155 protein-coding genes, 6 pseudogenes and 8 riboswitches (1 of these 169 cut by a window edge) are annotated in these 230686 nt (G+C 67.7%); of the genes and pseudogenes, 70 read left to right on the top strand and 91 right to left on the bottom strand.

The genetic code is table 11. The annotated features are described in order from the left end of the window. Positions 1-737 carry the 3' portion of a serine/threonine-protein kinase gene (locus BLV31_RS07620; RefSeq protein WP_248846323.1) on the top strand. The gene continues 1744 nt to the left of window position 1, outside the view, so only the last 737 of its 2481 coding nucleotides appear in the window; its start codon lies beyond the left edge, outside the window; the stop codon is at positions 735-737. Between the two features lie 7 nt (positions 738-744). Here the strand turns inward: BLV31_RS07620 and BLV31_RS07615 are convergent, their stop codons facing one another. The 5 genes and pseudogenes from BLV31_RS07615 to BLV31_RS07595 all read right to left on the bottom strand — a co-directional run. Next, on the bottom strand, positions 745-1959 hold the full coding sequence (locus BLV31_RS07615) for an acetate/propionate family kinase (RefSeq protein ID WP_006553664.1): 1215 nt from the start codon (positions 1957-1959) through the stop codon (positions 745-747). Beyond that, complete coding sequence (gene pta / locus BLV31_RS07610) at positions 1956-4040, bottom strand: phosphate acetyltransferase (protein WP_024101824.1); 2085 nt, start codon at positions 4038-4040, stop codon at positions 1956-1958. Before pta ends, BLV31_RS07615 begins: the two co-directional genes overlap by 4 nt. Before the next feature lie 184 nt (positions 4041-4224). Beyond that, positions 4225-5238: a glucose-6-phosphate dehydrogenase (coenzyme-F420) gene (fgd, locus tag BLV31_RS07605; protein WP_072740481.1), complete on the bottom strand. Its 1014-nt coding sequence runs from the start codon at positions 5236-5238 to the stop codon at positions 4225-4227. Between the two features lie 125 nt (positions 5239-5363). Continuing rightward, positions 5364-6224 carry a DUF559 domain-containing protein gene (locus BLV31_RS07600; protein WP_064061239.1) on the bottom strand — a complete coding sequence of 287 codons (861 nt, stop codon included), beginning with the start codon at positions 6222-6224 and terminating at the stop codon, positions 5364-5366. A 155-nt stretch (positions 6225-6379) separates the two neighbouring features. Further along, positions 6380-6820, bottom strand: a pseudogene (locus tag BLV31_RS07595) (LLM class oxidoreductase); the annotation flags it as partial. A 66-nt stretch (positions 6821-6886) separates the two neighbouring features. Further along, a riboswitch (SAM riboswitch) is annotated at positions 6887-6984 on the bottom strand. Between the two features lie 153 nt (positions 6985-7137). On the opposite strand from BLV31_RS07595, the gene BLV31_RS07590 reads away from it, so the two are divergent. Continuing rightward, the gene (locus BLV31_RS07590; protein ID WP_064061240.1) at positions 7138-7911 is read left to right on the top strand and encodes a sulfite exporter TauE/SafE family protein; all 774 of its coding nucleotides are present in this window, start codon (positions 7138-7140) and stop codon (positions 7909-7911) included. 63 nt (positions 7912-7974) lie between these two features. Here the strand turns inward: BLV31_RS07590 and BLV31_RS07585 are convergent, their stop codons facing one another. The 7 genes from BLV31_RS07585 to BLV31_RS07555 form a co-directional block, all read right to left on the bottom strand. After that, positions 7975-9321 (bottom strand): bifunctional adenosylcobinamide kinase/adenosylcobinamide-phosphate guanylyltransferase, encoded by a 1347-nt coding sequence (locus BLV31_RS07585; RefSeq protein ID WP_064061241.1) that lies wholly within the window; start codon positions 9319-9321, stop codon positions 7975-7977. Beyond that, positions 9321-10133, bottom strand: a complete 813-nt coding sequence (locus BLV31_RS07580) for an ABC transporter ATP-binding protein (protein WP_006552925.1) — start codon at positions 10131-10133, stop codon at positions 9321-9323. Before BLV31_RS07580 ends, BLV31_RS07585 begins: the two co-directional genes overlap by 1 nt. Next, on the bottom strand, positions 10130-11092 hold the full coding sequence (locus BLV31_RS07575; protein ID WP_228045161.1) for a FecCD family ABC transporter permease: 963 nt from the start codon (positions 11090-11092) through the stop codon (positions 10130-10132). Before BLV31_RS07575 ends, BLV31_RS07580 begins: the two co-directional genes overlap by 4 nt. Positions 11093-11199: 107 nt before the next feature. Then, on the bottom strand, positions 11200-12105 hold the full coding sequence (locus BLV31_RS07570; RefSeq protein WP_371850695.1) for an ABC transporter substrate-binding protein: 906 nt from the start codon (positions 12103-12105) through the stop codon (positions 11200-11202). A gap of 84 nt (positions 12106-12189) precedes the next feature. Then, a riboswitch (cobalamin riboswitch) is annotated at positions 12190-12317 on the bottom strand. Positions 12318-12341: 24 nt separating this feature from the next. Further along, the gene (locus BLV31_RS07565) at positions 12342-13565 is read right to left on the bottom strand and encodes an O-succinylhomoserine sulfhydrylase (RefSeq protein ID WP_006552928.1); all 1224 of its coding nucleotides are present in this window, start codon (positions 13563-13565) and stop codon (positions 12342-12344) included. Continuing rightward, the gene (locus BLV31_RS07560; RefSeq protein WP_006552929.1) at positions 13562-13972 is read right to left on the bottom strand and encodes a rhodanese-like domain-containing protein; all 411 of its coding nucleotides are present in this window, start codon (positions 13970-13972) and stop codon (positions 13562-13564) included. The genes BLV31_RS07565 and BLV31_RS07560 overlap by 4 nt, the downstream gene beginning before the upstream one ends. Positions 13973-14042: 70 nt before the next feature. Further along, on the bottom strand, positions 14043-14489 hold the full coding sequence (locus BLV31_RS07555) for an Rv0361 family membrane protein (RefSeq protein ID WP_006552930.1): 447 nt from the start codon (positions 14487-14489) through the stop codon (positions 14043-14045). Positions 14490-14781: 292 nt separating this feature from the next. Here BLV31_RS07555 and BLV31_RS07550 point away from each other — a divergent pair, with 292 nt between their 5' ends. Next, positions 14782-16179 carry an FAD-dependent oxidoreductase gene (locus tag BLV31_RS07550; RefSeq protein WP_033096189.1) on the top strand — a complete coding sequence of 466 codons (1398 nt, stop codon included), beginning with the start codon at positions 14782-14784 and terminating at the stop codon, positions 16177-16179. A gap of 90 nt (positions 16180-16269) precedes the next feature. Here the strand turns inward: BLV31_RS07550 and BLV31_RS07545 are convergent, their stop codons facing one another. Beyond that, complete coding sequence (locus BLV31_RS07545) at positions 16270-16752, bottom strand: DUF456 domain-containing protein (protein ID WP_006552932.1); 483 nt, start codon at positions 16750-16752, stop codon at positions 16270-16272. Between the two features lie 107 nt (positions 16753-16859). Between BLV31_RS07545 and BLV31_RS07540 the strand changes: the two genes are divergently transcribed. Next, positions 16860-19643, top strand: coding sequence for a vitamin B12-dependent ribonucleotide reductase (locus BLV31_RS07540; protein ID WP_006552933.1), 2784 nt, complete (start codon positions 16860-16862; stop codon positions 19641-19643). A 23-nt stretch (positions 19644-19666) separates the two neighbouring features. Further along, on the top strand, positions 19667-20095 hold the full coding sequence (locus tag BLV31_RS07535; protein WP_064061242.1) for a hypothetical protein: 429 nt from the start codon (positions 19667-19669) through the stop codon (positions 20093-20095). Positions 20096-20102: 7 nt separating this feature from the next. Here the strand turns inward: BLV31_RS07535 and BLV31_RS07530 are convergent, their stop codons facing one another. Continuing rightward, complete coding sequence (locus BLV31_RS07530; RefSeq protein WP_006552935.1) at positions 20103-20483, bottom strand: VOC family protein; 381 nt, start codon at positions 20481-20483, stop codon at positions 20103-20105. Positions 20484-20575: 92 nt separating this feature from the next. On the opposite strand from BLV31_RS07530, the gene BLV31_RS07525 reads away from it, so the two are divergent. Both BLV31_RS07525 and BLV31_RS07520 read left to right on the top strand, forming a co-directional pair. Beyond that, positions 20576-20953 (top strand): nuclear transport factor 2 family protein, encoded by a 378-nt coding sequence (locus tag BLV31_RS07525; RefSeq protein ID WP_064061243.1) that lies wholly within the window; start codon positions 20576-20578, stop codon positions 20951-20953. A gap of 106 nt (positions 20954-21059) precedes the next feature. After that, a complete protein-coding gene (locus tag BLV31_RS07520; protein WP_064061244.1) occupies positions 21060-22157 on the top strand; it encodes a CaiB/BaiF CoA transferase family protein in 1098 nt (365 codons plus the stop codon). A 51-nt stretch (positions 22158-22208) separates the two neighbouring features. Here BLV31_RS07520 and yczR read toward each other — a convergent pair whose 3' ends face one another. From yczR to BLV31_RS07505, 3 genes are all read right to left on the bottom strand, one after another. Further along, positions 22209-23690: a MocR-like transcription factor YczR gene (yczR, locus tag BLV31_RS07515; protein ID WP_024101847.1), complete on the bottom strand. Its 1482-nt coding sequence runs from the start codon at positions 23688-23690 to the stop codon at positions 22209-22211. A gap of 33 nt (positions 23691-23723) precedes the next feature. Further along, complete coding sequence (locus BLV31_RS07510) at positions 23724-25262, bottom strand: alkaline phosphatase D family protein (RefSeq protein WP_064061245.1); 1539 nt, start codon at positions 25260-25262, stop codon at positions 23724-23726. A 128-nt stretch (positions 25263-25390) separates the two neighbouring features. Then, a complete protein-coding gene (locus BLV31_RS07505) occupies positions 25391-26680 on the bottom strand; it encodes an adenylosuccinate synthase (RefSeq protein WP_006552940.1) in 1290 nt (429 codons plus the stop codon). 252 nt (positions 26681-26932) lie between these two features. On the opposite strand from BLV31_RS07505, the gene BLV31_RS07500 reads away from it, so the two are divergent. Then, positions 26933-27586 (top strand): hypothetical protein, encoded by a 654-nt coding sequence (locus BLV31_RS07500; protein ID WP_024101848.1) that lies wholly within the window; start codon positions 26933-26935, stop codon positions 27584-27586. A 59-nt stretch (positions 27587-27645) separates the two neighbouring features. Here the strand turns inward: BLV31_RS07500 and BLV31_RS07495 are convergent, their stop codons facing one another. After that, positions 27646-28224, bottom strand: coding sequence for a TerD family protein (locus BLV31_RS07495; protein ID WP_006552942.1), 579 nt, complete (start codon positions 28222-28224; stop codon positions 27646-27648). A gap of 188 nt (positions 28225-28412) precedes the next feature. Between BLV31_RS07495 and BLV31_RS07490 the strand changes: the two genes are divergently transcribed. The 9 genes and pseudogenes from BLV31_RS07490 to BLV31_RS07455 all read left to right on the top strand — a co-directional run bounded on the left by BLV31_RS07490 (position 28413) and on the right by BLV31_RS07455 (position 34419). Beyond that, the gene (locus tag BLV31_RS07490; RefSeq protein ID WP_064061285.1) at positions 28413-29483 is read left to right on the top strand and encodes a glycosyltransferase family protein; all 1071 of its coding nucleotides are present in this window, start codon (positions 28413-28415) and stop codon (positions 29481-29483) included. Then, positions 29480-29963: pseudogene (locus BLV31_RS25810) on the top strand (glycosyltransferase); the annotation flags it as partial. The gene BLV31_RS07490 and the pseudogene BLV31_RS25810, both read left to right, overlap by 4 nt. A gap of 30 nt (positions 29964-29993) precedes the next feature. After that, positions 29994-30560, top strand: a complete 567-nt coding sequence (locus BLV31_RS25805) for a glycosyltransferase (RefSeq protein WP_367889066.1) — start codon at positions 29994-29996, stop codon at positions 30558-30560. Next, the gene (locus BLV31_RS07480) at positions 30557-31549 is read left to right on the top strand and encodes a glycosyltransferase (RefSeq protein WP_064061246.1); all 993 of its coding nucleotides are present in this window, start codon (positions 30557-30559) and stop codon (positions 31547-31549) included. Before BLV31_RS25805 ends, BLV31_RS07480 begins: the two co-directional genes overlap by 4 nt. Continuing rightward, on the top strand, positions 31546-32373 hold the full coding sequence (locus tag BLV31_RS07475) for a glycosyltransferase family 2 protein (RefSeq protein ID WP_064061247.1): 828 nt from the start codon (positions 31546-31548) through the stop codon (positions 32371-32373). The genes BLV31_RS07480 and BLV31_RS07475 overlap by 4 nt, the downstream gene beginning before the upstream one ends. Before the next feature lie 18 nt (positions 32374-32391). Further along, positions 32392-32511, top strand: a riboswitch (cobalamin riboswitch). 40 nt (positions 32512-32551) lie between these two features. Continuing rightward, entirely contained in the window at positions 32552-32962 is a 411-nt protein-coding gene (locus BLV31_RS07470; protein ID WP_064061248.1) for a hypothetical protein, read from the top strand. Further along, positions 32959-33336 carry a hypothetical protein gene (locus BLV31_RS07465; RefSeq protein ID WP_174556262.1) on the top strand — a complete coding sequence of 126 codons (378 nt, stop codon included), beginning with the start codon at positions 32959-32961 and terminating at the stop codon, positions 33334-33336. Before BLV31_RS07470 ends, BLV31_RS07465 begins: the two co-directional genes overlap by 4 nt. Positions 33337-33385: 49 nt before the next feature. After that, positions 33386-33976 carry a (2Fe-2S)-binding protein gene (locus BLV31_RS07460; protein ID WP_248846263.1) on the top strand — a complete coding sequence of 197 codons (591 nt, stop codon included), beginning with the start codon at positions 33386-33388 and terminating at the stop codon, positions 33974-33976. Further along, positions 33973-34419 carry a DUF7676 family protein gene (locus tag BLV31_RS07455; RefSeq protein ID WP_248846264.1) on the top strand — a complete coding sequence of 149 codons (447 nt, stop codon included), beginning with the start codon at positions 33973-33975 and terminating at the stop codon, positions 34417-34419. Before BLV31_RS07460 ends, BLV31_RS07455 begins: the two co-directional genes overlap by 4 nt. 87 nt (positions 34420-34506) lie before the next feature. Here BLV31_RS07455 and BLV31_RS07450 read toward each other — a convergent pair whose 3' ends face one another. Genes BLV31_RS07450 through BLV31_RS07435 form a run of 4 tightly spaced genes read right to left on the bottom strand, consistent with a single transcriptional unit; the run spans position 34507 to position 38562 of the window. Next, a complete protein-coding gene (locus BLV31_RS07450; protein WP_019291075.1) occupies positions 34507-35337 on the bottom strand; it encodes an ABC transporter ATP-binding protein in 831 nt (276 codons plus the stop codon). After that, on the bottom strand, positions 35334-36404 hold the full coding sequence (locus BLV31_RS07445) for a FecCD family ABC transporter permease (protein WP_064061250.1): 1071 nt from the start codon (positions 36402-36404) through the stop codon (positions 35334-35336). The genes BLV31_RS07450 and BLV31_RS07445 overlap by 4 nt, the downstream gene beginning before the upstream one ends. Next, complete coding sequence (locus tag BLV31_RS07440) at positions 36401-37486, bottom strand: FecCD family ABC transporter permease (RefSeq protein ID WP_211269814.1); 1086 nt, start codon at positions 37484-37486, stop codon at positions 36401-36403. Before BLV31_RS07440 ends, BLV31_RS07445 begins: the two co-directional genes overlap by 4 nt. Before the next feature lie 8 nt (positions 37487-37494). After that, positions 37495-38562, bottom strand: a complete 1068-nt coding sequence (locus BLV31_RS07435) for an ABC transporter substrate-binding protein (protein ID WP_006552954.1) — start codon at positions 38560-38562, stop codon at positions 37495-37497. A 227-nt stretch (positions 38563-38789) separates the two neighbouring features. Beyond that, positions 38790-38917: riboswitch (cobalamin riboswitch) on the bottom strand. Between the two features lie 224 nt (positions 38918-39141). Here BLV31_RS07435 and BLV31_RS07430 point away from each other — a divergent pair. The 5 genes from BLV31_RS07430 to BLV31_RS07410 all read left to right on the top strand — a co-directional run bounded on the left by BLV31_RS07430 (position 39142) and on the right by BLV31_RS07410 (position 46239). Beyond that, positions 39142-39660 (top strand): hypothetical protein, encoded by a 519-nt coding sequence (locus BLV31_RS07430; RefSeq protein WP_081263464.1) that lies wholly within the window; start codon positions 39142-39144, stop codon positions 39658-39660. Positions 39661-39966: 306 nt separating this feature from the next. After that, entirely contained in the window at positions 39967-41472 is a 1506-nt protein-coding gene (locus BLV31_RS07425) for a PepSY-associated TM helix domain-containing protein (protein ID WP_064061253.1), read from the top strand. 211 nt (positions 41473-41683) lie between these two features. Next, positions 41684-41901: riboswitch (cobalamin riboswitch) on the top strand. Positions 41902-42045: 144 nt separating this feature from the next. Further along, positions 42046-44328 (top strand): 5-methyltetrahydropteroyltriglutamate--homocysteine S-methyltransferase, encoded by a 2283-nt coding sequence (metE, locus tag BLV31_RS07420; RefSeq protein ID WP_064061254.1) that lies wholly within the window; start codon positions 42046-42048, stop codon positions 44326-44328. A gap of 29 nt (positions 44329-44357) precedes the next feature. Then, positions 44358-45650: a cobalamin-independent methionine synthase II family protein gene (locus tag BLV31_RS07415; RefSeq protein ID WP_248846265.1), complete on the top strand. Its 1293-nt coding sequence runs from the start codon at positions 44358-44360 to the stop codon at positions 45648-45650. Further along, complete coding sequence (locus BLV31_RS07410) at positions 45562-46239, top strand: polysaccharide deacetylase family protein (RefSeq protein ID WP_006552959.1); 678 nt, start codon at positions 45562-45564, stop codon at positions 46237-46239. The genes BLV31_RS07415 and BLV31_RS07410 overlap by 89 nt, the downstream gene beginning before the upstream one ends. A gap of 70 nt (positions 46240-46309) precedes the next feature. Here BLV31_RS07410 and BLV31_RS25800 read toward each other — a convergent pair. Beyond that, positions 46310-46420, bottom strand: a pseudogene (locus BLV31_RS25800) (SDR family oxidoreductase); the annotation flags it as partial. 264 nt (positions 46421-46684) lie between these two features. Here BLV31_RS25800 and BLV31_RS07400 point away from each other — a divergent pair. Beyond that, the gene (locus BLV31_RS07400; RefSeq protein WP_006552961.1) at positions 46685-47218 is read left to right on the top strand and encodes an Rv2732c family membrane protein; all 534 of its coding nucleotides are present in this window, start codon (positions 46685-46687) and stop codon (positions 47216-47218) included. Position 47219: 1 nt separating this feature from the next. On the opposite strand, the gene BLV31_RS07395 is transcribed toward BLV31_RS07400, so the two are convergent. Further along, on the bottom strand, positions 47220-48020 hold the full coding sequence (locus BLV31_RS07395) for an SDR family NAD(P)-dependent oxidoreductase (RefSeq protein ID WP_064061255.1): 801 nt from the start codon (positions 48018-48020) through the stop codon (positions 47220-47222). A gap of 125 nt (positions 48021-48145) precedes the next feature. Here BLV31_RS07395 and BLV31_RS24970 point away from each other — a divergent pair, with 125 nt between their 5' ends. Next, complete coding sequence (locus tag BLV31_RS24970; protein ID WP_016691526.1) at positions 48146-48283, top strand: hypothetical protein; 138 nt, start codon at positions 48146-48148, stop codon at positions 48281-48283. 60 nt (positions 48284-48343) lie between these two features. Next, the gene (locus BLV31_RS07390; RefSeq protein ID WP_064061256.1) at positions 48344-49135 is read left to right on the top strand and encodes a class I SAM-dependent methyltransferase; all 792 of its coding nucleotides are present in this window, start codon (positions 48344-48346) and stop codon (positions 49133-49135) included. Here the strand turns inward: BLV31_RS07390 and cobF are convergent. Together cobF and cobN are read right to left on the bottom strand one after the other, a co-directional pair. Beyond that, positions 49118-49864: a precorrin-6A synthase (deacetylating) gene (cobF, locus tag BLV31_RS07385; RefSeq protein ID WP_064061257.1), complete on the bottom strand. Its 747-nt coding sequence runs from the start codon at positions 49862-49864 to the stop codon at positions 49118-49120. The genes BLV31_RS07390 and cobF overlap by 18 nt on opposite strands. After that, complete coding sequence (cobN, locus tag BLV31_RS07380) at positions 49861-53472, bottom strand: cobaltochelatase subunit CobN (RefSeq protein WP_064061286.1); 3612 nt, start codon at positions 53470-53472, stop codon at positions 49861-49863. The genes cobF and cobN overlap by 4 nt, the downstream gene beginning before the upstream one ends. Positions 53473-53525: 53 nt before the next feature. Then, a riboswitch (cobalamin riboswitch) is annotated at positions 53526-53718 on the bottom strand. 19 nt (positions 53719-53737) lie between these two features. Here cobN and BLV31_RS07375 point away from each other — a divergent pair. From BLV31_RS07375 to BLV31_RS07365, 3 genes are read left to right on the top strand one after another with little or no spacing between them, the layout of a single operon-like run. Beyond that, positions 53738-54826 (top strand): ferredoxin-like domain-containing protein, encoded by a 1089-nt coding sequence (locus tag BLV31_RS07375; RefSeq protein ID WP_081263466.1) that lies wholly within the window; start codon positions 53738-53740, stop codon positions 54824-54826. Next, complete coding sequence (locus BLV31_RS07370) at positions 54823-55473, top strand: precorrin-8X methylmutase (protein WP_064061259.1); 651 nt, start codon at positions 54823-54825, stop codon at positions 55471-55473. The genes BLV31_RS07375 and BLV31_RS07370 overlap by 4 nt, the downstream gene beginning before the upstream one ends. Beyond that, positions 55470-57026 carry a precorrin-2 C(20)-methyltransferase gene (locus BLV31_RS07365; protein ID WP_064061260.1) on the top strand — a complete coding sequence of 519 codons (1557 nt, stop codon included), beginning with the start codon at positions 55470-55472 and terminating at the stop codon, positions 57024-57026. Before BLV31_RS07370 ends, BLV31_RS07365 begins: the two co-directional genes overlap by 4 nt. A 102-nt stretch (positions 57027-57128) precedes the next feature. On the opposite strand, the gene BLV31_RS07360 is transcribed toward BLV31_RS07365, so the two are convergent. Next, positions 57129-57890, bottom strand: a complete 762-nt coding sequence (locus tag BLV31_RS07360) for a cobalt-precorrin-4/precorrin-4 C(11)-methyltransferase (RefSeq protein WP_006552970.1) — start codon at positions 57888-57890, stop codon at positions 57129-57131. Then, on the bottom strand, positions 57887-59107 hold the full coding sequence (locus BLV31_RS07355; protein WP_064061287.1) for a bifunctional cobalt-precorrin-7 (C(5))-methyltransferase/cobalt-precorrin-6B (C(15))-methyltransferase: 1221 nt from the start codon (positions 59105-59107) through the stop codon (positions 57887-57889). Before BLV31_RS07355 ends, BLV31_RS07360 begins: the two co-directional genes overlap by 4 nt. 41 nt (positions 59108-59148) lie before the next feature. After that, positions 59149-59344: riboswitch (cobalamin riboswitch) on the top strand. A gap of 35 nt (positions 59345-59379) precedes the next feature. On the opposite strand from BLV31_RS07355, the gene BLV31_RS07350 reads away from it, so the two are divergent. The 4 genes from BLV31_RS07350 to BLV31_RS07335 are packed head-to-tail and all read left to right on the top strand — an operon-like array spanning position 59380 to position 65160. After that, positions 59380-61260: a VWA domain-containing protein gene (locus BLV31_RS07350; protein WP_174556263.1), complete on the top strand. Its 1881-nt coding sequence runs from the start codon at positions 59380-59382 to the stop codon at positions 61258-61260. Further along, positions 61260-61874 carry a cob(I)yrinic acid a,c-diamide adenosyltransferase gene (gene cobO / locus BLV31_RS07345; protein ID WP_024101878.1) on the top strand — a complete coding sequence of 205 codons (615 nt, stop codon included), beginning with the start codon at positions 61260-61262 and terminating at the stop codon, positions 61872-61874. The genes BLV31_RS07350 and cobO overlap by 1 nt, the downstream gene beginning before the upstream one ends. Further along, positions 61871-64246 carry a bifunctional hydrogenobyrinic acid a,c-diamide synthase/histidinol phosphate aminotransferase CobBC gene (gene cobBC, locus BLV31_RS07340; protein WP_064061288.1) on the top strand — a complete coding sequence of 792 codons (2376 nt, stop codon included), beginning with the start codon at positions 61871-61873 and terminating at the stop codon, positions 64244-64246. The genes cobO and cobBC overlap by 4 nt, the downstream gene beginning before the upstream one ends. Continuing rightward, positions 64243-65160, top strand: coding sequence for a cobalamin biosynthesis protein (locus BLV31_RS07335; RefSeq protein WP_064061262.1), 918 nt, complete (start codon positions 64243-64245; stop codon positions 65158-65160). The genes cobBC and BLV31_RS07335 overlap by 4 nt, the downstream gene beginning before the upstream one ends. 185 nt (positions 65161-65345) lie before the next feature. On the opposite strand, the gene BLV31_RS07330 is transcribed toward BLV31_RS07335, so the two are convergent. Further along, entirely contained in the window at positions 65346-66047 is a 702-nt protein-coding gene (locus BLV31_RS07330; protein WP_064061289.1) for a haloacid dehalogenase type II, read from the bottom strand. A 102-nt stretch (positions 66048-66149) separates the two neighbouring features. On the opposite strand from BLV31_RS07330, the gene BLV31_RS07325 reads away from it, so the two are divergent. Both BLV31_RS07325 and abmR read left to right on the top strand, forming a co-directional pair. Beyond that, on the top strand, positions 66150-66671 hold the full coding sequence (locus BLV31_RS07325) for an Rv2732c family membrane protein (protein ID WP_019291057.1): 522 nt from the start codon (positions 66150-66152) through the stop codon (positions 66669-66671). Positions 66672-66792: 121 nt separating this feature from the next. Continuing rightward, complete coding sequence (abmR, locus tag BLV31_RS07320; protein ID WP_024101881.1) at positions 66793-67341, top strand: ATP-binding transcription factor AbmR; 549 nt, start codon at positions 66793-66795, stop codon at positions 67339-67341. On the opposite strand, the gene BLV31_RS07315 is transcribed toward abmR, so the two are convergent. From BLV31_RS07315 to BLV31_RS07300, 4 genes are read right to left on the bottom strand one after another with little or no spacing between them, the layout of a single operon-like run. After that, positions 67244-68074, bottom strand: coding sequence for a cobalt-precorrin-6A reductase (locus BLV31_RS07315; protein WP_019291055.1), 831 nt, complete (start codon positions 68072-68074; stop codon positions 67244-67246). The two genes, abmR and BLV31_RS07315, sit on opposite strands and share 98 nt — an antisense overlap. Next, positions 68071-69549: a cobyric acid synthase gene (locus BLV31_RS07310; protein WP_006552980.1), complete on the bottom strand. Its 1479-nt coding sequence runs from the start codon at positions 69547-69549 to the stop codon at positions 68071-68073. Before BLV31_RS07310 ends, BLV31_RS07315 begins: the two co-directional genes overlap by 4 nt. 4 nt (positions 69550-69553) lie before the next feature. Continuing rightward, the gene (locus BLV31_RS07305; protein WP_174556265.1) at positions 69554-70324 is read right to left on the bottom strand and encodes a CbtA family protein; all 771 of its coding nucleotides are present in this window, start codon (positions 70322-70324) and stop codon (positions 69554-69556) included. Between the two features lie 14 nt (positions 70325-70338). Continuing rightward, positions 70339-70533 carry a CbtB domain-containing protein gene (locus BLV31_RS07300; RefSeq protein WP_006552982.1) on the bottom strand — a complete coding sequence of 65 codons (195 nt, stop codon included), beginning with the start codon at positions 70531-70533 and terminating at the stop codon, positions 70339-70341. A 32-nt stretch (positions 70534-70565) separates the two neighbouring features. Continuing rightward, positions 70566-70708, bottom strand: a riboswitch (cobalamin riboswitch). Between the two features lie 29 nt (positions 70709-70737). Between BLV31_RS07300 and BLV31_RS07295 the strand changes: the two genes are divergently transcribed. Beyond that, positions 70738-71286, top strand: coding sequence for a histidine phosphatase family protein (locus tag BLV31_RS07295; RefSeq protein WP_081263467.1), 549 nt, complete (start codon positions 70738-70740; stop codon positions 71284-71286). A 1-nt stretch (position 71287) separates the two neighbouring features. Here BLV31_RS07295 and BLV31_RS07290 read toward each other — a convergent pair whose 3' ends face one another. The 3 genes from BLV31_RS07290 to BLV31_RS07280 form a co-directional block, all read right to left on the bottom strand. Beyond that, a complete protein-coding gene (locus BLV31_RS07290; RefSeq protein ID WP_064061265.1) occupies positions 71288-72217 on the bottom strand; it encodes a cation diffusion facilitator family transporter in 930 nt (309 codons plus the stop codon). An 85-nt stretch (positions 72218-72302) separates the two neighbouring features. Then, the gene (locus BLV31_RS07285; RefSeq protein ID WP_174556266.1) at positions 72303-73466 is read right to left on the bottom strand and encodes an FUSC family protein; all 1164 of its coding nucleotides are present in this window, start codon (positions 73464-73466) and stop codon (positions 72303-72305) included. Between the two features lie 10 nt (positions 73467-73476). After that, on the bottom strand, positions 73477-73893 hold the full coding sequence (locus BLV31_RS07280; protein ID WP_006552986.1) for a DUF3151 domain-containing protein: 417 nt from the start codon (positions 73891-73893) through the stop codon (positions 73477-73479). 274 nt (positions 73894-74167) lie between these two features. Between BLV31_RS07280 and BLV31_RS07275 the strand changes: the two genes are divergently transcribed. Further along, positions 74168-75007, top strand: a complete 840-nt coding sequence (locus BLV31_RS07275) for an Rv0361 family membrane protein (protein WP_248846267.1) — start codon at positions 74168-74170, stop codon at positions 75005-75007. A gap of 132 nt (positions 75008-75139) precedes the next feature. Here BLV31_RS07275 and fbaA read toward each other — a convergent pair whose 3' ends face one another. Further along, a complete protein-coding gene (fbaA, locus tag BLV31_RS07270; protein WP_006552988.1) occupies positions 75140-76174 on the bottom strand; it encodes a class II fructose-bisphosphate aldolase in 1035 nt (344 codons plus the stop codon). Positions 76175-76339: 165 nt separating this feature from the next. Here fbaA and BLV31_RS07265 point away from each other — a divergent pair, with 165 nt between their 5' ends. Next, positions 76340-77077, top strand: a complete 738-nt coding sequence (locus BLV31_RS07265; RefSeq protein ID WP_024101889.1) for a VTT domain-containing protein — start codon at positions 76340-76342, stop codon at positions 77075-77077. Positions 77078-77149: 72 nt separating this feature from the next. Here the strand turns inward: BLV31_RS07265 and BLV31_RS07260 are convergent, their stop codons facing one another. The 4 genes from BLV31_RS07260 to BLV31_RS07245 all read right to left on the bottom strand — a co-directional run bounded on the left by BLV31_RS07260 (position 77150) and on the right by BLV31_RS07245 (position 80509). Further along, entirely contained in the window at positions 77150-78292 is a 1143-nt protein-coding gene (locus BLV31_RS07260) for a glycoside hydrolase family 76 protein (RefSeq protein WP_033096379.1), read from the bottom strand. Positions 78293-78369: 77 nt separating this feature from the next. Further along, positions 78370-79056: a TrmH family RNA methyltransferase gene (locus BLV31_RS07255; RefSeq protein WP_019291047.1), complete on the bottom strand. Its 687-nt coding sequence runs from the start codon at positions 79054-79056 to the stop codon at positions 78370-78372. Positions 79057-79058: 2 nt separating this feature from the next. Next, entirely contained in the window at positions 79059-79667 is a 609-nt protein-coding gene (locus tag BLV31_RS07250; RefSeq protein ID WP_019291046.1) for a hypothetical protein, read from the bottom strand. Positions 79668-79726: 59 nt separating this feature from the next. Further along, complete coding sequence (locus BLV31_RS07245) at positions 79727-80509, bottom strand: SDR family oxidoreductase (RefSeq protein ID WP_064061267.1); 783 nt, start codon at positions 80507-80509, stop codon at positions 79727-79729. Positions 80510-80576: 67 nt separating this feature from the next. Between BLV31_RS07245 and BLV31_RS07240 the strand changes: the two genes are divergently transcribed. Further along, positions 80577-81017, top strand: coding sequence for a hypothetical protein (locus BLV31_RS07240; protein ID WP_019291044.1), 441 nt, complete (start codon positions 80577-80579; stop codon positions 81015-81017). On the opposite strand, the gene BLV31_RS07235 is transcribed toward BLV31_RS07240, so the two are convergent. The 9 genes from BLV31_RS07235 to clpB form a co-directional block, all read right to left on the bottom strand. Further along, positions 81008-81736 carry a lysoplasmalogenase family protein gene (locus BLV31_RS07235; protein ID WP_033096220.1) on the bottom strand — a complete coding sequence of 243 codons (729 nt, stop codon included), beginning with the start codon at positions 81734-81736 and terminating at the stop codon, positions 81008-81010. The two genes, BLV31_RS07240 and BLV31_RS07235, sit on opposite strands and share 10 nt — an antisense overlap. A 40-nt stretch (positions 81737-81776) precedes the next feature. Then, positions 81777-82898, bottom strand: coding sequence for a galactokinase (gene galK, locus BLV31_RS07230; RefSeq protein WP_019291042.1), 1122 nt, complete (start codon positions 82896-82898; stop codon positions 81777-81779). Beyond that, positions 82895-84010 (bottom strand): galactose-1-phosphate uridylyltransferase, encoded by a 1116-nt coding sequence (gene galT / locus BLV31_RS07225; protein WP_006552998.1) that lies wholly within the window; start codon positions 84008-84010, stop codon positions 82895-82897. Before galT ends, galK begins: the two co-directional genes overlap by 4 nt. Positions 84011-84014: 4 nt before the next feature. After that, complete coding sequence (gene pyrE, locus BLV31_RS07220) at positions 84015-84554, bottom strand: orotate phosphoribosyltransferase (RefSeq protein ID WP_006552999.1); 540 nt, start codon at positions 84552-84554, stop codon at positions 84015-84017. Positions 84555-84640: 86 nt separating this feature from the next. After that, positions 84641-85228, bottom strand: coding sequence for a LemA family protein (locus BLV31_RS07215; protein ID WP_064061268.1), 588 nt, complete (start codon positions 85226-85228; stop codon positions 84641-84643). 184 nt (positions 85229-85412) lie between these two features. Further along, positions 85413-86195: an SDR family NAD(P)-dependent oxidoreductase gene (locus tag BLV31_RS07210; protein WP_064061269.1), complete on the bottom strand. Its 783-nt coding sequence runs from the start codon at positions 86193-86195 to the stop codon at positions 85413-85415. A gap of 105 nt (positions 86196-86300) precedes the next feature. Beyond that, entirely contained in the window at positions 86301-86960 is a 660-nt protein-coding gene (locus BLV31_RS07205; RefSeq protein ID WP_006553002.1) for a TtfA family protein, read from the bottom strand. Positions 86961-86989: 29 nt separating this feature from the next. Continuing rightward, entirely contained in the window at positions 86990-87919 is a 930-nt protein-coding gene (locus BLV31_RS07200) for a hypothetical protein (protein ID WP_064061270.1), read from the bottom strand. A 67-nt stretch (positions 87920-87986) separates the two neighbouring features. Further along, positions 87987-90542, bottom strand: coding sequence for an ATP-dependent chaperone ClpB (clpB, locus tag BLV31_RS07195; RefSeq protein ID WP_064061271.1), 2556 nt, complete (start codon positions 90540-90542; stop codon positions 87987-87989). 270 nt (positions 90543-90812) lie between these two features. Here clpB and BLV31_RS07190 point away from each other — a divergent pair, with 270 nt between their 5' ends. Further along, the gene (locus BLV31_RS07190; protein ID WP_024101900.1) at positions 90813-91973 is read left to right on the top strand and encodes an FAD-binding oxidoreductase; all 1161 of its coding nucleotides are present in this window, start codon (positions 90813-90815) and stop codon (positions 91971-91973) included. Here the strand turns inward: BLV31_RS07190 and BLV31_RS07185 are convergent. The 3 genes from BLV31_RS07185 to BLV31_RS07175 all read right to left on the bottom strand — a co-directional run bounded on the left by BLV31_RS07185 (position 91954) and on the right by BLV31_RS07175 (position 93697). Then, on the bottom strand, positions 91954-92520 hold the full coding sequence (locus tag BLV31_RS07185; protein WP_033096225.1) for an ester cyclase: 567 nt from the start codon (positions 92518-92520) through the stop codon (positions 91954-91956). The genes BLV31_RS07190 and BLV31_RS07185 overlap by 20 nt on opposite strands. A gap of 97 nt (positions 92521-92617) precedes the next feature. Continuing rightward, positions 92618-93184 (bottom strand): hypothetical protein, encoded by a 567-nt coding sequence (locus BLV31_RS07180; RefSeq protein ID WP_019291034.1) that lies wholly within the window; start codon positions 93182-93184, stop codon positions 92618-92620. Positions 93185-93229: 45 nt separating this feature from the next. Next, positions 93230-93697 (bottom strand): hypothetical protein, encoded by a 468-nt coding sequence (locus BLV31_RS07175; protein WP_228044656.1) that lies wholly within the window; start codon positions 93695-93697, stop codon positions 93230-93232. Between the two features lie 226 nt (positions 93698-93923). On the opposite strand from BLV31_RS07175, the gene BLV31_RS07170 reads away from it, so the two are divergent. The 4 genes from BLV31_RS07170 to BLV31_RS07155 are packed head-to-tail and all read left to right on the top strand — an operon-like array spanning position 93924 to position 95836. Then, positions 93924-94247 carry a hypothetical protein gene (locus BLV31_RS07170; RefSeq protein ID WP_232512561.1) on the top strand — a complete coding sequence of 108 codons (324 nt, stop codon included), beginning with the start codon at positions 93924-93926 and terminating at the stop codon, positions 94245-94247. Continuing rightward, the gene (locus tag BLV31_RS07165; protein WP_024101904.1) at positions 94244-94945 is read left to right on the top strand and encodes a hypothetical protein; all 702 of its coding nucleotides are present in this window, start codon (positions 94244-94246) and stop codon (positions 94943-94945) included. Before BLV31_RS07170 ends, BLV31_RS07165 begins: the two co-directional genes overlap by 4 nt. 32 nt (positions 94946-94977) lie before the next feature. After that, positions 94978-95256, top strand: a complete 279-nt coding sequence (locus BLV31_RS07160; RefSeq protein ID WP_064061273.1) for a hypothetical protein — start codon at positions 94978-94980, stop codon at positions 95254-95256. A gap of 55 nt (positions 95257-95311) precedes the next feature. Continuing rightward, the gene (locus BLV31_RS07155; protein WP_232512559.1) at positions 95312-95836 is read left to right on the top strand and encodes an AMIN-like domain-containing (lipo)protein; all 525 of its coding nucleotides are present in this window, start codon (positions 95312-95314) and stop codon (positions 95834-95836) included. 99 nt (positions 95837-95935) lie between these two features. On the opposite strand, the gene BLV31_RS07150 is transcribed toward BLV31_RS07155, so the two are convergent. Further along, positions 95936-97489, bottom strand: a complete 1554-nt coding sequence (locus BLV31_RS07150) for an AMP-binding protein (protein ID WP_033096228.1) — start codon at positions 97487-97489, stop codon at positions 95936-95938. A gap of 197 nt (positions 97490-97686) precedes the next feature. Here BLV31_RS07150 and BLV31_RS07145 point away from each other — a divergent pair, with 197 nt between their 5' ends. Then, complete coding sequence (locus BLV31_RS07145; protein WP_019291028.1) at positions 97687-98478, top strand: FAD-binding oxidoreductase; 792 nt, start codon at positions 97687-97689, stop codon at positions 98476-98478. A gap of 25 nt (positions 98479-98503) precedes the next feature. Here BLV31_RS07145 and BLV31_RS07140 read toward each other — a convergent pair whose 3' ends face one another. Genes BLV31_RS07140 through BLV31_RS07130 form a run of 3 tightly spaced genes read right to left on the bottom strand, consistent with a single transcriptional unit; the run spans position 98504 to position 101693 of the window. Continuing rightward, positions 98504-99022: a hypothetical protein gene (locus BLV31_RS07140; protein ID WP_064061275.1), complete on the bottom strand. Its 519-nt coding sequence runs from the start codon at positions 99020-99022 to the stop codon at positions 98504-98506. A 29-nt stretch (positions 99023-99051) separates the two neighbouring features. After that, positions 99052-100764 carry a 3-ketosteroid-delta-1-dehydrogenase gene (locus BLV31_RS07135; protein WP_037217964.1) on the bottom strand — a complete coding sequence of 571 codons (1713 nt, stop codon included), beginning with the start codon at positions 100762-100764 and terminating at the stop codon, positions 99052-99054. 47 nt (positions 100765-100811) lie between these two features. Beyond that, positions 100812-101693, bottom strand: a complete 882-nt coding sequence (locus BLV31_RS07130; RefSeq protein WP_064061276.1) for an alpha/beta hydrolase — start codon at positions 101691-101693, stop codon at positions 100812-100814. 31 nt (positions 101694-101724) lie between these two features. Here BLV31_RS07130 and BLV31_RS07125 point away from each other — a divergent pair, with 31 nt between their 5' ends. The 5 genes from BLV31_RS07125 to BLV31_RS07105 all read left to right on the top strand — a co-directional run bounded on the left by BLV31_RS07125 (position 101725) and on the right by BLV31_RS07105 (position 105332). Beyond that, positions 101725-102627, top strand: a complete 903-nt coding sequence (locus tag BLV31_RS07125; RefSeq protein WP_064061277.1) for an LLM class F420-dependent oxidoreductase — start codon at positions 101725-101727, stop codon at positions 102625-102627. Between the two features lie 105 nt (positions 102628-102732). Next, a complete protein-coding gene (locus tag BLV31_RS07120; RefSeq protein WP_064061278.1) occupies positions 102733-103122 on the top strand; it encodes a nuclear transport factor 2 family protein in 390 nt (129 codons plus the stop codon). A gap of 78 nt (positions 103123-103200) precedes the next feature. Beyond that, complete coding sequence (locus BLV31_RS07115; protein ID WP_064061279.1) at positions 103201-103695, top strand: flavin reductase family protein; 495 nt, start codon at positions 103201-103203, stop codon at positions 103693-103695. A 98-nt stretch (positions 103696-103793) separates the two neighbouring features. Next, positions 103794-104783, top strand: a complete 990-nt coding sequence (locus BLV31_RS07110) for an LLM class flavin-dependent oxidoreductase (protein ID WP_019291024.1) — start codon at positions 103794-103796, stop codon at positions 104781-104783. A 96-nt stretch (positions 104784-104879) separates the two neighbouring features. After that, positions 104880-105332 (top strand): hypothetical protein, encoded by a 453-nt coding sequence (locus BLV31_RS07105; protein ID WP_024101916.1) that lies wholly within the window; start codon positions 104880-104882, stop codon positions 105330-105332. Positions 105333-105412: 80 nt separating this feature from the next. Here the strand turns inward: BLV31_RS07105 and BLV31_RS07100 are convergent, their stop codons facing one another. The 5 genes from BLV31_RS07100 to dnaK all read right to left on the bottom strand — a co-directional run bounded on the left by BLV31_RS07100 (position 105413) and on the right by dnaK (position 111184). After that, complete coding sequence (locus tag BLV31_RS07100; protein WP_064061280.1) at positions 105413-106948, bottom strand: FAD-binding protein; 1536 nt, start codon at positions 106946-106948, stop codon at positions 105413-105415. A 144-nt stretch (positions 106949-107092) separates the two neighbouring features. Next, positions 107093-107497 carry a heat shock protein transcriptional repressor HspR gene (locus BLV31_RS07095; protein WP_024101918.1) on the bottom strand — a complete coding sequence of 135 codons (405 nt, stop codon included), beginning with the start codon at positions 107495-107497 and terminating at the stop codon, positions 107093-107095. After that, a complete protein-coding gene (dnaJ, locus tag BLV31_RS07090; protein WP_064061281.1) occupies positions 107497-108669 on the bottom strand; it encodes a molecular chaperone DnaJ in 1173 nt (390 codons plus the stop codon). Before dnaJ ends, BLV31_RS07095 begins: the two co-directional genes overlap by 1 nt. A gap of 32 nt (positions 108670-108701) precedes the next feature. Then, positions 108702-109346, bottom strand: coding sequence for a nucleotide exchange factor GrpE (gene grpE / locus BLV31_RS07085; RefSeq protein ID WP_024101920.1), 645 nt, complete (start codon positions 109344-109346; stop codon positions 108702-108704). Then, a complete protein-coding gene (gene dnaK / locus BLV31_RS07080) occupies positions 109343-111184 on the bottom strand; it encodes a molecular chaperone DnaK (protein ID WP_024101921.1) in 1842 nt (613 codons plus the stop codon). Before dnaK ends, grpE begins: the two co-directional genes overlap by 4 nt. 388 nt (positions 111185-111572) lie before the next feature. Between dnaK and BLV31_RS07075 the strand changes: the two genes are divergently transcribed. Continuing rightward, the gene (locus tag BLV31_RS07075) at positions 111573-112484 is read left to right on the top strand and encodes a hypothetical protein (RefSeq protein WP_006553029.1); all 912 of its coding nucleotides are present in this window, start codon (positions 111573-111575) and stop codon (positions 112482-112484) included. 55 nt (positions 112485-112539) lie between these two features. On the opposite strand, the gene BLV31_RS07070 is transcribed toward BLV31_RS07075, so the two are convergent. The 4 genes from BLV31_RS07070 to BLV31_RS07055 all read right to left on the bottom strand — a co-directional run bounded on the left by BLV31_RS07070 (position 112540) and on the right by BLV31_RS07055 (position 118773). Then, on the bottom strand, positions 112540-113316 hold the full coding sequence (locus tag BLV31_RS07070; protein ID WP_006553030.1) for a MerR family transcriptional regulator: 777 nt from the start codon (positions 113314-113316) through the stop codon (positions 112540-112542). A gap of 95 nt (positions 113317-113411) precedes the next feature. Further along, entirely contained in the window at positions 113412-114875 is a 1464-nt protein-coding gene (locus BLV31_RS07065) for a dynamin family protein (protein WP_019291019.1), read from the bottom strand. Beyond that, positions 114872-116689: a dynamin family protein gene (locus BLV31_RS07060; RefSeq protein WP_064061282.1), complete on the bottom strand. Its 1818-nt coding sequence runs from the start codon at positions 116687-116689 to the stop codon at positions 114872-114874. Before BLV31_RS07060 ends, BLV31_RS07065 begins: the two co-directional genes overlap by 4 nt. A 71-nt stretch (positions 116690-116760) precedes the next feature. Further along, on the bottom strand, positions 116761-118773 hold the full coding sequence (locus tag BLV31_RS07055) for an IniB N-terminal domain-containing protein (RefSeq protein ID WP_072740484.1): 2013 nt from the start codon (positions 118771-118773) through the stop codon (positions 116761-116763). A gap of 264 nt (positions 118774-119037) precedes the next feature. On the opposite strand from BLV31_RS07055, the gene BLV31_RS07050 reads away from it, so the two are divergent. The 5 genes from BLV31_RS07050 (at position 119038) to BLV31_RS07030 (ending at position 127858) form a co-directional block, all read left to right on the top strand. After that, positions 119038-120858 carry an Hsp70 family protein gene (locus BLV31_RS07050; RefSeq protein ID WP_064060378.1) on the top strand — a complete coding sequence of 607 codons (1821 nt, stop codon included), beginning with the start codon at positions 119038-119040 and terminating at the stop codon, positions 120856-120858. A gap of 9 nt (positions 120859-120867) precedes the next feature. After that, positions 120868-123345: a LuxR C-terminal-related transcriptional regulator gene (locus BLV31_RS07045; protein ID WP_033096238.1), complete on the top strand. Its 2478-nt coding sequence runs from the start codon at positions 120868-120870 to the stop codon at positions 123343-123345. Further along, entirely contained in the window at positions 123336-124913 is a 1578-nt protein-coding gene (locus tag BLV31_RS07040; RefSeq protein WP_033096239.1) for a DUF7159 family protein, read from the top strand. Before BLV31_RS07045 ends, BLV31_RS07040 begins: the two co-directional genes overlap by 10 nt. A gap of 138 nt (positions 124914-125051) precedes the next feature. Then, a complete protein-coding gene (locus BLV31_RS07035) occupies positions 125052-126383 on the top strand; it encodes a S1 family peptidase (RefSeq protein ID WP_064060369.1) in 1332 nt (443 codons plus the stop codon). 167 nt (positions 126384-126550) lie between these two features. Further along, positions 126551-127858, top strand: coding sequence for a S1 family peptidase (locus tag BLV31_RS07030; RefSeq protein WP_064060368.1), 1308 nt, complete (start codon positions 126551-126553; stop codon positions 127856-127858). A gap of 514 nt (positions 127859-128372) precedes the next feature. Here the strand turns inward: BLV31_RS07030 and BLV31_RS07025 are convergent. Beyond that, a complete protein-coding gene (locus BLV31_RS07025) occupies positions 128373-129053 on the bottom strand; it encodes a DUF8020 domain-containing protein (RefSeq protein ID WP_064060367.1) in 681 nt (226 codons plus the stop codon). A 434-nt stretch (positions 129054-129487) separates the two neighbouring features. On the opposite strand from BLV31_RS07025, the gene BLV31_RS07020 reads away from it, so the two are divergent. Next, a complete protein-coding gene (locus BLV31_RS07020) occupies positions 129488-132658 on the top strand; it encodes a (Fe-S)-binding protein (RefSeq protein WP_064060366.1) in 3171 nt (1056 codons plus the stop codon). A 58-nt stretch (positions 132659-132716) separates the two neighbouring features. On the opposite strand, the gene BLV31_RS07015 is transcribed toward BLV31_RS07020, so the two are convergent. Both BLV31_RS07015 and BLV31_RS07010 read right to left on the bottom strand, forming a co-directional pair. Beyond that, positions 132717-133667 carry a hypothetical protein gene (locus tag BLV31_RS07015; RefSeq protein ID WP_081263376.1) on the bottom strand — a complete coding sequence of 317 codons (951 nt, stop codon included), beginning with the start codon at positions 133665-133667 and terminating at the stop codon, positions 132717-132719. A gap of 94 nt (positions 133668-133761) precedes the next feature. After that, positions 133762-134736 (bottom strand): alpha/beta hydrolase, encoded by a 975-nt coding sequence (locus tag BLV31_RS07010; RefSeq protein ID WP_081263375.1) that lies wholly within the window; start codon positions 134734-134736, stop codon positions 133762-133764. 115 nt (positions 134737-134851) lie between these two features. On the opposite strand from BLV31_RS07010, the gene BLV31_RS07005 reads away from it, so the two are divergent. Next, positions 134852-135730: an esterase/lipase family protein gene (locus tag BLV31_RS07005; RefSeq protein ID WP_072740485.1), complete on the top strand. Its 879-nt coding sequence runs from the start codon at positions 134852-134854 to the stop codon at positions 135728-135730. 7 nt (positions 135731-135737) lie between these two features. On the opposite strand, the gene BLV31_RS07000 is transcribed toward BLV31_RS07005, so the two are convergent. From BLV31_RS07000 to BLV31_RS06990, 3 genes are all read right to left on the bottom strand, one after another. Beyond that, positions 135738-172661 carry a non-ribosomal peptide synthetase gene (locus BLV31_RS07000; RefSeq protein WP_064060362.1) on the bottom strand — a complete coding sequence of 12308 codons (36924 nt, stop codon included), beginning with the start codon at positions 172659-172661 and terminating at the stop codon, positions 135738-135740. A 74-nt stretch (positions 172662-172735) separates the two neighbouring features. Further along, positions 172736-173908, bottom strand: coding sequence for an alkane 1-monooxygenase (locus tag BLV31_RS06995; protein WP_039585610.1), 1173 nt, complete (start codon positions 173906-173908; stop codon positions 172736-172738). Positions 173909-174121: 213 nt separating this feature from the next. After that, entirely contained in the window at positions 174122-174325 is a 204-nt protein-coding gene (locus BLV31_RS06990; RefSeq protein WP_006553044.1) for a cold-shock protein, read from the bottom strand. A 166-nt stretch (positions 174326-174491) separates the two neighbouring features. On the opposite strand from BLV31_RS06990, the gene BLV31_RS06985 reads away from it, so the two are divergent. Then, the gene (locus tag BLV31_RS06985; protein WP_006553045.1) at positions 174492-175748 is read left to right on the top strand and encodes a pyridoxal phosphate-dependent aminotransferase; all 1257 of its coding nucleotides are present in this window, start codon (positions 174492-174494) and stop codon (positions 175746-175748) included. 328 nt (positions 175749-176076) lie between these two features. Further along, a complete protein-coding gene (locus tag BLV31_RS06980; protein ID WP_064060361.1) occupies positions 176077-177360 on the top strand; it encodes a YibE/F family protein in 1284 nt (427 codons plus the stop codon). Between the two features lie 9 nt (positions 177361-177369). Here the strand turns inward: BLV31_RS06980 and BLV31_RS06975 are convergent, their stop codons facing one another. Next, positions 177370-178785 (bottom strand): DUF7159 family protein, encoded by a 1416-nt coding sequence (locus tag BLV31_RS06975; protein ID WP_033096243.1) that lies wholly within the window; start codon positions 178783-178785, stop codon positions 177370-177372. A gap of 181 nt (positions 178786-178966) precedes the next feature. Between BLV31_RS06975 and BLV31_RS06970 the strand changes: the two genes are divergently transcribed. Beyond that, the gene (locus BLV31_RS06970) at positions 178967-179482 is read left to right on the top strand and encodes an arsenate reductase/protein-tyrosine-phosphatase family protein (RefSeq protein WP_024101937.1); all 516 of its coding nucleotides are present in this window, start codon (positions 178967-178969) and stop codon (positions 179480-179482) included. On the opposite strand, the gene BLV31_RS06965 is transcribed toward BLV31_RS06970, so the two are convergent. Next, a complete protein-coding gene (locus tag BLV31_RS06965) occupies positions 179453-181204 on the bottom strand; it encodes a tyrosine-protein kinase domain-containing protein (RefSeq protein ID WP_039585706.1) in 1752 nt (583 codons plus the stop codon). The genes BLV31_RS06970 and BLV31_RS06965 overlap by 30 nt on opposite strands. Next, positions 181204-199971, bottom strand: coding sequence for a non-ribosomal peptide synthetase (locus BLV31_RS06960; protein WP_254778503.1), 18768 nt, complete (start codon positions 199969-199971; stop codon positions 181204-181206). Before BLV31_RS06960 ends, BLV31_RS06965 begins: the two co-directional genes overlap by 1 nt. Before the next feature lie 210 nt (positions 199972-200181). Here BLV31_RS06960 and BLV31_RS06955 point away from each other — a divergent pair, with 210 nt between their 5' ends. The 4 genes and pseudogenes from BLV31_RS06955 to BLV31_RS06940 form a co-directional block, all read left to right on the top strand. Continuing rightward, positions 200182-202017, top strand: coding sequence for a DUF4012 domain-containing protein (locus BLV31_RS06955; protein WP_248846185.1), 1836 nt, complete (start codon positions 200182-200184; stop codon positions 202015-202017). 39 nt (positions 202018-202056) lie between these two features. Beyond that, positions 202057-202599: an acyltransferase gene (locus BLV31_RS24645; RefSeq protein ID WP_139192942.1), complete on the top strand. Its 543-nt coding sequence runs from the start codon at positions 202057-202059 to the stop codon at positions 202597-202599. A gap of 220 nt (positions 202600-202819) precedes the next feature. Beyond that, positions 202820-204188, top strand: a pseudogene (locus tag BLV31_RS06945) (ISL3 family transposase). 15 nt (positions 204189-204203) lie between these two features. After that, a pseudogene (locus tag BLV31_RS06940) lies at positions 204204-204923 on the top strand (IS1380 family transposase); the annotation flags it as partial. 310 nt (positions 204924-205233) lie between these two features. Here BLV31_RS06940 and BLV31_RS06935 read toward each other — a convergent pair. The 8 genes and pseudogenes from BLV31_RS06935 to BLV31_RS06900 all read right to left on the bottom strand — a co-directional run bounded on the left by BLV31_RS06935 (position 205234) and on the right by BLV31_RS06900 (position 216186). After that, positions 205234-207132 (bottom strand): DUF2264 domain-containing protein, encoded by a 1899-nt coding sequence (locus tag BLV31_RS06935; RefSeq protein ID WP_072740486.1) that lies wholly within the window; start codon positions 207130-207132, stop codon positions 205234-205236. Between the two features lie 93 nt (positions 207133-207225). Further along, positions 207226-208509: a hypothetical protein gene (locus BLV31_RS06930; protein WP_139192941.1), complete on the bottom strand. Its 1284-nt coding sequence runs from the start codon at positions 208507-208509 to the stop codon at positions 207226-207228. A 32-nt stretch (positions 208510-208541) separates the two neighbouring features. Beyond that, entirely contained in the window at positions 208542-209588 is a 1047-nt protein-coding gene (locus BLV31_RS06925) for a glycosyltransferase (RefSeq protein WP_072740487.1), read from the bottom strand. 15 nt (positions 209589-209603) lie between these two features. Beyond that, the gene (locus BLV31_RS06920; RefSeq protein ID WP_072740488.1) at positions 209604-210932 is read right to left on the bottom strand and encodes a lipopolysaccharide biosynthesis protein; all 1329 of its coding nucleotides are present in this window, start codon (positions 210930-210932) and stop codon (positions 209604-209606) included. Continuing rightward, positions 210925-212061 (bottom strand): glycosyltransferase, encoded by a 1137-nt coding sequence (locus tag BLV31_RS24435; protein WP_081263372.1) that lies wholly within the window; start codon positions 212059-212061, stop codon positions 210925-210927. Before BLV31_RS24435 ends, BLV31_RS06920 begins: the two co-directional genes overlap by 8 nt. Continuing rightward, complete coding sequence (locus BLV31_RS06910) at positions 212058-213206, bottom strand: glycosyltransferase (RefSeq protein WP_072740490.1); 1149 nt, start codon at positions 213204-213206, stop codon at positions 212058-212060. The genes BLV31_RS24435 and BLV31_RS06910 overlap by 4 nt, the downstream gene beginning before the upstream one ends. 65 nt (positions 213207-213271) lie before the next feature. Further along, positions 213272-214600, bottom strand: a complete 1329-nt coding sequence (locus BLV31_RS06905) for a UDP-glucose dehydrogenase family protein (RefSeq protein ID WP_072740491.1) — start codon at positions 214598-214600, stop codon at positions 213272-213274. Positions 214601-214654: 54 nt separating this feature from the next. Next, positions 214655-216186, bottom strand: a pseudogene (locus BLV31_RS06900) (sugar transferase). Positions 216187-216703: 517 nt separating this feature from the next. Here BLV31_RS06900 and BLV31_RS06895 point away from each other — a divergent pair. Next, the gene (locus BLV31_RS06895; RefSeq protein WP_039584949.1) at positions 216704-217627 is read left to right on the top strand and encodes a UTP--glucose-1-phosphate uridylyltransferase; all 924 of its coding nucleotides are present in this window, start codon (positions 216704-216706) and stop codon (positions 217625-217627) included. A 193-nt stretch (positions 217628-217820) separates the two neighbouring features. On the opposite strand, the gene BLV31_RS06890 is transcribed toward BLV31_RS06895, so the two are convergent. Then, on the bottom strand, positions 217821-218156 hold the full coding sequence (locus BLV31_RS06890) for a hypothetical protein (protein ID WP_139192940.1): 336 nt from the start codon (positions 218154-218156) through the stop codon (positions 217821-217823). Between the two features lie 308 nt (positions 218157-218464). Here BLV31_RS06890 and BLV31_RS24965 point away from each other — a divergent pair, with 308 nt between their 5' ends. The 3 genes from BLV31_RS24965 to BLV31_RS06875 all read left to right on the top strand — a co-directional run bounded on the left by BLV31_RS24965 (position 218465) and on the right by BLV31_RS06875 (position 220961). Beyond that, positions 218465-219334 (top strand): helix-turn-helix domain-containing protein, encoded by an 870-nt coding sequence (locus BLV31_RS24965; RefSeq protein ID WP_174556310.1) that lies wholly within the window; start codon positions 218465-218467, stop codon positions 219332-219334. 181 nt (positions 219335-219515) lie between these two features. Then, a complete protein-coding gene (locus tag BLV31_RS06880) occupies positions 219516-220322 on the top strand; it encodes an aspartate dehydrogenase domain-containing protein (protein ID WP_235367069.1) in 807 nt (268 codons plus the stop codon). A gap of 261 nt (positions 220323-220583) precedes the next feature. After that, a complete protein-coding gene (locus BLV31_RS06875) occupies positions 220584-220961 on the top strand; it encodes a hypothetical protein (RefSeq protein WP_235367070.1) in 378 nt (125 codons plus the stop codon). A 70-nt stretch (positions 220962-221031) separates the two neighbouring features. On the opposite strand, the gene BLV31_RS06870 is transcribed toward BLV31_RS06875, so the two are convergent. From BLV31_RS06870 to BLV31_RS06855, 5 genes are all read right to left on the bottom strand, one after another. Next, positions 221032-221952, bottom strand: a complete 921-nt coding sequence (locus BLV31_RS06870; protein ID WP_039584940.1) for an SDR family oxidoreductase — start codon at positions 221950-221952, stop codon at positions 221032-221034. Between the two features lie 107 nt (positions 221953-222059). Next, positions 222060-222212 (bottom strand): hypothetical protein, encoded by a 153-nt coding sequence (locus BLV31_RS24960; RefSeq protein ID WP_162836411.1) that lies wholly within the window; start codon positions 222210-222212, stop codon positions 222060-222062. A gap of 243 nt (positions 222213-222455) precedes the next feature. Beyond that, positions 222456-223895, bottom strand: coding sequence for a sugar transferase (locus tag BLV31_RS06865; RefSeq protein WP_039584941.1), 1440 nt, complete (start codon positions 223893-223895; stop codon positions 222456-222458). A gap of 268 nt (positions 223896-224163) precedes the next feature. Next, positions 224164-226224, bottom strand: coding sequence for a heavy metal translocating P-type ATPase (locus tag BLV31_RS06860; RefSeq protein ID WP_039584943.1), 2061 nt, complete (start codon positions 226222-226224; stop codon positions 224164-224166). Between the two features lie 48 nt (positions 226225-226272). Beyond that, positions 226273-226932: a DUF305 domain-containing protein gene (locus tag BLV31_RS06855; protein ID WP_081263379.1), complete on the bottom strand. Its 660-nt coding sequence runs from the start codon at positions 226930-226932 to the stop codon at positions 226273-226275. Positions 226933-227122: 190 nt separating this feature from the next. Here BLV31_RS06855 and BLV31_RS06850 point away from each other — a divergent pair, with 190 nt between their 5' ends. After that, a complete protein-coding gene (locus tag BLV31_RS06850; protein WP_039584944.1) occupies positions 227123-227809 on the top strand; it encodes a winged helix-turn-helix domain-containing protein in 687 nt (228 codons plus the stop codon). Continuing rightward, complete coding sequence (locus BLV31_RS06845; RefSeq protein ID WP_064060357.1) at positions 227806-228924, top strand: sensor histidine kinase; 1119 nt, start codon at positions 227806-227808, stop codon at positions 228922-228924. The genes BLV31_RS06850 and BLV31_RS06845 overlap by 4 nt, the downstream gene beginning before the upstream one ends. Here BLV31_RS06845 and BLV31_RS06840 read toward each other — a convergent pair. Continuing rightward, the gene (locus BLV31_RS06840) at positions 228915-229352 is read right to left on the bottom strand and encodes an SRPBCC family protein (protein WP_033096261.1); all 438 of its coding nucleotides are present in this window, start codon (positions 229350-229352) and stop codon (positions 228915-228917) included. The genes BLV31_RS06845 and BLV31_RS06840 overlap by 10 nt on opposite strands. Before the next feature lie 106 nt (positions 229353-229458). Further along, on the bottom strand, positions 229459-230517 hold the full coding sequence (locus tag BLV31_RS06835) for an MBL fold metallo-hydrolase (RefSeq protein ID WP_248846184.1): 1059 nt from the start codon (positions 230515-230517) through the stop codon (positions 229459-229461). Positions 230518-230686 lie beyond the last annotated feature (169 nt).

Genomic DNA, 230686 nt, shown 5'->3' with positions numbered 1-230686 from the left:
GCGCGGTGGAGATCCTCACCCGCCTCGAGCGCGAGTTCGGCGACGACTGGCGCATGGACTGGTACGCCGGCATCGCCGAACTGCTGCAGGACGACTACGAGGCAGCGTTCGCCCGGTTCGACAAGGTGCTGCACGCGCTTCCGGGTGAGATCGCCCCGAAGATCGCACTCGGGGCCACCGCCGAACTGACGCTGCAGCATTGGGAGAGCGACGACCCCGACGCGTGGCGACGCTTCTGCGAGCAGTCCTACCGGGTCGTGTGGCGCACCGATCACGCCGTCGTCAGCGCGGCCTTCGGGTTGGCACGCCAGCTCACCGCCCGCGACGAAATCCGCGCCGCCGTGGCCGTGCTCGACGAGGTCCCCACGACCTCCCGGCACCACAGTGCCGCGACCATGACCGCCGCACTGATCCTGTTACGAGGCGGTCGCGTCGAGGAGATCTCCGAGGCGGATCTGCGCGAGGCCGCGCACCGGATCGCGTCGCTGCCTCCCGACGAGGGTCGCGCCCTGCAGATGCGCGCACTGGTCCTCGGGACAGCGCTCGAATGGGTGCGCAGTGGACGGGCATCGAGTCGCGAGTACGACCGCATCCTCGACGTACCGTTCACCGAGAAGGGACTCCGCCTGGGCACCGAGGCGGCGCTGCGGCAATTGGCGCGCAACGCCCCTTCCCGCACACACCGCTACACCCTCGTCGACCTCGCGAACGCGATCCGGCCGCGCAGTTTGACCTGATCAGAAGTCAGCGCCGGGCGAACTGCACGGCCGCGCGGGCGATGGCGAGTTCCTCGTTCGTGGGGATCACGAGAACCTCCACCTGCGACGAGTCGGCCGAGATCCGGCGTTCCCCGTCGTCGTCGGCAGTGTTGCGCGCATCGTCGACGACGATGCCGAGCCGGTCGAGGCCGGAGAGGCTGTCGCGCCGGACGTCGACGTTGTTCTCCCCCACCCCACCGGTGAACACGATCGCGTCGACGCCGCCGAGCTCGAAGGTGTAGGCGCCCACGTACTTCCGGATGCGATGCACGTAGACTTCGTACGCGAGTCGCGCGTCCTCGTCGCCCTCGCCGACGAGCTTCAGCAGAGCCCGGAAGTCGTTGACACCCGACAGCCCCTTCAGGCCCGAATGCCGGTTGAGCAGGTCGTCGATGGCGTCGACCTTCAACCCGGCCGCTCGGTTGAGGTGCATGACGACACCCGGATCGATGTCGCCGCTGCGCGTGCCCATGACGAGACCCTCGAGCGGGGTCAGTCCCATCGAGGTGTCGATCGGGCTCCCACCTGCGACCGCCGACGCCGACGCACCGTTACCCAGATGGAGCACAACCAGATTCAGGTCCGCGATGTCGCGTCCGAGGAACTCCGCGGCACGCCCCGACACGTATTCGTGTGAAGTACCGTGGAATCCGTACCGCCGGATGTCGTGCTTGTGGGCGATGTCGCGGTCGATCGCATAGGTCGCCGCGTGCGGCGGAAGACCGTGGAAGAAGGCGGTGTCGAAGACCCCCACATGGGGGATGTCGGGCAGTTCCTCCCGCGCGACCTCCATTCCCACGACGTTCGCCGGATTGTGGAGGGGCGCAAGGATCGACAATTCGTCGACGGCGCGGACCACGTCGTCGTCGATCAGGGTCGGTTCGTAGAAGACCTTGCCGCCGTGCACGAGTCGGTGTCCGACGGCGACGATGCCCACCTCGTGCAGCGGACGGCCAAGCCCTTCGAGCATCTCCAGTACCGCACGCAGTCCGGTCCGGTGGTCGGCGATGGCGTCGTTGCGTTCGTCCGCCCCCGCCGTGTGGTGGAAGACGATCCGGCCCTCCGGTTCCCCGATCCGCTCGATCAGTCCGTGCGCCAGCGACTTTCCGCTCTCCGGTTCGATCAGCTGGAACTTGATCGACGACGATCCGGAGTTGAGGACCAGGACGGTGCCTGCGGTGACCGGGTTCGGGCTGCTCACGCGTCTTCCTCCTGCGCCTGGATCGCGGTGATGGCGATGGTGTTGACGATGTCCTGGATCAGGGCGCCCCGCGAGAGGTCGTTGACCGGCTTGTTCAGGCCTTGCAGGACGGGTCCGACGGCGACGGCACCGGCGCTGCGCTGCACGGCCTTGTAGGTGTTGTTGCCGGTGTTCAGGTCCGGGAAGATGAACACCGTGGCGCGTCCGGCGACGTCGGAGTCGGGCAGCTTCGCGCTCGCGACCGTCGGTTCGATCGCCGCGTCGTACTGGATCGGACCTTCCACCAGCAGGTCGGGTCGCCGCTCCCGGACCAACGTCGTGGCCGAGCGGACCTTGTCGACGTCGGCACCCGAACCGGATTCGCCGGTGGAGTACGACAACATCGCGACCCTCGGGTCGATGCCGAACCGGGCGGCGGTCGCGGCGGACGAAATCGCGATGTCGGCGAGCTGGTCGGCGGTCGGGTCGGGGACGACGGCGCAGTCGCCGTACGCGAGGACACGGTCGGCGAGGCACATCAGGAAGATGCTCGACACCGTGGAGACGCCCGGTTCGGTCTTGATGATCTCGAGGGCGGGGCGGATCGTGTGGGCGGTGGTGTGGGCCGCGCCCGAAACCATGCCGTCGGCCAGTCCCAGGTGCACCATCATCGTGCCGAAATATGAGATGTCGCGCATGATCTCGCGTGCACGTTCGACGGTCATGCCTTTGTGGGCACGCAGCCGCGCGTACTCCTCCGCGAACCGGTCGGCGTGCTCGGAAGTGCGCGGGTCGAGGATCTGCGCCTGCGACAGGTCCACCCCGAGTTCCGACGCCCGCTGGCGGACGGCTGCCTCGTCGCCGAGGATCGTCAGCTTCGCGATGCCACGCTGGAGCACGCGTCCGGCGGCTCGAAGGATGCGGTCGTCCTCGCCCTCGGGTAACACGATGTGCCGCTGCTGGGCCCGCGCGCGGTCGATGAGCTGGTATTCGAACATCTGCGGGGTGGTCACGGACGGTCGCGGCAGTCGCAACCGGTCGAGCAGAGAACGGGAATCGACGTGTCGTTCCATGAGCGCGAGTGCCGTGTCGATCTTGCGCTGTGCGCCGAGGGCCATGCGGCCTCGGGTGCGGTCGGCAGCCGAGGCGGTGTCGAAGGTGCCGAGTTCGGTGGTGAGTATCGGCAGCGACGGCTTCAAGGCCGTGACGAGCTGCGCGATCATCGGGTGCGGCAGCAGGCCCCCGTTCATGATGATGCCGGCGAGCGTCGGGAATCCTTCGGCGGCATTGGCGTTGACCAGCGCGAGGATGACGTCGGAGCGGTCGGCGGGAGCGATGACGACGACGCCGTCGGTGAGCCGCTCGAGAATCCGTTCGGCGGTCATGCCACCGACCATGATCCGCAGCGCTTCCCGCTGCAGCAGGTCGGGGTCACCGCTGTAGAGCTCGCCTCCGATCGCGGTCTGCAGCTCGGCCATCGTCGGCGCGACCAGTGCGGGCACCTCCGGGAGCGTCCACACCGGTTCGGTGCGGTCGCCGAGAGCCCGGGCGATCTCGTCGAGTGCATGGGGGTCGCAGCGGTTCACCACCACCGCGCCGAGATGCGCGTGCTGTCCCGCGAGCTCGTTCGCACACACACCGGCGAGCTGGGCGATCTCCGAGGGCGTGCGGCGGGAACCGCGCAGGACGAGCAGTACCGGGGCGTCGAGGTTCGCCGCGATGCGGGCGTTGTACGACAGTTCGCTGGGGTTGGCGATCTCGGTGTAGTCGCTGCCGACGATGACGACGGCGTCGCAGCGGTCCGCCACCGCGTGGTACTTGCCGACGATGTCGCTGAGCGCGGCGTCCGGGTCGTCGTGGACGTCGTCGTAGGTGACGCCGATGCAGTCCTCGTAGGCGAGGTCGACGGTGGTGTGTTCGAGCAACAGTTCGAGGATGTAGTCGATGTCGCTGTCGGAGCGCGCGATGGGACGGAAGACACCGACGCGGGCGGTGGACGCGCACAGCGTCTGCAGCACGCCCAGGGCGACCGTCGACTTCCCGGTGTCCCCTTCCGGAGCTGCGATGTAGATGCTCGAGACGGACCCTGCAGCAGCACTCATGGATTCCACCCTAACTGCAAACTTTGCTCCGTCCCGCGTACCCGCGCACACGCCCGGCCGGAGGTGTCCGGCCGGGCATGGGAGTCGCGGGATGTCAGGACTGGGTCTGCAGCACGCGCGGGGTGTCGGGCTGCTCGGTGCCGCTCCTACTCAGCGGAGAAGCGGCACCTTGCGGGGTCGGACGTCAGGTGAGTGCGCGCAGGCGCGGGGCGAGGTCGCGCTCGAACAACTCCAGGAACCGCTTCTGATCATGACCCGGAGCGTGGAACACCAGATGATTCAACCCCGCCTCGACATACGCCCTGACCTGCTCGACCGCCTCGTCCGGATCCGACGCCACGATCCACCGCTTGGCGACCTGCTCGATCGGCAACGCATCCGCCGCCGCCTCCATCTCCATCGGATCATCGATGGAATGCTTCTGCTCCGGCGTGAGCGACAACGGCGCCCAGAAGCGGGTGTTCTCCAACGCCTTGTCCGGATCGGTGTCGTACGAGATCTTGATCTCGATCATTCTGTCGATCCCCGCGACATCCCGCTCCGCCTTCTCCGCCCCCTCGGCGACGGCCGGCAACAGCTTGTCGGTGTAGAGCTCCATGCCCTTACCCGAGGTGCAGATGAACCCGTCCCCCGCGCGTCCGGCATAGCGGGCCACGACCGGGCCACCGGCGGCGACGTAGACCGGGATGCCGCCTTCGGGCACGTCGTAGATCGACGCCCCCTTGGTGGTGTAGTACTCGCCCTCGAAATCGACCCGGTCTCCGCGCCACAGCTCACGCATCAACCGCACCGATTCGCGCAGCCGGGCGAAGCGTTCCTTGAACTCCGGCCACTGGCCGGCGTAGCCGGTGGCGATCTCGTTGAGTGCTTCGCCGGTGCCGACCCCGAGGAAGATCCGTCCCGGATACAGACACCCCATCGTCGCGAAGGCCTGCGCGATCACCGCCGGGTTGTACCGGAACGTCGGCGTGAGCACACTCGTGCCCAGCTGCAACCTTTCGGTGCGCTCCCCCACAGCGGTCATCCACGCCAACGAGAACGGCGCATGCCCACCGTTGTGCCGCCACGGCTGGAAATGATCCGACACCGTCGCCGAATCCATCCCGTGCGCCTCGGCCAACACACCCAACTCCACCAGCTCGCGCGGCCCGAACTGCTCTGCCGACGCCTTGTATCCCAACTTCAAACCCTGAGCCACAGATTCCTCCGACCGTTCGCGTTCCGATGTCCCCGAGTATGCCCACCGGACGCTCGTCGTCGGTCGAGACCGACGTTGTGTTCGAAATTCACCGAAAAATCGCACACAACACCGGTCTCGACAGGTCACCCGAGGGCACCGGCGCGGTGCAACGCGCGTCGCACCCTTTCGACGAGGACTTGAGGTCGCCGATACAGCAGGTCGGCGCCGACACGCACCACGGTCCAACCGAGCTCCGACAGCAACGTATAGCGGTCGATGTCGATGGTCCGCTGTACTCGATCGGTCCAGTGCTGCGCACCGTCGTACTCGACGAGGACCCTCCACTGCTTCCAGCCCATGTCCGCGCGTGCCACGAACCGCCCACCGTCGTAGATCTCGATCTGCGTCTCCGGCACGGGCAGACCGGATCGGACGATCAGCAGCCGCGTGTGCGTCTCCGGTGGTGACGCGGCACCTCCGTCGACGAGTTCGAGAACCTTTCGTACGGACGCGAGGTGCCGAGCGCCCTTGTTCCGAGCGGCCACCGCTTCGATCTCGTGGACCTTCGTTCCGGTCGCATTGCAGAGCGCGTCCACCATTTCGACGCACCGATCGAGGTCCGCACCGCGCGCGAGGTCGAAGGCCGTTCGGGCCGGTATCGTCACCGTCATTCCGTCGACGACGCAGGATTCGATGTCGTCGACGCTGCGAACGATGATGCCGGGCGTCGAGTGCAGTTTCCCGGGCCGCACGATCTCCGCGGGCAACGACGCGTCGAGCCAGCGCGTCCCGTGCACGGCGGCTGCGGACGGTCCGGCCAGTACCCCTCTACCTCCCGCCCACAGCCAGGCTGCCTTCGCGCGTAGCAGCGCGGTCGCTTCGACTCCCGGAGCAACGTACACATTGCGATGCAGCTTCACGAAGTGGTGCCGGAGTCGGTACCGCGTCACCGATCCGGCCGCCAGCGCATCGGTGCCGGCGAACGGTTCGTGGAAGTCGACCATGAGCGCGAGCGTGCCCGGTCTCCGGTCCCTCCGGTACCCCGAATCCGCCGTCTGTGGAGAACTTTCGACGTTATCCCCAGACGCGCCGAATCGAGACCGGTGTTGTTGTCGATTTCTCGCGAGTTATCGACAACAACACCGGTCTCGACGAACGATCACGCGGCGCGGACCCGCGCCAACCCCCATTCGCGGGCCAGCAGTTCGTAGGAACGCAGACGGTCCTCGTGGCCGTGGGTGACCGAGGTGACGACGAGTTCGTCGGCGTCCGTTACTCGGCGGAGGGTGTCGAGACGCTCCGCCACCGAGCTCGGCGCCCCCACGAACTGGGTGACGATGCGGTCGTTGACGAGGGCTCGCTCCTCGTCGGTCAGCGGCGGGGTGGTCTCTGGGTCCGGGTACGGGATCGCGCCGTGGCCCGAGCGGATGCTGTGCGTCCAATGCCCGTAGGTCGACGCCAACTCGCGTGCGGTGGCGTCGTCGTCGGCGACCACCGCGTCGGCCGAGACCACCACGTAGGGCTTCCTCAGGATCGGCGACGGACGGAACGCCGACCGGTACGCCTCGACCGCTTCGACTGTCGTGCCCGGGTGGACGTGCTCACGGCGACGTTCTGTGGGCGGGAGCCATCGGAATGGGCCTTTCGGGAATGCGGGGTGTGGGAAATCGAGGGTGCAGACGTGGGTCCCGGCGGTAGCACCCGCACCCGCGTACGGGGGGTTGCTGCGACGTCGTAGAGCCAGGTCTCTCGGTCGCTCTGGATGGTCGCGGCTAAAGCTACGGAGTGCGGCACGCCGCGGAAAGGTTTCTCTCACTGTGACGGAAATCCGTTCCTCGTCGAGACCGATGTCGATGTCGACGCGGTGCCCCGGCATCGACGACAAGGCCGGTTTCGGTACGCCGTAGACTCGCCTCGGTGACCCCGCTCGAACTCTTCCTCGTCGCATTGGCCGGACTGGGCGCCGGAGCGATCAACTCCCTCGTCGGATCCGGCACTCTCATCACCTTCCCGACGCTCGTCGCGTTCGGTGTGCCCCCGGTGACCGCGACGATGTCCAACGCGATCGGCCTGGTCGCTGGAGGTGTGTCAGGCACCTGGGGGTATCGGCGCGAGCTGCGCGGGCAATGGGAGCGGCTGCGATGGCAGATCCCGGCGTCGTTCTGCGGGGCACTGGTAGGAGCGTGGCTCCTGCTCCACCTGCCCGAGACCGTCTTCGAGACGGTCGTACCCATCCTGCTCCTCCTGGCCCTTACCCTCGTCGTGTTCCAGCCGAAGATCCAGGCGTGGGTTGCCCGCAGAACCGGCGGCGACGCCGACGGCCACCTCGGACCGGTGCGGATGACACTGCTCGTCGTCGGCACTTTCGCCGTCGGCATCTACGGCGGCTATTTCACGGCGGCGCAGGGCATTCTGCTCATGGGTTTGTTCGGAGCGTTGCTGCACGACCACATCCAGCGACAGAACGCGGTGAAGAATCTGCTGTCGCTGGTGGTGAACGTCGTGGCAGCGTGCGCGTACATCCTGGTGGCGTTCGACCGGATCGACTGGACCGTGGCCGCACTGATCGCGGTGGGTTCTTTGATCGGTGGCTATCTCGGCTCGCACTACGGCCGACGCCTGTCGCCGGTCGCGCTGCGGACGGTGATCGTCGTGGTGGGGCTGATCGGTCTTTACCGACTGCTCGCCTGACGCACCACTTTCCGGAATTCACCTCTGCCGGGGTTGTCCGCAGCGTTACGAGAAGAACAGGTATCAATCCGATTTCAGAGAAATGGGAATCCCCGCCACCACGAGAGTTGCCGACTCACTGGCCTCCGCGACCCGCGCATTGAGCCGGCCAAGCATGTCGCGGAACAATCGGCCCGAAGAGGTCGCGGGCACCACTCCGCTACCGACCTCGTTGCTCACGGCGACCACCGGCACCGCACACTTCCGCCACGCCGCGATCAACTCGTCCACATCGGAGTGGACAGGGTCGAGGTCGCCATCATCCCAGACACCGTGGATATCGAGCCGTGCCGTCAACCACGTTCCGAGACAATCGATCAGCAGCGGTTCCGTAGCGGTGCACAGCACCTCGGCGACATCGACCGTCTCCACCGTCGACCATGAACCGGGACGTCTTTCCCGGTGCAGTGCAACACGTTCCGCCCACTCCGCGTCACCCTCTCGTGTCCCGCCGGTGGCGACGTAGGTGACGGACGGGCAGGACGCGAGTAGTTCCTCGGCGTGCCGCGACTTGCCCGACCGCACTCCCCCGAGAACCAGCGTCCGATGCGGCACGACCGGAGTGCCTTCACCCACGTGGACCACCTCACCGTCACGACCGGGACGAGCATCCACCTGCTGCAGACGATTCCGCAGTTCGTCGATGGGCGGATTGTGGTGGCCCAGATGCACTGCGACCACCTCGGTGTTCTCGGTGACGGCACCGACACCGCGCAGACCATCCACCATCGCGCCGAACTCGGGCAGGCCGAGGTGACCCTCGGACCGTTCGGAACGGTCGCCGAAGGTTTCCTCGAGGAATACCGCGTCGAACCGGGCGTCGCGCACGGCCTCGAACCACTCGGCGAGCCACATCCCGGTGTCGCACGCCCACAGCAACCGCGACCCGCCCGGGCCCGACAGGTCGTACAGCACCGCGTCGCCGTCGCGGAAGACCTTGTGCCGTGCGGGAAGAACGCGCACCGAGTAGTCGCCGACGGTGAGCGAGTCCCCCGGCTCGACCGGCACGAAACGCCCCGGCGCGTCGGGAGCCACCCAGGGTCTACAGGTGTCGAGCGCGTCGGCGGGACCTATCACATCGAGTTCGACGCCGGCGGCCACCCACGACCGGAACAACAATGCCTGCGGGCCCAGATGATCTGCATGGTCGTGGGTCAGGAGGATATGCCGCACCTGCGCCAGCGACCTGCCGTGCCGCACGGCCGCGCGGGGCGCCTCAGGACCGCAGTCGAGCATCAGCACATCGTCGACGAGTGCCGCGGTCTGCCCGCGGATCTCGCCGCGACGCGCGGCATCCGCGCAGGATGCACACGTGCAGAACGGGTTCGGCCACCCGTCCGCCGCGCCGGTTCCCAGGAGCACGACCTCCATCAGCGGTCCTTCGTGCTGTCGCGGAGCGGGAGGACGGCGCGACCCGCCGGGCGGTCGAGGATCTCGACGCGGGCGCCGTAGACCTGCGCGATGCGTTCGGCGGTGAGGACGTCGTCGGGCGCTCCGTCGGCGACGACGTGCCCGCGATCGAGCAGTACGAGCCGTTCCCCGTATTGGGCGGCGGAGGTCAGGTCGTGCATCGCGGCGATGACGGTGAGGTCGCCTTCGGTGCGCATCGAATCGACGAGTTCGAGTACCTGCTGCTGGTGTCCGATGTCGAGTGCGCTGGTGGGTTCGTCGAGGAGCAGCACCCGCGGTTGCTGGGCGAGAGCGCGTGCGAGCACGACGCGCTGCAGCTCACCGCCGGACAGTTCGGTCGCGAGTCGCGGTGCGAACGCTTCGAGCTCGAGCCGTTCTACGATCCGGTCCACCACCTCGCGGTCGTGCGCGGTCTCGGATCCGAAGCGCGGGATGTGCGGGGTGCGGCCGAGATGGATCAGTTCCCTGACGGTGACACCTTCCGGCACCACGGGGCGTTGCGGCATCAGCGCGACCGCGCGTGCCATGTCCCGACGTCCGGCGCGCCCCGGCACGATGTCGGCGACCTGCAGGTGACCGGTGGCCGGCACGAGACCGGCGAGGACGTGCAGCAGGGTGGTCTTGCCCGACCCGTTGGGTCCGACCAGCGATAGCCAGGAGCCGGCGGTGACGTTCAGGTCGATCCCGTGCAGCACCTCGACGCCACCGCGTTCGGCGCTGAGCTGCCGGCACGACACCGTCATGGTCGGGGTGGTGAGAACATCGCTCTTCATCGGACACCTCGGCTCCGTCTGAGCACGACGAGGAAGAAGGGCGCCCCGATCGCCGCGGTGACGACACCGATCGGCAGTTCGGCGGGCGACATGACGGTGCGGGCCAGGACGTCCGCGAGGACGAGGAAGGACGCACCCACCAGCAGCGACAGCGGCAGCAGGAGACGGTGGCCGGGTCCGGCGAGCAGCCGGACCGCGTGGGGGACGACGATGCCGACGAACCCGATGAGACCGCTCGCCGAGACGACGGCCGCGGTTCCGAGGGTCGCGACGCAGACGAGCAGCAGCCGCACGCGCGCCGGGTTGATCCCGAGGCTCGCGGCTTCGACGTCGCCGACCGCCATGACATCGAGTGTGCGCCGATGCAGCGCGATGATCGCGACGGTGACCACGACGTACGGCAGGACCACGACGACGTCGGACCAACCGTCGGTGGACAGGCGGCCGAGCATCCACGAGTACACCTGCCGCAGGGTGTCGTCGTGCAGCTGCATGAAGAACGTCTGGATCGCGTTGGCGAAGGCCGCGACGGCGACACCGGCGAGGATGATGACGACTTCCGAGCGGCTGCCGCCGACGGTGCGGCCGAGCGAATACGTCGCGCCGACGGCGAGCAGGCCCCCGGCGAAGGCCGCGATCGGGACACCGGCGAACCCGGCCGCGCCGCCCACGACGATGGCGAGGGTGGCACCGAGACCGGCGCCGCTGGAGACCCCGAGCAGATAGGGATCGGCGAGCGGATTGCGGAAGACCCCTTGGTAGGCCGCACCGGCGATGGCCAGCATCGCACCGACCAGCACCCCGAGCACGACGCGCGGCATCCGGATGTTCCACAGGATCGCCTGCTGACGCGTGCTCAACCCGGAGTCGACGTCGACGAGCGGCAGGCGGTCGGCGATGTCGAGCAGCACCCCGCCCGGGGTGAGACCGGCGGGCCCGACGAGGATCCCGACCAGCATCGCGGCGAACAGGGCGAGCACGGCGCCGGTCAGCACGAGCACGTTGCGCGGCAGTACCCGCGCACCACCGGGTGGCAGTGCGCGGGTGTTGCCTCGCGACACGGAGATCAAGGCGTGGGCTGGACCGCGGGGATGGTGCCGACGATCCGGGCGATCTCACGCATCAGGTCCACGACGCGCGGACCCCAGCGACTGGCGATGTCCTCGTCGAGGACGTAGACGCGACCGTCACGGACGGCGCTGAGCTCGTTCCAACCCGCACGCTGTGCGACGACCTCGGGCGTGACGCCGCAGCACTGTCCGTCGGCCAGGAAGATCACGTCGGGGTTCTGCTCGAGGACGTACTCGGCGGACAGCTGCGGGTAGCCGTCGCCGCCGGTCGCGATCGAGGTCAGCCCCAGCATCGAGTAGACCTCGCCGATGTAGGTGTCGTCGGTGACGGTGTAGAAGGTGTTGTCGAGCTCGTGGTAGTAGGTCAGCGGGGTCTCCCGTTCGGGGAGGCCGGCGAGAATCTCGTCGATGTCCGTCTTCATCTGCGCCACGAGTTCGGCGGCGTCGCCGACGTGTCCGGTGACGGCTCCCAGCTGCTCGATCTGGGCGTAGGTGTCGTCCAGGTTCTCGGCCGCGGGAAGGATCAGCGTCTCGACACCGGCCTGTTCGAGTCCCGCAACGAGATCGGCGGTATCGGCGTTGGCGACGACCAGGTCGGGTTCGTAACCGAGGATCGCCTCGACGTTGGGGGTGTACCCCGACAGATCGGTGACGGGCGCGTCGGCCGGATAATCGGATCGGTCGTCGACCGCGACCACCTGGTCGCCGGCACCGACGGCGTAGAGCATCTCCGTGCTGGTGGGGCTCAGCGACACGATGGCCTGCGGGACGTCCGCGGAGGTGGTGTCGGTGTCACCGGACGGTGACGAATCGTCGCTGCTCGAGCACCCTGCGGCGAGGAGCGCGAAAGCGGTCAGTCCGGCGGCGAGCAGCCGTCGGTGGTTGTCGAGTGGCACAGCCATCCTCCGTTGTTCGGAGGACGAAAACAGCACGGCTGCAACAGGCGGTTGCGGCACGCCACCGTCCTTCGTCCGAGGACCAGTACGTACGGACCCTCCGCGCCGGCCGACCTGGCTCACCCCGTATCGGGACTTACAGTTGCGGGACAGCGCCGGAATCTCACCGGCTTCACCGAAAACGCAGCGGGTGCCCTACCGGATCGGCAGGACACCCGCAGCGTAGCTCACGGCGTCCCAGGTCAGGACAGCGCCTGCTGGAGATCCTCGAGCAGATCCTCGGGATCCTCGAGGCCCACGGACAGTCGCACCACGCCGTCGGACAAACCGATCGCGGCCCGGCCCTCCGGTCCCATCGCCCGGTGGGTGGTGGTCGCCGGGTGGGTGATGAGCGACTTGGAGTCGCCGAGATTGTTCGAGATGTCGACGATGCGCAGCTTGTTCAGCAGCTCGAAGGCACGCTTCTTGCCCTCGCCCTCGGGGGCGTCGAGCTCCAACGTGATGATCGTGCCACCGCCACTCATCTGCGACTTCGCGAGTTCGTACTGCGGGTGCGACTCGAGATACGGGTACTTGACCCAGCGCACCGCATCCTGCGATTCGAGGAACTGCGCGATGCGCAGCGCCGAATCGACCGAGGCGCGCAACCGCACCGGCATGGTCTCGAGACCCTTGAGCAGCGTCCACGCGTTGAACGGGCTCAGCGACGGCCCGGTGTGGCGGATGAGCTTCTGCACCGGCCCGTCGATGTAGTCGGCGGGTCCGAGGATCGCTCCGCCGAGCACGCGGCCCTGACCGTCGATGTGTTTGGTGCCGGAGTAGACGACGATGTCGGCACCGAGATCGAGGCTGCGCTGCAGCAGCGGGGTGGCGAAGACGTTGTCCAGCACCACCTTCGCGCCCGCCGCATGCGCCATCTCGGAGACGCGACGCACGTCGACGAGGGTCTGCATGGGGTTCGAGGGGGTCTCGAAGAAGACCGCGGTGGTGGGCACCGACAGTGCCTTCTCCCACTGGTCGAGATCCTCGCCGTCGACGAACACCGTCTCCACGCCCCAGCGGGGCAGAATCTCGTTGCACACGACGAAGCACGAACCGAAGAGGCTGCGTGCCGCGACGAGACGGTCGCCCTTGCCGAGCAACGCGGCGAGCGCGGTGAACACCGCGGACATGCCGGACGCGGTGGCGTACGCCCCCTCGGCACCGTCGAGCAGGCGCAGGCGCTCCTCGAACATCTTCACCGTGGGGTTGCCGTAGCGGGAGTAGACGAAATGGTCGACGTCGCCGGTGAAAGCGGCCTCGGCGGCCTCGGCCGACTCGTAGACGAACCCGGAGTTGAGGTAAAGGGCCTCGGAGGTCTCCTCGAAACCGGATCGGAGGGTGCCGCCGCGCACGCCGAGCGTGGCGGGGCGAACGGTGGCGGGCAGCGCCTTGTCGAACGCGCCGCCCTGGGGGATGGAACTCACGACTGCCTCCACGGCAGGCCCGCGGCCCGCCAGCCCTCGGCACCGCGATGGCTTTCGCCGTCGAGAGCGCCTTCGAATCCTTCGAGAACGTTGTAGGCGGGGGTCAGGCCCGCAGCGGTGGCGGCCGTGGCCGCTCCGATGGAGCGCTGCCCCGAGCGACACAGGAAGATCACCGGTCCGCTGCCGATACCCGCTGCCCTCAGATCCTCGACGAAGTTCGGGTTGGGGGCGCCGTCGGGGTAACGAACCCACTCGACGAACACGGTCCGGCGACCGAGCGACGAGGTCTCGGGGACCCCGACGTATTTCCACTCGGCTTCGGTACGCACATCGACGAGCACGGCATCCGGATCACCTTGCAGCAGGTCCCATGCCTGCTGCGGCGTTATATCACCTGCGTAGCTCACCGGGACATATTTTCACAGGTCGGACTGTGACGTACACGCGGGCACCGCTTCGTATACGCACGGCGACACGTCAGAACCGGCAGATCCGCCACACGTCGTCGATGCGGACGACCTGCCACGTCTCGGTCTGCGTCTCCCCGTCGAGGCCGGTCCGGACGTCGACGGTGGCCCGATCGCCGTCCACGGCGATGTTCTGCGTGGCCTGCAGCTCCACGCGTCCCTCGACGTCCGCGAGCGGTGCTTCCTCGGCGGGCAGATCGCTGCACCGCAGCCGGTCGAGGATCGGTCCGTCGTTCTCGTTGTGCGCGGAGACGTAGTCGGTGACGGCGCGGCGCACCATCTCGTCCTCGGTGAGGTCGTCGCCCGCCGGGGAGAAGAGCTGGGCGCCGAAGACGACGAGGACGAGCACCACCAGGACCGCGAGGGCTCCGAGGAAAGGCCCTATGCTGCTACTGGTGGGACCGTCGGGATCCGGGCCGGGATCGGGTTCGGGTTCGGGGGCTCCGCGCTTGGCCATGCGCCCGATCCTAGTGGGCGCGAGGTCACGGCCCGTCACGACCGCATTTGCCCTAAAAACCCTCTTGAGGTAGGAATTGTCGCATGGCCACCACGCAGCTCGTTCGACGCCTCGCCGTCGACCTGTGTCGTATGGGTGCCCACATGTGTTGTCGCTGAAGCGATTCGCTCGACGGCTCGATTCGTCCTCCTTCGCCGTCATCCCCGCGCGACCTGCGCCGAGCCCACTGAGGGCAGCCTTAATTTAAGCTGGATATGTCCGTCCGCACACCGAAGAGGTAGTTGATCCCCTGATGACCGATCAGACTCGTCCCCTTCGCGTCGCGATCGTCGGTGCCGGCCCTGCCGGTATCTACGCCGCCGACGCACTCATGAAGTCCGACACTGCGCAGGATCCCGGGGTCAGCATCGACCTGTTCGAGCGCATGCCGGCGCCGTTCGGTCTGATCCGCTACGGTGTCGCGCCCGACCACCCGCGCATCAAGGGCATCATCACCGCCCTGCACAAGGTGCTCGACAAGCCGCAGATCCGCCTGCTCGGCAATCTCGACTACGGCAGCGACTTCAACCTCGACGACCTGCAGCGTTTCTACGATGCGGTGATCTTCTCGACCGGCGCGAACGCGGACCGCGCGCTGAACATCCCCGGCATCGATCTCGACGGCAGCTACGGCGCCGCCGACTTCGTGTCCTGGTACGACGGTCACCCCGACGTGCCGCGCACCTGGCCGCTCGAGGCGGAGAAGGTCGCCGTCCTCGGTGTCGGCAACGTCGCGCTCGACGTCGCCCGCGTGCTCGCCAAGACCGGCGACGAGCTGCTGCCGACGGAGATTCCGCCGAACGTCTACGAGGGTCTGAAGAACAACAAGGCCGTCGAGGTGCACGTCTTCGGTCGCCGTGGTCCGGCGCAGGCCAAGTTCACGCCGCTCGAGCTGCGCGAACTCGACCACTCCCCGACCATCGAGGTCATCGTCGACCCCGAGGACATCGACTACGACGAAGGCTCCGAGCAGGCACGTCGCAACTCCAAGCAGGTCGACATGGTCGCCAACACTCTGCAGGACTGGGCGATCCGCGATGTGGGCAACCGCCCGCACAAGCTGTTCCTGCACTTCTTCGAGTCCCCGCACGAGATCCTCGGCGAGGACGGCAAGGTCGTCGGTCTGCGCACCGAGCGCACCGAGCTCGACGGCACCGGCAACGTGCGCGGCACCGGCAAGTTCAACGACTGGGAGGTCCAGGCCGTCTACCGCGCGGTCGGCTACCTGTCGCAGAACATCGCCAAGCTGCCCTTCGACGAGCAGGCCGGCACCGTGCCGAACGAGGCCGGACGTGTGCTCGCCGACGAGAACGCCGAGGGTCCCGACCGGTTCATGCCGCACACCTACGTCACCGGCTGGATCAAGCGCGGCCCCGTCGGCCTGATCGGCCACACCAAGGGCGACGCGAACGAGACCGTCGCGAACCTGCTCGAGGACCGGGCCGCCGGCCGGCTGAACACCCCCGAGGATCCGTCCGAGGACGCGATCGTGAAGTTCCTCGAGGACAAGCAGCTGCCGTACACCACCTGGCAGGGCTGGTACCGCCTCGACGCGCACGAGCGCAGCCTCGGTGAGGCCGAGGGCCGCGAGCGCGTGAAGGTCGTCGAGCGCGAGGACATGTTCCGCGCGAGCGAGCCGCACAAGGCGTGACAGCAGCCTGAACTGCACGAACGAGGAGGGACCCATCCGCGCGGATGGGTCCCTCCTCGCTTTCGGGTCTGCTCGGCTTTCCGGGTGCGCTCAGGTGAACAGGACGGCGCCCAGCCACACCGACGCCGCGACGAGTCCGCCGAACAGTTCGACGAGGATCGACAACGCGACCGCCTTGGTCGCCGCGACCGTCGAGACCCACGCGTCGCGGTGGGTGCGATGCCGCTGCACCTCCGACAGGTACATGCCGAGCAGGAAGCCCAGGAACAGCCCGACGACGGGGACGACGAAGAACCCGACGATGCCGAGCAGACCGGCGAGGATCAACGAGCGGTTCGGCACCCCGGCCTGCTGCAGTCGCTTGCCGGGCCAGGTGTACTTCACGATGCCGGTGACCAGCAGCGCCACCGCCGCGACGCCCAGCACGATCCATGCGGTGGTGCCTCCCGTGAGGAACGCCCATACGGCGATCGCGCCGAAGATCAGCAGGACGCCGGGCAGGACCGGCAGCACGATCCCGAGCAGGCCGACGAGGATCGCCAGCCCGACGAGCAGTTCGCCGCCGGCACTCACGGCGCCACCGAGCGGGTCGAGCGGGCGGAAGACAGCGGAGTACCGGGACGCGGTGGCAGCATGGTGGGACTATATGTGCCACCGGTCCACGCCCCCGGGAGGACGCGATGAGCAGTACCAGGCCTCACAGCAGCCCGAAGAGTGCATCGGACGCCGCAGCCGCCGCGGTGCGCGGCGACGTCCGGTACTTCACGACGCCCGGTGTCGATCCCGCCGAGGCGGTGGAGTGGCAGCGCCGCGACGCGCGGATCGTCCACCACGGCACCGGTCGTGTCGTCTTCGAGCAAACCGATGTGGAGTTTCCTGCCTTCTGGTCGCAGAACGCCACCGACATCGTCACGCAGAAGTACTTCCGCGGGCAGCTCGGACACCCGGATCGTGAGCACTCGTTGCGCGACGTGATCGCGCGCATCGTCGACACGATCACGGCGTGGGGGCACACCGACGGTCATCTCGACGATCCGGAGGCGTTCGCCGCCGAGCTGACCTATCTGCTGATCCACCAGCGGGCCTCGTTCAACAGTCCCGTCTGGTTCAACATCGGGGTGCCGAACACTCCGCAGCAGGCCAGCGCGTGTTTCATTCTGTCGGTCGACGACAGCATCGACTCGATCCTCGAGTGGTACCGGCAGGAAGCGGTGATCTTCAAGGGCGGGTCGGGCGCCGGGGTGAACCTCTCCCGGATCCGCTCGTCGGCCGAACCGCTGACCGGTGGCGGAAGCGCATCGGGGCCGGTCAGCTTCATGCGCGGCGCCGACGCCTCCGCCGGCACCATCAAGTCCGGCGGCAAGACCCGGCGGGCCGCGAAGATGGTGATCCTCGACGTCGACCATCCCGACATCGAGGAGTTCGTCGACTGCAAGGCGATCGAGGAACGCAAGGCGCGGGTGCTCGCCGAGGCCGGTTTCGACATGGGTCTCGACGGCACCGACATCCATTCGGTGCAGTACCAGAACGCGAACAACTCGGTGCGCGTGACCGACGAGTTCATGCACGCGGTGGTGGCCGACGCCGAGTGGCCGCTGCGTACCGTGACGACCGGCGAGACGGTCCGGACTGTCCGCGCGCGAGAGTTGTTGCAGCGCACCGCCGCCGCCACCTGGGAGTGCGCCGACCCGGGCATCCAGTACGACACGACGATCAATGCCTGGCACACCGCCTCCGCGACCGGCCGGATCAACGCGTCGAATCCCTGCTCGGAGTACATGCATCTCGACGATTCGGCCTGCAACCTCGCGAGCCTGAATCTGCTGACCTTCCTGCGCGAGGACGGCACCTTCGACGTCGACGGTTTCCGTCACTCCGTGGCGGTGATGCTCACCGCGCAGGAAATCCTCGTCGGCCGCGCCGACTACCCCACCGAGCGGATCGGTGAGACGTCGCGGCGGTTCCGGCAGCTCGGGCTCGGTTACGCCAACCTCGGTGCGCTGCTCATGGCTTCGGGCCTGCCCTACGACAGCGAGGCCGGACGCGCGACGGCTGCGGCGATCACCGCCCTGATGACCGGTCACGCCTACGCCGTGTCGGCGGACATGGCGAGGCGCCTCGGACCGTTCGACGGTTTCGACGAGAACCGCGCGCCGATGCTCGACGTGCTGGGCAAGCATCGTGGCGCACTCGATGACATCGACGCCGATCTCGCACCGGCCGACGTGCTCGATGCGGCACGACAGGCGTGGGACCGCGCCGTGGCCGACGGCTCTGCCCACGGTGTGCGCAACAGCCAGGTCAGCGTGCTCGCACCGACCGGCACGATCGGGCTCGCGATGGATTGCGACACCACCGGGATCGAACCGGATCTGGCGTTGGTGAAGACCAAGAAGCTCGTCGGCGGCGGCAGCCTCACGATCGTCAATCGCAGTGTGCCGCGCGCACTGTCGCGTCTGGGTTACAGCCCGTCGGAGGTCGCCGATATCGTGGCGCACCTCGATCTGCATCACGATCTCGCCGGTGCGCCGCACGTGCGCGACGAGCACGCACCGGTGTTCGCGACGTCCATGGGCGACAACGTCATCTCGCCGCGCGGCCACGTCGCGATGATGGCCGCGGTGCAGCCCTTCCTGTCGGGTGCGATCTCCAAGACGGTGAACCTGCCCGAGTCCGCGACCGTCGACGACATCGCCGACATGTATGTCGACGCGTGGCGCCTGGGCGTGAAGGCCCTTGCGATCTACCGTGACAACTGCAAACTGGGACAACCGTTGTCGACGGCGTCGCGCCCTGCTGTCGCAGAAGCGGCTCCGTCCACGGCGCCTCGCCGCGAGCGGCTCCCGCGCACCCGCACTTCTCGGACGTTCGAGTTCCGGGTGGCGGACTGCAAGGGCTTCGTCACGATCGGTGAGTACGACGACGGGCGTCCCGGCGAGATGTTCCTGCGCGTGTCCAAACAGGGCTCGACGCTCGCCGGTATCATGGACGCCTTCTCGATGTCGGTCAGTTACGGTCTGCAGTACGGGGTCCCGTTGCGCACCTTCGTCCGGGCCTTCACGAGTACGCGTTTCGAGCCGGCCGGGATCACCGACGATCCGGATCTGCGGATCGCCACGTCGATCCTCGACTACATCTTCCGGCGACTGGCGATCGACTATCTCGAACCCGACGAGCGCGCCGAACTGGGCATCCTCACCGGCGCCGAGCGTTCGGTGCCCGACACCCCCACGCTCACGCCGTACACGAGCACGCCGCCGGTGCGTGAGCCCGATCCGCCGGCGACCGCGCCGCGGGGCACGCACAGCACGAGCAGCGCGAGCACGTCCTCCCCGGGTGGTCTCGCTGCTCCGTCACCGTCGAATCCGGACGCGCCGTACTGCATGCAGTGCGGAGTGAAGATGCAACGGGCCGGGTCGTGCCACGCCTGCCCGTCCTGTGGGAACACCAGCGGCTGCAGTTGAGGTGATGCGTCCATACTGGCGGGATGGTCCTGGGAGTCGACACCGAACTGACACTGACGGCCGCGGGTGCGGTCTTCCTTCTTGCGCTCGCTCTCGGCGTGTGGAAGTACCGGCAGATGTCGACGTCCGACGACCACCTCGCGCACCCGTACGTCGACATCGCCCACCGATCGGCCCTGATGTATTCCTTCGCGACGCTGCTGGTCGCGGTGTTCGTCGAGCTCAGCGCGTGGCCCACCGCAGTGAACCTCGCCGCGGCCGCGGTGATCGTGGTGTTCTTCGTCGGCGCGATCGCGAGCTATGTCGTGCACGGTGCGCTGCGCGACACCACGAATCAGTTCGCGCATCCGGTGCGCGGGACGGGTCTGGCGATGGCCGCGCTGATCGTCGGTGAGATGGGTGGCTTCGCGGTGCTGTTCGCCGGCTTCCTGTGGGGTGCCTTCGCAAGCTGAGGCCGCGTCAGGTGCGGTGTTCGAGCAACGACAGGACGTTGCCGTGCGGGTCGCGGAACCATGCGACCCGCATACCGTCGGGTGCGGTCCACGCGTCGTGGTCGTCCTGATCCATGCCGTTGTACCGGATGAACTCCACGCCGTGCTCGCGCAGTCGTTCGACGGTGCCGTCCAGATCGGATACCCGCCAGCCCAGCACGGTGTAGCCGGTCTCCTCGCGCGACTGCACGAGGGTCACCCGGACCGGTGCGCCGCCGCCTCCGTCGAGGACGAGCGCGAAGGGGTCGCGGGAGAGCTTCCGGAAGCGCAGGGTGTCGACGTAGAACATCTCCGAGACGTCGAGGTCGGTGCTCGGGACGAAGCTCACGAGTTGGCCGGTGATCGTCATACGTCCACTGTGCTCCGGAGCGCCCGAGTGCGACAGCGGATTCGGCGGATTCACGCCCCCACCTCGGCGATCCGGCGACTAGGCTCTCGATCATGAGTACTTCGGAGATCGCTACGGTCCTGGCCTGGCACGACGCTGTGAACAGCAACGACATCGACACGCTCGTGCAGTTGTCGAGCGACGACATCGTGCTCCCCACCCCCGACGACGATCCCGACCAAGGACTCGACGAACTGCGCGAGTGGGCGACGACGGCAGGGGTCACGCTGCAACCGGGCCGCCTGTTCGTCCACCACGGAATCGTGGTGGTCGAGGAGACGGCGACCTGGGCGTCCGATCCGGGGCCTCGCGACGAGGCGATCGCCTTCCGGGTGGTCGACGACCAGGTGGTCACCGTCGTCCGCCACGCCGATCTCGGCGAGGCCTTCGAGGCGACCGGACTGAGCGAGGCCGACCTCTACGAGGAGTGATCCACTCCCGACGACCGGAACCCCAGCAACCGGAGCCATATTCTGAACGCTCGCTAAGGTACTCTCCGTTGCGACAGTCCCTACACATCGGAGCGAGGTTCGTCGAGTGTCCGCTGAAGCTGTTGAGAAGAAGGGTCCGCTCGCGGGTGTCCGCGTCGTCGAGTTCAAGGGTCTCGGTCCCGGCCCGCACGCCGCGACCCTGCTCGCCGATCTCGGCGCCGATGTCGTCATCGTGCAGCGCCCCGGCGAGATCCCGCCGGAGGGACAGCGCGATCCGATTCAGCGCAACCGTCGCATCGTCGAGGCCAACCTCAAGGATTCCGCCGACATCGAGAAGGTCCTGACCCTGCTCGAGCGCGCCGACGTCCTCATCGAGGGCTTCCGTCCCGGCGTCACCGAACGACTCGGCCTCGGACCGGACGTGGTCCTCGAGCGCAACCCGCGCATCGTCTACGGCCGCATGACCGGCTGGGGCCAGGAGGGCCCGCTCGCCAACGCCGCCGGCCACGACATCAACTACATCTCCCTCACCGGCGTCCTGCACGCCATCGGCCGCCAGGGCGAGCGTCCGGTGCCGCCGCTGAACATGGTCGGCGACTTCGGTGGCGGTTCGATGTTCCTCGTCTTCGGCATCCTGTCGGCCCTCGTCGAGCGTCAGACCTCCGGCAAGGGCCAGGTCGTGGACGCGGCGATGGTCGACGGCGCCCTCGCTCTCTCGCACATGATGTGGGCGTTCCGCGGTCGCGGCGCGTGGTCGGACGAGCGCGGCGTCAACATGCTCGATACCGGCGCCCCGTTCTACGAGGTCTACGAGACCAAGGACGGCAAGTACATGGCCGTCGGTTCCATCGAGCCGCAGTTCTACGCGCTGCTGCTGCAGGGCCTCGAGCTCGATCCGGCCGACCTGCCGCACCAGCTCGACACTTCCCGCTGGGCGGAGATGAAGAAGATCTTCACCGACAAGTTCCTGTCGAAGACCCGCGACGAGTGGACCGAGATCTTCCTCGGTACCGATGCCTGCGTCTCCCCGGTCCTCACCTGGGCCGAGGCGGAGAAGAACGAGCATCTCGTCGCACGCGGGTCGCTGATCGAGATCGACGGCACCGTGCAGCACGCACCGGCGCCGCGCTTCTCCCGCACCCCCGCCGGCGAGCCGGTCGGTCCGGCGGCCGAGGCCACCGACATCGACACCCTCTGGGTCTGATCCGGCAGCCCGAGCCCGCCGACGCTCCGACGATCGTCTTGGCGCACAGGATCAGACGACGAGCCGCGCCTCGTCGGGTGTGCGCCCGGAGGCGACCTGCTCGTAGGCAGCGGCCATCGCCTCGACGGCGTCGTCGAGGACCTCGACATCCTGCGTGTACGGCAGGCGCACGAAATGTTCGAACGCACCCTGCACACCGAAGCGCGGACCGGCGGAGAGCAGCACACCGTGGGACGGCGCGGCGGCAGCCAGCGAGGTCGACACCGGCTCGGGCATCCGCGCCCACAACGACATCCCGCCCTGGCCCGGCGTGTACTCCCAGTCGGGCAACCGCCGGTCCAAAGCTGCGCACAGTGCACGGCGTCGTTCCCTCAACGCGGCGCGGCGACGTTCGAGCAGTTCGTCGACTTCGGAGAGCAGATGCGCGGCCGCGAGCTGTTCCATGACAGGCGTGCCCAGGTCGACCGCGGTCCGTGCCCCGGCCAGCCGGACGATCGTGTCGCGGTCGGCGCGGATCCATCCCACCCGCAGGCCACCCCACAGCGACTTCGCCGTCGAACCCACCGTCACCACCGACGCGCCGGCAGGCATGGCTGCGACGGGAGGCGGTGGCGGGGCGTCGAGCCAGAGATCGACCATCGACTCGTCGACGACGAGCGTGGTCCGCGTGTCGCGCATGATGCGGGCCAGTTCGGCGCGGCCGTCCTCGTCGAGGCACAGGCCAGTGGGGTTGTGGAAGTCGGGGACGAGGAAGGCGGTGCGCGCCGCGGTCTGCCGGACGGCACTGGCGACACCGTCGAGATCCCAGCCGCCGTGCGGGCCGTTCTCCGGGCGCACCGGAACCGGCACCGGGCGCGCGCCGTAGCGGCGGATCGCTTCGAGCGCATTGGGATAGGTGGGGTGGTCGACGACCACCCGGTCGCCGGGGTCGTCGAGCACACCGAGCAGCAGGCGCATCGCGTGCTGCGCCCCGGAGGTGACCATGATCTGGTCGGGCGAGGTGGGCAGTCCACGCTCGCGGTAGCGGCGGGCGATGACCTCGCGCAGCACCGACACCCCTATCGGTTCCATGCCGTGCGAGTCCAGATAGGTCGACATCGACCGCAGCGCCGCGGCATACGCCGCTTCGATCTCCGCTGCCGGCGCGGGCAGCGAGGCGTTGCTCAGATCGATCGCCGGGCCGATCGGCATCCGGGACCCGGTGTTCTCCGCGCCCCGGCGAGCGGGCACGGCGACCGTGCTGCGGGCACCCTGCCGACTGCGCAGATAGCCTTCTTCCCGCAGCGCCGCATAGGCGGACGCGACGGTGGTGCGGCTCACCGACAGCGCCGCGGCGAGTTCCCGCTCGCTGGGCAGGGCGACCCCGAGCGGGACGCGGCCGTCGTGCACGAGCAGGCGGATGCTGTCCGCGAGCGCCCGGTAGGCGGGTCTGGGATCGGGGCGAGCGGAGCGACGGGAATGCGACTGCCCCGAATCCTGCCAGTTCCCGAGGTCGCGGACGAGCGACACGGCTCCGATCGCTCGAGTGATCACCGATCCAGTATGCCCCGCATCGCGCGGGCGGGATCAGGCCGGTGGATCGAGCACCTGACGGAACAGGACCGTCCCTCGCGAGTCGAGCAACTCCACCCGCATCTGCTTCGTCGCGCCGTCGATGAACACCTCCCCGAAGTGCTGATATCCGTCCATCGGCGAGGTGTTCGCCGCCGGGGGCGCGTGCACGAAGACGGCCTCGGGACCGAACGTCCCGTCCAGCTCGTTGGGTCCGAAAGCACCGGCGTTGAGCGGTCCCGAGACGAACTCCCAGAACTCGTCGAAGTCGGTGAACGAGGCGCGGTCCGGCGAATAGTGATGCGCGGCCGTGTAGTGCACGTCGGCGGTCAACCACACGGTGCCGGTGATCCTGCGCGCCTCGACCGCCGACAGGACCCGCGCGATCTCCGATTCCCGGCCCGAGGGAGCGCCGTTGTCCCCGTTCGCGATTCCTTCGAAGGCCGTATCGCCGTCGGGTACGACCAGGCCGATCGGCAGGTCGGCGGCGATGATCTTCCAGGTGGCGGTCGAACGGGTGAGTTCGTCGATGAGCCACTGCGTCTGCGCGCTGCCGAGCACCTGCCCCGCCGCGCCGACGTTGGTGCCGTTGGCGTCCTTGTAGGTCCGCATGTCGAGTACGAAGACGTCGAGCAGCGGTCCGTACCGCACGAGCCGGTGGATGCGTCCGTCGACGGCCTCCGCCGGATCGAGCGGGAGCCACTCGTGGAAGGCACGGAAAGCCCGTTCCGCCAGGACGTCCACGTTCTTCTCGGTGTACTGCTCGAGATCCAGGATCTCACCCGCGTACCAGTTGTTGACGGTCTCGTGGTCGTCCCACTGCACGATCTGCGCGACGGAGGAGTTGAACCGCCGATAGTTCTCATCCATGAGGTTGTAGGCGTACTGGCCGCGGTACTCGTCGAGGGTCTGCGCCACAGCACTCTTGGCCTCGGTGACGATGTTGCGCCAGATCCGGCCGTCCGGCAGCTCGACGGTCTCCTTCAGCGGATTGTCGGCGTACACGACGTCGCCGGAATGCACGAACAGGTGCGGGTCGCGACGGGCCATCGTGTCGAAGATCGTCATCCCACCGATGTCGGGATTGATACCGAAGCCCTGACCGGCGGTGTCGCCGGACCACTGCAGCCTGATGTCGCCGGGTGTGGTCGGGGCGGTGCGGAACAGACCCGTCACCGGCTCGGACGTGGCGCCGTCCTCGCCTTCGAGGACGACACGATAGTGCACCTGCTCGCCGGCCGGCAGTCCCGTCAGCCGCAGTCGGCCGGTTCCGTCCGTCTCGGGCGTCAGCAGACCACCCACGTGCCGGACGGGATCGGTGAAGGATTCGGTGGCCGCCGTCTCCACGACGAGCCGCGCCGGTCGATCCGAGCGCGCCCACACGAGCGCCCCGTCGGCCCGCACGTCGCCGGTGGCCACACCGTGGGTGAGGATCGGCCGCTCACGGACGAGGCTCGGCGTTGCAACGGAACTTCCCGACGAGCACGCCACCGCCGGAGCCGCGAGGGCTCCGAGCGCGACGGTGCGCAGCAGGGTTCGACGGGACACGTACATGGTTCTCCCCGGGGTCCGACGGACTGTGCGGGACGAGCGTGCACAGTCCGTGCGAACCGTCGGTGAACATGCAGTGAGGGATCGGCGCCCGTCCGACGACGAATCGGCGCGGGCCGGGAGCTACCCCGTCAGCGGATGACGTCGCGCCGGACGATCGTCTCGTCGCGGCCCGGCCCCACACCGATGCAGGAGATGTAGGCGCCGGAGAGCTCCTCGAGACGCAGCACGTAGTTCTGCGCGTTCTTCGGCAGCTCCTCGAAGGTGCGGGCGTGGGTGATGTCCTCCCACCAGCCCGGCATCTCCTCGTAGATCGGCTTGGCGTGGTGCACGTCGGTCTGCGTCATCGGCATCTCGTCGATACGCACACCGTCGACCTCGTAGCCGACGCAGATCGGCACGGTGTCGAGACCCGACAGCACGTCGAGCTTGGTGAGGAAGTAGTCGGTGATGCCGTTGACGCGGGTCGCGTAGCGGGCGATGACGGCGTCGAACCATCCCGTGCGGCGGGCGCGACCGGTGGTGACACCGACCTCTCCACCCTGCTTGGCGAGGTAGGCGCCGTGGTCGTCGAACAGCTCGGTCGGGAACGGACCCGAGCCGACGCGGGTGGTGTAGGCCTTGAGGATGCCCAGCACCGTCGAGATCTTCGCCGGGCCGATACCCGAACCGACAGCGGCGCCGCCGGCGGTGGGGTTGGACGACGTCACGTACGGATAGGTGCCGTGGTCGACATCGAGCAGCGTGCCCTGCGAACCCTCGAGGAGGATCGTGTCGCCGCGCTCGAGCGCCTTGTTCAGTTCGAGGCGCGTATCGGTGATGCGGTGCTTGAAACCCTCGGCCTGGGTGAGGACCTCGTCGACCACCTGCTGCGGGTCGAGCGCCTTGCGGTTGTAGATCTTGACGAGCACCTGGTTCTTGAATTCCAGTGCGGCCTCGACCTTCTGGGTGAGGATCTTCTCGTCGAGCACGTCGGCGACCCGCACGCCCACGCGGGCGATCTTGTCCTGGTAGCAGGGGCCGATACCGCGTCCGGTGGTGCCGATCTTCTTCTTGCCGAGGAAGCGTTCGGTGACCTTATCGATGGCCACGTGGTACGGCATGATCAGGTGCGCATCGGCCGAGAGCAGCAGACGGGACGTGTCGACGTCGCGCTTCTCGAGGCCTTCGAGCTCGGTGAGCAGCACACCCGGATCCACCACGACACCGTTGCCGATGACGTTGTTGACGCCGGGCGTCAGGATGCCCGACGGGATCAGGTGCAGGGCGAACTTGTCGCCGTTGGGCAGCACGACCGTGTGACCGGCGTTGTTGCCGCCCTGGTAGCGCACGACCCACTGCAGACGTCCGCCGAGTAGATCGGTAGCTTTGCCCTTGCCCTCGTCGCCCCACTGGGCTCCGATCAGGACGATTGCCGGCATGTCGCGCTCTCCTCAGGCAGGTGTCTACGTGCGGGCGGTCTCGCCTGCAGGGTCCTGCCCAACCGGGCAGCAGCCGGGACCACAGTGTAGTCCACCCTCCGACGAGCGCGAATGACGGGACTGCAGAAGCGCCGGAGCTGCGGCGCGCGGTGGCGGGTCGCCGCCGCCCTCCCCCACCGCCTTCCCATTACAGTGGACGCAGCCGAGAGCCCGACGAACCCGACCCCTCGAGGAGACCCGTTGACCCCGGTAGTGCTCAGATGCGGTGACGTGCCATTGCCGTTGGCGCTGACCCCCGTGACCGCACTGTCTGCGCCTGCCCTCCCCGAGAAGGACGACTTCGAGGACGTCTTCGCGCATCTCGAGTCGGTAGAGGACCCTCGTCTGATCCTCGTAGGCAACGACGCGGCGTTCGCCGCGACCGTCACCCGGCTGATGCGCACCGAACGCCTCGACCTGGAGGTCGCGTACGTCCCGGAGACACGAACCCCGGCCACGGAGGCGTACGGGTTGCGGACGGGGTCGAAGGCCGCCACCGTCGCCCTGCAGGGGGTCGCGAAGCCGTTGCCGCTCATCCGCGACGACGCCGGTATCGCCCTCGTCGGCCGTGCGCTGCTGTGCGGTGAGAACGGCGATGCGCTCGTCGGGGAGGCCTACGTCGATGACACCCGCCTGTTCTCCGGCACGGTGCCCGGCATCCGCGTCGAACCCACACCCGCGATGCCCGGTCTGCGGGCCGCGATCGACCGGCCGCGCTGGTTCGGCGGCTACAAGTGGCTGACGGGCCGGGCCATGCAGTTGGGTTCCCCCGCCGCAGTCGTCACCCGCGACGGGGTCGCGAACCCCCGGGCTCTCAAGCGGTCGACCTTCTACCGGCACGACAAGAAGTGGAAGCTCGTCCGCTGAAACCCATCTTCAGCCGACGTTGACCCCTCTCGGCTCAGCCGACGTTGACCCCTGTCGGCTCAGCCGACGTTGACGCCGTAGTCCCGTGCGATGCCCGCCAGACCGGAGGCGTAGCCCTGGCCGATGGCGCGGAACTTCCACTCGCCACCGTGGCGGTACAGCTCACCGAAGACCATCGCGGTCTCGGTGGACGCATCCTCGGTGAGGTCGTAGCGGGCGAGTTCCCGGCCGTCGGCGCGGTCGACGACGCGGATGAACGCGTTGCGCACCTGACCGAACGACTGGCCCCGCGCGTCGGCGTCGTGGATCGACACCGGGAAGACGATCGACTTGACCTCCGCGGGAACGGCGACGAGGTCGACGTTCACGCTCTCGTCGTCGCCCTCGCCCTCACCGGTGAGGTTGTCGCCGGTGTGCTCGACGGAGCCGTCCGGCGAACGCAGGTTGTTGTAGAAGACGAAATGCTGGTCGGACAGGACCTTGCCGTTCTCGCTCGTCAGCAGTGCACTGGCGTCGAGATCGAAGTCCGCGCCGGTCGTCGCGCGCACGTCCCAGCCGAGACCCACCGTCACCGCCGTCAGGTTCGGAGCCTCCTTCGACAGCGAAACGTTGCCGCCCTTGGCCAAGCTCACACCCATACCGAATCCTCTCGCTCGATGATCGTTGCCTACCGCCACCCTAGTGAAGACCGGACGAGTCGGGCAGGACGTGTGAAGGCCGTCCCGCGGGGGTAGCCGCAGGGCACCGGACAATGGCCGGGGACGGCGTTCCCGGCCTTTCGGTGTGTACGGCGAATGTCGCGCGAGGGAGAAGAGGGTCGGTTGTGGTGATTCGAGTCGCGTCGGTCCCTGCGTCGCACGTCTACGTCCGGCACCTCGCCTGCCCGGAGGGCGACGACGTGATCCGGTTGACGGATCCGGTTCCCGCCGACGGCCGCAAGGTTCCCGGGGGCTGGTGGCCGCCGTTGATTCTCGAACCGGGCTGGGTGAGCGACCACCACGAGGAATTCGACGTCTTCCACATCCATTTCGGATTCGACGCGATCGGCGCGGAGCAGCTGCAGGACGTCGTCGCCGAACTCGCCGAGCACGACAAGCCTCTCGTGTACACGGTGCACGACCTGCGGAACCCGCACCATCCCACCCCCGGTGAGCACCACAAGCAACTCGACGTGCTGATTCCGGCCGCGGACGAACTGATCACCCTCACGCCGGGCGCCGCCGAGCGGATCCGTCTGCGCTGGGGCCGGGAGGCGACGGTCCTGCCGCATCCGCACGTCGTCGAACAGCACTGGCTCGAGCGACCGCGTCGCGACGAAAGTCCGTTCGTCGTGGGAGTCCACGCGAAGAGCCTGCGCGCGAACATGGATCTGTTCCCGGTGCTCGACACGCTGGCCGAGACCGTGCGCTCGCTACCCGATGCGGTGTTGCAGATCAACGTGCACGACGAGATCTTCGATCCCGACAATGCGTACTGGTACAACCCGGAAGTCGGTTCCCGCATCCTGCAGTACGGCGAGCAACCCCAGGTGGACGTGCGGGTGCATCCGTACTTCTCCGACGACGAACTGTGGCAGTACCTCTCGGATCTGTCGGTGTCGGTGCTGCCCTACCGTTTCGGAACCCATTCGGGTTGGCTCGAGGCGTGTTTCGACCTCGGCACCGCTGTGACCGCGCCGAGTTGCGGCTTCTACGGCGAGCAGCGTCGGTGCGGGGTGTACACCTACGACGAGGACACCTTCGAAGCCGACTCGCTCGATCGTTGCGTGCGAGAACTGTACGAGAGCAGGGATCTTCCGCGAGCCGACTGGTCGCAACGTATGGACGAACGTCGCGCGCTGGCCCGCGCCCATCGCGATATCTACCTGCGCGCGATGAGCAGCCGGAGCAGATCATGACGCCGTTGCGCATCGCACTCGTCGCGTCGAACAGATATCCGATCCGCCAGCCCTTCGCCGGCGGACTCGAAGCGCACGTGTGGCATCTCGCCCACGCGCTCGGCAAGGACGGCCACGAGGTGACGCTCTTCGCCGCACCGGGATCCGATCCGGAACTTCCGGCCTCGTTCCTCGAGGTGCCGTCCTTCGAGGTCAGCGAACTCGCACGCATCGACGTGTCGATGCCCCCCGGCGAACGGCTTCCTCGGCGACCACCACGCCTACCTGTCGCTGATGCTCGATCTCGCCGGACCGTCCGCCGATGCCTTCGACGTCGTGCACAACCACAGTCTGCACTACCTGCCGATAGCGATGGCCCGCATGTTGCACACCCCGCTGCTCTGCACGCTGCACACGCCGCCGACGCCGTGGCTCGAGTCGGCGATGGCGACTCCGGGTGGGTGCCCGGGCACGTTCGTCGCGGTCAGCCGGCACACCGCGACGGCCTGGGAACACGTCACGCCCGGTCCGGTGGCGGTCGTGCCCAACGGTGTCGATCTCGGAGCGTGGCCGGTCGGTTCGGGAGGTGAGGATCTGATCTGGTTCGGCCGCCTCGTGCCGGAGAAGGGCGCGCATCTCGCGATCGAGGCCGCGCGCCGGGTCGGTTACCGGCTGCGGATCGCGGGCCCGATCAGCAACCGGGGGTACTTCGCGGAACACGTCGAACCGTTCCTCGGTCCCGACGTGATCTATCTCGGTCATCTTTCCCAGCCGGATCTCGCTGCCGCGGTGGGACGTTCGGCAGCAGCACTCATCACCCCGCAATGGGACGAACCGTACGGGCTCGTCGTCGCCGAGTCCCTGGCATGTGGGACACCCGTGGTGGCCTTCGCGCGCGGCGGCATCCCGGAGGTCGTCGACGAGAGCAGCGGATGCCTGGTCGCGCCGGACGACATCAACGGCCTGGCCGAGGCGGTACCCCGCGCTGTCGGTCTGTCCCGTGCCTCCGCCCGAGCCCGCGCGGAGGAGCGTTGTTCGGAACGCACGATGGTCGATGCCTACGTCTCGCTGTATCGGGAACTCGCGGGAGCGGCATGATCGGCTACTACATCCATCACCACGGGCACGGACACCGCACCCGCGCGAGCAGCATCTGCGCGGATCTGCGGACGCCGGTGACGGCATTGTCGTCGGCGCCGCTCGGCACTGCCGCCGACGCCTTCGACGACGTCGTGCTGCTCCCCCGCGACGACCTCGCCGTCGACACCGCGCAGGACACGACGGCCCACGACGTCCTCCACTGGGTTCCCACCCACGACGACGGTCTCCGCGAACGCATGCACGCGCTGGGGTCGTGGATCGCCGCGACCCGCCCGAGCCTGCTGGTAGTGGATGTGTCGGTGGAGGTGACGCTCCTCGCCCGCTTGTACGGGATCCCCGTCGTGGTGCTCGCGATGCCGGGCGAGCGCACCGATACCGCCCACACGCTGGCCTACCGCGTCGCCGACCATCTCATCGCACCGTGGTCGCAGGACGTCTACGATCCGCACTGGCTGCGCTCGTACGCCACCTCGTACGTCGGCGGGATCAGCCGTTTCGACGGACGCCCGTCTCCCACCCGCACAGCCGGTGAGAAGCCGAGGGTCCTCGTCATGAGCGGCAGCGGCGGATCGTCGATCACCGTCGACGATCTGCACCGGTTCTCGTCGCGCTACCCCCAGTACGTGTGGGAGGGTCTCGGTGTCGCGGGCGGCCCGTGGGTCGACGATCCGTGGCCCGTCCTCACCGGCGCCGACGTCGTGATCGGGCATGCGGGCCAGAACACCGTCGCCGACATCGCGGCCGCCGCGCGACCTGCGGTCGTGATCGCCGAACCCCGCCCGTTCGACGAACAGCGTTCCACCGCAACGGCTTTGGAGAAGGCCGGACTGGCGGTGGGTCTCGACGGGTGGCCCGACCCGAACCGCTGGCCCGAACTGATCAAGCGAGCACGCGGCCTCGACCCCGTCGAATGGAAACGCTGGCAGGTCGACGGTGCCGCGGCGCGCGCGGCGGCGATCCTGGACGACCTAGCGGAGCGATCGTGACCGTCTCGGTCGTCACGGTCGCCGCAGGTCGCGGCACGCATCTGCGACGCCAACTCGACGGCCTCGCACGCAGCACCCGGACACCTGACGAGCACATCGTTGTCGCGATGGGTGACCCGGAGGTCACGGAGGTCGTCGCCACGGCCGGCTCGTCGGCGCGAGTGGTGGAGATGGACGTCGACTCCGCGAAACTGCCGGTCGGAGAGGCACGGAATCTGGGCGCGCGGACGGCGTCGTCGGATCTGCTCGTCTTCCTCGACGTCGACTGCATTCCGGCTCCCGACCTGATCGAACGGTACGCCGAGGCGGCCGGCCGGCACCCGGCTGCGCTGCTCAACGGTCCGGTCACCTATCTGTCCGAACCGGGCGCCGACGGCTACGACCTCGACCGGCTGGGCGACGCGATCGATCCGCATTCGGCCCGTCCGTTCCCCTCCTCGGGTGAGATCGTGCTGGACGATAGACACGAATTGTTCTGGTCGCTGTCGTTCGCGTCCCGGTCGCTCGTGTGGGACCGCATCGGCGGGTTCTGCACCGCATACAGCGGATACGGCGGCGAGGACACCGATTTCGGACAGAAGGCCGCCCGTGCCGGAGTCCCGATGGCCTGGGTCGGCGGCGCCCACGCCTTCCACCAGTACCACCCGGTGTCGAGCCCGCCGGTCGAGCATCTCGACGACATCCTCACCAATGCCGCGCTGTTCCACCAGCGTTGGGGGTGGTGGCCGATGCGGGGGTGGCTCGACGAGTTCGAGCGGACGGGACTCGTCTCCTTCGACCCCGACGCGCAGCGGTGGACGAAGGTGCGGACGACCGGCCCGTGAAGACTTTTCGTTCCGTGTGCTAATTTCGGCACGTCATTGCGACGACGCACGAGGAAGTCGGTGTGATTCCGGCGCGGTCCCGCCACTGTGACCGGAGAGCGATCTCCGGGAGCCAGATACTCCCGTCGCCGTACCTCCTTGCCCGGGGCGGACTTCCCCGAGAGAGAGTGTAATCGCCGTGCGTGTACGCGCAGCCTTCCCGAAGCTCCTTGTCGCGTTGACCTCCGCGAGCCTTCTGCTCGCCGGATGTTCGACGGCGGGTTCCGACACCGAGAACGCCGCCTCGGACGAGTGCATCACCGACTTCGATGCCTCGGTCGACTACTTTCCCGACAAGTCCGAGATCGTCGACGCCGATTTCGAAGCCGTGGTCGCGCAGGCGGCCGACGCCCCGACCTGGCTCGTGGGTGGCGGCGTCGGCGGGTTCACCGCGGGGCTGGCCGGACTCGGCCGCGCCGGTGTGGTGATCGCCGCGGCGCTCGGGGCCACCGTGTTCCCCCTCAATGCCGTCACGGCCATCGTGGAGGCGCCCGTGGTCATCGCCGTCCTGATTCGTTCACGGCGTGGAACACTGGGAGCGGCACTGTGACCTCCACCGGCGTGGAACTACGCGATCTGACCATCGGCCACGCCCGTCGTCGTGCCTTACGTGGCAGGACGGTCACGGAGATCGCTTCGAAGGTGAACGTTGCTCGACGGGGTGAACTCGTCGACGTGCTCGGACGCCTGGCGCGCGAGCAGAATCTGGCGGTCGTCATGTCCACCCACGAACTCGAACTCGAACTCGCACTACGGGTGTCCGACCGGATGTGGCTGCTCGAAGCAGATCGCACACTGACATGCGACACTCCCGCTGCTCTCGCCGAATCCGGCCGTATCGGAGCGGCGTTCGATCGCGGACGCATGCGGTTCGATCCTCGTAGGATGGTGTTCGACCTGGAAGCGGAGGACAGCCGTGTCTGATGCAATCGGGGTTCTCGAGCGAATCGCCGTATGGAGCCCGTACTTCCGCGTGAGTACCGGACCTGCCGACGACAGATGGCGTCCCACCGCAGATCTGGCCGACCCCGCGACCCGCGACGCTCTGGTGGCCGATACTGCCGCGCGGATGGACACCGACGAACCGCGCGTGGCGGCATCGACCCTCTTCTTCGGATACGTCGCACGCGTGTGGTCGGTGGCGATCGGTTCCGTCGTCGACTCCGGACGATGCATCCGGCTCGATCCCGAGCAACTCCTGTGGCGGAACGACGCCGGACTGCACCTGCACATCACCGAACCCGGATTCGGCGACGACATCGTGACGGAAGTCCTCGACCGGCAGATCGAACCTCTCGTCCATGCGTGGCGCGACGTGGTCGCGGCCGGCCTGTTGTGGGGCAACGCGGCATCCGCTCTGATCGGTGCCGGTCGGGTGATCGGTTCCGATGCACAGCCTCTCATCGATGACCTTCTGTCCGATCCGCGTCTGGCGGACACTGTGGACCCGGCGACCGGCCGTCGCCGTAGTTGCTGTCTTTACTACCGCACACCCACCGGCGGGGTCTGCGGCGACTGCGTCTTCCCCACCCCGCCGGACGACCGCTCGAAGGAGATGCCGTGACAGTCGTGTCCGATCCCGAGAACTATTGGAACGACATGTGGTTCGGTCTGCTCATCGAAGGCTCGGCACTGGAGGTCGCGGCCCCGAACGCACCGAAGAAGATCGGGATGTACGACGGGTACGTCACCGTCGACTTCGGTCGGTGGCACTTCCATCTCTGCATCGGCGAACACACCGCGAGTGGGCCGGAACTCGGCCGGATCCGCCGCTGCAGTCGCGCCGAGTTGTACCGCAGGATCGGCAGGGACGACACCGTCACCTCCTGGGGTCTGCGCATGTTCAACGGCCGGGACGAGCAGATGCTCACGATCATGCTGCCCACCCCGTTTCTCACCAACACCCAGCGACTGACGGAGGAACCGGTCTGGGAGCACCTCGAGGCGTGGGACCGCATCCGCGGAATTTCTGGGGCTGGAACCCGATCCACGCGATCGCACAGGTAGGGGCTTCCGGCACACATGAGTGTGAAGCCGGGCGCCGACCGAGGTCCGGCGCGGAGCGGTCCGTCCGCGAAGGCAGAACGCGCCCGGTCACCGGGCGGCCTCGATGTCGACCGACCGGTGGGGCAGGACCAGCGGTGTGCCTGCGACGGGATCGGTGATCACGGTGGCCTCCACACCGAAGACGTCGCGCACCATCTCGGAAGTGATGACTTCGCTGGGCGGTCCGGCGGTCACCAGCGTCCCCGCTCGCATCGCCACAAGGTGATGGGCATAGCGACTGGCCATGTTGAGATCGTGCAACACCAGCACGATGGTGCGTCCGAGCCGGTGGTTGAGGGAAGCGAGCAGATCGAGCACCTCGATTTGATGGGCCAGGTCGAGGAAGGTCGTGGGCTCGTCGAGCAGCATGATGTCGGGATCCTGGGCCAACGCCAGCGCGATCCACACGCGTTGGCGTTGGCCACCGGACAGTTCTTCGATCGGGCTCTCGGCCAGCTGGTCGACGCCGGTCGCCGCCAGTGCGGCAGCCACCGCCCGCTCGTCTTCGGCACTCCACTGTCGGAACCACCGTTGATGGGGATGCCGGCCCCGGCCGACGAGATCGGCGACGGTGATGCCGTCCGGGGCAAGGGGCTGCTGCGGCAGCAGACCGAGGGCGCGGGCCAGTGTGCGCGCCGGCATCTCGGTGAGCTCGGTACCGTCCAGAAGGACTCGGCCGTGCTGCGGCGACAACAGGCGGGCCAGGCCCCGCAACAGCGTCGACTTGCCGCACCCGTTGGGTCCGACGATCGCCGTGATACGGCCGGCAGGCAGGCTCGTGCTCACCTGGTCGACGATCAGCGAGGATCCGTAGCCCAGGCTGAGCTGCTCGGTCGTCAACGAGACCGACCGGATCGCGTGTGCTGGCTGTGGTGTCATCCGGCGGCTCCGATGCGGTGGGCGCGGGCGAGGAGATAGAGCAGGACCGGCGCTCCGAGGATCGCCGTGAGGACTCCGACGGGCATCTCCGACGGCGCGAAAATCGAACGGCCCGCCAGATCGGCGCCGACCACCAGAAGGGCGCCGACGGCGGCAGAGGGCGCAAGGCCGATCTGCCGCTCGGCGAGGATGCGGCGAGTGATCTGCGGCGCCACCAGCGCGACGAAACCGATGGGTCCGGCAGCTGCGGTCGCCATCGCGGCGAGGACCACTGCAATCAGCAGCAACAACACCTTGCGGCCTTGACCGGCTCCGGTCAGGGTGCGGGTGAGATCGTCGCCGAGCTCGAGCAGCCGCAGGTGCCGCGACTCCACGATCAGGACCGGGACCGTCGCCGCCAGCGCGATGACAATGATGGTCACGTGCAGCCCGCTCCGATTGGCCAGGCTGCCGGTCAGCCAGGCAGCGGCACTCATGGCTCGGTGGATGTCGGAACGGGTGAGCAGATAGGAGATAGCGGAGGAAAGCATCGCCGCGACACCGATCCCGACCAGCACCAGCCGGAAGCCGTGCAGACCGCGCCGGTAAGCGATGAGCACGATCATCAGCGCAGCGAGGACCGCGCCGGCCAGCGCACCGAACACGAGCTGCAGACCGTTGCCCCCCACGACAAGCAGCACGGTCAATGCGCCCATCGCCGCCCCGGAATTGATGCCGATGATGTCGGGGCTGACGAGCGGATTGGCGGCGATGCGCTGCAATATGGCCCCCGAGAGCGCAAAAGCCGCGCCGACACCGAGCCCGGTCAGTGCCCGGGGCAGGCGGTCGCCCAGCACGACCTCGCGCTCGATGAGGGTGCCTCCGCCTCCCACGATGGTGACGGCGTCGGAAACCGAGATCGGGTACACCCCGAGGACCAAGGAAGCCGTGGCGACCGCAACGGCGGCCACGCCGGCGAGGACGGTGAGCAGCACCGAGGAGCGGCTGATCCGAAAGGAGACCGGGGTACCTCGCGGGGCCACCAGGAGCGTGTCGCGGGTTGGACCGCGGCGCACCGGCGAACTCATGTGCCGACCACCTTGCGGTTGCGGACCAGGTAGAGGAAGAACGGGGCGCCGACCAGGCCGGTGATGATCCCGACCTGCAGCTGTTCGGGTTGGACCAGGAGTCGTCCGACGATGTCGGCGATCAGCAGCAGCATGGGCGCGAGCACGATGGTCCAGGCGAGCACCCAGCGGTAGTCCGAGCCCGTGATCATCCGTGCGATGTGGGGTACCACGAGCCCGATGAACCCGACCGGACCTGCGATAGCGGTGGCGCCACCCGCAAGCAGAACCACAGCGAGAGCCCCCGCGATGCGGTCGACCCACACACGGGCACCGAGGCTGCGGGCGAGATCCTCACCCAGAGCCAGAGCATTCAACGCGCGGGTCAGGCCAACAGCCAGGACGACACCGACGGCGATGAACGGCGCTACCGCGGCCAAAGCGTCACTGTCCGAACGGGTCAACGATCCCACGACCCAATAGCGGAAGTCCTCCATCGTGGAGGCGTCCTGGAGGGTGATCATCGTGGTGACCGCGCCCAGGAGCGCGGTCAACGCCGACCCGGCCAGAGCGAGCTTCACCGGCGTGGCACCACCCGGACCGAGCGAGCCGAGCATGTAGACGAAGACGGCGGCCACCGCAGCTCCTGCGAAGGCGAACCACACATAACCGGCAGCGCTCGTGACGCCGAGACCGACCATCGCCGAAACCACCGCCAGCGCCGCGCCGGCGTTGATGCCCAACAGTCCGGGTCCCGCCAAGGGGTTGCGGGTCAGACCTTGCATCACCACGCCGGCGAGGCCGAGCGCCATCCCGGCCAGCAATCCGGTCACGGTCCGCGGGATGCGGATATATCGCACCGCACGCTCGACGTCACTGTCCGCCGAACCTGTAACGGCCCCGACCACGTCGGAGAGGCCGACCGGCAGGGTGCCGAGCAGGACCGAGCCGAGGGTCACGGCCACCAGAACAGCCGTGGCCACCGCGAGCCCGAGTAGGCGAGTACGGTTGCCGCTCAGCAGGCCGGAACGCACGACAGGCGCGCCGGCAGCCGGGGCCGGACCGTCCGCAGACCGCTCCGGGGTCGTTGCCGCCGTCGTCACCGCCTACCTCACTCGCCCCCGTCTTGTCCGGTCTCGTCCTGGATGGCCAGGTCGGGGTGCAGCAGCGAAGCCAGCAGCTCGATTGCATGGGCGATGCGGACTCCGGCGGCGCGGTCAGCGAACAGGAAGGGATGCACGGCACCGTTCTGCACCGCCGACAGGCCCGCGAGCGCCGGGTTCTGCACGATCGTCTGCGCCTCCTCGGCGCCGTCCTGGCGGGTATAGGAGGCGTCGCAGCAGGTGCTGGTCAAGATGACATCGGGGTCGCGACGGATCAGCTCTTCGAGGTCGATCGCGACGTGGCGTCGCTCGACGAGGTCGGCGAAGGCGTTCACGCCCCCGGCCTGCGCGATGATCCGGGTACCGAAGTCGATGCCACCGGCGACGCGGATGCCACCGCCCTCATCGAGTAGGACGATCGCGACGCTCGGGCGGTCCGCCCCGGCCAGCACCTGGTCGACCGCCGCGATGCGCTGCTGTTGATCGGCAATGACCTCCTCGGCGCGCTCCTCGACGTCGAACAGGGCCCCGAGGTCGCGCAGGTCGTCATAGATCGTCTCGACGCTCACGGTGGCGGGGTCGATCGCCTCGTCCGACAGTCCGTCCGCGCTGGGGCACAGCGGGCTGAGGATCCAGCTCTGTATGCCGAGCCGGGTCAGACTCGCCCGCGTGCCGAAGCTCTCGTCGCCGGCGCCGTCCTCGGTGAACACGTTGTTGTACCCCGACAGGATGAAGTCGGGCCCGGTGGCCAGAAGCGCCTCACGACTGGGGAGCTTCTCGACGTACGGCACCTGCTCCTGGGCATCTGCGTACTCGGGCAACACCTGAGCATCGAGGAAGGCGGTCTCGATCAGGCGGTCGCTGATGCCCAGCGCATGCGCAATCTCGATGGCCGGCTGGTAGGCGGCATACACGCGTTCCGGTGGCGCTTCCACGGTGACGTCGATCCCGCAGTTCTCGACGGTCATGGAGTCGGCCGACGCGGCGTTCTCCTCGTCTGCGCCACATGCGCTCGCGCTGATCAGCGTCAGACATGCGGCGGCGACGCTCAGCGTCCGACGGTTCAGCGGAGTCATGCGACGGCCGTCCTTTCGATGCGCTGGGGGAATCGGCACTCGGGCCGGATCAAGGCATGGAAGGTGCGGGTCGCAGCGACCTGATCACTGATTCCCGGTGCGTGGGCGATCGCGATGGCGCGCCCTTCGACAGGATCCGGACGCCGAAGAGGTACAGCGGAGACAGAATGGGAGAGAGATGGGTGCACGGCTTCGCGCAGCCTTTCTCGGGGTAGGCCGCCCCGATGCTGAAAGGTACGAATGGGGTGAGTATCTGGCTCGCAGACGCTTGTCGAAGCGCCGCTCACAGTGGCGGTACCGCGCCGGATTCACACCGGCTTCCTCGGATCCCATCGTGATGGACGAACTGAGGCTAGCAGGAGCCGACCATGCCCGAATTCCCGGCTCGGCCGAAGTAGGAGCCGGGGGCGGTGCAGGTCGGTGGTGGCGCAACGCCACTCGAACGGCGTAGCGGTTGTGTCCTGTTCGACGCCGGTACCACCGCTGTGCGGGAGACCGACGTCATCGCCCGGCCCTGTCCCGGCACCGGAGAAGAGACCCGAGGGGAATCAACGCTATCCTCGCGGCGTGGACTCACGGATGCCGGTGCTTGCGCAGGTGCGCGGTGCTGCCGTGGGGTCGGTGTCGGGGGCGGTGAGTATCGCCGCCCATGGTGTGGCCGGTGGCGGGATGCCGCCGAGCCAGTCGGCGGTGGTGTTGCTGCTGGCGGCGTGCGCCGGCGTCGGTGCCGCGGTCGCCGCCGTCACCGTGCGCGATCGGAACTGGGTGTTTCTCCTCGCGGCACTGACTGCCGGACAGGTGGTCGGGCACACCACCCTCTCGGTGGTCGACGACCACGCGCACGGGCTGGAACTGTCGCCCGCGATGATCGCCGCCCACCTTGCCGCTGTTGCCGTCTCCGCCGCTGCGGTGCGCGCCGTCGAAGGTGGGTGCCTGCACGTGTTGGGGGCGTTCACCCGCGTGATGCTGGTGCTCGTTTCTGTCCCGCCTGCGCAGACCGTGGTCTGGTCGGCGACCCCGCTCTATCGGGCGACGCTGTCGTTGTGGTTGCTGGCCGGCGCCGCCGCCGGTACCCGCGGACCGCCGACCGCGGCGTAGTCGGCCTCCCTACCCGATCCGCCTGCTGCGCCGTCCCCGGCGCGGGAGAGCACGCGATCGCCGACGGGTGTCCGACATTCTTCTTCCGCCGTCCTGCCTTCGCCCCGTGCTGGGGTGCCGAGTGTATGGCGTGCGTGCCCTCAGCGGCATCGACCGGATTCGATCTGCCAAGTCCCCTCGATGCCCGCCTTTCCTGACGGTCGCCTCACCGACCGCATCTCCAGCGGTGCCCGTACTCATGCACGGACACCGCCGAAAAACGCGCACACGGTGAGCACCTCACGACAGCCGAATCGAGACACACTCATGTCCGTTCCCGAACTCGACCGCGGCACCATCGCCGCGGACAATTCCGCCGCCGAGCCCGCCCGGGCTGCGGCGCAGGATTCTTCACCGCCGCGCAGCATGCGGCCGCTGATCATGCGGCTGCACTTCTACGCCGGGATCCTGGTGGCCCCGTTCCTGCTGATCGCGACGATCAGCGGGGGCCTCTACGCGATCGCCCCGACCCTCGAACAGGTGCTCTACCGCGACCTGCTGCACGTCGATTCCACCGGTCCGGCACTGCCGGTCGCCGAGCAGGTCCGCGCCGCCCAGCAGCTACGCCCGGACCTGACCGTCTCAGCGGTACGCCCCGCATCCGAGGTCGGTGAGACCACCCGGGTGCTGTTCACCGATCCGTCCCTCGGTGAATCCGAGCGCACTGCCGTGTTCATCGATCCCGCGACCGCCTCGTCGACCGGTCAGTCGGTGGTCTACGGCAGTAGCAGCGCGCTGCCGGTACGCACCTGGATTTCCCAGCTGCACCGGCACCTGCATCTGGGTGAGCCCGGCCGGATCTACAGCGAACTGGCCGCCTCCTGGCTGTGGGTCATCGCTCTGGGCGGGGTGTACCTGTGGGTGCAGCGCTACCGCACCCAGCGCACCCGCACCCGGCAGTCGGCGCGACTGCTGACCTTCGACCGCGGCGCGCGGGGCCGCAACCGCACCCTCGGCTGGCACGGCACCACCGGCCTGTGGATCGCGGTCGGCTTGATCTTCCTGTCGGCCACCGGGTTGACCTGGTCCACATATGCCGGGGCGAATGTGGGCGAGTTGCGTACCGCGTTGAGCTGGACCACCCCGACGCTCGATACCACCCTCGGCGTCTCGGACACCGCGCCTGCAGCCGGTGGACACGACGGCCACGACGGCCATACTGCCGCTATTGCCGATACGGGCGCACTCGATCGCAACATCGGCGCTCTGGACCGCGTCCTTGCCGCCGCTGCCGAGCATCGAGTGACCGAACACGTCGAGATGAGCATCCCGGCCGACGGCCACACTGCCGTCACCGTCACCGAAACCCGCCAGCCCTGGCAGTTCGTCACCGACGCGGTCGCGATCGACCCGGCCACCGGGGCGGTGACCGCCACCAACACGTTCGCGGACTGGCCGCTGGCCGCCCAGCTCACCACCTGGGGCATCGCCCTGCACATGGGCATCTTGTTCGGGCTGCTCAACCAGCTGGTATTGCTCGCTCTCGCGGTCGCGTTGGGCACGGTCATCGTGCGCGGCTACCAGCTGTGGTGGCAGCGTCGCCCCACCCGCGGATCGCGCCGGGTGGCGCGCCCACCGCTGCGTGGGACGTGGCGACGCCTGCACCCGGTCACCGTCGTCGCGGTGGTCGCTGCTGCGGTGACCGTCGGGTGGTTCGCTCCGCTGCTGGGACTGAGCCTGCTCGCATTCCTGCTCGTCGACGTCGCGGTCGGTCTGCTGCGGCGCCGGCGTTCGCCCGAGCACTCCCCCGAGGGGACCTCCGCGACCGGCTGAGTCTCGCTGTCTCCGGCCCGGCGGCTCGGATCCTGCCACCGGATCCGAGCCGACCGGGCAATCCTCACACTCCCGAGTTCGTATACAGAGGAACGCATTCCGGACTTGGTAGAGCGTCGTCCAGCCCACGGACGCCGAGGAAGGAGGTGATCCTTGTATAGTCGGCGCTGCGATCGGTTCGCCGCATGTCGTCGTGAGGAGCCCCGAAGACCTCATGTGCGCGCCGAAGCACCCGATGCCGACAGGTATCGGGTGTGAGAGGGAACCCGGTGGGAATCCGGGACTGTCCCGCAGCGGTATGCAGGAACGACCGCCGTCACCAAGCACTGGACCACCAGGTCCGGGAAGCGACGGCCACTAGGTCCATCCCGACGGAATCGGGAATGGGTGCCTGCGAGTCCGAAGACCTGCCGATCGTGTCGGGCACGCCGTGCCCGACGGTATGCCGCCTCGTGGAATGGGCGCGCGCCGATCGGCAACACCTCGACCACAGGTCGAGAACACGGGGCTCGTATCGGGATGCGCGTTCATCGGGCGGTAGACCACCCAGCGACGAACACCGGAGAAAACCTGATGTCTGCTCCGACAGCATCCTCATTCACCGCCACCGTGCTCGGCTCCGCACGCATCGGACCGAACCGCGAACTGAAGAAGGCCACCGAAGCCTACTGGGCCGGGCGCCTCGACCGCAGTGGCCTGGAATCGGTTGCCGCACAACTGCGCGCCGACACGTGGTCACGTCAACACACAGCCGGGCTGGACTCGATCCCGGTCGGAACGTTCTCGTTCTACGACCACGTCCTCGACACAGCAGTCATGCTCGGGGCGTTGCCTGCCCGGGCCGCAGATATCGCCGACGACCTCGACCGCTATTTCGCCGCAGCACGCGGCACCGACGATATCGCCCCACTCGAGATGACCAAGTGGTTCGACACCAACTACCACTACCTCGTCCCCGAGATCGGACCCGACACCGTCTTCGAACTCGATGCCACAAAGATTCTGGGTGAGATCGTGGAGGCACGCGAGCTCAGTGTGCCCGCTCGCCCCGTCGTCCTGGGTCCACTGACCTTCCTGCTGCTGTCGAAGCCCGTCGACGGGCAAGGACCGCTGCTCGGCCGCGTCGACGAGCTCGTTCCCCTCTATCTGGACCTGTTGGCGCAGCTCGCCGACACCGGGGTCGACTGGGTGCAGCTCGACGAACCGGTGTTGGTCCGCGATCTCGACGCACCTGCCCTCGATGCGATCGGACGGGTATACAACGCGCTGTCTCAGTCACAGAAGCGGCCGGCGATCCTCGTCGCGTCGTACTTCGGCAGCCTCGGGCCTGCGCTCGAGCGACTCGCACACACCGGAGTCGAAGGCCTCGCCGTCGACCTGGTAGCCGGTACCACCACCGGAATCGCAGGCCTGCCCGAGCTCGCCGACAAGCTCATCGTCGCCGGTGTCGTCGACGGCCGGAACGTATGGCGCACCGACCTCGAACAGGCATTGGCGACGCTGGCCACACTGCTCGGTTCCGCAGCCGACGTGGCGGTGTCGTCGTCGTGCTCACTACTGCACGTGCCGTACACGATCGATGCAGAACCGGATCTCGACGAGTCGCTGCGCACGTGGTTGGCCTTCGGCGACGAGAAGGTCTCGGAGATAGTCACTCTCGCTACCGCTCTGCGTACGGGGCGCGACGCCGTCACCGACGAACTCGCCGCTGCCCGTACCGCCGCGCAGGTACGAGCGTCGGATCCGCGTCTACGCAACGATCGGGTGCGCGGTGTCCTCGCCTCGATCTCCACCGATCGCACCCGCACCCCCGCCGATCGACGGCGCGAGATCCAGCGTCGCCATCTCGATCTACCACTGCTGCCGACGACCACGATCGGCTCGTACCCGCAGACGACCCGCATCCGGGTGGCCCGTGCCGCGCTGCGCAACGGCGAGATCGACCACGGCGAGTACGTGCGACAGATGCGCGACGAGATCGCCGAAGTGGTTGCGCTGCAGGAGGAACTGGGACTCGATGTCCTGGTGCACGGCGAACCCGAGCGCAACGACATGGTGCAGTACTTCGCCGAGCAGCTCGACGGATTCTTCGCCACTGCCAACGGCTGGGTGCAGTCCTACGGCACGCGCTGTGTGCGGCCGCCGATCCTCTACGGCGACGTCGCCCGCCGCGGCCCGATGACCGTCGACTGGATCACCTACGCCCAGTCCCTCACCGACAAGCCGGTCAAGGGCATGCTCACCGGCCCGGTGACGATCCTGGCGTGGTCGTTCGTCCGCGACGATCAGCCGCTCGCCGAGACCGCCGACCAGATCGCGCTCGCGATCCGCGACGAGACGGTGGACCTGCAGGCCGCCGGGGTGCGCATCATCCAGGTCGATGAGCCTGCACTTCGTGAACTCCTGCCGCTGCGCGCGTCGGAACAGCCCGAGTATCTGAAGTGGGCGGTCGGTGCGTTCCGGTTGGCGACGTCCGGTGTCGCCGACTCCACGCAGATCCACACCCACCTGTGCTATTCGGAGTTCGGAGAGGTGATCGAGGCGATCGCCGAACTCGACGCCGATGTCACGTCCATCGAAGCGGCCCGCTCGCACATGGAGGTCCTCGACGATCTCGACGCCGTCGGCTTCGACCTCGGCGTGGGCCCCGGCGTGTACGACATCCATTCGCCGCGCGTCCCGAGCGAGGACGAGATCACAGCACTGTTGCGCAAGGCTCTGCAGGCAGTGCCCGCCGAGCGACTGTGGGTCAACCCGGACTGCGGGCTCAAGACCCGCGGTACGACGGAGGTCACGGCCTCACTGGCAAATCTCGTCACCGCTGCCGCCACCGTGCGTGCCGAGCTGAACCGATAACTACCGCACTACGAAGAAGGTCGTCGACAATGTCCACCCATATTCGCACCACCCATGCGGGAAGTCTCCCGCGCACCACGGCCCTCGTCGAAGCCAACCGAGCACGACGAGAAGCGGCAGACGGCTTCCGCCTCGATACCTCCGAGGAGTTCGCACAGTTGCTCGGCGACGAGGTGACCGCGCTGGTTCGGCGCCAGGTCGACCTCGGCATCTGCACTCCCGGCGACGGCGAGTACGGCAAGGCCATGTCCTCGACGGTCGATTACGGTGCCTGGTGGTCGTACTCGTTCCAGCGCCTGTCCGGTCTCCAGTTGACCGACGGAGGACCGTTCGGCAGTACACCGATCCGGTCGACACCCGGCAACGTGCGTCTGACCACCTTCCCCGACCGGCGCGACGGGACGCTGTTCGCTGAGGCCTACGGCGATCCCGACAGCGGGGTGTCGATCGGGAAGGAGGCACCCCTCTTCCCTACTGCGACCGGACCGGTCACCTATATCGGCCACGACGCCATCGCGTCGGACATCGCGAATCTGAAGTCCGCGCTGGCGGCCGCAGGGGTCGAGAACGGTTTCATGACTTCCTTGTCACCGGGTAGCGCCTCGCGGATCGGCAACGAGCACTACGCAACCGAGGAAGAATTCATCTGGGCATGCGCGGATGCCATGCGCGAGGAGTACAAAGCGATCATCGACGCCGGTCTGATCCTGCAGATCGACGACCCGTCCATCGCCGAGAACTGGGACCAGATCAACCCCGAGCCGACGGTCGAGGACTACCTGGCTTTCACCCGCATCCGGGTGGAAGCCCTGAACTACGCCCTGCGGGGTCTGCCCCAGGACCGGATCCGCTTCCATCTGTGCTGGGGCAGTTGGCACGGCCCGCACACCACCGATCTCGAGTTCAAGTACCTCGTCGAAACCATGCTCGACATCGACGCCGGGTCGTACTCGTTCGAGGCCGCCAACGTCCGTCACGAACACGAGTGGCGGGTGTGGGAGGACGTGAAGCTTCCCGACGGGAAGCAGATCGTGCCCGGCGTCATCAGCCACGCGACGAACGTCGTCGAACATCCCGAACTCGTGGCCGACCGCATCGAACGTTTCGCGAATCTCGCAAGACCCGGCGTCGGTCCCGGAACCGCGCAACCGGGCGTCCTCCACCCATCGACACCGGATGAGGCACCATGTCCGAATGGCATCCCGCCGAAGAACCCTCGTCGTCGTATCCGCCGTGCTCGTGGTGCTGGTCGTCGTCGCCGTCGCGATCTTCCAGCTTTCGAACTCCCGCACCTTCCAGCTGTTCGGGGCACTCGTCCATAGGGTGGAGACACCCGAGAAGGTGGTCTCGCTGACCCTCGACGACGGCCCGAGCGTCCTCACCCCGCAGGTCCTGCAGACCCTCGAGGACGCCGACGTCCCCGCCACCTTCTACGTCACCGGCTCGGAACTCGAACAACGACCGGAGCTGGGCCGGGCCATCGTCGAGGCCGGGCACGAACTCGGTAATCACACCGCGACGCACCGCAGGATGATGCTCGTCGGCAGCGGCACGGTGGCCGAGGAGATCGAGCGCACCGACGCCGCGATCCGCGAGACCGGGTTCGACGGGGAGATCACCTTCCGCCCGCCCTACGGCAAGAAGCTCGTCGCGCTCCCCCGCTATCTCGACCAGCACGACCGGACCACCGTGATGTGGGACGTCGAACCGGATTCCGATGCGTCCGACACCGAGACGATCGTGCAGACCGCACTCGACGAGACCCGTCCCGGCTCGATCATCCTGCTGCACGTCATGTACCCCTCCCGGACAGCGTCGCTGGAGGCGATTCCCGGGATCGTCGACGGCCTGCGCGCCGAGGGCTACCGGTTCGTGACGGTGTCGGAATTGCTCGACATGCAGGCCTCGTGAACTCCGGGGCGCGAAATGGTCATCGATGCGCGCTGTTACGCGCTCCGATGACCATTTCGCGCTCTGATTCTCAGGTGAACGGGACTCCGCCGGTGACGGCGATGGTCTCCCCGGTGATGTAGCTCGACTCCTGGGAGGCGAGGAAGACGTAGGCCGGGGCGAGTTCGGCGGGCTGGCCGGGGTAGGCGATCTCCGGTTGCTCCTCGAGCGACGGAACGGGGTGCTGCTCTCCCGGGTGCTGCATGCGGTACTGGTCCTGGTCCGGCATTCTCGCCCTCCCTCGATCGGGTTCGTAAGGGGCGATACCCGGTGCACCACGGCGCCACACCGGCACCGCTCCGGACGCATGTGTCGGAGCATAATCGCAGGTGGACGACATGAGCGAGGTCACATCGGTGTGCGGCGCATAATGGCCACCCATGTGTCGGAACGGAGAGGTCGAGGCATGAGCGCGGACGGTACGAGCGCGGACCTGTCGGCCTATCGGAACGACTTCGCCCGGATCGAGAAGAAGGTCGCCGGGGAGTTCGACGCCGGTCGCCGCGGACGGGTCCTGGCGATCTGCGTCGTCGTCCTGACGGTGTGCATGGTGCTTCCGCAGACGTCGTCGGCGTGGTCGTGGACGGTCTTCGGTAGTTGGTTCGGCGACACCGCACCCGTGGCGGTGCCGCTGCGGATCTTCGCGGCCCTGGCCCTCGTGTTCGGGGTGGTGATCTCGACGCTGGCGTTGTGGCTGCGACGATGGAAGCTGGCGTCGCTCGCGATGCTCGGCTCGGGGCTGTCGTCGTTCTTCGGGCTGTTGGCGTACTGGTCGCAGGCGGGAATGATCACGAACGCTCCGCATCACCCGACCGTGGCGTTGGTCGCCGAATGGCTGGTGATGATCGTGATGACCTCGCAGTGGTTGCCGATCGTGCTGAGCCGGTCGCCGACGGACGTCCCGCCCCGGCCGCATCCGCTGCGGACCGGTCGCCGGTAGGTCAGCGCTCGACGAGCGAGCCCATCTTCTTCGCCAGGAACTCGATGCTGCGACGCGGCATGAGCCTGGCGAGCAGGTCGAGCATCGTCGCGTCCTTGCCGATGCACACCCGGAAGGTGCCCTTCTCGATCGCGTCGACGATCCTGCGGGCTGCCTCGGCGGACGAGGTGATCTTGACGGAGGCGTCAGTGCTGCGTCCCGGGATGGCGGCACCGGAGTTCTCGGCGATGCCGGTGCGGACGGCGCCTGGGAACACCAGCGTCACCGCGACCTTCGTCATGCGCAGTTCGGCGTACAGACCTTCGGTGAGCAGTTTGACCGCCGCCTTGCTCGCGCCGTAGACGGACTGGCCCGGCACCGGCACGAAGGCACCCATGCTCGACACGTTGAGCAGGCTCGCTTCGGGACGGCTCAGCAGCTCGGGGAGGAACGCTTTGCACATGTGCACGACGCCCCAGTAGTTGACGTCGAGCACCTTGTTCATCTCGTCGTACGGCAGGTCCGCGAATGGGACGAACTTCTGGATGATGCCGGCGACGTTGGCGACCCCGTCGACCTGCCCGTGTGCTGCGGTCACCTCCACCACCAGGGCTTCGACCGCGCCGCGATCGGAGACGTCGACCGTGTGGGTGGTCAGACGGTCGTCGTACGCGACCGCCAGGGCACGGGTGCCGTCGAGAGCCTCGGCGCGGAGGTCGACCGCCGCGACCCGCGCCCCACGCACGAGGAGTTCGAGGACGACGTCGCGTCCGATCCCGTTGCCTCCACCGGTGACGACGAAAACCCTGTCACGGATCTGCATGCTGCCTCCTCGTGTCGTTGGGTCCAGTCAATCCGGTCCGGCGGCCCGACGCCACCCGAAGTGTGCGCGTGCACGTCTGCGGGTATCCGCCCGGACACGAGTCGGCCCAGCGTACGGAGGTAGAAGTGACGACGTCGAAGAAGAAGGACGACGAGGTGCGCAAGGACCCGCCGGGTCCGGTCGATCACGGTCGCAACGGCGGCATGGCGACCCGGGAGAACGCCCCCGAGGTGGTCGAGCGTTCGGACGACGACGAGAAGTGACCCGATCCGGACGATGTGAACGGCCACGAGGCCACCGATCGGGCCGATAGATTTGAGTGCATGCAGTTCGCCGGACCTGCCGAACAGTACAACCGCTTCATGGGCCGCTACGCAGCGACGCTCGCGCCCGCCCTGGCGGACGCGAGCGGGGTGAGGGGCGGACATCGGGTCTGCGACGTGGGCTGCGGACCGGGTGGGCTCACCCGTGAACTGGTCGGCCGGGTCGGCGCAGCGAACGTCGCGGCGATCGACCCGGCTCCCCAGTTCGCAGCGGCGTGCCGGCAGATAGCACCGGAGATCGACGTCCGCATCGGGGTGGCCGAGAATCTGCCGTGGCCGGACGGAACGTTCGACGTCACCCTGGCGTCGCTGGTCCTCGGATTCATGAACGATCCCGAACTGGGCGTGCGCGAGATGGTGCGGGTGACCCGCCCGGGCGGCACCGTCGCCGCATGCATGTGGGACACCACGGCCGGCGGGATGACGATGCTCCGCATCTTCTGGGCCGCGGTGGGAACGGTCGAGCCCGGGTCTCCGGGTGAGACGAGGTTGGCCGGTACCACCGAGGGCGACATCGCCGAGCGGTTCCGCCGTGCCGGTCTGGACGACGTGATCGGTGGTGCCCTGTCCGCACGCGTGGACTACGCCGATTTCTCCGACTTCTGGGAGCCCTTCACGTTCGGCGTAGGACCGGCCGGGCGGCACCTGGTGTCGATGCCCGAAAGGCACCGCGCTGCAGTACGTGACGCCTGTCGTGATGCTCTTCCGTCGGGACCGTTCTCGCTCGACGCCCGCGCCTGGTACGCGCGGGGAACGGTTCCGGGCGACCCGAACTCATCCTCGTCGGAGTAGATAGGTGTCCATCACCCAGCCTCGGACCCCCTTGGCCCGGGCACGAGCCTCCCGGATCGCCGGGAGCACCTCGGCGAGCGGGCCGGCGACGAGTTCTTCGTCGTCGGTCCCCAGATTCGCACCCCACCAGATGTTCCAGGCCCCGTCGAGGTCCGCGCAGGCGAGGCCGCCGTCGAGCATCACCACGATGTTCGACGCACCCGCTGCGACGTCCTGCACCAGCCTGCGACCGGTCGTGACGGTGATCGGCCCGCCGATGGTGTTGAGCACGAGACGATGCCGGGCCGCCAGCAGTTGCACACTGCTGACCCCGGGAACGACGTCATAATCGAACCGCACGTTCCCTCGCCCGAGGATGCGGTCGACGACACGAATCGTGCTGTCGTACAGGCTCGGGTCTCCCCATACGAGGAATCCGACGGTTTCGTCGTCCCGAACCTGTTCGAGCAGAACGGATTCGTAGGCTGCGGCGCGGGCGGCGTGCCAGTCGCGCACCTCGTCGCCGTACCGGTCCGGATTCCGGTCGCGGGGCGGGTCGGCCACCACGATCACCCGATGCGCACCGGAGGTGTGGCGGCGCAGGATGCCCTCGCGCACCTCGACGAGATCGTCCACGCCCCGGTTCTTGTCGGCCACCAGGAAGACGTCGACGCTTTCGAGGGCGCGCACCGCCGCCACCGTGAGATCGTCCGGTCCTCCGGGTCCGATACCGATGAGCCGAACTCTCAAGCGCGGTCCTCGAGATCACCTTCGACGTCGAGATAGGCCTGCTGCAGGCTGTTCACCGTCTCGGGGTCCGGTTCGGCCCACAGCCCTCGATCGGCTGCCTCGGTGAGTCGTTCGATGATGCCGCGCAACGCCCACGGATTCGCTTCGCGGAGGAACTCCTGGTTCTCCGGGTCGAGTGCATAGTTCTGTGCGAGCGATTCGTACATCCAGTCCTCGACCACACCGGCGGTGGCGTCGTAACCGAACAGGTAGTCGACGGTGGCGGCGAGTTCGAACGCGCCCTTGTAGCCGTGCCGGCGCATCGCGCCGATCCACCTCGGGTTGACGACCCGCGCCCGGAAGACCCGCGCGGTCTCCTCCGCCAGTGAGCGTGTCCGCACCGCGTCGGGTGTGGTGGAGTCGCCGATGTACGCCTTCGGGTCGGTGCCCGTCAGTGCCCGCACCGTCGCGACCATGCCGCCGTGGTACTGGAAGTAATCGTCCGAGTCGGCGATGTCGTGTTCACGGGTATCGGTGTTCTTGGCCGCCACCGCGATCCGGCGGTAGTTCGTGCGCATGTCGTCGGCGGCCGCAACTCCGTGCACACCGCGCCCGTAGGCGAATCCGCCCCACGCCGTGTAGACCTCGGCGAGATCGGCGTCGGTGCGCCAGTTGCCGGAGTCGATGAGCTGCAGGATGCCCGCACCGTACGAGCCGGGCTTCGACCCGAAGATGCGGCGCACCGCACGATCGGCGTCGCCGTGCTCGGCTTCGTCGCGCCGGGCATGCGCTCGCACATAGTTCTGTTCGTCGGGTTCGTCGAGGGCGGCGACCATGCGGATCGCGTCGTCGAGCATGCCGATGACGTGCGGGAACGCATCGCGGAAGAAACCGGAGATACGGACGGTCACGTCGATGCGCGGCCGGTCGAGTTCCTCGAGCGGAATCACGGTCAGTTCACGGACCCGGCGCGACTCGGCGTCCCATTCGGGACGCACTCCGATCAGTGCGAGCACCTCGGCGATGTCGTCGCCGGCGGTGCGCATCGCCGAGGTCCCCCACACCGACAGGCCCACCGACTGCGGGTACTCCCCCGTATCGGCGAGATACCGCTCGATCAGGTTGTTCGCGAGTGCGACGCCGGTGTCGTACGCGAGCCGGCTCGGCACGGCCTTCGGGTCGACGGTGTAGAAGTTGCGGCCCGTCGGCAGCACGTTGACCAGGCCACGGAGCGGCGAGCCGGACGGTCCGGCAGGGACGTACCCGCCGTCGAGCGCGTGGAGCACGGCGTCGAGCTCGGCAGTCGTGCCCGCGAGCCGGGGAACCACTTCGTCGGCAGCGAAGGTGAGCACCCGCGCGACCTCGGAATCGATATGGCCGAGAACGGATTCGACAACGCGCGCGGCCGACCCGGTGTTCCAGTCGTCGTCCTCCATGGCCTGCACGAGCGCCCGTGCGATGTTCTCGATTCCGTCGACCTCGGTCAGCGGGGCGTCGGGCTTCAGTCCCAGCGCGGTGCGCAATCCAGGGACGGCGTTACTCTTGCCACCCCATATCTGGGCGGCACGCAGGATCGACAGCACCAGATTCACCCGTGCCTCCCCGACCGGTGCGGCACCGAGAACGTGCAGGCCGTCGCGGATCTGCGCGTCCTTGACCTCGCACAACCATCCATCGACGTGCAGCAGGAAGTCGTCGAACTCGGCGTCGTGCGGGCGGTCGTCGAGCCCGAGATCGTGATCGAGTTTCGCCGCCTGGATCAACGTCCAGATCTGCGCGCGGATCGCGGGCAGTTTCGCCGGGTCCATCGCGGCGATGTTGGAGTACTCGTCGAGCAGTTGCTCCAAACGAGCGATGTCGCCGTACGATTCGGCGCGCGCCATCGGCGGGATCAGGTGATCGACGATGATCGCATGGGCACGGCGCTTGGCCTGCGCACCTTCACCCGGATCGTTGACGAGGAACGGATAGATCAGCGGCAGATTGCCGATGGCCGCGTCGGTCGCGCACGCCGCGGACAGGCCCGCGTTCTTTCCGGGCAGCCATTCCATCGAACCGTGTTTGCCCAGGTGAACCACGGCATCGGCACCGAAGCCGTGTTCGATCCACTTGTACGCGGCGAGGTAATGGTGCGACGGCGCCATGTCGGGATCGTGGTAGATTGCCACCGGATTCTCGCCGAATCCCCGGGGCGGCTGGATCATCAGCACCACGTTGCCGGCCTGCAGGGTCGCCAGCACGATCGCCTTGTCGCCACCGCTGCCGTCGACGAACAGCGACCCGGGCGCCGGGCCCCACGCCTCGCTCATCGCGTCGGTGAGCTCGGCAGGCAGGTCCTTCGTCCATGCCAGATAGTCGGATGTGCTCACCCGCACCGGGTTTCCGGCGACCTGATCGGCGGTGAGCCACTCCTCGTCCTGACCGCCCGCATCGATCAGGGCGTGGATGAGGGTGTTACCGGCTTCGGTGTCGTCCTCGACGTCCATGCCGGGAAATCCGTCGCCGAGGTCGTATCCGGCATCGCGTAGAGCGCGCAGCATGTGGATCGCCGACACCGGGGTGTCGAGACCGACGGCGTTGCCGACCCGGGAATGTTTGGTCGGGTAGGCGGACAGCATGATGGCTATCCGGCGCTGCGGCGGCGGTACGTGTCGCAGTCGTGCGTGCGCCACCGCGATACCGGCGACGCGACGGCACCGTTCCGGGTCGGTGACGTAGCGGGGCAGTCCGTCGGCGTCGAGTTCCTTGAACGAGAACGGCACCGTGATGATGCGGCCGTCGAACTCGGGGACCGCGATCTGCGTGGCCGAATCCAGCGGCGACACACCGTCGTCCGACTCCGCCCAATCCTCGCGACTCCAGGTCAGGCACAGGGCCTGCAGGATCGGGATGTCGAGCGCAGCGAGCGCCCCGACGTCCCACGCCTCGTCCTCACCTCCCGCGCTCACGGTGGCGGGCTTGGTTCCGCCGGCCGCGAGCACCGTCACGACGAGCGCATCCAGGGTGCCGAGTTCGGCGAGCAGATCCTCGGACGCTCCCCGCAACGAGGCGCAGTGGATCACGACGCCGCGGGCCCTGCCGGTCGCGTCGATCGCGTCGGCGAGATCGTGCGCGAACTGCACGTTTCCGCTGGTGTGGTGGGCCCGGTAGAACAGCACACCGACGAGTGGCAGCCGGTCGTCGGCCGGCCCCTCGGGCCGGTCGAGCACACCCCACTCGGGCAATTCGACGGGCGGATCGAAGCCTTCACCGCCGAGCAGCACGGTGTCGGTGAGGAAGGCATGGAGCTGCGCGAGGTTGGCGGGACCGCCGTACGCGAGATAGCGGTGAGCCTCGGCGGCGATGCCGATCGGCACCGTCGAATGCCCCATGAGCTCGGCGTCCGGGGTCTGTTCACCACCGAGAACGACGACCGGGACGCCGGTCGCGAGCACGGTGTCGAGCCCGTCGCGCCAACTGCGCGCGGACCCCAGGATCCGCACGACGACCAGGTCCGATCCGCTGAGCAGACCGGGCAGTTCGGTGGACACGTCGAGGCGGGACGGGTTACCCAGCGCCCACTCGACATCGCTCGACCGAGCCGACAGCAGGTCGGTGTCGGACGTCGACAACAAAGTCAGGCGCGTCACGACGCAACCCGAAAACACAGGCGTACAGCCATGTTCAGTCTCCAAAACCCTCGTGGACCTCACGTGCCGTGGCCGGTCTCCTGGCTGACGGGTCGTCGCTGCTCCACCGACCTTCCCGGATGAGATCCAGTGGCCTCCACACCGGCGGACCGGTACGGACGAGGGCGAGCAACTATCCGCTCACAGTGGCGAGGGCCGCGCCGGTTTCCCACCGGCTTCCCGAGCACCACGGCAAACCGAGAGTAGCGCACCCGGCCGGAAAGGTGTGCAACCATGTGCGTCCGTGGATGCTCTGCCACCCCCTCTCCCTCCCGATCGGTGCCCCGGAATCCTTCGCCCGCATGTCGCGGCGGACGGCGCGCTGGTGCGGCTCCGCGTGCCCGGAGGGCAGGTACCCGACGGGGCGCTCCGAGCACTGTCGAACGCATCGACCGCCTACGCCGACGGCGACGTCCACCTGACGTCGCGAGGGAACCTGCAGCTCAGAGGTATCGACCTCGACGAGTGCGGTGCCGTCCCCGCGGGACTGGCCGACGCCGTCACGGCGGCCGGGCTGCTGCCCTCGGCGAGCCACGAACGGGTGCGGAACATCGTCGCGTCGCCGCTGTCGGGACTCGTGGGTGGACTCACCGACGTCCGGCCTCTCGTCCGCGATCTCGACGCCGGACTGTGCGCCGATCCGGTCCTCGCCGATCTGCCCGGCCGGTTCCTGTTCGGCCTCGACGACGGTCGCGGCGACGTCGCGACGCTGCGGTGCGACCTCACCGCTGTCGCACTCGACGACGGGACCGCACGCATCGTCGTGGGTGGACTCGACGGGCCGACGGTGCGGCTCACCCAGGTTCCCGAGATGCTCCTGCGCCAGGCCCGCCGGTTCGTCGAGATTCGCGAGTCGGTGTGGCACGTGCGTCAACTCCCGCGTGCGGGAGCGGAACTCGGTGGCACCGATCCCGCTCCGCGGCCACCGGCCTTCACGATGCCGTACGGCATGCTCGGCGATGCGGTGTCGGTGCTGGTCCCCCTGGGAATCCTCACCCCCGCCATGGTTGCTGCACTGCCCGATCGAGGTGTGGTCGTCACGCCCTGGCGCGGCCTGATACTCCCGTCCGGGTCGGATCTCGTCGCGCTTCGCGAGACCGGCTTCGAGACGGCCCCGGATTCGGCGTGGCAGCGGGTGACAGCGTGCACGGGAGCGCCCGGGTGTAGCCTCGCCGAAGGTGACACCCGAGCGCTGGCTCGCCGGATCGTCGCCGGAAATACCACCGATCCCCGAATTCACGTCGCCGGATGCGAGCGCGTCTGCGGCGCACCACACTCGCCTCACCGCGTCGTTCTTGCCAGGAGCACCCCGTGACCCTTCGACCTCCCCCGCGTCGGTACGACTACGTCACCGACGGTGCCGAGATCTACGTCCGGTCGTTCGCGACGATCCGCGCCGAATCGGATCTGACCGCGATCCCCGCGACGGCGGAGAAGATCGCAGTCCGGATGATCCACGCGAGCGGACAGACCGATCTGGCACGGGATCTCGTGATCCATCCCGATCTTGTTCCGGCCGCACGCGCTGCGCTCAACGCGGGCGCTCCGATCCTCACCGACGCGAACATGGTGGCCTCCGGGGTCACCCGTACGCGCCTGCCTGCCGACAACGACGTGATGTGTCTGCTCGCCGATCCGCGTGTCCCCGAACTCGCCGAGCGCTGGGGCACGACCCGCTCCGCTGCGGCGGTGTCCCTGTGGGCCGACCGCCTCGAGGGTGCAGTCGTCGCGATCGGTAATGCCCCGACGGCCTTGTTCCATCTCCTCGAGATGCTCGACGCCGGCGCCCCCCGGCCGGCCGCGATCGTCGGGGTGCCCGTCGGGTTCATCGGCGCCGCCGAATCCAAGGAAGCGCTGCTCGACCATCGGCTGCAGATACCCCATCTGGTGGTGCGGGGCCGCCGCGGCGGGTCGGCGATGGCGTCGTCCGCGATCAACGCACTTGCCCAGGAGAAGGAATGAGTGACACGGTGTCCGGCAGGTTCTACGGCGTGGGACTCGGTCCCGGCGATCCCGAACTCATCACACGCAAGGCCGCGCGGCTGATCGCCGAGGCCGACGTCCTCGCCTACTACTCCGGCACGCACGGCCGATCCATCGCCCGGTCGATCGCCGCCGACCTGATCCCGGACGGCGTGATCGAGGAACTGCTGGTGTACCCGGTGACGACGGGCACCACCGAGCACCCGGGTGGTTACGACGGTGCGATCGCCGATTTCTATGACGAGTCCGCCGCCCGGTTGGCCGTCCACCTCGACGCGGGACGCACCGTCGTCGTGCTCTGCGAGGGCGACCCTCTGTTCTACGGCTCGTACATGTACCTACACGATCGGCTCGCTCCGCGATACCCGACGGAAGTGGTGCCGGGCGTGACCTCGGTGTCCGCCGCCTCTGCCGCGGCCGCCGAGCCGATGGTGCGCCGCACCGACGTCCTCACCATCCTGCCCGGCACAGTGCCCGCCCCGGAGCTCGCACGACGGCTCGCCGACACCGACGGTGCGGCGATCATGAAGCTGGGCAGGACGTTTCCCGCTGTGCGCGAGGCTCTCGCCCAGTCCGGTCGCCTCGACGACGCCGTCTATGTCGAACGCGCGTCGATGGATCGGCAACGCATCCTGCCGGTCGCCGAGGTCGACGCCGACGCGGTGCCGTACTTCTCGGTGATCCTCACCGCCGGTGACCGCTCCCCGAGGAATCAGGCGGTCGCCGACCGCTCGCGGCCGTCCGTCGCGGTCGAGGCGACACATCCGGACGCGAACGAACTGCTCGTCGTCGGGTTGGGACCGGCGGACGAGAAGTGGCTGACACCCGAAGCGGCGGACGCGCTCACACAGGTCGATCACGTCGTCGGCTACGGACCGTACGTCGACCGTGTTCCGGTTCGCACCGGGCTGCACCGGCATTCGAGTGGCAACACCGTGGAGGTGGACCGCGCGCGATTCGCGCTCGATCTCGCCCTGTCCGGCGAGAAGGTCGCCGTGGTCTCCGGTGGTGACGCCGGAGTGTTCGGCATGGCGTCGGCGGTGTTCGAGGCCGCGCAGGACGAGAAGTACGCGTCCGTACCCATTCGCGTCCTGCCGGGCGTCTCCGCGGTGCAGGCCGTGGCAGCGCGGGCCGGCGCCCCGATCGGTGGTGACTTCGCGGTGATTAGCCTGTCGGATCGACTCAAGCCGTGGGACGTGATCGAGAAGCGGCTGGCAGCGGTGTCCGAGGCCGATCTCGTCCTGGGCATCTACAACCCGGCGTCGCGGTCTCGGACGACGCAGGTCGCGGACGCGAAAACGGTACTGTTGAAGCATCGTCCGGCCGACACCGTCGTCGTGATCGGGCGCGATGTGGGACGGTCCGGCGAGTCGCTCGAGGTCACGACGCTCGAGAAGCTCGATCCGGCGAGCATCGACATGAAGTGCCTGCTCATCGTCGGCGCTGCGGGGACCTTCGTGATGCCTTCGGGTGCGGTGTGGACGAAACGGTCGGTCGACGGTCGCCATTCGGGATCCTCGACAACCGTTTGACTGCGGTGTTCACCCGCCGGTTGTCAACAGGTTCGCGCGGTGAACCGGGGTTCGCCACTGTTGCAACCGGGGCGAACCCCGGTTCGGCGCGCGAGGATGGAGCTATCCGAGACCGGCGCGCTCGCGGGAAGGGTCGTAGAGGTGTGAACAGGCCACATCCGGCCGTTCACGCACGCCGAGAGCGTGTCCGACGACGATCACCGCAGTGTGCTTCAGTCCCGCCGCCTCGACACCGTCGGCGATGTCGGCGAGGGTGCCGCGCAGCACGACCTGGTTCGGTCGCGACGCGAACGCGACCACCGCGACGGGGCAATCGGCGCCGTATTCGGCAGTGAGTTCTTCGGCAAGGACGCGGATGCGGGTGATCGCCAGGTGCAGGACGAGACTCGCCCGGATTCCTGCGACCCGCGCCAGAGCCTCGCTGTCGGGCATCGCCGTCGATCGGGCCTGCGTGCGGGTCAGCACGACCGTCTGCACGAGTTCGGGGACCGTCAGCTCGGTACCGAGTGCCGCCGCGGCCGCGGCGTAGGCGGGCACACCGGGTGTGACGTCCCACGGCACGCCCGCGGCGTCGAGCCGTCGCGTCTGCTCGGTGAGCGCCGAGTACAGTGACGGGTCGCCGGAGCACAGCCGCACGGCGTCGAGCCCGCGCCGGTGCGCGTCGACGAGATGCGCGGTGATCTCGTCGAGGTCCAGGTGTTGCGTGTCGACCAGTTCGGCGTCGTCACGGCAGTGCGAGAGGGTGTCGGCATCGAGATAGGTACCGGCGTACAGCACGACCGGGACCTCGCGCAGCAGATTCACCGCTCGCAGTGTGAGCAGGTCGGCCGCTCCGGGTCCGGATCCTACGAAATGGACGGTCATCGTTCGCCTTTCACTGCGCTCCATTGCACGACCGGTCGCTGCGCACGCCAGCCGGTGAATGTTCCTATGGGATCTGCGTGTTCGACGGACAGACGGGTGAGTTCACCGCCGTGCGTCTTCCACCACTGCACCAGGACGGCCTCGGTCTCCAGCGTCACCGCGTGCGCGACGAGCCGACCGCCGGGAGGCAATGCGTCCCAACACGTGTCGAGCACACCCTCGCGACTTCCTCCTCCGCCGACGAAGATCGCGTCGGGCACCGGGAGTCCGACGAGCGCGGCAGGTGCAGCACCTCGGACGATGCGCACGATCGACGGCACACCCAACGCGGCGGCATTGCGTTCGATCGCGCCGGCGCGCCGTTCGTCCTTCTCGATCGCGAGAGTACGACAGCGCGGATCGGTTCGCGCCCATTCGATTCCGACGGACCCGGCTCCCGCACCGACGTCCCACAGCAACTCGCCCGGTCGCGGTGCGAGTGCGCACACCGCCGCGAGGCGTACGGTCCGCTTGCTGAGCTGCCCGTCGTGCTCGAACAGGGAGTCGTCGAGACCGGGCAGCACCGACAACCCGGCGGGGCCGTCGACCTCGACGCACATCAGACTCAGAGACCGGACGCCCGTATCGGTCAGATGGGCCGCCTTCGCATCGATCCGGGACTCGTCCGCAGCACCGAGATGCGACAACACCGCGACCCGTGAGTTCCCGAAACCGGCGGTCTCCAGGAGCGTCGCAACATCCGCGACACGTGCACCGTCGACGAGGACGACGAGTTTGCGTCCGCGCGTCAGAACTCTGCGCAGAGCATCGATCTCGCGACCCACGACGGTGATCGTCTCGCACTCCTCCGCGGACCAGCCCATGCGTGCACGGGCAAGTGCCACCGACGAGATCGCCGGGATCACCTCCACGGCGTCGCCTCCGAGGCGTCGGATCAGCGTGGTGCCGATCCCGGAGACCAGCGGATCACCGGATGCGAGCGCGACGACGTCCTTGCCGGCGTGCCGGTCGAGGAGGTCGTCGAGCCCGGACAGGAGCGGCGACGGCCACTCCTCGCGCACCGCTGTGCCGGCGGGAACCAGGTCGAGGTGGCGCCGGCCGCCGAGCAGGACCTCGGCCGCGAGAATCCGCTCCCGGACGGTGGACGGCACACCGGACCATCCGTCCGCCCCGATTCCGACAACGGTGATGCCTGTCGTCTGTCGTATCGGTCCCATGGCGGTGAACCATAGCCCACGCGCCATGGCCTAGACTCGGCCGTGGCAAGGCAATCGAAGGTGCCCCTCACGGGGATAATCGGGAAGCCGGTGAGAATCCGGCACAGGCCCGCTGCGGTGACCCGGGAGTCGTCGATCACGCGCATCCGCGCAGCCACTGGACCGTCCGGTCCGGGAAGGCGATCGCACGGCGTCCGACCGGGAAGTCCGAATACCGGCCTTCGAACAGCTTGCCGCGAAAAACATCCCAGCGGGAGCCTGTGGAGGTCGAAGTGCACGTGTATCCGTTCGGTGCGGTGGTCGGTTCCGACGACCTCGCGCTGGCCCTGACCCTGTGTGCGGTGTCGCCGACGATCGGCGGTGTGCTGGTACGTGGCGAGAAGGGCACCGCGAAATCGACGACGGTGCGTGCCCACGCCGCACTGTTGCCCCCGGTCACCGTCGTGGACGGGTGCCGGTTCTCGTGCGATCCGGACGCCCCCGATCCGTCCTGCCCGGACGGCCCCCATCCGCCCGGTGCGGCCTCGCATGTCCGGCCGGTCCGGCTGGTGGAACTACCCGTCGGCGCGGCGGAGGATCGCGTCACCGGAGCGTTGCATCTCGGCAAGGCACTGGCCGACCGCACGGCCGAATACGAACCCGGTCTTCTGGCACTGGCCCACCGCGGCGTGCTGTACGTCGACGAGGTCAACCTCCTGCACGACCACCTGGTCGACCTGCTGCTCGACGCCGCGGCGATGGGCCGCTCGACCGTCGAACGCGACGGGGTCTCCGTCGAGCACGCCTCCCGATTCGTACTGGTCGGAACGATGAATCCCGAGGAGGGTGAGCTTCGCCCGCAGTTGCTCGACCGCTTCGGACTCGCCGTGGACGTGACCGCGCCCCGCGACCCGCACATGCGCGCCGAGATCGTGCGGCGGCGGATGGCCTTCGACGCCGACCCGGCCGGGTTCACCGCGCGATGGGCGGATCGGGACGCAGAGTGGTCGCGGCGAGTCGCCTCCGCCCGCGAACTCGTCCCGCAGGTCGCACTGAGCGACGACGCATTGGTCTCGATCGCCGAGGTGTGCGCGGCGTTCGACGTGGACGGCATGCGCGCCGACCTGGTCACCGCCCGCACGGCGATCGCACACGCGGCCTGGCACGACCGGCTCGAGGTGACACGCGAGGACATCGCGGCAGCGGCCCGACTCGCCCTGCCACACCGTCGGCGCCGCAACCCCTTCGACGCCCCCACCAGCAGCGACGATCTGCTCGACGAACTTCTCGGTGGAGACGATCCGGATCCTGGCCCCGACGACGATCCCGGTGGTGGCGAGAGCGCACCCGACGACTCGGCGGCGGAGACGTCCTCCGGTTCGGGTGATCGGTCGTCCACCAGCCTGGCGTCGGCGACGGATCCTTTTCGCGCCAGGGTGTTCTCCGTCGATCGGGTCGGGCGCGGGGCGGCCGGTCGCCGGTCGCGGGCGGTCACCACGATCGGCCGTACCGTGGGTAGTCGCCGCGGCGACACCGGCCCGGTTCATCTGCCCGCCACGATCCGCGCGTCCGCCTTCACCGATCGGGGTCTGCAGGTGCGCCGCAAGATCATCGAAGGCCACGAAACCAATCTCGTCCTGCTCTGCGTCGACGCATCCGGGTCGATGGCAGCACGCAACCGGATGGTGCAGGTCAAGACCGCTGTCCTGTCGCTGCTGCTCGACGCCTACCGCCGTCGCGACACCGTCGGACTCGTGACCTTCCGCGGCACCGGCGCGACCGTCGCACTCCCGCCGACGAATTCGGTGGACGTGGCTGCCGCACGGCTGCGAGAACTTCCCGCCGGTGGGCGGACCCCGCTGGCGGAGGGGTTGATCGAAGCGGCCACCACCCTTCGGCGTCATTCCCTGCGGGATCCGCGTCGACGCGCCCTGCTCGTCGTGGTCACCGACGGTCGCGCCACCGCCGGACCGGACGCTGTGCAGCGCTCGCTCGACGCCGCGGACGTCATCGCTGCACAGGGAATCTCCTCCGTGGTGGTCGATTCCGAGACGGGCCGATTCCGGATGGGTCTCGCGGCCCGTCTCGCCGAACGCCTCGGCGCCGAGTATGTGCCCGTCGGTGAGGTCGATGCCGACGCTTTGACCGGAATCGTCCGGGAGAGGGCCGCCTGATGCCGAAGGGACAACCCACCGTCGTCCCCGCCGACGGTCTCACCACCCGGCAGCGCCGCAACCGGCCGCTGTTGATGATCAACACCGGCGACGGAAAAGGAAAGTCCACAGCCGCATTCGGCCTCGCACTGCGTGGCTGGAACCAGGGCTGGTCGGTCGCCGTCTTCCAGTTCGTCAAGTCCGCCAAGTGGCGACTCGGCGAGCAGACCGCCTTCGAAACCCTCGCCGATCTGCACGCCGAGCGCGGCACCGGGGGGCCGATCGAGTGGCACAAGATGGGTTCCGGCTGGTCGTGGTCGCGCAAGGAAGGCACCGAGGAGGACCATGCCGCCGATGCGCTCGCCGGGTGGCGTGAGATCCAGCGACGTCTCACCGCGGAGCAGCACGGCCTGTACGTACTGGACGAGTTCACCTATCCGATCGCCTGGGGCTGGGTCGACATCGACGAGGTCGTCGATACGCTGACCTCACGGCCGGGACACCAGCACGTCATGATCACGGGGCGGCGTGCGCACCCGAAACTCGTCGAGGTCGCCGACCTGGTGACGGAGATGACGAAGGTCAAACATCCGATGGATGCGGGACAGAAGGGCCAGCGAGGAATCGAGTGGTGAGAGTTCCACGCGTCGTCGTCGCCGCACCGGCATCCGGGCATGGGAAGACCACCGTCGCCACGGGCCTCATGGCGGCACTGCGTCGCGCCGGCCACATCGTGTCGGGGCACAAGATCGGTCCCGACTACATCGATCCCGGCTACCACTCGCTCGCCACCGGCCGACCGGGCCGCAACCTCGACCCGCACCTCGTCGGCGAGGACCTCGTCGCTCCTCTCTTCCTGCACGGCGCCGCCGGTGCGGACATCGCCGTGATCGAAGGGGTCATGGGGTTGTACGACGGGATGATCGGCACCGACGGGTACGCGTCTACCGCCCACACCGCGGCCCTGCTGTCCGCACCGGTGGTCCTCGTCGTCGACGTCTCGCACGCCTCCCGGTCGATCGCGGCGATCGTGCACGGCATGGCGTCCTACGACCGCGGCACGCGGATCGCCGGCGTGATCCTGAACAAGGCCGGATCGCAGCGACATTCGGACGAGGTGATCCGCGCACTCGAACCGACCGGTATCCCGGTGCTCGGTGTGCTCGGTCGCGACGACGGCGTCACCGTCCCCTCGCGCCATCTCGGCCTGGTGCCCGCCGAGGAGCGCGACGAGGCGACCGCGCAGGTGGATCGTCTCGCCGCGCGGATCGCCGAGCGCATCGACCTCACCGAGATCCTCGGTATCGCCTCGGCAGCACCCGCTTTGTCGGCGACGCCGTGGTCACCCGGCACGCCCACCGAGGACGGACCGGTGATCGCCGTCGCCGGAGGCCGCGCCTTCACCTTCCGCTACACCGAGACCGAGGAACTGCTGCGCGCACACGGATGCCGACCGGTGACCTTCGATCCCCTGCGCGACGAACGACTGCCCGCCGGCGCCGCAGGCATCTACCTCGGCGGCGGGTTCCCCGAGGTACATGCCGCCGACCTCGCCGCGAACCTCCCCTTGCGCACGCACCTGCGTGCCGCGATCGCGGCCGGAGTTCCGACCGTCGCCGAGTGCGCCGGTCTGCTCTATCTGGGGCGCGAGGTCGACGGGCACGAGATGGTGGGAGCCCTCGACACTGCGGCACGGATGACCCCGCGCCTGACCCTCGGCTACCGCACCGCGATCGCGCCGCAGGACACCCTGCTCGCCTCCGCCGGCACCCGCGTCACCGGTCACGAGTTCCACCGCACCGTGATCGATTCCGGCTCGTCTCCCGCGTGGCTGCTCGACGGCCGGCCGGACGGCATCGCCACCGCGAACGTGCACGCGTCGTACCTGCACACGCACTGGGCCGGACATCCCGATCTCGCGCGACGTTTCGCAGACGCCGCACGGTCGGCGGATCCCGCCCCCGAACCCACCTCGGCACCTGCGCGTCGTCGAACACCCGAACCCGACCTGCACCATCACGGCGACCGCGACGCGACCGAGGGGCTGGTCGACCTCGCCGTCAACGTCTCGCGCCGCCCGCGACCGGCATGGCTCGACGACGCCCTGCGTGCATCGCTGGACGATCTCGCCCGGTATCCCGACCCGAGCGATGCACGCTCCGCCCTCGCCGATCGTCACGGCCGCAGCGTCGACGAGGTCCTCCCGACCGCCGGAGGTGCCGAGGCGTTCACATTGATCGCTCGGGCACGGGCGTGGCGGAAGCCGGTGGTGGTGCACCCGCAGTTCACCGAACCGGAGGCCGCACTGTTGGCCGCCGGACATCGTGTCACGCGGGTCGTGTTGCGCTGCGATGACGGGTTCGTCCTCGATCCGGGTGCGGTCCCGGAGGATGCCGACCTGGTCATCGTCGGCAATCCGACGAATCCCACCTCGGTCCTGCACCCGGCCGACACGCTCCTGGCACTGACCCGACCGGGACGGGTGGTCGTGGTCGACGAGGCGTTCATGGACGCCGTTCCCGGCGAAACCGAATCGTTGACGGGACAGCTCGTTCCGGGACTCGTGGTGCTGCGGTCGCTCACCAAGACGTGGGCGATCCCGGGTCTGCGCGCCGGATACGTGGTCGGCGACGCCGCAGTGCTCGCGGATTTCGCCGCGCAGCAACCACCCTGGTCGGTGTCCACTCCCGCAGGGGCCGCGATGATCGCGTGCGCATCCGGTGACGCAGTACGCGAGACCGAGGTGATCGCACAGGAGATCGCCGGCGACAGGAAGGTTCTCGTCGACGCCCTCACCGGACTCGGAATCCACGTGGTCTCCCCCGCGACAGCCCCGTTCGTGCTGGCGGAAACGCCAGAGGGAACGCGGGAGAGATTGCGGGAGAAGGGCTTCGCGCTGCGTCGCGGCGACACCTTCCCCGGCCTCGGTGACGACTGGGTACGGATCGCGGTGCGCGACGCGGCGACCACGGCAACGCTCGTCGAGGCGTGGAGAACGATCCTGTGAAGCACAGGGCACTCGGACTGGCGCTCGGCTACGCCGCCGACCAACTCGTCGGCGACCCGCAGCGGTGGCATCCCGTGAGCGGCTTCGGGAAGTTGGCGCGCGCCGCCGAGGGCCGCCTGTATGCCGACCACCGCGTTGCCGGGGTGGTGTTCACCTCGCTGCTGGTCGGCTCTGCCGGAGCGCTGGGATACGTCGCCGACCACGCGACCCGCGGTCGTCCGGTGCCGGCGGTGGCGGTCACGGCGCTGACCACCTGGACCGTGCTCGGCGGCCGCTCCCTCGGATTCGAGGCCCGGACGATCGACGCCCAACTCCGCGACGGCGATCTCGCCGCGGCGCGGCAACAGGTGACCCACCTGGTGGGCCGCGACCCGTCTCGGCTCGACGAGAACGGGATCGCGCGCGCCACGATCGAGTCGGTCGCCGAGAACACCTCCGACGCCGTCGTCGCCCCGCTGTGGTGGGGTGCGGTCCTCGGTCCGGCCGGCCTGCTCGGGTACCGCGCCGCGAACACCCTGGACGCGCGCGTCGGTCACCGCACGCCGCGGCTCGAACGGTTCGGCTGGGCCTCGGCCCGGTTCGACGACCTGCTCAATCTCGTCCCCGCTCGCCTCACCGCCCTGCTGGCTGTCGCACTCGGTGACGACGGCCGGGGCGCGGTCCGGGCGTGGCGCCGGGACGCCCGTCAGCATCCGAGTCCGAATGCCGGTCCGGTCGAAGCGGCGTTCGCCGGTGCTCTCGGGATCCGGCTCGGCGGCTCGAACGTCTATCACGGTGTGGTCGAGGATCGCGGCACGCTCGGCGACGGACCCGCGCCGGCCCCGGAAGATATCGGCCGTACCGCGCGACTCGCCTCCAAGGTCGGACTCGGAGCCGTGACGACCGCCATCGCGGTCGCCCTCGTCCATCGATAGCCTCCCCGATATTTCCCAGCCGCGACGGGAATTCCGGCCGAGGGTGAAATTCCGGGGTGAATCCGTGTTCGTTCTGCCCGAAACGTAACTCCGGTTGCTGTACGCGACGAACATGGCGCACTGCGCCACGCCGAGTCGGTCGCGCCAACTCCGACAACACGTCGGCGTCCACGGCCGACAACCTGTCACGGAATGTCCCGCAGGTCCTCGATGCGATGGTCGAACTCCCCCTCGGTGTCGTCGACCGAGTCCTCGACGCGGCCGTTCTCGAGCGGCCGGTACACGAAGACGGTGTTCAGTCCGACTTCGCGGGCGGCCCGCAGATCGTAGGGATGCGACGCGACCATCGCGGCCCGGAAGGGATCGACGCCCAGATACCGGCAGGTGCGCTCGTACAGGAAACGTTCGGGTTTGAAGGCGCCGAACAGTTCGGCCGTGAGGATGGCATCGGCCTCGAGCTGCTGGTCGCGGAAGAGCGCGATCATCGTGGCCATGTCCGTATTGGACAGTGTCGCCACCACTGCCTGCGAACGGAGTTCGTTCAGCCCGGGCCGCACGTCCGGCCATGCCTCGAGGCGTTGCCAGGCCCGCGCCGTCTCGACGCGCACGTCCTTGGGAAGGTCGATCCCGAACTGCTCGCACACGTCGCCGAGTCCGTCGACGTAGGAGTCCTGCACGCGATACCACTTCTCCACCGACTGGTCGAGACGGAGGATGCGTTCGTAGTAGTCGCCCCTCCAGGCCCGCACCAGGTCGCCCACGGTCGCCGGATCGGCGTCGGGTCCGAGCGCATGGGCCACCGCCCGGGTGACCGGGGTGTAGAAGTCCATCAGCGTGCCCTGCACGTCGAAGATGTACGCGTCGTATCGGCTCACGCCTTGGAGCATGCCCGATCGCGCCTGCCCGAAACTGCTTTCCCGAACCCGCACGCCGATGTGACCCGCGTCGCATACTGGGACCGAAGCGTCGCCGCGCTCCGGGGGTGCACCATGGACGACCTGGCGGAATTCCGTCACGATCTCGATCGCATCGAACACCGCGTCGCCGGTGAGGTGGTCGTCGGCCGCTCGCGGGTCCGGATCCTGGCCGGGTGCGTCGCGCTGCTGGTCATGGGTCTGCTGCTTCCCCAGGCCACTTCGGTGACGTCCCTGACGACCCTTCTGCGCTGGGACTCCGAGGCCGCAACCCTTCCCCTTCGTGTCTTCGACGTCTTCGTGGTGGTGTTCGGCATCCTCGTACCGCTCGTCGCATTGCTCCGCCGCCGGTGGGGTGCCGCAACGCTCGCGATGCTCGGTTCGGGGGCGGCGTCGATGGTGGGACTGTTCGCCGTCTGGTCACAGGCCGGGATGGTCGCCCACACCTCTCACGCACCGCACGTCGGCCTGTATCTGTGCTGGGGCGCGGTGATGGCATCCACTGCGGTGTGGTTACCCGTCGTGCTCTCCACCGCTCCCCTGCGCAGCGCCCCTCCGGTCACCTCCGGAGTTCTGACTCCCCGGAACGGTCGCTGACCGCACCGTTCGCCGCTCGACAGTGGCGCACGACACGCTTGCGGTGCAACACTGTAATCAGTGCAACGCGCACAGGTTGATCGGTGCGACACGCACCGGGTCGCGTCCCGAGGAGGACATCATGCGACATTCACACATCCACGGATTCGGACGACCGGGCGGCTGGCAACAGGCAGACGTCCCCGACGCGAGCGATGCCGCCGAGTGGTTCGCCGGCAGGCTCCCCGACGACTGGTTCACCGGACCGCCCGACATCGAGATCGACAGAGAAGAGATCTTCGTCGTCGGCCCCCTCGGGGTACCCGACGGCACGAGCGACACCGAGATCGACGGACGCATCGCTCGATTCCGCGAGACCACGCGCGCCGACCGGATGCGCATCGCCGACGAGGCCGAGGCCCGCTACGGCCGCAAGGTGGCCTGGGGCGTGACGGTCGGCGACCGGACCGACCTGTTCACCCACCTCGCCGTCCCGGTCATGACGCGACTGCGCCAACCCGAACGGAAGGTGCTCGACACCCTCGTCGACGCCGGTGTCGCGCGGTCCCGTTCGGACGCACTGAAGTGGACCGTCAGGCTCGTGGGGCAGCACTCGGAGCAGTGGCTCCGGGAACTGCGCGAAGCGATGAAGAAGGTCGACGATCTGCGTTCCGAAGGTCCGCAGGTCTGACCTCCGCCACCCGGAGGACCCATTCCCGCGCTACCGTCACGGTCTCCACCGCGGCGACACCGCGGGGTGTGGGCGGGCGGCGTATGACGATCACGCGCACGCCCAGTTCATCGGCGGCGTCGAGTTTGCCGCGGGTGAGCGAACCACCCGAATCCTTCGTGACGAGGGTATCGATCCCGTTGTCGAGCAGCAGCTTCCGTTCGTCACTCGCCGTGTAGGGGCCGCGTCCGAGCAGCACCGACCAGCTCGGTGGCAGTTCGGTCGTCAGTGGATCGACGACGCGGACGAGCACGTCGTGCGTGGCGAGCGGTCCGACGAAGCGGTCGAGTGTCTGCCGTCCGGTGCTGAGGAAGATCCTCCGGCCGGTCGCGGCGACGTGCGCGGCGCCGTCGTGGTCGTCGACCCACGTCCACCGGCCGTGCGCGTCGTGCCAGCCCGGTCGTTGCAGGCGCACCAGTGGCACGTTCGCGGCGGCGCATGCCGCGGCGGCGTTCGCGCTGATGCCCGCGGCGAACGGATGGGTGGCGTCGACGACGGCTCGGATACCGCGCTCGGTCAGGTACCGGACGAGACCGTCCGCTCCGCCGAACCCTCCGATGCGCACCGGACCGACGGGCAGGCGTGGATTGCGGACCCGGCCTGCCAGGGAGGATTCGAACGCGATGTCCGCGTCGTCCAATGCCGCGGCGAGGGAACGGGCTTCCCCCGTCCCACCGAGGATGAGGACCGTCACCGCAGGGTTCCCCTCAGCACGGGCAGGGTTCGCTCGTCGGAGAGCATGGTGAGCAGAGCGTCCATGTCGAGATGTTCGTCGACGAGGTCCGCGAGCGCCTCGATGCGGACCTCGCGTGCGGCCGGGAAACTCACTTCCCCGGTGCGGATCTCGCGGCCCACCACCGCAGCGACCTCGCGTAACCACGCCCAGCGCAACGCGTCCCCTTCGAGGGCGCCGTGCCACATGGTGCCGAACACCGAACCCTCCCGGGTGCCACCGAGGAATTCGGTGCCACCGTCGACGGTGACGCGTCCGTGATGGATCTCGTATCCGGAGGCAGCCGCATCCAACGCTGACCCCCTCGGCAATCGGAGGACCTTCTCGTGTCCGAACTCGGTTCGGGCCGGGAGCAACCCGAGACCCGCGGCGCTTGCGCCGGGAACACCCTCGACGCCGTGCGGGTCGTCGATGCGCGTGCCGAGCATCTGGAAGCCGCCGCAGATACCGAGGACCGGTCCACCTCGGCGGACGTGGTCGACGATCGCGGTGTCGAGTCCTCGCGAGCGCAGCCACGCGAGATCCGCGAGGGTCGCGCGTGTTCCGGGCACGATCACGACGTCGGCGCCGGCGAGCGCTCGCGGGTCGTCGACGAAGCGGACCCGCACGTCCGGTTCGAGGCACAACGCGTCGACATCGGTGAAGTTGCTGACCCGCGGCAGCATCACGACGGCGATGCTCAGTGCGCCGTCACCATCGTGTGCGGGACGGGAGGTGAGGGCGAGTGAATCCTCCGAGTCGAGCCACAGGTCGCGTTGCCATGGCAGCACGCCGAGCACCGGGCGGCCGGTGAGCCGTTCGAGCGAGTCGAGTCCGGGCTTCAGGAGCGAGACGTCGCCGCGGAACTTGTTGATCACGAAGCCGCGGATCAACTGCTGATCCGCGGCGTCGAGCAGGGCCAGCGTCCCGTACATCGAGGCGAACACACCACCGCGGTCGATGTCGCCGACCACGACGGTCGGCATCGAACCATGTTGCGCCAGACCCATGTTCACATAGTCGTGGTCGCGCAGATTGATCTCGGCCGCGCTCCCGGCACCTTCGCACACCACCACGTCGAATCTACGCCGGAGGTCGTCGAAGGCACCGAATGCCGCGTCGGCGAGATGCTTTCGTCCACCGGCGAACTCACCCGCCTCCAGCGCTCCGGCCGGCCGCCCGAGAACCACGACGTGGCTGCGCCGGTCGTCGCCGGGCTTGAGCAGCACCGGGTTCATCGCGGCCTCGGGGATCGCACGGGCAGCCACTGCCTGGATCCACTGGGCGCGCCCGATCTCCGCGCCCTCGCTCGTCACCATCGAGTTGTTCGACATGTTCTGCGCCTTGAACGGCGCGACCTTCAGGCCGCGCCGCGCCAAGGATCGGCAGATCCCGGTGACGACCACGGATTTTCCTGCATCCGAGGTCGTTCCGGCGACGAGCAGACCCGAACCCATGCCGTCAGGCCGGGATCGTCACGCGACGGGACGCGCGTTCGGTGAGGTACGCGAAGACCACACCGAGCACCGCCCACAGGGTGACCTGCACGGTGAACGACGCGACCCGGAACTCCCACAGCAGCGTCGCGGGGAAGCCCTCCCCCACCTCGTCGATTTTCGGCAAGGCGAGATATCCGAGACCCACCACGACGAGGAAGGCAACCGCCGGGCCTGCGATGCGGACGGTGTGCAGATCCTGGGCGGCCAGCGCCTTCGCCACCGCGACGGCCACGGCGATCGCGACGAGTCCGAGAACGACCGAGGCGAGCCACAGCAGGGTGCGTTGATCGATCGTGTCGGGATCACCGACGGCCGGCGGATTCGCCGGATACTTCACGAACGGGACGGCCTCGACGGCGAGCCACGCTCCGGCCGCCCCGAACAATCCGAGCTTCCAGCCCGGCATGTCGGTGAGGCGACGCGCGAAGTGCAGCACCGACGCGTAGAGGGCGCCGAACGCGAGACCGGCGAGAGTCGTCGCGAGGAACAGTCCGGCCTTCTGCCCGGTACGGTCGACGAACGCATCCTCGCCGTGACTGTGACCGTGGGATTCCCCGGTGGTCGCAGCGTGGTCGTGATCATGCGAATGCGCTTCGCCGGCAGCTTCTTCGAGCGCGATCGCGGATTCGATGTGGGGTTCGCCGACGACGAAGGCGACACCGCCGGCGAGCAGACCCGCGACGAGTCCGGCGAGCAGGCCCCGCAGCAGCAGGTGGAGGTAGGTTCCGGGCATCGTGGTCCCCGTTCTCAATGGCACGGAAGACCGAGGAGGTGCCGGCCGTCGTGCATCAGTTCGTGCATGAACATGCCGGTGCGCGAGATCGCGCCCTGATCGAATCCGACCAGGTAGAGAACGAGAAAAGCCGCGACGATCACTGCGGCGAGAGCGACTGCGAGTGCGGCGGAGCCGAGCGACTCGTCGGGGGTATGGACAACAGCCATGACAATCCTCCTGGGATTTCGCGCCCCATTCGATTCCGTCATGTGCCGCGGGAGTTTTCTGGCTTCCGGAGATTTCGACATCTCCGGTTACAGTGGCGCGACCGCTCCGGCTTTCCACCGGATTGCCTACACCTCGGCACATCTTTACCGACGCACCTTCGCACCGGGCGTTGTGCGATGTCAAGCGGAGAGGACGTACCTGCCGTGACCCGATTGTTCTTCGTCGCACACGCATCCACGCGTGCGACGGAGCAGGCCCGATTTCCGTGCGACGAGCCGATCTCCGAACGGGGCCGCCGCGAACTCGGACGTGCCGTGATGCCGGTCGTCGACCGGTGGGTGTGCGCACCCGAGCGACGCGCGGTCGACACGCTCCACGCCTTCGGTGTCCCCGCCGAGATCGACTCCGCGCTGCGCGAGCTCGACTACGGCAGGTGGGCCGGGGCGGCGATGGGCGACGTGCCCGAGAGCGAGCTGGCGATGTGGCTGACCGAGCCGGCGGCCGCACCGCACGGCGGCGAGTCCGTCGAGGACCTCATCCGCCGGGTCGGCACCTGGCTGGCGGCACAGGACGACGGCTACGAACGGGTCGGGGTGGTGACACACCCGGCGGTCGTGCGAGCGGCGACGGTGTGCGCTCTCGACGCTCCGGCGGCGTCGTTCCGGAGGGTCGACGTGGGACCGCTGGACGTCGTCCGGCTCTACGGCGGGCCGGGTCGGTGGACTTTGCGGCCGAACCGATTCGCGCGGTGAGCTACCAGGTGACGTCCTTCTCGCACTGCTTGCCGTCGACTGTCGACTCCACCTGGACGGTGGCGTGCTCGAGCCCGTGCGACGACAGCGCGGTGCGCGCCGAGTCGAGGATCCACTGCGGGTCGTGGTCGCTGACGAGATGCACGGTCGCGACGTCCATGCCGGTGGTCAGCGTCCACACGTGCAGGTCGTGCACGCCGCACACGCCGGGCAGCGCGAGCAGGTCGGTGCGGAGAAGCTCGACGTCGAGATGCGCCGGCGAGGTCTGGGTGAGGATGCGCAGCGACTCGGCGGCCAGTCGCAGGGCGCGCGGCACGACCCACAGGGAGATGAGCACACCGACGACGACGTCGGCCAGGCTCCAGCCGAAGATCATGACGAGTGCGCCCGCGATGAGGACGCCGACGGATCCGACGGCGTCGGCGAGCACCTCCATGTAGGCGCCGCGCACCGCGATGCTGTCCTTTGCGTCGGCCCGCAGCATGAGCATCACGACGATGTTGGCGGCGAGTCCCGCGAGGGCGGTGACGATCATGGGCAGGCCGGGAAGTTCGGGGGCGTCGCCGATGCGGTTGATCGCCTCGTAGAACACCCAGCCGGCGACGCCGAGCAGCAGCACCGCGTTGACCATCGCGGTGAGGACTTCGGCGCGATGCCAGCCGAAGGTGCGCGAGGCCGCGCTGCTCCCGCGTCGGGCGAGGATGAGGGCGACCATGCCCATGGACACCCCGACGACGTCGGTGAGCATGTGGCCCGCGTCGGCGAGCAGGGCGAGAGAACCGATCAGGAGACCGACGAACGCCTCCAGTACGAAGAACGCTCCGAGGATGCCCAGCGCGAAGGCCATGCGCCGGATGACGGCGCGCGTGGGACCGGCGCCCTGACCGTGACCGTGGCCGACGCCGTGTGAGTGCCCGTGACCCGAACCCATCGAACTCCCTCTCCGAACCTCGGGCCATCGTATGCACGAATGCGCATATGTTTCAACGGCTACGTGCCCGGCGGGCTCGGAGGGCTTACTCGTCCGGGTCGTAGGCCGGATGTTCGACGGTGGGTGGAAGGGTCGCGATCGCGGTGATCCGCTTGAGTCCGGCGGTCTGCAGCAGGTCGACGATCAGTGACCTCATCTGCGCGAACACCACCGTGGCCGACACTCCTGCCCCGGCGATGAGTTCGGGATCCATCTTCTTGGCGATGCTGCGCAGCACACGTGCAGCCTCGGCCTGGTCGGGCTGCTCCCCCGGCTCCGCGAGAACCATCTCGCGGAGCACGTCCACCGCATCGGCCAACTCGGCGAACCGCTGCACGAGCCGCGGATCAAGGATCTCGTCGTCGCGGACGAGGGTCAGCGACCGGCGCGCGAGCACGCGAATGTTGCGCATCGCGTGATCGATCGGGTCGGCGGCAGCCGTCAGGACCGCGAGACGCTTGCGGCTGTTCCAGTACAGCGGCGAGATCCGGCTGATCTCCCGACCGCCCTTGAGGTGGGTGCGCATCGAGTCGATCGCGGGCTGGGTGGCCCGCGCCTGCTTGAGGGCGTCCTCGATCGGTTTCGGGTTGTTCTCGACGAGCCCGGTCTCGACCTTCCTCAGGACCTCGCTCGCCGTGGCGAGGATCTCGGCGGCGTTGCGCCGGGCACGCCGCACCGGATGGGTGGGGATCATCGCGACGACCGCGATGCCCGTGAGACCCCCGACCAGGGCGTCGACCATCCGATCGGGCCCACCGGTGCCACCGGGTGGCAGCAGCGTCGCCACGAGCACCGCGGAGTTCCCGGCCTGCATCGCGAAGATCGGGCCGCTGTTCAACGCGACCGCCGTACTCATCGCGATGGTCACGACGAGCGCGATCTGCCACGGTCCGCTGCCGATCAGCGAGACGAGCAGGTCGCCCACGCCGATCCCGACGGTCACACCGCAGACGAGTTCGACGGAACGCCGCAATCGGGCGCCGAGACCGAGCCCGAGGGAGACGACTGCCGCGATGGGGGCGAAGAAGGGCTGTTGGTGCCCGACCAGATCCTTCGCGACCCACCACGCCAGGCCCGCCGCCAGCGCGCACTGCACGATCGGCAGCGCCGATGTGCGCAGCCGTTCGAACGAGTCGGTCAGGCGTTTACGAGCTCCCTGACGGGTGGGTCGACGCCGGGTCGCCGCGGACAGTCTGTTCAACACAGACATGTACGGGCGTCTATTCGACGCCGAGTTCTTCCGCTGCCCGCGGGTCGCAGTCCTCGAGCAGGTCCAGGCAGCGGGCGTGCTCGTCCGACTCACCGATGGTTCGGGCTGCCCGGGCCAGGACGGCGACGCAACGCAGGAAACCGCGGTTGGGTTCGTGGCTGTAGGGCACGGGACCGAAACCCTTCCAGCCGTTGCGGCGCAGCTGGTCGAGACCGCGGTGATATCCGGTGCGTGCGTAGGCGTATGCCTGGATCGTCTCGCCACTGTCGAGTGCGGCCTCGGCGAGGTACGCCCAGGCGATCGAGGCGGTGGGATGGTCGGCTGCGACCTTCGCCGGGTCCTCGTTGTTCAGCAGGGCCGACTCCGCGTCGTCGTCGCCGGGGAGAAGGGTGGGCTGCGGTCCGAGAAGATCACCGAAAGACGTCATGGGGTCATTGTGCCCTTCCGTGGCGAAGGCTCGATAGAGTCCCCGGGTAACCGCAGGCCGTCGAGCGAGGTGCAGCACGTTGTCGGACCCGAAGAACGAAGAGTCACCCGAGCAGACTTCGACGACCCCTTCTGTCGAGACACCGGACGAGAGTGCGGAAAACGAACCCCCTGTCGAGCCGGCGGCGACCGACGAAGCAGCCGCAGAAGAAGCGGTATCCGAGGATGCAGTGCCCCAGGATGCAGTGCCCGAGGATGCAGCGTCCCAGGATGCAGTGCCCGAGGATGCAGTGGGCGCGGCAACCGAGAAGGCCGACGAGCCGGCGGAGCAGGTCTCCGAGAAACCTGAGGAGCCGACCACCGATGCGGCGTCCTCGGGTGAGGACGCGAGCAGCGATGAGCCGGAACAGGCTGCAGACGAGAGCGTCACCACGGACGAGACCGTGGCGCTTCCCGTCGTCGAACCCGAGACCGTCGAGTCCCGCCCGACCCCCGAATCCACGCCCGCGCCCGATGTCACCTCCGCCGATGCGCCCACGGTGCAGATCCCGGTCCGCAGCCACGTGCCGAAGGCGCCGCCGCAGCGCATCGCTCCGCGCCGTGAGGAACCGACGGTTCAGCCCGAGCCCGTCCGCGTCGCCGTCCAGCCCACGCCCACGCGCATCCCGCCGGCCCGCGACAAGAGCCGCGGTCGTCGGCTGATCGCTGTCGGAGCAGCGGCCGTGCTGGTGGTCGTGGCGATCGTCGCGGCCGGCGTGATCGTGTTCCTGAAGGACCGCGCCGACAACTCCCCCGAGAGCCGGATCCGCGCGAGCATCGACACCTTCGTCGGAGCACTCGAATCGGGCGACCTGGGGACTCTGCGGGAGTCGACCTGCGGAGCGCTCTCCGACTTCTACGAGACGGTCGATCCGGAGAACTTCCGCGACATCCACCGGCTCGCCGTCGAACAGGGCGAGATCCCGGTGGTGACGAGCGTCGATCGCATCCAGATCACCGAGGGCACCGCCATCGCGCAGGTCACCGCGCACACGGTGAACGATCCCGACGATGTCACCGACCGCACCTTCGACCTCACGCTCGACGGTGAGCAGTGGAAGGTCTGCAGCGAATAACGGGACGACAGCGACCACGAGTGTGCAGAAGTCGTCGTTCGCCCTCGGCGTGTCGCGACGATTTCTGCACACCGTAGGGACGACGAAGGGCGCCGACGAGAACGTCGGCGCCCTTCTGGTATCGGTGGGGCCTTACTTGGCCGAGACCGAGCGTCCCGCCGACTTGAGGTCGTTGCAGGCCTCGATGACACGCTGCGTCATGGACGCCTCGGCCTTCTTGAGGTAGCTGCGCGGGTCGTAGGCCTTCTTGTTGCCGACCTCGCCGTCGATCTTGAGCACACCGTCGTAGTTGGTGAACATGTGTCCCGCGATCGGGCGGGTGAACGCGTACTGCGTGTCGGTGTCGACGTTCATCTTCACGACGCCGTAGCTCAGCGCCTCGTCGATCTCCGACTTCAGCGAGCCCGAACCGCCGTGGAAGACGAGGTCGAACGGCTTCGACCCCTCGGGCAGACCCAGCTTCTTCGACGCGGCGGCCTGGCCCTCGGCGAGGACGGACGGCTTGAGCTTGACGTTGCCCGGCTTGTAGACGCCGTGGACGTTGCCGAAGGTAGCGGCGAGCAGGTACTGGCCCTTGTCGGCGCCGAGCGCGTCGACGGTCTTCTCGAAGTCCTCGACCGTGGTGTAGAGCTTGTCGTTGATGGCGTTCTCGACGCCGTCCTCTTCACCGCCGACGACGCCGATCTCGATCTCGAGGATGATCTTCGCGGCCTTGGCGGCAGCGAGGAGTTCCTGCGCGATCTCGAGGTTCTCGTCGATCGGGATGGCCGAGCCGTCCCACATGTGCGACTGGAACAGCGGGTTCTGTCCGTTGTTCACGCGCTCCTGCGAGATCGCGATGAGCGGGCGGACGAAGCCGTCGAGCTTGTCCTTCGGGCAGTGGTCGGTGTGCAGAGCGATCGTCACGTCGTACTTCTCGGCGACGACGTGGGCGAACTCGGCGAGTGCCACGGCGCCGGTGACCATGTCCTTCACACCCAGGCCCGAGCCGAACTCGGCGCCACCGGTCGAGAACTGGATGATGCCGTCGCTGCCGGCGTCCGCAAAGCCCTTGATGGCGGCGTTGATCGTTTCGGACGACGTGCAGTTGATCGCCGGGAACGCGAAGGAGTGCTCCTTCGCGCGGGCGATCATCTCGGCGTAGACCTCGGGAGTCGCGATAGGCACAGCGGCTGTCCTCCAGATGAGAGTCGATCGGCACCCCACCGGGATGTGGTGGGTGCCCGGTTGTCCTTGCAGTATGTCAAGTGACACGTCCGTTCGATACTCGGGCCGTCCGGGGTGGGTGTCGGGATTCGGGGGGAGGTGGACGCCGCCGGTACCCTGGATCGCGTGACTGTGTTCGAAGCCTCGGAGTCCGTGACCAATCTGGCCCTGCTACCGGGGTTTCTGGATCCTGTCAATCTACTCAATTCGTTCGGTACCTGGATGCTCATCGGGTTGCTGCTCGTGGTGTTCATCGAATCCGGTCTGCTGTTCCCGCTGCTGCCCGGCGACTCGCTGCTGTTCACCGCGGGCCTGATCGCGGCGGCCAAGTCGGCGGAGGTCGAACCGTTCGCCCCGTTGTGGGTGCTGATGGTGACGATCCCCATCGCGGCGGTCCTCGGCGACCAGGTCGGCTATCTCATCGGCGCGAAGGGCGGAACCAGGCTGTTCAAGCCGGACTCGAAGCTCTTCAAGCAGGCCTACATCGACGAAGCGCACCGCTTCTTCCTGCGCCACGGACCCGCGATGATCTTCCTGGCACGTTTCGTGCCGATCGTGCGCACCTACGCCCCGCTCGTCGCGGGCGCCGCGAAGATGCCCTACCGCGTGTTCATCACCTACAACATCATCGGCGGCATCGTGTGGGGCGCCGGCGTGACGCTGCTCGGCTACCTGCTGGGACAGATCAGCTTCATCGCAGACAACATCGACATCATCTTCCTGGGCATCGTGTTCGTCTCGGTGATCCCGATCATCACGGAGGTCGGCAAGCGCGTGCTCAACTCGCGTCGTGCGGCCAAGAACGGTGAGGCGCCGGCCGCCGAGGCCGCGACGATGCCGATCAACCGCATCGAGAGCACGTAGGAACGAACCTGGCACCACAGAAGGTGGCTTCCGCCCGTCGAACGAACGGGTCGGAATCCACCTTCTTCCGTTTCAGGACCGCGAGGCCGCGACAGCGTAGGCCGCTTCCATGAGCATCCACCCGCCGAGCTGCACCGACATGTCGCGTTCGGCGACGGCCGACTCGCGGACGGTGCCGCCCGCGAACCGCGCGACCGAGGTGCCCAGGCCGGGTAGCCGCGCCTGCCGCGACCAGTCGCGGCCGAAGACCGGCAGCTCCTCGACCTGCAGCCGGTTCTCCCAGGCGGCCTCCGCCGACGCCAGCACGATCCGTGCCGCGACGTTGCGGGCGCGGATGTCGTCGCGGTCGACGACGGGCAGTGTCGTGGCGACCATCGCGAGGTAGCGGGCCAGGATCCCGTTGAACAGTCCCCCGTCGCCGCCTCCCCCGCCGGTGACGACGCTGCGCTCGGTGAGGTGATCGTCGACCGCGGCGACGAGCGCGTGGACCCTGCGGCGATGCCTGGAGTCGTCGAGTTGCAGGGCGAGCTCGGTCTCGAGGCCGAGCGTCACCCCCTGGCAGTAGCTGTAGATCGCGCGTTCGTGCACGCCATCACGGATGCCGTCCAGGACGAGGCCCGTCTCGGGGTCGAGCAGCACGTCGTGGATCCAGTCGGCCATCTCCTCGGCGCGGTAGACCTTGCCGGTGCGGGCGAGCAGCAGCGCCGCCGGACCGTTCGCGGGGGCGTTGAAGAAGGTGTCCCGCCGGCGCCACGGGATGCCGCCGCCGCTCTCGGGTTGCCAGGCGTCGACGAGCTCGTCGACGAGGGTCGCGATCGCGCCGCGGTGGTCGACGTAGAGATGCCGTTCGGCCCGTTCGAGCGACAGGCCGAGCCACGCCATGTCGTCGTAGTAGTTGTTGGTCCAGCCGGTGAGGTTGCGGATGCGGTGGGTGCGTGCGAGCCGCACGACACGGCGCCGGCGGCGCGGGGTGGCGTCGCGCTCGGCGGCGTCGACGGCGGCGTCGATCAGGTGCGCCTGCCACCAGTAGTGCCAGGAGAGGAACAGTCGCTCACGTCGGACGGCGGGCCATCCGACCACCCCGAGCGCGGTGCCGGGCAGTGCCCAGAGACGACGGATGTGTCGCGACACGATCGCACCCTCCGCGGCGTCGGCCCGCTCCGACCACCGGGCGGCCTCGACTCCGTCCGAACGCTGTCCTGCTGCGGTGTTCATCACCCTCCACACTGCCCGACCGGCGGCCGCCCCGACGACGGTCCGCGCGACTTTCATCCCGGATTGCGGGGCAGGTGTTACCAGGCGTCCGAGAAATCGGCGTGCTGCCGGATCCACGCGTGCATTGCGATCCCCGCGGCGACACCCGCGTTGATGGACCGCGTGGAGCCGAACTGGGCGATGGAGACCGTCATCGAGGCGACGTTGCGGGCCGCTTCGGTGACGCCGGGACCCTCCTGCCCGAACAGCAGCAGGCAGCGGCGCGGCAGGGTCGCCGTCTCCAACCGGACCGAGCCGGGGGTGTTGTCCACCGCGACGATCTCGAGGTCCTGTTCGGCCGCCCACGCGACGAGCGCGTCGACATCCGAGTGGTGGAGCAGGTGCTGGTAGCGGTCGGTGACCATCGCTCCGCGCCGATTCCATCGGCGTCGCCCGACGATGTGCACGGTGCCCACGGCGAACGCGTTGGCGGTGCGAACGACCGTCCCGATGTTCGCGTCGTGGGCGAAGTTCTCGATGGCGACGTGCAGCGGGTGCCGGCGACGGTCGATGTCCGCGACGATCGCCTCGCGGGTCCAGTAGCGGTAGGCGTCGACGACGTTGCGCCGGTCGCCGTGGGCGAGCAGCTCGGGGTCGTAGCGCGGGTCGGTGGGCGGCTCGGTGCCGAACTCCTCGATCCACGGTCCGACGCCGTGCGGGTGCTCACCCCATTCGGTGGGGCCCGCCACGTCCTCGACGGCCGGTTCGGAATGCGTGTCGGTCACCGTCAGAACGTCTCGTTCGAACCTGCTGCGACGCGGAAACCGTGGCCGGTGGCGTCGTTGGTGCAGGTCACGTCGGCTGCGGTGGTGGCGCACGTGTAGCCGAGCTGCGACAACGACGATCCCGGCGGCAGGACGGGGCTCGCCCCGTCGGGCGAGAGGTAGACCGGTCCGCCCGAGCACACGAACTCGCCTTCTCCGGAGTCCTGTACGCGGATGCCGAGTCCCCAGTTGACCATGCAGTCCTCGGGGCGCGGCGGGATCGGATCGGTCGGTCCTTCGCAGCCCGCCTCGGTGCGGGTGGGCAGCCGGACGATGCCGCATTCGAAGGTGCCGTCGGGGCTGCTGAAGTAGTACGACTCGTTGCGCTGGTACTCGACCTGCGCGAGCGGAGCCGGTTCCTCCGGGGAGGTCTCCGGCTCGGGAGCTGGTTCGGTCGTCGACGGGGTCGCCTCCTCGGTGGTGCTCGCAGCGACCGTCGTGGAGGGGGTCGTCGAGGCAGCCGCGGAGGTCGTCGTCGACGTCGCTCCGGAGTCGGCCTCCGGCCCGTCCGCGGAGCCTCCGCATCCTGCGACGAACAGTGCCACACCCGCGACGACTGCGACCGGCCACATCCGAATTCTCACGCAACACCCTTCCCGACGACGTGCGGGTGTCACTCTATCGAGCGGCGTCAGTGGCCGGTCAGGCGCCGGTTCACCAGGCGATTCATCCATCCGGGCGACACCTGGGCGAGCGTGGCGAGCACGGTCGCCTGCCGGCCCACGGGCCGATGCACCCGTCCCGAGCGCCGCGTGAGACGAGTCGCGTCGAACACCGCGCGGGCGACGTCGTCGGCGCCGAGGTTCACGCCCAGGGAGCGTCGCGAGCCGATGTCCATCCCGTCGACCATGTTCGTGTCGACGAACAGCGGCCACAACGCCTGCACCTTGATGTCATGGCGGGCCCACTCGAGTTCGAGTGCTTCGGTCAGGCCGCGCACCGCGAACTTGGTGGCGCTGTAGGTGGCGAGCTCGGGCTGTCCGTAGAGCGCCGACGCCGAGCACATGTTCACGATGTGCGCGCCGGGGGTGTCGCGGAGATACGGGAAGGCCGCGTGGCAGCCGAGGACGACACCGGTGACGTTGACGTCGACGAGCTGCCGGTGCCGGCTCGCCGGGGTGTCCTCGAACGGCCCGGACGACAGCAGCCCGGCGTTGTTGACGAGGACGTCGAGCCGGCCGTCGGTGCAGAACTCCTCGAGTACGCGGGTCCACGCGGAGGTGTCGGTGACGTCGAGGGCACCGGTGGCGATCTGCCCCGCGGTGACCGAGGCGCCCTCCTCGGCGAGGCTCGCGAGCCCCGCGGTGTCGATGTCGAAGGCGCCGACGCGGTAACCGTGACGGGCGAAGAACAGAGCTGTGGAGCGGCCGATACCGGCGGCGGCTCCGGTGATCACCACGCTGGGAGCAGACATGGCATCACCCTAGTCACGGGCGGGAGCCGACGGCGCACAGCGGGGATAGGCTGGGATCGGAGGAGCTGTGAATCGTCGTATCGTTGCCACCGTCGCGTTCGTCACCGTGGGATATGTCGTCGTTCTCGCGTTGTGGATGCACCTGTTCCTGCCGATCTCCGAACCCGGCACCGAGGGCTTCCAGGTGGTCTTCCTCGTCTGCCTGTACGGCACCGTGCTCGGTCTGTCGATGGCGCTCGCGGGTCGCCGCTCGAAGGTCATGCGCCGTATCGAACGCGAAGGGTACGAGGGATGGGCGACCATCCGTTCCGCGACCCCGCTCGATCTGACCTCGACCGGTCAGCTGACCCGGCTCGATCTCGAGCTCACGGTGCCCGGCTCGGAGTCCTATCGCGGCACGGTCGTCTACGAGGTCGACCGTCGCAACCTGCAGCGCTACGCGCCCGGGGAGGTCGTGAGCATCTGGGTGGACCCGCTCGACCGCGACCGGATCGTCCTCTATCCCTGACTGTTCCGGCTCGTGAGAGCAAGGAGCCCTTCCACGAGCAACAGCTGGGCCACGGTGTAGGTGGCGAGCACGAACCCTTCCGCTGCCGCGCGCATCTTCTCGTCCTTCAGCAGGGTGCGGCGCACCACGATCGATCCGTCGGACAGCGTGAAGATCAGGCCGCCGAGACCGAGCCGACTACGCCTGTCGGCACCCGGCACGGCCAGCCCTGCGCGCACTCGCGCACCGGGTGCGAGGGCGGGGTCTCCGGCAAGGATCGCAGTGGTGGCGAGCAGGGCGCCGTATCCGGTCAGCGGCGCGGCCACCGAGCGGTTGCGGGCGGCGAGCAGACCGGCCGCACCGGCCAGGGCACCGGCACGCTGCACCGCGACCGGCTTCGACACCCGCGCACCGCGCCGGACGAGGATGCTCGAGTAGGCGGTCTGCATGACACCGAAACAGGCTGCACCGCTCAGGATCCGGCGGTCCTCGTCGGAGCGGATCATGGCGATGTCACCGAGGGTGGCGGCTGCGAGACCTGCGACAAGCAGGGCGGTGTCGGCGCGATCGGTGTCGCGGGAGCGGCGCAGCACCCGCACGGCGAGCGCGGGTGCGATGAGCGGTTTGGCGATCTGCTGCAACTTCTCGTTCCCCGACACTCCCCCGACGACGGTGGCGGCCGACGCCGCCGCGAACACCGCGTGCTCGACGCCCCACCTCTTGCGACTGAACCAACCCATGCGCGCACAGTACCCGGCTGCATCGATCGTCCCGCAAGCTTCAGCAACGGCGCGCACCGCCGGACGCCGTGGCGCGCAGGAAGGTCGGCGCCGGCAGGTCGCGCTGCACAGCGGCGTCGGCGACGGCCTTCCGCACCGAGTCCACGCGGTCGTCCTCGCACAGCGCGATCGCCGACCCGCCGAAACCGCCGCCCACCATCCGGGCGCCGAGTGCACCGGCAGCGACGGCCGCGTCGACTGCGGTGTCGAGTTCGAGGCAGCTGACCTCGAAGTCGTCGCGCAACGAGCGGTGCGACGCATCGAGCAATGGTCCGAGATCCCGGATCCGCCCTGCCCGCAGCAACGCCGCAGCCTTCTGAACGCGGGCGATCTCGTCGATCACGTGCCGTGCGCGGCGACGTAGGACGGGATCGTCGATCAGGTCCGCCGACGAGGCGTCGCGCAAGCTCTCCACGCCGAGGAACCGGGTGGCGTCTTCGACCTCACGGCGACGCTGTCCGTACTGTCCGTCGGCGAGCTCGTGCCCGGTCCCGGTGTCGACGACCAGCACGGTCAGCCCGCGGGCTTCCGCGTCGAACGGGATGTGTTCGCTGCTGCCATCGGCGAAGTCGAGGAGCAGCGCGTGGCCCGGACGTGCGTGGAGGGCGATCCGCTGGTCGAGCCCACCGGTGGGGGCACCGGCGTAATCGTTCTCCGCGCGCACACACGCCGCGGCGAGTCGATCACGGCCGTCGTCGCCGAGGGGCAGCCCGCACAGGTCGGCGAGCGCCACCGCGACCGACGTCTCGAGCGCCGCGGACGACGAGAGTCCCGCTCCGACGGGCACGTCCGACGCGACCGCGATGTCCGCACCGGTCAATCCCGGCGGGTCGAGCGTCCAGATCACGCCGGCGACGTAGGCGGCCCAACCGTCGACGTGCCGGTCGCGCAGATCCAGGTCGACGCCGTCGAAACCGGAACTGCGCACGCGCAGTACATGATCGGAGCGCCGACGCACCGCGACGACGGTGATCTGCGGGATCGCCATCGGCAGACACAGACCCCCGGCGTAGTCGACGTGCTCGCCGATGAGATTGACGCGCCCGGGGGCGCACCAGCAGCCCTCGGGTTCGGTGCCGAACTCGGTCGCGAACAGTGCGCGGGCGGTCTCTGCGAGCGTCATGGCGCCACCTCACGCAGGCGTTCGGCGATCCGTTCGGGGGTGGTGTCGCTGATCCACGCGCCCATCGCGGATTCGGACCCTGCGAGATATTTCAGCTTGTCCGGGGCCCGCCGCAACGAGAAGATCTGGCAGAACAGCCGCATGTCCCCGCGAGGTGCACCGACCGGCGCCTGGTGCCAGGCAGCGATGTAGGGGGCGCGGTCGACGCCGGGGAAGAACCGGTCGACGCGGCCGAGAAGGTCGCGCTGGACGGCGGCGAGTTCGTCGCGTTCGTGTTCGTCGAGGGCGGCGAGATCCGGGATGTCGCGGTGCGGGACGAGGTGCACCTCGACGGGCCAGCGTGCCGCGGCGGGGACATAGGCCGACCACGCGTCGCCGGAGACCACCAGTCGGGTGCCCGCGCGTCGTTCGGCGTCGAGGATGGCGCCCTGCAGCGACCTGCCGGTCCGCTGCCGATACTCACGGGCGCGGTCGAGCAGGGCGCGTGAGCGCGGTGGGACGAACGGGTAGGCGTAGATCTGCCCGTGTGGATGTTGCAGTGTCACACCGATTTCCACGCCGCGATTCTCGAAGCAGAAGACCTGCTCGACATCCGGTTGCTTCGACAGCGCGGCGGTGCGGGCGGCGAGCGCATCGATGACGGTGCGCGCCCGCGGCACGGAGAGGTCGGCGAATCGGGCGTCGTGGTCGGGGGTGAACGCGACGACCTCGCAGCGGCCGGTCGCCGGTCGTCGCGGCCACAGACCTTCATCGTCGACGAGATCCTCACCGGCCGACGGCGCCCCGAGCGACGGAAAACGGTTCTCGAACACGACGACGTCGTAGTCGTCGGCCGGGATCTCGGTACACACGTCCGCCCTGCTCGGGCACAGCGGGCAGTCGACGGCCGACGGCAGGAAGGTGCGGTCCATGCGGTGGGCCGCGAAGGTGACCCACTCCCCCGTCAGCGGGTCGCCGCGCATCTCGGAGGTCGCCGCGACCGGCGGCAGGTCGCGGCGGTCGCGGAGGTCGCGGGTCGCGGCACCGGAGACGAACGGCTCGGTGTCGTCGAAATAGATCAGTTCCCGGCCGTCCGCGAGATGCGTGACGGTCTGCCGGACCCGCGCCCCCACGCGGCTACTTGTCGTCCAGACCCAGGTCGGCGAGGCCGAGCAGGGAACGGTACTCGACGCCCTCGGCGGCGATGACCTCATCGGCGCCGGTCGCGCGGTCGACGACGGTCGCGACACCCACGACGATCGCGCCGGCATCGCGCAGCGCCTTGACGGCGGTGAGCGGCGAGTTGCCGGTGGTGGTGGTGTCCTCGACGACGAGCACGCGCTTGCCGGTGACGTCCGGTCCCTCGATCTGCCGCTGCATGCCGTGGGCCTTGGCGGCCTTGCGGACGACGAAGGCGTCGATGGGCCGGCCGGGGGCGTGCATGACGGCGAGGGCGACGGGGTCGGCACCCATGGTCAGGCCTCCGACGGCGTCGAAGTCCCAGTCGGAGACGAGTTCGCGTAGGAGCGTGCCGATGAGCGGGCCGGCCTTGTGGTGCAAGGTCGCGCGGCGCAGGTCGACGTAATAGTCGGCTTCCTTACCGGACGACAGGGTCACGCGGCCGTGTACCACCGCCAGCTCGCGTACCAGTGCTGCCAGTTCGTCGCGGTCACTCATTGCGTCCTCACCCGTCGTTCGGCGGCGCGACGCCGGTGCGGTCGCGCTCGTGTCGGGGAACGAGCCTAGTCGCTGCGGGTCGCAGGTCAGGCAGCGACGGTGTCGGAGGTCGCCTCGGACTCCGGCCGGACGTCGTTCTCGACAACCTTCGCATCGACGGTCTCGTGCCTGCGGGCCGGCTCGGATGCGGCGACGGGCGCGGGCGCCTCGAACAGCACGACAGGTCCGACGGCCGCGAGCTTCGCGAACAGCGAGGTGGGGAATCCGCCGACCGCGGTGTTCAGTGCGCCACCGAGGTCGTTGTGTACGCGGACGGCTCCAGCGATGCGCTGCTCGCGGGTCTGCAGTTCTCGGGCGACCCGGATGAACGGCCAGTGGTTGACCCCTCCGAGTCCACCGATCAGCTCGTGGAGCGTCGCCGACAGCGCGTTCTCCGCACCGGCGCGTTCGGTGAGACCCAGGCGCTGGTCGCGCACACCGATGGCGAGCGAGCGGGCGCCGACGACGGGCCGGATGCGCTCACGTTCTACACCGGCGCCGGCCGACGCCGCGATGAGCGCGGGCACGAGATCGTAGCGGTCGTCGAGTTCGTGGAGGAGCAGGCGCAGGCTCTCCCGGTGGCGTTGCTGCAACGTCCGAAGACGGCGCACGCCTGCGCGCAACCACAGCACCACCGCAACCACGACAGCAACACAGAGCACCACAGCCACAGACGTCACGCGCAGAAATGTACCGAGCGCACGAACCGCGTCGAAGACTGCACCCGGCGTGTCCTGCGCGGTGTATCCGTACCGTGATCTGGCAACGCCCGCCGTCAGTTCGTCCGTGGCGATCGGGTGCTGTCGCGGCCGCAGCCGATCAGGTCCGGCCGCGACCGTTGCCGAAGGTGTTGGTCAGCTTCCGCACGAGGTTCTGCGGCACCAGTCGTCCCGCCGTGGCGAGCACCTTGTACTGCAGCCCCGGAATGCTGCGGACCTTGCCCTTGTCGAGGTCGGCGAGCGAAGTGCGCACCACCTCGTCGACGTCGAGCCACATCAGGTTCGGGGTGGACGACATGTCGATCCCGGCACGCTGATGGAACTCGGTACGCACGAAGCCGGGGCACAGTGCCTGCACCCGCACGCCCGTGCCGGCGAGGCCACCGGCCAGCCCTTCGGTGAACGACACGACATAGGCCTTGCTGCCGGAGTAGGTGGAACCGCGACCGGGCAGCAGACCGGCCACGCTCGCGACGTTGACGACGTCGCCCCTGCCCGCCTCGATCATCGACGGGAGCGCGGCGCGGGTGAACGCGACGACCGAGGTGACGTTGACGTCGAGCTGCGCCTGCAGCAGGCCCGGATCGGCGGTCCAGAACTCGCCGGTCGTGCCGAAGCCGGCGTTGTTGACGAGCATCTCGACACCGCGACCGAGGCGTTCGACGACGAGATCGCGACCGTCGACGGCCGCCAGATCGGCGACGATGATCTCCGATGCCGCCCCGAACTTCTGCTTCAGCTCGGCGGCGAGTTCGTCGAGGGCGGGACGGGTGCGGGCGACGAGCACGAGGTCGTAACCGCGACTCGCGAGGGTGCGGGCGAAACCCGCACCGATTCCCGAGGTGGGTCCGGTCACGAGCGCGACGGGGCGGACGGAAGTCATGGCCGCCACACTAACGACACGCGACGCGCGCGACCACTCCCCGAGGATCTACCTCAGTGACAATTCTCGGCGTTTCGCCTCAGTGACAATTCTCGGCGTTCCGCCTCAGTGACGGGCGGAGGGCCGGCCCGGATCCTGCGAACCCCGGTCCAGTTCCTCGGGTTCCACGACGGGCGGCAGCACGTGGAGGATGCCCGACAAACGCGCGACGGTCTCGATGGCCGAGTCCCATTCGCGTCCGGAGCTGCCGACGGGGATCGAGCCGAGCGTCCACTCGCCTTCGCTCCACAGCATCTGTACGTGGTCGGGGATGGACTCGGTGAACGCGACCATCCGCTGGTCGCACACGCGTCGCGCGATCTCGAGGTCGGTGGCGAAGACGATGCGCGGGCCGATCGAACCGAGCAGGTTCATGTCGGGGTCCTTCGGCGGCGGCGTCGACTTGAGCCGCAGATCGATGTCGACGTCGGAGCCGACCTTGCGCCGGACCGCGATGATCGTCGCGGTCTCCTCGATGTCGAACAGGACGAACTCCTCGCCGCGGCGAACCCCACGGACGATGTCGATCGCGCCGAGATATTCCTGCTTGGCGAGCGCCGCGCGGTGCCAGGTGGACGGCAGGTGGTCCTCGGCGGAGGTGTACTTGTAGCCCTGCGCTTTGGCCCAGATCTCCCGGATACGACCCGACTGTTCTCGCCGCGTCCGGTCGACGTAGAGCAGCGCGACCGCACCCAGCAGTGCGACCGCGGCCAGAGAGAACCACATGGCAGTCATCGTCGAGTCAGCCTAGCGGGTCAGCGGCCCGAACCACCGAAGGATGGGAGGGACGCGCTGACGACGGTCTCGGCGGTCATCCGTCCCTGCTCGACGGCACTGCCGGTCGCCACGGCGGTCGCTCCGACCTCGAGGCTGTCGGCGGTGTCGCCGGTCAGGGTGATGATCTCGGTGTCGGGGGTGAGGACGACGGTGACCGTCGAACCACCGATGACGCCGAGGGTGATGCTGCCGCCGTCGTTAGCGGTGATCGTGCCCACGACCGCGCCCGCGTCGCCCATGACCTCGCCGAGTCCGCCGGGGATCCGGTCGAGCGGCAGTCCCGGTGTGGTCGGTTCGGGTGCCGGCGGGAGAGTCGCCGTCGGCGGGGGCGCGACGGTGGCCGGGGCGCGATCCGACGCGACCCGCGAGGTGGAGTCGTCGGGCCGGCTGAGCAGGAACCCGATGGTGCCGCCGAGCGCGATGAGGACCACCGCGGCGAGCGTGATCAGTCCCCAGCGCGGGCCGCGCGGCTTCCCGGCATCCGTGCCGGGCGCCGGACCCGTGGGTGGCTGCCCGGGGATTCCGTGCCCCCGCGTTCCCGGTCCCGGGTTCATCGCCGTCTGCGGGTTACCGGGGTCGTATCCGGGGAGCACCTGTGTGGGCTGATAGCCGTGCGGGGGCGGGTAGCCCGGCTGAGGCGGATACGGCTGTTGCGACGGAGGACCCTGTTGCGACGGAGGACCCTGAAGGGAGGGATAGGCCTGGGTGGGCTGGTACTCGCTCCCCTGCGCGCCCCACTGCTCGTAGTGGGTGTACGCGACCGTCGGGTTGGTGACCGGCCGCCCGTACGCCTCGGTCGCGTCGTCGGTGTGCAGCACGCGGGTCGCGTCGGGGTCCGTCCCGTTCGACGACTCGTCGAGTGCGTAGGCCCGTTCCTGCGGGGTGCGCGGATCCTGGGGATTCTTCATAGCGCCTTCCAGAGTAGGCGCGCGCGGCCCCGGCAGCTCCTGCCACCGAGGCCGCGCACGGGCGCCGTCAGGCGCTGATCACGAGGTGGTCGCCGTCCTCGCTGACGCCCACGTGGACGGTGTCTCCGTCCTTGATCTCACCGGCGAGCAGCTTCTTGGCGAGCTGGTCGCCGACCGCCTGCTGTATCAGGCGGCGCAACGGACGTGCACCGTACTGCGGGTCGTAGCCGCGCACCGCCAGCCAGAACCGCGCGGCGCTCGAGACATCCAGTGTCAGTCGCCGCGCCGACATGCGGTCGGCGAACTGGTCGAGCTGGATGTCGACGATCTTCTCTAGCTGCTCCTCCGAGAGCGGGTCGAAGATCACGACGTCGTCGAGCCGGTTGATGAACTCCGGCTTGAACGCCGCCCGCACCGCCGCCATGATGTGCTCCCGATCGCCACCCGCACCGAGGTTCGATGTGAGGATCAGGATGGTGTTGCGGAAGTCGACCGTGCGGCCCTGGCCGTCGGTGAGACGACCGTCGTCGAGCACCTGCAGCAGCGTGTCGAAGACGTCCGGGTGTGCCTTCTCGACCTCGTCGAACAGCACCACCGTGTAGGGGCGACGCCGCACGGCCTCGGTCAGCTGACCGCCGGCCTCATAGCCGACGTAGCCCGGAGGCGCACCGACGAGGCGTGCCACCGAGTGCTTCTCGCTGTACTCGGACATGTCGATCCGCACCATGGCACGTTCGTCGTCGAACAGGAAGTCGGCGAGCGCCTTCGCCAGCTCCGTCTTGCCGACACCGGTCGGGCCGAGGAACAGGAAGGACCCCGTCGGACGGTTCGGGTCGGCGACACCGGCACGTGCACGACGCACCGCGTCGGAGACGGCCTGCACCGCGACGTCCTGGCCGACGACCCGCTTGCGCAGTTCGTCCTCCATCCGCAGCAACTTGGAGGTCTCGCCCTCGAGCATGCGGCCGGCGGGGATGCCGGTCCATGCCGCGACGACGTCGGCGACGTCGTCCTGGCCGACCTCCTCCTTGAGCATCAGGTCGCCACCGGCGGTGGTACCCGACGCGGCGGCTGCCGCCTCGAGCTTCTTCTCCAGCTCGGGGATGCGACCGTAGCGCAGCTCGGCGGCCTTGCCGAGGTCGCCGTCGCGTTCGGCGCGTTCTTCCTCACCGCGCAGGGATTCGAGCTGTTCCTTGATCTCCCGCACGGAGTCGATCGCGGTCTTCTCGTTCTGCCAGCGCGTGGTGAGCTGGTTGAGCTTCTCCCGCTCGTCGGCGAGTTCGGCGCGCAGCTTCTCGAGGCGTTCCTTCGAGGCCTCGTCGCTCTCCTTCTGCAACGCCATCTCCTCGATCTCGAGGCGACGGACGACGCGTTCGACGGTGTCGATCTCCTCGGGACGCGAGTCGATCTCCATCCGCAGGCGCGAGGCTGCCTCGTCGACGAGGTCGATCGCCTTGTCGGGTAGGAAGCGCGAGGTGATGTACCGGTCGGACAGCGTCGCCGCCGCGACGAGCGCGGAGTCGGTGATGCGCACGCCGTGGTGCACCTCGTAGCGCTCCTTGAGGCCGCGCAGGATGCCGACGGTGTCCTCGACACTCGGCTCCCCCACCAGGACCTGCTGGAAACGACGTTCGAGGGCCGCGTCCTTCTCGATGTACTTGCGGTACTCGTCGAGGGTCGTGGCACCGACCAGCCGCAGCTCACCGCGGGCGAGCATCGGCTTGATCATGTTGCCGGCGTCCATCGCCGACTCGCCGGTCGCGCCGGCGCCGACGATGGTGTGGAGCTCGTCGATGAAGGTGATGATCTGCCCGGCCGATTCCTTGATCTCGTCGAGCACGGCCTTGAGGCGTTCCTCGAACTCGCCGCGGTACTTCGCGCCCGCGACCATCGAGCCGAGGTCGAGCGAGATGACGGTCTTGCCGCGCAGCGACTCGGGCACGTCCCCGGCGACGATGCGCTGGGCGAGGCCCTCGACGATGGCGGTCTTACCGACGCCTGGCTCACCGATGAGGACCGGGTTGTTCTTGGTCCTGCGGGAGAGCACCTGGACGACACGGCGGATCTCGTTGTCGCGACCGATGACCGGGTCGAGCTTGCCTTCACGCGCCCGCGCCGTCAGATCGGTGGAGTACTTCTCCAGGGCCTGATAGCTGGCCTCGGGATCGGCGGAGGTCACGCGGCGGTTGCCGCGGACGGTCGTGAAGGCGTCGCGCAGGGCGGCCGGCGTTGCGCCGTGCCCGGCGAGGAGCTTCGCGACATCGGAGTCGCCACCGGCGAGGCCGACGAGGACGTGCTCGGTGGAGACGAATTCGTCGGTGAGTTCGGTGGCGAGTTTCTGTGCCGCGGTCATGGCCGCGATCGCCTCACGCCCGAGCTGCGGTGTGGTGGTCGCCCCGCTGGTCTGCGGAAGACGACGGACGAGGTCCTCGGCTTCCCTGCGCACCGCGGCCGGGTCGACGCCCACCGCTTCGAGCAGCGGGCCGGCGATGCCGTCGGTCTGGTCGAGCAGTGCCACGAGCAGGTGTGCCGGACGGATCTCCGGGTTGCCCGCAGCGGACGCCGACTGAAGTGCAGCGGTGAGTGCGGCCTGGGTCTTGGTCGTCGGATTGAACGAGTCCACTGCGCGCCCCTTTCTTTCTCGGTGCACCCCACGCGCAGGCGAGTGCCCCATGTCGATTCTGCAGCCGATTCCCTGCCTCGGGCAGGTCTCGGTGATGTCGAATTCTTCAACGGATCATAAGTTGAGTTTGTTCCACTCAACTTTCCTGAGTGTAGTGATTCTGCTCACAAACCACTCGCAGGTTGTGACGGACCCGGCGGTCAGTGGCCGGGCGCCCTGCAACCGACTACAGTGGCGGCGTTCGCGCAGCACGGATACAGGGAGGATGGCGTGGAGGCTTTCGCCATCGCCCGGGTTCAGCTCAGCTTCGCGTCGATCATCGCCACCCCCACCGGAGCCGAACGGTTCGCGACGGCGTTCTACAACGCCATGTGGAGCGAGTCCACCGGCATCCGCTCACTGTTCCCCGCCGGCATGGAGTCGATGCGACAGCGGTTCGCGACCGCGGTCGGCTGGGTCGTCGCCCGCCTCCACGAACCGGGCACCGTCGACAGGTTCCTCGCCCAGCTCGCGCGCGACCACCGTAAGTACGGGGTCGAGCCGCTGCACTACCGCGTCGCGGGCAACGCACTGCTCGCCGCGGTCCGCGAATGCACTCCCCTGATCCTGTGGACGGCCGCGCTCGAACGCACCTGGGCCGAGGTCGTCGACGGAGTCGTCGAGACGATGGCGACCGCCGCGGCCACCGACGACCTGCCTGCCTCGTGGGGGGCCACCGTCGTCGGCCACGAACGCGTGCTCCCCGATCTGGCCATCATCCGGCTCGAGGCCGACAGCTCGATCCCCTACTACGCGGGCCAGTACATGAGCGTGCAGATCCCGCAGCGCCCGCACATGTGGCGATACCTGTCGGCAGCGATCCCGCCGAATCCATACGGGCAGATCGAATTCCACGTTCGACGGGTCTCCACCGGATGGGTGAGCCCCGCGCTCGTCGGCGAGACCGCGGTCGGCGACCGGTGGACGATCGGCCCACCGCTCGGTGGCCTGCACGTCGACCGCGAGAGCGGCCGGGACGTGCTGATGATCGCGTCCGGCACCGGTCTCGCACCCATGCGCGCCCAGATCATGGAGATGGCGATGCGCGGCGACAACCCACGCGTCCACCTGTTCTACGGGGGCAAGTATCCGTGCGACCTGTACGACCTCGAGACCCTGTGGCAGATCGCCACGACCAACCCGTGGCTGACCATCGTGCCGGTGCTCGAGGAGAAGGAGAACCCTTGGTGGCACCCGGTTCCCGCGAAGGAACCGCCCACCGGCCTCAACCGGCCGATGTACGGCAAGCTCGGTAAGGTCGCCGGGCAGTTCGGCACGTGGGCCGACCGTCAGATCCAGATCGCCGGGTCGCCGTCGATGATCCGCACGACGCTGTACGCGCTGTCGGCGGCAGGCACCCCGCGTCAGAACATCAGCTTCGACCCGCTCTGATCTGCTTGCGCAGCTTCCGTGCTGCGAGAACGTTCCGCGTCAGCGAGATCGGGTTCGGTGGCACCCATCCCGCCTGCTTTGCCATTCCGAGGTCGTCGCGCACGGCCCAATGCTCGACGATCTTGCCGTCGGCCACCCGCATCCAATGGGCCTGACGCACCGTGAAACTCTTTCCCGTCGGCGCGAACACCTGATCGACGCGGCCCTGCTCGTCGTAGGTGGCGAAGGGTCCTTCGTGTCGCGCCGACATGACGGTGTCGAGGACGACGAGATCGTCCTGCTCCACAACGTTCTTCACCTCGAACTTCAGATCTGCGAAGGCGTCACGCAACCACAGTGCAGTCGCGAAGAAACCGTCGGGTCCGTGGACTCTGGTGGGAGGCGGTTCACTCTTTGCTTCGCGATTGACCGCGTCCGCGGACAGCACCTCGCCGAAAACGCTGCGATCACCGTCGGCCATCATCATCAGAGCCCGCACGGCGAGAGATTTCTTCTCCTCGGATCCGAGTTCCGGGGTGGACGCCGGAGTGGAATGTTCGATCTTCACGGCACTTCTCCTGCCTGTGAAACGAGACGATCGCCCCCCGGTTCGAGTATGAACCGGCCGGTCCAGAAGTCAACGCCGCAGGAGAAGGGAACGGTGGTTACATCCGCTGCGCCGCGACCGCCCGCGCGAACTCCGGATGCGCCTGCGAGATGACGAGTTCCGAACCGTCCTCGGCCACGGACATTCCCAGAGAGGCCCGCTTCGGCTCGAGCACCCGCAAGGCGACGTAGATCGGGAGGAACGACAGACCGAAGACACCGAGCAGCGCCAGACCGTAGATCTCGGGAGCGCCCTGCACGAGCGCGAACACCAGCGCGAGGAAGATGACGCCGAGGACCGTGCAGGTCGCGGCGGCGGCGATCTGCCAGCGCGTGCGGACGGCGACGCAGCGAGCACACACGGGCCAGTCCACCGCGGCGACCTGCACCGTGTAGGCTGCCTCGAGCGCCGAACCGAACCGGTTCGATCCCTGGCGGGGCTCCGATGCGTCGGCCGCGACCGTCACCCGGACACGTCCGGTCTCGGGCTCTCCGTGGCGCGGGCAGATCGGGGGGATGGGATCGATCGGTCGCATCGAACCGTCTCCGAGCGTGCTCGTCGCTCCCGAGCCCGGATATTCGACTGCCAACCGCACCTCGACCCGCTGGACGTCCCCGTTCACCATGCGAGGGAGTATGTCAGGCCGCACTCCCCGGTGAAAGCCGAGGATCTATCGGCCGCGTCGCCTCTCCGTCTCGGCCACGAAGTTCGGGTGGGCGTACGCGACAACGAGGGCCGACCCGTCGATCGGAGCCTCGAAACCCCACCAGCCCTGACGCATCTGTCTGACGAAGATCGCCGGGGTCGGAACGAGGAAGGTTCCGAACACGAGCAGCGACCACAGGGCCATGTACTCGCGGGCCCAGCCGAGGGCCGCCATCTGCACCGCGACGAGCAGGCAGACCAGTCCGCCCAGCATGCACAGCCACATCGCCCACCGTGTCAGCCGATCGATCCGGACGCACCGCGCACACATCGGTACATCGAACGCGATCACGTGTGGCTTGTGCTGCGCACGTGCACGCCACGTACTGGCCTTCGCCGCAGCTTCGGTACCGATGATGCGGATCTGCGCGCGACTGTGCCGGATCTTGCGATAGGTGGTGACCCAGGTGTGCACGCGCTCGACCTCCGGCACCCCGTGCACAGGACACACGGGTGAAAGCTCATCCTTCACCGTCAGCTGGACGGGTCGGCCCCCCAGCCGTGTCGGTATCGCATCGTCACGGTCCTGTGTCTCGAAACGCACATGCGCAAGAACATTTTTCGTGTTCCCCCCGGTTGTCACGTCGTGCACTGTAGCGGGCGTCGCAAACGCCGTTGCGATGGCCTACACTCTCGTCCGATCACGACTGGGGGATGTCTTGACACGATCGAATCTGTATGTGGACCCGGACGACCTGCGCGCTGCAACACATGATCTGCGCGATCTGGCCGACCAGGCGGATGGTGCACGCCGTTACGCCGATCGCTGGCTGACGCCTCCTGAGACCGGGGGACTGATCTACTTCGATGTCGTCGAACGGGTGCACACGGCCCGTGCCCGGCTGACGGCTCTCTACGACGAGCTGGGTGTGGCGATCGACCGAGCGGCGACGGCGATGACCGAATCCGCACGGACATACGAGGACACCGAACTGGGCACTTCGGCACAGTTCGAGCGCACCGGTCCGGACATCGGCCGGTGAGCGCTCGTCCGGACGATGCGCTCGTCGAACCCACCGCGTCCGATCCCATACCGGACCTGCTCGAACGCACCCTGGGGATGTACTACCTCTCCCCGAGCTTCTACGTCGCCGAACTCTGCAAGTTCGTGGTGGGCACGGATCCGTGGGTGTACGCGGCCCAGCACTGCGGTGGCGACTGGGAGTCGGTGCTGCGCACGAGCGATGGCGTGAACAGGCTGGCCACCTTCCACCGTGCGTACGCGACGGCCGTAGACGACGTCCACGGCACGGTTGCCCCGTGGGACGGATCGGCGGGCGGGGCCGCCGGTCGTTATCTCACCGATCTGCAGAACGCCCTCGACGAACAGGCCCGGGCCGTTCACGGGATCTCTGAGCAATTGGAGAAGATCGCCGTGTCGATGTACGAACTGAACCAAGCATTCGCCGAAATCCTCTCGGTCATAACCGATGCAGCCATCAGGGTTCTGATCAGGATCGCGGCGACGAGTATCGCCGCCGCAACCGGTGTCGGAGTTCTGGGCTCGGCGGCCATTGCAGCGTCCTCCGTAGTGGACCTGGTGATCATCAGCGACCAGTGGAGGAAGGCGATCGACGTCCACACCACAGTGTGGACGTCCATCCAGGGCCTCATCGGTGTGCTCACCGGAAATCTCGCGAAGATCGAGAACATCGAGATCCCCGGCCTCCCCGCAGTCTAGGCACCACGGTGCCGCACAGGAATCGAGAAGACATGGACGAATCCGAGATCGTCGTCGACGTCGCGCGCGGCGATACCACCCTGTCCCGCGAGATCGTCACGTCATTGCGGTCGATCGCCGATGCCACGGGCGACCCGGCCTTCGCGAAGCTCGTCGAGCAGGTGACGTCGGGTGAGCTGGGGGTGCGGGAACTCGCCGGTACAGAAGTGTTCTCGTCGATGCTCGACCGTCTGGTCGCCCCGGTCTTCGAGTCGCTGAAGGAGACGACCTTCGAGGACCTCGTCGAGGAGCGTCCCGACCCTCGAATGTAACGCAGCTCACACTCCTCGCGATGATCCATCATCAGCCACACACAGAGGAACGGACATGAGCAGGATTCACGTGTGGCTCGCGATGATCGTCGTCATCGCGGGGATCGGGCTGACGGGCCCGACCGCGTCGGCCGCAACGCCCTATTGCGGCATCCACTGGGGTTCGCTGGACAAGGTGAACCCGACGATGGTCGCCTCACCGTTCACCGCCGTGCGGGCAGGACGGCACGAGTGCTTCGACCGGACCGTCGTCGATCTCGCCGGGCCGGCCGCGGGTTACCGCGTCGGCTACGTCCCCGCCGTCCACGAGGACGGATCGGGGTTCGAGGTCCCGCTGCGCGGAGGCGCCTACCTCCAGGTGGTCGTCCTCGCGCCCGCCTACTACGTACCGGCGAACCGGCGCGAGGTCGTCGACGTGAGCGGATACCGCACCCTGCGACAGGTGGCGTGGGCCAACAGTTTCGAAGGCCAGACCACCCTCGGTGTCGGGGTACGGGCCCGGCTGCCGTTCCGGGTGTTCACCCTCGACGGTCCCGGTAGCGGTTCACGGGTGGTGCTGGACGTCGCGCACCAGTGGTGAGGCAGGACAGCGGCATTCCGAATCCACGAGTCCTGGTGACAAACAGCCGGCCCCGGCAACCACGACCGGTTGCCGGGACCGACCGCCACGCGAACGAGGTCAGCGATAGGACGCCCGCAGCGTCTTCTTGTCGAGCTTGCCCAGCGGCGTCAACGGCAGGGCGTCGAGGAAGTCGACCGATTTGGGGGCGTGCACCGAACCCTTTGCGGCACGCACCTTCTCGATCAGTTCCTCGACCGGCACCGACTGACCGTCGCGCAGCACGACACACGCCTTGACGGCCTCGCCCCACTTGGTATCCGGCACACCGACGACGGCCACGGACGCGACCGCCGGGTGCGACGAGATGACGTCCTCGATCTCGCGGGGGAAGACGTTGAAGCCGCCGGTGACGATCATGTCCTTCTTGCGGTCGACGATCGTCATGAAGCCGTTCTTGTCGGCGCGCGCGACGTCGCCGGTGTGCAGCCATCCGCCGCGCAGCGCCTCGGCGGTCTCCTCCGGCTTGTTCAGATAGCCCTTCATCACGAGCGGGCCGCGCACACAGATCTCGCCGAGTTCGCCCTGCGGCACCTCGTTCAGGTCGTCGTCGAGCAGGCGGACGTCGAGCCACGGCACGGGGCGGCCGCACGACGCGAGGCGGCTCGGATCGTCGGGGAGGTGTTCTTCCTTGCGCAGCACCGAGATGGTCATGCCGCATTCGGACTGGCCGTAGAACTGGAAGAAGACCGGGCCGAGCCGCTCGATCCCTTCGCGCAGGCGGGACGGCGACATCGCCGACGCACCGTAGAACAGGGTCTCGATGCTCGACAGGTCGCGGCTGTCGAAATCGGGATGGTCGAGCAGCATGTAGATCATCGTCGGCACGAGCATGGTCGCGTTGATGCGATGCTTCTCGATCGCTTCGAGCACGAGCGCAGGATCGAAGTGCGGCAGCACGTAGAGGCATCCGCCGCGCAGGAGCGTGGGGACGAAGAACGCCGCACCGGCGTGCGAGAGCGGGGTGCACACGAGGAAGCGCGGCTGCTCGGGCCACTGCCACTCGGCCATCTGGATCTGGTTCAGGGCCGCGCCCGAACGGAACGAGCCCATCACGCCCTTCGGCTTCCCGGTCGTGCCGCCGGTGTAGACGATGGAGGAGGTGTCCTCGATGTCGACGGGCGCGGACACGAGGCGCTGCTCGGTGAACTCCTCGGACAGGGCGAGAATGTCGGTGCCCACCGAGGACGGGCCGAGGGAGAACAGGTTCTTCAGGGTCGGCACCTGCTCGCGCAGCTCCGCTGCGCGTTCCTCGAAGTGGCGGGGATCGAAGATCAGGGTCTCGATCTCGGCGTCGGTCGAGATGTACAGGTGGTCGGAGAGCGAGCCCATCGGGTTCAGGGCCGTGGTGCGGCAGCCGGCGACCATCGTGGCGCCCATCGAGATGAGCACCTCGGGCCGGTTCTTGGACAGCATCGCGACCGCCGTTCCCTGGCCGACCCCGACGGACGCGAGCGCCTGCTGGAACCGGCTGATGGCGGCGCGCATCTCGGCTCCGGTGAGGACGACGTCACCGAGGTGCAGGGCGGGCCGGTCGGCGCTGCGGTCGAGCGCGGTGATGAGGAGATCGGGCGTGAATGCGGGGCGGTAGAGGTCGGCGTACTCCTCGGGCATGGTCGTCCTTCCGGTGTGCTGTGACGGTCCGTTGTGTGACGTCACCGGTTGGCGTTCTCCGCTGTGGTGACCATCACCTGCCGTTCGTCACGATAACCGCCCGAGGCCGAAAACTGAAACACGTTCCACTCTGCCTTTTCGGCGACTTCTCGCCTAGAGTCTTGGGCACGTCACAGCACACCACCGGGGGATCACGCATGCAGTCGGCCACGCCGTCACCGAGCGAGACCGAAACGGCAGTCACCGCAACCGTCGTCGAACATCATCGGCTCCGGCACGACCTCGCCGTCGTGCGTCTCGAATGCGACGACGCGATCGTCGATTTCCGCCCCGGGCAGTACGTCGACGTGGCCGTGCCGCAGCGCCCCACGCTGCCGCGTCGCCTCTCCCCCGCGCTGCCACCGTCGCTGGACGGCAAGCTCGAGTTCCACGTGCGCACGGTCCCGGGTGGCTGGGTGAGCGGCGCGATCGTCGCCGACACCCAACCGGGCGACGTGTGGCAGATCGGCGCCGCCCGCGGCGGCGACCTCCACATCGACGACACCGGCCGCATCGTCATCATGGTGGCCGGCGGCACGGGCCTCGCGCCGCTGCGGTCGCTGATCCTCGACACGGCGCGTCACCCGGATCCGCCCCGCACCTTCCTGTTCACGGGCGCCCGCAACCCGCGCGACCTGTACGCCGCCGACATGCTCATGCTCCTGTCCGAGGCGCTGCCGTGGCTGACGGTGGTGCCGGTCGTGGAGACCCTCGAGATCCCCGACATCCCCGACCCCTGGTTCGATCGCATCGCCCCGCGCATCGACGAGTTCGGACCCGACCCCGACGAACTGCTCGAGGGCAGCGTCGACGAGGTCGTCACGTCCTACGGTGCGTTCGGCGACCACCAGGTGCTCGTGTGTGGCCCGGCGGCCATGGTGCGCACCACCGCTCAGCGGCTGATCGAGACCGGCACCCCGGTCGAGAACATCCGCTACGACCCGTACTGAGTGCGCCCGACGTCCGGCCGGCTCTTCAGCGATCGGCTGCGACGGTCACCCAGGCACGAGCGACGACGGATCCGGAAGGATCCGTGCCGATGAGCGCGACGTCCTCGACGTCCTCGTGATCGGTGCGGTAACGCTGCAACACGGTCACCGACCAGGTCTGTGATCCGGGACCCGCGGAATGTCCGTAGAACCGCATCCGGAGTCGCCGCACATCGGCGAGGTCGAACCGTTCGACAACCGAATGCAGCAGTTCGTCGGCGAGCGGGACGGACGCACCGTGCTCACCGACCGGACGCGCCGATCCGGACACGTAGACCTCGGCGACCAACCGCCCGATCTCATCGACGTGTCCGAGTGTCCGGTCGAGCCGACCGGACGCCTCGTCGCGGTTGTCGCGGGACCGGCAGGCCAGCGCCTCGGTGGTGGGTGGCGCGAAGAACACGATGTCCACTTCGTCCACCGGGCCGTCTTCGAGACGGGGCCCGGCTCCCCAGAGGGACAGCACGGTCGGGAGGGAACGGACGTCCCCGTTCGTGATCGTCACATGCCCTCCCTACCTTTCGGATCGTCCACTCAGGCGACCGGTGCGTCCGACGATGCTGCGTCGCGTGCCGCGATGTACCCGAAGACCAGGCCCTGCCCGATGGTGGCACCGGCACCGGGATAGCGGTGGCCGAACGCGTTGGCCGCGGTGTTGCCGATGGCGTAGAGACCGGCGATGGGGCTGCCGTCCTCGCGGAGGACCCGCGCCCGCTCGTCGGCGCGCACGCCACCGCACGTGCCGAGATCGCTCAGCGTCATCTTCACCGCGTAGAGCGGGCCGTGCGTGAGGGGTCGCAGGTTCGGGTTCGGCTGGACGGTCGGGTCACCGTAGTAGCGGTCGTAGGCACTGCCGCCACGTCCGAACTCGGAATCCGTTCCCGCCGCGGCGTCCTCGTTGAACCTTCCGAACGTCGCGGCGAAGGTGTCCACCGGCACGCCCATCGACGCCGCGAGTTCCGCAGCGGTGGTGCCGCGGTGGGCGATGCCCGCCTCGTACCAGGCCTCCGGGAGCGGCCGGCGCGGGAACACCCCGGCCGCGAACACGTAGCTGTTGCGGTACTTCTGGTCGAAGACGATCCACATCGACTCGATCGGATCGCCGGCACGCTCGCGTTCGAGCACCAGCTGTCCGAACGACATGTAGTCGGACGACTCGTTCGTGAACCGGCGTCCCGTCTGGTCGACGATGAACGAGCCGGGCAGCGAACGCTCGGCGAGCATGACCATCGGCGGCTTGCCCGGACGGGTCGGCGCGACGGCGGGGAACCACCATGCCTGATCCATGAGGGCGAGATCGGCACCGACCTCCTGGGCCGCCTTGATCGCGTCGCCGGTGTTGGTCTCCGCCCCGAGGCTCTCGTGGTCGAGCAGACGCTCGGACTGGAACTTGCGCCGCATCTCCATGTCGTGGTCGAACCCCCCCGCGGCAAGCACCACCCCGCGACGAGCGGTCACCGTCACCTCACGTCCGTTCTGCGCTACGACGGCACCGGTGACACGATCCCCGTCGGTGAGCAGACGCACCAGCGACGTCTCGGTCCACACCGGCACACCGGCCTTCAGCACACCCGCGAACAGGCCGGCGGCGATCGCTTGCCCACCGGCGACGTATTCACGCTTGACGGCGAGACCGGCGACCCCCTGTGCGAGCCGCTTGAAGATACGCGGAAAACCCTTGTGCGGCACGCGCAACATGAGGTTCATCCACTTGTAGTCGGCACCGGTGGTGGGCATCGGCAGGCTCGCCTCCATGAGGCCGGGACGCAGTCGACCCCGCTCCTCACCGAGGACCGACAGGTCCATGGGCAGGCACTCGCAGCTGCGGCCGACCGCCGAACCACCCGCCAGTTCGGGGTGATAGTCGGAGTAGCCCTCAGCCCAGAACAGCTTCATGGGGGTGGTGCGCTGGAGCATCTCGACGGTGGCGACACCGTTGTCGACGAAGGCCTCGCCCCGTTCGACCGGCGCCGTGCCGTCGACGACCGTCCGCACGTAGGTGTGGCCGCGCTCGACGGTGTCGCCGCTTCCCGCCGCGGTGAGTACCGGATTGGCCGGCACCCAGAACGCACCGCCGGAACGGGCGGTCGATCCGCCGACGTAGGCCGACTTCTCCACGAGGAGGGCGGACAGTCCTGCCTCGTGCGCGGTGAGTGCGGCGGCCATGCCGGTACCGGACCCGATCACGAGCAGGTCGACGGTGGTGTCCTGGGCGGGTGCCACGGGCGGTACGGATGTCGGCGCCATCGACAGTCTCCTTCTCGTCGTTGTCTGCGGGACGCTAGGACAGTTGCTCAGGACGCGAAGCCGCTCGTCCCGGTCACCGGGAGATCCGGCCCGTCGACCAGGGCGCGCACCATCTTCCACACCTCCTGCCGCGCCGGCTCGCTGAGCGACAACGCGGGGAAGGTCAGGAATCCGTGGAACAGGCCGTCGAATCTGCGGTGCTGCACGGACACCCCGGCCGCGGCGAGACGGTCGGCGTAGTCGTCGCCGGACGAACACGGCGGATCGAGTTCGGCGGTGGCGACGACCGCCGAGGGCAGCCCGGCGAGCGACTCGGCGCGGGTGGGGATCAGGCGGGGATCGTCGGTGCCGTCCGGTGCGTACTGCTCCCAGTACCACCGCATCGCCGCGGCGGAGTTGTAGTAGCCCACCCCGTACTTCCGGTACGACTCGGTGTCGAAGTCGTCGTCGATCACCGGATAGAACAACGCCTGACCGAGCACCGCCGGTCCGCCCCTGTCGCAGGTGGCGATCGCGACGGTCACGGCGAGGTTTCCACCGGCACTGTCGCCGGCAAGCACGATGCGCGCCGGGTCTCCCCCGTACGACGCGACGGTCGCGGCCGTCCATTCGAGCGCGGCGTACAGGTCGTCGTGCGCGGCCGGGGCAGGGTGTTCGGGAGCGAGGCGGTAATCGACGGACACGACGACGGCCCCGACAGCCTCCGCCATCGACCGGCAGAACTCGTCGTGACTGTCGAGATCGCAGCAGACGAACCCTCCACCGTGCGCGAACACGACGACCGGGCGCGCGGCCTCGGAGGACTCGAGACGGTAGAGGCGCAACGCGAGGCCGCCTCCCGGTCCGTCGACGACGAGATCGTGTACCTCACTGGTCGTGTATCGGCGAGCGGGACCGGACGTGCTCCGCGAGCCCGTCCGAGCGCACACTCCTGACGGACCGATCGACGAAGGAGAGCGTATGACCGACGGATCGAACCGCATGCCGGCAGTACGCATCGGGATCACCAGCCCGGTCGTCACCCGGGTCCCCGAGGCCTCCGGCGACTGGGAGGCCGGCGCGGGCATCGAGGAACTGTCGCAGATCGCGGTCACCGCGGATCGGTCGGGATTCCACCACCTCACCTGCAGTGAACACGTCGCCGTACCGGCGCCCGTGGCCGCGACGCGCGGTGGGACGTACTGGGATCCGCTGGCGACCCTCGGCTTCCTGGCAGCGCGCACCGACCGGATCCGACTGGTCACCCAGGTTCTCGTCCTCGGCTACCACCATCCTCTGGAGATCGCGAAGCGCTACGGCACGCTCGACACGGTCAGCGGTGGACGCCTGACCCTCGGTCTCGGCGTCGGTTCGCTCGAGGAGGAGTTCGCGTTGCTCGAAGCCCCCTTCACTGATCGCGGCGCACGCGCCGACGATGCTCTCGCCGCCCTGCGCGCATCTCTATCGACACGCGAACCCTCCTATCACGGAGAGTATTTCGAGTACTCGGATGTGGTGGTCGATCCCTGCGCCGTGCAGCCGCGAGTTCCGTTATGGATCGGCGGCCGCACCCCGCGTTCGCTGCGACGCGCGTGCGAGTTCGGGGACGGCTGGGTACCTTTCGGGCTCCCCTTCGACGACGTGAAAACGATGCTCGCGAAGAGGCAGCCGCCGCCCGGCTTCGAGGTCGTGCTGTCGGTGACGCGGCTCGACCCGCTCGGTGACCCCGACGCGACGCGCAGACGACTCGGCCGCGCGATCGCAGCGGGCGCGACGATCGTCGGTGCCGGTGTGGACGCCGGATCCGCCGACCACTACTGCGACCAGCTCGTCGCCCTCGCCGACCTGTTCGGCAGGGAATTCGGCGATCTCGGGGTGGGGTGAGGTCGGCATCTCCCGCTGGCCGGGAGAACGGCGATGCGGTGCGCCAGCGGGTCGCTAGCCAGCGTCGACGCGACACCTTTCGTCCCGCACCACACAGGAGCGACCGTGACCGTTTCCGACACCGACGCCCGCACTCAGCGCATCCGCACCACCGTGCACGCCTATCTCGATGCCGTGGCCGCAGGCGTGGCCGCCGACATCGCCGCCCTCTACGCCGACGACGCCACCCTCGAGGATCCTGCCGGAAGCGAGCCTCGCGTGGGCCGGGCAGCGATCGCCGAGTTCTACAAGGGTGTCGAGGCCACCGAGAACACCACCGAGTTGCTCACGCTCCGGATCGCCGGGTCGACCGCGGCCTTCCACTTCCGTGTGGTCACGAAGGCGGGCGAGCAGACCTACGAGATCGAGCCCATCGACGTCATGACGTTCGACGACGAGGGACGCATCACCAGCATGCGGGCGGTCTGGGCTCCCGGAGACATGCGTGTTCGCTGACCGGTCGGCGGGACAGGGTTCGCACACTGTGTCGTCGGTGACGGACACTGGAACGAACGCCGATCGATTGGAGTTTCGATGACAGCGGAACACGCGGTACTGGATCCCCGACGGATCCGCGACGTGATGGGCAACTTCTGCACGGGTGTCACGGTGATCACCGCGCTCGACGGCGACGAACCGCTGGGATTCGCCTGTCAGTCGTTCGTGTCGGTCTCGCTGGACCCGCCGCTCATCTCGTTCTGTCCCGCCCGCACGTCGACGACCTGGCCGAAGATCCGGGAGGTCGGCACCCTGGCCGTCAACGTCCTGTCCGAGAGCCAGCGCACCCTGTGCGGTGCGTTCGCGGTGAGCGGCGGCAACAAGTTCCGCGGGGTGCGCTGGGAGCCGGGCGACAACGGCGCTCCGGCGATCGAGGGAGCCCTGGCGCGGGTCGAGGCAACCGTGGAGACCGAGTACGAGGCCGGCGACCACACGATCGTGCTGGCACGGGTCACGGGGCTGACGTCGCTGCACTCCCGCGGTCCGCTCCTGTTCTTCCAGGGCACCTACGGCGGTTTCGAACGGCGGTGACGCCGAACGACAGGTGAGGGAATAGACGGTCACCGGTCGAGGTTGCTCCGAAGGTGTGCCCGGCGGCCGATACCGGGCCCCGACGCGAAGGATTACCGGTGACCGTTCCCCTCTCCATCCTCGACCTCGCACACATCGGCAAGGGCGAGACCGCCCGTGAGAGCTTCGACGCCAGCGTGAAGATGGCCCAGCTCGCCGAGCAGTGGGGTTACCGGCGCATCTGGTACGCCGAACACCACAACATGCCGACGATCGCCTCGTCGGCGACGAGCGTACTCATTGCGCACGTCGCCGCGCACACCTCGTCGATCCGTCTCGGCGCCGGCGGCATCATGCTGCCGAACCACTCGCCGCTGACCATCGCCGAACAGTTCGGAACTCTCGCCACGCTGCATCCCGGCCGCATCGACCTCGGTCTCGGCCGCGCCCCCGGCAGCGACCAGAAGACCATGCGGGCGCTGCGCCGCGACCCGACGTCGGCCGACAGTTTTCCGCAGGACGTCCTCGAACTGCAGGCCTACCTGAAGGGTGAGTCGCGGATCCCTGGAGTCGACGCGATCCCCGGTAAGGGCACCGATGTGCCGCTGTACATCCTGGGCTCGTCGCTGTTCGGCGCGAAACTCGCTGCTCTGCTCGGTCTTCCGTACGCCTTCGCGTCGCACTTCGCGCCGCAGGCCCTCGAGGACGCGGTGCGGCTGTACCGCCGCGAGTTCCAGCCCTCCCCCGACCACTCGGAGCCGTACGTCATCGCGGGTGTCGGTGTGATCGCCGCCGATACCGCCGAGGAGGCGCAGTCGCTGTTCGAGGCGACCAAGCGGGCGCGGGTCGTCCAGATGGTCGGACGCGGGCGCACGTTCAGCGAGGAGGAGATCGACATGCTGCTCGACTCCCCCGCCGGCATGCAGGTGCTCGAGATGCTTCGGTACACCGCCGTGGGTACGCCGCAGGAGGTGCGCGACTACCTCGACCGGTTCACCGAGCGCGCGCAGGCCGACGAGCTGATCGTCGTGTCGTCGGCTCCCGGACGCGACGCGTGGCTGCGTTCACTGGAGCTTGTTGCGCAGGTCAGCGACCTCGTCCCGGCCTGATCGCCGAAGACCGACGGATCGGGCTACCGACGGGTACACTTCAGCGGCCGGCCAGGCACGGCTGAGAACCACGAGTCGTCAACCGCCAGGAGCACGATGAAGTACCGCACCCGCGCTGTCGCAGCGGCAGTTCTGACCGCTGCAGCGGCGATCACCGCACCCGCCACTGCGGCCGCCGATTCCCTGCCCACCGACGGGCCCACCATCACGCTGACGATCCGCAACGACACCGATGCGCCGATGGTGCTCACGTCGACCGAGAACCCTTACGGAACATGGGTGGACGAGCCGGCCACCGTGGTGCCGGCCCGCTCCACCGAGACGGTCTCGGCGAGCAGCGCCGACCGGCGCGGGTTCGGCATCCAGATCGACTACACGATGCCCGGCGACGCGACCGTGGCGCTCATGGCCAACAACTACGGCACGGGCGTCGCGAACGGCGACGGCACCCACATCGGCGGTGCCAACCGGCACGGCTTCGAGGTCGCGACCACCGTAGAGGACGGATATCCGTTCATGACAGCGGACTTCGCCGTCACCCGACCCTGAGACGACGGACCGGGCCCGGAGGATACCTGCGTATCCTCCGGGCCCGGTTCGTATGTGCGTCGGCGTCCCGCCTCTGTGTGTCAGCGTCCCGCCGCGTCCATCACGGACAGGTGCGCGAACAGTGCGCTCGCACCGATCGGATTGCCGCCGCCGGGGTAGACGGTGCCGCTCGGTGCGGCCATCGTGTTGCCCGCCGCGTACAGGCCGGGGATCGGAGCACCCTCGCTGTCGAGCACCCGCCCGACGGTGTCGGTCCGCAGACCGCCCTTGGTGCCGAGGTCGGAGATGCCGAACTGTGCCGCGTGGAAGGGGCCCTGTTCGATCGGGACCAGCGCGGACCCACCGCCGGTGAAGGCGAGATCGTAGGGCTCGTCCCCGCGGCCGAAGTCCTCGTCGACTCCCTTCGCGGCCAGGTCGTTCCACCGCGCGACGGTCGCCTTCAGGGATTCGGCTGGCACACCGATCTGCTCGGCGAGTTCCTCGAGGGTGTCGGCGGTCTTCCACAGTCCCGCGTCGACGTACTTCTCGGTTTCGACGAGCGGCACATTCGTCGCCCCGACCGGTGGGACCTCACCGTTCCGGTCGTCGTAGATCATCCAGAACGGCAACGTCATCTCGCCGCGCTCCATGCGGGCGATGACGTCGCGGCCCAGACGGTCGTAGGGTGCGTACTCGTTGGTGAACCGCGCACCGTCCTGGTCGACGAAGATGCCGCCCGTGAAGCACAGCGCGAACGCCGAACGTCCGTCCGGGTGGGTCAGTCCCGGCGACCACCAGGCCTGATCCATCAGGTCGACGTCGGCGCCGACGGCGATGCCCGCCTCGTGGGCCTTGCCGAGATTCGACCACGGGCCCATCGAGTCCCGCGCGGCGCCGGGCACCCCGTACTTGCTGCGCATCTCGTCGTTCCGATCGAAGCCACCGGCGGCGAGGACGACACCCTTGCGCGCGCGGATCGCCCGTCGCTCGCCGTCGTTCCCGACGACCGCGCCCACGACCACACCGTCCTCGCCGATCAGTTCTTCGAGCGGGGTGTTCCGGTACAGCTCCACGTTCGGGTACTTGCGCAGGGCGATGAGGAATCGTCCGACGAGCGCGCGACCTCCGATGAGCATGTCGGGCAGGGGTTCGCCGTTGCGTTCGCGGCCGAGCGGGCCGCGGATCGACTCGTTGAGCTCGGGATCGGCGGCGATGGGCAGCGGCGACGGGACGATGTGACGTCCCTGGGCACGGGCCTTGGGCGCCTTGCCGAAGTAGTCGGGCCACGGGTAGACCATGAATTCGAGATCGTCGTCGGACTCGAGGTAGTCGATCAGCGGGGCGCCGCCGCGGACATACGCCTCCTGCAGTTCGCGCGGGGTGCGGTCGCCGACGACCGCGTGGTAGTAGGTCAGTGCGTCCTCGAGGGTGTCGTCGTCACCGGCACGCTGCAGGACCGCGTTGGTGGGGAACCAGACGCCGCCGCCCCCGGAGTACGCCGTGGTGCCGCCGAAGTACTCGGATGCCTCGACGAGGATCACCGACAGTCCTTCGCGCGCAGCGGTGTACGCACCGCAGCACCCTCCGGCTCCCGACCCCACCACGAGGACGTCGCATTCTTCCGCCCACTCCGCCATGACTGTTGCCTTCCGTCGACCCGTTCGTGTGGAACACGCCACACTAGGCAGACGTCGAGGCTCCACAGGGCGATCGTCTCGCTGGGCGGGAGATTTTCGTTCTCGACCGATCCGGCGGGTCAGTCGCGCTCGACCGCGGTGCGGTCAGTCGCGCCTGTTGCGCGGCTTCCACACGACGAGGGCGTTGCTGCGCGGAATGGGCACCAGATCGCCGCGTGTCGAACGCAACTGGGCGACCTCGGCGTTGAGTTCGGCGACACGCTGCTGCAGTGCCTCGACCTGGTTGGTCAGCTCTATGATCCGTTTGATCCCGGCGAGGTTGACACCTTCGTCCTGGGAGAGGCGCTGCACTTCGCGCAGCAGTTCGACGTCGCGCGGCGAGTACCGGCGGCCGCCGCCGCTGGTGCGGTGCGGGGTGACGAGTCCGAGCCGGTCGTAGTTACGCAGCGTCTGCGCATGCATCCCGGCGAGTTCTGCTGCCACCGAGATGACGTAGACGCGCGCATCGGGATCCGGTGACAGATTCCGTGGCATTCTCGTCTCGCTCATCACGCACCTGCCCATCCCTCTCGAGGATCGAAACCGCTTGCCTCTTCTGCACGAAGATAGTTGTGCAGCGCTTCCGTCGCCTTCTCGTCGAGATTCTGCGGGATCGCGACCTTCACCGTGACGAGAAGGTCACCGGCGCCGCCCCCGCGCTTGGGGACGCCGCGTCCGCGGACCCGCAGGACCCGGCCGTCGGCCGTTCCCGGCGGAATCTTCAGCCCGACGCGGCCGTCGAGGGTCGGCACCGAGACGGTGCCGCCGAGGACGAGTTCGCCGTAGCTGACGGGCAGCACGAGGGTCAGATCGTCGCCCTCACGCCCGAACACGCGGTCGGGACGGACGTGCACCGTCACGAACAGGTCGCCGGACGGGGCGCCGCGCAGACCGGCCTCGCCCTGACCGGCGAGGCGGATGCGCGAACCGTCCTTGATGCCTGCGGGAACCCGCACGGTGATGGTGCGGGTGCGGTTCTGCACGCCGGTACCGCGGCAGTCGCTGCAGGGGTTGTCGATGATCGATCCGCTGCCCCGGCAGTCGTCGCACGGTTCCGAGAATCCGAAGGCGCCCTGGTTACGGGAGACCACACCGCTTCCGTTGCAGTTCGGACAGACCCGCGGACTCGTTCCCGGCTGGGCACCGCTGCCGTGGCAGGTGGTGCACGGCGCCGGGCTGGTCATCCGCAGGGGAACCGTGACGCCCTGGACGGCATCGCGGAAGTCGAGCGTCGTCTCGGTCTCGACATCTGATCCGCGGCGTGGACGCGAACGGCCGGCGGTGGAAGCAGTGCCGCCACCGGCGCGGTTGAACAGGCCACCGAAGAGGTCGCCGAGCCCACCGTCGCCGCCACCGCCGAACAGGTCGCCGATGTCGAAGGTCGCTCCGGTACCACCGGAGAATCCGCCGGCGCCGGGACGGAAGCCACCCGGCATGCCGCCGGAGGCGAACAGGCGCCGGGTCTCGTCGTATTCCTTGCGCTTGGCGGGATCCGACAGGACAGCGTTGGCCTCGCTGACGGCCTTGAAGCGTTCCTCGGCCTTGGCGTCACCGGGGTTGGCGTCGGGATGCAGGTCCCGCGCCAGTTTCCGGTAGGCCTTCTTGATCTCGTCCTGCGTTGCGTCGGGGGAGACGCCCAGGTCCTTGTAGAAATCCTTCTCGATCCACTCCCGCTGGCTCACCGGGCGTCTCCTCCTCTCGCGTTTTCTTGTTCTTACTCTGTGCCCGGCTCCGCCGACCGCGCGTCACCCGGCGTGTCCGCCGGATCACCGTCGGTGACCGTCACCATCGCGTGCCGCAGGATGCGGTCGCCGAAGCGGTAACCCTTGCGGAGCACCGTCCCGAGCACCGGGTGGTGACCGTCGCCTTCCATCTGGACGGCCTCGTGCAACTCGGGATCGAAGGCGTCGCCTTCCTCACCGAACGCGACGAGTCCGACACTGTCGAACACACCGGTCAGCTTGCCGGACAGTGCCTTCAGCGGACCCGTCTCCAAGTCGCCGTGGGCGCGTGCCCGGTCGAGGTCGTCGAGGACGTCGAGGAACTTCGCCGCGACGGAGGCCTTGGCCTCCTCCGCGATCGCCGTGCGCTGCGCCTCGGCGCGGCGACGGTAGTTCGCGTACTCCGCGCTCACGCGCTGCAGGTCGGCGGTGCGCTCGGCGAGTTCCTTCGCCTCCTGCGACTGTCCTTCGGTCCGCTCGGCCTTCTCGGCGTCGCCCTCCGCAGGAACCGACTCGATCACCTCGCCCTCCTCGGCGCGCGGCTCCTCGGCGGGGTCGCGCACCTCGAAGGTCTCAGGGTCGATCCGTCGCTTGTCGGTGACGGTCACCGGTTCCTGCTCGGGCTTGTCGGCACTCACTTCTTCTCCGAATCGTTTGGCTCGTCGACGACCTCGGCGTCGACGACGTCGTCGGCACCTGCGGCCGCGCCGTCACCGGCAGCGGCACCCTCGGCGCCCTGCGCCTCGTAGATGGCCTGGCCGAGGGCCTGCGACTCGGTCGCGAGCTTCTCGACGGCGGCCTTGACCGCGTTGATGTCGGAGCCGGCGAGGGCGTCGTTGGCTTCCTTGATCGCAGCCTCGACCTTCTCCTTGACGTCGGCCGGGACCTTGTCCTCGTTCTCCTTGATGAACTTCTCGGTCTGGTGCACGAGCGACTCGGCCTGGTTGCGGACCTCGGCCTCCTCGCGACGCTTGCGGTCCTCCTCGGCGTGCGCCTCGGCGTCCTTGACCATCCGGTCGATCTCCTCCTGGGACAGGCCGGAGCCTTCCTGGATCTTGATCGTGTTCTCCTTGCCGGTGCCCTTGTCGCGGGCGGTGACGTGGACGATGCCGTTGGCGTCGATGTCGAAGGTCACCTCGATCTGCGGGACGCCACGCGGAGCCGGCGCGATGCCGCCGAGCTCGAACGAGCCGAGCAGCTTGTTGTGCGCCGCGATCTCACGCTCGCCCTGGAAGACCTGGATCTGCACCGACGGCTGGTTGTCGTCGGCGGTGGTGAAGGTCTCCGACCGCTTGGTGGGGATCGTGGTGTTGCGCTCGATGAGCTTGGTCATCACGCCGCCCTTGGTCTCGATACCCAGCGACAGCGGGGTGACGTCGAGCAGCAGCACGTCCTTGACCTCGCCCTTGAGGACGCCGGCCTGCAGGGCTGCACCCACGGCGACGACCTCGTCGGGGTTCACGCCCTTGTTGGGCTCGCGGCCACCGGTGAGCTCGCGCACCAGGTCGGTGACGGCGGGCATACGGGTCGAGCCGCCGACCAGCACGACGTGGTCGATGTCGCCGACGGAAATGCCGGCGTCCTTGACGACCTGCTGGAAGGGAGCGCGGGTGCGCTCGAGGAGGTCGCCGGTGATCTTCTGGAACTCCGAGCGGGTGAGCTGCTCGTCGAGGAACAGCGGGTTCTTGTCCGCGTCGACGGTGATGTACGGCAGGTTGATCGAGGTCGACTGCGAGGACGACAGCTCGATCTTGGCCTTCTCGGCAGCCTCACGCAGACGCTGCATGGCCATCTTGTCCTTGGTCAGGTCGACGCCGTGCTGTGCCTTGAACTTGTCGACAAGCCAGTTGACGATGCGCTCGTCCCAGTCGTCGCCACCGAGGTGGTTGTCGCCGGAGGTCGCGCGGACCTCGACGACGCCGTCGCCGATCTCGAGGAGGGAGACGTCGAAGGTGCCGCCACCGAGGTCGAAGACCAGGATGGTCTGCTCCTTCTCGCCCTTGTCGAGGCCGTAGGCGAGGGCAGCCGCGGTGGGCTCGTTGACGATGCGCAGGACGTTGAGACCGGCGATGGTGCCGGCTTCCTTCGTGGCCTGACGCTGGGCGTCGTTGAAGTACGCCGGGACGGTGATGACCGCGTCGGTGATGTCCTCACCGAGGTAGGCCTCCGCGTCGCGCTTGAGCTTCATCAGCGTGCGGGCGCTGATCTCCTGCGGTGTGTACTTCTTGTCGTCGATGGCCACGGTCCAGTCCGTGCCGATGTGGCGCTTGACCGAACGAATGGTGCGGTCGACGTTGGTGACCGCCTGGTTCTTGGCGGGCTGACCCACCAGAACCTCACCGTTCTTCGCGAATGCGACGACGGACGGGGTGGTGCGGGACCCCTCGGCGTTGGCGACCACAACGGGCTCGCCGCCTTCCAGAACGGAGACGACCGAGTTGGTGGTTCCGAGGTCGATGCCGACCGCACGAGCCATAATTTTCCTCCAATGTTCCTGCCGCGACGCGTGCGCGCCGCGAAAACGTTCCATGCCCGACCTGAGCCCGTTCGGCTCAGGTGAGCGCGGTCGACTCAAGCCTGCACCCGAGCGGTCCACGCCGTCAAGTGAAGTTGAGTCTTATGCGCTCAAGTTGTCTGACTCATCCAACGGCAGGTCGTGGACTTTTGTTCCGAGGGTGGCGCACATCACTTCGATCGGTCGCATCTGCTCGATTCGGGGACCGATACCCGATGTCGACAACGCGCCACTGTCCGCACCGGTGCGCAAGGACGGGTTGTCCACAGGGACCCCGTCGATCCACAGGTGGTCGGGTCGAGGGCTTCGATGCTCCGGGTCCGTCGTCGCCGTACACGACCCTCACTGCATGGACGAACCGAACTTCCTTCTGCGCTCCGACCTGCTGGCCGGCGGGACGACCTCGGACGAGATCCGTCAGGCTGTCCGTGTGGGACGACTGCGGAACGTCACGCGCGGTGTGTACGTCGACGGTGGCGCGGACCTCGACCCGCTCACCCTGCACCATGCGCGCGTACTGGCGCGACAAGGACGGATCACCCCGGACGCCGTCGTCAGCCATGTCTCCGCTGCGGTGCTGCACGGCCTTCCTCTCTGGGACGTCGACCTCTCCCCGGTGCACATCAGCCGCGAACGGCCGTCGAGCGGACGCCGCACCCCGACCCTCCATGTACACAGGTGCACCTATCAACCCGACGAGGTCTGCGTCGTCGCGGGTCTGCGCACCACGACCGTCGCGCGGACGGTTGTCGACCTGGCACGAACACTGTCGGTGGACTCGGCAGTCATCGCCGGCGACGCGGCGCTGCGGGCGCATCCCCATATCGCGCCCCTGCTCCTCGATGCGCTGGCATCGTCCGGCATGCGGCACGGGATCGCCGCTGCCCGGCGGACCGTTGCTTTCCTCGACGGTCGCAGCGAAAGTCCCGGCGAGTCGCTCAGCCGACTACGGATCCGGTCGGCGGGGTTACCGGCGCCGAAGCTGCAGCACGAGCTGCGGACCCCTTCCGGAGCATTCGTCGCTCGTCCCGACTTCCTCTGGGAGGACGAAGGCGTGGTCGGTGAATTCGACGGAAGGAGCAAGTACGGCTCGGACGAGCCCGGCGCGACGGCCGAGACCGTCCATCGCGAGAAGCTGCGGGAGGATGCGATCCGGGCTCTGGGCTTCGAGGTCGTGCGATGGACGTGGGCGGATCTGTTCCGCTTCGAGGCCGTCCACGCCCGCCTGGTTCGCGCCGCCGGCAGAGCCCGTCGACGTTGATTGCACGATTCGGGGACGGATGCTCGATGACGACATCGAGCATCCGTCCCTGTGCTTACGTAGATCGCGCCTCGTTCGCCTTCGTGATGAACTCGATGTGTTCGCGACTCGGCCCGCAGAACTCCTGCTCGATCTGCTGCGCGTTGTCCTCGTGCATGCGGTAGAGGCTGTCGCGTAGGCCCTCGTCGCCGCCGTGGAACTGCTCGAGCAGATCCATCCATTGCCGTGCCATCTCCTGGGCCTCCGAACAGGCCGGATCCATCCCCGAACTCAGCGCAGCGTCGACACGCGGGATGAGTTCCTGCCACGACGTCTCTGCCGCCGTGATGACGTCGTCGCCCAGCATCGCGCGTCGTTCCGCGAGGTCTGCGATCTGTCCCTTGTCGAAATACCTTTCGAAGATGTCGTCCACTTCGATCACTCCTCGGATCACGTGAAGGAAGTCGGCGACCGATGCATCCGGCGACGTTCGGACCGTGCGGGAGAGCATCTCGACCTGCGCACGCAGCGTGCGGGTCGCCGCGAGCTGATCGTCCAGGTAGGCACGGTGCGCGTCGAGGATCTCCGACAGCGAGGTGTCGCCGTCGGTGACCGTGGCGATCGCGTCCAGTGACAGCCCGAGCTGACGCAGCGCCAGCACCTGGTACAGCCTCTCGACGTCCGACTCCTCGTACAGCCGATGGCCCGACGCCGTCCGACCCGACGGCCGCACGAGGCCTATGTCGTCGTAGTGATGCAGGGTCCGCACGGTCAGGCCTGTCTCCGCTGCGAGACGCCCCACCTTCCAGTGCTGTCCGGAACGTGTCTGCTGCCCGGAACCAGTCGCCGGCATCGTCCACCCACTTCCACCGGCACTCCGTGCGCCGGCACGATCGACGCTATGACCTCACGTTACGTGAGGTGCAAGCCGAATCGTTCGGCTACAGCTCACATCTGTCGGCCGGCTCCCGCGACCAGCCCTTCCGCACTGCGCGCTGCCACCGCTGCGGCTTTCGCAGTGAACGGATCGAGCAGCGGATGTTCGGCGCGGGATCGCCAGTGCCGCACCGCATCGACGGCCGCAGCGCGGATCTCGGCAGGTGACGCGTCGTCGGCGAGACCGAGGCGCCGGGTGGCGCCGATCCCGGATCCACCGACCACGCGCTGCAGCGCCTGGACCTCCTCGTCGGGCAGTGACACCGACGACGACCGCAGTCTGCCCAGCAGGCGGAGTTCGGCGAAGCCGTGGTCGTCGGCCAGTTCGCGTCGCACGGCTCCCAGCAGCTCGTGGTCGCCGCACGCGTGCAACACCCGCTCGAGCGCCAGCAGCGCCGAATGGGTCTTGAGCTGATCGGCACGCTGACCGAACTGCACGTCGATGACCTGACGCAGCTCGTCGAGCCCGCTGCGCGCGACGAGTTCGGCGGCGAGGGACGGTGAATCGCGCGCGCCGAGCTGCACGAGCAGCACTGCGGTGCGGATGCCGAACAGACCGAACCGGTCGACGAGACGTGCCCGCATCCCGGGGTCGACGGGCAGGTCGACGTCGGGCCGCGCGAAACGGTCGGCCGACAGCATCGCGACCTGCAGTTGTTCCACCGGCACCTGTGCGAGCGCCTCGAAGGCCGCGAACTCGTTCTGCCGCAGGGTCCGTGCGGCGAGGGCGAGCAACCCGGCGACCGGCACGACCGCCTGGCACAGTCCGGTGCGTTCGAGTTCGTCGGTGAACCTCGCCGCGACCTGCTTCGCCGACATCATCGCGTCGGCACGACCCGCACCGACCTCGTCGGCGCGCGACACCACCCCGACGATGCCGAGCGGTCCCGATCCCCCGCCGACGTGCCGGCCGATCCGTTCGAGGAACTCGACGTCGGCGGCTCCGAGCGAACGCATCAGGTAGACGACGGCGTCGGCACCGGAGGCCGATTCCTCCGGGGTGAGCAGCGCCAGGGTCCGCGCCGACACGTCCTGCGACAACGACGACGTGCCCGGGGTGTCGATGATGGTGGTCTGCGCCAGCGCGCTGGCCGGCCATTCGACGTCGATGAAGTCGACGCGGTCGGCGGTGAGTTCGCCGAGGTCGAAGGTCAAACGGCCGTCGGGACGCTGCACGGGCACCGGCATGCGGCGGTTCCCGTCGTACCAGGCGTTCACCGTCGGCACGGGTCCGTTGCGGTACCAGGTGACGACGCGCGTGCACTCCGTCGCGTCGGTGGGCGCGATGTCCTGTCCTACAAGCGCATTGAGTAGGGTCGACTTGCCGGCCTTGAGCGATCCGGCGAGCGCGATCCGCAACGGCTGATCGAGTCGCGCGGCGCAGTGGTCGAGCCGGTCCGCGACGGCCGGGTTCCCGCCGTACGACGCGCGTGCCCGGTCGAGCAGGTCGCGGGCGCGCGAGAGAGTCGGGGTCACGCCGACACTCCCGCGAGTTCCGCGGCGCGCTCGCGCAATCGGCCCAGTTCCGCGACCTGCGTGTCGAGTTCACCGATCCGACGGCGGCGTTCCTGTTCCTGCACGGTCGCGGCCTGGCGGGCCGCTTCGAGCGACTCGTCGAGCGAACGTAGTGTCTGCTCTGCGATCTCGGTGAAGTGATCGCGCAACTGACGCTGGATGAGCCGGAGCCGGTCCTTCGATTCCTTGCCGACCTGGAAGCTCACGTCGTCGGTGAAGGCGCGGATCGCGCTCTTCGCGTCGACGCGGCGCTTGGCGAGCCGCACCTGCTTGTCGTCGCGATACGCCTTGGTACCCAGGACGACTCCGGCTCCCACCGAGATCGGGTTCACGAGCGCCATCCCCATCAGGGTGGTGACGAGACCGAACATCAGCACGCCACCGTAAGAACCCTTCATGCCGACGAGTACCTTCTGACCGATACCGATCCGGCCCGATTCGAGATCGGACAGGTTCTCGACGGGCTCGAGCAGTCTCGACAGGTCGCCGAGATGCAACGACGGCAAGGAGTCGTCGTCGAGTGCGAAGTGCTCGGCGACCTTGCCTGCGAGCGCCTCGGCGCGTTCGTGCGCCCACACGAAGTTGTCACCGACGGATTCGGCGACCTGTTCGGCGAGCCACTGCCCCAGCCGCGGCCATTCCTTGCCCGGATCACAGTCGTCCACGGACGCTTCGGCGTCGCGGGTCACCGTGCGCAGCCGGTCGCGCAGGTCGTGGTCGATGTCGGCCGCGAGATCGGCGATGCCGTCCGACAACGTGATCTGCCACCGCGCCGCCCGCGTCCGCAATGCCTCGGTCGCGGCGCGTGCCCGGTGCAGGTCCTCGATCGCGGCGTTCCCGGAGTCGGGGTCGCGCAGGGCGGCGAGTTCGCTCTCGCATCCGAGCGCGAGATGGTCGACGACGGTCTTCACGTCGTGCGCCACCGACAGTCGCGCCGAGTCGGCGTTGCGCGCGACCACCTGTTCGCGCAGGAAGTCGTAGATCGCGTCGAAGCCGGATTCCTGCTGCAGCGAGGCGTCTTCGGTGCGCAGGGCGTACTCGCGCAGCAGGGACGAGACGGGCAGCAGCGGCAGGTCGATCCCCGCTCGCTGCAGGTGTTCGCGGTCGGCGTCGACGATCGCGCGCCAGTGCGGATACACGTCCGTCTTGGTGACGAGCACCGCCGACGCCGGGCACAACGTCTGCACCTGTCGCAGGAACGACATCTCCGGTGCGGTGAACTCCTGACTCGCATCCGAGACGACGAAGACCGCATCCGCGGTGGCCAGGAGCGTCAATGTGGCTGCTGTGTGCGGGTTTCCGTGGCCTCCCACACCCGGGGTGTCGACGAACACGAGTCCGTCGGCGAGCAGCGGACTCGGCACACTCACCTCGAGCCGGTCGACGTCCCGGCCGGCGCTGCGCGGCGCGACCTGCTGCAGGTCGTCGAAGGGCACGGCGATGCGCGGCGCCGAACCGGTCGGGACGAGTTCGGCGGACGGCTCCTGCCCGTGTTGCACGAGCGTGGGGACCGCGGTGGTCTCGTCGTCGCCGACGGAACACACCTCGAGGCCGAGCAGAGCGTTCACGAACCGGCTTTTGCCCTGGTTCAGACCCCCGACGACGACCACCCGCAGTCGCGGGTCGGAGACCTTCGTACGGGCGGCCGTCAACCGGTCGGTGAGATCGTTGCGCCTGGCGCTGCGAGATCGCGCGATCGCGGAGTCGATCAGGTCGAGGAGCGCTCGGCGTCTCGAAGGATCGGATGGATGCTGCGTATCCGGTGAATGCTGCATGGGCTGCGTCGACTCGCCTTCCGTCGGTGCGGGCTCCGGACATTATGTCCCGGAGCCCGCACCGCTGCGGGTCAGGGCAGCAGTTCGTCGAGCTCGGTGGAGTCGGTGGCGCCGAGAGAGGAGTCGCCGCCGAGACCGGAGGTCGCGGTGAGACCACCCTCGCCGAACAAGCCCGCAGCTCCCGAGGCAGAGCCGAAGACGTCCTCGCCGACCGATGCCCAGCTGTCCGCACCGCCCGACAGGGCCGTATCGACCCCGCCCGACAGGGCCGTATCGACCCCGCCCGACAGGGCCGTCCCCACCTGCGTGGACAGCTCGGCACCGAGGTCGGCTGCGCTCTCCAGACCGCCGGAGACACCGAGGTCGGCAGCCGCGCCCAGGTCTGCTGCACCACCGAGATCCAACCCGTTCTCGACATCGGTGGCTGCACCCAGATCGACGGACGTTCCCAGTCCACCGGCCGCGCCGATCCCCGAGCCGATCGCCGCGCCGAGGTCCGCTCCCACGTTCACTCCGGCCCCGAGTTCCGCCGCCGCGTCCAGTGCGCCGTCGAGGGCGTAGCCGAGCTGACCGGTGGCTTCGGCACCGGCGTCGAGGCTGCCGCCGATCGTCGACGCGAGCTGCGTGCCGAGATCGGCCCCCGCATCGAGGGACGCCGACCCTGCGGCCGTCTCGAGTGCACTGCCGAGTTGCAGGCCGAGCTCGGCGCCGGCCGAGCCGCCGGTCGCGAAGGTCGAGCCGAGGACGGACGACAGATCCGATCCGAGGTTCGTCCCCGCCTGCACGGTCGAATCGACGGTCGCGCCGATACCGGTGGTCGAGCCGATGGCGACGTTCAGCGCCGACGACAGTTCGGTGGCCGCGGTGGTCTCGAGGCCGAGCGCACCTCCGAGCACCCCGCCGACCAGCGTGCCGAGTTCGACGCCCGCCCCGGCCTCAGCGTCGATCTCACCGCCACCCGAGAGGACCGCGTCGAGGTCGACACCGCCGAGCAGACCGCCCTGCGCGCTGTTCTCGATGACGGTCCCCAGCGCGGCGCCGAGATCGGCCGCAGCTCCACCGCCCGCTCCGAGCAGGGCCGAGAGGGACGCACCGAGGCCGAGCGTCGCGCCCACACCGGCGTCGAGACCGGCGGAAAGGTCGGTTCCCAGTCCGGCGCCGAGATCGGCCACACCACCGAGGACGCCGCCCAGGCTCGTGCCGAGCGCGCCGGTCAGTTCCGTGCCCACGCCGAGAACGCCACCGAGGGTCGTGCCGAGTGCGGCACCGAGTTCGGCGCCGCCCTCGAGGGCCGCGGTGAGTTCGGTCGAGAAGGTGCCGCCGACGTCGACGGCCGATTCCAGCAGGCCACCGAGGGCAAGCCCGATGTCGGCGCCGAGGGTGCCGCCGATGCCCAAGGCTCCTTCGAGGGTCGTGGCGAGATCTGCGCCGAGGCCGCCCGAGGCCTCGACGGCCGCGTCGATCGCCGCGGCCAGGTCTGCAGCGGCACCGACGCCCAGGCCGAGCCCACCTTCGAGCGCTCCGGCCACGGCACCTCCGACGTCGAAGGATCCGCCGAGTTCGAGGCCTGAGTCGAGAGCACCACCGAGCGCTGCACCCAGGGAAGCGCCGAGTTCGCCACCGGCTTCGAGCGCCGCTCCGAGCTGCGCACCGAGGTCGACGACGATCCCGGTCTGCGCGCCGACGGTCCCGCCGAGGTCCAGTCCGCCGCCGAGGTTAAGTCCACCACCGAGACCCAGGCCCCCACCGAGGCCTGCTCCGACACCGAGGCCCAGGCCGGCGGCGCCACCGAGGCCCACTGCGCCACCGAGGCCCGCTGCTCCGCCCAGACCGGCTGCGGCGGTGCCTGCGATCGACGCCCCGACGTTCGCCGCACCGTTCAGCGCTGCGGTCAGTTCGGCGGCGGTTCCGGCGAACAGACCACTGTCCGCAACGAGCGGGGCGACGGCGACGATGTCGGCGTGGCACACGCTGTCCAATCCGGCTTCGGCGAGGACGGCCTCGGGGTTGTTGCAGTACCGGGCGAGTTCCTTCTCGTCACGGAACAGGCTGAGGATGAAGTCGAGTACGGCGTTGGTGGCCATCGCGTGTCTCCTGAGTCGTCGGGATCTACGGACGACGCTACGAAACGGCCGGTCGCGGGCACAGGGGGTGCGGCCCCCTGTCCGCCGTCACCCGTTAGGGGATCGGGGTTCGGGGGCGTGGGGGTCGTTAGGGGACAGTCCCTACGATCGGGCCGGTGGCGGCGTGGGCGCTAACGGGCCGCGCGGCGGGAACGACAGGCTCATCGAGACCGAACGGTGGAACGAGATCGCGGACCGATGTCCGCCCAGAACACGGGAGCGTGCATGTATTCAGGACTCGGCGTCACGATCGGGGCGGTCAACTCGGTGGCCCTCACCGTGCTCGACCAGCCCCGAGCCGGCGATCCCAGCGTTCTGTCGGTCCCCACCGAACTCCACCTCCCCGAGGGCGGAGCCCTCGTCCTCGGCGCCGGTACCCCGCCCCCCGGTGCGCAGGTGTTCTCCGGCTATGCGGCCCGGGTCGGCGATCCGGTCGGCATCCTCGCCGACGACGGCTCCACCTATCTCGGTGAGGATCTCGTCGCGTCGACCGTGGCCCGCCTGCAGTACCGCACCGGCACCTCCGATGTGCCGACGATGCTGGCACATCCCGCCGCGTGGTCGGCTCACACCGTCGAGACCTTACAGGCGGCACTCGTCCGCGCCGGCGTGACCGCACGGACGATCCCCGAACCGATCGCGGCGGTGCGCTGGCTCGACGCCACACACGGGCCGCTGGGAGACGACGTGACGGTGGTCTACGACCTCGGTGCGCGCAGCCTCGACGTCACCGTCGTGCAGGGCGGCGCCCATCCCATGCTGCTGGGCCGCCCGTTGAGCAGCGACGACGTCTCCGGCGACCATTTCGACCATCTCGTCACGACCTATCTGCTGGAAACGCTCGGCGGGGACTCGACCGGCCTCGATCCGTTCGATTCCGCGACCGTCGCGGCACTCGCCGACTTCCGCGGTCGGTGCCGCGCGGCGAAGGAGGCACTGTCCAGCGACACCGAGACGGTGGTGCCGGTCGCGCTGCCCGGCCTGCACCGCGACCTGCGTCTGGTGCGCAGCGAGTTCGAGGAACTCGCCCGGGAACCGCTCGGGGCGTCGCTCGCCGTGGTACAGGACGCGATCCGCGGGGCCGGGCTCGATCGTGCGGACATCGGACGCGTACTGCTGATCGGTGGTGGCTCGTCCACCCCGCTCGTCGCCGAACTGATCTCGTCGGAGCTGGGTCTGCCGATCGTCTCGTCGGCGCGACCGGCCTTCACCGCAGCGCATGGGGCCGCGCTTGCAGCAGCCGCGGACGGTGCCCCGACTGCCGCGGTGCCGATGGCGCCTCCTGCACCTGTCGTCGACGACGAGCCCGAGACCGTCGCGCTCCCGGTGGTGCCCGCCGCTGAGGCGCCGCCGGTCGCCGCCGCGCATCGGCCTGCGGTCGTCGACACCGGGTCCGGCACACCCTCACGCGCCCGTGCCCGCTCGTTCGCGCTGGTGGGTGCCGCTGTCGCTGCCGTCGTCGTCCTCGCCGGGGGTGGACTGGCGATCGGCACCCTGTCGTCGGAGGCCGAGACACCCGGTTCGGAGGTGGGTCCGTCGAGCGAGGTCGTGGCCGGCAACTCGACCACCACCGCGACCGTCCCCGGTACGACCGTTCCCGGCACGACCGGCGCGCAGCCGTCCGAGGCGGGAACCACCGTCCCGATCGGGGTGCAGGGACCGGACGGCACCGTGACCGCTGTCCCGGTCGCCGCGACGCCCGCTTCCGGCGCCGCACCCACCGGCGCTGTACCTGCGCCGGACCCGACCGCACCCGCGCCGGTAGCACCCGGTCAAAGCCCGCAGGCACCCCAGCCTGCGCCGCAACCCGCTCCTGCTCCGGCCCCAGCGCCCGCCCCTCAGCCTGCGCCGCAACCGACCCCGCCGAGCACGGGTGGCAGCGGCGTCGGCGACGCCCTGTCCGGCGCAGGTCAGGGTGCCGGTGCGGTCGTCGAGGGTGTCGGTAACGGCGTCGGCGGGGTGCTCGACGGCACCGGCAACGTGGTCGGGGGTGTCCTCGACGGCACGGGGCAGGTCGTCGGCGGACTGCTCGGAACCGGACGCTGACCGATCCCGATGACGTCCGCTCCCGCTCCTCCGCGACGCCCGGTCCCCCGGGAGGTCACGCGTGCCCTGACCGCGGCCGCTCCCCCGCGACTGCTGCTCGTCGGCGGCACCGGAAGCGGGAAGTCCGCCGTACTCGCTTCGCTCCGAACCGATCTCGGCGACACCCGCACCGTCGACGACGCGCACCGCATGACCGCCGCGGAACTGCACGAGCTCGTCGACCACGTCCGGAATGCGCCGACCGGAATCGTCGTGGCCACCGAAGCTCGACCCCACCGAGCCGAGATGCGTTCGCTGACCGCAGCGTTCGCGGGAAACGGGACAGTGGTGGAACTGGGCTCGTGGACGCCCCGTGAGATCGCCGGTCGCGCGGCATCGTTCGAGCTTCGGCTCGCGCCACCCCAGGTGCGTGCCCTGCACCGCCTGACGGGCGGCGTACCGCATCTCGTCGACACCGCCCTCGAAGCCGTGCGGACGGAGGCCGATGTCCGGCAGGCCGTCGAGGAGGGGATCCGCCGGCAGCTCCTCGCCGATCTCGATCTCACCGCAGCCCTCGCGCTCGTCGATCTCGGGGCGGCGCTCGATCCCGGCGAACTCTCCGCCGTACTCGAGGTACCCGCCGAGCGGGCCCTCGATCTCGTCGACGCGGCCCGCGCGAGCGGTCTGCTCGGGGCCGATGCAGCGAGTCTCACTGCGGGAGCGAGCGGCGTGCCCGCCGCGGTCCTCGGGAGACACAACCTGTTCGCCGTCGCCCGCCGCCTCCTCGCGACACGCATCGACGCCGGAACACTCACGCCGCACCTCGCCCGGGGGCTCGCCACGATCGGCCTCACCGATCCGCATCTCGCCCGACGGCTCGTGGAGTTCGCGGTCGACGCAACGCCGCGCGAGGCCGCCGATCTTCTCGACGCCGCGGTACCGACAGGAGCCGATCCCGATGCCCTCGCAGTGCGGCGCGCCGAAGTCGCCTTTGCGGCAGGGGATCTCGAGCGAGCCGAGCAGGTCACCGACCGGCTGCTCGACCGCGCCGACACGGTGGACGTCGACGACGTGCGCGCCGCCACCCGGATCTCCGCGAGTATCGCCGCGCATCGCGGCATGCTCGACCGCAGCGCCGACCTGTTCGAATGGCTCGGCCCCGAACGGGTCGGTACGGACGCTCCTCTCGCCGCCACAGTGCTGCTCGCCGCCGGACGCCCCTCGGCCGCAGAACGTCTCCGCGGTGCCGCCGTCTCGGGTGCGCCGACCTCTGCGGCCTCCGCCGCACGACTGCTCGAGGAGGGCCTGCGCGAATCCGTCGGCGGCGACGGCCGGATCGCGATGAATCACCTCGCCCGCGCATTGACGAGCCTCGGATCCGACGGTTCGTTGCGCGCCTGGCCCGACACGGTCGACGCCGTCGCCGCACTGCTGTGTCTGCACTCGGGCGAACTCGGGTACGCACGCGCGATCCTCGACCGTCCGGAGACTCCCACCGTGCGCAATCGCATCCTGGTGGCGTGGACCGAGATGCTCGGCGGTGATCTCACCGCCGCCGCGGCGACCGCCGAAGCCGTCGCTCCCGAGGTGACCGGGCAACGCAATCTTCTCTTCTTCCACGCCCTGCAGGTCGGGCTGGCGCGACGCAACGCCGACCTCGGAGCGTTGACGGTGCGATGGCAGGCCGCGCAGGCGGTCGTCGCCGAGTACTCCGTCGACCTGTTCGGATTGCTGCCCCTGGGTGAACTGTGGCTGGCCGCCGTCCGCCTCGGGGAGTCCGCGCGGGTCGCGCACCTCGTCGTCGGTGCCCGTGCGCTGCTCACCACCCTCGGCGAGCCACCGCTGTGGGGTGCGGCGCTGCACTGGTACGGAGTGCAGGCCGCGATCGCCGCGGACCGTCCGGCCGACCTTGTCCCGCACGCCCGCGCGCTCGCCCTGGCCGCGGAGACCACTGCCTACGCCGCGGTGCTCGCGCGGGCCGGGCATGCATGGCTCTCGGTGCTGCGCGGTGAGGTCGACGCGACGCGCATCCGCGAGGCGGCCGAGTCCCTCGCGTCCGTGGGTCTCCCGTGGGACGGCGCGAAGCTCGCGGGAGAAGCAGCGCTCCGGACGGACGACACCACCGTCGCCACCGGATTGCTGCAGGTCGCGCGGACGATCCGGCAGGACGGCCCGGCCGGTCGCGCACCGGTCGACGTCGCCCCCGCCGCTCCCCCGAGCGTTCCGGACGAATCACCCCTCGGCGCACGGGAGAAACCGGGTGCACTGTCCGAGCGCGAGGCGCAGGTGGCCGACCTGGTGGTTTCGGGCCTCACCTACCGAGAAGTCGGGAACCACCTGTACATTTCCGCGAAGACCGTGGAACATCATGTCGCCCGTATCCGGCGCCGACTCGGTGCCGGTTCCCGCTCGGAGCTCCTGTCACTGCTCCGAGCCATGGGGCACGGCGCAGATGTATCCCGTCACATGCACTCCGACCGGAATGGAGGAAAGCCGGCATGTCCGTAGGCGTAGGCCTGAGGGTGGGGACCACCGTGTCGTCGGTTGCGGTCACCTCACCGACGCCGGGACGGCCGGACCCCGCACCGATCGAGCGGTTCACCGCCGTCCACCTGCATTCCGACGGCACCGCGACGCTGGGCGACCACGACGTCGTCGACGGGCACACCAGTTCCTTCACCGGCTTCGTCGACCGCCTCGGCCACTCCGGCGGTGTCCGCGCCAACGACGGGTCACTCTCCCGCGCCGAAGACCTGGTCGCAACGGCCATGGAATGTCTCCTCGCCGACGCAGCCTCCCTCATCGGCGACACTCCGTACACGGCTGTGGCGACGCATCCCACCGACTGGCCGAGCTCGACGGTCGCGGTGCTGCGCAACGCCCTCGACTACGTCGGGTTGCGTCACGTCTCGCTCGTCTCCGACGCCGAGGCCGCCGCGGCATGGTTCGAATCGCAGGTCGCGCATCAGACCGGACGGCTCCTCGCGGTCTACCACATCGACCCGCAGGGCTCGACCGTCACGCTCGTGCGCTCTGGAGTCGCGGCGGGTAAGGCCTTCCGATTCCCTGAGGACGACGCTCCGTCGGTCGCCGCGCAGCTCTCGTCGGCGCTCGGCGCGTTCGGCTGGCTCGTGAGCAACCTCGACGCCATCGTCGTCACGATCGACGAAGCAGTCGATCCGAGCGCCGCGCAGCTCGTCGCACAATCGGTGAAGACCGGTCTCGGTGTGCGGTGTGCTTTGGCGCCCGCCCCGCACCAGACGATGGTGCGGGGCGCCGCTCTCGCCGCGGCCGCCGGCTCGGTCGACCTCCTCGGTTCGACGCAGATCCTGCCCACCGCCAAGCTCACCGAACCGCGACGCAGCGAACTCGACCCCGAGATCACCGCGGTGATCTCGAAGATCACCGCGACTCCCCCTCCGGGCGCCACGCCCGCTGCCGCCGCGGCGAACACGCCGAAGGCGACGGTCGCCGCCGTCGCAGCCGGAGATGCCGCCGACGAGAAGCCCTCGGGTCGCTCGTCGAAGGTCACGGCCATCGCGGCGGCTGCGGCGATCGCGTTGCTGGTAGGCGTCGGCGCGTTGGTGTTCGGGCTGCGGGACTCCCCGACGGCCACCGCGGGCACGCAGGTCGCCGAGACCCCGACCGCTCCCGCAACCACGACGACCTCGAAGTCGAGCAAGCCGCCGGCTCCCCGCAGCACCGAGGAGACCACCACCGAGGAGTCGACCGAGCCGGCCACCGCCGAGCAAGCGGTCCCGGTGGCCCCGCCGGTCGTGCAGCAGACCTGGGTCGATCCCACCACCGGCACGAGCGAACAGTCCTCTTCGTCGTCGTCGCCCGGCTCGACCACCTCGAGCACGTCCTCAACCACCTCGAGCACCGGCTGGTCGCGGCGGAACCAGCCCGATGATTCCTCGGGTGGCGGACGCGGCAGTGGTGGCAGTGGCGGGAGCGGTGGCAGTACCACCACCACGACGACCCAGCCGACGACCGCCCCGACCGATCCCGACCCTTCTGAGGAACCGCCCTCGACGGACATTCCGGAAACGACAGAGACTGAGACCGGCAGCTAGACAGCGCGGGTATCCGAGTGGTGACCTACGGCACTATCGGCGGTCGCCGGGCCGTCCCGTAGGCTGTCCCGCGGGTCGGCTCGCCGATTCCACGAAGCACCTGTTCAAGAGCACATCGAGCACACATGAAAGGCCTCCATGCGTCTCTCGTCGGCGTCGCGCGCCGCAGTCCGTTCCACCACCCGCCGCGTCGCAGTCGCAGCGGCCTCCGCGGTTCTGCTGGCTGTGCCTCTGAGCGCCACAGCGAACGCCGCGCCCGCCGAACAGTTGCCTTCCGCTGAACTTCCCGCCGAGCTCGTCGAAGCGATCCAGCGCGACCTGGGTCTGACGCCCGAGGAATACCTCGATCGCGCCGCGCGGGCGCAGGAACTCGGTGACTACGCCCGCGACTTCCGCTCCGAGCGTCCCTCCGAGTTCGCCGGTGCCTGGCTCGGCGAGGACGGCAAGCCCGTCATCGCCGTCACGAACCCCGAGGCCGCAGAGAAGGCAGCCCAGGACGGCTACCGGGCGACGGTCGCGCCGGTCTCGGCCGACGGACTCGAGCAGGCCCTCGCCGAACTGAACCGCTGGGTGGCGGGGCTCCCGCGCGAGGTGTCGTCGCAGATCAACTCCGCGTCGATCGATGTGCTCAACAACCAGATCGTCCTCGACATCGTGAACTCGCCGATCGGGCGCGCACTGAACCTGCCGTCGCTGGTGGCGAACGTGCAGGTCCAGTTGTCGCCGGGCATGCCGCCGAACGATCCGGCCCCGATGGGTGGCGACACCTACATCACCGCCGACGGCGACGTCCGCGCCACGCCCATCGAGCGCATCGGCATCTGCTCGTTCGGCTTCAACGGTGTCGACGCCGACGGCGACGCCGTCAACCTCACCGCCGGTCACTGCGACGCGGTCGCTCGTTCCGACGGTGGTTCGACGGTCTACCTGCCCAACCGCGCGAACATCGACGAGAGCGTCCGGATCGGCAAGTTCACCGAGTCCACGGTCGGTACCGACAGCACCCTCGACTACGGCATCGTCTCGCTCGACAAGGCCGGCGTCGAGGCGGGCCTGGACCGCCCGTCGGTTCGCGGCGGCAACGGCTCGACCCTCACGGTCACCGGCACGGCCGTTCCGGTCGTCGGCGCGCCCGTCTGCAAGTCGGGACAGTCGTCGTCGTTCACGTGCGGGCTCGTCGTCGCCGATCGCATCGAGACCCAGCTGACCTACGACTCGGGCTTCTCGAGCACCATCCGCGGCTTCGCGACCTCGGCCTGCACCCTCGCGGGTGACAGCGGCGGCGCGATCGTCACCGGCACCCTCGCACTCGGTGTGATCAGTGGATCGAACAGTGCGGGCGCCCCGAACTGCGTCGAGGCGAATCTGGTGCTCGCGCCCAACGGCGGCACCTCCAGCCTCGGCATCCCGATCCAAGAGATCGAGAACGCCACCGGCACCCGAGTCCGTACTGCGGCGAACCCGGCATAACGTCTGGAACCGTCCGGTCCGTTCGTCACAACAGTCACACGAGTCTCATCCGTAACCGAGAAGTAGCTATGTACTTCCTCGATCACCCCTTAGGATCGGACGGACGCCGATCCGTGGGGGAACGGCGCCTTCGCGCGTGCATGCGCGAAGGAACGAGAAAGGTATCCATGCGACGCACCTTCGCACGTCGGACGGCCGTCATCGGTTCGACCGCACTGCTACTCCTCGGCCCTGCCGTTGCCATCGCGCAGGCCGAACCCGAGACCGAACCCACGCAGACATCGTCTCTGCCGGCCGAGCTCGTCGAGGCGTTGCAGCGCGACCTGAACATCGATGCCGAGCGCTTCCTCGCCGATGCGCAGCGCAGCCAGGATCTCGCCGCGTTCGCCGAGAAGGCACGGGAGCAGTTCGAAGCCGTCTTCGCCGGTGTGTGGCTGGACGACCAGGGCACCGCCACCGTCGGCCTCACCGAGGGTGACGGCTTCGAGGAGGCCCGCAAGGCCGCCGAGGATGCCGGATTCGCCGTCGCCGAGACCGAGCGCAGCGAGGACGCCCTCGAAGATCAGCTCGGCGCGCTGGGCGACTGGCTCGAGACCCAGCCGCCCGCCGTCGCCGACGTCATCCGCGGCATCGCCATCGACGTGGTCAACAACGATGTCGTCGTGCGCACCGACAACGTGTCCGGCGTCGAGCTCCCCGACTTCCTCGACGGCGTGCGCGTGCTGTTCGCTCCCGCCGAACTGACCCCGGAGGGCGCAACCGACCTGCAGCCCATCGCCGGTGGCCTCGACGCCCCCGACGCTCTCTTCGGTGGCGACGCCTACGCCGCGCTCGGCGCCGGCGAGGGCCTGCGCTGCTCGCTCGGCTTCAACGCCGAGGACGGCAGCGGACAGCCCGTGAACATCACCGCCGGCCACTGCGACCCCAACCGCGCCCAGGCCGGTACGCGATGGGCGTCCCAGGTCCACCAGCTCGTCGGCGACAACCTGGGTCAGCACCTCGGCTCGTTCGAGAAGACCGTGCTCGACCGCAGCGACTACGCGCTGATCCGTCCCTCCGCCGAGGCCGCAGCCCGCTTCGAGAACAACGGCGTGCGCGTTCCGTTCGCCGCTCCGCTGACCATCACGGGCGTCGCGGATCCCGTCGTCGGCGCTCCGGTCTGCAAGTCGGGCCTGCGCACCGGCTACAGCTGCGGCGTCGTGACGGCCGCCAACCAGAACGTCGAGATCGGCCACCGCGTGCTCGAGAACGGCTTCTCCACCAACCTGTGCGCCCTGCAGGGCGACAGCGGTGGCACCCTCGTCACCGGCACTCTCGCCCTCGGCATCTCCAGCGCCTCGAACGTCGGCCAGTACGGCATGTGCGAGATCGCCGGGTTCGTCAGCGGCCTGCTCGGTGAGAGCCCCGAGCTGTTCGCCACGCCGATCAAGACGGTCCTGGCCGAGAACCCGGGCCTGAAGGTCCGCACCTGGTAATCCCCAGAACATCACGAAGGTCCGCTTCCCACGGGGAGCGGACCTTCGTCGTTCGTCGGGGCGTACGGCCGTGCCGGTCGACGCGGGCTCGGAGGCTGCTTGCGGAAGCCCCGGAATGGCCCTGAATCTTGATGGTAGAACGTCTCCGAGCTGCGATTCCCAGGAAGCTGACCACGTCCGGGATGTTGCGCCGAATGTCTGTTTAGCGTGGGTTACGATCCTCGCACCCCGGCTGATAGCGCCATCCCTCGAAAGGACTTCACTTGAGCAGCGAGATCTTGATGACCAGCCTCGAACTCGGCTTCGACATCCTTGGCTATGTCTGGGACATCATCCGCCACGGCAGCCGACTCATCGGGTCCATCTAAAGACACCCGATTCGAGCTGAAAGCCCTGTCCGTACTTCCGGACAGGGCTTTTCTGTGCGCGTTCCGACGCTCGGACAGAGAACGGCCGCTGTAAGGAGCTCGTCCTTACAGCGGCCGTTCGAGTTCGAATGCCTAGCCGACTGGAATCAGTTCGCGTAGACCGTGGTGCCAGGGGGCGCGGTAAGGGTCTGGATGAGACCGATGCCTGCAACGATCAACGTCGGACCACCGGCGACAATAGTGCCGATGACGCCGCCGATACCGGCGCCCAGCGGGATCGAAGCCAGGCCCACAGGGCCGCCGAGCAGGCCGAGACCGCCCACCACGGCGCCGATGATGGTGCCGGCCAGACCGCCGACCGCAGTGGCGATGCCGAGCTGCGACGCGAAGTTCTGCTGAGCCTTCAGGTTCTCGTCCGGCGAAGCGACATCGGTCAGCTTCAGGGCGACCGGCGTGAGGCTCGCGCCGACCTTGTCCTCAGGGGCGACGGGGGTGGCCTTCGACAGGTCGGTGACCGGGGTCAGCGTGAGGGTCTTGCCGTCCTCGCTGATCTGACGCTCGAAGGGGAGCTGCAGATCGCCGAGCTGGATGGCCAGAGGCAGGCTGAGAACAGTGTTGCCGGCGTTGTCCTGAAGTTCGACGCTCTCGCCGTCACCGGAGACCTGGAACTCGCCTGCGTCGATGACGGTGACCACCGAGTCGCCCTCGATCTTGGACTCGTAGTTGATCTCGTCCTGCGCAGCGGGCGCCGCGTACGAGGTACCGGCTGTGATGCCCATGGCGGCGATCGTCATCGTCGCCACAGCGGCAAGCTTCTTCAGCTTCATACTTTTCCGTTCTGTGACATGGCGCACGCCTGTTAAGACGCCCCCATTCTGCTGTATCGACCTGGAGTTCTACGTCCCCCGACGTGTACATCCCACGTGCGAACCCCACGTACCGGGCAAATCATAACCGACATCACATCCGGAGCGTTATACCCCTTTGTCCGAATGGACACCGCATCGTGGCCGGTAGAGCGTGTCGTGACCTCCGTGTGACATACGCCTCGTTTCGGGCGAGTTAGGACATCCTGCGCGACGGCGGTATCGCGTTTGACCTCTAGCGTGTCCGGGCACACGGTCTCCGATTCGACGCAGATTTTGCTACTGGCGGGTAACTCCAGTTCAGACCAAGTTACCGGTGGGTAACTTAGCTTGCGTTACGATGCGGTGACTCATACCAGGCGGCACGACGCCGCCCCCGACACGAAAGGCCACGTATGAATGCCCTGACGATTACGTTGGGCACGATCGGCGTGCTGCTGAGCCTCGTGTGTTGGTTCGCGTTCATCAGCGGCGCATTGAAGATGGTCAACACGATCCGGGTCGGCCAGCCGGCCCCGGACCGCTGGCGGCCGTTCTTCCCGCGCTTCAAGCAGATGGTCGTCGAATTCCTCGCGCACACGAAGATGGTCAAGTTCCGGACCGTCGGCTGGGCGCACTGGCTGGTGATGGTCGGCTTCATGCTCGGCGCGATCGTCTGGTTCGAGGCCTACGGCCAGACGTTCGACCCGAGCTTCCACTGGCCCCTCATCGGTGACACCGTCGTCTATCACTTCATCGACGAGATCCTCGGCCTCGGCACGGTGATCGGCATCCTGACGCTGATCTACATCCGCCAGCGCAATCATCCACGTCAGCCCGGTCGGATGTCGCGCTTCAGCGGCTCGAACTTCAAGGCCGCCTACTTCGTCGAAGCGGTCGTGCTGCTCGAGGGCCTGGGCATGATCCTGGTGAAGGCCGGCAAGATCGCCACCTACCACCACCACAACGCCTACACCGACTTCTTCACGATGCAGGTCGCCCGGATCCTTCCGGAGAGCCCCGAACTCGTGTCGGTCTTCGCGTTCATCAAGCTCATGTCGGGCATGGTGTGGCTCTACATCGTCGGCCGCAACATCACGTGGGGTGTCGCATGGCACCGCTTCTCGGCCTTCTTCAACATCTACTTCAAGCGTGAGGACGACGGCGGTCCCGCCCTCGGCGCCGCACGTCAGATGATGTCCGGCGGCAAGCCCGTCGACATGGAAGACGCCGATCCGGACAAGGACACCTTCGGTGCCGGCCGCATCGAGGACTTCACGTGGAAGGGCTGGCTGGACTTCACGACCTGCACCGAGTGCGGTCGTTGCCAGTCGCAGTGCCCCGCCTGGAACACCGGTAAGCCGCTGTCGCCGAAGCTGCTCATCACGTCGCTGCGCGACCACGGTTACGCCAAGGCTCCCTACCTGCTCGCCGGTGGTCGCACTGATCTCGGTGGCGACGAGGTCGGCCTGGTCGACGCCGAGGGCAACCCGGACGAGGCCAAGCTGGCGAAGATCCCGGCGTCGGCTCGCGAGGAGTCGGGTCGCAAGCTCGTCGGCGAGACCGAGGGACTGCTGGAAGCAGGCGAGCTCGCTCCCGTCATCGACACCGAGACCCTGTGGTCGTGCACCAACTGTGGTGCGTGCGTCGAGCAGTGCCCGGTGGACATCGAGCACGTCGACCACATCATCGACATGCGTCGCTACCAGGTGCTCATCGAGTCGGACTTCCCGTCCGAGCTCGCGGGTCTGTTCAAGAACCTCGAGAACAAGGGCAACCCCTGGGGGCAGAACGCCAAGGACCGTCTCAACTGGATCAGCGAGATGGAGTTCGACATCCCGGTCTTCGGCCAGGATGCCGACAGCTTCGACGGCTACGAGTACCTCTTCTGGGTCGGCTGTGCCGGTGCCTACGAGGACCGCGCCAAGAAGACCACGAAGGCCGTCGCCGAGCTCCTCGCGACCGCTGGCGTGAAGTTCATGGTCCTCGGCGCCGAGGAGACTTGCACCGGCGACTCCGCTCGCCGCGCGGGCAACGAGTTCCTGTTCCAGCAGTTGGCGCAGCAGAACATCGAGGTCCTCAACGGTGTGTTCGAGGGCGTCGAGCAGAGCAAGCGCAAGATCGTCGTGACGTGTGCGCACTGCTTCAACGCACTGAACAACGAGTACCCGCAGGTGGGTGGCAGCTACGAGGTCGTCCACCACACGCAGCTGCTCAACCGTCTGGTGCGGGCGAAGAAGCTGGTCCAGGTCAAGGCCGTCGGCCAGGACGTGACCTACCACGACCCGTGCTTCCTCGGACGGCACAACAAGGTCTACAACGCTCCGCGTGAGCTGATGGCGGCGTCGGGCGCGAAGCTCGTCGAGATGCCGCGTCACGGCGAGCGGTCCATGTGCTGTGGTGCCGGTGGTGCCCGCATGTGGATGGAGGAGAAGATCGGTAAGCGCATCAACATCGACCGTGTCGACGAAGCGCTCACCACGAATCCCGCCAAGATCGCGACGGGCTGCCCGTTCTGCCGCGTCATGCTCACCGACGGTGTGACGGCGCGTCAGGAAGAGGGCAAGGGCGAGGGCGTCGAGGTCATCGACGTTGCGCAGCTCATGCTCGAGTCGATCTCTCGCGTCGAGGCTGCGAAGCTCAGCGACAACCTCAAGGTGGTCCAGCAGCCGAAGACTCCGGTCGAGGTCGAGGAGACCGCGGAAGAGGTCGAGAAGGAGCGCGTCGAGGAGGTCGAGGCGGCAGCGGCAGCGCCGGCTGCTCCGAAGACCACCGGTGTCCCGAAGGCCGGCGGCCTGCAGATGAAGGGCGGCCTCAAGGCTCCGGGCGGACCGAAGGCTCCCGGTGGCGCGAAGGCTCCTGCTGCCGAAGCTGCCGAGGCGCCGGCAGCGCCGAAGGCTAAGCCGGGCGGCCTGCAGATGAAGGGCGGCCTGAAGGGTCCGGGCGCGAAGAAGGCTGCGGCTCCGGCCGCGTCGTCCGAGGCTGCTCCTGCGGCCGAGGCAGCGGCAGCGCCGAAGGCGAAGCCGGGCGGGCTGCAGATGAAGGGCGGTCTCAAGGCACCGGGCGCGAAGGCCCCGGGCGCGAAGGCCCCGGGCGCTGCGAAGCCGGCCGCTCCTGCTGCTCCCGCCGCTCCTGCCGAGTCGTCGGACGCTCCCGCTGCCGAGGCACCCGCGGTGCCGAAGGCGAAGCCGGGCGGACTGCAGCTCAAGAGCGGCCTGAAGGGACCGGGCGCCAAGAAGGCGGCTCCGGCGGCACCTGCCGAGGAGGCACCTGTTGCCGAGGCTCCCGCGGCGGAGTCGTCTACGGCCGAGGCGCCTGCTGCGGAGCAGCCGAAGGAGTCGGCGATCCCGCAGGCGAAGCCGGGCGGACTGCAGCTCAAGAGCGGTCTGAAGGGTCCGGGCGCGAAGAAGGCTGCGCCTGCCGCTCCGGCGAAGGCGGAGCCGACGCCGGAACCCGAGCCGGTCGCCGAGGCTCCGGCTGAGCCCGAGGCGCCCGCGACCCCGGCGAAGCCGGAGGTCGAGGCACCGAAGGCGAAGCCGGGCGCGCTCGGCTTCAAGCCCGGCGCGAAGGCACCCGGCCGCAAGTAGGTACGCAACGCGAGGTTGAGGCTCGCAACGCTGGCAGTGACTGCTGGCGTTGCGAGCCTTACTTCTTTGTTGCGTACCTCCCCGTCGGCCCGCTCCCCCGCGCCGCCCGTGCGAACGCCTCCCGCACCTTCGTTGCGACGGCGCCGCGGGTCCCGAGGTCCTGCCACGTCCACCGCACCACCGTCCACCCCGCGTGACGCAGTGCGTCCTCCCGCAGCTTCTCGCGGTAGACCACGTCCTCGGCGGCGGTGGTCGCGACCCCGTCGCGGCGGTACTTGATCCGACCGTCGAACTCGCCGATCACACCGTGCTCCGGCCACAGGAAGTCGACGCGAGCGAGCCACCTGCCGTCGGCGCAGAAGACGTCCACCTGCGTGAGCGGCATCGGGATCTGCTCACGGACGAACAGAACCCTGCTCCGCGACTCGCCGGCGCTGTCGCTGCACCCGCTCGACAGCTGCACGGCACGACGCGCATGCGCGATGCGGGGATGACTCCCCATCCGTTCCACGGCACGGGTCAGCTCGTCGGAGGCAACCAGCCCCGCTCGCAGCGCACTGTCGGCAAGTACGACGGCCTGCTCCACCGGCACCGTTGCGGCCACATCCGTGATCGTCCGTGCGACCGACAGCACCCGCGCTCCCCTCCGATCCACGACGTCCGTCTCACGGAAGAGCGCCGCGTGCATGGCGCGGCCGGGTGTCCTCCGCGCTCCACTCGGCGCGTTGCGGGTGAGGTGCACATCATCGAGTGGGATCTGCCAGACGTCGAGCCCGTGCAGCACCGCGGCCGATACGTGGCTCAGCGCCGAGGTCGGTCCTGCATTGGCGATGAACGCCCGTGCCCGAAGAGCATGTCGAGCGTGATCGTCGGCCCCCGCATATTGGTCGGACTGGACGAAGACTCCCGACGCGAGCCGAGTCCACGTTCCGTTCCGCACCAGACGTCGGATCTCCGCATCGGTGACGCCGCGCGCATTTGCCTCGCGCCGCAGAATCAACTCCCCCATGGCGCCTAGCATCGCCCGTCGCCCCGGGCCGCAGGTGCCTACGAGGACGAATCGGCCGGATCTGTGGATGAACCGACCGCCTGTGGATGAACCGTCAGGACGCGCCGATCGCGGGACCGAGGACGGGCCACGAGTTGTGCAGGTCGTCCTGCCAGTAGCCCCAGTTGTGGGTGCCGTCGTCGTGGATGTCGATGGTGGCGGGGATGCCCAGTTCGTCGAGGCGCGTCGCCATGCGTCGAGTGCAGTCGGCCGCTGCGGCTTCGATGAGTCCGCCCTTGATGACCACGTCGGTAAGGTCTTCCTCGTCCTTGATCCACTCGGATTCGAGAGTGTCGTAGCGGCCGGGCAGGCCGGTGCGCGACGACAGGTACAAGGTGGTGCCGCGCAGCTTCTCCGCATTGATGTACGGATCGTTGGCGACCCAGGTGGGGTCGTCGAACGGACCCCACATGTTGAGCGGGTTGCCGAAGAAGTTGACGACGGTCGTGGTGACGAAGGCCTGGCCGAGGGGGTCGCTTGTGCGTGCGCAGCCACTGAAGCTGCCCACCGCGTCGTACAGATCCGGTGCGGCAATCGCGAGATTGAGCGACGAGGTGCCCGACATCGAGAAGCCGATCAGGCCGTTGGTGCCGGTGGTCGCGTAGGTGCTGTCGACGACGGGCGGTAGTTCCTCGGTGAGGAAGGTGGCCCACTTGTAGCGGCCGAGGTTCGGGTCGTCGTGCTTCCAGTCGGTGTAGTAGCTCGACTCGCCGCCCTTCGGGATGACGACGTTGACGTGCTTGTCGGAGAAGAAGTCGACGATGTCGGACTGGTCCATCCAGCTGTTGTTGTACGACCCGCCGTCGACGCCGCTCAGCACGTACAGCGTGGGGCTGGGAGTGACGGTGTCGGTGGGGCGCAGGATCCGCAGCTCGATGTTCTCGTCCATGGACGGCGAGTAGACCTCGATGTCGAGTTGCTGGTCGTCGACGACCGTAGTGCTCACGAGCCGGGCCTCATCGGGTTCTGCGGACGCCGTCGACGCTCCGAGGCCCCAGGTCGACGCCACGACGGTCGTCACGACAACCAACGCGGATATCCGCCGCATAGATATACTCCGATTCCGTTCCCTGCGCAGCCCCCCGGAACACCTTATAGGGCCGCAGTGCACTTACCGATAGTCGTCACTGTTCGAAGGATGACCCGTGTTTGGCCGATCGCTCCTGCTGACCGTTCTCGCCGCGGGTCTTCTCGGCTCCGGCACGGCGGCCGCCTCGCCTGCCACGCTGCCCGTGCCGTACGAACTTCCCGACACGGTGGCTCTGGAGCTCGAGAATCCGGGTGGTTCGGCTCCCGGCTCGAACGACCCGAACTGTCGCCCGACCCCCGACAAGCCCAATCCTGTTGTGCTGGTCCACAACACCAGCGGTAACCGGCAGGTCGCGTGGCAGACGTTCTCGCCTCTGCTCGCCAACGCCGGCTACTGCGTCTTCGCTCCGACCTTCGGCGCGTTCCCCGGTCCGTGGCCCGTCAGCGCTCTGGGTGGGATGGCGCCGCTCGAGCCGAGCACACATCAGCTCTCCGCATTCGTCGACGAGGTGCTCGCGCAGACCGGCGCCGAGAAGGTCGACATCGTCGGCCATTCGCAGGGCACGCTGGTCGCGGCGAAGTGGATCGGTGACGGCGGCGCCGGCAAGGTTGATCGACTCGTGTCGCTCGCTCCCCTGTGGGACGGAACGACCATCGTCACCAGCGACGGTGTGATGCGCGACTTCGAATACGCGACCTGCCCCGCCTGCGCCGACATGCTTCCCGGCTCGCAGTTCCTCGAGGATCTCGCCGCGACCGGCCGCTTCGTCGAGTCGGTGGAGTACACGAACATCCTCACCGCCCACGACGACGTGGTGGAGCCGTACACGAGCGGCCTGGGCGAGGATCCGAACGTCACCGATGTCGTGCTGCAGGACGTGTGCTCCTCCGCGAAGACCACGCACCTGGAGATGCTCGCCGACCGGCTCACCACGGAGCTCGTGCTCTCCACGCTCGACGAGACGGTTCCGGCGCCGACCGGCTGCGTCGACTGACAGCACCTCAGCTCTCCCGCTCGGAGAGCACCGCGTCGAGCACGGGCACGATGACGTCGAGCGCGTCGGGTGAGGTCATCTGCCAGTGCGTCGCCGGCACCTGATGGTTGTCGACGGCACCCGTCACGGCCGCGTTCCAGCCGGACGCTCCGCGTGTTCCGGTCGGGTCGTCGGCTGCGGCGGTGAAGTAGACGATGTCGCCGTCGTATGTCCCCGGCCGATGGCCCGCCATCAGCTCGGAGTTCCGCTGTGCCGCCGCGACCAGCCTGGTCATCACACGTCTCGTGTCGTCCTCGGTGTTGCCCGTAAGTGAGGCGACGGACGTGACGAGGTCGTCGATGTCCTCAGCGCCGGCTGCGTCTGCATCGTCGAGTCCGAATCCGGCGAGCAGCTCGCTCATCGACACATCGCTCGACTCGCCCGTCCGTGCACCGTTGCCGGCGACACTGTCGAGCATCACCAACGTGTCGACACGCTCCCCCTCCGCCTGCAGACGAACGGCCATCGCGTGGGCGATCACGCCGCCGAGCGACCAGCCGAACAACCGATACGGCCCCTCGGGCTGCGCGGCCCGCAGTTCATCGACGTAGCGCGCCGCGAGTTCGTCGAGGGTGGCGGGCTCGAAGTCGTCCTCGGTGACGGCCGGGGTCTGCAGACCGTAGACGGGTGCGTCGTGATCGAGCTGACGCGCGAGGGCGGTGTAACACCACGACAATCCGACGATCGGGTGGACGAAGAACAGCGGCGTACCTGCACCCCGGGTCCGGATCGGCAGGACCGGGGCCACGGACTCCTCGACGTCACCGGCACTTTCACGATCGATGAGCGCCGCGAGTCCTTCGACGCCGGGTTCCCGGAACAGCCACTGCAGAGGTACTCGCGTGGGGAGTTCCGCGTTCAACCGGGATACGAGCTTGGTTGCCACCAACGAATTGCCACCGAGTCCGAAGAAGTCGTCGTCCAGGCCCACCTGCTCGACACCGAGCACCTCGGCGAACACCGACGCCACGATCTGCTCGACATCGGTGACCGGCGCCCGGAACTCGCGAGCCACGACGGCCGGTTCCGGCAGTGCCCGACGATCCAGCTTGCCGTTCGACGTCAACGGCAGTTCGTCGAGAACCATCACGATGTCCGGAACCATATATGCCGTCAGGAAATTGCCGACGGTCTCTCTGATCTCCATCGGATCGATGGTCGCACCGGCTTGTGGGACCACATACGCGACCAGTCGTTCATTTCCCCAGTTCCCGGCACGCACAACTGCAACTACATGAGCAATACCGTCACACGAGGTGAGAGCAGCCTCGACCTCGCCGAGTTCGATACGGAATCCACGGAGCTGGACCTGGAAGTCGGTACGGCCCGCGTACTCGAGCAGACCTGAACTGTTCCACTTGGCCAGGTCTCCGGTGCGGTACATCCGACCTTCACCGAACGGATCCGCAACGAAGCGTGAGGCACTGAGGGACGCCTGACCGAGGTATCCCTGCGAGACTTGTTTTCCGGCAACGTAGATCTCACCTTGGACGCCTACCGGGACCGGATGCAGCCGCTCGTCGAGCACGTACGTGCGCAGTCCCGGCAAGGGACGACCGATGACACTCGAACGGGCCTGCGTGGACATCTCTTCGGTCAGCGCCAGGAACGACACATGCACCGTGGTTTCGGTGATGCCGTACATGTTGACCACCTGCGGCGCATCATCCGCGTGGCGGTCGTACCACCCCGTGAGCTTCCCGAGGTCCAGCGCTTCGCCACCGAAGATCACGTACCGGAGTCGGAGGTCGTCCGCCGACTTCGCAGCACGATCCGCTTCATCGAACTGGTAGAAAGCCGACGGCGTCTGGTTGAGGACAGTTACGCCGTGCCGCGCAACCAGTGCCCGGAATTCATCCGGTGATCGCGATGTCAGATAGTCGACCACTACCAGCGTCCCGCCGAACAGCAAGGGACCCCACAACTCCCAAACAGAGAAGTCGAACGCGTACGAATGGAACATCGTCCATACGTCGGACTCGTCGAATCCGAACTTCGTCTGCGCATTGGACATGAGTTCGACGACGTTGCGATGGGTGACCGCAACTCCCTTGGGTCGTCCGGTGGACCCGGACGTGTAGATCACGTACGCGAGGTTCGACGACCGCAACGGCGCCAACCGGTCCACGTCGGTAACCGGAGCGGATGAGAACTCGTCGAACTCCAACCGATCGGCGTAGAGAATCTCCACACCTTCGACTCGGGGAAGCTGTTCGGCCTCGTCCGACGACGTCAGAACGACAGTAGGGTCACCGTCCGTGAGAATGTATGCGAGTCGGTCCTTCGGTGAAGTGACATCGACGGGCAGATACGCAGCTCCGGCGGTGACCACAGCGAGAATCGCTACAACGAGTGATTCGTCCCGGGGAAGCGCGACCGCCACGAGTGAACCCGGTCCCACGCCGGATTCGATCAATTTGCGTGCCAACTTGTTCGACCGAGCGGACAACTCCGCGTAATCCAGCACCGCATCACCCGCGACGGTTGCCGTGTTGGCCGGCCAGTTCCGGACAACACCAGCGAACAGCGCAGGGAGCGTCGACGACGTATCGATTTCGACACCGGGCACAGCCCATGCAGAGACGAGTTCTGTGCTCTCGCCCTCGGTCACGAACGGGATGTCGCCGAGCGGCTTCGACGGGTCCTCGACCGCACCGGACAGCACACGCTCGAATCGCTTCGCGAAACCGATCACCGTCGCCTCGTCGAACAGATCGGTCGCATACGTCATTGCGACCGCCATACCCGCAGCGTCGCCGCGGTCGTCGAACTGCTCCGACACCGTCACCTGCAGATCGAACTTTGCCAACGACACATCCGCGTCGATCGCCGACAGCGACAGACCCGGCAACTCGAACTGCGTCGGTCCCACGTTCTGCATCGTCAACATCACCTGGAACAGCGGATTCCACGCGGTGGACCGAACCGGATCGAGCACCTCGACCAACCGCTCGAACGGCACCTCGGCATGACCGAAGGCACTCAGATCCACCTCACGCACGCGACCGAGCAGATCCTCGAACGTCTCCGAGCCGTCGACCTGCGTCCGCAACACCAAGGTATTGACGAACATGCCGATCAGATCGTCCAGGGCGCGCTCGCCGCGACCCGCCACGGGTGTGCCGATCGCGATGTCCTCGGTGCCCGACAGCCGAGCCAGCAGGACGGCCAGAGCAGCGTGGACAACCATGAAGCGGGTGACGCCGTGTTCCGCGGTCAATGCATCGATGCCGGCCAGGAACGCCGGGTCGAGAACGAACTCGTGTGTTGCACCCCGATTCGAAGTCACTGCCGGACGCGGTCGGTCCGTCGGCAGAGCGAGTACGTCGGGAAGATCCGCCAGCTGTTCCGTCCAGTACGACAGCTGCCGCGAGATCAACGACTCCGGATCCGTCTCGGATCCGAGTACCTGACGCTGCCACAGGGCGTAGTCCGCGTACTGCACCTCCAGCGGCTCCCACGCCGGTATATCCCCCATCGAGCGGGCCGCATACGCCACCATCACATCGCGGGACAACGGCCCCATCGAGAAACCGTCCGCTGCAATGTGGTGCACCACCACGGCCAGCACGTGCTCCGTCTCCGATACCTCCAGCAATTCGATCCGCAACGGCGGTGCCGTCGTCACATCGAATCCGGTACTCACCGACGCGACGACCCGATCGAACACCTCCACCTCGGAAACGCGCACCACCTCGAGCGAGACTCCGGCGTCCTCGACACCGAGCACGATCTGACGCCCCGCACCCTCGCTCTCCGGATACACCGTCCGCAGGATCTCGTGCCGCTCCGCCAGGTCCGCGACAGCCGCCCGCAACGCCTCGACATCCAGGACTCCGGACAGACGAATGACCACGGGAATGTTGTTCACCGTCGACTCCGGATCGAAGCGGTTGAGGAACCATATCCGCTGCTGCGCCAACGACAACGGCACCACTTCAGGCCGCTCCTGCGCCATCAACGGAACGGCATTGCCAGTACCGATCTCCCGAGCGACCAGCGCAGCGAACTGTTCCACGACGGGTGCGTCGAACAACGAACGCAACGGAACACGCGTGCCGAGCGCTTCTCCCAGACGCGCGACCACCCGGGTTGCCACCAGCGAGTTGCCGCCGAGCGCGAAGAAGTCGTCGTCCAGGCCCACCTGCTCGACTCCGAGCACCTCGGCGAACACTGCAGCGACAGCCTGTTCGAGATCGGTGATCGGGTTCCGGAACTCGCGCTCCTCGACAACCGGATCCGGAAGCGCCCGCCTGTCCAGCTTGCCGTTCGGCAACAACGGCAACGCCTCGAGCACGACAACCTGCGACGGCACCATGTACCCCGGCAGAACCTCACCCATCGCGGACCGCACGGCTCGAACGTCGAGGTCTCCGGACGGCACCACGTACCCGACCAGCTGATCCGACACCACCGCCACCACACCGGCAGCCACCCCGGACTGCGTGCGCAGCACCGCTTCGATCTCACCGAGCTCGATGCGTTGACCACGCACCTTCACTTGCAGATCGTTACGACCGACGTACTCGAGCTCTCCGCCGCGCGTCCACCGAACCAGGTCACCGGTGCGATACAACCGCTCCCCCGACCCGCCGAACGGATTCGCCACGAAACGCTCCGCCGACAGTCCCGCACGTCTCGCATAACCGCGCGCCACCTGGACACCCGACAGATACAGCTCGCCCACCACACCGACCGGGACCGGCCGCAGGCGCTCGTCCAGCACCAGCGCCGCGGTGTTCCACACCGGACCACCGATCGGCACATACACACCGTCCACGGCGTCCGCACTGCGATGTGTTGCCTGAACGGTGACCTCGGTCGGCCCGTACAGGTTATGGACCTCCGCACCGAGCACGGTTCGCACCCGCTCGGCTGTGGACGCGGCCAGCGCCTCACCACCGGCGAACACCAACCGCACCGACGCCGGTGCCGTACCGTCGATCTCATCGAGCACGGCATCGAGCACCGTCGGCACGAACTGCGCCACCGTGATACCCGACTCGGTCAACATCCGCGCCAGATACTCGGGATCACGATGCCCGTCCGTGGAGGCGATCACCATCCGACTACCGGTGACCAAGGGCAGCAACAACTCCCACACCGACGCGTCGAACGTCACGGGAGTCTTCAACAGCACCGAATCGGATGCGTTCAACTCGAACCGCGACTGCATCCAGCGGAGCTGGTTCACCACAGCTCCGTGCGAAACCACGACGCCCTTCGGCCTGCCGGTCGAACCCGAGGTGAACAGCACGTACGCCGCGTTCTCCGGTCGCAATGCTGCACGTCGTTCGCCGCCGCGGATCGGTCCGCCGGCGTATCCCGACAGATCGAGAGCGTCGACATCTACGACGGGTCGTTCGACCCGCATGCGGCTTCCCGAGGACGTCAGCACGATCAGAGGATCGGAGGACTCGAGCACGTACTCGATCCGGTCGTCCGGTTGCTCCGGGTCGATCGGCACATAGGCGCCACCCGCCGCGAGTACTGCATGGATTGCGAGCACCATGTCGAGCGAGCGATCCATCGCCACCGCGACCCGCACCTCGGGACCCACACCCGCCGAGATCAGGTACCGGGCCAACCGGCCTACCCGATCCCCGAACTGCGCATAGGTGAGCTCGTCGCCCACGACCGACACCGCCGCAGTATCCGGCGTCCGCTCCATCTGCGCAGCAATCAGATCCGTGAGCACTTCACTCGTCGACGCCACGTCCCCGCGCCCGAAGGTGAGAAGCTGTTCGCGTTCGTCGGCGAGGAACAGGTCGACGTCCCCGACCGGCATCGACGGATCCGCGACCCCACCGGACAGCACCCGCACGAATCGCTCGGCGAAACCGACCATTGTCGCCTCGTCGAACAGGTCCGTGGCATAGGTCAGCACGACCGCCATCCCCGCAGACTCGCCGCGGTCGTCGAACTGCTCCGCCAGCGTCACCTGCAGATCGAACTTCGCCAACGACACATCGGCATCCACCGCCGACAACGACAGACCCGGCAACTCGAACTGCGTCGGCGCCATGTTCTGCATCGTCAACATCACCTGGAACAACGGATTCCACGCGGTCGACCGAACCGGATCGAGCACCTCCACCAACCGCTCGAACGGCACATCCGCATGACCGAACGCACCCAGATCCACTTCCCGCACACGAACGAGAAGATCTCGGAACGACTCGGACGAATCGACCTGCGTACGCAACACCAACGTATTGACGAACATGCCGATCAGATCGTCCAGGGCACGCTCACCACGACCCGCTACCGGCGTACCGATCGCAATGTCATCCGTGCCCGACAATCGAGCCAGCAACACGGCGAGGGCACTGTGCACCACCATGAAGCGGGTCAGTCCGAGCGATGCTGCCAGTGAATCGATTCCGGACACCACATCGGATCCGAGAACGAAATGGTGTGTGGCGCCCAGGTTCGATGCCACCGCCGGACGCGGCCGATCCGCGGGAAGGCCGAGAACATCGGGCGCCCCGGCCAGTTGCTCGGTCCAGTACGCGACCTGCCGTGCGATGACGGACTCGGGGTCCTCCTCGGAACCCAGCACCTGTCGTTGCCACAGCGCGTAATCGGCGTACTGCACTTCGAGAGGTTGCCAGGACGGAGCCTCACCCGCCGACCGCGCGGCGTACGCGATCATGACGTCCCGCGCCAGCGGTCCCATCGAGAAGCCATCCGCCGCAATGTGATGCACCACCACGACGAGCACATGCTCGGTCTCCGACATCCGAAGGAGTCGAACGCGCACGGGGGGTGCGACTGCGACGTCGAAACCGCCGGTCACATATCCCGCGACGGTGGTGAACACGTCCCGCTCGTCGACGGGTTCCGCGACAAGATCCACCCCCGCCTCAGCCGTCGGCACGACGATCTGGACGCCGACGCCGTCGATATCCGGATAGTAGGTCCGCAGGATCTCGTGACGGGTGACGACGTCACCGACGGCATGCGACAGCGCCCCGACATCGAGTGCGCCGGTCAGGCGGATGGCCACCGGGATGTTGTTCACTGCCGACTCCGGATCGAACCGGTTCAGGAACCACATCCGCTGCTGCGCGAAGGAAAGCGGAACCCGTTCGGGCCGCGGCTGAGGCACCAGCGGCGCAACTCCTCCGCTCCCGGCGTGGGTCTCGATGGCCCGGGCGAACTCCTCGACCGTGGAAGCCTCGAAGAGCGTTCGCACCGGCACCCGGGCATCCACGACAGCACTGACACGCGAGACGACCTGGGTTGCGATCAACGAGTTGCCGCCGAGCGCGAAGAAGTCGTCGTCCGCTCCGATCTTCTCGCTTCCGAGGACCTCACCGAACACCTGCGCCACCGTCTGCTCGGTGACGGTCGCCGGAGCACGGAACGCCTTCGTCTCGAAGACCGGAGCGGGTAACGCCTTCCGGTCGAGCTTGCCCGACGCGTTGAGCGGGAATTCCGCCAGGACCATGAAGGCGCCCGGAACCATGTACGTCGGCAGGGCCGTTTCCGCATGCTCCCTCAGAGCATCCCCTGTCACATCCGCGCCGGTGGCCGGCACGACGTAGGCGACGAGATGGTCACCGGTCGCGCTGGAGACCACCAACACAGCAGCGTTGATGACCGAATCATGATCGAGCAGCACTGCTTCGATCTCACCGAGTTCGATCCGTTGCCCGCGGAACTTGACCTGGAAATCCGTGCGGCCGAGGTAGTCGAGTTCACCACGCGCGGTCCAGTACACCAGGTCGCCGGTGCGATACATACGCTCGCCGGGCACGAACGGGTTGGCGACGAAACGATCCGAGGTGAGATCGACGCGGCCGTGATATCCGCGTGCCAACTGGTCACCTGCGAGATACAGCTCGCCCGGGACGCCGGTGGGTACCGGGCGTAGACGTGAATCCAGCACGTACACCTTGGAATTCCACTGCGGCAGACCGATCGGGACGCTGCCGTCGTCACCGGGCTCGGCCCGCCTGTACGTGATCGAGACGGCAGCCTCGGTCGGTCCGTACAGGTTGTGGAGTCCTGCGGGGCTGAGCTCGGTGAATGCCTGCGCAGTCGCGGCGGGCAGCGCCTCACCGATCACGAACACGTCGCGGAGTGTCGCCACATCCCGTGCTTCGACGGACGACACGAAAACCGACAGCATCGACGGGACGAAGTCGGTGATCGTCACTCCACACTCGCGAATGGTGCGCGCGAGGTACTCGGGATCGCGGTGACCGTCCGGCGCCGCCACGACCAGCATTGCGCCGGCTCGGAGCGGCAGGAAGAAGCCCCACAACGAGACGTCGAAGGTGGTGGCGGTCTTCTGCAGGTAGACATCCGATTCGTCGAAGGCGTACTCGTGCTCCATCCATGCCATCTGGTTGGCGATGGCGCCGTGCGACACCGTCACGCCCTTCGGCTTACCGGTGGAACCCGACGTGAAGATCACGTACGCACTGTTCTCGGGGTGCACGGTCGGTCGATCGAACGGCTTGCCGGACCGATCCGTGTCGTCGAGGTCGTCGAGGTGCAGAACGAGCCTGTCACCCGTCGCGGTGAAGTCGTCGCGGTGTGTCGTGAGCACGACGAGCGGATCAGCGGCGTCGAGGATGTAGGCGACACGGTCGAGCGGGTGGTCCGGATCGACGGGCACGTAGGCACCGCCTGCCCGCAGCACCGCGTACATGCCGATCACCAGCTCGACGGACCTGCGCATGGCCAACGCGACCCGCGTCTCGGGGACGACACCGAGAGCGACCAGGCGCTGAGCGACGGCGTCGACACGCGCGTCGAATTCGGCGTAGGTGAGTCCTTCGCCTTCGAAGATCACCGCCACGGCGTGGGGAGACTCCACAACACGCGCGTCGAACCCGTCGAGCAGCAGGTGGTGGCCGATGCGCCGCTCGGTCCGGTTCGGTTCGACGACCATGCGCTGTTGCTCCTGTGCACTGAGCACCGGCAGGTCGCCGACCGCGGTGTTCGGAGCGGCGGTGGCGGCGTCGAGTATGCAGAGGAAGCGTTCGGCAAGGGACCGAACGGTCTCGTCGTCGAAGAGGTCCACCGCATAGTTGATCGCGACATCGGAACCGCCGTTCTCGGCTGTCGCCACGGTGAACTGGAGGTCGAACTTCGCCGTGGTCACGTCGACGTCGACGGGTTCGATCGCCAGATTCTCGAGCTCGAGAGCACCCGACGTCATGTTCTGGAAGAACAGCGCCACTTGGAACAGCGGATGCCATGCCTGCGAGCGAACGGGATCGATGATCTCGACGAGCCGCTCGAACGGAAGGTCGGCATGCGCGAAGGCACCGAGGTCGACGTTTTTGACCCGGCCGAGGAGATCGGCGAACGACTCTCCCTCCTCGAGGACGGTGCGGAGCACGAGGGTGTTGACGAACATGCCGATGAGGTCGTCGAGTTCGGCAGCGCCACGCCCTGCGACCGGAGTACCGATGGTGATGTCGTCGGTTCCGGACATGCGTGCCAGCAGTACCGCGAGCACCGAGTGAACCACCATGAACGGGGTGGCGCCGTGCTCGACAGCGAGCCGTTCGAGTGCCTGCTGCTGCTGTTGCGACCAGCCGAAACGGTATTCGGCACCGCGTGTCGAGGCGACGGCCGGCCTGGGGCGGTCGGTCGGCAGGGCAGAGACCTCCGGGAGGTCCGCCAGTGTCGTGCGCCAGTACTCGGCCTGGGCAGTCGCGACCGAGGACGGATCGTCCTCGGAGCCGAGGACCCGACGTTGCCAGATCGCGTAGTCCGCGTACTGCACCTCGCGCGGCTCCCACGCCGGGACCTCTCCGGCCGACCGGGCCGCATACGCCACCATCACATCGCGAGACAACGGACCCATCGAGAAACCGTCCGCCGCAATGTGGTGCACCACAACGACCAGCACATGCTCGGTCTCCAACACCTGCAGCAACTCGATCCGCAGCGGCGGCGCCACTGTCACGTCGAAACCGGTACTCACCGCGGCGACGACCCGATCGAAGACCTCGGTCTCGGAGACCTCCACGACCTTCAGTTCGATACCTGCGTCGTCGAGGCCGAGCACGACCTGGCGACCGACACCGTCGATCTCCGGGTACGCCGTCCGCAGGATCTCGTGCCGTTCGACCAGATCCGTCACCGCGGCCCGCAGTGCATCGACATCGAGCACGCCCGTCAGCCGGATGACAGCGGGAATGTTGTTCACCGCCGACTCGGGATCGAACCGGTTCAGGAACCACATCCGCTGCTGCGCCAACGACAACGGCACCACCTCGGGCCGCTCCTGCGCAACGAGTGGAACGACAGCGCCGGAACCGGACTCCCCTTCGAGTTGTGCGGCGAGGCCTTCCACGCTCGACGCGTCGAACAACGCAAGCAGCGGTACACGCATGTCGAGAGCGGCACCGAGCCTGGACACGACCTGCGTCGCCACCAGCGAGTTGCCACCCAGTGCGAAGAAGTTGTCGTCCAACCCGACCTGCTCGACTCCGAGCACCTGGGCGAATACCGAAGCCACTGCCTGCTCGACCGCCGTCACAGGGGCACGGAACTCCCGCTCCTCGATCTCCGGGGAAGGCAACGCCTTGCGATCCAGTTTCCCGGATGCATTGAGCGGCAACGAGTCCAGCACGACGAAGTGCGTGGGCACCATGTACGACGGTAACAGTTCGCCGAGCGCTCCGCGAAGGTGCACGGGATCGATGTCCCCTGCGGGAACGATGTAGCCGACCAACTGATCCGATCGCACGTCGACCGCCGCGGCCGCAACGTGGTCCAGGCTCCGCAGCACCGCTTCGATCTCACCGATCTCGATACGCTGACCACGGAGCTTGACCTGCAGGTCGTTCCGGCCGATGTACTCGAGTTCACCGTCACGGTTCCACCGGACGAGATCGCCGGTGCGATAGAGCCTCTCGCCACTGTCACCGGTGGGATCTGCCACGAAACGTTCGGCGGTCAGTCCCGCGCGTCCCTCGTATCCTCGGGCGACCTGCACACCCGACAGATACAACTCACCCGTCACGCCCATGGGCACGGGCCGCAGGCGCGCGTCCAACACACGCGCGCACGTATTCCATACGGTCGCACCGATAGGCACCACAACACCGTCGCCATCGCGCGCGACACGGTGGGTCGCCTGGATCGTCACCTCGGTCGGGCCGTAGAGATTGTGCATCTCCGCACCGAACGTCGCGCGGGAACGCTCGGCGGTCGCCGACTGCAATGCCTCGCCGCCGGCGAACACCGCACGCAGCGCCGGGGTCGGCGCCGTCGACTCGTCGAGCACGGCATCGAGCACCGTCGGCACGAACTGTGCGATGGTGATGTCGAAGTCCACCAACGCCTGAGCGAGATACGCGGGGTCCCGGTGTCCGTCGCGTGAGGCGATCGCGAGTCGGGCACCCGACATCAGTGGCAGCAGGAACTCCCACACCGACGCGTCGAAGGTCGCGGGGGTCTTGAGCAGGACGGCGTCCGAGGACTCGACGGCGAAGCGGTCCTGCATCCATGCGAGTTGGTTGACCACTGCCGCATGTGTGACCGCCACACCCTTGGGCCGCCCCGTCGAACCCGAGGTGAACAGAACATATGCAGGGTTCTGCGGACGCAGAGGTGAACGACGATCGGCGTCCACGACAGGCGCGCCGGACACGCCGGAGGTGATCGGTTCGTCCACGCGGACGACGGTCCGTCCCACACCGATGTCGTGATGTGAGGTCGTCAGCACCACCTGCGGATCGGCCGTGGCGAGCACGTAGTCGTTGCGCTCTGCCGGCTGCTCCGGATCGATCGGAACATACGCACCACCGGCCGCGAGCACGGCGTAGATGCTCAGCACCAGATCCAGCGAGCGTTCCATCGCCACCGCGACACGCACTTCCGGCCCGACACCGAGGGAGATCAGGTGTCGCGCGAGACGGTTCACATGACCGGCGAACTCCGTGTAGGTGAGGCTTTCGCCCTCGTACACGAGGGCCACCCCGTCGGGCGAAGCCGCAGCCTGCGCCGAGAACCTGTCCGGCAGCGTGGCGGCACCCGGGACGACGCGGTCGGAGCCGCGACCGAGGCCGCGAAGCGTTTCGTACTCGGCGGGGCTCGAACGGTCGAGATCCCCGACGGGCACGGACGGATCCGCCACCGCGGCATCGAGGATCCTGACCAGACGGTCGCCGATACCCCGCACCGTCCGTTCGTCGAAGAGTTCGGTGGCGTAGGTGAGTTCACACGCCAGTCCGGACGGGCGACCGGCGTGGTCGGCGGACTCGAAGAGCGTGAACTGGAGGTCGCCCTTCGCCTGGTCGAGCGGTGCTTCGACCGGAGAGATCGTCACCCCACCGAGTTCGAACGTCGACGGTGCCATGTTCTGCAGGGTGAGCAGCACCTGATACAACGGGTTCCGCGAGCGGGAACGCGGCGGATTGACGACCTCGACGAGTTGCTCGAACGGCACGTCGGCGTGGCCGAAGGCACCCAGATCGAGATCTCGGATCCGGGCGAGAAGATCGCTGAACGATTCCCCACCGTCGACCCGGGCGCGCAGCACGAGCGTGTTGACGAACATGCCGATCAGGTCTTCGAGTTCGGCCTCGCCGCGACCGGCGATCGGTGTGCCGACGACGATGTCGTCGGTGTTGCTCGACCTCGCGAGCTCCACGGTCAGGGCTGCATGCAGCACCATGAACAGCGTCGCGTTGTGTTTCCGCCCGAGACGAACGAGCGCTTCGTGCAGTTCGGTGGGAACGGTGAATCGGTAGGCCGCACCACGATTGGAAGCTTCGACCGGACGCGGGCGGTCGAACGGAAGAGCAAGTTCGTCCGGGGCGCCGGTCAGGGACGCCGTCCAGTACTCCAGCTGCTGCGAGATCACACTGGCGGGATCGTCCTCCGAACCCAGGTTCTCCCGCTGCCACAGTGCATAGTCGGCGTACTGGATCGGCAGCGGTGCCCAACCGGGTGCGTGCCCTTCGGCCCGTGCGGCGTAGGCGATCATCACGTCACGGGTCAACGGCCCGATGGAGTAGCCGTCGGCGGCGATGTGGTGCACCGCGAACACGAGCACGAACTCCGTCGGAGCCACACGGAACAACGCGCCGCGCAGCGGGACCTGCGTGGTGACGTCGAAACCGGCGGTCACCACCTCTGCGACGGCCCCGAGGACAGCCTCCTCGTCGACGTCTCTCGGCGCCAGGTCGACATGGACGTCCTCGATCGGCAGCACCCGCTGGTGGCCGATGCCGTCGATCTCCGGGTAGATGGTCCGCAGGATTTCGTGGCGCGCGACGAGGTCGTTCACCGCTGCCTGTAGAGCCTCAACGTCCAGTGCCCCGGACAACCGGAGTGCGGCCGGGATGTTGTAGGTGGCGGAGTCGGGATCGAACCGGTTGAGGAACCACATGCGCTGCTGTGCGGGCAGCAGCGGAATCAGGTCGGGCCGTGCCATCGGGATCAACGGACGACGTTCGCCGCGCCCCGCGTGTTCGGCTGCCGAAGCCAGCGCGGAGACCGTCGACGCCTCGAAGACGGTACGAACGGGGATCTTCGTTCCGAGGGCCGCACCGACACGCGCCGCCACGCGTGTCGCGACCAGCGAGTTGCCGCCGAGTTCGAAGAAGTCGTCGTCGAGGCCCACGCGTTCGATCCCGAGAACATCGGCGAAGACGTCCGCGACGGCCTGCTCGGCCGGTGTCGTCGGAGAGCGGAACTCACGTGCTTCGAATTCCGGCTGCGGCAAGGATTTCCGGTCCACCTTGCCGGACGGGTTGAGCGGCATCTGCGGCAGGACCATCACCGTCGACGGCACCATGTAGCCCGGGACGCGCCGGCCGACAGTGGCCTTGAGGTCGTCGATGTCGATCGTGGTTCCGTCCTCGGCGAGGACGTACGCGACCAGCTGGTCGCCGCGCAACGCATCGGTACGGACGAGTGCGACGGCCTGACGGACGTTCGGATGCGCAGCGACGGCAGCCTCGACCTCGCCGAGTTCGATACGCAGACCTCGGAGCTTGACCTGGAAGTCGGTGCGGCCGATGTAGTGCAGTTCGCCCGTCGACGTCCTGCGCACGAGGTCGCCCGTCCGGTACATGCGAGTGCCGGCGGGACCGTACGGGTCGGCCAGGAATCGTTCGGACGTGAGGTCCGGGCGCGCGATGTAACCGCGGCCGAGCTGGGCCCCGGCCAGGTACAGCTCACCCGCGACGCCGTCGGGGACGGGCTGCAGCCACTGGTCCAGGACGTAGGCGGCGACGTTGCCCTGCACCGCGCCCACCGGCACCGATCCCGGGTCGGCGGCGTCGAGGACGTGGCGCGTGATCGACAGGGTGAACTCGGTGGGGCCGTACTCGTTGGACAGCTCCGCGTGCTCGTTCCGCGCGCGGAATGCTCGGGCGAGTCCCGGTGTGAACACCTCACCGCTGCAGTACACCTGTCGCAGTGACGCCAGGTCCGTGTCGCGCGCGACGGCAAGCACCTCGGACAACACCGACGGGACGAAGTAGGACGAGGTCACGCCGTGTTCGGCGATCGCGGACGCGAGGTACTGCGGATCGCGGTGACCGTCCGGAGCGGCGATGACGAGTCGCGCACCCACGGTCAGCGGCCACCAGAATTCGCGTCCCGACGCGTCGAAGGTGAACGGTGTCTTCTGCAGGACCGTGTCGTTCGCGTCCAGTCGGTAGGCGCTCTGGCGCCATGCCAACGCCACGGCCACGCGGCCGTGCGGAATGGCGACGCCTTTGGGACGGCCGGTGGAACCGGATGTGAAGATCACCCAGGCCGTGTTGTCCGGCCGCAAAGGGTGCCGACGTTCGGAATCCGTGATCGGGTCACTTGCCACGTGGCGAAGATCGAGCGTGTCGACGGCCAGGGACCGGATGCCGTCCGGTACCGGGAAGCCGTCGCGCTCGGTCGTGAGGACGACAACGGGGTCGGTGACCTCGAGGACGTACTCGTTGCGTGCGGCGGGCAGATCGGGGTCGATCGGTACGTAGGCACCGCCGGCCTTGACCGTCGCGTACATCGCGACCAGAAGGTCCAGCGACCGTGCCATCGCAAGACCCACCGTGGTCTCCGGACCGACGCCCACCTCGATGAGGTGACGCGCCAGACGGTTCACCTCGGCGTCGAACTCGGCGTAGGTCAGAGTCCGGTCGCCGGCGATCACGGCCACCGCGTCGGGTGTGCGGGCGACCTGCGCGTCGAACAGGTCGACCAAGGTCCTGTCGGCGACGGGAACGAAGGCGTCCTCGTGGCCGGGTGCCAGCAGTCGCGCGCGCTCGGCACGGTCGAGAATCTCGATGTCGCCGACTCGACGTGCGGGCTCGGCCGTGACTGCGGTCAGCACCCGCGTCAGACGCTCCGCCCAGGTCACGATCGTCGACTCGTCGAACAGATCTGTCGCGTAGGTGAACTCCGTTGTCAGACCGGCTGATTGTCCTGCAGCGTCGTAGGACTCCCCCACGGTCAACTGCAGGTCGAACCGAGCTTCGGCGAAGTCCGTGTCGAGCGCGGAGATGGTCAGCTCGTCGAGTTCGAACACCGACTGCTGCATGTTCTGGAAGACGAGCATGACCTGGAACAACGGTGTTCGCGACTGCGAGCGGGGCGGATCGAGCACCTCGACGAGCCGCTCGAACGGCACGTCCGCGTTGCCGAAGGTGCCCAGGTCGGTGTCGCGCACCTGCGCGAGCAGCTCGGTGAACGGCAGGGCCGGGTCGATGTCGTTGCGCAGCACGAGGGTGTTGACGAACATGCCGATCAGGTCGTCGAGTTCGGCCTCCCCGCGACCCGCGACGGGCGTGCCGATGGTGACGTCGCGGGTGCCGGCGAGTTTCGCGAGCAGGACGGCGAGTGCGGCGTGCACGACCATGAAGGTGGTCGCGTTGTGTTCGCGTGCGAGGCGTTGCAGCGCACCGACGGTGGTGGCGTCGATCTGGAAGGTGTGCCGTGCACCGCGGTTGGTGGCGACCGGCGGACGCGGGTGGTCGAGCGGCAGTTCGAGCGGCTCGGGCAGGTCACCGAGTCGTTCGGTCCAGTAGGCCAGTTCACGTGCGACGAGACTGTCCGGATCGTCCTCGGATCCGAGCAGTTCGCGTTGCCACAGAGCGTAATCCGCGTACTGGACGGCGAGCGGCGACCACGACGGAGCCTCCCCGCGGCGACGCGCGTCGTAGGCGACCATGACGTCGCGGGTCAGCGGTCCCATCGAGAAGCCGTCCGCGGCTACGTGGTGCACGACGAAGACGAGCACGTACTCGTCGTCGCCGACCTGATAGAGGCGGGTGCGGACCGGTACCTCGGACGTGACGTCGAATCCGGCGTTCACGAATTCGACGACGGTGGGCAGGATGTCGGCCTCGTCGATCGGCACGGGCGTGACATCCGGGCGCACTTGGGAGACGGGCAGCACGACCTGATGGCCGACACCATCGGCTTCCGGGTAGACGGTGCGCAGGATCTCGTGGCGCGCGAACAGATCCGCGACGGCGTCTTCCAGGGCCGTGAGGTGCAGAGAACCGGTGAGGCGGATGGCGACCGGGATGTTGTACGCGGCGGAGTCGGGGTCGAGGCGGTTGAGGAACCACATCCGCTGCTGCGCGAGCGAGAGCGGCACCGAGTCGGGTCGCGGTTGCGTCTGCAGTGCCGGGCGGCCACCGGATCCGGCGTGTTCCTCGGCCCGCACGGCCAGTGCTGCCACGGTGGGTGCCTCGAACAGCACGCGCAGCGGGACGCGCGCGTCGAGTGCGGTGGCGAGTCGCGCGATGACCTGGGTGGCGATCAGTGAGTTGCCGCCGAGTTCGAAGAAGTCGTCGTCCGCGCCGACGCGGTCGACGCCGAGCAGGTCGCGGTAGATGCCGGCGACAATCTCTTCGATCGGGGTGGACGGCGCACGGTACGCGCGGGTCGCGACCTCCGGTGCGGGCAGCGCCTTGCGGTTGATCTTGCCGTTCGCGTTGAGCGGCAGCGCGTCGAGGATCATGACGACCGACGGCACCATGTAGCTCGGAAGACTCTGTGCGAGTGCGTCCTTCACGGTGTTCGCGTGCAGGGTCTCGTCGCCGGTGAGGTAGGCGACGATCCGGTCGCCGGTGTGCGGGTCGCTGTGCACGACCGTCACGGCCTGCGCCACACCCGGCTGTGCCCGCAGTGCGGTGTCGATCTCGCCGAGTTCGATGCGGAAGCCGCGGAGTTTGACCTGGAAGTCGGCGCGGCCGCGGTAGTCGAGGGTGCCGTCCTCGTTCCAGGCGACGATGTCACCGGTGCGGTAGAGGCGCGCGCCGGATCCGAGCGGGTCGGCGACGAACCGGTCGGCGGTGAGGTCGGGGCGTCCGGCGTAGCCACGTGCGAGCTGGGCGCCCGCGAGATACAGCTCGCCCGTCACACCCACCGGCACGGGGCGGAGGCGACCGTCGAGGACGTGGACGCGCGTGTTCCACTCCGGGCGGCCGATCGGCACCGAGTCGGTGTCGTCGCCGGTCACCGCGTGCGCGGTCACGGAGACGGCGGCCTCTGTCGGCCCGTACAGGTTGACCAGGTCGACGTCGGGGTGGACCGAGCGGAACCGCTGGGCTAGCGCGGAGGGCAGCGCCTCACCGATCGCGAGGATGCGCCGCAGCGACGGGCTCAGCGCATCGCCGGCCGTGTCGAGCAGCGCCTCGAGCATCGACGGCACGACGTGCAGAGTGGTCACGGACTTCTGCCGTATGACCGCGTCGAGGTAGGCCGGGTCGCGATGACCGTCGGGTGCGGCGACGACGAGTCGACCGCCGGAGACGAGTGCCGACCAGAACTCCCACACCGACAGGTCGAACGTCGCGGCCGTCTTCAGCAGCGCGGCGTCGTCGGGGAACAGGCCGAAATGCCCTGTCTTCCAGAGCAACTGGTTGGCGATCGCCGCATGCGGAACTGCGACACCCTTGGGTCGTCCAGTGGAACCCGACGTGAAGATGACGTAGGCGAGGTGCTGCGGGTCGAGCGGAACACGACGTTCGGTGTCACGCACCGGGCTGTCGTCGAGCGCGTCGAGTTCGGGTGCGTCGACGTGCACCACGGCGCGACCGCCGGCATCGAAGTCGTCGTCGCGACCGGTCAGCACGCAGACGGGGTCGGCGACCGACAGGATGTAGTCGATTCGCTCGCGGGGGTGATCGGGGTCGAGGGGGACGTACGCGCCGCCGGCCTTCGCGACGGCGTACATGCCCACGAGCAACTCGACGGAGCGACGCATCCCCAGCGCAACCGCCGTCTCGGGCCCCACGCCGAGGTCGATCAGGTGACGGGCGAGACGGTTGACCCGTCCGTCGAACTCGTGGTAGGTGAGGGAGCCGCCCTCGTGGTCGAGCGCGACGGCGTCCGGCCGGGCCGCGACCTGCGCGTCGAACAGCGACACCAGCGTTCGGACGGGAACGTCGTGCCGAGTGTTGTTCCACTCGTGCAGGATTCGCGTTCGCTCGACGGTGTCGAGGATGTCGAGATCACCGACGGGACGGTCGGGTTCGGCGACGATGCTGTCCAGCAACCGGACGAACCGATCGACGAACCTGCGGGCCGTCGACTCGTCGAACAGGGCCGACGCATAGGTCAGGTAGCCGACGATGCCGGTGGGTGTACCCGACTCGTCGTAGCGGTCCTGGACGATCCAGTGCAGGTCGAACTGCGAGGTGTCGTGTTCGAGGTCGACGAGGGCGACGTCGAGTCCGGGCAGCGCGAGGGTGCCCTGTTCGAAGTTCTGGAACGAGAAGCCGACCTGGAACAGCGGGTGCCGCGCGGTGGAGCGCTGCGGGTTGAGCACCTCGACGAGCCGCTCGAACGGCACATCGGCGTGCGCGAAGGCCCGCAGGTCGGATTCGCGGACGGCGGCGAGCAGGTCGTCGAAGGTGACGGCGCCGGATACCCGGGTGCGCAGCACGAGGGTGTTGACGAACATGCCGATCAGGTCGTCGAGTTCACGTTCGCCGCGACCCGCGATGGGTGTGCCGACGGCGATGTCGTCGCTGTCGGACAGTCGCGCGAGCAGCACCGACAGGGCGGCGTGCACGGCCATGAACAGCGTGGCGTGACGGCTCTGGGCGAGGTCGACGAGCCGGGCGTGGAGGTCGGCGTCGATGCGGATCTCGACGCGTCCGCCCTCGTAGGACTGCACGGCGGGCCGCCGGCGGTCGGTCGGCAGCGACAGTTGGTCGGGCAGTCCGGCGAGGGCACCGCGCCAGTAGTGGAGTTGCTGCGACACCAGCGAGTCGGGATCGTCCTCGGACCCGAGCACACGACGCTGCCACAGCGCGTAGTCGGCGTACTGCACCGGCAGGGGCGCCCACTCGGGCTCGGAGCCGGTGAGGGCCGAGGTGTAGGCGACGAGCAGGTCGCGCACCATCGGGGCGATCGAGAAGCCGTCGCCGGAGATGTGGTGGACGACCATCGCGAGGACGTAGTCGTCGGCGCCGAGTTCGAAGAGCCCGATCCGCAGCGGCACCTCGGTGGTGACGTCGAAACGGCCGGTCGCGAACGGCGCGACCGCCGCGAGCAGGGCGTCGTCCCCACCGGCGACGGTGTGGACCTCGATGTCCGGAGCGGTGTCGGCGGCCGGCAGCACGACCTGCACCGGCCCGTCCGGGGTGTCGGGGTAGACGGTGCGCAGCGACTCGTGTCGCTCGACGACGTGGGCGACCGCGATGCGCAGCAGGTCGCCGTCGACCGAGCCCGACAGGCGGATCGCCATCGGCAGGTTGTAGGCCGCCGAGTCCGGATCGAAGCGGTTGAGGAACCACATCCGCTGCTGGGCGAGCGACAGCGGCACCTGTTCGGGCCGCTCCCCCGCGACGAGCGCGGGTAGCGCGGCCTGCTCACCGTGCTCGGCCACCGCGGCGGCGAGCGCTTCGACGGTGGGATGTTCGAACAGCGTGCGCAGCGGGATGTCCGCGCCGAGCGCGGCACCGATGCGGGCGATCACGCGGGTCGCGATGAGTGAGTTGCCGCCGAGCGCGAAGAAGTCGTCGTCGAGACCGACCCGCTCCACCTCGAGCACCTCGGCGATCGCGGCCGCGACCGCCTGTTCCGTAGGGGTGACGGGAGGGCGGAACTCCCGGATCGCGGCGAGGGGCGCGGGCAGAGCGCGACGGTCGAGCTTGCCGGATGCGTTGAGCGGAAACGCGTCGAGCACCATGAGCACGTCGGGCACCATGTAGCGCGGCAGCGACCTGCCGACCGCCGCACGCGCCGCCTCGATGTCGACACTCGCGCCTGAGGACGGGACGACGTAGCCGACGAGTTGCTGGCCGTGGTCGCCGTCGTGCACGACCATCACGGCTTGCGCGATCTCCGGCAGCGCAGTCAGGGCGCTCTCGATCTCGCCGAGTTCGATGCGCAGACCGCGCACCTTGACCTGGAAGTCGGTGCGGCCCAGGAAGTCCACCTCACCACTGGGCAGAATACGGACGAGATCGCCGGTGCGGTAGAGGCGTTCGCCGTCAGGTGCGGCGACGAACCGTTCGGCGGTGAGGTCGGGACGGGCGTGGTAGCCGCGTGCGACCTGCACTCCCCCGAGGTAGAGCTCACCGGGCACCCCGATCGGCACCGGGCGGAGTCGCGCGTCGAGCACCTGCACGGTGGTGTTGCGGATCGGACGGCCGATCGGGACGCTGCCCGCGTGCTCGCCTTCGACGCGCAGGACCGTTGCGGTCACGGTGGTTTCGGTGGGTCCGTAGGTGTTGTCGAGCGCCGCCGTCGATCGTGCGGCGAAGTCGGCGGCGAGATCGGCCGGCAGGACTTCACCGCCGACCGACAGGTAGCGCAGCGACTCGGGAAGCTGCAGCGCCGGGTCGGCGAGGAACACCGCGAGCATCGACGGGACGAATTCGAGGATGCTCACGCGCTCCTCACGCGACACTCGTGCCAGATAGGCGGGGTCGCGGTGCCCACCCGGAACGGCGACGACGAGGCGTGCCCCGACCTGCAAGGGGTAGAACAGCTCCCACACCGACGCGTCGAACGTGATCGGTGTCTTGTGGAGCGCAGCGTCGGCGGCGCCGAGGTCGTACCGTTCGCGCATCCACGCGATCTGGTTCGCGGCCGAACGATGGCTCACCGCAACACCCTTCGGGCGACCAGTGGAGCCGGACGTGAAGATGACGTAGGCGGTGTTGTCCGGTCGCAGCGGCGCGACGCGGTCGGCGTCGGTGAGCGGCGCGTCGGAGACCGTCGACGGCGCATCGATCTCGAGCACCGGTGCCGCGGCGGGCAACGAACCCCGATCGGCTGCGGTGGTGAGCACGACGACGGGCCGAGCGAGGTCGAGCACGTACTCGGTGCGGTCGGCGGGATGTTCGGGGTCGAGCGGAACGTACGCTCCCCCGGCCTGCAGGATCGCGTAGATCGCGACCATCATCTCGATGGACCGGCCGGTGTACACGCCGACGAGGCTCTCCGGACCCACACCGAGTCCGACGAGGTGCCGCGCGAGACGGTCGACCCGCGACGCGAACTGCGCGTACGTCAGGGTCGTGTCCTCGAAGATCAGCGCCGGCGCGTCCGGGGTGCGGGCGGCCTGCTGGTCGAAGCGGGCGAGCAGGGTCTCGTCGACGGACCCCGCGTCGGCCGCATTGATTTCGTCCAGCAGGCGGATCTCGTCATCGTCGCGCAGGTCGATGTCGCCGACCGCGATCTCCGGCGCACTCACCGCGGCATCGACGAGTGCCACGAGGCGCTGCGCGGCCTGCGTGATGGTGTCTTCGGTGAACAGGTCCGTGGCGTAGGTGATCGAGCCGTCGATACCGAGGCGTCGGCCGTCGGCGTCGAAGGTCTCCCCGAGGTGGATTTCGAGGTCGAGCTTGGCGCCGGTCGCGCCCGGTTCGACGGTGCTCAGCCGCAGCCCGGGCAGGTCGATCTCCGAGCGCGTGAAGTTGTGCACCACGAGCAGGGTCTGGAACAGCGCCGAATAGGCCGTGGAGCGGACGGGATCGAGCAGTTCGACGAGTCGCTCGACCGGCACGTCCGGATGCGAGAAGGCCGCGAGGTCGACGTCGCGCACCTGGTCGAGGATCTCGTCGAAGGTGGCGCCGGCGTCGATGCGGGTGCGCAGGACGAGGGTGTTGCCGAACATGCCGACGAGGTCGTCGAGGGCTTCCTCGCCGCGACCGGCGATCTGGGTGCCGATCGGGATGTCGCTGCTCCCCGACCAGCGTGCCAGCAGCACCGCGACGGCCGCGTGGGCGAGCATGAACAGCGTGATGCCGCGTTCGCGGGTGAACTGTGCGACGCGGTCGGCGAGCTCGGCGTCGAGGGCGATCGGGACGGTCGCGCCCCGCGACGACTGCACGGGCGGACGCGGCCGGTCGGTGGGCAGTTCCACCAGGTCGGGCAGGTCGGCGAGGGTGTCGGTCCAGTACGCGAGCTGACGGGCGAGCAGCGACTGCGGGTCGTCCTCGCTGCCGAGGAGCTTCTGCTGCCAGAGCGCGTAGTCGGCATACTGGACGCTCAGCGGCGACCAGCCGGGCTCGGCACCTTCGCGACGCGCGAGGTAGGCGGTGACGACGTCGCGCGACAGCGGTGCCTGCGACCCGCCGTCGCTCGCGATGTGGTGGGCGACGACGGCGAGGACGTGCTCGTCGTCGGCGATGCGGAACAGCCGGGCGCGCACCGGCATGTCGACGGTGAGATCGAAACCGCGCGTGACGAAGTCGGTGAGGACGCCGGTGATGTCGTCGGCCGCGACGTCCTGCGGTCCGAGATCGGACGCGGCCTCGCCGACGGGCACGTTCACCTGGGCGGGCCCGGCGTCGCTGTCGGGGAAGACGGTGCGCAGCGCTTCGTGCCGGTCGAGGACGTCGAGCAGCGCGGCCTGCAACGCAGGCACGTCGAGCTCGCCGCTCAGGCGCAGCACCATCGGGATGTTGAAGGCGGCCGAGCCGGGATCGAAGCGGTTGAAGAACCACATGCGCTGCTGCTGGAGCGACAGCGGGATGCGGTCGGGGCGTTCGACGGCCACGAGCTCGGGACGACCGCCGGAACCGGCGGTGCGCGCCACGGCGGCGGTCAGCGCGGCAACCGTCGGAGCGTCGAACACCGTGCGCACGGGCACGGTGGTGTGCAGGGCGGCACCGAGCCGCGCGACGAGTTGGGTCGCGTTGAGCGAGTTGCCGCCGAGCGCGAAGAAGTCGTCGTCGAGGCCCACACGGTCGACACCGAGCAGGTCGGCGTAGACGGACGCGACCGTCTGTTCCACGGGTGTCTCGGGTGCGCGGAAGGCGCGTGCCTCGAAACCGGGGACGGGCAGTGCCTTCCGGTCGAGCTTGCCGTTGGCGGTGATGGGCAGCGCGTCGAGGACGAGGATCTGCGCGGGCACCATGTACGACGGCAGTTCGTCGGCGAGGCGGTCGCGCAGCACCTGCGGGTCGGCTGCGGTGCCGGTCGCCGGGACGACGTAGCCGATGAGGCGTTCGCCGGTGCGCGCGTCGGTGTGCAGGACGACGACGGCCTGGGCCACCTCGTCGGCGCGGCTCAGCGCCGCTTCGATCTCGCCGAGTTCGATGCGCAGGCCGCGGACCTGCACCTGCGCGTCGCTGCGGCCGACGAAGTCGAGTTCGCCGGTCGCGGTGCGGCGCACGAGATCACCCGTGCGGTACATGAGCCCACCGGTGAACGGGTTCGCGACGAACCGCGCTGCCGTGAGTCCCGGCTGCGCGTTGTAGCCGCGCGCGAGACCGGCACCCGCCAGGTACAGCTCTCCGATGACGCCGTCGGGTACGGGATGCAGACGCGTGTCGAGGACGACGGCACCGGCACCTTCGATGGGCGCGCCGATGGTGATGCGATCGCCCGGAGTGAGCGGCGCGGTCTCGGTGATGATGATGGTGGTCTCGGTGGGACCGTAGCTGTTGACGAAACTGCAGACCGGCCCGAACTTCTCGACGAGTTCCGGCGGGCACACGTCGCCGCCGATCACCACGGATTCGAGGTCGGGCGGGTCGTCGGGGGTGACGGTGCCGAGCGCGGCGGGCGCGGTGATGATGTGCGTGATGCGTTCGCGGCGCAGCAGGTCGGCCAGTTCGGCACCGGCGACGATGTGCGGCGGCACGACCACCACGGTGGCACCGGCGGAGAACGCCGAGATCTGCTCGAAGACCGACGCGTCGAAGCTCGACGACGAGAACCGCAGCATCCGCGAGCCGGTGCTCAATCCGAGTTCGGGGCGGTGGTCGGCAGTGAAGGCGTTGAGGCCGCGGTGGGTGACGACGACGCCCTTCGGCGTGCCGGTGGAACCGGACGTGTAGATCATGTACGCCGCCGACTCCGCATTCACCGCGGACGTCACCGGTGCAGAAGAGTAGTCGTCGGCGTCGACGCTCAGCCACGGAACGTGCGACGGTCCGTCGCCGAGCCCGAGGATGGCCCGGGAGTCGGTGAGCAGGTACGCGATACGCGCTGCAGGCAGTGCCGGATCGACGGGCACGAACGCCGCGCCGGTCTTGACCACGGCCCATAGGGCGACGACGGCGTCGAGACTGCGCGGGAACGACAGCGCCACCACGGTTTCCGGTCCGGCACCGCGGTCGATCAGCTTGTGCGCGAGCCGGTTGGACGCGAGGTCGAGTCCGGTGTAGGTGAGCTGCCGTTCGCCGTCCACCACCGCGACACCGTCCGGGTGCGCGGCGACACCGGCCGCGAGGATTTGCGGGAACGTCCTCTGCGGCAACGGCGCCGGCACCGAGTACGACAGTGCCCGACCGGTCTCGGCGTCCGACAGGAGGGCGATGTCACCCACGGCAGCCGTCGGGTCGGCCGTGCTCGCGTCGAGCAGCTGCACCCACCGCGCGGCGAGATCGACGGCGGTCACTTCGTCGAACAGGTCGGTCGCGTAGGTGAGTTCGGCGGCCAGTCCGCCACTCTCGTCCTCACGCAGCGCGATGTCGATGTCGAACTTGGCGATGGCGAGATCCGCTGTGAGCGGTTCGACCCGCAGCCCGGGCAGTTCGAGCTCGCCGATGCCCTGGTTCTGCAGCGACAACACGACCTGGAACAGCGGCGAGTGACTCTGCGAACGCACCGGATCGACGGCCTCGACCACCTGGTCGAACGGCACGTCGGCATGCGAGAACGCCGCGAGGTCGGTGGTGCGGACCTGCTCGAGGAACTCCGCGAACGACGCCGCGGGATCGATACGGGTGCGCAGCACGAGGGTGTTGACGAACATGCCGACGAGGTCGTCGAGGGCACGATCACCGCGACCGGCGACCGGCGTGCCCACCGACACGTCCTCGGTGCTGCCGAGACGCGCGAGCAGCACGGCGAGCGCGGCGTGCAGGACCATGAAGCGGGTCGCGCCGTGGGCGTGCGCGAGACGGTCGACGCGGGCGAGGACCTCGGGGGCGATCCGGAAACCGGTGTTGGCACCCCGGTATGACGCCGCCGCGGGTCGCGGCCGGTCGGCGGGCAGTTCGAGCACGGCCGGGGTGTCGGCGAGGACCGAGGTCCAGTAGTCGAGTTGCTGCGCGATCGGGGCCCGCGGATCCTGCGGGTCGCCGAGCACTGTGCGCTGCCACAGCGCGAAGTCGGCGTACTGCACCGGCAACGGCTCCCAGGACGGCTGTGCGTCGTCGAGGCGCGCGGAGTAGGCGACGAGGACGTCGCGGGCCAGGGGCACGGTCGACGCGCCGTCGGCGCTGATGTGGTGCACGACCACCACGAGCACGTGGGTACGGTCGCTCTCGCGGAACAGCGCGCCGCGGATGGGGACCTCCCGCGTGACGTCGAAGCCGCGTCCCACCACTCGGGCGATCGCGGTGTGCAGTGCGCCGGTGTCGGGGGTGTCGATCGGGGTGAGGTCGAGCGGCACGTCGCCGGTGGCGAGTACGTGCTGCGACGGCCCGTCTTCGTGTTCCGGGAACACCGTGCGCAGTGCTTCGTGCCGGTCGAGCACGTCGCGGACGGCGGCGGTGAGGGCGTCGACGTCGAGGTCGCCGTGCAGGCGCACTGCAAGCGGGATGTTGTAGAGCGGCGACGTCGGGTCGAAGCAGTTGAGGAACCACATGCGTTGCTGCGCGTACGACAGCGGCACCCGCGCGGGACGCTCCTGCGGCACGAGCGGCAGCCGCTCCCCCGTACCGATGTGCGAGCCGGCGGTCTCGGCGAGCGCCTGCACGGTCGATCCCTCGAACACCACGCGCACCGGCACCGTGGTGCCGAGCGCTTCCCCGATGCGGGCCACCAGGCGCGTTGCGATGAGCGAGTTGCCGCCGAGCGCGAAGAAGTCGTCGTCGAGGCCCACGCGTTCGACGCCGAGCAGTTCGGCGACGATCTCGGCCACCGTCTCCTCGACGGGGTTGGTGGGGGCACGGAACTCGCGGGTCACCGGATCGGGAGCGGGCAGCGCCTTACGATCGAGCTTGCCGTTGACCGTGACGGGCACCGTCTCGATCGGCACGATCTGCGAGGGCACCATGTACGACGGCAGGACGTCGGCGACGGCGCTGCGCAGCGCATCGGCATCGACCTCGGCGCCGTTGCAGGGCACGACGTAGCCGACGAGCCGTTCGCCGGTGTGGGCGTCGCGGTAGACGTCCACGACGGCGTGCGCGACGCTGTCCTGACGGCTCAGCGCCGCCTCGATCTCGCCGAGTTCGATGCGCAGACCACGCAGCTTGACCTGTGCGTCGCTGCGGCCGACGAACTCGAGCTCGCCCGACGCGCGTCGGCGCACGAGGTCGCCCGTGCGGTACATGAGCCCACCGGTGAACGGGTTCGCGACGAACCGCGAGGCCGTCATCCCAGGTCGGTCGTGGTAGCCGCGGGCGAGCGCCTGGCCCGCCAGATACAGCTCGCCCAGCACTCCGTCGGGCACCGGCTGCAGGCGTGCGTCGAGCACGACGGCACCGGCGCTCCGGATGGGCCGGCCGATGGTGATGGCTCCGCCCGCGACCAGCGGGTCGGTCATCGTGATGACGATCGTGGTCTCGGTGGGGCCGTAACTGTTGACGAACCGGCAACGCGGCGCGAACCGCTCGACCAGCTCGGGCGGGCACACGTCGCCACCGACCACGACGGCCTCGAGATCCGGCAGCCTCGCCGGGTCGACGCCACCGAGCGCGGCCGGTGCGGTGAGCACGTGGGTGACGTTGTGGCGCAGCAGGAATGTTTCGAGGTCGGCACCGGCGACGATCTCGGGCGGCGCAACCACCATGGTGGCTCCGGCACCGAAGGCGGCGAGGATCTCGAACACCGACGCGTCGAAGCTCGCCGAGGAGAATCGCAGCACCCGCGCCTGCGCGCTGAGCCCGAGTTCGGTGCGGCATTCGGCGGTGAAGGCGTTGAGGCCCCGGTGCGTGACGACGACGCCCTTCGGGGTGCCGGTCGAGCCGGACGTGTAGATCATGTACGCCGCGGCGTCGGGTGCGACGCCGACGTCGAGCGCGGCGGTCGACACCTCGGCGCACCGGTCGACGATGCCGTCGGAATCCAGCACGAGCCAACGGAAGTCGACGGCCGGAGCGATCCCGCTCATGGTCAGGCCGAAGGCGGCACCCGAGTCCGAGAGCATGAACGCGATGCGGTCGACGGGCAGCTTCACGTCGATCGGCACGAACGCCGCGCCGGTCTTCGCGACCGCCCACACCGCGACCAGCGACTCGATCGTCCGCTCGAAGGCCAGGGCCACCACGGTTTCCGGTCCGGCACCCTCGGTGACGAGGACACGGGCCAGAGCGTTGGAACGCTCGTCGAGGTCGCGGTAGGTGAGCTGTCGCGTCTTGTCCACGGCGGCAACACCGTTCGGCGACGCGGCGACGCCGGCCGCGAGGATCTCCGGCAGCGTCCGGATCCGGATCGGTTCCGGTCGGGCCGCGTCGAGTGCCCGGGCGGTTTCGTCGGCGTCGAGATACGGCAGGTCGCCGACGGGGCTGCGCGGGTCGTCGAGCAGCTGCGCCAATATGCGGTTCCAGCGCTCGGTGGTGCGGGCGGCGGTGGACGCGTCGAACAGGTCGGTGGCGTAGGTGAGGGTGCCGGCCAGGGCACCGTTGTCGTCGCGGAGCGTGAACTCCAGGTCGAACTTGGCGATGCCGAAGTCGGGCACGATCGGTTCGACCCGCAACCCGGGCAGTTCGAGGTCGCTGGGGTGCGCTTCCTCGACCGACAGCGCGACCTGGAACAGCGGTGCGCTGTTCTGCGACCGCACGGGGTCGACGGCCTCGACGACCTGCTCGAACGGCACCTGGATGTGGGCGAAGGCGTCGAGGTCGACGTCGCGGACGGTGGCGACGATGTCGTCGAAGCCCGCAGCCGGATCGACAGGGGTCCGCAACACCACTGTGTTGACGAACATACCGATGAGGTTGTCGAGGCGGCGGTCGCCGCGACCGGCGACCGGCGTGCCCACGGACACGTCGTCGGTCGCTCCGAGCCGGGCGAGCAACACGGCGAGCGCGGCGTGCAGCACCATGAACCGGCTCACGCCGTGGGCCTGCGCGTAGGCGTCGAGGCGGCGGACGGTCTCGGGATCGACGGTGAACGGCACCGCGGCGCCCCGGAACGACGAGCTCGCGGGTCGCGGCCGATCGGTGGGCAGTTCGAGCAGCGCCGGTGCGCCGGCGAGTGTCGCGGTCCAGTGGTCGAGTTCGCGCGCGGCGATCTCGGTGGGTTCGCCCGGTGCGCCGAGCAGCTCGCGCATCCACAGTGCGTAGTCGGCGTACTGCAGCGGCAGCGGCTCCCAGAGCGGTGCCCCACCTGTGGCGCGCGCAGAGTAGGCGAGCACGAGATCGGTGGCGAGGACCTGGGTGGACCAGCCGTCGATGGCGATGTGGTGCACGACCATCACGACGACGTGGCTGCCGTCGGCACACTCGAGCAATGTCAGCTCGAGGGACGGTTCGACGGTGATATCGAATCCGCGTGCGGTCAGCGTCCGGATACGTTCGGAAAGGTCGTCTTCCGCGACCGTCTCCGTGCCGGCGACGAGCAGGGGACGATCCCGCAGCGCGTCGTCGACGGAGAGGATGTTCTGGTACGGACCGGCATCGGAGTCCGGGTATGTCGTCCGAAGTGTTTCGTGCCGTTCGAGGATGTCGACGACCGCCGCGCGCAGGGCGTCGAGGTCGAGGTCGCCGCGCAGCCGTAGAGCCGCGCCGACGTTGTAGGCGCCGGAGCCGGGGTCGAACCGGTTGACGAACCACATGCGGGTCTGCGCCGGCGACAACGGAATCCGGTCGGGGCGCGGCCCGGCCGTGGGAACGGTCGCCGCGGCACCGGTGCCGCGGGCACGGTCGACGGCGGCGGCGAGGCCTTCGACGGTGGGCTCGTCGAACAGCGCGCGGATGCCGATGGTGGCGTCGAACGTCTCGTTGACGCGGGCGATCAATCGGGTTGCGCCGAGCGAGTTCCCGCCGAGCTGGAAGAAGTTCGACGACGCACCGACCTGCTCGACCTCGAGCAGCTCGCCCATGATGCGGGCGACGGCGGCCTCGGTATCGGTGCGCGGCGCGACGTAGGCGGCGGAGGCGTCGAAGTCCGGTTCCGGCAGGGCCGCCCGGTCGACCTTGCCGTGCGCGGTGACGGGCAGGTCGTCGAGCAGCACGAGCACCGACGGCACCATGTGCCGGGGCACGCGGTCGGCGACGGACGCGAGGACCGCGTTCTCGTCCGGCCGCTCACCGGTGGCGACGGCGTAGGCGGCGAGATAGTCGCCGTGCCGGCCGGTGCGCAGCGTGACGACGGCCTGCGTGATGCCGGGATGCGTGAGCAGGGCGCTCTCGATCTCGCCGAGTTCGACGCGCTGACCGTTGAGCTTGACCTGGAAGTCGGTACGGCCGAGGTATTCGAGTTCGCCGTCGCGGTTCCACCGGACGCGGTCGCCGGTGCGGTACATCCGATCGCCCGAGTTCCCGAAGGCGTTCGCGACGAAGCGGTCGGCGGTGACGGCGGGACCGGCCTGGTAGCCCCGCGCGACCTGCGAGCCCACCACGTACAGCTCACCCGGCACCCCGACGGGCACCGGACGCAGCACCGCGTCGAGGACGAGGAAACGGGTGTTCCACACGGGTCGGCCGAGCGGCACCTGCTCGGCATCGTCGCGGCGCGCGGTGCGGTGCGCGACCTGCACCATCGCGGTGCGGTGCGCGACCTGCACCGTCGTCTCCGTCGGGCCGTAGAGGTTGTGGACCTCGGCGCCGAGGACTTCGCGGACGCGGGCGGCGGTGGACGCCCGGAGTGCTTCACCGCCGGAGAACACCGCGCGCAGCGACGAGGCGTCGATGCCCGCGTGCTGTACCTCGGCGACGAACAGGTCGAGCACCGACGGCACGAACTGCGCGACGGTGACGCGTTCGCGGTGGACGACCGACGCGAGGTAGGCGGGGTCGGCGTGCCCGTCGCGGTCGGCGACCACCAGCCGCGCCCCGCTCTGCAGCGGAAGGAACAACTCCCACACCGACGCGTCGAAGGTGAAGGGTGTCTTGTAGAGCACCGTGTCGGCGGCGTCCGGCGCGAAGGCCGCGCGCATCCACGCGAGCTGGTTGTGCAGGGCGCCGTGCGTCACCGCGACACCCTTGGGCCGGCCCGTCGAGCCGGACGTGAACAGCACGTAGGCGAGGTTGCCGGGGCGGTGTGCGGGTCGTTCGTCGTCGGTCAGCGGGTCGCCGGCGTACCCGTCGACGTCGGACACATCGAGCACGCGCAGGTCGGCGGGCAGGCTGTCGCGGGTCTCGTCGGTCGCGAGCACGAGCTGCGGCGAGGCGGTGGTGAGGACGTGGGCGGTGCGCTGGGCGGGCTGGTCGGGATCGACCGGCACGTACGCTCCACCGGCGGCGAGCACGGCGTAGATCGCGACCAGCTGGTCGTAGGAGCGCGGAACCGCCACGGCGACGCGCGTTTCCGCAGCGACACCCTCGGCCAGGAGCCGACGGGCGAGACGGCGCACGTCGGACGCGAACTCGGCGTAGGTCGACGCCGATCCGTCGACGACGACGGCCGGCGCATCGGGTGTCCGCGCGACCTGCTGCTCGAACAACGCGACGACATCTCCGGCGGGCACGGGGTGCGCGGTGTGGTTCCAGGACTCGAGGACCCGTTCGCGTTCGCCGGGCAGGAACACGTCGACGGCGCCGACGGCATCGTCGGGGCGCTCGGCGACGAACTTCAGGATCTGTGTGAAGCGGCGGGCGAGGTCGTCGACGGTCGCGGCGTCGAAGACGTCGGTGCGGTAGCGCAGGCTCAACCGCAGGTGGGGTTCGAGCAACGCCATGAGCGAGAGCGGGTAATGCGTGGCGTCGCGGGCGTCGACGTCGGTGACGCGCATGCCGGCGATGTCGGTGTTCTCGTCGAATCCGGCGCGGTCGACGGGATACGACTCGAAGACGGTGAGCGTGTCGAAGAGGGTGCCGGTGCCGATGCGGTCCTGGATGGCGCCGAGGCCGACGAACTGCTGGTCGAGCAGGGCGGTCTGTTCACCCTGCAGGCGCAGCACGAGGTCGGCGACCGACTCGGTCTCGTCGATCCGCACCCGCACGGGCAGGGTGTTGATGAACAGGCCGAGCATGTTCTCGACGTCGGGCAGGTCGGCGGGCCGCCCGGAGACGGTTGCGCCGAACACCGCGTCGCGGGTACCCCAGTGCCGGGCGAGCAGCAGGCCCCAGGCGGTCTGGACGATGGTGTTGAGTGTCGCGCCGGTGCGTCGCGAGAGCCGTGCGAGGGCGTCGATGTCGTCGGCGTCGAGGTCGATGTCGATCTGGGCGGGTGCGTCGTCGACGGCGTCGGTGGCTCCGGGTGCGACCAGCGTGGGTTCGTCGAGGTCGGCGAACGCCTCGGCCCACGCGTCGAGTGCGCGGTCGGTGTCCTGCCGGTCGAGCCAGGTCAGGTAGTCGCGGTAGGACGCGGGGGTGGGCAGCGCCGCCTGACCGCCGGCGGCGTAGCCGACGAGGAGTTCGCGCACGAGCAGCGGCATCGACCAGCCGTCGAGCACGATGTGGTGGTTGGTGAGGGCGAGGACGGCGCGCTGCTCGGGGAGCCGGACGAGTACGGCGCGCAACAGCGGTGGGTGCGCGAGGTCGAAGCGGGCGAAGCGTTCGCTGTCGAGGAGCGTCTGCAGGTCGTGCTGCGGGTCGGACGATCCGGTGAGATCGGCGTGGCGCCACGGCATCTCGACGTGATCCAGGACGAGCTGGACCGGGCTGCCGGAACCGTCGTGCACGAAGGCCGTGCGCAGGGCGGCGTGTCGTGCGAGCAACGATGCGAACGCTGCCTGCCAGCGACCGGCATCGACTTCCCCTGCGAGGTCGAGACGCAGCTGTGCCGTGTAGACGTCGACCGCGTCGACGGACAGCGCGGCGTGGAAGGCCAGACCGGTCTGCAGCGGCGAGAGCGGCCAGATGTCGACGAGGCGACCGAAGCGGTTCTCCCACTGCTCGATCTGCTGCTGGCGGGTGTGCACGAGCGGCACGTCGGACGGGGTGAGACCACCGGCGTCGGGTCGCTGCGTGTGGGCGGCCAGGCCGACGAGTGCGTCCTTCCACCGTTCGGCGAGCGCGCCGACCGTCTCGGCGGAGATCACCCGCGGCACATAGGTGAACGACGCGGTGAGGTGCGCACCGTCGGGGCCGTCGACGACCATCGCGTTGATGTCGACGGCGACCGATGCGGCCATCCGTGATGCGCGGTTGGGGTCGAGGGCGAGATCGAGCGGCACCCAGCCGATCTCACGGATCTCGTCGGCGATGTGACCGGAGGTGAGACGGCCGAGATAGTTGAACGACACCTGCGCGGTGGGCAGGGCGGCGAGGACCGGCGATGCCTCCGGATCGAGGTGGCGCAGGATGCCGTATCCCACGCCGTTGTTCGGGACGGCGGCGAGACGTTCCTTGACGGCCTTGATCGCGGTGGCGCTCGCGCGTCCTCCGGCGGCGGCGTCGGCGGGGTCGAGGTCGTCGGCGAGGTCGAGGCGCACGGGATACGCGCTGGTGAACCAGCCGACGGTGCGGGCGAGGTCGACGGTGCCGGTGGCGTCGAGGTCGCGGCCGTGCCCTTCGAGGGTGAGCAACAACGAACGCTGCCCGTCCTGGGCGGCGGCGAGCGCGAGGGCGGTGAGCAGACCGTCGGCGGTGCCGCTGCCGTACAGCTCGGGCAGTCGGGTGAGCACCGCGTCGGTCACACTCGGGTCGAGATCGACCCGGACGGTCGCGGTGGTCGCCAGGATGTCGATCTCCGGGTCGAGCGACGCGACTGCGGTGAGCGGTGCTGCACCACCGTGGGTTTCGGTCCAGTGGTCGAGTTCACCGACGTGGTCGCGGGCGGTTCCGTGCAGGGCGTGCGCCCAGCGGCGGTAGGAGGTACCCACCTCGGGCAGCGACGGTGTCTGTCCTGCCGCGACCTGCATCCAGGCCTGGCCGAGGTCGGGCAGCAGTACCCGCCACGACACGCCGTCGACCACCAGGTGGTGTGCGACGAGCAGCAGGCGACCCTGCCCGACCGGCTCGGCGACGTCGAACCACACGGCACGCAGCACGAGACCGGATTCCGGATCGAGATCCTGTGCGGCAGCGTCGCATTCACGGTCGACGAGAGAATCGGATTCGGTAGCGTCGGCGACCGGGACGCGGGTGATCCACGCATCGAGGTCCGGCAGTTCGGCGTGCGTCCGCCACTGCCCGTCGCGCAGCGTGGACCGCAGGATGTCGTGCCGGGCGACGACGGCAGCGAGCGCGGCCCGCAGATCGTCGTAGGTCAGATCCGCGGGGGTGGAGACGAGGACGGCCTGCGCGAAGGTGGAATAGTCACCACGCCCGAGCATCTCGTGCACGATCGGCGTGAGCGGGATGTCGCCCACTCCCCCGCCGAGCAGTTCGTCGAGGACGAGGGCGGTGGGCACGGCGGTGGCGACCCGCGCGAGCGCCGCGATCGTCTTGTGTTCGAAGATCTGCCGGGCGGTGATGTGCAGTCCGGCGGCCTTGGCGCGGGCGGCGAACTGCATCGCGACGATGCTGTCGGCGCCGAGGGCGAACAGCGAGTCGTCGACACCGATGCGTTCGACGTCGAGCAGTCCGGCGGCGACCTCGACGAGGAGGCGTTCGGAGTCGGTTTCGGGGGCGCGGAATTCTGCGGTGGCGAACTGCGGTGCGGGGAGCGCAGCGCGGTCGAGTTTGCCGGCGGGAGTCACCGGGATCTCGGTGAGTTCGACGACGGCCGCGGGCACCATGTGCGCCGGGAGAACGCGGGCGACACCGTCGAGCAGTCCCTGCATGTCGAAGGTCGCGCCGGATTCCATACGTACGTACGACACGGGGACGACGGAACTGCCGCTGTCGTGCACGACGGTCGTCGCGAAGTCGACGCCGTCCTGGTCGAGCAGGGCGGTGTCGATCTCGCCCAGTTCGATGCGGAATCCGCGGATCTTCACCTGGAAGTCGGAGCGGCCCACGAAGTCGAGTTGGTGATCGGGCGTCCACCGCACCTCGTCGCCGGTGCGGTACAGGCGCGTGCCGGGTTCGAAGGGGTTGGCCACGAATCGATCCGCGGTCTGCCCGGGACGGCTGTGGTAGCCGCGCGCCAAAGCCGGTCCGCCGAGATACAACTCGCCGACGAATCCGACGGGCACCGGTCGCAGGCGACGGTCGAGCACCACGGCGACGACACCGTCGAGGGGACGGCCGATGGTGATCGGGTCGCCGGGTGCTAGGGGGTCTCCGGCGGTGACGACGATGGTGGTCTCGGTGGGGCCGTAGCTGTTGGTGAACCGGCAGGTGGGAGCGAAGCGTTCGACGAGGTCGGCGGTGCACACGTCGCCGCCGACGACGACGGCCTCGAGATCGGGCAGGCCCGCGGGGTCGACGGTGTTGAGGACGGTGGGCGCCGAGACGATGTGCGTGACCCGGTGGGCGCGCAGGACGTCGACGAGTTCGTTGCCGCCGAGAACGTGCGGCGGCGCCACGACCATGGCCGCTCCGGCGCTGAAGGCCTGCAGCATCTCGAAGATCGACGCGTCGAAGCTCGCCGAGGAGAACCGCAGCATCCGCGAGTCGGTGCCGAGGGCGAGTTCGGGGCGGGTGTCGGCGGCGAAGGTCGCGAGCCCGCGATGGGTGACGACCACGCCCTTCGGGGTTCCGGTGGAGCCCGAGGTGTAGATCATGTACGCCGGGTTCTCCGGCACGGCCGGCGAGCGCACGACCTCGACGTCGATATCCGAGGGGAGCGGGTCGTCCACGGCGATCCAGCGGGGCCCGGACGGCAGGTCTGTGATCCGGCTCTGCACGGTGAGTCCGAGCTGTGCACCGGAATCATCGACCATGTAGGCGATCCGGTCGGCCGGGAGCGCCGGATCGATCGGGACGAAGGCCGCGCCGGTCTTCGCCACCGCCCACACCGCGATCAGCGCATCGGCGCCGCGGTCCATGCTCAGTGCCACGAAGGTCTCGGGGGCGGCCCCGGCGTCGACGAGCTGTGCGGCGAGACGTGTAGAAAGATCGTCGAGTTCGCGGTAGGTGACCTGCCGGTCGCCGTCGATGATCGCGACGCCGTCGGGATTGCGGCGCACACCGTCGGCGAGGAAGTCGGCGAACAGCCGCACGGGCTGGGCGGGCAGTCCTCGATACGGGACGAGGCTCTCGTATTCGTCGTCGTGCAGGACCGTCAGTGTGCCGATGGTGCGGTCGGAGTCGGCGAGTTCGCCGAGATACTCGACAAATCGTGTGTGGTGCGAGCGCAGTTCGTCGACCGTGTACAGGTGGGGGTTGGCCTCGAGGTCGATGTGGGCGGGCTGCCCCGGCGCGCTCGGGTAGATGTTGAGCGAGAGGTCGTCGACCGGGCCGGTGCTCAGCACGTGCCGGCGGCCGACCGAATCGCCGTAGCGGATCTCGTGGTCGAACATCATGACGTTGACCGCGGGCCCGAAGAATCCGCGGTCGGCGCTGCCGTAGCCGGTGTCGCGGCGCATGTCCTCGTGCCGGTACCGCTGGTGACGCAGTGCCCCGGTGAATTCGAGCTGCATCCGGTCGATCAGATCGTCGCGGCTACCGTCCGGTTCGACACCGACGCGGATCGGGACGACGTTGGAGACCATGCCGCCGGAGCGACGCAGGCGGACGGTGGTGCGCGCCGAGACCGGGAGGCTGAGGACCACGTCGGTCTCACCGGTGACGCGGGCGAGGAAGGCCGCGAAGGCCGCTGCGACCACGGTCGCGAAGGTCGTGGTCTTCTCGCGCTCGGCGATCATCCGGTCGATCGCGGCCTCGACACGTTCGGGCAGGGGCGCACTGAACCGGACCGGGTGCGGGCCGACGGGCGCGGCGCGACCGGCGAGGCTGATGGGGTGCGGCAGGTCGCGGATGCGGTCGGCCCAGTAGGCGCGGTCGCTCTCGAACCGGGCCGAGTCGCGGTAGCGCTGTTCGTCCTCGACGATCTCCGGCAGCGGACTGACGTCGAAGCGGGCGGGTTCGCGCTGCTGTACCGCGGCGCTGTAACGCTCGGCGGTGCGGGTGTCGAAGGTGGTCGCCCCGTAGCCGTCGAGGGCGATGTGGTGGATCCGGGTGTAGACGAAATGGCGGTCGTCGGCGATTCGCAGGACCGCGCAGACGATCAGCCGGTCCTCGAGCATGTCGAGGGGCGTGCGGTACTCGGCGCGCATCCAGGCGATGGCCGCTGCTTCGGGATCGTCCTCGTCGCGCAGGTCGAGAATCGTGGCGCGGTCCTCGAGGTCGTGGTCGATGACCTGACGGGGGTGGCCGTCGACCTCGAAGATGCGGAGCATGCCGGTGCCCAGTTCGCGGGCGGTGGCGGCGCCGGCGTCCGCGAAGATCTCGGGATCGAATTCGCCTCGGACGTCGACGTACTGGGCGATGGTCAGTGGAATGTCGCCGAGCAGATGCTGGGCGAACCAGATCCCGCGTTGGGCCGACGAGAGCGGGAAACCGTCGCCGGCCTCCCCGAACTGCGACGATGCAGGCACGTACTGCTGTTCCACTTATCTCCCCGGGCGCGCATGATCCGCACGGGTGTGCGCATCATAGAAACGGCGCGGTCTCCCCGACATGGCGCCTAACTGCGACCACCGTATCGTGCCTGAATCGCATTTCGTTTCTCAGGCTCAATATTGATTCGCGAGAAATCGTGACTGTAGTGCTCGAGCAGTCGCGGGTCCATCACCCGTCGCCACAGCGGCGGAAAGAGGGCCAGGATGATCAATACCGCGTAACCGGCGGGTAGCTGCGGCGCCTGCGGCATCGACCGCAGGGTCTGGTAGCGGCGCAGCGGATTGGCGTGATGGTCGCTGTGCCGTTGCAGGTTGTAGAGGAACAGGTTGGAGCACACGTGGTTGCTGTTCCAGCTGTGCTGGGGCTGCACGCGTTCGTAACTGCCGTCCGGTCGCTTCTCGCGCAGCAGCCCGTAGTGCTCGAGATAGTTGGCGCCTTCGAGGAACATGATCGCCATGACGGCCTGGACGACGAGCCACGGGGCGATCGACCAGCCGAACACGGCGATGAGCACCGCGTAGAGGACGACGCTCAGCGCCCATGCGTTGAGGATGTCGTTGTGCCGCAGATTCCAGAACGACGTGCCGCGACGTTCGAGCCGGCCCTTCTCGTAACGGATCGCGGAACGGAGGCTGCCGAACACCGAACGGGGCAGGAAGCGCCAGTAGCTCTCTCCCATGCGGGCGGTGGCCGGGTCCTCCGGGGTCGCCACACGGGCGTGGTGCCCCCGATTGTGTTCGACGTAGAAGTGGCCGTAGAACGACTGGGCGAGCGCGATCTTCGCGAGGCGCCGCTCGATGGTGGTGCGCTTGTGTCCGAGTTCGTGCGCCGCGTTGATGCCGACACCGCCGACGATGCCGAGTGTGGCGGCCATCGCGAATCGTTCGGCGCCGCCCATGGGCTGCGACACCCACATCCAGCACCCGAATGTCAGGCCCGCGTATTGCAGTGGGAGATAGAGATAGGTGCAGTAGCGGTAGTACCGGTCGTTCTCGAGCGTCCGCATCACGCTCTCGGGCGGATTGCTCGTGTCCAGCCTCGCGAACGCGTCGACCAACGGGCAGACGACGGCGATGACCAGTGCACCGGTGGCCCAGAAGACGCCGAGGTGGAGGTATTCGACGAGGAAGTAGGCGATGAAGGGGCTCAGGGGGACGACGAGTCCGTACAGCCAGAGGCGTTTCTTGGGGTCGGTCCATCGATCGTGTGTCGCACTGCGAGGAGTAGCCGAATCCACAAACACCAATCCCCCAGGAAGGAAAAACCGTCCGGTACGAATCCCCCCGCACCGGAGAAAACAAACTGTTACCCCACGAACCGGATATACCTTACAAGCAGTACTTACCGACGGGTAGGCCTACGCCTCCCGACTGTGATGGAGAGCACACGACGACGGCGCCGCACCGGAAGTGCGACGCCGTCGAACGCGGAATTCTCGAAAGAGTGCGACCTAGATGGCGCGCACACCCTGAGCCTGCGGGCCTTTCTGCCCCTGGCCGATCTCGAACTCGACTCGTGCCCCCTCGTCCAGGGTCTTGAAGCCCGAACCCTGGATCTCGGAGTAATGGACGAAAACGTCTGCTCCCCCACCATCCTGCTCGATGAAGCCGAAGCCCTTTTCCGCGTTGAACCACTTGACAGTGCCCTGCGCCATACCACTTGCTCCTTGCATTCCCCCACGTCACCCCGACGTGAGGCCTAGATGGACCTCGATCATCGCATTGATCCGGACATTCGTCGCGCCTTGTTTCCCAACTCGTTACCGCAACCGGCAAAACGCGGATGAAATCCTGTTGCGGCACGGTGGCACGATGTAAGCCGTGACTATCGAGGAGCAAGGCCAACTTCACCATCACATCAGCCGTCGGCTCGAGCAGTCGTCGAAGCTCCAGAACGTGCTCTACGAGATCCGCGGGCCGGTGCACGCCCACGCCGCGCGGCTCGAGGCCGAGGGGCATCGCATCCTCAAGCTCAACATCGGCAACCCCGCACCGTTCGGGTTCGAGGCGCCCGACACGATCGTGCAGGACATGATCGCGGCGCTGCCCCACGCGCAGGGCTACTCGGAGTCCAAGGGCATCGCCTCCGCCCGTCGCGCGATCGTCACGCGCTACGAGCTCGTGCCGCGCTTCCCGAAGTTCGACATCAACGATGTCTACCTGGGCAACGGAGTCTCCGAGCTCATCACCATCACCATGCAGGCCCTGCTCGACGACGGCGACGAGGTGCTCATCCCGGCACCCGACTATCCGTTGTGGACGGCGATGACCTCGCTCGCCGGTGGCACCCCCGTGCACTATCTGTGCGACGAGACCAACGACTGGAACCCGGATCTCGACGACATCGAGTCCCGGATCACCGACCGCACCAAGGCGATCGTGGTGATCAACCCGAACAACCCGACGGGCGCCGTGTACTCGCACGAGGTGCTCGAGGGGATCGTGCGCCTCGCCCGCAAGCACCAGTTGCTGCTGCTCGCCGACGAGATCTACGACAAGATCCTGTACGACGATTCGAAGCACGTCTCCCTCGCGTCGCTGGCCCCCGACCTGCTCTGCCTGACCTACAACGGCCTGTCGAAGGCGTACCGGGTCGCCGGCTACCGGTCGGGCTGGATGGTCATCACCGGCCCGAAGGATCACGCAGAGGGCTTCCTCGAGGGCGTCGACCTGCTCGCCTCGACCCGCTTGTGCCCCAATGTGCCGGCCCAGCACGCCATCCAGGTGGCGCTCGGCGGCTATCAGAGCATCGAGGACCTGGTACGGCCCGGTGGGCGCCTGCTCGAGCAGCGCGACGTCGCGTGGGAGCGCCTCAACGCCATCCCGGGCGTGAGTTGCGTGAAGCCGCGCGGTGCGCTCTACGCCTTCCCGCGTCTGGATCCGGAGGTCTACGACATCCACGACGACGAGAAGCTCGTGCAGGATCTGCTGCTGCAGGAGCGCATCCTCGTCACGCAGGGCACGGGCTTCAACTGGCCGAACCACGACCATCTGCGCATCGTCACGCTGCCGTGGGCACGCGACCTGGCGGTGGCGATCGAGCGGATCGGTAACTTCCTGTCCTCCTACAAACAGTAGGAACAGGGCTTCCGACCCCGGGCTGGCAATCGTTGCCGAACAGTTATGTTGTGCCTTTCGGGACCAAAGTCCCTGTTTAGAGGCACGGTCGACCTACCCGAACGGACAGTTTGTCGGCTTCGTGACCATCGACACATGCCAACCCCTCCCCAATCCGGGGTCGGAACCAGTAATTTGTCTTATGGCACTAAGCACTACGCACTGTGCCGGGCTCCCTGATCGATCGCCATCCCCCCTGTGCGAGATCAGGTGACGGTGGCGGGGACACCCCCCCTGCTCCCCGCCACCACCAGCCCCAACCATCTCGCCTCTTGGCTAGCCTGTCCGGGTGAATCACGGACACGGCCATTTCGGCCACGGACACGGCCACGGGCAGGACGAAAGTCCCATCCCACTCGGACCCATCGCCGCGAAGATCGTGGTCGGCCTGCTGGCTGCGATCGGTCTCCTGGTGCTCTTCGGCACCGCCCTGTTATGGCCGAGCAGCCGTGCCGTGGACATCCCCGCTCCCTTTCAGACGAGTAGCGGCGGCGCGGTCGTCACCGAGGCCGGAACGGTCGTCGAGCAGAACACCGGCCCGTGCGGCAGCGCGTCCTTCGGGCGCGTCTTCACCGGTGAGCCGTCCCCTCCCTCGAGCAACGCCTTCGACTGCGAACGCAGCATCGTCGCCATCGAATCCGGTCCCGACGACGGTGCCCGGACGCTCCTCGAGGTGATTCCCGGCCCGGGTCAGCCCGATCTACAGGCCGGCGACGAGATCCGTCTCGTCCGCCAGACCGATCCGGCGGGCGCCACCCAGTACTCCTTCTACGACTACGCCCGCGGCTTCCCGCTCGCCCTGGTGGTCGCAGCGTTCGCTGTCGTAGTGGTCGCCATCGCCCGCTGGCGCGGTCTGCGGGCCCTGATCGGCCTGGTGGTCGCGTTCGGTGTGCTGGTGGTGTTCATGCTCCCGGCGCTCCTGGACGGCAAACCCGCCGTGCCGGTCGCACTGGTCGGCGGTGCACTGATCCTCTACGCGGTGCTGTACCTGGCGCACGGTGTGAATCTGAGGACCAGTTCGGCGCTGCTCGGCACGCTCGCCTCGATGGTCGTCGCGGCCCTGCTGTCCTACGTCGCGATCCGCATGACACATCTGACCGGTCTGTCGGAGGAACAGAACACCGACGTGCAGTTGTACATCGGGCACGTGTCGATCTCGGGCCTACTGCTGGCGGGATTCATCATCGGCTCGCTCGGTGTGCTCAACGACGTCACCATCACGCAGGCGTCGTCGGCCTTCGAACTCGCCGGGCTCGATCCCGAGTCGTCGCGTCGTGAGATCTTCTCGGCGGCGATGCGCGTGGGCCGCGACCACATCGCCAGCACCGTCTACACGCTCGTCCTCGCCTACGCGGGCGGCGCGCTGCCTCTCCTGCTGCTGTTCTCGGTGGCCGGGCGGTCGATCACCGATGTGATCACGAGCGACGCCGTGGCGATCGAGCTGGTCCGCGCATGCGTCGGCGGCATCGCGCTCACGTTGTCGGTGCCGCTCACCACGGCGATCGCCGCCGTGCTCGCGCGTACCGACGCCCCCGGACAGCAGACGGGCGGCCGGCACGCGCGACGCGCGTGAGCGGGTGACTCAGGGAAGCCGGATCTGCGGCAGCGGCGGCAGCTCGATCGTCGGCAGCGGCGGCAGCGTCGGGACCGGCACTCCCAGCCCCGGGATGGTCGGAGCCGGAGCGGGCGGAGGTTCGGGGGCCGGCGGAACCGGGCGCGGTGAATGGGTGGTCGGAGCCGGCTCCTGCTCGACCGTGGTGGTCGTGGTGACCTGCGTGGGCGCTACCGCCGGCGCGGGGTTCTGCCGCGGCGCGTTGGTGGTCGTCGGGATGTACGACTGGGTGGGGCTCGTCTCGTCGGTCGACGAACTCGTGAAGCCGGTGCTCAGCGCCACGCCGATGACCGCGACGACCGCGAGAGCCGTGCCCGCGATCCCGGCGCCGGAGATCTGCCTGCCGCTGACCGACGGACCGCGACCGGCCAGCGACGACCACCATGGCTTCTTCGCGTCGGCGGACTCCGCACCGGTGGCGGCAGCCGTGGGCGCAGCGGCCGCGGCGGCGACGACCGGGATCTGCTCGGTGTCGGCGCTCGTCGACGGGGGCTGACCCGGCACGATGCGCGTGAGGGTGCTCACCGGTTGCGAGGTGGCCGGTTGCGCGGCGGCCAGGGCCCCGCCCTTGGCGAGGACGAGTTCGGGCTCGTGCGGCACCACCAGGGGCAGGCCGAGCCAGGAGCGCAGCACCTCCTGCACGAGCGGGATGTGCGCGCCGCCGCCGAGCAGGACCACGGCCTCGGGGTTGCGACCGGCACGGGAGATCACCTGGTGCACGAATTGCGCCGACGACTCGACGCACTGCGCGATGAGCGGATCGAAGGTCTCGCGCGACATGAGCACGACCCCTGCCGCGCCCGGTACGGCCACGGTCTCGCTCTGCGAGAGCTTCTCCTTGGCCTCGCGGCACTGGGCCGACAATTCGTCGTCGGTGGCGGGGTCGTCGGGGCGCCACACACCGTTGGTGTCGAGCTGGTGGTCGCGGATCACGTTGTCGAAGACGCGGCCGCCGATGCTGTCGGTGCGTTCGGCGAGCACCTCGCGGGAGACGAGGTCGACGACGGTGACGGTGAGCCCGGCGTCGCCGAGGTCGTAGAAGACGGCGGTGTTGCTGCCGAGCTCGCCGGTGGCCTGCAGATAGGTGACGGCGGCTTCGGGTTCGGAGACGAGCAGGTAACGGTCGATGTGCTCGACGGCCATTGCCGCGCGCAGGCGCTCGCCCTGGGCCTGGTCGCGATAGACCAGTCCCACCCGCTCGATCGGATCGCCCGCCACACCGGTCTGGAAGAGCACCCCGAGGGTGCCTGCCGCCAGCCGCGCCGGATCGTCCTTACCGGTTTCGACCACCTGGAACTGGAACCCCGCCGTCGGGGTCGTTCGATCCACCGGCCGCACCACCCGAACGGCGCTCTCCCCCACGGTCACACCGAGAATAGAACTCATCAGCCGCCTTCGACGTTGGATGCGCCAGCCGCGTCAGCTTCCCCCGGCGCCCGAAATCACCGACGATGGTACAGAACGTTACCGGCGGGTCACGAGGGCCGTTCGTATGACGTACGCCGGGACCGAGCACCCCGGAGATGGCTCCTGAGCGCCTGGATAGCGTCTCCCATAGGATCGCCGAATGCGGATTCTCTATGTGTGTACCGGAAACATCTGCCGATCACCCACCGCAGAGAGGTTGACCACCGCATACGCGGCCGAGGCCGGTCGCGAGGACCTTTCGGCGCACAGCGCCGGCACCCGGGCGATGGTCGGTTACGGCATGGAACCCACCGCGGCACTCGTGTTGCAGCAGCTCGGAGGCGATCCGGACGGATTCGCTGCGCGTCGGATCACCCCGCCGATCGCGGAGGACTCCGACATGATCATCACGATGAGCGAGCGGCACCGCGCCAAGGTCATCCAGCTCGCACCGCGCAGGATGCGGGTGACGTTCACGCTGCGCGAGGCCGCCCGGCTGCAGAACGCCACCGGTGCGCGGACCATCGCAGAACTGACGACGGCCCGGGCGCAGATGTCTGCACCCGGGCCGGAGGACATCGTCGACCCGATCGGCCGAGACGAGGAGACGTTCGTCACGGTCGGATCCGAGATCGCCGATCTGTTGCTACCTCTCCTCGCCGCTCTCCGAGCCTGAGTCGTTCACCGGGCGTCGCGGTGCGTGCACCACGGGTCGCGACAGCGGCTCGGCGGCGGAGTACGCCTGCGGCGCCTGGTAGGGCTCGCTGCCGTATCGCTCCGATGCCGGCTGCGGCGCCGGCGGGAACTGCTCCGCAGCGCGGTAGTGGTAGGCGTCGTTGCTCGGCGCCGGGTGGGCCTGCGTGGCCGGCGGCTCGACATGATGCTGACCGTTCTGCGGCCGGGCCGGTCCCTCGACGGGTGCCGACGCGGTCGTCTGCGCCTGCGCAGCCGGCTGGGCGGCCGGTGCGGTCGGTGCCGGCGCTCCGACACGCTGCGTCGCCGGCGTGCTCGTCTGGGCGGCTGCCGGAGCAGCACCGTCCTTGTCGGAGCTGTAGTAGTAGCGGTATTCGTAGGCCGTGCCGCGTCCCTTGGTCGGGGTCAGCGCCAGGATCGTGCCCAGCACGGGCGCGTTGACCGCCCGCAGGTTGCCGACGGCCCGCGCGAACTGCTCGCGGGTGGTCTTGCCGTAACGCGCGATGAGCAGCGCACCGTCGGCGATGTTCGTGAGGATCGCCGCGTCGGTGACGGGCAGCAGCGGCGGCGCGTCGATGATGACGTAGTCGAAGCGCGACCGCAGGTCCTCGATGACCTCCCGCGCATGCGCGGAACCGAGCAGCTCGGACGGGTTGGGCGGCAGACCGCCGGCCGCGAGCACCCACATGCCGTCGAAGCGCGTCGGCTGGAGCACGTCCTCGAGTGCAGCCGTGTGTGCGAGCACGTTCGACAGGCCGGCGTCGCCGAGCGTGCCGAGGTACTTGGTCACACGCGGGCGGCGCAGGTCGGCTTCGACGAGCACGACGGAGTGACCGGCCTCGGCGAGCACCAGGGCCAGGTTGACCGCCGTGGTGGTCTTGCCCTCGCCGGGCAGGGAACTGGTGATAACGATCGCGCGCGGCGGGTTGTCGACCTCGAGGAACTGCAGGTTGGTCCGCATCTCCCGGTAGGCCTCGGCGTCGCCGCTGTTGGCGTCCGCGAACACGATCGCCGGCTCCTCCTGCCGGGCCTTCTCGAGCGGGATCACACCCACCACACCGGTGCCGGCGAGCTCCTCGACGGCGTTGCGGTCCTTGATGGTGTTGTCGAGGCGATCGCGCAGCACCGCGAGGGCGATGCCGAGCAGCACACCGACGGCCAGACCCAGCGCGACGTTCCGTGTGGTCTTCGGCGTCACCGGCGCCGACGGCGTAGCCGCGTACTGCTCGACCACCACGCGGGCGGTCGGCGGGCCACCGTCCTCGGGGGTCTCCAGTTCGCGTGCCATGACGACGAACTCGTCCGACAGTGCGTTGGCGAGGTCGCGGGCACGCTCGGGCGACTCGTCGGTGACGGCGGTGTCGATGAGCACCGTGTCGGGGGTCGACGAGGCGGTCACCTTGCCGGCGAGATCGACGGCCGACATCTCGCCGAGACCGAGCTTGTCGAGGGTGCGCTGCGCGAGGGTGGTGCCCTCGAGCAGTTCGGTGTAGGAGGTGACTCGCTGCTGCGAGAACAGGTTGCCCTGATAGATCTCCTGCACCGACGCGCCCGACGAGGTCGACACGAACAGGCGTGTCTTGGCTTCGTACTGGGGCGTGGTCAGCAGGGAGGCGCCGAGGGCGGCAAGAACCGCCACCACCGTCGTGACGGCGACGATCTTCCACCTCGCCTGCAGAATTCGCAGGTAATCATGTACTTCCATCAGGGCGTCTCCCTCGTTGCGGTAACACTGCGTGCGCACCCGGCGGGCGCGGTGTGGGGGTCGTCGTGGCGCTCGAGCACGCTGTCGAGCACCGGGCCGATCGCACGCACCGCGTCCGGATCGGCCAGTTCCGAGTGCGTGAACGGCACCGGATGTTCGACGACGAGACAGCGCACATATCGCTGCCAGGTGGCGGCGAGATCTGGGTGCCGGTCGAGATCGGGTTCGGCGACCACCAGGTCGATGTCGCCGTCGTATTCGCTGAGGGTGTGTCGGCGCACCGCGTCTTCGACGGCCTGCGCGGCGGCGTCGGTGCGGCGCCGGACCTCGGCGACGAGTTCTTCGGGCAGCCCGGCGATGTCGGGTACGTTCTCTGCCGTCGGGTGGGGCTCGGCAGGCACAGTCTCGGGCGTGAGCGTGTCGAGCAGCACTACCGCACCGACCTGCTCTCCGTGCTCGCGGAGCTGCACGGCCATCTCGTGTGCGATGGTGCCGCCCACCGACCAGCCCAGCAGGTGGTAGGGACCATCGGCCCTCACCTTACGGATTTCGGCCACATACCGCGCGGCGAGTTCGCCGATGCTGTCCGGAATGTCGTCGAAGCCCGTTGCCTGGAGACCGTAGAGGGTACGGCCGTCGAGATGCTGCGCGAAACCGGCGTACATCCATGCGAGTCCGCTGATGGGGTGCACGCAGAACAACGGCGGCTTCTCGTCACCGCGACCGGCGATCTCGACGAGGCTGCCGAGCGGGTCGCGTTCGTCATTACTGCGGCCGTGGTCGATGCGGTCGGCGAGCGACGCGAGATCCGGGCTGGTGAACAGCCACTCGACGGGAACGTCGGCGCCGAGCTCGTCGCGCAGTTCACCGGCGACGGTGACGGCCGCGATGGAACTGCCACCGAGGTCGAAGAAGCTTCGGTCAGCAGAGATCTCGTCGATCGGCCGGTCGAGGTGGCGGGCGAACACCGCGGCGACGGTTTGCGCGATGTGTCCCTGCGGCGCCACATATGGTTCGTCGACGGCGGTGTCGGGGGCGGGCAGCGCCGCGCGGTCGACCTTGCCGGATGCCATCAGCGGCAGTGCGTCGACGACGGTGATGCTCACCGGCCGCAGGTGACGCGGCAGGTCGGCGACGAGCGCGCGACGCAATGCTGCCGTGTCGGGTGCGGTGCCGGTCTCGGGCTGGATATAGGAGACGAGCACGGTGTCGCCGTCACGTCCGGGATGCGGAACGGTCACGGTCGCCGCGACTCCCGGACGGTTCAGCAGCGCGGCGTCGACCTCGGCGGGTTCGACGCGGATGCCGTGGATCTTCACCTGGTCGTCGATGCGGGCCACGTGATCCAGTACCCCGTTCGGCAGGATCCGAACCAGGTCGCCCGTGCGGTACAGCCGCGACCCGCCGTCGCCGAACGGGTTCGCGACGAATCGCGTTGCGGTGAGTCCGGATTCGTAGCGGTAGCCGCGGGCGGTGCTGTCACCGGTCACGTAGAGCTCGCCGACGGTGCCGCGCGGCACGGGGTGCAGACGCGAGTCGAGCACGTAGGCGGTGGCTCCCGCGACAGGCGTGCCGATGCTCGGCTTCTCGTCATCGGTGAGCGGCGCGGAATACGAGACGGCGACGGTGAATTCGGTGGGCCCGTAGCCGTTGACGATCCGGTGCCGCGACCAGCGGCCCACCAGTGCACCGGGCAGGGTCTCACCCGCGGCGACGATCGTCGTCGGCTCGAATGCCTCGGGGTCGAGGGTGCCGAGCACGGTGGGCGTGAGGTTGAGGTGCGTGACGCGCTCGTTGACGATCAGCTCCTGCAGGGGTTCCCCGGCGAAGGTGTGGTCGGGGGCGATCACAAGGGCACCGCCGTACGCGTGGGCGGAGAGCAGTTCGAAGACCGCGGCGTCGAAGGTGTGCGAGGCGACCTGCAGCACGCGCGATTCCGGCCCGAGGTCGAGCAGGGCGGTCTGCACGTCGAGCAGCGCCGCGAGCCCACGGTGGGTGACGTCGACGCCCTTCGGTGTGCCCGTGGTGCCGGACGTGTAGATCGTGTAGGCGAGGTCGCCGGATGTCACTGCGGGACGCGGGGGTTCGACGGCGTCGAAGTCGATGCTGCGGTCGGCGGTGAGGTCGAGCCACGTCACGTGGCCGAGTTCGCGGTAGCCGACGGTCAGGCCGATGCGAGCACCGGAGTCGGCGAGGATCGCGACACTGCGCGCGTCGGGCTGGGTGAGGTCGACGGACACCCATGCCGCACCGAGTTTCGTGATCGCCCAGACGGCGAGCGGCCAGTACTCGCTGCGCGGCACGGCGATCGCGACGAGGTCGCCGCGTCGCACGCCGTGGGAGGCGAGCACGGAGGCGATCTCGTCGGCGCGGGCGTCGAGTCCGCCGTACGTCCAGGCGACGGTGCCGGAGCGCACCGCGATGCGTCCGCGATGCTGCTCGACGGCGGTCGCGAAGATCTCGGGCAGGGTGCGCGGTGCGACGGCGGGAGCCGACAGCGGTGCGGGCACCGGCACGGCGAGATCGCCGACGGCGCGGTCGGGTTCGGCGAGGGCGGCGGCGAGCATCGCCACGAGGTCGGTGAGCATCGCGTCGCCGGTAGTGTCGTCGAACAGATCCGTCGCATAGACCAGGCGCAGGTCGAGTCCGGCCTCGCGCTCGACGAGTTCGACGACCACGTCGAACTGCGCGGCCGGTTCCCCGGCGTCGGTCTCGGCGATCTGCACATCCGGCAGTTGCGGCAGCACCTCGCCGGCCTCGACGCGGTGCGTGAGCAGCACCTGGAAGAGCGGGCTGTACGACGGGTCGCGGCGCGGCGCGAGACGGGCGACGACCTCGTCGAATGGCACGTCGGCGTGCGCGAGCGCACCGAGATCGGTGGCCCGCACGTCGCGCAGCAGGTCGGTGAACGGACGCGACGCGTCGACGGCGGTGCGCAGCACGACGGTGCCGACGAACATGCCGACGAGCCGGTCGAGACGGGCATCCGTGCGACCCGCGATCGCCGTGCCCACGGCGATGTCGGTGCGTCCGCTGCGACGCGCGAGCATCGCGGCGAGCACCGCGTGGACAAGCATGAACACGGTGACGTCGTGGCTGCGCGCGACGTCCCGGAGGCGTCGGTGGGTCTCGGTGTCGAGGGTCGAGACGATCTGCGCGCCACGGTGGGTCGGCTGCGCGGGGCGCGGCCGGTCGGCGGGCAGCGGCAGCGGGCCGTCGGGCAGGCCGGCGAGTGTGGTTGTCCAGTAGTCGAGTTGGCGGGCGGCGAGCGAGCCCGGATCGGTGGGGTCGCCGAGCAGTTCGTGCTGCCAGCGCGCGTAGTCGCCGTAGGTGACGGGCAGCGACTCGAAGACCGGCGCTTCTGCCCCGCGACGCGCGGCGTAGGCGACGGCGAGATCGGTGAGCAGCGGACCGACGGACGCACCGTCGAACGCGATGTGGTGCACGGCGGCGGCGAGCACCCAGCGGCCGGGTTCGACGTCGAACAACCGGATCCGCATCGGGGCCTGGGCCGTGATGTCGAAGGGCGTAGTGATCGTGGCGGTCACGGCCGCGGCGACGTCCTCCGGCGCGGAGTGTTCGAGCACCGGCGGGTCGACGGGTACCTGCACGTCGTCGATGAAGGCGGTGCGCAGCACGCGATGGCGGTCGACGACATCGCTCACCGCGGCGGTGAGGGCGTCGACGTCGAGGTCGCCGCTCAGCGTCAGCACGACCGGCACGAGATAGCCGGCGGTGCCGGTCTCGGCCCGCGCGACGATGCCGAGGCGGCGCTGCGCGGGTGCGATCGGTGCCGGGGTGTCATCGTCGTAGTGCCGCAGCGCGACGCGCTGGTCGTCGCCGGATTCGATGCGGGCGGCGAGCGCGGCCAGGGTCGGGGCGGCGAGTACTTCGCGCACCGGCACGTCGGTGCCGAACGCCTCGCTCAGGCGCGCGGCGAACACGACGGCCGACAGCGAGTCGCCGCCGGCGGTGAAGAACCCGCGGTGCGCGGCCGGACGGGCGCCGAGCACGTCCTCGGCGACGGTGACGACGAGATCCTCGGCGTCGGTGAGCGGACGGTCCAGGGCGGCGTCGTCGTCGAGCGCGGCGGCGTCGTGCAGTTCGAGCGCTGCGACGTCGAGCTTGCCGTTGGACGTGAGGGGCAGCTGGTCGAGCGCGTGCACGCGGGTCGGCATGCGGTGCGGCGGCACGACGAGCGCGAGTCGCGCGGTGATGTCGTCGGCCGACAGGTCCGGTCCGGCCGCGAACGCGACGAGCGTGCCGCTCACCGCGACCACCGCTGCCTGCCGGATACCGGGCTGGGCGAGCAGCGTGGCTTCGAGTTCGCCGGGTTCGATGCGCACGCCGCGCACCTTGAGCTGGCGATCGGTGCGGCCGAGATAGCCGAGGGTGTCGTCGACGCGGCGGTGGACGCGGTCGCCGGTGCGGTACATGCGGGCACCACCGGGAGCGGCCACGAAGCGTTCGGCGGTGCGCGCGGGGTCGTCGAGATATCCGGCGGCGAGGCCCTCACCCGCGAGGTACAGCTCGCCGACGGCTCCGGCGGGCACGGGACGCAGGCGCGCGTCGAGCACGTGGGCGACGGTGCCGGGCACGGGCTTGCCGATGCTCGGTCGGGTGCCGGGTTCGATGTCGACGAGGGTCGCGACGATCGTGGCCTCGGTCGGTCCGTAGGCGTCGAGCATCACGCGGCCGTCGGCCCAGCGCGCGGCGAGCGACGACGACAGGGATTCTCCTCCGGAGGCGACGACCTTCAGGTCGGGCAGTCCCTCGGGGTCGAGGGTGCCGAGCACCGTGGGGGTCGACAGGTAATGGGTGATGCGCTGTTCGGCGAGGTAGCGGTGCAGGTCCTGCCCGGCGTAGACGTCCGGGGGTGCGACGACGAGCGTCGCGCCGGTGGTGTGGGCGAGCAGCAGTTCGAGCAGCGCGGCGTCGAACTCGGGTGAATAGCCGTGCAGCACGCGGTCTCCGGGCTCGACCCGGTAGCGCTCGGCCGCTTCGGCGGCGAGCGGGGCGAGTCCGCGGTGCGTCACCGCGACCCGCTTCGGGGTGCCGGTGGAGCCGGAGGTGGACACGACGTAGGCGGTGCCGGGCAGGCACGTCTCCCCTGCCTGCCGCGAATGTGTGAAGGCCGCACCGGTCTTGGTGATGGCCCACAGGGTGCGGATGTAGTCGACGCTGCGCGGTGCGTCGATGCGCACGATCTTCCCGTCCCGCGCGCCGTCGGCCCGCAGTTCCTCGGCGAGGGCGTCGGACTGTGCGTCGAGTTCGCGGTAGGTGAGCGATTCGCCGTCGCCGCGCAGGGCCTCACGGTCGGGATGCGCGGCGACGGTGGCGCGCAACATCTCGGCGAGTGTGTGTGTCGGGGCCGGTTCGCCGCCGTCGAGGGCGGGAGCCGGGGTGTCGACCGCCAGTTCGCCGACAACACTGTCGGGCGCGCTCGCCAGGCTGCCGAGCAGCGCGACGAAACGGCTGACGAGCAGTTCGGCGGTGCGGCCGGCGAAGCGGGAGGCGTCGAACACGAGCGTGCCGGTGTAACCGTCGGGACGTGGGGCCAGCGTGAACTGCAGATCGAACTTCGTTGTGTCGTCGAGGACTTCGCGGGCCTCGACGGTGAGCTCTCCCAGGCTGATCGGATCGATGCCGAAGTCCTGCAACGCCAACGCGACCTGCGGTGCGCCGCTCTGCCGCTCCGACAGCAGCTGCTCGTAGGGCACGGCGACGTGGTCGAAGGCGGCGACGTCGAAGTCGCGGACCTGGCCGAGCAGTCCGGCGAACGACATGTCGGGGGCCACGCGGGCGCGCAGCACGAGGGTGTCGAGGAACGGGCCGACGAGGTCCTCGAGCTGCGCCCAGCGGCGTCCGCCCACCACAGCGGCGACGGCGATGTCGTCACTGCCGCCGAGTCGCGCGAGCAGTACCGACAGCGCGGCGTGCAGCACCATGAACTCGGTGGCGCCGTGTGCGCGGGCGAGGTCGGCGAGCGCGTCGCGCACCTCGGCGGGCACCGTGAAGTCGACGCTGCGCGCACCGGTGTCGGTTCCGGTGGCGTCGGCGGGCAGTTCGGTGACGGTGAGCCCGTCGAGGGCGCGTCGCCAGTGCTCGAGGTCGCGTTCGGGGATGCCGCGTTCGGCTTCCCACAGGGCGTAGTCGGCGTACTGCAGCGGCAGCGGTTCCCACTGCGGGGCCGCGCCGTTCACGCGGGCGAGATACGCAATCGTGAGGTCGCGCAGCAGCGGCCGCAGCGACGTGCCGTCGGCGATCGAATGGTCGACGTCGAGATACAGCACGTGCTGATCGGGGCCGGTGCGTTCGAGTCGCACGCGCCACCGGTCGCTGCGCGGCGCCTCGTGCACCTGCTGGTACACGCCGTCGCCGTCGACGATGTAATCGGTCCGCAGGATCTCGTGGCGCAGCGCGACGTCGCCGAGCGCGGCCTGCAGGGCACCGAGGTCGAGCGGTCCGCTCAAGTTGACCTCGCTGCGCAGCCGGTAGGCATCGGGGGCAAGCGAACTCAGTCCCCACAGGCGACGCTGGGCGCGGCTGAGCGGGATCCGTTCCGGGCGCGGCGACACGGCAACGGGTCCGGCGTCGGTGTCGAAACCACCGGCGTCGAGGGCGGCGGCGAGCGCGTCGACGGTGGGGTTCGCGAAGACGGTGCGCAGCGGCACGTCGGTGCCGGTCTCGTCGCGCAGGCGGCCGACGAGGACGGTGGCGAGCAGCGAGTTGCCGCCGACCGCGAAGAAGTCGTCGGTGCGTCCCACCGCGGTGCCGTCGCCGAGGACGTCGCCGATGATGCGGGCGACGAGCGCTTCGGTCTCGGTGCGCGGTTCGCTTCCTTCGCCGGCTGCGGGTTCGGGCAGGGCGGCGGCGTCGACCTTGCCGTGGGAGGTGAGCGGGATCGCGGCGAGCGGCACGATCGCGGTGGGCACGAGGTGCGCGGGCAGGAGGGTGCGCAGCTGGGCTCGCAGGTCGGAGTCGTCGAGGTTCTCACCGGTGACGTAGGAGATGAGGCGGCCGCTGCGCACGAGGGTCACGGCCCGGTCCACGCCGTCGAGAGCGGTGAGAGCGGTGTCGATCTCGCCGGGTTCGATGCGCACGCCGCGCAGCTTGATCTGGTTGTCGCTGCGGCCGACGAATTCGAGGGCACCGGCGCGGGTCCAGCGCACGAGGTCGCCGGTGCGGTAGCGACGGCCGTCGGGTCCGGCGACGAACCGCGAGGCGGTGCGCCCAGCGGCATCCCGGTAGCCCGACGCGAGTCGCGGTCCCGAGACGTACAGTTCGCCGACCACGCCGGCGGGCACGGGACGCAGTCGCTCGTCGAGGACCTCGACGGTGACGCCGCGGACCGGGGTGCCGATGACGATGTCGTCGCCGGGTCGCAGCGGCTGCGAGTTGGTGACGAACATCGTGGCCTCGGCCGGGCCGTAGCTGTTGACGAGGGTGCGCCCGTCTCCCCAGCGGTCGACGATCTCGCGGGTGAGCCGGTCGCCGCCGAGCACGAGGGTGCGCAGGGCCGGCAGGTCGCGCACCGGCACGGTCGCGAGCGTCGACGGCGTCATCACCGCGTGGGTGATCGCGGCACTGTCGAGCAGGTCGCCGAGGGCTGCGCCACCGTAGCTGTCGGCGTCGGCCACCACGAGCGTCGCGCCGGAGATGCCGGCGGTGAGCATCTCGAGCATCGCGGCGTCGAACGACGGTGCCGCGACGTGCAGGACGCGATCGCCCGGGAAGGCGGCGAGGTATTCGCCGATGTCCTCGGCGAACGCGCTCGCGGCGCGCTGGGTGAGGGTGACGGCCTTGGGGTGTCCGGTGGTGCCGGAGGTGAAGACGAAGTAGGCGGGGGCGTCGGGTGCGGGGTCGACGACGTCGGCGAGCGGTTCCTCGTCGTCGGAGGTCACCTCGAGCCATCGCACGGTTGCCGGAAGTGTCGGCGCTTCACCGACTCCCACGCGCACGTCGGCGAGCATCTCGGCTAGGCGCGCGGTGGGGGCGGTGGGGTCGACGAGCATGGGTGCGGCGCCGGCGCCGATGATGCCCCACACGGCGAGCACCGATTCGAGCGAGCGCGGGTAGGCGCACGCGACCGGATCGCCCGGGCGCACCCCGGCGAGCTGGAGGCGCGCGGCGAGAGCGTCGGAGTAGTAGAGCAGTTCGGGATACGACAGTTCGCGGTCGTCGTCGACGATCGCGAGTTCCTCGCCGCCGGCAGCTGCGCCCTGCGCGAGCCACTGCCGCAGCGACCGGGGCGCACCCGGCACAGCGCCGACGGTGGGCAGGTCGACGTCGCCGTGCAGATCGATCTCCCCGACCCGCACATCCGGATCCGCGACGGCCGCAGTCAGGATCGTGCGCAGGCGTTCGGCGTAGCCGGCGACGGTGTCGGCGTCGTAAAGGTCTGTGCTGTAGAAGAATTCGAGGTCGATGCCGTCCTGCTGCTCGGTGACGGTGACCTGCACGTCGACGTTGACCGTTTCGGTGTCGACAGGCGCGGCGGTGACGTTCAGGCCGGGCAGCGAGAAGGTCGAGGCGACGGGTCGTGCCTGCGACAGCGCCACCTGGAACAGCGGGTGCCGTGCTTCGCTGCGGGCGGGCTGCAGCTTCTCGACGAGCGTCTCGAACGGTGCGTCCGGGTTGCCGTAGGCGGCGAGGTCGCGGCGGTGCACCTGCGCAAGCAGATCGGTGAAGGTGGCGTCGGGGTCGACATCGGTGCGCAGCACGAGGGTGCCGGCGAACATGCCGACGACGTCGTCGAGCTGCGGGTCGCCGCGACCGGAGACGGCGGTGCCGATGGGGATGTCGCGACCGGCACCGTGCCGCGCGAGCAACGCCGCGAGTGCGGCGTGCAGCACCATGAACACCGTCGCGCGACCCTCACGGGCCAGCTCGTGCAGTCCGCGGACGAGGTCGGCGTCGAGCGAGACGGTGTGGGCGGCACCGTGTCCGGTGGGTTGCGCGGGGCGCGACCGGTCGCCGGGCAGGGTCACTTCGTCGGGCAGGTCGGCGAGTTCGCCCAGCCAGTAGGGGATCTGCTCGTCGGCGACGCTGCGCTGCCACCGCGCGTAGTCGGTGTACTGGACGGGCAGCGCCGGCAGCTCGGGGCTCGCGCCGGTGAGGCGGGCGTCGTAGGCGACGGCGATGTCGCGCAGCAGCGGCGTGAGCGACCAGCCGTCGGCCGCGATGTGGTGCAGGACGACGAGCAGCACGTGCCGGTCGGGTGCCGTCCGGTACAGCCGCATGCGGGCCGGGGGTTCGACGGTGAGGTCGAATCCGGTGGTGGCGTAGTCGCGGACGAATTCGTCGAGGGCGTCCTCCGGCACGGCCACCGGGTCGAGATCGGGGCGTGCCGGGGGCAGCACGGTGTACTCGTCGGCGGCCGGGTAGACGGTGCGCAGTGTGCGGTGCCGTTCGAGCACGTCGGCCACGGCGGCGGTGAGGGCGTCGACGTCGAGGGTCCCGTCGAGCCGCACCGCGAAGGGCAGGTTGTAGCTCGGGGACGCCGGGTCGAAGCGGTTGATGAACCACAGGCGCTGCTGCGCCGCCGACAACGGGGCGGGTGCGTCGGGGTCGGCGACGAGACGCGCACGGCGAGAGGGCTTATCGCTTCCACTGGTTATGTGTGAGGTTAGGGCTGTAATGGTCCGGTTCTCGAAGATGTCTCTCACGGTGACGTCGGCGTCGAGCAGATCCGACAGGCGACCGGCGAGGCGCGTGGCGAGCAGCGAGTTGCCGCCGAGGTGGAAGAAGTCGTCGTCGGCGCCGAGGGTGCCGGCAGTGATGCCGAGCAGTTCGGCGCACACGTCCGCGACGAGTTCCTCGACCGGTCCGTGCGGTGCCGCTCCCCCATCGGCGGTGACGTCGGGGGTGGGCAGCGCGGCGCGGTCGAGTTTGCCGTTGGCGGTGAGCGGTAGTGCGTCGAGGACCACGGCGGCCGACGGGACGAGGTAGTCGGGCAGGCTGCGTCGCAGGTCGCACAGGGCGTCGATGGCGTTGCCTCCGACGAGATAGGCGACGAGGCGGTCGTCGCGCAGCAGCACGACGGCCTGGCGCACGCCCTTGCTGCGCAGCAGGGCGGCTTCGATCTCGCCGGGTTCGATGCGGTAGCCGCGCAGTTCGATCTGCTGGTCGGCGCGACCGAGATAGTGCAGGACACCGCTGGTGTCGCGGCGGCCGAGGTCGCCGGTGCGGTAGCGGCGGGTGCCACCGGGAGCTGCGACGAAGCGGGTCGCGGTCTGGCCGGGGCGTCCGCGGTAGCCGCGCGCGAGTTGGTCTCCGCGCACGTACAGTTCGCCGATCGCGCCGGGCAGTGCGGGTCGCAGCGACGAGTCGAGCACATCCACGGCGAGACCGGGCAGCGGCGCTCCGATGCCGGTCGCGGTGGCGTCGCCGAAGGTCACGTGCACGGTGGTTTCGGTGATGCCGAACATGTTGATCGTCCGCGCATGCGGATGGCTTGCGGCCCACGGGCGCACGCGCTCCGGGTCGAGGGCTTCGCCGCCGAAGATCAGCAGCCGCAGGTCTTCGAGCGGCGCGTGATCGGTGGCGGCGAGCTGGTAGAAGGCCGTGGGGGTCTGGTTGAGCACCGTCACCCGGTTGCTGGTGAGCACGTCCACGAAGGCGGCCGGGTCGCGCACGGTGAGGTGGTCGATCACCACCACGGAAGCGCCGGTGGCGAGCGGTGCCCACATCTCCCACACGGAGAAGTCGAAGGCCGGCGAGTGGAACATCGTCCACACGTCGTCGGCGCGCAGTCCGAACTCGTCGACGGTCGCGGCGAGCAGCGACAGCACGTTGCGGTGCGTCACCTGCACGCCCTTGGGGGTTCCGGTGGAACCGGAGGTGTAGACGATGTAGGCGCCGAAATCCGCGACGAGCGGGAAGTCGAACAGGGCCCCGTCGTCGAGGCGGCCGGCCACCTCCGGGTCGTCGAATCGCAGCGTCGGCACGCGGACGTCGGTGAAGTCGCTGTCGGTGACGACCAGCGAGGGCTGCGCGTCGTCGAACAGGACCTGCAGTCGCGTGGCGGGATGCGTGACGTCGACGGGCAGGTAGATTCCACCGGCGCGGGAGACGGCGAGGATCGCGACGACCAGCTCGGGGGTGCGCGGCAGCGCGACGGCGACGACGTCCTCGGCGGTGACGCCGCGTTCGCGGAGGAGTTTGGCGAGCGCGCCCGAACGCGACCACAGCGCGCCGTAACTGAGGGAGTACCCGTCCCCCACCACGGCGACGGCCGCCGGATCGTCGGCCACGCGCTGCGCGACCAGCTCGGGCAGCGACTCTGCCGAAAGTTGTTGCGCGACGCCGACGGGGGTGAGGTCGGCGTCGCCCAACTCGATACCGCCGACCGACACAGCCGGGTCGGCGGTAACGGCATCGAGGATACGCACGAACCACGACTGCCACTGCGCAATCGTGTGCGAATCCAAAAGTTCGTCCGCGTACGTGAGGACCGTTTCCAAACCGGCGGGTACACCGGTCTCGGAACGGCGTTCGCGGACGGTCAGTTCGAGGTCGACGCGGGCCGTGCCCACCGGGATTTTGCGGATCGTCGTGGAGCTGCCGGGCAGCGTGAACTCGTCGAGCGAGAACGACTCGTACGCCAGGATGACCTGGAACAACGGGTGGTGCGCGTCGGTGCCGGCCCCCACCGCGTCGACGATGCGATCGAACGGCACGTCGGCGTGGGCGAAGGCATCGAGATCGGCGCGACGGGTATCGGCGAGCAGGTCGGCGAAGGTGCGGCGCGGATGCACCCGCAACCGCAGCGGCACGGTGCCGACGAACATGCCCACCACGTCGTCGACCGCGGCGTCGCTGCGTCCGGAGACGGGCGTGCCGATGGTGACGTCGTCGGTGGCGGCGAGCGCCGACAGCAGTGTCGCGAAGGCCGCGTGCATCACCATGAACGGCGTGACGTCGTGGGAGCGGGCGAGCTTGTCGATCGCGGCGTGCAGTTCGGCGGGGATCGTGAAACTCGCGCGACCCGCGGTACCGGTGGTCGCCGCGCTGCGGGGACGGTCGGTGGGCAGCGCGAGCAGCGGCGACGCGTCGTCGAGGGTCTGCTTCCAGAAGGCGAGCTGCCGTGCCGCGAGGCTGTCGGGGTCGTTCTCGTCGCCGAGCACGGCCCGGTGCCAGCGCGCGTAGTCGCGGTAGGTGACTGACGGTGCCGGCAGCTCCGGCGTCTCCCCGTCGCGGTGGGCACGGTAGGCGGCGACGGCGTCGCGGCCGAGCGGCAGCAGCGACAAGCCGTCGGCGGCGATGTGGTCGATCACCACGGCGAGCACGTAGCCGGAGTCCGTCCGGTACAGCCGGGTGCGGATCGGCGGGTCGACGGTGAGATCGAAACGCGCGCGAGCGAATTCGGTCAGCTCCGCATCGAGGTCGGTGCCGGCGTCGACGGGTTCGAGGTCGAGCGTCACCGACGGCAGCACGTGCTGGCGCGGGCCGGACGGGCTGTCGGGGAAGACCGTGCGCAGCGAGTCGTGGCGGGCCAGCACGGTGGCGGCGGCCGCGCGCACGGCGTCGAGGTCGGTGTCGGCGTCGAGGTCGAGCGCGAAGGCGATGTGGTCGCCGCCGTCGATGCCGTCGGCCACGTCGAACCGGTTGAGCAGCCACATGCGCTGCTGCGCCGGTGCGAGCGGCGCATCGCTGTCGTCGTCGATGTGCACGAGCGGCAGGTGCTCGCCGATGGGTTCCTCGGCGAGCAGGTTCGCGAGTTCGGCGACGGTGGGGTGCTCGAAGATGTCGCGCACACCCACCCGGCGACCCGCGACTCCCCGCAGGCGCGCGGCGAGCTGGGTCGCGAGCAGCGAGTTGCCGCCGACGGCGAAGAAGTCGTCGGATCCGGCGACGCTCGGCAGGTCGAGCAGGTCGGCGACAACACCGGCGACGAGTTCTTCGGTGGCGCTGCGATATCCGTCGGTGCGGGTCGCGGTGACCTCCGGCTCGGGTAGCGCGGCGCGGTCGATCTTGCCGGTGCTGGTGAGCGGGAATGCGTCGAGCACGGTGACGGTCGCGGGCACCATGTGCCGCGGCAGACGCTCGGTGGCCCACTCGCGGATCTCGTGCGGGTCGAGGCGGCCGTTGCGGCTGTGCACGTAGGTGGCGAGGGTGTCACCGCGCACCACGGTCACGGCGGTGCCGATGCCCGGGTGGGTCTGCAGGGTCGCGTCGATCTCGCCGAGTTCGATGCGGAAGCCGCGGATCTTGACCTGGTGGTCGCTGCGGCCGACGAATTCGAGAGCGCGGTCGTCGTCGTGTCCCGTCCAGCGCACGAGATCGCCTGTGCGGTAGAGACGTCCGGTGCCGAACGGGTTGGCGACGAAGCGGTCGGCGGTGAGTGCGGGTGCGTCGAGGTATCCGCGGGCGACGCCCTGTCCCCCGAGATACAGCTCGCCGGTCACACCTTCGGGCACGGGCCGCAGGCGTTCGCTGAGCACCACCGCGGTGACGCCGACGAGGCCGGTGCCGATGGTGAGCCGGTCGCCGGGTGCGAAGGGTTCGCTCGACGTGGCGAGCACCGTCGTCTCGGTGGGTCCGTAGACGTTGAGCAGGGTGCGGCCGGGTGCCCAGCGTTCGGCGGTCTCGACCGGCCATGCCTCGCCGCCGATCACGATGGTGCGCAGGGCGTCGAGTCCGGTGGGGTCGAGCCGTGTGGGCACCGAGGGCGTCGAGAACCAGTGGGTGATGCCTTCGGTGCGAAGCAGTTCCACGAGTTCGTCGCCACCGAACAGGTCGGCGGGCGCGACCACCAGCGTGCCGCCGGAGGTGAGCGCCAGGACGTACTCGAGCACCGCGCCGTCGAAGGCGGGGGTGGCGAAGTGCAGCACCCGTGCGTCGGTTGCGGTGTCCGAGATGGTGGGCAGGTCGAAGCGTTCGACGAACGACTGCGCGAGCGGGCCGAGTCCGCGATGCGCGACCACCACACCCTTGGGCCGGCCGGTGGATCCCGAGGTGTAGACGACGTAGGCCGTGTTGTCGACGTGCAGCGGCCGCACGCGATCGGCGTTGGTGATCGGGCGGGTGTCGCCCTCGACGGTGAAGGCGATCGGCTCGACCCCGTCGGGCAGCGAGACGTCGCCGTCGACGATCGCGTACCGCGCACCGGATGCGCCGAGCAACTGGGCGATGCGCGCAGCGGGTTGGCTGGGGTCCACAGGCACGAAGGCCGCGCCGCTCAGCGCGACCGCCGCGGCGGCGAGCACCGACCGCGTCGACCGCGAGAGCACGACGGCCACACGGTCTTCCGTCCCGATGCCCCGCTCGATCAGCGTCCACGCGAGCGGGCGTGCCGCCGTGCGGATCTCGACGGCCTGTCCCCCGGGTTCGGTCACGCAGGCCGACGACCGGTCGATGATCTCGGCGAAGGTCGCTTCCGGCCCGGGTTCGGCCGGTTCGACGGAGAGGGTGCCGAGGTCGAGATCGCCGACGGGCAGCGACGGATGCTGCGCGACCTGCTCGAGCACTCCGCTCAGGCGGGTCACCCAGCGGACAATGGTGTCATCGTCGAACAGTTTCGTGTCGTAGACGAGGCGGCCGGTGAGCGATCCGTCGCGCAGTTCGCGCAGCGAGATCTCGACGTCGAATCGTGCCTGCGACGAGGCGATCTCCTGCGACTGCACGGTGAGGCCGGGCAGTTCGAGGTCGGGCACGTCCACGTTGTCGTAGGCGAGCATCACGTGGAAGGGCGAGAAGCCCAGGGCGTCGACGACGTAGTCGAACGGCACGGTGGCGTGCGCGAAGGCGTCGAGGTCGGTGTCGCGGGCCTGCGCGAGCAGCGACGTGAACGGTTGCGCCGGGTCGACATTCGTCCGCAGGGTGACGGTGCCGACGAACATGCCGATGAGCGCGTCGAGGTCGGGATGGTCGCGACCGGCCGTTCCGGTGCCGATGGCGATGTCGTGCCCGGAAGTCCAGGCCGCCAGCCACACGGCGACGGCGGCATGCACGGCCATGAAGATGGTGGCGTCGTGCGCGGCAGCGACGGACCGCAGGGCCGCGACCTGGTCGGCGGGCACCGCGAAGTCCACGGCCGCAGCGGGACCGAAGCCGCCGTTGCGGGGACGGTCGGTAGGCAGCGGCGCCGCGTCGGCGAGACCGTCGAGTGTGCGTGTCCAGTAGTCGATCTCGCGACCGGCGCGGGTGTCGGACGCAGTCGGGTCACCGAGGCGATCGAGGTGCCACTGCGCATGGTGCCGGTAGTGCAGCGGCAGCGGCGTCCACGCGGGCGGCTCCCCGGCCGTGCGGGCGAGGTAGGCGGTAGCGACGTCGGCGGTGAGCGGCACGAACGACGCACCGTCGAGCGCGATGTGGTGGGCGACGACGGCGAGCACGTGCTTGTCGTCGGCGAGTCGCAGCAGGCGGATCCGGAACGGGATCTGCGCGGTGAGGTCGAACGGTTCGGCCGCCCACTCGGTGATGAGCGCTTCGACGTCGCCGTCGGCCGCTTCGGGTTCGAGCGCGAGACCGGCCACGGCACGGTCGAGCGGCAGCACGTCCTGCACCGGGCCGTCGAGTTCGAGGCGGAACAGTGTGCGGAGGGTTTCGTGCCGGTCGAGGACGTCCACCACCGCGGCCTGCAGAGCCGGCAGGTCGAGGGCGCCGTCGAGGTGCAGCGCGAACGGCAGATGGTAGGCAGCCGGGTCGCCGTGTGCGCGGGCGAGTAGGAACAGCCGGCGCTGCGCGGGAGCGAGCGGCGACGGTCCGGTGTCGGGGGTGGCGACAGGTCGCGATTCCGATTCGGGTCGTTTCGCCGCGGCGGCCGCGAGGCGGGCGACGGTCGGGTGGGCGAACACGTCGCGCAACTGCACGTCGCGGCCCAGTGCAGCACCGAGACGGGCAGCGAGTTGCGCGGCACCGAGCGAGTGACCGCCGAGCGCGAAGAAGTCGTCATCGGCCCCGATGTCGTCGATGCCGGTGAGCTCGGCGAACAGCTCGGCGACGATCTTCTCGCTCGGGCCGTTGGGCGGCCGCGATCCGACGGCCACAGCACGCTCGGGCGCGGGCAGCGCGCGCCGATCGACCTTGCCACCTGGAGTGAGCGGCAGCGCCTCGAGCACGGTGATCGACGACGTACGCAGATAGGTGGGCAGTTCGTCGGCGAGGCGGACGGTTAGGTCGGCGGGGTCGACGTCGCCGACGACGTAGGCGGCGATGTGGTCGCCGTGGACGGTGACGGTCGCGGCCTGCACCTCGTCGAAGGAGACGAGCGCGGCTTCGATCTCGCCGAGTTCGATGCGGTAGCCGCGGATCTTCACCTGCTGGTCGGCGCGACCGAGGAATTCGAGGTGGCCGTCGGTGGTCCAGCGGGCGCGGTCGCCCGTGCGGTACATGCGTCCACCGAACGGCGATGCGACGAAGCGTTCGGCGGTGAAGGCCGGGGCGCCGAGGTAGCCGCGCGCGACGCCCGGTCCCCCGAGATACAGCTCGCCGATCACGCCGGCGGGCACGGGATGCAGGCGGGCATCGAGGACGACGGCGGTGGTGCCGTCGATCGGCCGGCCGATGGGCACACCCGCGCCGGGCTGCAGCGGGTCGCTGAGCGTGGCGAGGATCGTGGTCTCGGTGGGCCCGTAGGCGTTGAGCATCGTACGGCCGGTGGACCAACGGTCGGCCACGGCCTGCGGCAGTGCTTCGCCACCGGCGTCGAGAACCTGCAGGTCGGGCAGGTCGTCGTCGGGGGTGACGGCGAGGATCGCCGGTGCGGTGATCGCGTGGGTGACGGATTCGCTGCGCAGCAGGGTTGCCAGCGCCGGTCCGCCGACGGCGTCGGGCGGGCAGATCACCAGGGTGGCGCCGGCGTCGAAGGCGAGGAGCAGTTCCTGCAGCGATGCGTCGAAGGACGGCGACGCGAGGTGCAGTACCCGCGACGTCTCGTCGGCGCGGTAGCGATCGCGCAGTGTCGATACGAGCGCCGACACTCCGCGGTGGCCCACCGCGACGGCCTTCGGGGTGCCGGTGGAACCGGAGGTGTGGATGATCCACACCGTGTTGTCGACGTGCAGCGGCCGCAGGCGATGCTCGGCAGCGAAGGTCTCGCCGGATCCGCCGGTGGGCGGCGCGATGCGGGTGACGTGCGCGGGCAGCGCCGGGTGGTCGTGAGCGACGGCGATCCGCACGTCGCGCAGCACCTGATCGAGGCGACGAGCGGGAAGTTCGGGGTCGAGCGGGGTGTAGGCGGCACCGGTCTTGGCGACGGCCCACAGTGCGACCACCGAATCGATCGAGCGAGGCAGCAGCACCGCGACGCGCTCTTCGGGTCCGGCACCCGCCGCGACCAGCGCATGAGCGAGTGCGTCGGAACGGGCGTCGAGTTCGCGGTAGGTGATGTTGTCGTGTCCGTCCACGACGGCGACGGTGTCGCTCGCGGCGTGGCGGGTGAGGACATCGGGCAGCAGTTCCGGCTCGGGCGCGGTGTGTCCGCGTGCGGGAGCCAGGCCGTCGAGTTCGGCCGGGTCGGCGAGGGCGAGATCGCCCACTGCGACGCCTGCGTTCTGCACGAACTCCTTCAGGAATCCGCGGAAACGGCTGTGCAGCAACGAGAGGTGCTCGTCGCTGTAGAGATTGGGGTTGGCCTCGAAGTCGACGCGCATCGTGCGGCCGGCGACGCCCGGGTAGACGTTGACGGCGAGATCGTCGATCGGACCGCTGGACTGGTGGTGGTACTCCCCCGTCACGTCGCCGAAGGCGATCTCGGGATGGAACATCATCAGGTTGACGGTGGGGCCGAACGGGCTCGCCGCCTCGTCGCGGGAGCGGCCGAGGCTGCGCAGATCCGCGAGCATGTCTTCGTACCGATAGCGCTGGTGGCGCAGGGTGCTGCTCAGCTCCACCTGCACGTCGCGGATGAGCTCGGCGGGTGTGGTGGCCGAATCCACGCACAGGCGCAACGGCACGACGTTGGCAAGAACGCCTGCGGACCGACGCAACGCGGCAGTGGTGCGCGCCGAGATGGGCAGGCTGAGCACGACGTCGACCACACCCGTCGTCCGGGCGAGAAACGCACCGAACGCCGCGAGGACGATCGGGACATCGGTGGAGTTCGCGTCATGGGCGAGCGCCGAGACCGCAGCTGCCGTCTCGGCGTCGAGTTCGGAGTTCGCCCGGCGCGCCGGCACCCCGAGAGGCGCTTCGTGATCGACGAACGACACGGATTCGGACAGGTCGGCGAGGCGCTCGAGCCAGTGCCGGCGGTCGGTGTCCTGACGCTTCGAGCCCACATACGCGGCCTCGACATCGAGAATGTCGGCAATCGGCATCGCCTTGAGCGGCGGCGCGTCGGAGCCGGAGACCCACGCCGAATACAGCTCGGCGGCGCGGTTGAGCATGTTGACCGCGCCCTGACCGTCGAGGGCGATGTGGTGGACGTAGCTCGACAGGAAATAGCGGTCGTCCGCGATGCGCAGCACGGTGGTGGCGATGAGTCGGTCGCTCAGCAGGTCGAGGGGCTTCGTGTACTGCTCGGTCATCCAGCGATGAGCTGCAGCTTCCGGGTCCTTCTCGGACCGCAGGTCCAGATAACGCGGCGCGTCCTCGATATCGGGGACGACCTTCTGGAACGGCTTGCCGTCCTGTTCGACGAGCACGAGAGTGCCCGACTCGACCTCGCGCGCAGCCTGATTACAGGCGTCCCGAACCAGGTCCGCGTCGAGATCGCCACGGAACTCCACGTATTGCGCCGTGGTGAACGGTATGTCGGGATTCAGTTGCTGCGCGAACCACAGGCCCCGCTGACTCGGGGACAGCGGAAGTAGATGCACCACGCTCCCCTCGTCCTCCCGACACAATTCAGGACACGGGAAGTGCAGAACCCTCCCCTGTCATGCGATCGTGGACGGAGCCTCCCAACTCCACGGTCACGATCACCGTGCAGAAGTTTACTTACAGTCACTGTTACCCACCACTTGAACGGTTGGCCAGATCAAAATCGGGTTATCGTCTCGAGCGGAAACCACGAAGGGGGCACAAGCGGCGTGAACGATGTTACCGGTGAGTCAGTTTCGCCCGAACCGCGTCGACGTAAGGTGCGCAGGCGCCTGTCGGATGAGGAGATCGCAGCTCAGCGCAGGAAGCGCCGGCGCGTGCAGATCGGCTGCGGCGTAGGCGCACTCGTTGTCGTCGGATTCATCAGCTGGCTGGGTTACGAAGGCTTGCAGGCGAAGTCGAACCTGGAGAAGGCACAGGACTTCGCGACGCAGGCGAAAGACGCACTGCTCGCAGGCGATACCGACAGGGCCCGCATCGTCGCGGGCGACGCCGATCGTTACGCCCAGGACGCCCAGAGTTCGGTCGACTCGGTGCCGTGGCGTATTGCCGGCGCCGTTCCATTCTTGGGAAACCCGTTCGATTCCACTCGTCAGATGACAACCATTGTGAGCGGTCTCACAGAGCAGGTTCTCCTCCCCGCGGTCGACGCAGGTAGTGCCGTGTCTCCCGATCAGTTGATTTTGGACGGCGCACGAATCAATCTTGCGGCTCTCCGCGACGCCGCGCCCGTCCTCGAGACGACCTCTGCAGCGATCAGCGACCTGGATGAGCAGGCCCAGAATGTAGACAGCACATGGCTCGGGCTGATCGACGACGCGCGGGTCGATCTACAGGATCAGGTATCCGAACTCTCCGGCCTGTTGAACAACACCTCGCTCGCGGCGCAGGTCGCTCCCGCCATGCTCGGCGCAGAGGGTCCGCGCAGCTACTTTGTCGGTTTCCAGACGAATGCCGAAGCGCGCGGCACGGGGGGCTTGCTCGGGGCCTTCGCAATCGTCCGCACAGACCAGGGTCGAGCACAGATTGACGATTTGGCGAGTAATCGTGAAATTAGTATGAATAAGACACCAATCGACCTCGGTCCCGATTTTGAGCTAACATACGGACACAGCCGACCAACTACCGATTTTCGAAATAGCAACGTTAGTCCACACTTTCCGTACGCTGCGGAGATATGGCGCTCACTGTGGCATCAAGAGTCCGCAGAGTACGTGGACGGAGTTATCGCGACTGATCCCGTCGCTTTGAGTTACGTACTTGGTGCCGTCGGACCAGTCACAATGCCTGACGGGGAAAAAATCACCGCCGAGAATGTAGTCGAGATTACCGGAGCTACTGCATACGCTCGATTCGGTGATGATCAGATCGCCAGAAAAGAATACCTTCAGACCATTGCAAAACTTGTTGTGCAGAAACTAACGGGAGGGGTACAAAACCCAAAGTCACTCCTTCAGGCGCTCGGAAAAGCAGTAAGCGAGGGGCGCCTTTCACTCTGGAGCGCTCAAGCGAACGAACAGGAAATTATCGAGAAAACCCGCTTGGCAAACGTAGTCTCCGATACAGAGGCACCGTACGCCTCCATAGTGGTAAACAATCTTGGAGGAAACAAACTGGATTACTACTTGGACAGAGAAATCCAGTACACCGCCTCATGTGAGAACGATGCTCGGACTTCAGAGGTCACCGTGCGTCTGACGAACAATCTTCCCGTTGGAACGTACACTGACTACGTCGCATCCATGTTCGAAAATCCCGTTGACGCGCCACGAGGGACCAACCTCGCAGATGTAGCACTAATCGCAACACGCGGAGCCACTCTAACCAAGGTCACTATCGACGAGAAACCAGCATTCAGCTATATCGGACGGGAGCGCGGACATCCCATCTATAGCGTCCAGACACCGATTCCGCAAGGTGAAACGGTGGAACTTGTCTTCTCCATGACAGAACCTGCTACGCCGGGCGAGCCCGAGGTTCCTGTGCAGCCCTTGATTAGGAACGCGAAAGTCACTATTGACGTACCCGAATGCGCGCCAAACTGAACACCAGACGACCCAACTCGAATGCATAGGAGGTAGGTAGTGAGCCTCATAGAAAAAACTCGCGAAATTGTTTGGAAAGAATCGGGTGACACAAACTCCATCCCATGGAATTTTATTGTAAATGGCGTTCTCTCCACGCATTTATTGCCTAATCGAGTGCGAACGCAACTACTACGCTTGATGGGCTTGAAACTTCACCCCAAGACTATTGTGCGACCCAAAGTGTTCTTCAGGTCGAGCAATATAACCGTAGGCGCCTCCACTGTCATCGGCTACCGAACAGTTTTCGACACCCGACAGCCATTAGTTATCGGTAAGAATGTCGCGATCGGGCCGAATGTAACATTCGTCGACACTGATCACGAGATGTCTAACCCTGAACGCCGCGCCGGAGAAAGTGTGGTAGGGCCCATCGAGATTGGCGATGGATGTCGCGTGTCCACCGGGACCATCATACTGCGCGGCGTAACGGTCGGGTCCGGAAGCGCCATCGGCGCCGCCGCGCTCGTAACCGCCAACTGCGAACCGCACAGTCTATATGTCGGTATCCCTGCCAGGAAGATCCGCGATCTACCAGTATGATGGGTCAAATGAACATCGAGTTCTGGGATTACGGCACAAAACCTGGTTGGCCGGCGTGACCTCGATCTACGACGAGATGTCTCTCCCGTTGCGGTGGTGTGGTGGGATCCGATTGAATTGAAGTCTATACGGACGTAAACGCGGCTCTTCGCAGTTGGTAGGGGCGGGTGTCGATCGACCCCGTTGCCGTGTCGGTGATTGAAAAAGGGCCCGCGCCCTTGTGAGCTGGGTGTTCTCAGGCATCCAGGACAGCAAGGAACGCGGGCATGCACCACGGTAGTTCATTGCTGCTCGATCTCGACGGCGTCATCGTCGAATCGGTGCAGCGCACGGTCGAGGGCAGCCGGATCGTGCAGATCGCGACGGCACCCGAATGGGTCGGGATGTGCCCGCAGTGCGGGCAGAAGTCCACGCGTTCGAAGGGTTGGGTCACCACCAGACCGCGGGATGTGCAGGTCGGACCCGACCGTCCGCTGTTGGTGTGGCGGAAACGGAAATGGTTGTGCACCAATACCTCCTGTGACCGTAAGGTGTTCACCGAGTCGACGCCGGGGGTGCCGTCCCGGGCGCGGGTCACGCCCCGAGCGAAGGCGCTGCTGGCCGAGGCGGTCCTCGACGGGTACCGGTCGGTCGCCGCGGTCGCCGGCGACTACGGGTGCGCCTGGCACACCGTCCACGAGCACCTCGTCGTGGTCGCCGACGCCGCCCTGGCCGGCGAGCCTGAGCCGGTGATGGTGCTCGGGATCGATGAAACCCGCCGCGGGAAGGCGAAATGGGAAACCGATCCGGACACCGGTGTGCGGTCGTGGGTGGATCGGTGGGACACCGGACTGGTCGACCTGACCGGCGATCAAGGGTTGCTGGCGCAGGTCAACGGACGCACCTCGGCGGTGGTGATCGACTGGTTCGACGCCCGCGACGAGACGTGGAAGGCACAGATCACCCATGTCGCGATCGACATGTCGACGGTGTACGCAAAGGCGGTGCGCGAGGCACTGCCGCACGCACAACGGGTGGTGGACCGGTTCCACCTGGTCAAGAAGGCCAACGAGATGGTCGATACCGTCCGGCGCAGGGTCACCCAGGCCGAGCGGGGTCGGCGCGGCCGTAAGAGCGATGTCGAATGGATCAATCGACGACGGTCGTTGCGGGCCGCGGAGCGCCTAACCGATGAGCAACGATCGACACTGTTCGAGAAGCTGACCTCCGCCGACCCGCACGGGGACATCGCTGCGGCATGGATAGCCAAAGAACTGCTGCGCGATGTGTTGCGCTGCACCGATCGTGGTGGCCTTCGCCATGAGATCCGGGACAGACTGTATCGGTTCTACACGTTCTGCGCGGCGTGCCGGGTCCCGGAGATCGGCAAGCTGGCGACGACCATCTCGGCGTGGCAGGAACCGATGATCCTGGCGATCACCACCGGCCTGTCGAATGCGCGCAGTGAAGGCTACAACCGCATCGTCAAGCACGTCGGCCGCATCGCGTTCGGATTCCGTACCCCGGAGAACCAACGCCGCCGGGTACGCTGGGCCTGCACTCGACGGTCACGTCGGGTCGCACCCAGCCGTCGCCAATGCCACTGCTAACTGCGAAGAGCCGGACATCGGGTCGGGAAGAAGGTACTGGTCCGGATCGACGGTGCCGGCGGCACCCACTCCTTGATCGAGTACCTGACCAAACGCAGGCTCTCGTATTCGGTCGGATTCGGGTTGACCGACACGATGACCGCCGCCCTCGATCTGGTCCCCGAACAGGCATGGACTCCGGCCTACGACCCGGACGGGCAGGTTCGTGACGGCGCCTGGGTCACCGAGATCACCGGACTGCTCGACCTGTCCACGTGGCCGAACGGCATGCGCGTGATCGTCAGGAAGGAACGCCCGCATCCGGGTGCGCAGTTGCGGTTCACCGACCGTGACGGCCTGCGCCTGACCGCGTTCGCAACCAACACCCGCCGTGGGCAACTCCCCGATCTGGAGCTGCGGCACCGGCGTCGGGCTCGGTGCGAGGACCGGATCCGGGCAGCGAAAGTCACCGGTCTGCAGAATCTTCCGCTGCACGGCTACGACCAGAACCGGATCTGGCTGGCGCTGGTGCAACTCGCATGCGAGCTGACCGCGTGGATGCAAATGCTCGCGTTCACCGACGTGACTGCACGCAGGTGGGAACCGAAACGGCTACGGCTGCGGGTGCTGTCGATCGCCGGGAAGATCGCCCAGCATGCCCGCCGTGTTCGACTGCGGCTGGCCGCGACAGCTCCGGGTGTCGATGTTCTCGTGGCCGGCTTGAACAGGCTCACCGCGCTACCTGCGCCTGCGTGACCTGCACGTATCTTCATTTATCGAGACGAAAGGGCACTCAGCTCGGGGCCGTGGACCCCGGCGTCACCCGACCGTGTCGGGTAGTCGATCGTGGCCGCACACCGGATCCGCAGGCTTCCACACCCAATCTGAACTGCTCAGGCCGGCGCGTCACCCGCACGAAAGATCGAGGTTAGTACCCCAATCCTCCCGACCCGACGAGCGAACATGGAGGTCCCAAAACCGAGCATCGATCTACCCGCCGGTAATGCCCTAACCGGGTAAATTTTCGTATAAACCGAATTCTACGATCTCTTGGCGAGCACACGTACTATTGGTACACGCCCGAATCGTCGATTCGAATTGACCCCCGGTTACAATTAAGGGTTACAACTCGATCCTCGACACGCACCACTTCGACTAAATCACCCTCATCCGTCCCGAACGATTCATCGGACAGGTTGACAGCAACACCGTATACGCCATCCTTCTTATACTGGCCAGAGAAAACAGTCATATACGCATGGGATGACAGAGGGGAAACAGTCGAGACTCGTAAATTCTCAACAGCATCGAACCCGAATAATGCACGACATTGAACACGACTGGCCTGGCTCTTCACCTGCGCCGACAAGGACTCATTGTCAGCCGTAACCGAGTTACTGCCGTCGTCCGGAATCGGCCAGCATCCAAATTTTACAATGTTAGACCCGTCGTCTTCCCCGCCCGATACGAAGAAAAACTGCACCGCCCAGTAATCCAACATCACGGTAGTCTCTACGACCGAAATGTCATCAAGCGAAGCAATCCGAGGGCCGAACCTGTCCATCTTGCCGTACTGGAACACGCGCGATCCGTACAAACGGCGTTGAAGTGCTGGGCGAACTCTCGATTGAACCCAATTATCGCCGGAGCGGAGCGGTTCCACAGCTCCGCGCTCCGTCCAACGCCCGTCACGTTCAATCACGAACGTATTGTTCGGCAGGACGCCTCTAGGATTCGGCACGGTACGCGAAGAATACGCACCTCTCGCATACAACGGGTCGTCAATGAAGTATCCTGTTCGATGCTTCTTTTGGTGATCCGTACCGTGATTGAACAGAGTCGAAACGCCACGCTGATTCGAGATGAGGAACGAAGCGCGCGATCTGTACCCCGCAGGCATCAAATCGTCATCATCAGAATCACAATCCGCACCATCCGGATCAGCCCAGAACGTCGACTCCTGAGGAATCATCAACGAAGCGAACGCTTTACACGCCCAATAAGGCGAGCCGTGCCCAGAGTATCGCTGCCGGAGCCGACTATCAGGACCAAACCACCCAATCGAGAGTTCACCACCATTAAGCGCGCCCCGCTCGACGAAGTGCTCAACCACTTGCGACCAGCAACGTCCAGCACGACGACTTTCGCCTTCAAGCTCAAGGACGCCCGCAAGGGCGAACGGCGCCGCGATCCCGAACCTGTAGGTCAAGCTACGCCCGAAGTAGACCGGTCCTCCGGTCTTGGGATCCACCATTCCATAGAGCGACGACAGAAACTCGCTCAATCGAGAGGAATAACGCTCTACCTCGGCATCGTCCCTGCGAATATGCGCAGATAATGGCAAATAAAAGTTGAAAGCCCAGGCATTGTAATAGTCGAGCGTTCGACCTGGGCCGTCCGTGTACCAACCGTCGCCAACATACCAACTCTCGGTATTCATCTCGCAATTATCGATAGCAATCGCACACTCCGGGCCAGCTGCACCAACGGATACAAGCGCTTCTGCGATGAGTTTGGGAAATATGACCCAATTGTTATTGGATACGGGTCGAGTCAAATTGAATCGAAGCCACTCGGCCAAATGCTGTTGCGAACGATCGTCAAGAGGTTCCCACAATTCTTTGGGCCGAAGCATAATTGCAAGCGCCAAGCTTGCCGTCTCCACTATTGACTGCGGCGTCTTGGAAAGCCGCCACCAACCGCCCTTAGCGCTTGGATTAACAGACTTCGCCATATGGTCGATCCGTGCAGGAAACCAGCTATCGCCCGCCAGTGCACGTTGAGAACCATTACGCTCGCTGTCTATCCACTCGTCGCCCGAAAACCGAAACGCGGAAAGCAGGAGAGTCCGCGAAAACCGCTCATATGCGTCGGATTCTCGGCCCCACTTGCTAGTCACCACGTCCGGACTTTCGGGCCGACCTGTCGGCGGTGAAGCGCGCAGGATCGAGTCTGCTAGAGCCACAGCATCGCGTTTAAGCAATATACGTTCCAATCATACGAGATGAGAACTCGACAATCACGAACTCTCAGCGAACTCATGCAATCGACCTGAGCATCACCGCAAGGAGTACGAGCGACGGACACTATCCTCTGACTGTGGAGACCGATTTAGAAAACGCCAAAGATCGTACCCGAGAACCCCTGTTCCTACGATTACCGTAAGTACCAAACCATAGTAGATGTCGAAAGCACTTCCACCGAGCAAGATGCGGAAAATTACGACAAGAACGATTGTGAGTGCAAACCTACGTTGAAAAACCTGAACGAGCGCTGACGCAACTAGAAAGAAGACGGCGAAGAGCAAAAGGGCGGAACCGTAACCACCCGTGGCTAGGGTTAAGAATCCAATCATCGAGAGGAACTGCCCGCTCGCCTTATAGCCGAGGTACTTCGAGCTCAACTCCACCGAAATCGATGGCGGCTTGTCTTCCCACACCGCCCGAGGTATGAACGTCGTAATCGGTGATAGCAAATCGTATGGTCGAGCAGGCTCAACGTCAGCTACCAAAGCTGAGAAACGATAGCCGTCCAGTGTGTCGACCCCCGACTTATACGCGGCGACAAGCGGCGCTTCGCTCATTTCGCTGACAATATCTGAAGTACTTAACCCCTCATTGCGTGTAATGTTGGCTCTCATTTCCGACATGAAAGACGAGAAGCCGATGGCAACAACAACCGCGACTGCGATAGAGACGACCGCCTTACGGTTGTAGATGACGCCCCGAACAATCAAGCCTGCCGCGTAGGCGATAAGTATTACAAAGAGAGGACTCCGGACATTCTCTAGGACCAAAAATGCCGTTCCTCCAATCAAGAGCAACCACATAGACTTTCGTGAAAAGCAATTAAAGAACGCCAGAATAGCTAAACCGCAGACGAGCGACGTCCGAAGGAGAACGAATATCCCCTGCCCCTCGGCAGCACGACTCTCTAGCTCGGCCGGAAAAACAATCGTCGCCACAAGACCCACAAGTATCAGGCAGATCGATATTCGCAGCCATTGTTCCCTTGGTCGTTTCTCAGGCTTGGGCCTGTGGTGGGAGTAAGCATATACGACTAAAAGCTCTGCGAAGAGAATGATCGATAATTCGAGTGCCCATTTCCAAGACAACGCGTCGATTTCTGACGCTGTAGGATGCGCGGCGACGCCAGCTCGAAAAATCTTGCTCGTCAGCGCTCCGCTCTCCTGCAGTTTCGCTGGCACCCAAAGGCAGAGGGTGTACATAGTCGCGCCAAGCCCTGATACCAGTGCGTTCTGGACATTCCGCGCACGATACTGACGGAATGTGCGCGCGTAGATGACCAGTACCACCAAACCCAGGGCTATCTGACCGCCCATTCCCATCACCCCTTAAGCACTCGTTCTTGTCATTATCCGCTGATCCTAGAGAAGAACTCGTAGTGCCGATGCGCCCATACCTCAGGCGAGCGTTCTTTTACGATATCGGGGCTGATCTCTGTACGTGGCGAATCGAGGTGGCCTTGGATCATATCTACCAAGGAGGTAGGCACCGGATCGAATGCCTTGCATCCGAGCGAGATTGCCTCCTGGATTGCGTGACAGTCATTTGCCATTAGCACATGCGCTCCAGCAACCCGCGCTTCCAGCATCACCATCGGCGCACCTTCGCGTGCAGCCTGTCCAGAAGGTAGGACAACAATCTTGCATTGATTATAAAGACGCCCAACGTCATCCACATTTCCGTAAAATGTAACATTTTCTCCAGCACGAATCCGCAACGCGTGATACTCGGGTCCCTCGCCCACAATTCCAAATTGCACGTGAGGCAACATCCTCGCGGCCTCGACCACTAAGTCGACTCGCTTATTCTTATGTAATCGGCCTACATACAACACTTGAGGAGACGAACGAGGGCTCGCCGCGTCTCGGACTTCCTGAGCGTTACCGACGGCCGGGAGGGGATTCTCAATAAGAGCCGAGGCGATCCCAGCGCTGTCCAGCGAGGCGGTCACTGCCCGGCTAATAGAGATAACGTTGGCATGCTTAGCTTGGCGGCGAAGTAGCGTAATTCCTCCCGGAGGAAAGTTCGTTGGCAGGGGACTATGCTCCGTCCACACGACGGGATAACCCATAATTTTGAACATCCTCGGCAAAAGGAGCTTTTCTTTGAAAAACTGTATGTGCACAATATCCGGCTTTATGGAGTTCACGCATTGAGCAATGTCGCGCACTGATCTAACGGCCGAGAAGGCCTGGCTAGCCAACGGCCTGCGCCTCGTCATCTTATCGGTCACTCCTGCCGCATGTGAAGTCCCGATGTTGTCGGACCAATCAGGTAGCCGACCGACAAGGATCGGTTCAACGTTCTTGGTGCGTCTCAGCTCACTGTAAAGCCGATATAAATATTGTTCTGCGCCTCCGCGAGTTTCGGAACTAACGACAATTGCAACGCGCATATTTTTACTCCAGGTCTAAGTTGCTTGGCCGGGCAGAATCTTGTCGACCGTCGATGTACTTTCGTCTGGCCGAGGAACTGCCCGGACGCGAGCAGTGAGTACGACCCCTAAAGTCGCGGCGACAATAGAACTGGCGAGGGCGATGGCCGCCGCTGTCGTACTGGACATCGCAGTCCAGAAAATTAGAAATGCCACAATCGTGAAGAGCAGTGAAGACAATGCGATAGCACTGCCGAGGCCTGGCCGGCCTCTACCCGAGATCACGGCTGAGGTCACAAGCATTACCCAGGTAAAGATGCTTCCAAGTGCAAGAAGTTTTATCGCAAGGACGCTCTGCTGGAAGTCATCGCCGAACACAATTGGCACAATCCAGTCGGCGCAAAGAAGAATCACTACCGCAGAAATAGAGCCAGCCCAGAAGAACATGGATGACTCACGAGCAATTGTTCGCAAATTCTTTCCTGCTGCCGATAGCTGTAGCGCATTTCTAGCAGCTAGCGTTCCAAAGATGAGAGGTACTTCTGCGACCGTAACTGCAACTGCGTAGAAACCAAGTTGCGACGCGTCGGTAGCGATCGGCATCAATAACTGATCGAGCCTAGAACTCGCGATTGTTGCGATCGTTCCGACCGAAGCGAGAATCGAGAACCGAGCGAAGTCGCCGGTCGCGGGTGATGCGGAGCCATTTGATTTTGGAAGAGGAATGAACAACATGCAAGACACGAGTACGAACGAGAGTAATGCTCCGGCGGCGAATGACTCCGCCGAGCGCAACCCCAATAGCGCCACGATCAATACAAACACGAATCGCGCAACTGCGGCGCCCCCACGCTCAACATCAAGCAAGCGCCAGCGCCCGACGCCCTGCCATGCCCCTCTTCGAATTTGTACTACTACGGATAGAACTATCGCAGTCCAACACAACAAAATGGTAGCGTACGGGATATTTTGGCGCTCACTCACTACACGGCCATAGAACACCATCGCAACGACGATTATGATCGTAGGGAGCATCGCCGTCGTGAGTCCGATCTGGTAACAGCGTCGCGGGGAGTTTCCTCGCGCGATATATACGGCAATTGCACTCGGAATACCGATGCTCGCGATGGCTGACGCGATTGTGATGGGTTGCATAATGCTTGCAAACTGACCCCTCCCATCAGGCCCCATCGCTCGTGCTAATATCGGCCCGCTCAATATTCCCAGGGCAGGGCCAAGCGCATACAGGACGATGCTACGGATTTTATCGCCCGAAATTCGATTCGCGACATATCCTCGGCGGTTACTGCCGCTCCATACGCGGTCCGAGAACGAATTGCGACGTGTCCGAGCGTGCTTACCCACCCGGGTTCTCACTTAGGAGATCCCAAGCCTCCTCGATACGATTGGTCCACGAGTGGCCTTGGGCCAACTCGGACTGCTTCACCGCATTCCCTTCCGACCACGATTGGATCGAACGCTCCACGTCCCGTGAAAAGTCTCCAAACGTCGTGATGATTACTCCCGGCGGGGCGCTAGCAACCAGGCTCGCGATAGGTGTAGATACGACACTCATCCCCGCGGCCATGTACTCATACACCTTTAGTGGGAAAACGCCCTGAGTGTACTCGTTCGCTCGGTACGGTATGAGCCCGACCATCGAACGGTTGAATAGATCAGAAAGCTCGTCAAGACTTAGGTTACCCAGATGCTCGACATTCGGTCGTTGAAGTAGCTCATCCAGGAACGAATGTCCCGCGATACCGTCGATATTGACCGGTCCCGCAAGTTTTAGCGTAAAACCAAGGTCAGCAACCTGTTGGAGGAGCGAGAAGTCAATCTTTGTCGGGGTTAAGTTTCCCGCAAACACCGCTTGCGGCTCACGAGGTGCCGCACCGGATCGCGTGAAGCGCTCCACGTCGGCAACATTTTGCCAAAGTCTGACATCTCCTCTGTACTGTTGAAGATGCTGGGCAACACCGCTGCTACTTGCCAACACGTAGTCAGAAATTGAGCAAAGCCGCTCCTCTGATTCCAATATCAGATTCGCAGGTACACCGGGCAGGGTGTGGAGGAGATCCACCGAATGATATACGACGCGGTCAAATTCTTTCTCCAACCCGTAGGTCAACGGAGAAAATGTCCAAAGTACATCCCGGCACGATTCGTCGATTCTGCGCAACAGATGGTCTCGAACCAGGCGCAGATTGATTCGACGACACATCCCGCTTCCGTGGAATGGAAGTACCTTTGGCGAAACTACCTGAAGATCACTGGGGATAGGACGCGAGACCTTTGAGCCGGATCTTTGTGTTTGGATCTTGCCCAGTATGCGGCGCATGTCCGACGTAGACAACGTCGGGGCCCGTAGACCCATAGACTCGATGTACGAAACCTTAGTTTTACCGGCAAGTCCAACTGCAAGGTATTGCTTGTTTGTCCACACTGCACTGTCAATGTCAGCCGTAGACAAAATTGTTACGCCCGGGGTCATTTCTTATCTCCAGACCAAACATGAGCCCTAGGCGAGTTTACCTTCTCCGGACCGACCCAATTCGTGATCTCCCGCATAAATTGGATTGAGTCAAATTGCTGCGCGTGGGCTGCTGATTTTTCCGGTCGACAGTCGATTGCTCGGCGAACCGCATCAGTTAGCTGGGCTGAGTCTTTAGGGTCGCAAAGGGCACCTGTTATCCCGTCCATCACGGTTTCAGCTACACCACCGACGGAGTTGCCAACAACGCTCGCACCAGCAGCCATCGCTTCCACGGGCATAATCCCAAAGTCTTCTACACCGAGGAAGATGTAGGCTAACGATTTTTGGTATAGCGCAAACAACAAAGCATCGCTTACCCGGCCCAGAAAATAGACCGGAATTTTTTCACTCTCGGCTACTGATTCCAATCTCGCTCGGTCCGGACCATCACCAGCCACGACTAAAGGCAAGTCGGTGAGCGCTGCTGCTCTAATGGCCTCATCGATTCTTTTGTAAGGTACAAGTCTGGAAGCCGCGAGAAGGAAATCTTGTGGTAGGCGCTCGTACATGTCTAGTTCCTGTCGGTCCAGATATTCTACCCATCGTGGCCTCGACTGGATCGCACTTACGGCGACTGGCGGATATATAGTTTTCGCCTCTATACCCCAGTACCGCCGCACTCGCTCCGCGACAAAGTCGCTGTTGGCCGCGTAGCATCCGCCTTCCTTCGCGCGTCGGGCGTCGAGCTTCCGAAACATTGGCGCCACGGTCCGAGCAATTGCGGAGGAGCCTCGTGGATCAAGATCCGGCGACCAAATATATCGTGCCGGCGTGTGAACATAAATATATCTTTCTATATCGGGCGCATCTCGGAACCGCACATGGTGTGCAAAGAGGTGCGAGCTGACCAGCGCCCAAGTTGCATCACCCGCCTTCCATCGCCGCCATTGGAGAGGCATTATTGGCAGAGCAGCAACCTTACTCTTCCGAATCGGCGTTCTCGCGATAGCGCTTTCGCGAACTACCGAGTTGGAGAAGCGTCGGGGCGCATCGTTCCAAAGACATAACAGTGGCGCATCGGGAAAAATTTCCGCGAAGGACTCGACGACTTTCTCTGCGCCGCCTGTTTCTTCAATCCATTCGTGGACGATTACGCCGCTCATCCGTTCCTCCAATAAGTAATACTGCGCGTCATGGTACCGATTTTGTGGCTAGGCGCACCTTATGTCTAAGGCCGACCAATTCCGTAGTACGTCCAGCCCTCATCTCGCCAGGAGTTGGGATCAAGACAGTTTCTTCCGTCAAGCACTACCTTGCTGCGAACGATTTCCTGGATGACTGAGGGTCGAAGGTCTCTGAACTCAGGCCACTCGGTTAAAACCATTACAGCATCGGCGCCCTGACATGCTTCTAGGATGTCGGGAGCATAGGACAGCGTGGGGAACAACGCCCGCGAATTATCGATCGCCTTTGGGTCGTAAACATTCACTGAGGCACCTTGCAGCTGAATCTGTCCTGCAATGTTCAGCGCAGGAGAATCACGAACGTCATCTGAGTCGGGTTTGAATGCTGCACCGAGGACGGCAATTCTTGCGCCCAGAAGCGACCCACCAACTGCGTCTCGCGCCAGCTCAACCATGCGCGTACGCCTGCGCATATTTATGTTGTCGACCTCACGCAAGAAAGTGAGTGCTTGATCGGCGCCAAGCTCTCCCGCCCGTGCCATAAACGCTCTAATATCCTTTGGCAGACATCCACCCCCGAACCCAATGCCAGCATTGAGAAAGCGGCGGCCTATCCTGGCGTCATATCCAATGGCATCAGCGAGTACCGTGACGTCAGCAGACGAAGCTTCGCACACTTCTGCCATCGCGTTGATGAACGAAATCTTTGTGGCAAGAAAGGCATTGGCCGCAGTTTTTACGAGTTCTGACGTTGCTAAATCTGTAACCAAGAATGGCACTCGGCGTTCGAGCAAATTTGCGTATATTTCGCGAGAGACTTCCTCTGCTCGCCCGCCCCGTTGGACGTCCACCCCCAACACTAGACGGTCTGGCTCCAACGTGTCCTGAACTGCGTATCCCTCACGAAGAAATTCGGGATTCCAGGCGACCTCAACGTTCACACCCGCAGGGGCGAGTTTCCGGGCGCGTTCACCCAGGCGAGCGGCGGTTCCTACCGGCACGGTCGACTTACCAAGTATTACAGCGTCTCTAGTAAGAAGGGGAACCAGTGTGTCAATTACTGCGTCCACATATTTAAGGTCTGCGGCGAATTCACCCTTCTTTTGGGGAGTACCTACGCCGATAAAATAGACATCACCGAATTCTGCAGCCTCCTGGTAGGAAGCACTGAAGCGAAGACGGCCAGCGTCGACATTTCGGCGGAGAACATCCTCAAGCCCAGGTTCGTAGAACGGCACTTCCCCGGCTTCGAGTTTCGCTAATTTTGCGGGGTCGACGTCTACTCCGAGCACCTCATGCCCGAGTTCGGCCATGCACGCGGCGTGGGTTGCTCCGAGGTAGCCGGTTCCGAATACTACGATGCGGCAAGTCATTTGATCTCTTCCTAGCGGGTTCTTTGGGCCTAGCAAGTTATGTTTTCTTCTCGATTAGTAGGCGCCGTCGCTGGCCAGGACCGCCTTGACGGTCTTGCCGATGATCAGCACATCCGAGATCATCGACCAGTTCTCTACGTACGACAGATCCAGTCGCACCGACTCGTCCCACGACAGATCCGACCGACCCGACACCTGCCACAGGCCGGTCACACCGGGACGCACCAACAGCCGACGCTTGACCGACCGTCGTAGGCCTCCACCTCACGCCGCAACGGCGGACGCGGACCCACCACACTCATCTCCCCGCGAATGACGTTGAGGAACTGCGGCAATTCGTCGATGCTGAACCGAAGCATCACCTTGCCGATACGGGTCACGCGCGGGTCGTCCTTCATCTTGAACAACGGACCGGCACCCTCGTTCTGCGCCAACAGGGTGTCGACCATCTTGTCGGCGTTGGTGACGATCGACCGGAACTTGACCATCCCGAACGGCTTACCGTCGAGACCGATCCGCTCGGCCTTGTAGAAGACCGGACCCCGGTCCTTGAGCTTGATGAGCAGGGCGACCACCACGAACACCGGAGCCAACGCCACCAGCGCCGCGCCGGCGAAGACCAGATCGAAGATCCGCTTCCCCGACCGCTTCGCCCCGTGATAGCTGGGCTTTTCCACATGGATCAGCGGCAGACCGACCACCGGACGCATCTCGATCCGCGGACCCGCCACATCGACCACGCCCGTCGCGACCACCAGATCCGTCTCGAGCGGTTCGAGCTGCCAGACCAGATCGTGCAGACCCTCGCTGCCCAAAGTCTCCGTCGCGGTGACCACCACCGTGTCCGCCCCCGACAACTTCAATGCGTCGACCACCGAATGCTCGTCGCCGTAGACGGTGATCTTCCGGCCGTCGACGTCGATGACGTCGCCGGGGGCCCCCGAGTACCGGGGCACGCAGACACCGACGACGCGGTAGCCCTCCCCGTCCTTACGGGAGAATGTTCGGGTCATGTGCCGCACCGCCCGCGCCCCTCCGACGACCAGCACCGAGGTACGGAACTCACCGCGAGCACGCTTGCGCGCGATCACCTTCCGCCACACCCACCGCGACAGCAGCAAACCACCGAGACCGACTGGCAGTGCGAGCGCCAAGTATCCACGTGTCAATTCCAGGCGGAATACGAGTGCGATGATCGCGAGGAACCCGAATAGTCGAGCTGTACTCGATACGACACGTTGATATTCGCTATGACCTGTGCCGATGACACGCCGTGACCGCGTGCGGAACAGCGCGAGAGTAATCAACCAGAGACCGGCAAGCCCCACCGAGATGAGGGCATAGCTGAGTTCGGAAACCGGCTCCGTCGTCGATAGGTCGCCCTGCCCGAATCGGACGGTGTGTGCCACAACGACGGCCAGCACAACGACAATTACGTCGGACCAGATCAATCGGCTGATGTAGGACTGCTGCCAGTTTCTACGGTTCGCCGAACCCGGCGGTTGACGCTGTCCACGAATGGAATTGGCGTAGTCCCCCGCGAGGGCATCGGGTACGCCGTGACTCGCCTCCCCGACGGCGGTCATAGCCCAACCACCCACATCGTTGTCTCCTCCCCGAGACACCTACTGCTCGCACGAACAAGCAACGCCGGACCCGATCCGCGTACCCTCCCCGGTCGCGTGACCTGCCCGTTGCGTGCCCAGCCGGGCGCAGTTCTTCCAGTTGTATGCGTGTCGCTCCTATGCGAAAACGCTCGTTGAGACTGTAACGTTACTTACGAGATCTGGCAGCTTTGAACAGTCGTCCAGATGGAACCTGCTTCTTGAGTGTGCCGCGCGGTTACATTTGGCGACGCGATCCGCGTTTACAGGTCCCGGCGAAGGCAATCCTCCCTGCTATCTTGCACTTTCGGCGCACTCACCGATTCGCGAACCCGCAGGGCGGCCCCTAGACTGCGCTTACCGACCCCCACGTGATGCGGGATTGACGGTCGGAATCTTGAAGGTGAGATGTATCTCACCATTGCTCAACGTTTTGACCGTGCATTCGCGGGTATTCCGGCGCGGTCATGCGCTCGACAGGGGAGGCGAGGGTAGAACCATGCAAGAAGTAGGAGTGCGCAAAGCTTTCCGCACAGCAGTGGTACCGGCGGCAGGAATGGGCACCAGATTCCTGCCGGCCACAAAGACTGTGCCGAAGGAGCTGTTGCCGGTGGTCGACACGCCGGGCATCGAACTCGTCGCGACGGAAGCTGCCCATTCGGGAGCTCAACGGCTTCTTATTGTGACAGCCCCCGGAAAGGACGGAGTCGTCGCGCATTTCGTCGATGACTTCGACCTCGAGGAGCACCTCGAAGCGAAGGGCAAGCTCAAGTTGCTCGAGAAGGTACGGCGCGCGCCCAACCTGCTCACGGTCGAATCGGTTGTCCAAGAGAAGCCACTCGGCCTGGGCCATGCTGTCGGTTGCGCAGAAGCCGCTCTGGAGCCGGACGAAGACGCGATCGCCGTTCTTCTCCCGGACGATCTCGTGCAACCGAGCGGCATCCTGGAAACGATGGCTCGCGTCCGCGCCAAGCGCGGAGGAAGCGTGCTGTGCGCCATCGACGTTCCGAAGAGCCAGGTGAGCTCATACGGCGTGTTCGAGGTCGAGGAAGTACCCAACGTCGCGAATCCGGATGTTCTGCGCGTTCGCGGCATGGTCGAGAAGCCGGCTCTGGCCGACGCTCCGTCCACACTTGCCGCCGCCGGCCGCTATCTGCTGGACCGCGAGATTTTTGATGCCCTACGTCGGATCGAGCCGGGCGCAGGGGGAGAACTCCAACTGACCGACGCGATTGCGCTGCTGATCGAAGAAGGTCACCCAGTCCACGTCGTCGTACATCGAGGCACCCGCCACGATCTAGGGAACCCGGGTGGTTACCTCCGCGCAGCCGTCGATGCAGCACTCGACAGCGAGGAGTACGGCGATGGACTCCGGAAGTGGCTTCAAGAGCGGCTGAATCTCGATACCTCCGGCGCCGACTGAACAAGGTGCAGTCCCATCGGTGGGGACTTAAGTCCCCACTTCGATGCGCCGCATGGCACCGATTCTGGTTAAACTCTCAAGTGTGTTGCCTCCCCGCAACACGCCGTTTCCCTCCCCGGGAATCGGCTGCACCTGAGGCCCGCTGGCTCCTCCCCTCTGCCAGCGGGTCTCACTGCGTTTCGCGTCGGTGCAGCTACTTCTGCGATCCGCCCAGTACGTTTTCCGGGACATAGACCGATTGATACGTCGGTGTCGAATCACGGGCTTGATTCACGGCCACGCCTGCGGCAAACAACGCAACTGCCGCCATCAACGCCACGATCGCGGTAATGAGCCACAAGTTTGGGCCATTCCTCTCCTTGAACACAACCCGCTTCGTAGTTGGGTGACCGGTCGACGATCGCAACCGGTCGTCACCGTCGACCCCGAGCCCGACAGACGCACGGGCCTGGCGACGTAACGTACGGTCATCGACGCGCTGGAACTGGATCGTGTCGGCCGTATGGTCGACTAATGGACGCTCACTCATGGAACCCCAATCGGAGATGCACTGACACTGCATCTTCGCGGCGTCCGACTCTTCCGTTACGTCACTTTCTTGAATCACTCATGTTTTTCATCCGAACGGGGGACAATGTGCGCCTTCCTGAGACGCGTCGTCCATAGCGGAGACCGTTGACGCCCGTTGGTCCCGATGCCAAGATGATCAACCACACCCGAACGTGCGTGCGAACAACTCAAAACAGATGGCCCGCCGCGACTGGCATCGCGACGGGCCGGATGTCCGACTGATAAGGAGTCGAACATGCGTCAGCATACCCACGGGCAGGTGACATCGTGAGCATCGAAGCGATCACCTGGGCGCTCGAACGCGCCGAAATTCCGTCCCCCACGCCACCCGGCATGCCCTCGGCACCAGCGCTGACAGTCGTGCTGCTCGGCCTGGCCAATCATGCGTCCCGACATGGCGCGGATGCGTATCCGTCCGTGCGAAAGCTCGCCGGGTACGCCCGCATCAGCGAACGCCAGGTGCAGCGTTGCCTGAAAGCGCTCGCCGCTCTCGGCCTCATTTCCAAAGGCGATCAAGAGCGGATTGCGGCGACAATTCCTCGCGAAGACCGCCGCCCCGTCCTGTACAACCTGTCGATGAAGCGGGGTGACACGTCGTCACCCCGCAGCTCTGAACGAGGTGACAAGACGGAGCGCCGCGGGGTGACAGGAACGACCGAGCGGGGTGACACCCCGGTCGCCCGAACCGTTCTTGAACCAAGAAATGAACCTGCTGCACTTCCCCACCCGACAAATCTCACCCGCGATGCAACTTGTGAGCAGCAGCCATTTCCCATCGACCGATTGGCCACGGCGTGCCGCCGGGCCGGCCTGTCTGCACGGTTCGACACCCTGACACCAGCGAAGCGCACCCTCGTCGAGCAATCGATCGACACTCACGGCGTGGATGCTCTCGTCCGCGCCGCGCTCGAACGTCATCGACCATGGGACCCGGCTCGCTCCGCAGCTGCATGGATTCCGCTCTGGCAGTCGCTGCAACCACCCCGCCCGAAACTCCCGCCACGATGCGGTCGGTGCGACGAGTACGGCTGGTTGCCCGACGACGAATTCGGACGTGCAGTGCGATGCCCATGCCGCCAAGTGACGTCGCACAGGATTGCCACTCCGCCCCGGGAGACGATGCTCTTGGCAGCATGAGCAGACTTGCCGCTGTCGGTAGTGCGCTGACGCCGTAGTTGCCCTCATAGCAACACATTCCGATCCGTGAAAGGGAATACGAGCGATACGACGACGTCGCGAATCAGACATCGCCGATTCCTTCTCTCGGTACCATGAGCCCGTATTTCGTGGAAACGAGCGGCGGCATGCCGCGGAGGACGTGAGGCAACTGGCACCCGAAGAAATCGAACATCGTCCGATAGCAGTGTGCGTTGTCGGGACCGGCGCGATCGGACAGACGGTGATCGACGCCCTGCGCGACGACGTGGTGCCGCATGTGAGCCTCGCGGCCATGTTGGACTCACGAAGCAGCCCTGAGGAGGCCTCCGCCGCATTCGACGTCGCCGACATCGTGGTGGAAGCTGCCACGGTCGACGCCGCTCGAGCCCTGATACCCGAGGTGGTGAAACGCGGTAAGGACATCATTGTCTGTTCGTGCGGCGTCTTCGCCGAGCGCGGCTTCGATGTGGAACCGTTCGGCTCCGGACCAGGACGTGTACTGCTCCCGACGGGCGCTATCGGCGGCTTCGATGTTCTGGCCGCAGCGACACGTGCAGGAAGCCGCGATGCACGCCTCACCCACACCACGATCAAACGACCGAGTGCGCTCGGCATCGAAGAACGTCCGGACGCAGAACGCACCGTTTTCCGAGGATCGGCGCGAGAAGCCGCCCTGGCCTTTCCGCGAACCTCGAACTCGTCGGTGGCTCTCGCCCTCGCGACGCTCGGGCTCGACCGGGTAGAGGTGGTGGTCGTTGCCGACCCCGCCGCTGCAAACACGCGCCACGTCGTCGAGTGGGAGTCGCCGCTCGGCCGGTACGAGCTGACGTTCGAGAACGCGATCGACTCGGCATCGAGCGGTCGCACGTCTGCGATCACGGCGTGGTCGGTGATCGAGGTTCTTGCTGCGTTACCGCTCGGGATCGGTCCCGGCGCGGTCGTGCTCGGGCCTCCCCATAGGTCGTAGCCGACTCCGGCCCCGGCGCTTCGGGAGGATTGGTCGCTTTCGCGTGGTTGGACCAGAATTTCGGGACGAAAGTCCCAAACACCTGGGCGGAATCGTAACCACTTCTGTCACATTCGTGTTTCCTGATAGTTGCCCGGGTAGCGGAGGGTGAACGAGTCCTGTACACAGTGTGAAACACCACATTTCGCAGGTGAAGGTGTAACTCCCCACCGGGAGTGGCAATTCGGTTTCACCTGACCTACTCGCACCCTGGAGCAGCCTGTGACGACATCATCACTTTCGGACCGACCGGCACGGGTACTTTTCCTCGGAACCCCCTCCAGCACCGTCGCACTCGACCGGTGGACAGAACTGCAGGCTCGCCTCGACCTCGCGGGGATCGAGACCACCACCGCTTTCGAAGGCGAGGTGGACTACGCGATCCTCACCGAGGACATCCTCGACGGCTACTGCACCGCCGCCGAAGCACTCACTCTTCAGAAGCTCCGCGCTCGAGGGATCACGTGCGCAAGCACATGCGCCGGCCCCGAGCAGATCCTTGCCGCGCTGGCGGAAACCTCGGCCGACGTTGCTTCTGTCGTGCCGATCTCGGCAGCCCGGGGAAGCACTTACCGGCACGCTGTATCCAGCGCAGTCTGAAACTCCAGAATGAGTCGTGCGCGCCAGTGGAGATTCACTGGCGCGCACGACTCGTTGATTACGGCTCGTTCTACGGCGAGGGCATCCCGCCGTTGACGTGGATCGTCGCGCCCACTACATAACTGGACTCAGGTGACGCCAAGAACACGTAGGCGGGTGCCAGTTCGGTCGGCTGCCCCGCACGTCCCAGCGGAGTGTTCTGCCCGAACTCGGGCAGCTCTTCCTTCGGCTGACCGTCCGACGGCTGCAACGGCGTCCAGATCGGTCCGGGCGCAACCGCGTTCACGCGGATGCCCTTCTCCGCCAGCTGGGTCGCCATGTTCTTCGTGAAGTTGTTGATCGCAGCCTTGGTCGACGAGTAGTCGATCAACGCCGGCGACGGCTGGTACGCCACGATCGAGGTGGTGTTGATGATCGTCGAACCCGGCTGCAGATGCTTCAACGCCGCGCGCGTGGTGCGGAACATCGCGAGGATGTTCACCTGGAAAGTCTGCTCGAGCTGATCGTCGGGCAGATCATCCAGCCCTTCGACCGCAATCTGCTTTCCGGCATTGTTGACCAGGATGTCGAGGCCGCCGAGCTGCTCGACCGCCTGGTCGACGACGTCGGAGCAGAACGAGGCGTCCGTCAGATCACCGGGAAGCGTGATCGCCTTACGACCACTCTCGCTGATGATGCGAGCGACGTTCTTTGCGTCAGGTTCCTCATCCGGCAGGTACGAGATCGCGACGTCGGCGCCCTCCCGCGCGAATGCGATGGCGGTAGCGGCACCGATGCCCGAGTCACCACCGGTGATCAGTGCCTTACGTCCTTCGAGCCGGCCAGTGCCTCGATACGAGAACTCGCCGATGTCGGCCTTGGGCACCATGTCGGCGTCGAGGCCCGGCTCGGGCTGGTCCTGCTTCGGAGGCGAGATGGACGGATAGCGAGTAGTCGGGTCCTGGAACTTCAGTTGATCGGTCTTATTAGTGTGCACGTCTTGCTCAGCCATGAGTACCGTCCTGCGAATCGATGGTTTCCGAGTTGCGTGAAAGCTCGTCGCAAATCGGCTTCCCGTCACGGACCCGTCGCAAACTCGGTCATCTGCGAGGCGAGCGGCTATCCGACGTCACGGATATCGTCCTCACCGTCCTCGTCGAGCGGCGGCGGGAGCTCACGTTCGTCGCGGGCACGAACGACCAGACCGAAGACCACAGCGACGGCGACGGATAGCACCAGCCACGAGACGAGCAGCACAAAAACCCAGTTCACATGTCGAACAACGGTTCGCCGGACCAAAATGTTACCCGTGAGTAAGAACTCACCCGTGAATTCACCCCGCCTCGACAATCGAGATGCGCCCCGCCCACTGGAAAGTCCGGAGACGCAGAGACCCCGCCGGAAGGCCATGCGAGTAACCTTCCGGCGGGGTCCGATGTCACCATGCAGGGGACGGCGACAGCCTGAAACACTACCGTGAAGTTGATCTTGGGGCGAGAATCGCTCGATCGAAAGTCAGTACGCGCCTTCGCTGGCGACGACCGCCTTCACGGTCTTCATGATGATCAGCACGTCGGAGACCATGGACCAGTTCTCCACATACGACAGGTCCAGACGCACCGACTCGTCCCACGACAGATCCGAACGGCCACTGACCTGCCAGAGGCCCGTCACACCGGGACGCACCAGCAGACGACGCTTGACCCGCCCGTCATAACTCTCGACCTCGCGACGCAGCGGCGGGCGCGGACCCACCACGCTCATCTCGCCGCGCACGACGTTGATGAACTGCGGCAGCTCGTCGATGCTGAACCGGCGCAGGACCCGGCCGACACGAGTCACGCGCGGATCCTCTCTCATCTTGAAGAGCAGGCCGGCGCCCTCGTTCTGATCGAGCAGCTTGTCGACCATCTTGTCGGCGTTCTGCACCATCGAGCGGAACTTGATCATTCCGAACGGGGTGCCGTCGATACCGATCCGCTCGGACTTGTAGAAGATCGGGCCGCCATCCTCGAGCTTGATGAGCAGCGCTACGACAGCGAAGACCGGAGCCAGACACAGCAGCGCGGCGAGCGAGAAGGCGAGGTCGAACAGACGTTTCCCGCTGCGCTTCGCACCGTGATAACTCGGCTTCTCCACATGGATCAGCGGCAACCCGGCAACCGGGCGCATCTCGATGCGCGGGCCAGCGACATCGACGACGCCCGTCGCCACCACCAGATCGGCGCGCTCGGGTTCGAGCTGCCACAGCAGGTCGCGGATGCCCTCGTGGCCGAGGGTCTCGGTGGCGGTCACCGCGACGGTGTCGGCACCCGAAGCACGCAACGCTTCGACGACGGTGTTCTCGTCGCCGTGGATCGGGATCTGCCGTCCGTCCACATCGATGCTCTCGCCCGGCACACCGGAATACCGCGGCACGCACACGCCCACCACGCGATAACCCTCGCCGCTGCGGCGCTGGAATGTGCCGGCCATGTGGCGAACTGCGCGGGCGCCACCCACCACCAGCACCGACGTCGTGAATTCACCCTTCCGGCGACGACGTGCGACAGCTCGTCGCCAGACCCACCGGAAGAACAGCAGTCCCGCGAGGCCGGCGGGCAGAGCGATGGCGAGATAGCCGCGCGCGAGCTCCATCCGGAAGATGAGCGCCACGATGGCAACGAGACCGAAGAGATTGAGCGTCGCAGAGACGACGCGCTGGTACTCCTCGAATCCGGCGCCGATGACCCGCCTGGAGCGGGTACGGAACAGGGAAAGAAATGCGATCCACGCCGCGCCGAACGCAACGGAGATCAGCGTGTAACTCAGCGTTCCGACGCCGTCCATGGTGACGAGCGAATCCTGCCCGAACCGCATCACATGCGCGAGCGCGATAGCAAGCACGACGACCAGAGCGTCGGTGACGAACAGAGTGTTGACGTAGGACTTCTGCCAGCTCCACCTGGTGGACATCCGAGTACCGGCCGGAGCGCCGGTACTGGTGTCGATAAGTGAAAGGTCATGTGCAGCATCGTCGTTCGTGTGACGAACTGTGGTCATGACGGAAGAACCCTCATAGTGTGTCTCCTCCCCGAGACGCTTCGACGCTCGAGCACCTCCCTGCACTCGGACGTCGACAACCCCGTATATCGATGCCGCGTCCTCCGTAGCGACTCCGATACGTTATGCGATTGAGATCGTCTCACAGAAGTGTCGCTCGCGCGCGTCAACAAAAGAGAAGTTATCGGGAAACTCGTCCGTCGGTAGCGTGCCCGGGGTCGAGATCGAGGCGCCTGAGCGTCTGCGCGTTGAGCGCGACGACGATCGTCGACGCCGACATGAGCACCGCGGCCACGGCCGGCGAGATCGCGATACCGGCGAAGGCCAGCACACCGGCCGCCAACGGAACGGCGACGACGTTGTATCCGGTTGCCCACAGCAGGTTCTGCCACATCTTGCGGTAACTCGCGTGCGAGAGCTTGATGATCGACAGCACTGCTCGCGGATCGTTCGCGGCGAGGACGACACCGGCCGACTCGATCGCGACGTCCGTGCCCGCTCCGATCGCGATACCGACGTCGGCTCGCGCGAGGGCAGGCGCGTCGTTGACCCCGTCGCCGACCATTGCGACGGTGTGCCCGCGCTTCTGCAATTCGGCGACCTTCGCGTCCTTGTGTTCCGGGAGCACTTCCGCGAACACTTCGTCGATGCCGAGATCGGCGGCCACGGCGTCGGCCACCTGCTGGGCATCACCGGTGATCATCGCGACCTTCACGCCCCGCGCGTGCAGGGCGTCGACGGCCTGCCGCGATTCGTCGCGCACGGTGTCCTCGAGCGCCACGGCTCCGAGCACCCGACCGTCGGAGGCAACGTGCAGCACCGATGCACCACGTCGCACCCACCCGTCGGTGACTGCGGCGACGTCGTCGGGCACCGACAACTGCAGGGACGACAGCATGGACGGTCCGCCGATCGTCACCTCCACACCGTCGACCAGTCCGCGCACGCCGCGGCCGGGCAACGAGCGGAAGTCCGTCACCGCCATCCGCTCGGCCGACGGGACGCGGGCATCGGCGGCGGCGACGATGGCTCGCGCGACCGGGTGCTCACTGTCGGCTTCGACCGCAGCTGCCAGGGCGAGTAGGTGTTCCTCGTCGATTCCCGCCGTCGCGACGACACCGGTGACCTGATGCTTGCCCTGCGTGAGGGTGCCGGTCTTGTCGAACAGCACTGCGTCGACGGTGCGCATGCGTTCGAGTGCCAGCCGATCCTTGACGAGCACACCCGCGCGCGCTGCGCGCTCGGTCGAGATCGCGATCACCAGCGGGATCGCCAGACCCAGCGCATGGGGACAGGCGATGACCAAGACGGTCACGGTACGCACCACCGCTTCGTCGAGATTGCCGAGCAACGTCCACACGACAAAGGTGAGAGCACCCGCGATCGCGGCGAAGTAGAAGAGGAAGGCCGCGGCGCGATCCGCCAGCGCTTGCGCGCGGGACGAGGACGCCTGGGCATCGGCGACCATGCGCTGGATGCCGGCCAACGCGGTGTCCTCTCCCACCGCCGTGATCCGCACCCGGAGCGCGCTGTCGGTGGCGACGGTGCCCGCGACCACCGTGTCGCCGACGTCGCGGGTGACGGTCTTGGATTCACCGGTGACCATCGACTCGTCGACCTCGGCGGTCCCGTCGATGACGGTGCCGTCGGCGGGCACGCGCGCTCCGGCACGCACGAGCACCACATCGTCGAGGGACACTTCGTGCAACGGCACCTCGACGACACCATCGTCGGTGACCTTCTCTGCGGTGTCCGGCAACATCGCGGCCAGTGCTTCGAGTGCTCCGGAGGCCGAACCCAGCGCCCGCATCTCGAGCCAGTGACCGAGCAGCATGATGACGATCAGCAGCGCCAGTTCCCACCAGAAGTCCAGGTCGAAACCGCCGACCTCGAGAGTCGTGGCCCACGACGCGACGAAGGCCACCGTGATCGCCATGGCGATGAGCAGCATCATCCCCGGTCGGCGGGAACGCAGTTCGGCCCAGCCGCCGGTCAGGAACGGCACGCCGCCGTAGAAGAAGATGACGGTGCCCAGCACCGGTGGGATCCACTCGACGCCCGGAACATCCGGGAGGTGGTAGCCGAAGAGCTCGGCGACCATGTGGCTGAAGACCACGACCGGCACCGACAGGATCAGGCTGACCCAGAACCGTCGCCGGAACATCTCGCCGTGGGCGCCGTGCCCCGCGTGACGATCGTGACCGGCGTGCTCGTGGGTGTGTTCGTGCACCTGCTGGGACATCGACAGCTCCTGACTCGGCCGGCGGGACGAACCCGCGACGCGGATCGGCTACAGAGTGGTCAACAACTGACGCATCGTGTCGATTTCCTTCTGCTGGGTGTCGGCGATGGTGCGGGCCAGCTCGACGGTCTCGGGGTACTGCCCGTCCTCGATCTCGTCCTGCGCCATCTCGATCGCTCCCTCATGGTGGACGATCATCTGCTCCAGGAACAGGCGGGCCGCGTCGACGCCCTGCGCGTCGGACAGTGCCTGCATGTCCTGCTCGCTCATCATCCCGTCCATGTGCGGCATGTCGTCCATACCCGGCATGTCCGAGACAGATGGCATGCCGGACATGTGGCCGTTCATTCCAGGAGCGTCGTCACCGCGCATGGGCATGCCCCATTCCTGGAGCCATGCCTCGAACTGCTCGATTTCGGGTTGTTGCTCTGCCTTGATCTGCTCGGCCAGCGCCCTCACCGGCTCCGGGATGCCGTCCTTTGCCAGCAGCATGTCGCTCATCTCGATGGCCTGCGCATGGTGCGGGATCATCATGCGCGAGAACATCACATCGTCCTGGTCGAACCGCGCGGAGTTCGCCTCGGCGGATGTCGGGGCCGAAGTGGCGGTCGCCGTGGTTGCTTCGTCGCCACCGGAATCACTGCACGCCGACGCTGCGAACGTCACCGCCAGCGCGATCGCACCGGCAGCCAGAGTCTTCTTGTTCATGATGTCCACCCTCGCGGGTGTACTCCCGGGATCCGATGGAGATCGCATGAAGATTTGCTCAAGATCTGCGGGCGCATCGTCAGCACCTCTGCGGGTGACGATGATGGATCCCATGCCTTCTTCTGCCCGTGTGACGGGACCTTCCGGCGGATCCGCACCCGTCCCGAGCTCGACCGCCCGGATGCGAGCCATGGTCGTCGAGGACGAGGGGTCGTTGGCGAAGCTCGTGGGTTCGTATCTCGAACGCGACGGCTTCGACGTGACGATCACCGGCGACGGATCCGAGGCCGTGACCCTCGCGCGGCAGGTCGACCCCGACATCCTGGTGCTCGACCTCGGCCTACCCGGACTCGACGGTATCGAGGTGTGCCGGCAGCTGCGAACCTTCTCCGACGCGTACGTCGTGATGCTCACCGCGCGCACCGAGGAAGTCGACACCCTGATCGGTCTGTCCGTCGGGGCAGACGACTACCTGACGAAGCCGTTCAGCCCGCGCGAACTCATGGCCCGCATCCAAGCGATGCTGCGTCGTCCCCGGACCACCGCGCGGGTCGTAGCGTCCGCGAGGCGGGAGGCGCGGACGTTCGGGGAGCTGTCCCTCGACGTCGACGGACGGGAGGTCGCCGTGCGCGGCACGCCGGTCGCACTCACCCGCACCGAGTTCGACGTCCTCGCTGCCCTGGCGCAGGACCCGGGAGTCGTGTTCACCCGTGCTCAGCTCATCGCGGCCGTCTGGGGGCAGAATTGGGTCGGTGACGACCACCTCGTGGATGTGCACATCGGGCATCTGCGCCGCAAACTCGGCGACGACGCGAACCAGGGACGTTTCGTGCGCACCGTCCGCGGCGTCGGCTACCGGATGGGAACAGGACGATGACGTCCCACTCCCCCAGCACGACGAGTTTCGGCACCCGCCTGTTCCTCGCGCTCGTCGCCGTCGTCGTCGGATGTGCCGTCAGCGCATGGCTCGTCGCGTCCGCTCTCGCCCCCGGGATCTTCCACGACCATCTCGGACAAGCGGGCATCGATCACGATTCGAGCCAGGCCGCCCACGTCGAAGAAGCCTTCACCTGGGCCATCGTCCTCGCGTGGGGTCTGGCGGTCGCGATCGCAGTGCTGTTGGCCTCGGCGGTCAGTTGGTACATCGCGCGACGGATCCAGCGTTCGCTCGACACGGTGACCACCTCCACCGCGCAGATCGCCGGAGGTCGCTACGACACCCGCGTCCCCAGCCCCGACCTCGGCCATGAATTCGACGAACTGGCAACCAGCTTCAACGAGCTGGCACGACGCCTCGAAGCCACCGAAATCACAAGGCGCAGAATGCTCGCCGACCTCGGGCACGAAATGCGCACACCCATCGCCACACTCGATTCCTATCTGGAAGCACTCGAGGACGGCGTCCGCACTCTCGACGACGACACCCGGCAGATTCTGCGAGCCGCCACCCACCGGCTGACCCGCCTGGCACAGGACATCACCGCGGTCTCCCGGGCGGAAGAGCACCTCACCCGCATCCATCGGGTGCCCACTACCACCAGCACCCTCGTCGCCACGGCGGTCGACGCGGTGCGCGAGCAGTACGACGGCAAAGGCGTGACGTTGCAGGCCGAGGTCGTCGAATCTGCGCCGGTGACGGTCGATCCCGACCGGCTCGGACAGGTGCTGGCGAACCTGCTGGACAACGCCCTACGGCACACACCGGCAGGAGGAAACGTCACCGTCGCCACTCGCATCCTGGGCCGCGGCCGAACGGAGATCACCGTGACCGACACGGGCGCCGGCATCGCGCCCGATCACCTCGACCACCTCTTCGACCGGTTCTACCGCGCGGACACCGCCCGCGACCGGAATCACGGCGGCAGCGGCATCGGCCTGACGATCGCGCGGGCACTCGTCGAAGCCCACGCCGGTCGCATCCACGCGCACAGTGAGGGACCGGGCTGCGGAGCCCGGTTCACTCTGGAACTGCCGACGGCGAGTCAGGCGTAATTGGACAGGACGAACTCGGTCAGCCCCTTCCGGACCGCTTCGACCGCATGCTTCTGCCCGCGCTTCAGCACGAAGCCGGGAACCGGAACCTTCGGTTCGAGCGACATGGTGACGTGCACCCGGGTGCCGCGCGCAATCTGTTCGAGGGCGTACTCCCCGTCCTGGCTGCGCTGCATCCCGCTCTCGACGAGCGTCCACGACGTCGAACTCTCCGTCCACGAATGCTCGATGGTCTGGGTGTCGGAGAAGCCGAGCAGCGACAGGGTCATGCGGATCCGGAGCGGCCGGCCGTCGTCGTCCCGGGTGAGCACCTCGACGCTCTTGTGGGCCGACGACCACTCGGGGATGCGCTCGACATCCTCGAGGGCGCGCATCACCTGCTCGGGTGTGGCGTCGATGTCGAAACGGTCGGAGACGCTGGCCGCCATGTCGGGTCCTCCTCGTCGGAAACGCGGTACATCGACCAGATGACCCCGGATACCGCACGGCGAAACCCCGCCGATGGTGCCGGCGGGGTTCGGTCCGTGCTGTCGATCAGTTGTCGACGCGCACTTCGTCGTCGGTGATGAGGAAGGTCATCAGGTCGGTGCCGACGGTCAGTGGGCCGTCGTAGTTCTCGCGGGTGCGTTCGACGAGCATCTCATCCGAGATGCCGGGGACGCGGCCGGGGATGCCGTTGACGATGTGGCTGTACACGGCCATCTTCGGCTGGGTCTGCTCGAAGATGTCGCCTGCCTGCTGCGGGTTCGTGTGATGCGCGTACACGCTGGGGAGCGCCGACGGATCCTCGAAGTCGGCGACCTCGTGCACCAGCACGTCGACGCCTTCACCGAACTTCAGGACGTTCTCGGTGGGAACAGTGTCGCCGCTGATGAGCACCGACTTGCCCGCATAGTCGACGCGATAGCCGACCGCCGGCTGGATCGCACCGACCGGATCGTGCTCCACGGTGAACATCGTGACGGTGACGCCGTCCTGGTCGAAGACGACGCCGTCTTCTGCGAACTCGTGCGATTCGATCGGCGTGGTCGCGGGATCGACTTCCTTGTCCGCGACGCGCACGTCGATGTCGTTGCGGTAGGTGCTCTGCATTCCGTCGCCGATGTTCCGGACGCCGACGGGTCCGTAGAGCTGGAAGGCGCCCTCGCGCCCACCGAGTGCCGGGACGTAGCTGCTCATCCAGAGGTCGGACAGACCGTTGATGTGGTCGGAATGGAAGTGGGTGAGGAAGACGGCGTCGACCTGACCGACCGGAACGCCGGCCTGCGTCAGGCGGACTGTGGCTCCGCGCCCCGCATCGAAGACGAGGTTCAGACCGTTGGCCTGGACCAGCGTGGACATGCCGTAGCGCTCGGTGCTCGGCACCGGGCTGCCCGTGCCGAGCAGCGTCACGCGCATCTCTCCCTCGGCGGGAGCGTCGGCCGCGGGGTGGGCAGAGTCCGAGGCAGAGCCGTCCGAGACCGTCGTTTCCTGGACCGTGTCCTGAGCAGCGGATTCTCCGGTGCTGCAGCCTGCGAGGGCGAGCGCAAGCACACCCGACCCCACTATTGCCGCAGTGCGGAGTCGGCCGAATTCGAATGAGCGTCGTGACACCGGAGGTTCCTTCCGAGGGAATCAGAACTGTACGCACTGCGTACGTCACGAACGCTGTGCGTACATACTGTGCGGGTCATCACAGCGGAAAGTCAAATCACGGTTGGGTGTCGGAGATCGAGAACGGCCCCGGAGTCGAAACCCCGAGGCCGTTCTTTCTCGAGCTTGT

Source organism: Rhodococcus pyridinivorans, from assembly GCF_900105195.1.
GTDB classification, from domain to species: domain Bacteria; phylum Actinomycetota; class Actinomycetes; order Mycobacteriales; family Mycobacteriaceae; genus Rhodococcus; species Rhodococcus pyridinivorans.
This window is presented reverse-complemented; position numbering and strand designations above follow the sequence as displayed.

Excerpts from the sequence above, each read along its gene's own strand:
- pta (WP_024101824.1), bottom strand. The coding sequence starts at position 4,040 with ATGAGTGCTGCTGCAGGGTCCGTCTCGAGCATCTACATCGCAGCTCCG.
- BLV31_RS07600 (WP_064061239.1), bottom strand. The coding sequence starts at position 6,224 with ATGGTCGACTTCCACGAACCGTTCGCCGGCACCGATGCGCTGGCGGCC.
- BLV31_RS07585 (WP_064061241.1), bottom strand. The coding sequence starts at position 9,321 with ATGGAGGTCGTGCTCCTGGGAACCGGCGCGGCGGACGGGTGGCCGAAC.
- BLV31_RS07580 (WP_006552925.1), bottom strand. The coding sequence starts at position 10,133 with ATGAAGAGCGATGTTCTCACCACCCCGACCATGACGGTGTCGTGCCGG.
- BLV31_RS07575 (WP_228045161.1), bottom strand. The coding sequence starts at position 11,092 with ATGCTGGTCGGGATCCTCGTCGGGCCCGCCGGTCTCACCCCGGGCGGG.
- BLV31_RS07570 (WP_371850695.1), bottom strand. The coding sequence starts at position 12,105 with ATGGCTGTGCCACTCGACAACCACCGACGGCTGCTCGCCGCCGGACTG.
- BLV31_RS07555 (WP_006552930.1), bottom strand. The coding sequence starts at position 14,489 with ATGGCCAAGCGCGGAGCCCCCGAACCCGAACCCGATCCCGGCCCGGAT.
- BLV31_RS07550 (WP_033096189.1), top strand. The coding sequence starts at position 14,782 with ATGACCGATCAGACTCGTCCCCTTCGCGTCGCGATCGTCGGTGCCGGC.
- BLV31_RS07540 (WP_006552933.1), top strand. The coding sequence starts at position 16,860 with ATGAGCAGTACCAGGCCTCACAGCAGCCCGAAGAGTGCATCGGACGCC.
- BLV31_RS07535 (WP_064061242.1), top strand. The coding sequence starts at position 19,667 with ATGGTCCTGGGAGTCGACACCGAACTGACACTGACGGCCGCGGGTGCG.
- BLV31_RS07530 (WP_006552935.1), bottom strand. The coding sequence starts at position 20,483 with ATGACGATCACCGGCCAACTCGTGAGCTTCGTCCCGAGCACCGACCTC.
- BLV31_RS07525 (WP_064061243.1), top strand. The coding sequence starts at position 20,576 with ATGAGTACTTCGGAGATCGCTACGGTCCTGGCCTGGCACGACGCTGTG.
- BLV31_RS07510 (WP_064061245.1), bottom strand. The coding sequence starts at position 25,262 with ATGTACGTGTCCCGTCGAACCCTGCTGCGCACCGTCGCGCTCGGAGCC.
- BLV31_RS07505 (WP_006552940.1), bottom strand. The coding sequence starts at position 26,680 with ATGCCGGCAATCGTCCTGATCGGAGCCCAGTGGGGCGACGAGGGCAAG.
- BLV31_RS07495 (WP_006552942.1), bottom strand. The coding sequence starts at position 28,224 with ATGGGTGTGAGCTTGGCCAAGGGCGGCAACGTTTCGCTGTCGAAGGAG.
- BLV31_RS07480 (WP_064061246.1), top strand. The coding sequence starts at position 30,557 with ATGATCGGCTACTACATCCATCACCACGGGCACGGACACCGCACCCGC.
- BLV31_RS07450 (WP_019291075.1), bottom strand. The coding sequence starts at position 35,337 with ATGACACCACAGCCAGCACACGCGATCCGGTCGGTCTCGTTGACGACC.
- BLV31_RS07445 (WP_064061250.1), bottom strand. The coding sequence starts at position 36,404 with ATGAGTTCGCCGGTGCGCCGCGGTCCAACCCGCGACACGCTCCTGGTG.
- BLV31_RS07435 (WP_006552954.1), bottom strand. The coding sequence starts at position 38,562 with ATGACTCCGCTGAACCGTCGGACGCTGAGCGTCGCCGCCGCATGTCTG.
- BLV31_RS07430 (WP_081263464.1), top strand. The coding sequence starts at position 39,142 with ATGCCGGTGCTTGCGCAGGTGCGCGGTGCTGCCGTGGGGTCGGTGTCG.
- BLV31_RS07425 (WP_064061253.1), top strand. The coding sequence starts at position 39,967 with ATGTCCGTTCCCGAACTCGACCGCGGCACCATCGCCGCGGACAATTCC.
- metE (WP_064061254.1), top strand. The coding sequence starts at position 42,046 with ATGTCTGCTCCGACAGCATCCTCATTCACCGCCACCGTGCTCGGCTCC.
- BLV31_RS07415 (WP_248846265.1), top strand. The coding sequence starts at position 44,358 with ATGTCCACCCATATTCGCACCACCCATGCGGGAAGTCTCCCGCGCACC.
- BLV31_RS07400 (WP_006552961.1), top strand. The coding sequence starts at position 46,685 with ATGAGCGCGGACGGTACGAGCGCGGACCTGTCGGCCTATCGGAACGAC.
- BLV31_RS07395 (WP_064061255.1), bottom strand. The coding sequence starts at position 48,020 with ATGCAGATCCGTGACAGGGTTTTCGTCGTCACCGGTGGAGGCAACGGG.
- BLV31_RS07390 (WP_064061256.1), top strand. The coding sequence starts at position 48,344 with ATGCAGTTCGCCGGACCTGCCGAACAGTACAACCGCTTCATGGGCCGC.
- BLV31_RS07365 (WP_064061260.1), top strand. The coding sequence starts at position 55,470 with ATGAGTGACACGGTGTCCGGCAGGTTCTACGGCGTGGGACTCGGTCCC.
- BLV31_RS07360 (WP_006552970.1), bottom strand. The coding sequence starts at position 57,890 with ATGACCGTCCATTTCGTAGGATCCGGACCCGGAGCGGCCGACCTGCTC.
- BLV31_RS07355 (WP_064061287.1), bottom strand. The coding sequence starts at position 59,107 with ATGGGACCGATACGACAGACGACAGGCATCACCGTTGTCGGAATCGGG.
- cobO (WP_024101878.1), top strand. The coding sequence starts at position 61,260 with ATGCCGAAGGGACAACCCACCGTCGTCCCCGCCGACGGTCTCACCACC.
- BLV31_RS07330 (WP_064061289.1), bottom strand. The coding sequence starts at position 66,047 with ATGCTCCAAGGCGTGAGCCGATACGACGCGTACATCTTCGACGTGCAG.
- BLV31_RS07325 (WP_019291057.1), top strand. The coding sequence starts at position 66,150 with ATGGACGACCTGGCGGAATTCCGTCACGATCTCGATCGCATCGAACAC.
- abmR (WP_024101881.1), top strand. The coding sequence starts at position 66,793 with ATGCGACATTCACACATCCACGGATTCGGACGACCGGGCGGCTGGCAA.
- BLV31_RS07310 (WP_006552980.1), bottom strand. The coding sequence starts at position 69,549 with ATGGGTTCGGGTCTGCTCGTCGCCGGAACGACCTCGGATGCAGGAAAA.
- BLV31_RS07305 (WP_174556265.1), bottom strand. The coding sequence starts at position 70,324 with ATGCCCGGAACCTACCTCCACCTGCTGCTGCGGGGCCTGCTCGCCGGA.
- BLV31_RS07300 (WP_006552982.1), bottom strand. The coding sequence starts at position 70,533 with ATGGCTGTTGTCCATACCCCCGACGAGTCGCTCGGCTCCGCCGCACTC.
- BLV31_RS07290 (WP_064061265.1), bottom strand. The coding sequence starts at position 72,217 with ATGGGTTCGGGTCACGGGCACTCACACGGCGTCGGCCACGGTCACGGT.
- BLV31_RS07285 (WP_174556266.1), bottom strand. The coding sequence starts at position 73,466 with ATGTCTGTGTTGAACAGACTGTCCGCGGCGACCCGGCGTCGACCCACC.
- BLV31_RS07280 (WP_006552986.1), bottom strand. The coding sequence starts at position 73,893 with ATGACGTCTTTCGGTGATCTTCTCGGACCGCAGCCCACCCTTCTCCCC.
- BLV31_RS07260 (WP_033096379.1), bottom strand. The coding sequence starts at position 78,292 with ATGAACACCGCAGCAGGACAGCGTTCGGACGGAGTCGAGGCCGCCCGG.
- BLV31_RS07250 (WP_019291046.1), bottom strand. The coding sequence starts at position 79,667 with ATGTGGCCGGTCGCAGTCGTCGCGGGTGTGGCACTGTTCGTCGCAGGA.
- BLV31_RS07245 (WP_064061267.1), bottom strand. The coding sequence starts at position 80,509 with ATGTCTGCTCCCAGCGTGGTGATCACCGGAGCCGCCGCCGGTATCGGC.
- BLV31_RS07235 (WP_033096220.1), bottom strand. The coding sequence starts at position 81,736 with ATGGGTTGGTTCAGTCGCAAGAGGTGGGGCGTCGAGCACGCGGTGTTC.
- galK (WP_019291042.1), bottom strand. The coding sequence starts at position 82,898 with ATGACGCTCGCAGAGACCGCCCGCGCACTGTTCGCGACCGAGTTCGGC.
- pyrE (WP_006552999.1), bottom strand. The coding sequence starts at position 84,554 with ATGAGTGACCGCGACGAACTGGCAGCACTGGTACGCGAGCTGGCGGTG.
- BLV31_RS07210 (WP_064061269.1), bottom strand. The coding sequence starts at position 86,195 with ATGACTTCCGTCCGCCCCGTCGCGCTCGTGACCGGACCCACCTCGGGA.
- BLV31_RS07205 (WP_006553002.1), bottom strand. The coding sequence starts at position 86,960 with ATGTGGTTCTCTCTGGCCGCGGTCGCACTGCTGGGTGCGGTCGCGCTG.
- BLV31_RS07200 (WP_064061270.1), bottom strand. The coding sequence starts at position 87,919 with ATGAAGAATCCCCAGGATCCGCGCACCCCGCAGGAACGGGCCTACGCA.
- BLV31_RS07180 (WP_019291034.1), bottom strand. The coding sequence starts at position 93,184 with ATGGTGAACGGGGACGTCCAGCGGGTCGAGGTGCGGTTGGCAGTCGAA.
- BLV31_RS07160 (WP_064061273.1), top strand. The coding sequence starts at position 94,978 with ATGGACGAATCCGAGATCGTCGTCGACGTCGCGCGCGGCGATACCACC.
- BLV31_RS07155 (WP_232512559.1), top strand. The coding sequence starts at position 95,312 with ATGAGCAGGATTCACGTGTGGCTCGCGATGATCGTCGTCATCGCGGGG.
- BLV31_RS07150 (WP_033096228.1), bottom strand. The coding sequence starts at position 97,489 with ATGCCCGAGGAGTACGCCGACCTCTACCGCCCCGCATTCACGCCCGAT.
- BLV31_RS07145 (WP_019291028.1), top strand. The coding sequence starts at position 97,687 with ATGCAGTCGGCCACGCCGTCACCGAGCGAGACCGAAACGGCAGTCACC.
- BLV31_RS07135 (WP_037217964.1), bottom strand. The coding sequence starts at position 100,764 with ATGGCGCCGACATCCGTACCGCCCGTGGCACCCGCCCAGGACACCACC.
- BLV31_RS07125 (WP_064061277.1), top strand. The coding sequence starts at position 101,725 with ATGACCGACGGATCGAACCGCATGCCGGCAGTACGCATCGGGATCACC.
- BLV31_RS07115 (WP_064061279.1), top strand. The coding sequence starts at position 103,201 with ATGACAGCGGAACACGCGGTACTGGATCCCCGACGGATCCGCGACGTG.
- BLV31_RS07105 (WP_024101916.1), top strand. The coding sequence starts at position 104,880 with ATGAAGTACCGCACCCGCGCTGTCGCAGCGGCAGTTCTGACCGCTGCA.
- BLV31_RS07100 (WP_064061280.1), bottom strand. The coding sequence starts at position 106,948 with ATGGCGGAGTGGGCGGAAGAATGCGACGTCCTCGTGGTGGGGTCGGGA.
- BLV31_RS07095 (WP_024101918.1), bottom strand. The coding sequence starts at position 107,497 with ATGAGCGAGACGAGAATGCCACGGAATCTGTCACCGGATCCCGATGCG.
- dnaK (WP_024101921.1), bottom strand. The coding sequence starts at position 111,184 with ATGGCTCGTGCGGTCGGCATCGACCTCGGAACCACCAACTCGGTCGTC.
- BLV31_RS07075 (WP_006553029.1), top strand. The coding sequence starts at position 111,573 with ATGGACGAACCGAACTTCCTTCTGCGCTCCGACCTGCTGGCCGGCGGG.
- BLV31_RS07070 (WP_006553030.1), bottom strand. The coding sequence starts at position 113,316 with ATGCCGGCGACTGGTTCCGGGCAGCAGACACGTTCCGGACAGCACTGG.
- BLV31_RS07060 (WP_064061282.1), bottom strand. The coding sequence starts at position 116,689 with ATGCAGCATTCACCGGATACGCAGCATCCATCCGATCCTTCGAGACGC.
- BLV31_RS07055 (WP_072740484.1), bottom strand. The coding sequence starts at position 118,773 with ATGGCCACCAACGCCGTACTCGACTTCATCCTCAGCCTGTTCCGTGAC.
- BLV31_RS07050 (WP_064060378.1), top strand. The coding sequence starts at position 119,038 with ATGTATTCAGGACTCGGCGTCACGATCGGGGCGGTCAACTCGGTGGCC.
- BLV31_RS07045 (WP_033096238.1), top strand. The coding sequence starts at position 120,868 with ATGACGTCCGCTCCCGCTCCTCCGCGACGCCCGGTCCCCCGGGAGGTC.
- BLV31_RS07040 (WP_033096239.1), top strand. The coding sequence starts at position 123,336 with ATGTCCGTAGGCGTAGGCCTGAGGGTGGGGACCACCGTGTCGTCGGTT.
- BLV31_RS07035 (WP_064060369.1), top strand. The coding sequence starts at position 125,052 with ATGCGTCTCTCGTCGGCGTCGCGCGCCGCAGTCCGTTCCACCACCCGC.
- BLV31_RS07030 (WP_064060368.1), top strand. The coding sequence starts at position 126,551 with ATGCGACGCACCTTCGCACGTCGGACGGCCGTCATCGGTTCGACCGCA.
- BLV31_RS07025 (WP_064060367.1), bottom strand. The coding sequence starts at position 129,053 with ATGAAGCTGAAGAAGCTTGCCGCTGTGGCGACGATGACGATCGCCGCC.
- BLV31_RS07020 (WP_064060366.1), top strand. The coding sequence starts at position 129,488 with ATGAATGCCCTGACGATTACGTTGGGCACGATCGGCGTGCTGCTGAGC.
- BLV31_RS07015 (WP_081263376.1), bottom strand. The coding sequence starts at position 133,667 with ATGGGGGAGTTGATTCTGCGGCGCGAGGCAAATGCGCGCGGCGTCACC.
- BLV31_RS06990 (WP_006553044.1), bottom strand. The coding sequence starts at position 174,325 with ATGGCGCAGGGCACTGTCAAGTGGTTCAACGCGGAAAAGGGCTTCGGC.
- BLV31_RS06975 (WP_033096243.1), bottom strand. The coding sequence starts at position 178,785 with ATGAGTTCTATTCTCGGTGTGACCGTGGGGGAGAGCGCCGTTCGGGTG.
- BLV31_RS06970 (WP_024101937.1), top strand. The coding sequence starts at position 178,967 with ATGCGGATTCTCTATGTGTGTACCGGAAACATCTGCCGATCACCCACC.
- BLV31_RS06965 (WP_039585706.1), bottom strand. The coding sequence starts at position 181,204 with ATGGAAGTACATGATTACCTGCGAATTCTGCAGGCGAGGTGGAAGATC.
- BLV31_RS06930 (WP_139192941.1), bottom strand. The coding sequence starts at position 208,509 with ATGGGCGGTCAGATAGCCCTGGGTTTGGTGGTACTGGTCATCTACGCG.
- BLV31_RS06925 (WP_072740487.1), bottom strand. The coding sequence starts at position 209,588 with ATGCGCGTTGCAATTGTCGTTAGTTCCGAAACTCGCGGAGGCGCAGAA.
- BLV31_RS24435 (WP_081263372.1), bottom strand. The coding sequence starts at position 212,061 with ATGACCCCGGGCGTAACAATTTTGTCTACGGCTGACATTGACAGTGCA.
- BLV31_RS06910 (WP_072740490.1), bottom strand. The coding sequence starts at position 213,206 with ATGAGCGGCGTAATCGTCCACGAATGGATTGAAGAAACAGGCGGCGCA.
- BLV31_RS06905 (WP_072740491.1), bottom strand. The coding sequence starts at position 214,600 with ATGACTTGCCGCATCGTAGTATTCGGAACCGGCTACCTCGGAGCAACC.
- BLV31_RS06895 (WP_039584949.1), top strand. The coding sequence starts at position 216,704 with ATGCAAGAAGTAGGAGTGCGCAAAGCTTTCCGCACAGCAGTGGTACCG.
- BLV31_RS06890 (WP_139192940.1), bottom strand. The coding sequence starts at position 218,156 with ATGAGTGAGCGTCCATTAGTCGACCATACGGCCGACACGATCCAGTTC.
- BLV31_RS06870 (WP_039584940.1), bottom strand. The coding sequence starts at position 221,952 with ATGGCTGAGCAAGACGTGCACACTAATAAGACCGATCAACTGAAGTTC.
- BLV31_RS06865 (WP_039584941.1), bottom strand. The coding sequence starts at position 223,895 with ATGTCCACCAGGTGGAGCTGGCAGAAGTCCTACGTCAACACTCTGTTC.
- BLV31_RS06860 (WP_039584943.1), bottom strand. The coding sequence starts at position 226,224 with ATGTCCCAGCAGGTGCACGAACACACCCACGAGCACGCCGGTCACGAT.
- BLV31_RS06855 (WP_081263379.1), bottom strand. The coding sequence starts at position 226,932 with ATGAACAAGAAGACTCTGGCTGCCGGTGCGATCGCGCTGGCGGTGACG.
- BLV31_RS06850 (WP_039584944.1), top strand. The coding sequence starts at position 227,123 with ATGGTCGTCGAGGACGAGGGGTCGTTGGCGAAGCTCGTGGGTTCGTAT.
- BLV31_RS06845 (WP_064060357.1), top strand. The coding sequence starts at position 227,806 with ATGACGTCCCACTCCCCCAGCACGACGAGTTTCGGCACCCGCCTGTTC.
- BLV31_RS06840 (WP_033096261.1), bottom strand. The coding sequence starts at position 229,352 with ATGGCGGCCAGCGTCTCCGACCGTTTCGACATCGACGCCACACCCGAG.